At 55.9% G+C, this 230686-nt stretch carries 206 protein-coding genes, 2 tRNA genes, 3 rRNA genes, 1 pseudogene and 1 other annotated feature (2 of these 213 only partly in view); of the genes and pseudogenes, 119 read left to right on the plus strand and 93 right to left on the minus strand.

Annotated elements, in window-relative coordinates:
• Both L362_RS05020 and L362_RS05015 read left to right on the plus strand, forming a co-directional pair.
• Positions 1 to 414, plus strand: the 3' portion of a protein-coding gene (locus L362_RS05020; protein WP_023293608.1) for an AzlC family ABC transporter permease. The gene continues 246 nt to the left of window position 1, outside the view; 414 of the gene's 660 nt are visible here — the last part of the coding sequence; its start codon lies beyond the left edge, outside the window; it ends in the stop codon at positions 412 to 414.
• Positions 414 to 737 (plus strand): AzlD domain-containing protein, encoded by a 324-nt coding sequence (locus L362_RS05015; protein ID WP_008501826.1) that lies wholly within the window; start codon positions 414 to 416, stop codon positions 735 to 737. Before L362_RS05020 ends, L362_RS05015 begins: the two co-directional genes overlap by 1 nt.
• A gap of 40 nt (positions 738 to 777) precedes the next feature.
• On the opposite strand, the gene L362_RS05010 is transcribed toward L362_RS05015, so the two are convergent.
• Both L362_RS05010 and fdhD read right to left on the minus strand, forming a co-directional pair.
• On the minus strand, positions 778 to 990 hold the full coding sequence (locus tag L362_RS05010) for a YdgH/BhsA/McbA family protein (protein WP_008501827.1): 213 nt from the start codon (positions 988 to 990) through the stop codon (positions 778 to 780).
• A gap of 114 nt (positions 991 to 1104) precedes the next feature.
• Positions 1105 to 1941, minus strand: coding sequence for a formate dehydrogenase accessory sulfurtransferase FdhD (gene fdhD, locus L362_RS05005; RefSeq protein ID WP_023326326.1), 837 nt, complete (start codon positions 1939 to 1941; stop codon positions 1105 to 1107).
• 371 nt (positions 1942 to 2312) lie between these two features.
• Here fdhD and fdnG point away from each other — a divergent pair, with 371 nt between their 5' ends.
• The 5 genes from fdnG (at position 2313) to L362_RS04975 (ending at position 8976) form a co-directional block, all read left to right on the plus strand.
• Positions 2313 to 5363, plus strand: coding sequence for a formate dehydrogenase-N subunit alpha (gene fdnG, locus L362_RS04995; RefSeq protein ID WP_088728449.1), 3051 nt, complete (start codon positions 2313 to 2315; stop codon positions 5361 to 5363).
• Positions 5364 to 5375: 12 nt separating this feature from the next.
• Positions 5376 to 6278, plus strand: a complete 903-nt coding sequence (gene fdxH, locus L362_RS04990) for a formate dehydrogenase subunit beta (protein WP_008501831.1) — start codon at positions 5376 to 5378, stop codon at positions 6276 to 6278.
• Positions 6275 to 6910: a formate dehydrogenase cytochrome b556 subunit gene (fdoI, locus tag L362_RS04985; protein ID WP_008501832.1), complete on the plus strand. Its 636-nt coding sequence runs from the start codon at positions 6275 to 6277 to the stop codon at positions 6908 to 6910. Before fdxH ends, fdoI begins: the two co-directional genes overlap by 4 nt.
• Positions 6907 to 7836: a formate dehydrogenase accessory protein FdhE gene (fdhE, locus tag L362_RS04980; RefSeq protein WP_008501833.1), complete on the plus strand. Its 930-nt coding sequence runs from the start codon at positions 6907 to 6909 to the stop codon at positions 7834 to 7836. Before fdoI ends, fdhE begins: the two co-directional genes overlap by 4 nt.
• Before the next feature lie 219 nt (positions 7837 to 8055).
• Positions 8056 to 8976 carry an alpha/beta hydrolase gene (locus tag L362_RS04975; RefSeq protein ID WP_023345119.1) on the plus strand — a complete coding sequence of 307 codons (921 nt, stop codon included), beginning with the start codon at positions 8056 to 8058 and terminating at the stop codon, positions 8974 to 8976.
• A gap of 8 nt (positions 8977 to 8984) precedes the next feature.
• Here the strand turns inward: L362_RS04975 and fabY are convergent, their stop codons facing one another.
• The 6 genes from fabY to L362_RS04945 form a co-directional block, all read right to left on the minus strand.
• Positions 8985 to 9926, minus strand: coding sequence for a fatty acid biosynthesis protein FabY (gene fabY, locus L362_RS04970; protein WP_023326334.1), 942 nt, complete (start codon positions 9924 to 9926; stop codon positions 8985 to 8987).
• 44 nt (positions 9927 to 9970) lie between these two features.
• Entirely contained in the window at positions 9971 to 10408 is a 438-nt protein-coding gene (dtd, locus tag L362_RS04965) for a D-aminoacyl-tRNA deacylase (RefSeq protein WP_008501836.1), read from the minus strand.
• Positions 10405 to 11286, minus strand: coding sequence for a virulence factor BrkB family protein (locus L362_RS04960; protein ID WP_021242790.1), 882 nt, complete (start codon positions 11284 to 11286; stop codon positions 10405 to 10407). Before L362_RS04960 ends, dtd begins: the two co-directional genes overlap by 4 nt.
• Entirely contained in the window at positions 11280 to 11879 is a 600-nt protein-coding gene (yihX, locus tag L362_RS04955; RefSeq protein WP_008501839.1) for a glucose-1-phosphatase, read from the minus strand. Before yihX ends, L362_RS04960 begins: the two co-directional genes overlap by 7 nt.
• A gap of 88 nt (positions 11880 to 11967) precedes the next feature.
• Entirely contained in the window at positions 11968 to 12471 is a 504-nt protein-coding gene (locus L362_RS04950) for a hypothetical protein (RefSeq protein ID WP_224162594.1), read from the minus strand.
• Positions 12435 to 13178: a winged helix-turn-helix domain-containing protein gene (locus L362_RS04945; RefSeq protein ID WP_023345121.1), complete on the minus strand. Its 744-nt coding sequence runs from the start codon at positions 13176 to 13178 to the stop codon at positions 12435 to 12437. The genes L362_RS04950 and L362_RS04945 overlap by 37 nt, the downstream gene beginning before the upstream one ends.
• Positions 13179 to 13725: 547 nt before the next feature.
• Between L362_RS04945 and L362_RS04940 the strand changes: the two genes are divergently transcribed.
• Together L362_RS04940 and L362_RS04935 are read left to right on the plus strand one after the other, a co-directional pair.
• On the plus strand, positions 13726 to 14343 hold the full coding sequence (locus L362_RS04940) for a hypothetical protein (RefSeq protein WP_021242787.1): 618 nt from the start codon (positions 13726 to 13728) through the stop codon (positions 14341 to 14343).
• A 71-nt stretch (positions 14344 to 14414) separates the two neighbouring features.
• Entirely contained in the window at positions 14415 to 17291 is a 2877-nt protein-coding gene (locus tag L362_RS04935) for an autotransporter outer membrane beta-barrel domain-containing protein (protein ID WP_023345122.1), read from the plus strand.
• A 40-nt stretch (positions 17292 to 17331) separates the two neighbouring features.
• Here the strand turns inward: L362_RS04935 and L362_RS04930 are convergent, their stop codons facing one another.
• Positions 17332 to 18126 carry a DeoR/GlpR family DNA-binding transcription regulator gene (locus L362_RS04930; protein WP_023345123.1) on the minus strand — a complete coding sequence of 265 codons (795 nt, stop codon included), beginning with the start codon at positions 18124 to 18126 and terminating at the stop codon, positions 17332 to 17334.
• 34 nt (positions 18127 to 18160) lie between these two features.
• A complete protein-coding gene (locus L362_RS04925) occupies positions 18161 to 19066 on the minus strand; it encodes a sugar kinase (protein ID WP_023345124.1) in 906 nt (301 codons plus the stop codon).
• 155 nt (positions 19067 to 19221) lie between these two features.
• On the opposite strand from L362_RS04925, the gene yihU reads away from it, so the two are divergent.
• The 7 genes from yihU (at position 19222) to ompL (ending at position 27958) form a co-directional block, all read left to right on the plus strand.
• Positions 19222 to 20112 carry a sulfolactaldehyde 3-reductase gene (gene yihU / locus L362_RS04920; RefSeq protein WP_023345125.1) on the plus strand — a complete coding sequence of 297 codons (891 nt, stop codon included), beginning with the start codon at positions 19222 to 19224 and terminating at the stop codon, positions 20110 to 20112.
• Positions 20113 to 20129: 17 nt separating this feature from the next.
• Positions 20130 to 21005: a sulfofructosephosphate aldolase gene (gene yihT, locus L362_RS04915; protein WP_023345126.1), complete on the plus strand. Its 876-nt coding sequence runs from the start codon at positions 20130 to 20132 to the stop codon at positions 21003 to 21005.
• Between the two features lie 14 nt (positions 21006 to 21019).
• Complete coding sequence (yihS, locus tag L362_RS04910; protein ID WP_023345127.1) at positions 21020 to 22261, plus strand: sulfoquinovose isomerase; 1242 nt, start codon at positions 21020 to 21022, stop codon at positions 22259 to 22261.
• Positions 22262 to 22277: 16 nt separating this feature from the next.
• Positions 22278 to 24302: an alpha-glucosidase gene (locus tag L362_RS04905; RefSeq protein ID WP_023345128.1), complete on the plus strand. Its 2025-nt coding sequence runs from the start codon at positions 22278 to 22280 to the stop codon at positions 24300 to 24302.
• 45 nt (positions 24303 to 24347) lie between these two features.
• On the plus strand, positions 24348 to 25730 hold the full coding sequence (locus tag L362_RS04900) for an MFS transporter (RefSeq protein WP_008501851.1): 1383 nt from the start codon (positions 24348 to 24350) through the stop codon (positions 25728 to 25730).
• A gap of 42 nt (positions 25731 to 25772) precedes the next feature.
• Positions 25773 to 27197 (plus strand): MFS transporter, encoded by a 1425-nt coding sequence (locus tag L362_RS04895; RefSeq protein ID WP_023345129.1) that lies wholly within the window; start codon positions 25773 to 25775, stop codon positions 27195 to 27197.
• A 74-nt stretch (positions 27198 to 27271) separates the two neighbouring features.
• Positions 27272 to 27958, plus strand: coding sequence for a porin OmpL (gene ompL / locus L362_RS04890; RefSeq protein WP_032637905.1), 687 nt, complete (start codon positions 27272 to 27274; stop codon positions 27956 to 27958).
• 80 nt (positions 27959 to 28038) lie between these two features.
• Here ompL and typA read toward each other — a convergent pair whose 3' ends face one another.
• Positions 28039 to 29862 (minus strand): ribosome-dependent GTPase TypA, encoded by a 1824-nt coding sequence (gene typA / locus L362_RS04885; RefSeq protein ID WP_008501854.1) that lies wholly within the window; start codon positions 29860 to 29862, stop codon positions 28039 to 28041.
• A 376-nt stretch (positions 29863 to 30238) separates the two neighbouring features.
• On the opposite strand from typA, the gene glnA reads away from it, so the two are divergent.
• From glnA to L362_RS24715, 4 genes are all read left to right on the plus strand, one after another.
• The gene (gene glnA, locus L362_RS04880; protein WP_008501856.1) at positions 30239 to 31648 is read left to right on the plus strand and encodes a glutamate--ammonia ligase; all 1410 of its coding nucleotides are present in this window, start codon (positions 30239 to 30241) and stop codon (positions 31646 to 31648) included.
• 170 nt (positions 31649 to 31818) lie between these two features.
• Positions 31819 to 32868 (plus strand): nitrogen regulation protein NR(II), encoded by a 1050-nt coding sequence (gene glnL, locus L362_RS04875; RefSeq protein ID WP_008501857.1) that lies wholly within the window; start codon positions 31819 to 31821, stop codon positions 32866 to 32868.
• An 11-nt stretch (positions 32869 to 32879) separates the two neighbouring features.
• The gene (glnG, locus tag L362_RS04870) at positions 32880 to 34292 is read left to right on the plus strand and encodes a nitrogen regulation protein NR(I) (RefSeq protein ID WP_008501858.1); all 1413 of its coding nucleotides are present in this window, start codon (positions 32880 to 32882) and stop codon (positions 34290 to 34292) included.
• A gap of 110 nt (positions 34293 to 34402) precedes the next feature.
• A complete protein-coding gene (locus tag L362_RS24715; RefSeq protein WP_032622955.1) occupies positions 34403 to 34513 on the plus strand; it encodes a YshB family small membrane protein in 111 nt (36 codons plus the stop codon).
• Positions 34514 to 34613: 100 nt separating this feature from the next.
• Here the strand turns inward: L362_RS24715 and hemN are convergent, their stop codons facing one another.
• Both hemN and yihI read right to left on the minus strand, forming a co-directional pair.
• The gene (hemN, locus tag L362_RS04865; protein ID WP_023345131.1) at positions 34614 to 35987 is read right to left on the minus strand and encodes an oxygen-independent coproporphyrinogen III oxidase; all 1374 of its coding nucleotides are present in this window, start codon (positions 35985 to 35987) and stop codon (positions 34614 to 34616) included.
• Between the two features lie 188 nt (positions 35988 to 36175).
• Entirely contained in the window at positions 36176 to 36691 is a 516-nt protein-coding gene (gene yihI, locus L362_RS04860) for a Der GTPase-activating protein YihI (RefSeq protein ID WP_008501860.1), read from the minus strand.
• A gap of 581 nt (positions 36692 to 37272) precedes the next feature.
• Here yihI and yihA point away from each other — a divergent pair.
• Positions 37273 to 37902 (plus strand): ribosome biogenesis GTP-binding protein YihA/YsxC, encoded by a 630-nt coding sequence (yihA, locus tag L362_RS04855; protein WP_008501861.1) that lies wholly within the window; start codon positions 37273 to 37275, stop codon positions 37900 to 37902.
• A 311-nt stretch (positions 37903 to 38213) separates the two neighbouring features.
• On the opposite strand, the gene polA is transcribed toward yihA, so the two are convergent.
• Positions 38214 to 41006, minus strand: coding sequence for a DNA polymerase I (polA, locus tag L362_RS04850; RefSeq protein WP_023345132.1), 2793 nt, complete (start codon positions 41004 to 41006; stop codon positions 38214 to 38216).
• 440 nt (positions 41007 to 41446) lie between these two features.
• On the opposite strand from polA, the gene L362_RS04845 reads away from it, so the two are divergent.
• A complete protein-coding gene (locus L362_RS04845) occupies positions 41447 to 42355 on the plus strand; it encodes an acyltransferase (RefSeq protein ID WP_021242775.1) in 909 nt (302 codons plus the stop codon).
• 23 nt (positions 42356 to 42378) lie between these two features.
• On the opposite strand, the gene dsbA is transcribed toward L362_RS04845, so the two are convergent.
• The 3 genes from dsbA to L362_RS04830 form a co-directional block, all read right to left on the minus strand.
• Complete coding sequence (gene dsbA / locus L362_RS04840) at positions 42379 to 43002, minus strand: thiol:disulfide interchange protein DsbA (protein WP_008501864.1); 624 nt, start codon at positions 43000 to 43002, stop codon at positions 42379 to 42381.
• 26 nt (positions 43003 to 43028) lie between these two features.
• On the minus strand, positions 43029 to 44015 hold the full coding sequence (locus L362_RS04835) for a serine/threonine protein kinase (RefSeq protein WP_023345133.1): 987 nt from the start codon (positions 44013 to 44015) through the stop codon (positions 43029 to 43031).
• Positions 44016 to 44090: 75 nt separating this feature from the next.
• Complete coding sequence (locus L362_RS04830; protein ID WP_008501866.1) at positions 44091 to 44360, minus strand: YihD family protein; 270 nt, start codon at positions 44358 to 44360, stop codon at positions 44091 to 44093.
• A gap of 68 nt (positions 44361 to 44428) precedes the next feature.
• On the opposite strand from L362_RS04830, the gene mobA reads away from it, so the two are divergent.
• Together mobA and mobB are read left to right on the plus strand one after the other, a co-directional pair.
• On the plus strand, positions 44429 to 45013 hold the full coding sequence (mobA, locus tag L362_RS04825; protein WP_023293674.1) for a molybdenum cofactor guanylyltransferase MobA: 585 nt from the start codon (positions 44429 to 44431) through the stop codon (positions 45011 to 45013).
• Positions 45010 to 45513: a molybdopterin-guanine dinucleotide biosynthesis protein MobB gene (gene mobB, locus L362_RS04820; RefSeq protein ID WP_023345134.1), complete on the plus strand. Its 504-nt coding sequence runs from the start codon at positions 45010 to 45012 to the stop codon at positions 45511 to 45513. The genes mobA and mobB overlap by 4 nt, the downstream gene beginning before the upstream one ends.
• A gap of 76 nt (positions 45514 to 45589) precedes the next feature.
• On the opposite strand, the gene rrf is transcribed toward mobB, so the two are convergent.
• The 4 genes from rrf to L362_RS04800 form a co-directional block, all read right to left on the minus strand.
• A 5S ribosomal RNA gene (rrf, locus tag L362_RS04815) occupies positions 45590 to 45705 on the minus strand.
• Between the two features lie 64 nt (positions 45706 to 45769).
• Positions 45770 to 48674: ribosomal RNA gene (locus tag L362_RS04810) — 23S ribosomal RNA — on the minus strand.
• A 183-nt stretch (positions 48675 to 48857) separates the two neighbouring features.
• Positions 48858 to 48933 (minus strand) — tRNA-Glu (locus L362_RS04805).
• Positions 48934 to 49018: 85 nt separating this feature from the next.
• Positions 49019 to 50558, minus strand: a 16S ribosomal RNA gene (locus L362_RS04800).
• Together the 16S, 23S and 5S rRNA genes with 1 tRNA gene alongside form the textbook arrangement of a ribosomal RNA operon.
• Positions 50559 to 51011: 453 nt before the next feature.
• Here L362_RS04800 and L362_RS04795 point away from each other — a divergent pair.
• Together L362_RS04795 and mdtD are read left to right on the plus strand one after the other, a co-directional pair.
• Positions 51012 to 51719, plus strand: a complete 708-nt coding sequence (locus L362_RS04795) for a FadR/GntR family transcriptional regulator (RefSeq protein ID WP_021242652.1) — start codon at positions 51012 to 51014, stop codon at positions 51717 to 51719.
• Complete coding sequence (gene mdtD / locus L362_RS04790) at positions 51716 to 53149, plus strand: multidrug transporter subunit MdtD (RefSeq protein ID WP_021242653.1); 1434 nt, start codon at positions 51716 to 51718, stop codon at positions 53147 to 53149. The genes L362_RS04795 and mdtD overlap by 4 nt, the downstream gene beginning before the upstream one ends.
• Here the strand turns inward: mdtD and rbsR are convergent.
• The 7 genes from rbsR to kup form a co-directional block, all read right to left on the minus strand.
• Entirely contained in the window at positions 53115 to 54107 is a 993-nt protein-coding gene (gene rbsR, locus L362_RS04785; protein WP_021242654.1) for a ribose operon transcriptional repressor RbsR, read from the minus strand. The genes mdtD and rbsR overlap by 35 nt on opposite strands.
• Before the next feature lie 3 nt (positions 54108 to 54110).
• The gene (rbsK, locus tag L362_RS04780; protein ID WP_023293678.1) at positions 54111 to 55040 is read right to left on the minus strand and encodes a ribokinase; all 930 of its coding nucleotides are present in this window, start codon (positions 55038 to 55040) and stop codon (positions 54111 to 54113) included.
• Positions 55041 to 55146: 106 nt separating this feature from the next.
• Positions 55147 to 56037 carry a ribose ABC transporter substrate-binding protein RbsB gene (gene rbsB, locus L362_RS04775; RefSeq protein ID WP_023345135.1) on the minus strand — a complete coding sequence of 297 codons (891 nt, stop codon included), beginning with the start codon at positions 56035 to 56037 and terminating at the stop codon, positions 55147 to 55149.
• A 27-nt stretch (positions 56038 to 56064) separates the two neighbouring features.
• Positions 56065 to 57030, minus strand: coding sequence for a ribose ABC transporter permease (gene rbsC / locus L362_RS04770; protein WP_014881872.1), 966 nt, complete (start codon positions 57028 to 57030; stop codon positions 56065 to 56067).
• A 4-nt stretch (positions 57031 to 57034) separates the two neighbouring features.
• Positions 57035 to 58540, minus strand: a complete 1506-nt coding sequence (gene rbsA / locus L362_RS04765) for a ribose ABC transporter ATP-binding protein RbsA (RefSeq protein WP_023345136.1) — start codon at positions 58538 to 58540, stop codon at positions 57035 to 57037.
• A gap of 7 nt (positions 58541 to 58547) precedes the next feature.
• Positions 58548 to 58967: a D-ribose pyranase gene (gene rbsD / locus L362_RS04760; RefSeq protein WP_023345137.1), complete on the minus strand. Its 420-nt coding sequence runs from the start codon at positions 58965 to 58967 to the stop codon at positions 58548 to 58550.
• Between the two features lie 216 nt (positions 58968 to 59183).
• Entirely contained in the window at positions 59184 to 61052 is a 1869-nt protein-coding gene (gene kup / locus L362_RS04755) for a low affinity potassium transporter Kup (protein ID WP_021242659.1), read from the minus strand.
• Between the two features lie 222 nt (positions 61053 to 61274).
• On the opposite strand from kup, the gene ravA reads away from it, so the two are divergent.
• A complete protein-coding gene (gene ravA / locus L362_RS04750; protein WP_023345138.1) occupies positions 61275 to 62771 on the plus strand; it encodes an ATPase RavA in 1497 nt (498 codons plus the stop codon).
• Positions 62765 to 64216: an ATPase RavA stimulator ViaA gene (gene viaA / locus L362_RS04745; RefSeq protein ID WP_023345139.1), complete on the plus strand. Its 1452-nt coding sequence runs from the start codon at positions 62765 to 62767 to the stop codon at positions 64214 to 64216. Before ravA ends, viaA begins: the two co-directional genes overlap by 7 nt.
• Here viaA and asnA read toward each other — a convergent pair whose 3' ends face one another.
• Positions 64217 to 65209, minus strand: coding sequence for an aspartate--ammonia ligase (gene asnA / locus L362_RS04740; RefSeq protein WP_023345140.1), 993 nt, complete (start codon positions 65207 to 65209; stop codon positions 64217 to 64219). It lies immediately after the preceding gene.
• A gap of 151 nt (positions 65210 to 65360) precedes the next feature.
• On the opposite strand from asnA, the gene asnC reads away from it, so the two are divergent.
• From asnC to L362_RS04615, 25 genes are all read left to right on the plus strand, one after another.
• On the plus strand, positions 65361 to 65819 hold the full coding sequence (asnC, locus tag L362_RS04735; protein WP_008500198.1) for a transcriptional regulator AsnC: 459 nt from the start codon (positions 65361 to 65363) through the stop codon (positions 65817 to 65819).
• Positions 65820 to 65909: 90 nt separating this feature from the next.
• Positions 65910 to 66359 carry an FMN-binding protein MioC gene (gene mioC / locus L362_RS04730; RefSeq protein ID WP_008500197.1) on the plus strand — a complete coding sequence of 150 codons (450 nt, stop codon included), beginning with the start codon at positions 65910 to 65912 and terminating at the stop codon, positions 66357 to 66359.
• A gap of 374 nt (positions 66360 to 66733) precedes the next feature.
• On the plus strand, positions 66734 to 68623 hold the full coding sequence (mnmG, locus tag L362_RS04725) for a tRNA uridine-5-carboxymethylaminomethyl(34) synthesis enzyme MnmG (protein WP_023345141.1): 1890 nt from the start codon (positions 66734 to 66736) through the stop codon (positions 68621 to 68623).
• Positions 68624 to 68729: 106 nt separating this feature from the next.
• Positions 68730 to 69353, plus strand: coding sequence for a 16S rRNA (guanine(527)-N(7))-methyltransferase RsmG (gene rsmG / locus L362_RS04720; RefSeq protein ID WP_023345142.1), 624 nt, complete (start codon positions 68730 to 68732; stop codon positions 69351 to 69353).
• A 616-nt stretch (positions 69354 to 69969) separates the two neighbouring features.
• The gene (atpI, locus tag L362_RS04715) at positions 69970 to 70350 is read left to right on the plus strand and encodes a F0F1 ATP synthase subunit I (RefSeq protein ID WP_008500194.1); all 381 of its coding nucleotides are present in this window, start codon (positions 69970 to 69972) and stop codon (positions 70348 to 70350) included.
• An 8-nt stretch (positions 70351 to 70358) separates the two neighbouring features.
• Positions 70359 to 71174, plus strand: a complete 816-nt coding sequence (gene atpB, locus L362_RS04710; protein WP_008500193.1) for a F0F1 ATP synthase subunit A — start codon at positions 70359 to 70361, stop codon at positions 71172 to 71174.
• A gap of 49 nt (positions 71175 to 71223) precedes the next feature.
• Positions 71224 to 71463 carry a F0F1 ATP synthase subunit C gene (gene atpE / locus L362_RS04705; RefSeq protein WP_000429386.1) on the plus strand — a complete coding sequence of 80 codons (240 nt, stop codon included), beginning with the start codon at positions 71224 to 71226 and terminating at the stop codon, positions 71461 to 71463.
• Between the two features lie 48 nt (positions 71464 to 71511).
• On the plus strand, positions 71512 to 71982 hold the full coding sequence (gene atpF, locus L362_RS04700) for a F0F1 ATP synthase subunit B (RefSeq protein ID WP_003862370.1): 471 nt from the start codon (positions 71512 to 71514) through the stop codon (positions 71980 to 71982).
• A 14-nt stretch (positions 71983 to 71996) separates the two neighbouring features.
• Positions 71997 to 72530, plus strand: coding sequence for a F0F1 ATP synthase subunit delta (gene atpH, locus L362_RS04695; RefSeq protein ID WP_008500192.1), 534 nt, complete (start codon positions 71997 to 71999; stop codon positions 72528 to 72530).
• Between the two features lie 12 nt (positions 72531 to 72542).
• Positions 72543 to 74084 (plus strand): F0F1 ATP synthase subunit alpha, encoded by a 1542-nt coding sequence (gene atpA, locus L362_RS04690; protein ID WP_003862367.1) that lies wholly within the window; start codon positions 72543 to 72545, stop codon positions 74082 to 74084.
• Positions 74085 to 74135: 51 nt separating this feature from the next.
• Positions 74136 to 74999 carry a F0F1 ATP synthase subunit gamma gene (gene atpG, locus L362_RS04685; protein WP_008500191.1) on the plus strand — a complete coding sequence of 288 codons (864 nt, stop codon included), beginning with the start codon at positions 74136 to 74138 and terminating at the stop codon, positions 74997 to 74999.
• A gap of 31 nt (positions 75000 to 75030) precedes the next feature.
• On the plus strand, positions 75031 to 76413 hold the full coding sequence (gene atpD, locus L362_RS04680) for a F0F1 ATP synthase subunit beta (protein WP_003862362.1): 1383 nt from the start codon (positions 75031 to 75033) through the stop codon (positions 76411 to 76413).
• Between the two features lie 20 nt (positions 76414 to 76433).
• Positions 76434 to 76853, plus strand: coding sequence for a F0F1 ATP synthase subunit epsilon (locus tag L362_RS04675; RefSeq protein WP_006177560.1), 420 nt, complete (start codon positions 76434 to 76436; stop codon positions 76851 to 76853).
• 138 nt (positions 76854 to 76991) lie between these two features.
• Entirely contained in the window at positions 76992 to 78362 is a 1371-nt protein-coding gene (glmU, locus tag L362_RS04670) for a bifunctional UDP-N-acetylglucosamine diphosphorylase/glucosamine-1-phosphate N-acetyltransferase GlmU (RefSeq protein WP_023345143.1), read from the plus strand.
• 225 nt (positions 78363 to 78587) lie between these two features.
• Entirely contained in the window at positions 78588 to 80417 is a 1830-nt protein-coding gene (gene glmS, locus L362_RS04665; RefSeq protein WP_008500188.1) for a glutamine--fructose-6-phosphate transaminase (isomerizing), read from the plus strand.
• 428 nt (positions 80418 to 80845) lie between these two features.
• On the plus strand, positions 80846 to 81424 hold the full coding sequence (locus L362_RS04660; RefSeq protein ID WP_023326362.1) for a chaperone-usher fimbrial major subunit: 579 nt from the start codon (positions 80846 to 80848) through the stop codon (positions 81422 to 81424).
• A 71-nt stretch (positions 81425 to 81495) separates the two neighbouring features.
• Positions 81496 to 82179: a fimbrial chaperone gene (locus L362_RS04655; protein WP_023345144.1), complete on the plus strand. Its 684-nt coding sequence runs from the start codon at positions 81496 to 81498 to the stop codon at positions 82177 to 82179.
• Between the two features lie 18 nt (positions 82180 to 82197).
• A complete protein-coding gene (locus L362_RS04650; protein ID WP_023345145.1) occupies positions 82198 to 84717 on the plus strand; it encodes a fimbria/pilus outer membrane usher protein in 2520 nt (839 codons plus the stop codon).
• Between the two features lie 9 nt (positions 84718 to 84726).
• Entirely contained in the window at positions 84727 to 85803 is a 1077-nt protein-coding gene (gene stgD, locus L362_RS04645; protein ID WP_023326365.1) for a fimbrial protein StgD, read from the plus strand.
• Between the two features lie 245 nt (positions 85804 to 86048).
• Positions 86049 to 87089, plus strand: a complete 1041-nt coding sequence (gene pstS, locus L362_RS04640; RefSeq protein WP_008500186.1) for a phosphate ABC transporter substrate-binding protein PstS — start codon at positions 86049 to 86051, stop codon at positions 87087 to 87089.
• A 128-nt stretch (positions 87090 to 87217) separates the two neighbouring features.
• Positions 87218 to 88177, plus strand: a complete 960-nt coding sequence (pstC, locus tag L362_RS04635; RefSeq protein ID WP_008500185.1) for a phosphate ABC transporter permease PstC — start codon at positions 87218 to 87220, stop codon at positions 88175 to 88177.
• A complete protein-coding gene (gene pstA, locus L362_RS04630; RefSeq protein ID WP_023345146.1) occupies positions 88177 to 89067 on the plus strand; it encodes a phosphate ABC transporter permease PstA in 891 nt (296 codons plus the stop codon). Before pstC ends, pstA begins: the two co-directional genes overlap by 1 nt.
• A 47-nt stretch (positions 89068 to 89114) precedes the next feature.
• A complete protein-coding gene (pstB, locus tag L362_RS04625) occupies positions 89115 to 89888 on the plus strand; it encodes a phosphate ABC transporter ATP-binding protein PstB (protein WP_008500183.1) in 774 nt (257 codons plus the stop codon).
• Between the two features lie 26 nt (positions 89889 to 89914).
• On the plus strand, positions 89915 to 90640 hold the full coding sequence (gene phoU, locus L362_RS04620; protein ID WP_008500182.1) for a phosphate signaling complex protein PhoU: 726 nt from the start codon (positions 89915 to 89917) through the stop codon (positions 90638 to 90640).
• Positions 90641 to 90800: 160 nt separating this feature from the next.
• A complete protein-coding gene (locus L362_RS04615) occupies positions 90801 to 91949 on the plus strand; it encodes an esterase (protein WP_155249614.1) in 1149 nt (382 codons plus the stop codon).
• A 31-nt stretch (positions 91950 to 91980) separates the two neighbouring features.
• On the opposite strand, the gene yieH is transcribed toward L362_RS04615, so the two are convergent.
• Positions 91981 to 92646 (minus strand): 6-phosphogluconate phosphatase, encoded by a 666-nt coding sequence (yieH, locus tag L362_RS04610; RefSeq protein WP_008500180.1) that lies wholly within the window; start codon positions 92644 to 92646, stop codon positions 91981 to 91983.
• Between the two features lie 165 nt (positions 92647 to 92811).
• On the opposite strand from yieH, the gene adeP reads away from it, so the two are divergent.
• Positions 92812 to 94149, plus strand: coding sequence for an adenine permease AdeP (gene adeP, locus L362_RS04605; protein WP_139152656.1), 1338 nt, complete (start codon positions 92812 to 92814; stop codon positions 94147 to 94149).
• A 91-nt stretch (positions 94150 to 94240) separates the two neighbouring features.
• Here adeP and L362_RS04600 read toward each other — a convergent pair whose 3' ends face one another.
• The 9 genes from L362_RS04600 to rpmH form a co-directional block, all read right to left on the minus strand.
• Entirely contained in the window at positions 94241 to 94807 is a 567-nt protein-coding gene (locus L362_RS04600; protein WP_014833835.1) for an NADPH-dependent FMN reductase, read from the minus strand.
• Between the two features lie 36 nt (positions 94808 to 94843).
• Positions 94844 to 95590, minus strand: a complete 747-nt coding sequence (locus L362_RS04595; RefSeq protein ID WP_023293689.1) for a 4'-phosphopantetheinyl transferase family protein — start codon at positions 95588 to 95590, stop codon at positions 94844 to 94846.
• 122 nt (positions 95591 to 95712) lie between these two features.
• Positions 95713 to 96684 (minus strand): HTH-type transcriptional regulator YidZ, encoded by a 972-nt coding sequence (gene yidZ, locus L362_RS04590; RefSeq protein ID WP_008500176.1) that lies wholly within the window; start codon positions 96682 to 96684, stop codon positions 95713 to 95715.
• Entirely contained in the window at positions 96653 to 97828 is a 1176-nt protein-coding gene (locus L362_RS04585) for an MFS transporter (RefSeq protein ID WP_023345148.1), read from the minus strand. The genes yidZ and L362_RS04585 overlap by 32 nt, the downstream gene beginning before the upstream one ends.
• Positions 97829 to 97939: 111 nt before the next feature.
• Complete coding sequence (mnmE, locus tag L362_RS04580; protein WP_023345149.1) at positions 97940 to 99304, minus strand: tRNA uridine-5-carboxymethylaminomethyl(34) synthesis GTPase MnmE; 1365 nt, start codon at positions 99302 to 99304, stop codon at positions 97940 to 97942.
• A gap of 72 nt (positions 99305 to 99376) precedes the next feature.
• Entirely contained in the window at positions 99377 to 101020 is a 1644-nt protein-coding gene (gene yidC / locus L362_RS04575) for a membrane protein insertase YidC (RefSeq protein ID WP_008500173.1), read from the minus strand.
• 2 nt (positions 101021 to 101022) lie between these two features.
• A complete protein-coding gene (gene yidD, locus L362_RS24160; RefSeq protein WP_001307474.1) occupies positions 101023 to 101280 on the minus strand; it encodes a membrane protein insertion efficiency factor YidD in 258 nt (85 codons plus the stop codon).
• Positions 101244 to 101603, minus strand: a complete 360-nt coding sequence (gene rnpA / locus L362_RS04570) for a ribonuclease P protein component (protein WP_021242673.1) — start codon at positions 101601 to 101603, stop codon at positions 101244 to 101246. The genes yidD and rnpA overlap by 37 nt, the downstream gene beginning before the upstream one ends.
• 16 nt (positions 101604 to 101619) lie before the next feature.
• The gene (rpmH, locus tag L362_RS0123190) at positions 101620 to 101760 is read right to left on the minus strand and encodes a 50S ribosomal protein L34 (protein ID WP_000831330.1); all 141 of its coding nucleotides are present in this window, start codon (positions 101758 to 101760) and stop codon (positions 101620 to 101622) included.
• Positions 101761 to 102359: 599 nt separating this feature from the next.
• On the opposite strand from rpmH, the gene dnaA reads away from it, so the two are divergent.
• Genes dnaA through gyrB form a run of 4 tightly spaced genes read left to right on the plus strand, consistent with a single transcriptional unit; the run spans position 102360 to position 108372 of the window.
• Positions 102360 to 103754: a chromosomal replication initiator protein DnaA gene (dnaA, locus tag L362_RS04565; RefSeq protein WP_010426558.1), complete on the plus strand. Its 1395-nt coding sequence runs from the start codon at positions 102360 to 102362 to the stop codon at positions 103752 to 103754.
• A 4-nt stretch (positions 103755 to 103758) separates the two neighbouring features.
• A complete protein-coding gene (gene dnaN, locus L362_RS04560; protein WP_008500170.1) occupies positions 103759 to 104859 on the plus strand; it encodes a DNA polymerase III subunit beta in 1101 nt (366 codons plus the stop codon).
• Entirely contained in the window at positions 104859 to 105932 is a 1074-nt protein-coding gene (recF, locus tag L362_RS04555) for a DNA replication/repair protein RecF (protein ID WP_008500169.1), read from the plus strand. The genes dnaN and recF overlap by 1 nt, the downstream gene beginning before the upstream one ends.
• A gap of 28 nt (positions 105933 to 105960) precedes the next feature.
• A complete protein-coding gene (gyrB, locus tag L362_RS04550) occupies positions 105961 to 108372 on the plus strand; it encodes a DNA topoisomerase (ATP-hydrolyzing) subunit B (protein ID WP_008500168.1) in 2412 nt (803 codons plus the stop codon).
• 34 nt (positions 108373 to 108406) lie between these two features.
• Here gyrB and L362_RS04545 read toward each other — a convergent pair whose 3' ends face one another.
• Positions 108407 to 109342, minus strand: coding sequence for a LysR family transcriptional regulator (locus tag L362_RS04545; protein WP_023345150.1), 936 nt, complete (start codon positions 109340 to 109342; stop codon positions 108407 to 108409).
• A 109-nt stretch (positions 109343 to 109451) separates the two neighbouring features.
• Between L362_RS04545 and L362_RS04540 the strand changes: the two genes are divergently transcribed.
• From L362_RS04540 to L362_RS04530, 3 genes are all read left to right on the plus strand, one after another.
• Positions 109452 to 110477 (plus strand): zinc-dependent alcohol dehydrogenase family protein, encoded by a 1026-nt coding sequence (locus L362_RS04540; RefSeq protein ID WP_023345151.1) that lies wholly within the window; start codon positions 109452 to 109454, stop codon positions 110475 to 110477.
• Positions 110478 to 110591: 114 nt separating this feature from the next.
• On the plus strand, positions 110592 to 111404 hold the full coding sequence (gene yidA, locus L362_RS04535) for a sugar-phosphatase (RefSeq protein WP_008500165.1): 813 nt from the start codon (positions 110592 to 110594) through the stop codon (positions 111402 to 111404).
• 50 nt (positions 111405 to 111454) lie between these two features.
• On the plus strand, positions 111455 to 112684 hold the full coding sequence (locus L362_RS04530) for a DUF3748 domain-containing protein (RefSeq protein WP_023345152.1): 1230 nt from the start codon (positions 111455 to 111457) through the stop codon (positions 112682 to 112684).
• On the opposite strand, the gene L362_RS04525 is transcribed toward L362_RS04530, so the two are convergent.
• Positions 112681 to 113013, minus strand: coding sequence for a YceK/YidQ family lipoprotein (locus tag L362_RS04525; protein ID WP_021242679.1), 333 nt, complete (start codon positions 113011 to 113013; stop codon positions 112681 to 112683). The two genes, L362_RS04530 and L362_RS04525, sit on opposite strands and share 4 nt — an antisense overlap.
• 248 nt (positions 113014 to 113261) lie before the next feature.
• Positions 113262 to 113333, plus strand: a sequence feature (ROSE (Repression Of Heat Shock gene Expression) occurs in the 5'-region of heat shock genes and acts as an RNA thermometer to modulate expression.).
• On the opposite strand from L362_RS04525, the gene ibpA reads away from it, so the two are divergent.
• From ibpA to L362_RS04510, 3 genes are all read left to right on the plus strand, one after another.
• The gene (gene ibpA / locus L362_RS04520) at positions 113327 to 113737 is read left to right on the plus strand and encodes a small heat shock chaperone IbpA (RefSeq protein ID WP_008500162.1); all 411 of its coding nucleotides are present in this window, start codon (positions 113327 to 113329) and stop codon (positions 113735 to 113737) included. It overlaps the preceding feature by 7 nt.
• A 136-nt stretch (positions 113738 to 113873) precedes the next feature.
• On the plus strand, positions 113874 to 114302 hold the full coding sequence (ibpB, locus tag L362_RS04515) for a small heat shock chaperone IbpB (RefSeq protein WP_008500161.1): 429 nt from the start codon (positions 113874 to 113876) through the stop codon (positions 114300 to 114302).
• Between the two features lie 172 nt (positions 114303 to 114474).
• The gene (locus L362_RS04510) at positions 114475 to 116136 is read left to right on the plus strand and encodes a putative transporter (protein WP_021242680.1); all 1662 of its coding nucleotides are present in this window, start codon (positions 114475 to 114477) and stop codon (positions 116134 to 116136) included.
• Here the strand turns inward: L362_RS04510 and L362_RS04505 are convergent.
• Positions 116104 to 116850 carry a GntR family transcriptional regulator gene (locus L362_RS04505; RefSeq protein ID WP_008500159.1) on the minus strand — a complete coding sequence of 249 codons (747 nt, stop codon included), beginning with the start codon at positions 116848 to 116850 and terminating at the stop codon, positions 116104 to 116106. The genes L362_RS04510 and L362_RS04505 overlap by 33 nt on opposite strands.
• A 221-nt stretch (positions 116851 to 117071) precedes the next feature.
• Between L362_RS04505 and L362_RS04500 the strand changes: the two genes are divergently transcribed.
• From L362_RS04500 to L362_RS04485, 4 genes are all read left to right on the plus strand, one after another.
• Positions 117072 to 118694, plus strand: a complete 1623-nt coding sequence (locus L362_RS04500) for an alpha-glucoside-specific PTS transporter subunit IIBC (RefSeq protein WP_023345153.1) — start codon at positions 117072 to 117074, stop codon at positions 118692 to 118694.
• Positions 118691 to 120013 (plus strand): 6-phospho-alpha-glucosidase, encoded by a 1323-nt coding sequence (locus tag L362_RS04495; protein WP_023345154.1) that lies wholly within the window; start codon positions 118691 to 118693, stop codon positions 120011 to 120013. The genes L362_RS04500 and L362_RS04495 overlap by 4 nt, the downstream gene beginning before the upstream one ends.
• Before the next feature lie 92 nt (positions 120014 to 120105).
• The gene (locus L362_RS04490; protein ID WP_021242684.1) at positions 120106 to 120453 is read left to right on the plus strand and encodes a YidH family protein; all 348 of its coding nucleotides are present in this window, start codon (positions 120106 to 120108) and stop codon (positions 120451 to 120453) included.
• Entirely contained in the window at positions 120443 to 120790 is a 348-nt protein-coding gene (locus tag L362_RS04485) for a DUF202 domain-containing protein (protein ID WP_008500155.1), read from the plus strand. The genes L362_RS04490 and L362_RS04485 overlap by 11 nt, the downstream gene beginning before the upstream one ends.
• Before the next feature lie 32 nt (positions 120791 to 120822).
• On the opposite strand, the gene dsdA is transcribed toward L362_RS04485, so the two are convergent.
• Both dsdA and dsdX read right to left on the minus strand, forming a co-directional pair.
• Positions 120823 to 122109 carry a D-serine ammonia-lyase gene (dsdA, locus tag L362_RS04480; RefSeq protein ID WP_023345155.1) on the minus strand — a complete coding sequence of 429 codons (1287 nt, stop codon included), beginning with the start codon at positions 122107 to 122109 and terminating at the stop codon, positions 120823 to 120825.
• Between the two features lie 17 nt (positions 122110 to 122126).
• A pseudogene (gene dsdX / locus L362_RS0123195) lies at positions 122127 to 123464 on the minus strand (D-serine transporter DsdX).
• A gap of 204 nt (positions 123465 to 123668) precedes the next feature.
• On the opposite strand from dsdX, the gene dsdC reads away from it, so the two are divergent.
• Together dsdC and L362_RS04470 are read left to right on the plus strand one after the other, a co-directional pair.
• A complete protein-coding gene (gene dsdC, locus L362_RS04475) occupies positions 123669 to 124595 on the plus strand; it encodes a DNA-binding transcriptional regulator DsdC (protein WP_023345158.1) in 927 nt (308 codons plus the stop codon).
• 84 nt (positions 124596 to 124679) lie between these two features.
• Positions 124680 to 125768, plus strand: coding sequence for a cellulase family glycosylhydrolase (locus tag L362_RS04470; RefSeq protein ID WP_023345159.1), 1089 nt, complete (start codon positions 124680 to 124682; stop codon positions 125766 to 125768).
• Here L362_RS04470 and emrD read toward each other — a convergent pair.
• From emrD to tisB, 4 genes are all read right to left on the minus strand, one after another.
• Complete coding sequence (gene emrD / locus L362_RS04465) at positions 125671 to 126855, minus strand: multidrug efflux MFS transporter EmrD (protein ID WP_023345160.1); 1185 nt, start codon at positions 126853 to 126855, stop codon at positions 125671 to 125673. The genes L362_RS04470 and emrD overlap by 98 nt on opposite strands.
• 175 nt (positions 126856 to 127030) lie before the next feature.
• Positions 127031 to 127864: an EamA family transporter gene (locus L362_RS04460; RefSeq protein WP_023345161.1), complete on the minus strand. Its 834-nt coding sequence runs from the start codon at positions 127862 to 127864 to the stop codon at positions 127031 to 127033.
• Positions 127865 to 127926: 62 nt separating this feature from the next.
• Complete coding sequence (locus L362_RS04455) at positions 127927 to 128373, minus strand: GNAT family N-acetyltransferase (protein WP_023293705.1); 447 nt, start codon at positions 128371 to 128373, stop codon at positions 127927 to 127929.
• A 64-nt stretch (positions 128374 to 128437) separates the two neighbouring features.
• On the minus strand, positions 128438 to 128527 hold the full coding sequence (gene tisB / locus L362_RS25135) for a type I toxin-antitoxin system toxin TisB (protein ID WP_008500146.1): 90 nt from the start codon (positions 128525 to 128527) through the stop codon (positions 128438 to 128440).
• 521 nt (positions 128528 to 129048) lie between these two features.
• Here tisB and ivbL point away from each other — a divergent pair.
• The 9 genes from ivbL to nepI all read left to right on the plus strand — a co-directional run bounded on the left by ivbL (position 129049) and on the right by nepI (position 138168).
• Complete coding sequence (ivbL, locus tag L362_RS24720) at positions 129049 to 129147, plus strand: ilvB operon leader peptide IvbL (RefSeq protein WP_071789119.1); 99 nt, start codon at positions 129049 to 129051, stop codon at positions 129145 to 129147.
• A gap of 106 nt (positions 129148 to 129253) precedes the next feature.
• Positions 129254 to 130942 carry an acetolactate synthase large subunit gene (gene ilvB / locus L362_RS04450; protein ID WP_023345162.1) on the plus strand — a complete coding sequence of 563 codons (1689 nt, stop codon included), beginning with the start codon at positions 129254 to 129256 and terminating at the stop codon, positions 130940 to 130942.
• Positions 130943 to 130945: 3 nt separating this feature from the next.
• Entirely contained in the window at positions 130946 to 131233 is a 288-nt protein-coding gene (gene ilvN / locus L362_RS04445) for an acetolactate synthase small subunit (RefSeq protein ID WP_008500144.1), read from the plus strand.
• Between the two features lie 82 nt (positions 131234 to 131315).
• Complete coding sequence (gene uhpA / locus L362_RS04440; RefSeq protein ID WP_021242693.1) at positions 131316 to 131909, plus strand: transcriptional regulator UhpA; 594 nt, start codon at positions 131316 to 131318, stop codon at positions 131907 to 131909.
• Positions 131906 to 133411, plus strand: a complete 1506-nt coding sequence (gene uhpB / locus L362_RS04435; RefSeq protein WP_023345163.1) for a signal transduction histidine-protein kinase/phosphatase UhpB — start codon at positions 131906 to 131908, stop codon at positions 133409 to 133411. Before uhpA ends, uhpB begins: the two co-directional genes overlap by 4 nt.
• On the plus strand, positions 133404 to 134723 hold the full coding sequence (locus L362_RS04430) for an MFS transporter (RefSeq protein WP_023345164.1): 1320 nt from the start codon (positions 133404 to 133406) through the stop codon (positions 134721 to 134723). Before uhpB ends, L362_RS04430 begins: the two co-directional genes overlap by 8 nt.
• A gap of 132 nt (positions 134724 to 134855) precedes the next feature.
• Complete coding sequence (uhpT, locus tag L362_RS04425) at positions 134856 to 136247, plus strand: hexose-6-phosphate:phosphate antiporter (RefSeq protein ID WP_023345165.1); 1392 nt, start codon at positions 134856 to 134858, stop codon at positions 136245 to 136247.
• Positions 136248 to 136422: 175 nt separating this feature from the next.
• The gene (locus tag L362_RS04420; RefSeq protein ID WP_021242696.1) at positions 136423 to 136875 is read left to right on the plus strand and encodes a DUF1198 domain-containing protein; all 453 of its coding nucleotides are present in this window, start codon (positions 136423 to 136425) and stop codon (positions 136873 to 136875) included.
• A 102-nt stretch (positions 136876 to 136977) separates the two neighbouring features.
• Entirely contained in the window at positions 136978 to 138168 is a 1191-nt protein-coding gene (gene nepI / locus L362_RS04415; RefSeq protein WP_023345166.1) for a purine ribonucleoside efflux pump NepI, read from the plus strand.
• A gap of 48 nt (positions 138169 to 138216) precedes the next feature.
• Here nepI and L362_RS04410 read toward each other — a convergent pair whose 3' ends face one another.
• From L362_RS04410 to L362_RS04385, 6 genes are all read right to left on the minus strand, one after another.
• A complete protein-coding gene (locus tag L362_RS04410; protein ID WP_023345167.1) occupies positions 138217 to 139122 on the minus strand; it encodes an EamA family transporter in 906 nt (301 codons plus the stop codon).
• Between the two features lie 134 nt (positions 139123 to 139256).
• Entirely contained in the window at positions 139257 to 140636 is a 1380-nt protein-coding gene (locus L362_RS04405) for a carbohydrate porin (RefSeq protein WP_023345168.1), read from the minus strand.
• A 138-nt stretch (positions 140637 to 140774) separates the two neighbouring features.
• A complete protein-coding gene (locus L362_RS04400) occupies positions 140775 to 141077 on the minus strand; it encodes a PTS lactose/cellobiose transporter subunit IIA (protein ID WP_008500136.1) in 303 nt (100 codons plus the stop codon).
• Positions 141078 to 141082: 5 nt separating this feature from the next.
• A complete protein-coding gene (locus L362_RS04395) occupies positions 141083 to 142459 on the minus strand; it encodes a glycoside hydrolase family 1 protein (protein ID WP_023345170.1) in 1377 nt (458 codons plus the stop codon).
• Positions 142460 to 142476: 17 nt separating this feature from the next.
• Entirely contained in the window at positions 142477 to 143805 is a 1329-nt protein-coding gene (locus L362_RS04390) for a PTS sugar transporter subunit IIC (RefSeq protein ID WP_023326395.1), read from the minus strand.
• A gap of 11 nt (positions 143806 to 143816) precedes the next feature.
• The gene (locus L362_RS04385; RefSeq protein WP_008500132.1) at positions 143817 to 144131 is read right to left on the minus strand and encodes a PTS sugar transporter subunit IIB; all 315 of its coding nucleotides are present in this window, start codon (positions 144129 to 144131) and stop codon (positions 143817 to 143819) included.
• 293 nt (positions 144132 to 144424) lie between these two features.
• Here L362_RS04385 and L362_RS04380 point away from each other — a divergent pair, with 293 nt between their 5' ends.
• A complete protein-coding gene (locus tag L362_RS04380) occupies positions 144425 to 145375 on the plus strand; it encodes a LacI family DNA-binding transcriptional regulator (RefSeq protein ID WP_023293714.1) in 951 nt (316 codons plus the stop codon).
• A 61-nt stretch (positions 145376 to 145436) separates the two neighbouring features.
• Here the strand turns inward: L362_RS04380 and L362_RS04375 are convergent, their stop codons facing one another.
• Positions 145437 to 145733 (minus strand): YicS family protein, encoded by a 297-nt coding sequence (locus tag L362_RS04375; RefSeq protein ID WP_023326396.1) that lies wholly within the window; start codon positions 145731 to 145733, stop codon positions 145437 to 145439.
• 140 nt (positions 145734 to 145873) lie between these two features.
• Between L362_RS04375 and L362_RS04370 the strand changes: the two genes are divergently transcribed.
• The 11 genes from L362_RS04370 to L362_RS0123205 all read left to right on the plus strand — a co-directional run bounded on the left by L362_RS04370 (position 145874) and on the right by L362_RS0123205 (position 165689).
• On the plus strand, positions 145874 to 146293 hold the full coding sequence (locus L362_RS04370; RefSeq protein ID WP_008500129.1) for a GNAT family N-acetyltransferase: 420 nt from the start codon (positions 145874 to 145876) through the stop codon (positions 146291 to 146293).
• A gap of 129 nt (positions 146294 to 146422) precedes the next feature.
• Complete coding sequence (locus tag L362_RS04365; protein ID WP_023345171.1) at positions 146423 to 146689, plus strand: antitoxin; 267 nt, start codon at positions 146423 to 146425, stop codon at positions 146687 to 146689.
• The gene (locus tag L362_RS04360; RefSeq protein ID WP_023293716.1) at positions 146686 to 147084 is read left to right on the plus strand and encodes a type II toxin-antitoxin system VapC family toxin; all 399 of its coding nucleotides are present in this window, start codon (positions 146686 to 146688) and stop codon (positions 147082 to 147084) included. Before L362_RS04365 ends, L362_RS04360 begins: the two co-directional genes overlap by 4 nt.
• Positions 147085 to 147223: 139 nt before the next feature.
• Positions 147224 to 148024, plus strand: a complete 801-nt coding sequence (gene nlpA, locus L362_RS04355) for a lipoprotein NlpA (RefSeq protein ID WP_023345172.1) — start codon at positions 147224 to 147226, stop codon at positions 148022 to 148024.
• A 122-nt stretch (positions 148025 to 148146) separates the two neighbouring features.
• Positions 148147 to 148926: an MBL fold metallo-hydrolase gene (locus L362_RS04350; RefSeq protein WP_023345173.1), complete on the plus strand. Its 780-nt coding sequence runs from the start codon at positions 148147 to 148149 to the stop codon at positions 148924 to 148926.
• 26 nt (positions 148927 to 148952) lie between these two features.
• Positions 148953 to 149906 (plus strand): GlxA family transcriptional regulator, encoded by a 954-nt coding sequence (locus L362_RS04345; protein ID WP_023345174.1) that lies wholly within the window; start codon positions 148953 to 148955, stop codon positions 149904 to 149906.
• Between the two features lie 182 nt (positions 149907 to 150088).
• Complete coding sequence (locus L362_RS04340; protein ID WP_023345175.1) at positions 150089 to 151786, plus strand: ShlB/FhaC/HecB family hemolysin secretion/activation protein; 1698 nt, start codon at positions 150089 to 150091, stop codon at positions 151784 to 151786.
• 14 nt (positions 151787 to 151800) lie between these two features.
• On the plus strand, positions 151801 to 164445 hold the full coding sequence (gene cdiA, locus L362_RS04335) for a contact-dependent inhibition toxin CdiA (protein WP_023345176.1): 12645 nt from the start codon (positions 151801 to 151803) through the stop codon (positions 164443 to 164445).
• Complete coding sequence (locus tag L362_RS04330; RefSeq protein WP_021242709.1) at positions 164435 to 164836, plus strand: DUF6911 family protein; 402 nt, start codon at positions 164435 to 164437, stop codon at positions 164834 to 164836. The genes cdiA and L362_RS04330 overlap by 11 nt, the downstream gene beginning before the upstream one ends.
• Positions 164837 to 165055: 219 nt before the next feature.
• Positions 165056 to 165184, plus strand: coding sequence for a hypothetical protein (locus L362_RS25030; protein ID WP_255344111.1), 129 nt, complete (start codon positions 165056 to 165058; stop codon positions 165182 to 165184).
• 328 nt (positions 165185 to 165512) lie between these two features.
• The gene (locus L362_RS0123205) at positions 165513 to 165689 is read left to right on the plus strand and encodes a hypothetical protein (RefSeq protein ID WP_155249609.1); all 177 of its coding nucleotides are present in this window, start codon (positions 165513 to 165515) and stop codon (positions 165687 to 165689) included.
• Positions 165690 to 165802: 113 nt separating this feature from the next.
• Here L362_RS0123205 and L362_RS04325 read toward each other — a convergent pair whose 3' ends face one another.
• The 4 genes from L362_RS04325 to L362_RS04310 all read right to left on the minus strand — a co-directional run bounded on the left by L362_RS04325 (position 165803) and on the right by L362_RS04310 (position 169334).
• A complete protein-coding gene (locus L362_RS04325; protein WP_023345178.1) occupies positions 165803 to 166891 on the minus strand; it encodes an AAA family ATPase in 1089 nt (362 codons plus the stop codon).
• A 145-nt stretch (positions 166892 to 167036) separates the two neighbouring features.
• Positions 167037 to 167996 carry a YbgA family protein gene (locus tag L362_RS04320; protein WP_023345179.1) on the minus strand — a complete coding sequence of 320 codons (960 nt, stop codon included), beginning with the start codon at positions 167994 to 167996 and terminating at the stop codon, positions 167037 to 167039.
• 102 nt (positions 167997 to 168098) lie between these two features.
• Positions 168099 to 168509: a hydroxyisourate hydrolase gene (uraH, locus tag L362_RS04315; RefSeq protein ID WP_008500117.1), complete on the minus strand. Its 411-nt coding sequence runs from the start codon at positions 168507 to 168509 to the stop codon at positions 168099 to 168101.
• Positions 168510 to 168608: 99 nt separating this feature from the next.
• Positions 168609 to 169334, minus strand: a complete 726-nt coding sequence (locus L362_RS04310; RefSeq protein ID WP_023345180.1) for a MerR family transcriptional regulator — start codon at positions 169332 to 169334, stop codon at positions 168609 to 168611.
• A 117-nt stretch (positions 169335 to 169451) separates the two neighbouring features.
• Between L362_RS04310 and L362_RS04305 the strand changes: the two genes are divergently transcribed.
• From L362_RS04305 to L362_RS04295, 3 genes are all read left to right on the plus strand, one after another.
• The gene (locus L362_RS04305) at positions 169452 to 169976 is read left to right on the plus strand and encodes a lipocalin family protein (RefSeq protein WP_023345181.1); all 525 of its coding nucleotides are present in this window, start codon (positions 169452 to 169454) and stop codon (positions 169974 to 169976) included.
• Between the two features lie 78 nt (positions 169977 to 170054).
• Positions 170055 to 171095 carry a class I SAM-dependent methyltransferase gene (locus L362_RS04300; RefSeq protein ID WP_023345182.1) on the plus strand — a complete coding sequence of 347 codons (1041 nt, stop codon included), beginning with the start codon at positions 170055 to 170057 and terminating at the stop codon, positions 171093 to 171095.
• 66 nt (positions 171096 to 171161) lie between these two features.
• Positions 171162 to 171605, plus strand: a complete 444-nt coding sequence (locus L362_RS04295; protein WP_032637916.1) for an acetyltransferase — start codon at positions 171162 to 171164, stop codon at positions 171603 to 171605.
• 32 nt (positions 171606 to 171637) lie between these two features.
• Here L362_RS04295 and L362_RS04290 read toward each other — a convergent pair whose 3' ends face one another.
• From L362_RS04290 to L362_RS04280, 4 genes are all read right to left on the minus strand, one after another.
• On the minus strand, positions 171638 to 172258 hold the full coding sequence (locus tag L362_RS04290) for a hypothetical protein (RefSeq protein WP_023345184.1): 621 nt from the start codon (positions 172256 to 172258) through the stop codon (positions 171638 to 171640).
• Entirely contained in the window at positions 172222 to 172587 is a 366-nt protein-coding gene (locus tag L362_RS24190; protein WP_023345185.1) for a tlde1 domain-containing protein, read from the minus strand. Before L362_RS24190 ends, L362_RS04290 begins: the two co-directional genes overlap by 37 nt.
• 9 nt (positions 172588 to 172596) lie before the next feature.
• Positions 172597 to 173082: a type VI secretion system tube protein TssD gene (gene tssD / locus L362_RS04285; RefSeq protein ID WP_023345186.1), complete on the minus strand. Its 486-nt coding sequence runs from the start codon at positions 173080 to 173082 to the stop codon at positions 172597 to 172599.
• Positions 173083 to 173453: 371 nt separating this feature from the next.
• Positions 173454 to 173750, minus strand: coding sequence for a SymE family type I addiction module toxin (locus L362_RS04280; RefSeq protein WP_023345187.1), 297 nt, complete (start codon positions 173748 to 173750; stop codon positions 173454 to 173456).
• Positions 173751 to 173886: 136 nt separating this feature from the next.
• Here L362_RS04280 and L362_RS24195 point away from each other — a divergent pair, with 136 nt between their 5' ends.
• Positions 173887 to 174078 (plus strand): toxin-antitoxin system HicB family antitoxin, encoded by a 192-nt coding sequence (locus tag L362_RS24195; protein WP_071787689.1) that lies wholly within the window; start codon positions 173887 to 173889, stop codon positions 174076 to 174078.
• Here L362_RS24195 and L362_RS04275 read toward each other — a convergent pair.
• Positions 174062 to 175210 carry an N-6 DNA methylase gene (locus L362_RS04275; protein ID WP_023345188.1) on the minus strand — a complete coding sequence of 383 codons (1149 nt, stop codon included), beginning with the start codon at positions 175208 to 175210 and terminating at the stop codon, positions 174062 to 174064. The genes L362_RS24195 and L362_RS04275 overlap by 17 nt on opposite strands.
• Positions 175211 to 175280: 70 nt before the next feature.
• Here L362_RS04275 and L362_RS04270 point away from each other — a divergent pair, with 70 nt between their 5' ends.
• On the plus strand, positions 175281 to 176972 hold the full coding sequence (locus L362_RS04270; RefSeq protein ID WP_023345189.1) for a hypothetical protein: 1692 nt from the start codon (positions 175281 to 175283) through the stop codon (positions 176970 to 176972).
• Positions 176972 to 177862, plus strand: coding sequence for a hypothetical protein (locus L362_RS24725; protein ID WP_023345190.1), 891 nt, complete (start codon positions 176972 to 176974; stop codon positions 177860 to 177862). The genes L362_RS04270 and L362_RS24725 overlap by 1 nt, the downstream gene beginning before the upstream one ends.
• A 23-nt stretch (positions 177863 to 177885) precedes the next feature.
• On the opposite strand, the gene L362_RS04265 is transcribed toward L362_RS24725, so the two are convergent.
• Positions 177886 to 177980 (minus strand) — tRNA-Sec (locus L362_RS04265).
• Between the two features lie 289 nt (positions 177981 to 178269).
• Here L362_RS04265 and L362_RS04260 point away from each other — a divergent pair.
• Positions 178270 to 179661, plus strand: a complete 1392-nt coding sequence (locus tag L362_RS04260) for a glycoside-pentoside-hexuronide family transporter (RefSeq protein ID WP_023345191.1) — start codon at positions 178270 to 178272, stop codon at positions 179659 to 179661.
• Positions 179662 to 179673: 12 nt separating this feature from the next.
• Positions 179674 to 181992 carry an alpha-xylosidase gene (yicI, locus tag L362_RS04255; protein ID WP_023345192.1) on the plus strand — a complete coding sequence of 773 codons (2319 nt, stop codon included), beginning with the start codon at positions 179674 to 179676 and terminating at the stop codon, positions 181990 to 181992.
• Between the two features lie 128 nt (positions 181993 to 182120).
• On the opposite strand, the gene L362_RS04250 is transcribed toward yicI, so the two are convergent.
• Positions 182121 to 183815 (minus strand): AsmA family protein, encoded by a 1695-nt coding sequence (locus L362_RS04250; RefSeq protein ID WP_023345193.1) that lies wholly within the window; start codon positions 183813 to 183815, stop codon positions 182121 to 182123.
• Positions 183816 to 183934: 119 nt separating this feature from the next.
• Positions 183935 to 185326, minus strand: coding sequence for a xanthine/proton symporter XanP (gene xanP / locus L362_RS04245; protein ID WP_023326426.1), 1392 nt, complete (start codon positions 185324 to 185326; stop codon positions 183935 to 183937).
• Positions 185327 to 185551: 225 nt separating this feature from the next.
• Between xanP and gltS the strand changes: the two genes are divergently transcribed.
• Complete coding sequence (gene gltS / locus L362_RS04240) at positions 185552 to 186754, plus strand: sodium/glutamate symporter (protein WP_023293746.1); 1203 nt, start codon at positions 185552 to 185554, stop codon at positions 186752 to 186754.
• A gap of 2 nt (positions 186755 to 186756) precedes the next feature.
• Here gltS and recG read toward each other — a convergent pair whose 3' ends face one another.
• From recG to gmk, 5 genes are read right to left on the minus strand one after another with little or no spacing between them, the layout of a single operon-like run.
• The gene (gene recG, locus L362_RS04235) at positions 186757 to 188838 is read right to left on the minus strand and encodes an ATP-dependent DNA helicase RecG (RefSeq protein ID WP_023345194.1); all 2082 of its coding nucleotides are present in this window, start codon (positions 188836 to 188838) and stop codon (positions 186757 to 186759) included.
• A gap of 3 nt (positions 188839 to 188841) precedes the next feature.
• The gene (gene trmH, locus L362_RS24730) at positions 188842 to 189531 is read right to left on the minus strand and encodes a tRNA (guanosine(18)-2'-O)-methyltransferase TrmH (RefSeq protein ID WP_021242410.1); all 690 of its coding nucleotides are present in this window, start codon (positions 189529 to 189531) and stop codon (positions 188842 to 188844) included.
• Positions 189532 to 189535: 4 nt separating this feature from the next.
• Positions 189536 to 191650 (minus strand): bifunctional GTP diphosphokinase/guanosine-3',5'-bis pyrophosphate 3'-pyrophosphohydrolase, encoded by a 2115-nt coding sequence (gene spoT, locus L362_RS04225; protein ID WP_008502673.1) that lies wholly within the window; start codon positions 191648 to 191650, stop codon positions 189536 to 189538.
• Between the two features lie 19 nt (positions 191651 to 191669).
• Positions 191670 to 191945, minus strand: coding sequence for a DNA-directed RNA polymerase subunit omega (gene rpoZ / locus L362_RS04220; RefSeq protein ID WP_000135058.1), 276 nt, complete (start codon positions 191943 to 191945; stop codon positions 191670 to 191672).
• Positions 191946 to 191999: 54 nt separating this feature from the next.
• Positions 192000 to 192623, minus strand: coding sequence for a guanylate kinase (gene gmk / locus L362_RS04215; protein ID WP_008502674.1), 624 nt, complete (start codon positions 192621 to 192623; stop codon positions 192000 to 192002).
• Positions 192624 to 192874: 251 nt separating this feature from the next.
• Here gmk and ligB point away from each other — a divergent pair, with 251 nt between their 5' ends.
• Entirely contained in the window at positions 192875 to 194545 is a 1671-nt protein-coding gene (gene ligB / locus L362_RS04210; protein WP_023345195.1) for an NAD-dependent DNA ligase LigB, read from the plus strand.
• A gap of 2 nt (positions 194546 to 194547) precedes the next feature.
• Here the strand turns inward: ligB and L362_RS04205 are convergent, their stop codons facing one another.
• Both L362_RS04205 and L362_RS04200 read right to left on the minus strand, forming a co-directional pair.
• Positions 194548 to 195165 (minus strand): trimeric intracellular cation channel family protein, encoded by a 618-nt coding sequence (locus L362_RS04205; protein WP_023345196.1) that lies wholly within the window; start codon positions 195163 to 195165, stop codon positions 194548 to 194550.
• A gap of 206 nt (positions 195166 to 195371) precedes the next feature.
• Positions 195372 to 196235, minus strand: coding sequence for a YicC/YloC family endoribonuclease (locus L362_RS04200; protein ID WP_008502687.1), 864 nt, complete (start codon positions 196233 to 196235; stop codon positions 195372 to 195374).
• Positions 196236 to 196360: 125 nt separating this feature from the next.
• On the opposite strand from L362_RS04200, the gene rph reads away from it, so the two are divergent.
• Both rph and pyrE read left to right on the plus strand, forming a co-directional pair.
• The gene (rph, locus tag L362_RS04195; protein WP_006812424.1) at positions 196361 to 197077 is read left to right on the plus strand and encodes a ribonuclease PH; all 717 of its coding nucleotides are present in this window, start codon (positions 196361 to 196363) and stop codon (positions 197075 to 197077) included.
• A 67-nt stretch (positions 197078 to 197144) separates the two neighbouring features.
• A complete protein-coding gene (gene pyrE / locus L362_RS04190) occupies positions 197145 to 197786 on the plus strand; it encodes an orotate phosphoribosyltransferase (RefSeq protein WP_008502689.1) in 642 nt (213 codons plus the stop codon).
• Positions 197787 to 197868: 82 nt separating this feature from the next.
• On the opposite strand, the gene slmA is transcribed toward pyrE, so the two are convergent.
• The 3 genes from slmA to coaBC form a co-directional block, all read right to left on the minus strand.
• Entirely contained in the window at positions 197869 to 198465 is a 597-nt protein-coding gene (gene slmA, locus L362_RS04185; protein WP_008502690.1) for a nucleoid occlusion factor SlmA, read from the minus strand.
• Between the two features lie 120 nt (positions 198466 to 198585).
• Positions 198586 to 199044 carry a dUTP diphosphatase gene (dut, locus tag L362_RS04180; RefSeq protein WP_008502691.1) on the minus strand — a complete coding sequence of 153 codons (459 nt, stop codon included), beginning with the start codon at positions 199042 to 199044 and terminating at the stop codon, positions 198586 to 198588.
• The gene (gene coaBC / locus L362_RS04175; protein ID WP_025910617.1) at positions 199022 to 200233 is read right to left on the minus strand and encodes a bifunctional phosphopantothenoylcysteine decarboxylase/phosphopantothenate--cysteine ligase CoaBC; all 1212 of its coding nucleotides are present in this window, start codon (positions 200231 to 200233) and stop codon (positions 199022 to 199024) included. Before coaBC ends, dut begins: the two co-directional genes overlap by 23 nt.
• A gap of 172 nt (positions 200234 to 200405) precedes the next feature.
• Between coaBC and radC the strand changes: the two genes are divergently transcribed.
• From radC to mutM, 4 genes are all read left to right on the plus strand, one after another.
• Positions 200406 to 201074, plus strand: coding sequence for a RadC family protein (gene radC, locus L362_RS04170; RefSeq protein ID WP_008502693.1), 669 nt, complete (start codon positions 200406 to 200408; stop codon positions 201072 to 201074).
• 218 nt (positions 201075 to 201292) lie between these two features.
• The gene (gene rpmB / locus L362_RS04165; RefSeq protein ID WP_002436699.1) at positions 201293 to 201529 is read left to right on the plus strand and encodes a 50S ribosomal protein L28; all 237 of its coding nucleotides are present in this window, start codon (positions 201293 to 201295) and stop codon (positions 201527 to 201529) included.
• Positions 201530 to 201551: 22 nt separating this feature from the next.
• The gene (gene rpmG / locus L362_RS04160) at positions 201552 to 201719 is read left to right on the plus strand and encodes a 50S ribosomal protein L33 (protein WP_003024094.1); all 168 of its coding nucleotides are present in this window, start codon (positions 201552 to 201554) and stop codon (positions 201717 to 201719) included.
• 72 nt (positions 201720 to 201791) lie between these two features.
• On the plus strand, positions 201792 to 202601 hold the full coding sequence (mutM, locus tag L362_RS04155) for a bifunctional DNA-formamidopyrimidine glycosylase/DNA-(apurinic or apyrimidinic site) lyase (RefSeq protein ID WP_021242414.1): 810 nt from the start codon (positions 201792 to 201794) through the stop codon (positions 202599 to 202601).
• A gap of 2 nt (positions 202602 to 202603) precedes the next feature.
• On the opposite strand, the gene coaD is transcribed toward mutM, so the two are convergent.
• The 4 genes from coaD to L362_RS04135 form a co-directional block, all read right to left on the minus strand.
• Positions 202604 to 203083 carry a pantetheine-phosphate adenylyltransferase gene (coaD, locus tag L362_RS04150; RefSeq protein WP_008502695.1) on the minus strand — a complete coding sequence of 160 codons (480 nt, stop codon included), beginning with the start codon at positions 203081 to 203083 and terminating at the stop codon, positions 202604 to 202606.
• Positions 203084 to 203086: 3 nt separating this feature from the next.
• Positions 203087 to 203857, minus strand: a complete 771-nt coding sequence (locus L362_RS04145) for a glycosyltransferase family 2 protein (protein WP_023345197.1) — start codon at positions 203855 to 203857, stop codon at positions 203087 to 203089.
• Positions 203857 to 205131: a lipid IV(A) 3-deoxy-D-manno-octulosonic acid transferase gene (gene waaA / locus L362_RS04140; RefSeq protein ID WP_021242416.1), complete on the minus strand. Its 1275-nt coding sequence runs from the start codon at positions 205129 to 205131 to the stop codon at positions 203857 to 203859. The genes L362_RS04145 and waaA overlap by 1 nt, the downstream gene beginning before the upstream one ends.
• Positions 205132 to 205197: 66 nt before the next feature.
• On the minus strand, positions 205198 to 206181 hold the full coding sequence (locus L362_RS04135) for a glycosyltransferase (RefSeq protein WP_023345198.1): 984 nt from the start codon (positions 206179 to 206181) through the stop codon (positions 205198 to 205200).
• 157 nt (positions 206182 to 206338) lie between these two features.
• On the opposite strand from L362_RS04135, the gene L362_RS04130 reads away from it, so the two are divergent.
• Positions 206339 to 207442 carry a glycosyltransferase family 4 protein gene (locus L362_RS04130; RefSeq protein ID WP_023345199.1) on the plus strand — a complete coding sequence of 368 codons (1104 nt, stop codon included), beginning with the start codon at positions 206339 to 206341 and terminating at the stop codon, positions 207440 to 207442.
• On the opposite strand, the gene L362_RS04125 is transcribed toward L362_RS04130, so the two are convergent.
• From L362_RS04125 to rfaD, 5 genes are read right to left on the minus strand one after another with little or no spacing between them, the layout of a single operon-like run.
• Positions 207421 to 208530: a glycosyltransferase family 4 protein gene (locus L362_RS04125; RefSeq protein WP_023345200.1), complete on the minus strand. Its 1110-nt coding sequence runs from the start codon at positions 208528 to 208530 to the stop codon at positions 207421 to 207423. The genes L362_RS04130 and L362_RS04125 overlap by 22 nt on opposite strands.
• Positions 208527 to 209636, minus strand: a complete 1110-nt coding sequence (gene rfaQ / locus L362_RS04120; RefSeq protein ID WP_023345201.1) for a putative lipopolysaccharide heptosyltransferase III — start codon at positions 209634 to 209636, stop codon at positions 208527 to 208529. Before rfaQ ends, L362_RS04125 begins: the two co-directional genes overlap by 4 nt.
• A complete protein-coding gene (gene rfaC / locus L362_RS04115) occupies positions 209629 to 210615 on the minus strand; it encodes a lipopolysaccharide heptosyltransferase RfaC (RefSeq protein WP_023345202.1) in 987 nt (328 codons plus the stop codon). The genes rfaQ and rfaC overlap by 8 nt, the downstream gene beginning before the upstream one ends.
• 3 nt (positions 210616 to 210618) lie before the next feature.
• On the minus strand, positions 210619 to 211665 hold the full coding sequence (gene rfaF / locus L362_RS04110; RefSeq protein ID WP_023345203.1) for an ADP-heptose--LPS heptosyltransferase RfaF: 1047 nt from the start codon (positions 211663 to 211665) through the stop codon (positions 210619 to 210621).
• A 2-nt stretch (positions 211666 to 211667) separates the two neighbouring features.
• Complete coding sequence (gene rfaD / locus L362_RS04105) at positions 211668 to 212600, minus strand: ADP-glyceromanno-heptose 6-epimerase (protein ID WP_023345204.1); 933 nt, start codon at positions 212598 to 212600, stop codon at positions 211668 to 211670.
• A gap of 215 nt (positions 212601 to 212815) precedes the next feature.
• Here rfaD and kbl point away from each other — a divergent pair, with 215 nt between their 5' ends.
• The 6 genes from kbl to L362_RS04075 all read left to right on the plus strand — a co-directional run bounded on the left by kbl (position 212816) and on the right by L362_RS04075 (position 219987).
• Positions 212816 to 214012, plus strand: coding sequence for a glycine C-acetyltransferase (gene kbl / locus L362_RS04100; protein WP_023294809.1), 1197 nt, complete (start codon positions 212816 to 212818; stop codon positions 214010 to 214012).
• 9 nt (positions 214013 to 214021) lie between these two features.
• Positions 214022 to 215047 carry an L-threonine 3-dehydrogenase gene (tdh, locus tag L362_RS04095; RefSeq protein ID WP_021242426.1) on the plus strand — a complete coding sequence of 342 codons (1026 nt, stop codon included), beginning with the start codon at positions 214022 to 214024 and terminating at the stop codon, positions 215045 to 215047.
• Between the two features lie 177 nt (positions 215048 to 215224).
• Complete coding sequence (locus tag L362_RS04090) at positions 215225 to 216805, plus strand: sulfatase-like hydrolase/transferase (protein ID WP_023345205.1); 1581 nt, start codon at positions 215225 to 215227, stop codon at positions 216803 to 216805.
• Between the two features lie 63 nt (positions 216806 to 216868).
• Positions 216869 to 218131, plus strand: a complete 1263-nt coding sequence (locus L362_RS04085; protein WP_341275560.1) for an O-antigen ligase family protein — start codon at positions 216869 to 216871, stop codon at positions 218129 to 218131.
• 71 nt (positions 218132 to 218202) lie between these two features.
• Entirely contained in the window at positions 218203 to 219051 is an 849-nt protein-coding gene (locus L362_RS04080; protein WP_023345207.1) for a glycosyltransferase, read from the plus strand.
• 15 nt (positions 219052 to 219066) lie between these two features.
• On the plus strand, positions 219067 to 219987 hold the full coding sequence (locus tag L362_RS04075; protein WP_230469174.1) for a capsular polysaccharide synthesis protein: 921 nt from the start codon (positions 219067 to 219069) through the stop codon (positions 219985 to 219987).
• 33 nt (positions 219988 to 220020) lie between these two features.
• On the opposite strand, the gene L362_RS04070 is transcribed toward L362_RS04075, so the two are convergent.
• The 3 genes from L362_RS04070 to gpmM are packed head-to-tail and all read right to left on the minus strand — an operon-like array spanning position 220021 to position 223794.
• Positions 220021 to 220953, minus strand: coding sequence for a divergent polysaccharide deacetylase family protein (locus tag L362_RS04070; RefSeq protein WP_023345209.1), 933 nt, complete (start codon positions 220951 to 220953; stop codon positions 220021 to 220023).
• A gap of 3 nt (positions 220954 to 220956) precedes the next feature.
• A complete protein-coding gene (gene envC, locus L362_RS04065; protein WP_025910576.1) occupies positions 220957 to 222216 on the minus strand; it encodes a murein hydrolase activator EnvC in 1260 nt (419 codons plus the stop codon).
• A gap of 33 nt (positions 222217 to 222249) precedes the next feature.
• Entirely contained in the window at positions 222250 to 223794 is a 1545-nt protein-coding gene (gpmM, locus tag L362_RS04060) for a 2,3-bisphosphoglycerate-independent phosphoglycerate mutase (protein WP_023345210.1), read from the minus strand.
• Positions 223795 to 224041: 247 nt separating this feature from the next.
• On the opposite strand from gpmM, the gene L362_RS04055 reads away from it, so the two are divergent.
• The 5 genes from L362_RS04055 to cysE all read left to right on the plus strand — a co-directional run bounded on the left by L362_RS04055 (position 224042) and on the right by cysE (position 227151).
• The gene (locus L362_RS04055; protein ID WP_008502714.1) at positions 224042 to 224473 is read left to right on the plus strand and encodes a rhodanese-like domain-containing protein; all 432 of its coding nucleotides are present in this window, start codon (positions 224042 to 224044) and stop codon (positions 224471 to 224473) included.
• 11 nt (positions 224474 to 224484) lie between these two features.
• Positions 224485 to 224736: a glutaredoxin 3 gene (grxC, locus tag L362_RS04050; protein WP_008502715.1), complete on the plus strand. Its 252-nt coding sequence runs from the start codon at positions 224485 to 224487 to the stop codon at positions 224734 to 224736.
• Positions 224737 to 224768: 32 nt separating this feature from the next.
• A complete protein-coding gene (secB, locus tag L362_RS04045) occupies positions 224769 to 225236 on the plus strand; it encodes a protein-export chaperone SecB (protein ID WP_008502716.1) in 468 nt (155 codons plus the stop codon).
• Positions 225236 to 226255: an NAD(P)H-dependent glycerol-3-phosphate dehydrogenase gene (gpsA, locus tag L362_RS04040; RefSeq protein WP_023345211.1), complete on the plus strand. Its 1020-nt coding sequence runs from the start codon at positions 225236 to 225238 to the stop codon at positions 226253 to 226255. The genes secB and gpsA overlap by 1 nt, the downstream gene beginning before the upstream one ends.
• A 74-nt stretch (positions 226256 to 226329) precedes the next feature.
• Positions 226330 to 227151, plus strand: coding sequence for a serine O-acetyltransferase (gene cysE / locus L362_RS04035; RefSeq protein WP_008502718.1), 822 nt, complete (start codon positions 226330 to 226332; stop codon positions 227149 to 227151).
• Here cysE and trmL read toward each other — a convergent pair.
• From trmL to lldR, 4 genes are all read right to left on the minus strand, one after another.
• Positions 227148 to 227621, minus strand: a complete 474-nt coding sequence (gene trmL / locus L362_RS04030; RefSeq protein WP_023345212.1) for a tRNA (uridine(34)/cytosine(34)/5-carboxymethylaminomethyluridine(34)-2'-O)-methyltransferase TrmL — start codon at positions 227619 to 227621, stop codon at positions 227148 to 227150. The genes cysE and trmL overlap by 4 nt on opposite strands.
• A gap of 45 nt (positions 227622 to 227666) precedes the next feature.
• Positions 227667 to 229007, minus strand: a complete 1341-nt coding sequence (locus L362_RS04025) for an MFS transporter (protein ID WP_023345213.1) — start codon at positions 229005 to 229007, stop codon at positions 227667 to 227669.
• A gap of 181 nt (positions 229008 to 229188) precedes the next feature.
• Positions 229189 to 230376, minus strand: coding sequence for a quinone-dependent L-lactate dehydrogenase (gene lldD / locus L362_RS04020; RefSeq protein WP_008502721.1), 1188 nt, complete (start codon positions 230374 to 230376; stop codon positions 229189 to 229191).
• A protein-coding gene (gene lldR / locus L362_RS04015) for a transcriptional regulator LldR (protein WP_008502722.1) crosses the window boundary here: on the minus strand, positions 230373 to 230686 show its end. The gene runs 460 nt beyond the window's last position; 314 of the gene's 774 nt are visible here — the last part of the coding sequence; its start codon lies beyond the right edge, outside the window; the stop codon is at positions 230373 to 230375. Before lldR ends, lldD begins: the two co-directional genes overlap by 4 nt.

Consider the following 230686-nt stretch of genomic DNA (forward strand, 5'->3'; position numbering starts at 1 on the left):
CGCCACGTGCCGTTTGGCGTGACGGTGCGAGAGCTGGTGGGCAAGCGCGGTCTGAGCCTGCTGGGCTGCCACATCATGAACGATGAAAGCGTGGTGTTTGGCCTGTCGCAAAAAACCGCCGAGCAGCGTAAAGCCGCCTACTGGCTGTGCGGCTTAGGCGTCGCCCTCGTCTGGCCGCTTGGTGCACTGCTGGGGGCTATGGTCGGCAAACTGTTGCCCGACCCGGAGACCATCGGGCTGGATGCGGTATTTCCGGCCATTCTGCTGGCATTAGTGGTTCCCGCATTTAAAAACCGTACCACGCTGATCCGCGCCTGCAGCGGCGCCGTGTTATCGCTGGCCGCCGTACCGTTTGCCCCGGTGGGATTACCGGTACTGCTCTCTTTACTCGGTCTTGCCGCGAGGAAAAAATAATGGAAAACATGACGGTCTTTATTCTCGGCATCGCCATTCTTTCTGCCGGAACCTATTTAATGCGCCTTGGCGGCGCCAAACTCGGCAACCGGCTGGCGTTGTCGGAGCGTTCTCAGGCGCTGCTGTCAGATGCGGCAACGGTATTGCTGTTCTCCGTGGCGCTGGCGACCACCTTTTATGAGGGAGAACACTTCGCGGGCATGGCGCGCGTGCTGGGCGTGGCGTTTGCGGTGTTTTTGGCCTGGCGGAAAATGCCGTTAATCGTGGTCATTGTGGCCGCGGCAGTGGTGACGGCATTGCTGCGCGTGGCGGGCATAAACTAAAAAAGCGCCCCGGGGGCGCTCTTTCGACGGTGTGACTCGCTTATTTGTTCAGTTCAGCAGTCATGTGTACGCGGTTACCGGTGAATGCCTGGGTAATTTTGTACGAAGACGCGCCCGCTTCCTGAGCCTGAGCCGCGATTTTCGCTTCTGCACCATCAATGGTAGAGGCGGTTGCGGTTACGGTCTGCGCAGCGAAAGAACCAAAAGAAGTAGCCAGAGCGATTACAGCGACAAAAGTTTTGATGCTTTTCATAATATAAACCCTTTCATTAAGTTTTTCAGGTAAGGCACCGTGCCTTGATGAGATAAATACTAGACCTCATCGCGAACAACTAAAAGCGGAAGGATTTGCTATTATCATTCAAAATTACTGATTAACTATTAATCGCTGTGGATGGGTATAAATGGTCGCCCTTCCCGGCTTGCAGAAACCCACCAGCGTCAGGTTGCAGCGCTCGGCCACCTCCACCGCCAGCGTCGTTGCCGCCGACACGGCAAACAGGATCTCCACCCCGCACATCGCCGATTTTTGCACCATCTCATAGCTGGCGCGGCTGGAAACGAGCGCGGCGCCCTGCTGCCAAACCTCACTTTCACGTGCACGACGACCGAGCAGCTTATCCAGCGCCACGTGGCGGCCCACGTCTTCATGCCCACCGGCAATCTCTCCCGACGGCAATACCCACGCCGCCGCGTGCGTGCAGCCGCTGAGCTGGCCGATAGGCTGTACATCGTTGAGGTGCTCAAGCGCAGGGTCGAGGTGCGCCAGATTAAAGGTCTGAGTAAACGGCAGTGGTGAAACAGGTTTGCCAATATCGTTGAGCTGCTCAACGCCGCACACACCGCAGCCGGTACGCCCGGCCAGCGCGCGACGACGCTCTTTCAGCCCCATAAAGCGGCGGCTGGAGAGCTCGATTTGCACTTCCAGGCCGTTGCAGGCCTGCACCACGTCCATGCCATAGATATCTTGCGGATGCTCGATGATGCCTTCCGAGAGAGAAAAACCGATGGCGAACAGCTCAAGATCTTTCGGAGACGCCATCATCACCACATGCGAGATGCCGTTGTAAACGAGCGCAACGGGCACTTCTTCGGCCAGAAAATCGGGTATGGCATCGGTTATGTGGGGCGGTCGGTGTACCGACAGTTCCACAATGCCGGCAGGCAGGGGTGACGAGTGGGGATCACGGTTTTGTTTAGACACAGCGGTATTCCTGAACAACCACGGAAGCGAGCGTGCTATTGCAGCATAAACCACAGGCTGTACGCATAGTATGGATCAACTTTTCGACAACCATTCTCCTACTCATTTAGCAGGGGTGCAACCTGCCACCGGCTACACCGCTTTAACATGCAGAGCTGTTAACGTGATCAATATCACACTTTATAATCAACATGGTGATAATACGTTCACTTTGTATTAACGCCATTAGAACAGCTGTACCGACAATGTGGTATTCTGATGATATCCCTCGTGGAATTGAGGGATTAACGCAAATTTTTTCCTTTGCGGCCATTCTTCAACCGCGAAGTCAAAACTACATATGTAAGCAATGTCGAAACAAGGAGTGACCCATGCAGGTCAGCAGAAGGCAGTTCTTTAAGATCTGCGCTGGCGGTATGGCAGGCACCACGGCAGCGGCACTGGGCTTTGCGCCCGGCGTAGCGCTGGCGGAAACGCGGCAGTATAAACTGCTGCGCACCCGTGAAACCCGTAATACCTGTACGTACTGCTCTGTCGGTTGCGGGCTGTTGATGTATAGCCTCGGCGACGGTGCTAAAAACGCCAAAGCGTCTATTTTCCATATCGAAGGCGACCCGGATCACCCGGTTAACCGCGGCGCATTGTGCCCGAAAGGGGCCGGTCTGGTGGACTTTATCCACTCCGAAAGCCGCCTGAAATTCCCTGAATACCGCGCGCCGGGTTCCGACAAATGGCAGCAAATCAGCTGGGAAGAGGCGTTTGACCGCATCGCTAAACTGATTAAAGAAGACCGCGATGCCAACTTTGTTGAGAAGAACGCCGACGGCGTCACGGTCAACCGCTGGCTCTCCACCGGGATGCTGTGTGCCTCTGCCTCCAGCAACGAAACCGGTTATTTAACCCAGAAATTTACGCGCGCACTCGGTATGCTCGCGGTCGACAACCAGGCGCGTGTCTGACACGGACCAACGGTAGCAAGTCTTGCTCCAACATTTGGTCGCGGTGCGATGACCAACCACTGGGTCGACATCAAGAACGCCAACCTCATTGTGGTGATGGGCGGTAACGCCGCTGAAGCGCACCCGGTCGGGTTCCGCTGGGCGATGGAAGCCAAAATCCACAACGGTGCGAAACTGATTGTGATCGATCCCCGCTTCACGCGTACAGCGTCAGTGGCGGATTTCTACACCCCTATTCGTTCAGGTACTGACATCACTTTCCTGTCAGGCGTACTGCTGTACCTGATGACCAACGAAAAATACAACCGCGAATACACCGAAGCCTATACCAACGCCAGCCTGATCGTGCGTGAGGATTACCACTTCGAAGATGGTCTGTTTAGCGGTTACGACGCCGAAAAACGCAAGTACGACAAAACCAGCTGGAACTACGAGCTGGATGAGAAAGGTTTTGCGAAGCGTGACACCACGTTGCAACACCCGCGCTGCGTGTGGAACCTGCTGAAAGAGCACGTCTCCCGCTACACGCCGGAGGTTGTCGAAAACATATGTGGTACGCCGAAGGCGGACTTCCTGAAGGTGTGCGAGCTGATCGCCGAAACCAGCGCGAAAGATAAAACCGCGTCGTTCCTGTACGCCCTCGGCTGGACGCAGCACTCCATCGGCGCGCAGAACATCCGCACCATGGCGATGGTTCAGCTGCTGCTCGGCAACATGGGGATGGCAGGCGGCGGCGTGAACGCCCTGCGCGGTCACTCCAACATTCAGGGTCTGACCGACCTCGGCCTGCTGTCTCAGAGCCTGCCGGGCTACATGAACCTGCCAAGCGAGAAACAGACCGACCTGCAAACCTACCTGACGGCCAGCACGCCTAAACCGCTGCTTGAAGGCCAGGTGAACTACTGGGGCAACTATCCGAAGTTCTTTGTCTCGATGATGAAAGCGTTCTTCGGTGACAAAGCGACGGCGGAAAACAGCTGGGGCTTTGACTGGCTGCCGAAGTGGGACAAAGGTTACGACGTTCTGCAGTATTTCGAGATGATGCATCAGGGCAAAGTGAACGGCTATCTGTGCCAGGGCTTTAACCCGGTTGCCTCGTTCCCGAACAAGAACAAGGTTGTTGAGTCTCTGTCGAAGCTGAAGTTCCTGGTGACGATTGACCCGCTCAATACCGAAACCTCGACCTTCTGGCAGAACCACGGTGAATCGAACGACGTCGATCCGTCGAAGATTCAGACCGAAGTGTTCCGTCTGCCATCGACCTGCTTTGCGGAAGAGAACGGCTCTATCGTCAACTCCGGGCGCTGGCTGCAGTGGCACTGGAAAGGCGCGGACGCCCCGGGCATCGCCATGAACGACGGCGAGATCCTGGCCGGTATCTTCTTACGCCTGCGTAAGATGTATGCGGCTGAAGGCGGCGCGAACCCTGAGCCTGTGCTGAACATGACCTGGAACTACTCGACGCCGGAAAACCCAGCGCCGGAAGAAGTGGCGATGGAGAGCAACGGTAAGGCGCTGGCGGACGTTATCGACCCGGCCACCGGCACCGTGCTGGCGAAGAAAGGCGATCAGCTCAGTACCTTCGCGCACCTGCGTGACGACGGCACCACCTCCAGCGGCTGCTGGATCTTTGCCGGTAGCTGGACGCCGAAAGGCAACCAGATGGCCAACCGCGATAACGCCGACCCGTCGGGTCTGGGCAATACGCTGGGCTGGGCATGGGCATGGCCGCTCAACCGCCGCATCCTCTATAACCGTGCGTCCGCTGACCCGCAGGGCAACCCGTGGGATCCGAAGCGTCAGCTGCTGAAGTGGGACGGTGCGAAATGGGGCGGCGTGGATATTCCGGACTACAGCACTGCCGCACCAGGCAGCGATGTCGGGCCGTTTATCATGCAGCCTGAAGGGATGGGGCGTCTGTTCGCTATCGATAAGATGGCGGAAGGTCCGTTCCCGGAACACTATGAGCCGTTTGAGACGCCGCTGGGCACCAACCCGCTGCACCCGAACGTGGTTTCTAACCCGGCAGCCCGTATCTTCAAGAGCGATTTTGAAGCGCTGGGTAAAAAGGACAAGTTCCCGTACGTGGGCACCACTTACCGTCTGACCGAGCACTTCCACTACTGGACCAAGCACGCGCTGCTTAACGCCATCGCGCAGCCGGAACAGTTTGTGGAGATCGGCGAGAAGCTGGCGAACAAGCTCGGCATTGCCCATGGCGATACCGTGAAGGTCTCCTCTAACCGCGGCTACATCAAGGCCAAGGCGGTGGTGACCAAGCGTATTCGCACGCTGAACGTTCACGGTCAGCAGGTGGATACCATCGGCATCCCAATTCACTGGGGCTATGAGGGCGTGGCGAAGAAAGGGTTCATTGCGAACACCCTGACGCCATTCGTCGGTGATGCGAACACGCAGACGCCGGAGTTTAAGGCCTTCCTCGTGAACGTGGAAAAGGTGTAACGGAGACGACTTATGGCTTATCAATCTCAAGACATTATCCGTCGTTCCGCGACTAACGGTTTCACGCCCGCGCCTCAGGCGCGGGACCACCAGCAGGAAGTGGCGAAGCTTATCGACGTGACCACCTGTATCGGCTGTAAAGCCTGTCAGGTGGCCTGCTCTGAGTGGAACGATCTGCGTGACGAAGTGGGCCACAACGTCGGGGTGTACGACAACCCTGCGGACCTGACCGCCAAGTCCTGGACGGTGATGCGTTTCTCGGAAGTGGAGCAGAACGACAAGCTGGAATGGCTTATCCGCAAAGACGGCTGTATGCACTGTGCGGATCCGGGCTGCCTGAAGGCATGTCCGTCAGAAGGGGCTATCATTCAGTATGCCAACGGCATCGTCGACTTCCAGTCCGAGCAGTGCATTGGCTGCGGCTACTGCATCGCGGGCTGTCCGTTCGACGTACCGCGACTGAACCCGGAAGACAACCGCGTCTACAAATGCACCCTGTGCGTGGACCGCGTTACCGTCGGCCAGGAGCCTGCCTGCGTGAAGACCTGCCCAACCGGCGCCATCCACTTTGGTTCTAAAGAGGATATGAAAACGCTGGCGGCAGAGCGCGTGGGCGAGCTGAAAACCCGTGGTTACGACAATGCGGGCCTGTACGATCCGGCCGGTGTTGGCGGTACGCACGTGATGTACGTGCTGCACCACGCCGACAAGCCGAACCTGTATCACGGCCTGCCGGAGAACCCGGAAATCAGCGCCACCGTGAAGTTCTGGAAAGGCATCTGGAAACCGCTGGCAGCGGTGGGCTTTGCTGCCACCTTCGCAGCGAGCATCTTCCACTACGTCGGCGTCGGTCCGAACCGCGCGGAAGAGGAAGACGACAACCTGCATGAAGAGAAAGACGAGGTGCGCAAATGAGAAAACGTGACACCATCGTGCGCTACACCGCGCCGGAACGCATCAACCACTGGGTCACCGCCTTCTGCTTCATGCTGGCGGCGATAAGCGGGCTGGGATTCTTCTTCCCGTCCTTCAACTGGCTGATGCAGATCATGGGGACACCACAGCTGGCGCGCATCCTGCACCCGTTTGTGGGCGTCATCATGTTCGCGTCGTTCATCATCATGTTTTTCCGCTACTGGCACCATAACCTAATCAATCGGGATGATATCTTTTGGGCGAAGAATATTCGTAAGATCGTCGTCAACGAGGAAGTGGGTGACACCGGGCGTTATAACTTCGGCCAGAAATGCGTATTCTGGGCGGCGATTATCTTCCTGGTCCTGTTGCTGGTCAGCGGCGTGATCATCTGGCGTCCGTACTTTGCGCCTGCTTTCTCAATCCCGGTGATCCGATTTGCGTTAATGCTGCATTCATTTGCCGCAGTGGCGTTAATTGTGGTTATCATGGTGCATATCTACGCCGCCCTCTGGGTGAAAGGCACCATTACCGCGATGGTGGAGGGATGGGTCACCAGCACGTGGGCGAAGAAACATCACCCGCGCTGGTACCGTGAAGTCCGCCAGAAACAGGAAAAGTCATCTGAATGAGTATTCGCATAATCCCGCAAGATGAGCTGGGGTCGAGCGAGAAACGCACGGCGGATTATATTCCGCCGTTGTTATTCCCCAGACTCAAGAACCTCTACAACCGCCGCGCAGAGCGTCTGCGCGAGCTGGCAGAGAACAACCCGCTGGGTGATTTTCTGCGCTTTGCCGCGCTGGTCGCCCACGCGCAGGAAGTGGTGCTGTACGACCACCCGCTGCAAATGGACCTGACCGCGCGCATCAAAGAAGCCAACGCGCAGGGCAAGCCGCCGCTGGACATTCACGTCCTGCCGCGCGACAAGCACTGGCAAAAGCTGCTGCATTCGCTGATTGCCGAGCTGAAGCCGGAAATGAGCGGCACCGCGCTGGCGGTTATTGAGAATCTGGAAAAAGCGTCCGAACAAGAGCTTGAAGAGATGGCGAGCGCGCTGTTCGCGTCCGACTTCTCGCTGGTCAGCAGCGATAAAGCGCCGTTTATCTGGGCAGCCCTGTCGCTCTACTGGGCACAAATGGCCAGCCTGATCCCGGGCAAAGCTCGCGCCGAATACGGCGAGGCGCGCCAGTTCTGCCCGGTCTGCGGCTCTATGCCGGTATCGAGCATGGTGCAAATCGGCACCACTCAGGGGCTGCGCTACCTGCACTGCAACCTGTGTGAAACCGAGTGGCACGTGGTGCGCATTAAGTGCAGCAACTGCGAGCAGACCCGCGATCTGAACTACTGGTCGCTGGAAAACGAAGACGCGGCAGTGAAAGCCGAAAGCTGCGGCGACTGCGGCACCTACCTGAAGATTCTCTATCAGGAAAAGGACCCGAAAGTCGAAGCGGTGGCCGACGATCTCGCCTCGCTGATTCTGGACGCGAAGATGGAGCAGGAGGGCTTTGCCCGCAGCTCGATCAACCCGTTCCTGTTCCCGGGTGAAGGGGAGTAATTCCCTGTGACAGTGCCGGGCAGCGCGTGCTTGCCCGGCCTGTAATTCGACAGCAATACCCGCCGCCTTTCATGCCAGATACTCTCCATTCTCGTTGAGAGACGCGTTATCGCCTTTGCGAGCCGCTTTCCAGGTTGTTGCCCTCAACACTATTCTTGTTTTCTTTTGAATCAAACCAGGCTATAAAACTGTTCATCCATACAGTAAAAGGGATTATTCATGGCGCTGGAAAAGGGTATTGCACAGCTGGTTCAGGGATTTATCGCTGCAGGGCGGCCCTCGTCACGTCGCCAAAGCATTGAGGTGCGACGAGCAGGCTATATTGCCAGCACAGGGCTTGCCGGGGAGACCGAAACGCGCGTTCAGGTGGAGACGCTTGTTCTTGAGGGTCTTACCATTCGGGTATTTTCACCTCTCAATGCGCCTGAACTATTGCCTGCTGCCATCTACTACCACGGCGGATGCTTTATCAGCGGCGGCTTTGATACCCATGACAACCAGCTCCGTCAGTTAGCCTGCTACGGCAATTGCCGGGTGGTTGCGATTCAATACAGGCTGGCGCCGGAGCATACCTTCCCCGCCGCACATGACGATGCGGAAAGAGGTGCAGATCTGGTCTGGCAATATGCGGACAAACTGGGCGTGGATAAAAACCGGATCACCTTTTGCGGAGACAGCGCGGGGGGACATCTTGCGCTGGTAACGGCGCTGCGGCTTAAGGCTAAAGGGCTCTGGCAGCCTGTACAGCTTATTCTTATCTACCCCATGCTCGACGCCACGGCCAGTTTTGAAAGCTATACCCTCAACGGCATGGATTACGTAATTACTCGCGATACCCTGCTGAGCGGCTATGAAATATATCTGGCTGGAGCCGACCGTAAGCATCCTGAGGTTAGCCCGCTGTGGCGAGAAGACTTCAGCGGCCTGCCAGCTGTCCATATCGTTACCGCTGAGTACGATCCGTTATGCGATGAAGGAGAGGCGCTGTTTCAACGCCTCACGGAGCAAGGAGTGACGTGTACCGCTCAGCGATGGCTGGGAGTAATACATGGCTTCTTCCAGCTTGGTGGAATTAGCCAATCAGCGCGAGATGTTATGCGGGATATCGCCGGGCGGATTCAGCACGCCCGGGGAGCGTAAACAGGAGATTACTCCTCCTCGTTCCCGCCCTCTTCATACGCGCCAAAAGGCTTCGCCGGAAGAACAATGTAGGTGCCTTCAAACACCGCGCCCGGCGTTTTATCGCCAAACAGTTCGACCTGCATTTGTACGCGCGCCTTGCGGCCGCGTGCCAGACGGTCAAGATCGCCACCCAGTGATCCCAGATCGGCCACGGCGGTCGGCTTGCCGCTTATCGGCGCGCTATAGCGAATGTGGGCATCGGCCAGAATGATGGTCCCGCCCAGATGGCGCTCGCGCAGCATCAGCCAGATAAGCCCCCAGCCGGTGAGCGTGGCCAGTGAGAAAAGACTTCCGGCAAACAGGGTGTGGTGCGGATTCTGGTTGCCGGTTTCCGGCATGGTGGTAATAAATTTTTGTCCGGTGTACTGCTGAATGCGTACGCCCATTTTTTCGCTGAGCGGAATGTGCTGATACCAGGCCTGCTGCAGCTGTCCGCACCAGTCGGCGCGATGCAGAATATCGTCCAGCGTGGCGATGGGTTTGATCATCAAAAAATGACGAATCGGGGTGGTTTGCGGGGTTGTGATTTCACCCTGATTCACAAAACCGAGTTTAGCGAAGAACTCCACGGCATCTTCGCGGGCGCTACAGGTGACGCGCTTAACGCCTTCCTGGCGAGCGACGGATTCCAGGGTCATCGCCATTAGCGTCCCCAGACCTTTGTCCTGCACGGAGGGATGAACCGCCATAAAGCGAATAGACGCTTCGTTATCGGCGTTGATATACAAACGCCCGACGGCCACAAGGTTGCCCTCTTCGTCCATCACCATCTGATGGTGGGCCATCGCGTCCCAGGCGTCGCGCTCAGAGCCTTTTGGCTGATGTAATGGCTTGCGTAGCATTTCCCAGCGGAACTGGTAATAGGCTTCTAACTCTTCTTCCGTTTGCGGTACTCGAAGGTGATACATAGCTGTACTCTCTCTTGTTACCCGCGGCCACGCCGTAAGTATGCTCATACCTGGAGCCAGAATGTGACGGGGCCATCGTTCACCAGCGATACCTGCATATCTGCAGCGAATCGTCCGGTTTGCGTATTCATTTCCTGCTGGCGACAACGCTCAACAAAGTACTCGTAAAGCGCTTCTGCACGATCCGGCGCGGCGCCTTTCGAGAAACTCGGGCGCATGCCGCGCTCGGTATCCGCTGCCAGCGTAAACTGGGAAACCACCAGCACGCTGCCGCCCGCCTGCTGGACGTTCAGGTTCATCTTGCCTTCCGCATCGCTGAAAATACGGTAGCCCAGCACGCGCTCACACAAGCGGTTGGCTTTTTGTTCGTCATCATCCTTTTCGACACCTAACAACACCAAAAGTCCTGGGCCAATTTCACCCGTCACCTCTCCCTCCACGGTGACGCTGGCACGGGTTACGCGCTGTATCAATGCAATCATGGTTGGTCTGCTTCTTGTTGTTTTTCAGCTTCTGCTGCTTTTTTAAGTTCGCGGTATACACCGAGAGTGACAGTTATTTCAGCACCAAGCAAGACGATACACCAGGTCCAGTAGACCCAGACAAACAAAATGGGGATCACCGCCAGCACGCCGTAAATCAGCTGATAGGACGGAAACATGGTGATGTAAAGGGCAAACCCTTTCTTACCGAGCTCAAAGAGCAACGCCGCCACCAGCGCCCCCACGACCGCATCGCGGTTAGGCACGCGCGTGGTCGGCACCACGCTATAGAGCAGCCAGAACGAGAGCCACGACAGGATCAACGGAAAGATGCGAAGCACATTATCAATCACGCCGTTTAAATCGCTCGCCCAGCGCAGGGAGAGCAGATACGAACTGATCGCGAGGCTCGCCCCGGCCAGCAGCGGCCCCAGCGTGAGGATCATCCAGTACACGGCAAAGGAATAGACCTTTGGCCGCGCTTTTTTACTCCGCCAGATCGTGTTCAGCGCGTTATCGATGGCGTACATCAACAGCAGCGCGGTGACAATAAGACCGCATGCCCCCACTGCCGTCATCTTGCTGGAGTTAGCAACAAACTGCTCAATGTAGTTCTGGATGACATCCCCGGTTGCCGGAATGAAATTCGCGAAGACAAAATGACGAAGCTGCAGGCTGACATCCGCAAACATCGGAAAGGCGGAAAACAGGGCAAAGATGACTGCCACCAGAGGCACTAATGAGAGCAACGACACGTAGGCGAGGTTACCCGCCAGCGTGGTCATATTGTCCTCATCAATCCGGTGCCAGAGCAGTTTCAGCCAGGCCCGCAGCGGGCGAGTATGGTGCGTGGCTTTTTGATGAACGGTTTTTAGCATAGCTGCTTCGCAAAGTAGTCTGGTATCGTCTCTTTTCCGGTCACCAGAATTGACGTAATACCCAACTGGTTAGCTCCCTCTATATTATCGGCGTTGTCGTCGAAAAAGACCGCATCGGCCGCGGTGAATCCCTCTGCCTGCAGAACAGCCTGATAGATTCGCGCTTCAGGCTTACGCATCCCCATCTCCTGCGAGAGGTAGATCTTATCCGCCGCCGCCTTAACTTCAGGGTATTCTTCAGGCCAGAACGTGGTGTGCAGACGGTTGGTATTTGACAGCACAACGACCCGATGCCCCTGCTCGCGCAGTTTATGCATGATGTCGATCACCTCAGGGCGAACCGCCACAAATACCGCCTGCCAGCCGTGGGAAAACTGTTCATAGCTTAACGAAAGCCCCATCTCCTGGCAGAAACGTTCAGCGAATGCTTCATCGCTGATTTCACCGCGCTCATGCTGGTGGAAGGTCTCGCCCATCGCGAAATTCTGCTTTAAGGTCGCCAGCGGCACGCGGCTAAAATCGCTCCATGCACCCAACACGCGATTAAAATCGATATCGACGATGACGTTTCCTAAATCAAAGATATAAAGCATGTTTATCTCCTGCTCGCCGTGGAGAGGTAACTGTAGCGGGAATAAAGAGATTTGACTATGGATGCGGTCTAAGGTGTGCGATCGATTTTTACGGCGCGTTTTTACGACAGTATAGCGAAGGGACGTTTGACGCGGCAAAAATCCAGGCCCCCCGATACTCATCGATCATCAGGCTCAGCTCTCTACCCGGCGTGCGGTAAAAACCCGGTAGCGTTGCGTTGATATCAGCCTCATCCGCATTATCGGCAAACGTTTTAACAATACGATTGTTATTTAACACGCGCGCGTTCTCATGGTCACTGTAGTGAAAATAGATGGTACGATTAACTTCAGTAACCGTCTGACCAAATAATTTACCGTTAATAACCGTAGACCCCTCCCGATGCTGCATCCGCCAGGAAACCGTACCCACAAATCGGTTTTTACCAATCGTCCATTCCACATCTCCCGTACAGCGTATCGGCGTACTCGATAAATGCGAATAAGCTAACCAGCCACTGGTGATAGCGGCCGCCAGAAATGCCGCCAGCAAAATGATACGGTTCCGGAGAGTCATCATTTTTCGTGCGCCCAAAAATAATGGGTAGTACATAACGCCGTCGCGTCCCTTCGCGCATCGTTATTACAGACAAACGCCGCGATTCGCTCCGTTTTACTATAGCCGACGAGAAAAACGTATCGTTTTTCGGCACACAGACCGGGATTATTGTTTAGCAGGCGCACGTAATGATCCTGAATATGTTCGTTAGGTGCATAAAAAAGTTGGCAGGCCTGGGTCGTGCTGCCCGTTGAAAGGGGAATGTAGTGACTAAACGGCATGTTCTGGTGCTTTTTATATAATATTCCCCCGTTGATAAGCGCGATCAACAAAAGCGTTGCGGTCGTTATTATCAGCCAGGCTGGCCTCTGCCTCGCGGCGCCCTTGGCAACGAGCACGTCTTTATTGGCTATGACTGGCTCAGCGGTTGGGACAAATAATTCAACCTCGGTAGCCTCGGAAAGCATAAGCCCGCGACGCGAAATCGTTTTTACCGTATCGCGCGGTAAGCCCACCTCAGCGAGGGCATTGCGTAATGTCAAAATAGCCTGGTAAAAGGTATTCGGCGTAGTGACGTCATTGCGCTCCCCCCATCCCACCACCATTAACTGGTTTTGCGAAATTATTTCTCCGGGATGGGTGATGAGATAAAGAAAACAGAGGTTGGCAGGAAGCTGCAATTGTATCGAGCGCCCGGTAATATGATTTGCCAGGTTTTTGTTTTCTGGATCATACTCGACCAATTTGTTAATAAGATACAATTTTCCTTTCCTCAGCAATAACAACCCTTAACTATATACACCAGAAAGATATACGTATATTTAACAACAGTATAGGTCAGAAGGATCAGGACGCGATACCACCCCAACTAAGATTAAGAATAACACATTATTTTTCAATCGGTTAAAAGACAGTTTTCTTAGGTTTCTCTCATCTAAAACGACATAATGAGATTTCATTACACTTCGCCCGGCCCACTCATTATATTGAGCCCCAAGTCGCGAAAAGACTGTCGTTACGGCCGATTTAAGAAACGAATCTTTAGCTATTAGTGCTATTTCGTAAATCGTCCTCCGGGATTTTTTTTGTCGAATAATCTTAAGGGGCTGAAGAATAGTCCTGGAATACGATGGCCAAAGTATGTCCTTTCGCTATGGCTACGGCCTGACAAAATAGACATCACCAGGAATTTATATTCTTCACCACTATTTATCATAAACAAGAGAGGGGCACGGGATATGTTTCAAGATTGACACATTTGGATGGCAGTGAAATATTGACAGTGAAAATAAGACAGGAGTGGACTGGATGATGACATCGTCGCATAAGGTTGTCCGCTGTATGAGCTGTGAATTGTCCTGTCAGTTATTTCCAGATAACGCAGTACGTTCACAATATTGTGGAAATGCCTCATTCGCAGTTTGGCCAGGTGGTAACCATTTCCTGCAGATTGCAGTAGAAAATAAAATATTGCAAGGAAACAAGAATCACTTATTACGCGGCTTTATATTTGTAGACTTTTCGTTTTGCAACCTGCGCGTACTTGCCGATCCGCAATGGATTGAACGTCTGGTGAGAACTAACATGAACATCGTAATTATCACAGACCGCAAGCTGGAAGCATTGGCCAATTATTTTTTCATGCAGCGCAGTGAAATAAAGGGAATTATTTATTCGAATGATAACGACATTATATTAAAGGAAAAAATCAGCCATCTTTTCTCCGGGAGACGGGTAAATAGCAGACGCGGCAGTATGTTGAACGCTGTTGAATTTACGTTACTGAACAGATTTTTGTCAGGTGCGTGCCTCCAGGAGATTATAAAATCAGACGGCATTGATGTTAAAAAAATTTATGTTCATAAAATACGACTTGAGAGGAAGTTAGGCACCAGTATTCATAAAATTCTCGTTTCTATTTTGTAATTTCAACCTGTTTACCTACCCACATCTAATGGTGTGGAGGATGTTCTACGCCTGAAAGAAAGGGGGCAGTCATGCCATATTTAATGAAACACTCACCAGTCGCCGCTGCGATTTCGCTGGCGTTAACGTCAGCACTATTTACCGCACATGCAGCGGTAATAGATTTTGCTAATTTACCTGCCTCCGGAGCGGTAACGGATTTACCTGCAGAAATACAGGCACTGATACCTGCAACGGCAAACGCGAACTTTAGCAAAAATACCGGCGATCCTAACTATGTCTACCAGTACAGCCCGGGGAATATCCCGATTTACGGAGATGGGATCACCCTCGAAGGGCCTGGGGCGGAAGCCTTTGAGCATTCCGTTACCGTTATTCAGAACTCCACGTCCGGCAGCCCGGGCGTGATATTTGGTGACGATCTGACTATTCGCACCCAGTCAAAAGTGGCTGCCAATAATGGTAAAGACGTCGACGGTATTCGTACCCACGGGATGAACACGCCGGCCAACCCGGTATTTATCATTACCGGCGACCGCACCCACATCTACGTTAATGGCCAAAGCGGTGACGGCATCAATGCCGGGTACAGCTCCTTCAGTCAGGGTTCTCTCGGCTCCGCCAATATTTATGTGGGTGACGATCTCTATATCGAAACCACGGGCAGCACCGGGCGCGGGATTAGCGCTTATGCACTGAATGATGCCTCAAAGGCAAAAAATAACGTTATCGTCGGCGATCGTGCGCATATTGTGACGCGCGGGACTTACGCTGAGGGCATTCGTACCAACCAGAGCGGCTCTTACGTCCGGCTGGGCGATGAGGCGACCATCGAAACGTACGGCACATCGGCCTATGGCCTGTACGCGGGTTCTGCGTCAAAAATTGAGCTAGGCAAAAGCGCGACGATTACCACCGACGCGGCCAGTGCCTCCGGGGTTTATTCTACCGGCTCGTCAACCATCACCCTTGATGAAGGCGCCACCATTACGACCAACGGTGCCAGTGCGCACGGCGTCTACGCGTACACCGGTGCGGTGAATCTGGGAGATAACGTCACCATTGCGGTAAACAGCAGCGAGAAAACCAGCAGCTCCGCGCAGGCGCCGCACGGGATGTATGCCTGGTCGCGCGGCGTGATAGCGCTCGCGGGTGGTGCAACCATTACCACCGCAGGCCAGCGCGACAGCGGTAGCTATGCCCTGAACGCCAGTAACGGCGGGGTGATTGATGCGTCCGCAGGAGGCAAGTTCATCCTCAACGGCGATATCCTTTCCGCAGGCGGCGTCGCGGCCACCAGCTCGCTTCCGGCACAAAACAGTACCATTACGCTGACTATGGATGACAACTCCCTGTGGAACGGGGCGTCCTTCATTGAGAGCAACGCCGCGGGTACCGGTACTATCGCACTGACGATGAATGATGCCGTCTGGAATCTGCGCGACAGCTCCACGCTGACCAGCCTAACGCTGAATGCGGGCGGCACGATTAATTTCCAGCATGCAGAGGACGCGGCGTGGCAAACGCTGACCATCAAGGATGATTTTATCGGCAACGGCGGCAAACTGGTCTTCAATACCGTGCTGTTTGACGACACTTCGGAAACGGACAAACTGATCGTTGAAGGCAACACCTCCGGTCATACCGGGGTGGAAGTGAACAACATTGGCGGTACTGGCGCGCAAACCGTAGAAGGGATTGAAATTGTCAGCGTTGGTGGCAACTCTGACGGGACGTTTGAGAAGGCCAGCCGTATCGTGGCGGGCGGTTATGACTATAACGTTGTGCAAAAAGGTAAAAACTGGTTTCTGACCAGCCTGGCGGAGCCCGTTGATCCAGTTGACCCACCGGTCGACCCCGTAGACCCGCCTGTTGACCCCGTGGACCCACCAGTCGACCCGGTAGATCCGCCCGTTGACCCGGTGATTCCGCCGCAAGAGCCGGTCCCACCGCCTGCACCACCGAAAAGCGAGCATCAGTATCGCCCGGAATTTGGTAGCTATCTGGCAAACAGCTATGCGGCCAATACGCTGTTTATGACCCGTCTGCACGATCGCCTGGGTGAAACGCAGTACACCGACATGCTTACGGGCGAGCAGAAAGTGACGAGCCTGTGGATGCGTAACGTCGGCGGTCATACGCGTTTTAACGACGGCAGCGGCCAGCTAAAAACCACCGCCAATCGCTACGTGCTGCAGCTGGGTGGCGATGTCGCCCAGTGGAGCACCGATGGCCTGGACCGTTGGCATCTTGGCCTGATGGCAGGCTACGGCAACAGCCACAGCCGGAGCGCTTCCAGCCTGACCGGCTACCGCTCACGCGGTGAAGTGAATGGCTATAGCGTCGGTCTGTATGGTACCTGGTACGCAAACGAGGCGGATAAAAGTGGCACCTACGTTGATAGCTGGGTGCTGTATAACTGGTTCGACAATAAGGTAATGGGGCAGGATCAGGCCACTGAGAGTTATCGTTCCAGCGGCGTGACCGCCTCTGTTGAAGCGGGCTATAGCGTTAAGGTGGGCGAAAGCGACCGTAACAGCTACTGGATCCAGCCGAAAGCGCAGGCCGTTTGGATGGACGTGCAGGCTGACGATCATCGCGAGCGCAACGGCACGCGGGTGAAAGACGAGACTCAGGGCAACCTGATGACACGTCTCGGCGTGAAGGCCTACATCAGCGGACATAACGCAATTGACGACGGTAAATCACGGACCTTCCAGCCGTTTATCGAAGCGAACTGGATCCACAACACCCAGACCACGCGTATCCGCATGGATGACATCAGCAATGACATGCGTGGTACGCGCAATATCGGTGAACTCAAGACCGGCGTAGAGGGGCAGATTACGCCGCAGCTTAGCGTATGGGGCAACGTGGCTCAGCAGATAGGCGATAAAGGCTACAGCGATACGCAGGGGATGTTAGGGGTGAAATACAGCTTCAAATAAAAATATTTAAGCCGCTGTTTGCTCAGCGGCTTTTTTTGCTTCAGGCAATATCATCGTTGGTACTGGCCAGGATGATTTCAACCTTACTGGATTTCAGGTGAGTTTGCAGAGCCGAGCCAGGCATCTCATCGGTGAAGAGTGCCGTGGCCTGCGCCACGTTGCCAATCTCTACCGCAGCGGATGCGGTAAATTTCGTATGATCGGCTGCGAGCAGAATGTGGCGAGCGTGGGCGATCATGGTTTTCACCACGCTGGCTTCATTGACGTCAAACTCCATCATCGCGCCGTCGTGCTCAATTGACCCCACGCTGGTCACGAGATAATCCGCCCGAAAACCAGACACAAACGCCGTTGCCGCAGGCCCGATAATCCCGCCATTGTGCGGGCGCAGCGTGCCGCCGGGCACCATCACTTCAAAGCGCGGGTTTTTATACAGAATATGCGCCACCCGCAGGCTGTTGGTGATAATGCGCAGGTGGTTATGGTTGAGCAGCGCCCGGGCAACGTGCTCCACGGTCGTGCCGATGGTGATGAAAATAGTCGAGCCATCGGGAATATAGTCCGCAATGGCTTCGGCAATCGCCCGCTTCTCTTCGGTAAGCGAGACTTCACGCTGCTCGAACGCCGTGTTCACCACGCTGGATGCCCTGCCCGCCCCGCCATGATGACGCGTGATCAGCCCCTGCTCGCTGAGCTTACGGATATCACGGCGCACGGTTTGCGTGGAGACATCCAGCAGCTGCGCCAGTTCATCAATGTTCATATAGCCGCGATCGGCAATCAGCGTCAGCAGCTGATCGTGACGCGGGTTGCCGGTCAGTTCGGTAAGGCTCATGGGCTGTCCTCTGAAAACCATCACGCCCCGCATTTTATACAAAAAGTGACAAAAAAGAGCGGGTTTGATCACAGTCGGGTATACCCGCGCGTCCACCGGGCTTTGTGCATTTCAGCGCTGCGACGGCGCTGGCAAAACGCACGGCGTCTGATGTGGACGATTGTTGCCCCAGACTGACCGCCAGCGCACCGTGGAAAACGTCGCCCGCCCCGGTGGTATCCACCACGTTCACCTCAAAGCCGGGCTGATGACACAGTGCGCCGTTTTCCAGCCAGAAGCAGCCGTCTCGCCCTTGCGTAACATACACATGTCCATTTGTGAGCGTTTGTGCTTTTTTCAGCGCGTCTTCGGTTTCATCCAACTGCGTTAAACGCCGCAATCCCGGCGCGGAGAAGGCCGCGTGGTCGCTTAGGGCGATCAGCTCCGCGATGTCCTGCGGGGTGACATCCGCATCCAGCAACGTCGGAACGCCCTGCTGACGGGCCAGGGTAAATGCCTGTTTTGCCCCGTCATGCCAGCGCACATCGGCTAAGACAATATCCCACTGCGAGAAGTCGATTTCATGCAGCCAGTCTGCCGCCGCAGGGAGATCGGGGCTGGGGTAGTTGGCAATCACTCTTTCCCCACCTGCGTCCACCAGCACCGCCGATTGCGACGATCGGGCTCCCTTAACTATGCGCGTATAGCGGGTGTTCACCCCCAGGGATTCCAGCTCCGCAAGCAGTCGTCTGCCGGTATCGTCGTCCCCCACCCGGCCAATAAAATCCACTTCCGCGCCCAGTTTCGCCGCCGCCACTGCCGCCACTGCCGCCGTTGCCGCCGGGCCGCCGCCCACCTCCGTATAGTCCTTTGCGACATATTTCCCACCTTCCTTTGGTAAATCATCGAGATACCAGATGCGATCCAGCACGGTAATGCCGACACAAACGATGCGAGTCATGGTGATTCCTTCTGCGATTTCTGATGCCTTCATTTTAATTTCACCAAATGTTTAAAAAGTGACCCGTGTCAATTTTTTGACTATAAATTACAAATACGATCAAAAACAGACAACATAAACGCGCAAAAATTGACACGATGTGACAGGAGAAAGGCATGTCAGCAATCGCATTTATCGGCTTAGGACAGATGGGCGCGCCAATGGCGAAGAATCTTTTGAAACAAGGTCACCAGCTTAACGTCTTTGACGTGAACCCGCAGGCGGTTCAGGCGCTGGTTGAAAGCGGCGCTCGGGCGGCGGCAACGCCCGCACAGGCAGCCACGGACGCCGAATTCGTCATCACCATGCTGCCAAACGGCGACCTGGTACGCAGCGTCCTGTTCGGCGAGCACGGCGTGTGCGAAGGGTTATCCCGCGACGCGCTGGTGATTGATATGTCCACCATTCACCCGCTGCAAACCGACGCGCTGATCCGCGACATGGCTGAACGCGGCTTCAGCCTGATGGACGTGCCCGTGGGACGCACGTCCGACCATGCCATCGCCGGCACGCTGCTCCTGCTGGCAGGCGGCACCGCGCAGCAAATTGAGCGCGCCACCCCGGTATTAATGGCGATGGGCAGTGAGCTGATTAACGCCGGCGGGCCGGGCATGGGTATCCGCGTGAAGCTTATCAATAACTACATGAGCATCGCCCTGAACGCCCTCTCGGCGGAGGCGGCCGTGCTGTGTGAAGCACTGGGGCTCTCCTTTGACGTGGCGCTGAAGGTCATGAGCGGTACGCCTGCGGGTAAAGGCCACTTCACCACCTCATGGCCGAACAAGGTGCTGAAAGGGGATCTTTCCCCCGCCTTCATGATCGACCTTGCGCATAAAGATCTGGGGATCGCCCTCGACGTGGCCAACCAGCTCCACGTTCCGATGCCGCTGGGCGCGGCCTCCCGCGAAGTTTACAACCAGGCACGCGCCGCCGGGCGCGGGCGCGAGGACTGGACGGCCATTCTTGAACAGGTTCGCGCATCTGCCGGGCTGAAAAAAACACACTGATACGAAAGGACTGAGGAATGAGGATGTACACCCTGAAAGATATCACCCGACCTTCCGGCGGTTTTGCGATGCTGGCCGTGGATCAGCGCGAAGCGATGCGCCTGATGTTTGCTGCTGCAGGCGCGCCGGTGCCGGTAACCGACCAGCACCTGACCGATTTTAAGGTCAACGCGGCAAAAATTCTGTCGCCGTACGCCTCTGCCATTCTCGTCGACCAGCAGTTCTGCTATCGCCAGATTGTCGAGCAGCAGGCCGTGGCCAACAGCTGCGCGATGATTGTGGCCGCCGACGAATTTATTCCGGGGAACGGTATTCCGGTCGACAGCGTGGCGATCGACAAGAACGTCGACGCGCAGGCGGTCAAACGCGATGGCGGCAAAGCACTGAAGCTGCTGGTGCTGTGGCGCAGCGATGAAGATCCGCAGCAGCGCCTGGAGATGGTGAAAGCGTTCAATACGCTGTGCCACGATAACGGTCTGCTGAGCATTATCGAGCCGGTGGTGCGTCCGCCACGTCGCGGTGCCGCGTTTAACCGCGAACAGGCGATTATCGACGCGGCCAAAGAGCTGGGCGACAGCGGTGCCGACCTCTACAAAGTGGAGATGCCGCTGTTTGGCAAGGGCACGCAGCAAGAGCTGCTGGCGGCCTCGCAAAAGCTTAACGAGAACATCGCCATGCCGTGGGTGATCCTCTCCTCCGGCGTGGACGATAAGCTCTTCCCGCGCGCCGTAAGCGTCGCCATGCAGGCGGGGGCATCGGGCTTTTTAGCCGGTCGCGCCGTCTGGTCCTCTGTGATTGGCCTGCCGGACACCGAGCTGATGCTGCGTGATATCTCCGTCCCCAAACTTCAGCGTCTGGGTGAGATCGTCGACGAAATGATGGCTCGCCGTTAAGAAAGGACCCGAACATGAAATGGTTTAACACCCTGAGCCATAACCGCTGGCTCGAACAAGAGACCGACCGCATTCTCGATTTCGGTAAAAACGCCGCCGTGCCGACCGGCTTTGGCTGGCTGGGCAATAACGGGCAGGTGCGCAGCGATATGGGCACGCATCTGTGGATCACCGCGCGTATGCTGCACGTTTACGCGGTGGCGGCGAACATGGGCCGTCCCGGCGCGTATGCCCTGGTTGAGCACGGCATTAATGCCCTCAACGGTCCGCTGCGCGACAAGCAGCACGGCGGCTGGTACGCCTGCGTAAACGATGAAGGCGTCATTGACGCCTCCAAGCAGGGCTATCAGCACTTCTTCGTCCTGCTGGGCGCGGCGAGCGCCGTGACCACGGGTCACCCGCAGGCACGTAAGCTGCTGGACGATGCCATCGAGGTGATTGAGCGCTACTTCTGGAGCGAACAGGAGCAGATGTGCCTGGAGTCCTGGGATGAAGCCTTCAGCAAAACGGAAGACTATCGCGGCGGTAACGCCAACATGCACGCCGTGGAAGCCTTCCTGATCGTTTATGACGTGACCCACGACCGTAAATGGCTCGACCGCGCCCTGCGCATCGCCTCGGTGATTATTCACGACGTGGCGCGCAAAGGGGAGTACCGCGTTAACGAGCATTTCGACACCGACTGGAACCCGATCCGCGATTACAACATTGATAACCCTGCTCACCGCTTCCGCGCCTACGGCGGCACGCCGGGACACTGGATTGAATGGGGCCGCCTGATGTTGCACCTGCGCGCCGCGCTGGAAGCGCGCTTTGAGACCCCGCCGGAATGGCTGCTGGAAGATGCGAAAGGCCTGTTCCACGCCACCATCCGCGACGCCTGGGCACCCGACGGGGCCGATGGATTTGTCTACTCCGTGGGCTGGGACGGCAAGCCTATTGTGCGTGAACGCGTGCGCTGGCCAATCGTCGAGGCGATGGGCACGGCCTATGCCCTCTATACCGTGACCGGCGAAGCGCAGTACGAAGCCTGGTATCAGAAGTGGTGGGATTACTGCATCAAGTACCTGATGGACTACGAAAACGGTTCGTGGTGGCAGGAGCTGGACACCAATAACGAAGTGACCACCAAAGTCTGGGACGGCAAGCAGGATATTTACCATCTGCTGCACTGCCTGGTGATCCCCCGCCTGCCGCTGGCCCCGGGCTTAGCGCCTGCCGTCGCCGCCGGATTACTGGATAGCCAGGCCAAATAATTAAGACGGAGTGTTTATGCGTACCCTACACAATATTGACCTGAAAAATAACGAAAGTGGCTTCACCCTGCGCTGGCAGGACCGTCTGATTTTATCCCACACCGCGGATGCCCCTTGCCTGTGGATTGGCGCAGGCGAGGCGGATATCGAGATGTTTCGCGGCAACTTCAGCATCAAAGACAAGCTCAACGAAAAGATTGCCCTGACGGACGCGACCGTCACGCAGCAAAGCGCGGGCTGGGCGATCCGCTTTACCCGCGGCGATGCGGTAAGCGCGACGCTGCTGGTGGGCGTGGATGCGGAAGGCCGTCTGGAGCTGAAGCTGAAAAATGACGCCGCCAGCCATAACCGCATCTGGCTGCGGCTGGCAGCTCAGCCGGAAGATCATATTTACGGCTGCGGCGAGCAGTTCTCGTATTTCGATTTGCGCGGCAAGCCGTTCCCGCTGTGGACCAGCGAGCAGGGCGTGGGCCGCAATAAGCAAACCTACGTCACCTGGCAGGCCGACTGCAAAGAGAACGCGGGCGGTGACTACTACTGGACCTTCTTCCCGCAGCCTACCTTCGTGAGCACCCAGAAGTACTACTGCCACGTGGATAACAGCTGTTATATGAACTTCGACTTCAGCGCGCCGGAGTTCCACGAGCTGGCGTTCTGGGAAGATAACGCCACGCTGCGCTTCGAATGTGCGCAAACGTACGTCGATCTGCTGGAAAAACTGACCGGCCTGCTGGGGCGTCAGCCGGAGCTGCCGGACTGGGTGTACGACGGCGTGACGCTGGGCATTCAGGGCGGCACCGAGGTGTGCCAGCAGAAGCTCGACGCCATGCGTAACGGCGGCGTAAAGGTCAACGGCATCTGGGCGCAGGACTGGTCCGGCATTCGCATGACCTCCTTCGGCAAGCGCGTGATGTGGAACTGGAAGTGGAACAGCGCGCTCTATCCGCAGCTTGATGCGCGGATTGCGAAGTGGAAAGAGGAAGGCGTGCAGTTCCTCTCCTATATCAACCCGTACGTCGCCAGCGATAAAGATCTCTGCGAAGAGGCGTCGAAGCGCGGCTATCTGACCAAAAACGCCAACGGCGAGGACTACCACGTCGAGTTCGGCGAGTTCTACGCGGGCGTTATCGACCTGACCAATCCGGCAGCCTACGACTGGTACAAAGAGGTCATTAAAAAGAACCTGATCGAACTGGGCTGCGGCGGCTGGATGGCCGATTTCGGGGAGTACCTGCCGACCGACACCTTCCTGCATAACGGCGTGAGCGCGGAGATCATGCATAACGCCTGGCCTGCCCTGTGGGCCAAATGTAACTACGAAGCGCTTCAGGAGACCGGCAAGCTCGGCGAGATCCTGTTCTTCATGCGCGCGGGCTATACCGGCAGCCAGAAGCACTCGGTGATGATGTGGGCGGGGGATCAGAACGTCGACTGGAGCCTGGACGACGGTCTGGCGTCCGTCATCCCTGCGGCGCTGTCGCTGGCGATGACCGGGCACGGCCTGCACCACAGCGACATCGGCGGCTATACGACCCTGTTCGAGATGAAGCGAAGCAAGGAGCTGCTGCTGCGCTGGTGCGACTTCAGCGCCTTTACGCCGATGATGCGTACCCATGAGGGCAACCGTCCAGGCGATAACTGGCAGTTCGACGGCGACGCGGAAACCATCGCGCACTTCGCGCGCATGACAACCGTCTTCACCACCCTGAAGCCGTACATCAAAGCCGCGGTCGCGCAGAACGCGAAAAGCGGCCTGCCGGTGATGCGCCCGCTGTTCCTGCACTATGAAGACGACGCGCGCGCCTACACGCTGAAATACCAGTACCTGTTTGGCCGCGATCTGCTGGTAGCGCCGGTTCATGAAGAGGGGCGCCGCGACTGGTCGCTCTATCTGCCGCAGGACAGCTGGGTGAATGCGTGGACCGGGGAAACCTGCCAGGGCGGTGACGTCACCGTTGATGCCCCGCTCGGCAAGCCGCCGGTCTTCTACCGCCAGCACAGCGAATGGGCCGATCTGTTTAGCACCTTACGTCATATCTGATAAGGCTCGCCCGCGGGGCAACCTGCGGGCAGACGGAGAACAATAATGAGTCAACATACTTCCGATCCGGCAACCCTGCGCCTGCCGTTTAAAGAAAAACTCGCCTACGGGATGGGCGATCTCGGCTCAAACATCCTGCTGGATATCGGCACGCTTTATCTGCTGAAGTTTTACACCGACGTGCTGGGGCTGCCGGGCACCTACGGCGGAATTATCTTCCTGATTGCGAAGTTCTTTACCGCCTTCACCGATATGGGCACCGGGATCATGCTCGACTCCCGGCGCAAGATCGGCCCGAAAGGGAAATTCCGCCCGTTCGTGCTATATGCGGCGTTCCCGGTGACCTTACTGGCGATTGCCAACTTCGTTGGCACGCCGTTTGAAATCACCGGTAAAACGGTGATGGCGACGGTGCTGTTCATGCTGTACGGCCTGTTCTTCAGCATGATGAACTGCTCCTACGGCGCGATGGTGCCCGCCATTACCAAAAACCCGGACGAACGCGCCTCGCTGGCCGCCTGGCGTCAGGGCGGCGCTACGCTGGGCCTGCTGCTCTGTACCGTGGGTTTTGTTCCGGTGATGAACCTGATTGAAGGCAATGACCAGCTTGGCTATATCTTTGCCGCCACCCTCTTCTCGCTGTTCGGCCTGTTCTTTATGTGGTGGTGCTATAAGGGCGTGACCGAGCGTTACGTCGAGACGCAGCCTGCAAATCCGACGCAAAAGCCGGGGCTGCTGCAGTCGTTTCGCGCCATCGCCGGGAACCGTCCGCTGTTTATCCTGTGCATCGCCAACCTGTGCACGCTGGGCGCCTTTAACGTCAAACTCGCCATTCAGGTCTACTACACGCAGTACGTGCTGAACGACCCGATCCTGCTGTCGTACATGGGCTTCTTCAGCATGGGCTGCATTTTTATCGGCGTCTTTATGATGCCCGGCGCGGTGCGACGCTTCGGCAAGAAAAAGGTCTACATCAGCGGGCTGATGATTTGGGTGGCGGGCGATCTGCTCAACTACTTCTTCGGCGGCGGCTCGGTGAGCTTTGTGGCGTTCTCCTGCCTGGCCTTTTTCGGCTCCGCGTTCGTGAACAGCCTGAACTGGGCGCTGGTGTCCGATACCGTGGAGTACGGTGAGTGGCGCACCGGCGTGCGCTCCGAAGGAACGGTGTATACCGGTTTTACCTTCTTCAGGAAGGTCTCCCAGGCGCTGGCGGGCTTCTTCCCGGGGATCATGCTCACGCAGATCGGCTATGTGCCCAACGTGGTGCAATCCAGTGGCACGGTTGAAGGGCTGCGGCAGCTGATATTTATCTACCCGAGCCTGCTGGCGGTTATCACCATCGTGGCGATGGGCTGCTTCTACAACCTCAACGAGAAGATGTATGTGCGCATCGTCGAAGAGATCGAACTGCGCAAACGTACGGCATAATGACGTGATAGAGCGCCCTGCGGGGCGCTTTGAGGATCGACCATGACACATAATACTGATCCGTTAACCCTGAAATTGAGCCTGCGAGAGAAGTGCGCCTACGGGATGGGCGATTTTGGCTCGAACCTGATGCTGTGTATTGGCACGCTGTATCTGCTGAAGTTTTACACCGATGAACTGGGCATGCCGGCGTTCTACGGCGGCATTATTTTCCTCGTCGCGAAGTTTTTCACCGCCTTTACCGACATGCTGACCGGGGTGCTGCTGGACTCCCGACGTAACATCGGCGCGCGGGGAAAATTCAGGCCGTTCATTCTTTACGCCTCCGTTCCGGTGGCGCTGGTGGCGACGGCGCAGTTTATGGCCAACGACTTTAGCCTGACGGTGAAAACGGCCCTCGCCACCGTGCTCTTCATGATGTTTGGCCTCTGCTATAGCCTGATGAACTGCGCCTACGGTGCGATGGTCCCGGCCATCACCAAAAACCCGAACGAGCGCGCGCAGCTTGCGGCGTGGCGTCAGGGCGGCGCAACGGTAGGACTGTTGCTCTGCACCGTCGGCTTTATGCCGATTCAGGCGCTATTCGTCCACCAGCCCTCACTCGGCTATCTGGTGGCCGCGCTGGTGTTCGTTACCGGCGGCCTGTTCTGCATGTGGTGGTGCTACAGCGGGGTGAAAGAACGCTACGTCGAGCTTACGCCCGATCACCATAAGCCCGGCATTCTGAAATCATTCTGCGCGATTTCCCGCAATCCACCGCTGCTGGTGCTGTGCATCGCCAACCTGTGTACCCTCGCCGCCTTCAACATCAAGCTGGCGATTCAGGTCTATTACACCCAGTACGTGCTGAACGATCTGCATCTGCTGTCGTGGATGGGCTTTTTCAGCATGGGCTGCATTCTGATTGGCGTGTTTCTGGTGCCCGGCGCGGTAAAGCGCTTTGGCAAGAAACCGGTCTATCTGGGCGGGCTGGCGCTGTGGGCGGTGGGCGACGTGCTGAATTTCTTCTGGGGGACCAGCTCCCTGCTGTTCGTGCTGTTTTCCTGCATGGCCTTCTTCGGCACGGCGTTTGTGAACAGCCTGAACTGGGCGCTGGTGCCGGATACCGTCGATTACGGCGAGTGGAAAACCGGCATTCGCGCCGAAGGGTCGGTGTATACCGGCTATACCTTCTCGCGCAAAATCTCCGCTGCGCTCGCCGGTTTCCTGCCCGGCATTATGCTGACCCAGATTGGCTACGTTCCCCATGCCGTGCAGAGCGCGGGCACGCTGCTTGGGTTGCGTCAGCTGATTTTCCTCTGGCCGTGCGGCCTGGCGATTGTTGCTGCCGTGACCATGGGGCTGTTTTATAAACTCAACGAAGCGCGCTTCGCCTTTATTATCGAGGAGATTGGAAAACGGAAGAAACAAACCGCGAATACCCCTGAGATAACCGCCAACAATAAAGCGTCAGCAGTCACTTTATAACAATAAATCCGGCCACTATGTCCTTCCTGTTTATCAGGAGGGAGGCCTTTCTGTACCTGATACATGGACAAATTATGAAAAGAATCATCACTGTACTGATCGTGTCGTCTGTGTCCTGCCCGGTATTTGCCGGGGCCTATGTCGAAACGCGTGAAGCCTACAATACGGCCTCAGAGATGCACGAGGTGATCCTGCGTGCGGGCTATAACTTCGATATGGGCGCGGGACTGATGTTCACCAACGCCTATAACGTGGGTAAATGGGATGAACTTAAGCACAGCTATAACGAAATCGAGGGGTGGTATCCGCTCTTTAAGCCGACCGATAAACTCACCTTCCAGCCCGGCGGGTTGATTAACGACAGCAGCGCAGGTTCGGGTGGCGCGGTTTATTTAGATACCAACTACAAATTTACAGACTGGTTTAATCTGACGTTCCGCTATCGCTATAACCATAACAACTACGATACGCCGGACTATAACGGGCAGATGGATAAGAACGACACGCACGAATTTGCCAACTACTGGAATTTCAAAGTAACGGATGCGTTTTTCTACACCTTTGAACCGCACTTTTTCCAGCGGGTGAATGATTATCACAGCAAAAATGGCAAAGACCATCACTGGGAAATTACCAATAAGTTTAGCTATAAGATCGACAGAAACTGGCTGCCGTACCTCGAACTGCAGTGGCTGGACAGATGGAATGATTACAACCGGGAGCAGTACCGGATCCGTTTAGGGCTACGATATTCGTTCTAATAAAAAAAGCCGCTGAGCGATCAGCGGCTTTTTCGTTGCCGGGTGGCGCATGCGCATACCCGGCCTACAGCATAACCGAATTACTCTTCTTTCGCACCGCGCATAGCACGTTTACGATCGTTCTCGGTCAGGTGACGTTTACGGATACGGATAGACAGCGGAGTCACTTCTACCAGTTCGTCGTCATCGATGAATTCCAGAGCCTGCTCCAGAGTCATCTTGATCGGTGGAACCAGAACCGTTGCTTCGTCAGTACCGGACGCACGCATGTTGGTCAGTTTCTTACCGGTCAGGCAGTTTACGGTCAGGTCGTTAGAACGGCTGTGAATCCCGATGATCTGGCCTTCGTAAACTTCAGCGCCGTGACCCAGGAACAGCTTACCGCGATCCTGCAGACCGAACAGCGCAAACGCAACCGCTTTACCCTGACCGTTGGAGATCAGTACGCCGTTGTTACGCTGGCCCACTTCGCCCGGACGCACGTCGTCGTAGTGGCTGAAGGTGGAGTACAGCAGACCGGTACCAGAGGTCATGGTCATGAACTCAGAACGGAAGCCGATCAGGCCACGGCTTGGGATCACGTAGTCGAGACGTACGCGGCCTTTGCCATCTGGATTCATGTTTTTCAGGTCGCCTTTACGCTCGCCCAGCGCCTGCATCACAGAACCCTGGTGCTGCTCTTCAACGTCCAGCGTCACGTTTTCGAACGGCTCTTGTTTACGGCCGTCGATTTCGCGGAAGATAACTTTCGGACGGGAAACCGCCATCTCGAAACCTTCACGACGCATGTTTTCGATCAGAACAGACAGGTGCAGCTCACCACGACCGGATACGCGGAAGGCATCAGCGTCTTCGGTTTCTTCAACGCGCAGCGCAACGTTGTGCACCAGCTCTTTGTTCAGGCGGTCAAGGATCTGACGAGAGGTAACGAACTTACCTTCTTTACCACAGAACGGAGAGGTGTTGACGTTGAAGAACATGGTAACGGTTGGTTCATCAACAGACAGGGCTGGCAGCGCTTCCACGTTCTGCGGGTCGCAGATGGTGTCAGAGATGTTCAGCTCGCCCAGACCGGTGATCGCGATGATGTCGCCCGCTTCAGCCAGATCGCTGTCGATACGCTCCAGACCCAGGTGAGTCAGCACTTTGCCAACTTTACCGTTGCGGGTTTTGCCTTCGCTATCGATGATAGTAACCTGCTGGTTTGGCTTCACTTTACCGCGTTTGATACGACCGATACCGATGACGCCAACGTAGTTGTTGTAGTCCAGCTGGGAGATCTGCATCTGCAGTGGACCATCCAGATCAACATCCGGTGCCGGTACGTGATCGACAATCGCCTGATACAGCGGGGTCATGTCTTCCGCCATATCTTCGTGGTCCAGACCCGCGATACCATTCAGCGCCGAAGCGTAAATGATAGGGAAGTCCAGCTGTTCGTCGGTCGCGTCGAGGTTAACGAACAGGTCGAATACCTGATCAACAACCCAGTCAGGACGTGCGCCAGGACGGTCAACCTTGTTGATAACAACAATTGGTTTCAGGCCATGGGCAAATGCTTTTTTGGTCACGAAGCGCGTTTGCGGCATTGGGCCGTCAAATGCGTCAACCACCAGCAGCACGGAATCCACCATGGACATCACGCGCTCAACTTCACCACCGAAGTCGGCGTGCCCTGGGGTATCAACGATGTTGATACGGTAGTCATTCCATTTAATAGCGGTGTTTTTCGCGAGGATAGTAATCCCACGCTCTTTCTCCAAATCGTTGGAGTCCATCACACGCTCTTGAGTTTCGGCACGTGCATCAAACGTACCGGATTGCTGCAGCAGCTTATCAACCAGGGTAGTTTTACCATGGTCAACGTGCGCGATGATGGCGATGTTACGCAAATTTTCGATCACAACTTTGCCTCAGGCATTAGAAATAGCGCGTTATTGTACACGGATTAATCGCACTACAAAACAGGATCACAAACATCCTCCGCAAACAAGTATCGCAGAGATGCTTTGTGATCGCTTTCACGGAGCGAAAAAGGGCACTTTAACGAAAATTGCACCAATATGGTGCTCGGTGTTCACACTGAAGCACTATACTGGTGCAACATTACCATTGTGGTGCAGCCCTTTTGCACTATGGTGCGCATGATAACGCCTTTTTGGGGTGTTTTAAAAGTTGGCACAGATTTCGCTTTATAAAAATTACATGGCAACAGCCAGTACAAACAGAAACTGAAGACCTCGTTACCACGACGACAATGACCAATCTGGAGAGTTAAGTATGTCCGCTGAACACGTTTTGACGATGCTGAACGAACATGAAGTGAAGTTTGTTGATCTCCGCTTCACCGACACCAAAGGTAAAGAACAGCACGTCACAATCCCTGCTCATCAGGTGAACGCCGAATTCTTTGAAGAAGGCAAAATGTTTGACGGCTCCTCCATTGGTGGCTGGAAAGGCATTAACGAATCCGACATGGTTCTGATGCCAGATGCAACCACTGCGGTCATTGATCCGTTCTTCGAAGAACCTACCCTGATCATCCGTTGCGACATCCTCGAGCCAGGCACGCTGCAGGGCTACGACCGCGACCCACGTTCTATCGCGAAACGCGCTGAAGAGTACCTGCGTTCTACCGGCATCGCGGACACCGTTCTGTTCGGGCCAGAGCCAGAGTTCTTCCTGTTCGATGACATCCGTTTTGGTGCCTCTATCTCTGGCTCCCACGTGGCTATCGACGACATCGAAGGCGCATGGAACTCCTCCACCAAATACGAAGGCGGTAACAAAGGTCACCGTCCAGGCGTGAAAGGCGGTTACTTCCCGGTTCCTCCGGTCGACTCTGCACAGGACATTCGTTCCACCATGTGTCTGGTGATGGAAGAGATGGGCCTGGTTGTTGAAGCTCACCACCACGAAGTGGCGACTGCGGGTCAGAACGAAGTGGCTACCCGCTTCAACACCATGACCAAAAAAGCGGACGAAATTCAGATCTACAAATACGTTGTGCACAACGTTGCGCACCGTTTCGGTAAAACTGCGACCTTCATGCCAAAACCAATGTTTGGCGACAACGGTTCCGGTATGCACTGCCACATGTCTCTGTCCAAGAACGGTACCAACCTGTTCTCTGGTGACAAATATGCCGGTCTGTCCGAGCAGGCGCTGTATTACATTGGCGGCGTAATCAAACACGCTAAAGCGATCAACGCCCTGGCGAACCCAACCACCAACTCCTATAAGCGTCTGGTCCCGGGCTACGAAGCGCCAGTGATGCTGGCCTACTCTGCGCGTAACCGTTCTGCTTCTATCCGTATCCCGGTGGTGGCGTCTCCTAAAGCGCGTCGTATCGAAGTTCGCTTCCCGGATCCAGCGGCTAACCCATACCTGTGCTTCGCAGCACTGCTGATGGCCGGTCTGGACGGTATCAAGAACAAGATCCACCCAGGCGAAGCGATGGACAAAAACCTGTACGACCTGCCGCCAGAAGAAGCGAAAGAGATCCCACAGGTTGCTGGCTCTCTGGAAGAAGCCCTGCAGGCGCTGGACGCAGACCGCGAGTTCCTGACCGCAGGTGGCGTATTCACTGACGACGCTATCGATGCTTACATCGCCCTGCGTACTGAAGAGAACGACCGCGTGCGTATGACGCCGCATCCGGTTGAGTTCGAACTGTACTACAGCGTTTAATTAAGTTGTTTTACCCGGCGTGACAAGCGCCGGGAGTAGTTGCCGTGGAAACTTTTAGCCCATCTCCGGATGGGCTTTTTTCTCCACCAACAACCTGATCTCACGCGCTTTTGACGCCGAAAACGCTATACTGCACTAAATTAGTGCAAACGACTCCAGGAGACTGCTGAATGGCAACTGGCACGCTGCCCGATGCTGGGCAGATCCTCAATTCTTTGATTAACAGCATCTTGCTGGTGGATGACGAGCTGGCCGTTCATTACGCCAACCCGGCGGCACAGCAGCTGCTCGCCCAAAGCGCACGCAAACTGTTCGGCACCCCGCTTCCGGAACTTCTGAGCTATTTTTCGCTGAATATTGGCCTGATGCAGGAAAGTTTACAGGCGGGCCAGGGTTTCACCGATAACGAAGTGACGCTGGTGATCGACGGGCGCTCGCACATTCTGTCGCTGACCGCGCAACGTCTTCCCGAAGGCTTGATCCTGCTGGAAATGGCGCCGATGGATAATCAGCGTCGCCTGAGCCAGGAGCAGCTTCAGCATGCGCAGCAAATTGCCGCCCGAGACCTGGTGCGCGGCCTGGCGCATGAAATCAAAAACCCGTTGGGTGGGTTACGCGGCGCGGCGCAGCTTCTGACCAAGGCGCTGCCCGACCCTGCGCTGGCGGAGTATACCAACGTGATCATCGAGCAGGCGGACCGCCTGCGGAATCTGGTTGACCGTCTTCTCGGGCCACAGCAGCCGGGAATGCACGTCACAGAAAGCATCCATAAAGTGGCCGAGCGGGTGGTGAAGCTCGTCTCGATGGAGCTGCCAGAGAACGTCACGCTGGTGCGTGATTACGACCCAAGCCTGCCGGAACTGGCCCATGACCCGGATCAGATTGAGCAGGTCCTGTTGAACATTGTGCGCAATGCCCTGCAGGCGCTGGGACCGGAAGGGGGCGAGATTATTTTACGCACCCGTACCGCCTTCCAGCTCACGTTACACGGCGTGCGCTATCGCCTTGCGGCCCGTATCGACGTCGAGGATAACGGCCCCGGTATTCCATCGCATCTTCAGGACACTCTGTTCTACCCGATGGTCAGCGGCCGCGAAGGCGGTACCGGCCTGGGCTTATCCATTGCCCGCAGTTTGATCGACCAACACTCTGGAAAAATTGAATTTACCAGTTGGCCGGGACATACCGAGTTTTCGGTTTTCCTGCCGATTAAAAAATAAAGGTGACGTTTATGCAACGAGGGATAGTCTGGGTAGTCGATGACGATAGCTCCATCCGTTGGGTGCTTGAACGCGCGCTCACAGGGGCAGGATTAAGCTGCACGACGTTTGAGAGCGGCAGCGAAGTGCTCGACGCACTCACCACTAAAACGCCCGATGTTCTGCTGTCGGATATCCGCATGCCGGGCATGGACGGGCTGGCGCTGTTAAAGCAGATCAAACAACGCCACCCTATGCTTCCGGTCATCATAATGACGGCTCATTCCGATCTGGATGCCGCGGTGAGCGCTTACCAGCAAGGGGCATTCGATTATCTGCCCAAACCGTTTGATATCGACGAAGCGGTGGCGCTGGTCGAGCGCGCGATTAGCCATTATCAGGAGCAGCAGCAGCCGCGCCACGCGCCCGATTTTGGGCCAACCACCGACATCATCGGCGAAGCGCCGGCGATGCAGGACGTATTTCGCATTATTGGCCGTCTGTCCCGCTCCTCCATCAGCGTCTTGATTAACGGCGAATCGGGCACCGGTAAAGAGCTTGTGGCGCATGCGCTGCATCGCCACAGCCCGCGGGCAAAAGCGCCGTTTATCGCCCTGAATATGGCGGCGATCCCGAAGGACTTGATTGAATCCGAACTGTTCGGGCACGAAAAAGGGGCGTTTACCGGCGCAAATACCATTCGCCAGGGGCGCTTCGAACAGGCTGACGGCGGCACGCTGTTCCTGGATGAGATCGGCGATATGCCGCTGGACGTTCAGACCCGTCTGCTGCGCGTGCTGGCCGACGGGCAGTTTTATCGCGTGGGCGGTTATGCGCCGGTGAAGGTGGACGTGCGTATTATCGCCGCGACCCACCAGAACCTGGAGCAGCGCGTGCAGGAAGGCAAATTCCGTGAGGATTTATTCCATCGTCTGAACGTCATTCGCGTTCATCTGCCGCCGCTGCGTGAACGCCGGGAAGATATTCCCCGCCTGGCGCGTCATTTCCTGCAGGTGGCTGCCCGCGAGCTGGGTGTGGAAGCTAAGCAGCTTCATCCCGAAACCGATGCCGCTCTGACGCGTCTGGCGTGGCCGGGCAACGTGCGTCAGCTGGAAAACACCTGCCGCTGGTTAACCGTGATGGCTGCCGGTCAGGAAGTGCTGATTCAGGATTTACCGGCCGAGCTGTTTGAGGCGACCGCGCCGGAAAGCAGTAGCGGACACGCGCTGCCGGACAGCTGGGCGACGCTGCTGGCGCAGTGGGCTGACCGCGCGCTGCGTTCCGGTCATCAAAACCTGCTGTCAGAGGCTCAGCCTGAGATGGAGCGTACGCTATTGACCACCGCGCTTCGTCATACCCAGGGTCATAAGCAGGAAGCCGCTCGCCTGTTAGGATGGGGACGCAATACCCTGACGCGCAAGCTGAAAGAGCTGGGAATGGAGTAATATCCGCGCTTGTGTAAAGGTTATTAATTGAGCGCAAATTGCCGTTATTTTGCGCTTTACTGTTCCGATGAGTTTTGTATGATCGTGCCCGGAAATTGGGGGTGAACATCATGCTGGAAACATTCGTGAATATGCTCTCTAGCGGAGCCGCTGAAAGCCACACGCCACAAACCGCTGTTGCGGCGGTGCTGTGTGCGGCGCTGGTTGGGCTGTTTAGCTAGCGAGTTGGCGATGAAAAGCCGGGTGGCGCTTCGCTTACCCGGCCTACATTTCGCACTTTTGTAGGCCGGGTAAGGCGAAGCCGCCACCCGGCATTACCGTTTAAATCACCCGCGAGAACTGCTGCATACGCGCTTTCTGACGCAGATATGCGTCGAAGCACATGCAGATATTGCGGATCAACAGACGCCCTTTCGGCGTGACCTCAATCGCGCTCTCCGACACATCCACCAGCCCGTCTTTCGCCAGCGGCGCCAGAAGCTTCAGATCTTCCGCGAAATAATCGCTGAAGTTCAGCGCCCACTGCGCTTCCACGTCGCTGAAATCGAGACGGAAGTTGCAGATAAGCGCCTTAATCACATCGCGACGGATGCAGTCGTCACGGGTTAATGCGATGCCGCGCCACAGCGCGTTGCCGGTCTCATCCACCTGCTGGTAATACAGCTTTAGCTCTTTCTGGTTCTGCGCGTAGCAGTCGCCAATCATGCTGATGGCGGAGACGCCCATGCCGAGCAGATCGGTATCGCCCTGGGTCGTGTAGCCCTGGAAGTTGCGGTGCAGGACCCCTTCGCGCTGAGCGACCGCCAGTTCGTCGTCCGGACGGGCAAAGTGATCCATGCCGATAAACTGATAGCCGGTGTCGGTCAGCGAGGTGATGGTTTCCTGCAGGATATCCAGCTTCTGCTGGGCAGAAGGCAGATCGGCATCTTTGATTTTGCGCTGGGCGGCAAAGAGCGTCGGCAGATGCGCGTAGTTAAAGACGCTCAGGCGGTCCGGACTGAGTTCAGCCACGCGCTTCAGCGTAAAGGCGAAGCTTTCCGGCGTCTGCTTTGGCAGGCCGTAAATCAGATCAATATTGGTCGACGTGAAACCGATGTCACGCGCATGGTTGAGTAAGGCAAAGATAAAGTCTTCGTCCTGCTCGCGGTTCACCAGACGCTGAACCTCTTTATTGAAGTCCTGCACGCCCATGCTCAGGCGGTTGAAGCCTTCGGCGCGTAAGTGATCCAGCACATCCAGCTCAATTTCGCGCGGATCGACTTCGATCGAGATTTCAGCGTCGTCGTTAAAACTGAAATTGCCGCGCAGCAGGGTCATCAGGCGGCTTATTTGCGCTTTGTTCAGGTAGGTTGGCGTACCGCCGCCCAAGTGAAGCTGGCTGACGTGACGGCCTTTAAACAGCGGCGCGCGATGCACAATTTCCTGTTCGAGCGCGTCAAGATACTGGTCGGCTTTATGCTGCTGGCGGGTCACGATTTTATTGCAGCCGCAGAAGTAACAAAGCTTGTGGCAGAACGGAATATGGACGTAGAGCGACAGCGGACGCTCAGGATAGCGCGCGACAGCCTGCTGAAAATCCTCCTCGCCGAAGGCATCGGAGAACTCCAGCGCGGTGGGGTATGACGTATAACGCGGCCCGGAATAGTTATATTTCTGGATTAGGGCCAAATCCCAGTCGATAGTTGGTGCTGACATGCTCACTCCTTCCGTTGGTGTCGCGTTCGTATACGGCGGCCCGTTCTGACCCCATTGCGGGCCATCATTCGGGTGCGCAGCCACTTCTGTCGCCGCGACAACCGCCGTAGTTTAACGAATAACCACACCAGATAACATATAACCGGAAGGGTTATAAGCAGGACTATCGAGCCTGCCGGGTGCAAATGTTAGTTTCCACCCTTCAGAAGACGCATCATATCTTCCTGCTTTTCGTCTTCTTCTTCGTCGTCTTCGTCATCGTAAGACAGACCCAGCTTCTGCATCAGCTCGTCGATGCGATCCAGTTTGGCATCCACCCATGACTGCTCTTCGGCGGTCAGGGTTTCACCCTCTTCAAGACGTTCCAGCAGCGCGTCCAGGCGCTCATCGTTCTCCAGCAAATCCAGCTCAGCCTGCGGTGAAAGCATAGGTTTCTCGCTCTTTGGTTTGTGCTGCTTAGTGACCGGGGTGTCTGTCACGCCCAGTGGAATGGGAGTTTTACTGCCGATACGAGGATCTTTCTGCTGCTTGCTTTTTGCAGAAGCGCCCGCTGCACCACCACCGTTGGCACGGCTACCCGCAGCATGACCGCGATGTTTTTTGTCGCGTTTGCGGTCGCGCGCTTCCTGGTTCAGTTCTTCGCGCGTTTTGCGGCGTGCTTTTGCAGGGCGTTTCGCGCCCGCAGCGGAGGTTGGTTTTTTCATGATGTTTTATCTTTAAGTCGTTTTCTTCAGTATAGAATTGCGGCGAAATCTAGCAGAAAGCAAGCAAAGAAAAAAGGCGACAGAGCAATCTGTCGCCTTTTTTCCTGACTCACAACCCTTAACGGGTCAGACATTCCATGTTTGCCAACAACAAACCCTGTTTATCCCTTGGCTAATACCGTCCGTGATACGGTTCCATTTCCTGTTAAAACGCCTCCAGGCGCTGGTCGTCCTGACAATCCTGCGTCTTCGCCTCCTGGCGCTCCTGACCCTTATCCTTAAGTCATCATCCTGTTGGCTTCCTCGCCTTGCCGCATACTTTACCGTGTTCGCTTAAACTAACAAGCAACGAAACGGTACAAAAACGGATTTTCAGATAATTACCTGGAAATAAGATGATGATTTAAAACAGTTTGCCTTTTTCTTGCTCCTGCGATTTCTCTGAAATCTCCCATAGTACGTATAGCCAATCTCTCACAGCGGCCAGGGCTTAAGCCTACAGGCTGAGTGCAATGAAAAAAGTCTTTTGCCCGCATTCAGGTATAATCCCCCTCAGATTACGATTTTTTGGAGACGACCACGTGACTACCTGGAACTACCAACAGACGCATTTTGTCACCAGTGCGCCCGATATTCGCCACCTCCCCTCTGATACCGGTATTGAAGTGGCCTTTGCTGGCCGCTCTAATGCGGGGAAATCCAGCGCCCTGAATACGCTGACCAATCAGAAGAACCTGGCGCGTACCTCAAAAACACCTGGCCGTACCCAGCTGATCAACCTGTTTGAAGTCGCAGAGGGCAAACGCCTGGTCGACTTACCGGGGTACGGTTATGCGCAGGTACCCGAAGAGATGAAAATCAAATGGCAGCGTGCGCTGGGTGAATACCTCGAAAAACGCATGTGCCTGAAAGGTCTGGTGGTATTGATGGATATTCGCCACCCGCTGAAAGATCTCGATCAGCAGATGATCGACTGGGCGGTGGCAAGCGATATCGCCGTGCTGGTGCTGCTGACGAAAGCCGATAAGCTGGCAAGCGGCGCACGTAAAGCGCAGGTGAATATGGTTCGCGAAGCGGTGCTGGCGTTCAACGGCGATGTGCAGGTTGAGCCGTTCTCCTCGCTGAAAAAGCAGGGCGTGGACAAGCTGCGTCAGAAGCTCGACACCTGGTTTAGCGAGCTGGAACCCGCGACGGAAGCGGAAGAAGAGTAATACCGAGCGCGGCAATGGCCGCGCTTTTTTTGCCTGAACATTTCTTTGCCGCAATAAAAAACGCCCCAGTCATTACTGACTGGGGCGGCTAAAATATTCAGCCAAATCCGATTACGTGAAGTAAAAGGTCTGAAAGATAGAACATCTTACCTCTGTACCCTACGCCGATAACTCTACCCCTTTTTGTGTTGCAGAAAAAGCACTTTTTGTAGTTTTTTTTCATTCTTTACATAGGGAATTCTAATGATCGTCACAAAACGCGCGTTGCCATGTTGCAAACTTACATAAAAAGCGCGTTATGCGAAGACCCCTTAGTGAGCCTGATCCCAGTTTTCACCACTTCCCACTTCCACCAGCAACGGCACGTCCAGCGTCATGCTGCTTTCCATCAGTGCGTGGATCTTCTTCGACACAGCGTCGAGGTCGTCCTTGTGCACTTCAAATACCAGTTCATCGTGTACCTGCATGATCATTTTCACACGCGGTTTCTCTTTCTCGAGCCAGGCATCCACGGCGATCATTGCACGCTTAATAATGTCCGCCGCGGTCCCCTGCATCGGGGCGTTGATCGCGGCACGCTCTGCGCCCGCGCGGCGCGCCGCGTTGCTGGATTTGATGTCCGGTAAGTAGAGACGGCGGCCGTCCAGGGTTTCAACGTAACCTTTCTCTTTCGCCTGCGCGCGGGTACGTTCCATATATTCCAGCACGCCCGGGTAGCGCTCGAAGTAGAGATCCATATACTTCTGCGACTCTTTACGCGGAATATTGAGCTGGCGTGAAAGGCCGAACGCGCTCATGCCGTAGATCAGACCGAAGTTGATCGCTTTAGCGCTGCGGCGCTGTTCGTTGGTCACGCTGTCCAGCGGCAAGCCGAAGACTTCCGCCGCGGTTGCCCGGTGGATATCCTTCCCTTCGGCAAACGCGGTCAGCAGGCCTTTGTCGCGGGACAGATGCGCCATAATGCGCAGCTCAATTTGCGAGTAGTCAGCAGAGACAATCAGATAATCCTCTGGTGCGATGAAAGCCTGGCGAATACGGCGGCCCTCTTCGTTACGTACCGGGATGTTCTGCAGGTTGGGATCGGTTGACGAGAGACGACCGGTCGCCGCGACAGCCTGATGATATGAGGTGTGCACGCGGCCCGTTTTCGGGTTGATCATCAGCGGAAGCTTATCAGTGTAGGTAGACTTCAGCTTCGCGAGACCACGGTACTGCAGAATCACTTTTGGCAGCGGGTAGTCCAGCGCCAGCTCTTCCAGCACCTCTTCAGAGGTTGAAGGCGCACCGCCAGGGGTTTTCTTCAGCGGCTTGATGCCCTGCTTTTCAAACAGAATGGTTTGCAGCTGCTTCGGTGAAGAGAGGTTAAACGGCTCGCCTGCAAGCTCATGCGCTTTTTGCTCCAGCTCGGTCAGGCGCTGCGCCAGCTCCCCGGAGTGGTTATGCAGCACCGTTGGATCGATTTTCACGCCGTTGCGTTCAATGCGGGACAGCACGGGTACCAGCGGCATCTCAATATGCTGGAACACATTCAGCGGACCTTCGTGCTTTTGCAGTTTTGGCCACATCTTCAGGTGCAGCTGCAGCGTAACGTCAGCATCTTCCGCCGCGTAGCGACCTGCTTCTTCAAGAGCGATCTGGTTAAAGGTGAGCTGATTTTTCCCTTTACCGGCAATCTCTTCGAAGGTGATGGTTTTGTGCTTGAGCCAGCGGTCAGATAAGGAATCCATATCATGGCGGCCCGCGACGCTATCCAGAATGTAGGATTCAAGCATGGTGTCGAAGGCGATCCCGCGCAGTTCAATGCCGTAGTTTTGCAGAATGCCGCGGTCGTACTTGAGGTTTTGCCCAACCTTGAGCGCCTTTTCGTCTTCCAGGATCGGCTTCAGCAGTTCAAGCACGCGTTCACGGGAGATCTGTTCCGGCGCATCCAGGTAATCGTGCGCCACGGGAACATAGGCCGCATGACCTGGCTCTGTCGCAAATGACAGGCCTACCATATTGGCAGAGATGTTATCGAGACTGTCCGTTTCGGTGTCAAAGGCAAAGACCGGCGCCTTTTTCAGTTTCTCGATCCAGGCAATGAACTGTGACTCTTCAAGAAGAGTTTCATAATTGTCGAAGGAAAGCGCCACGGCTTCTTCTTCCGCCTGCTCTTCTGCATCAACGACAATCGTCTCCTTCGGCTTTGTGGAAGGTTTTGCCCCTTTTGCCTGCAGCCATTTACCGGCTTCCACGTCAGTGGTCCAGCGCTTAAATTCGTATTTCTTAAACAGGCTTAGAAGCTCGTCCGCAGAAGGCTGCTGCACTTCCAGCTGTTCACAGCCCAGTTCGAGCTCGACATCGGTTTTGATTGTGGCCAGCTTATAAGAGAGATAAGCCACCTCTTTGTTCTCTTCCAGCTTCCCAGCCATGGTTTTGGCACCACGGAAGGAGAGACTGGCGATTTTGTCTGATTCCGCGTAGAGCGTATCCAGCCCGCCCAGCCCCTGAAGCAGCGCCTGCGCGGTTTTCTCACCGACGCCAGGGACACCAGGAATGTTATCCGAGGAGTCGCCCATCAACGCGAGGAAATCGATAATCAGCTCTGGCGGCACGCCATACTTTGCGACCACCTCTTCCGGCCCAAGAATGGTGTTGGTCATGGTGTTAATCAGGGTAATCCCTGGCGCCACCAGCTGCGCCATATCTTTATCACCGGTGCTAATCAGTACCGGACGACCCATCTTTTCGGCTTCACGCGCCAGCGTACCGATGACGTCATCCGCTTCAACCCCAGAAACGGCCAGCAGCGGCAGACCCATCGCTTTCACCATCGCATGCAGCGGCTCTATCTGCGCACGCAGATCGTCAGGCATTGGCGGACGGTGGGATTTGTAATGTTCAAACAACTCGTCGCGGAACGTTTTGCCTTTCGCATCAAACACGACGGCCGCATGGGTTGGCTGATACTGAAGGATCAGGCTGCGCAGCATATTCAGCACGCCATACATTGCGCCGGTAGGTTCCCCTGCGCTGTTGGTCAGAGGAGGAAACGCATGGTACGCCCGATACAGGTAAGAAGAGCCATCGACGAGAATAAGAGGGTTTTCTGGGATCTGAACCATAATGTCCGTGCCTTTAATCAATTTATGCGTAAAGGATGCCACAGAAGGATGAAAACATCAGTTATTCAGGCCCGATACAGGAAAAGATTTTGCGATCGTGAGGATCGCTCGTAAAAATCAAACTGTGGATAAGTTTGTGAGTATTTTCACTTCATATGAATAACAGACGTAAAAAATACATATAAGGCAATATTTAGATCTTAATTATCATATTGTTATGTTATGAGATCGCCTCTATATGGCCAACTGATGGCAATTTAGTCTATGTGGATATAAGCCTTGATTTACGCAGAACGACAGCGAAATCTTCTGCGCCGGGGTAAAAGCCGCCAAATCACCCTGTGAAAGCGCCATTCATTTGTCTGTTTTCTGGTAAAATCAGCGCCCAGCGTCGACTAGCCGGTCGCTCACTTACAGCTAACTACCTGAAAAAGCTCATCATGTCGAGATTGCTCGCTGCAATAACATTACTGCTAAGCATCATTTTAACTATCCTGGTGACGATCGCCTGTTCCGTACCGATCATTCTCGCCGGGATCATTAAACTGCTGCTGCCTGTATCCGTGGTGTGGCGAGCCGTGTCCGCATTTTGTAATTTCATGATGTATTGCTGGTGCGAAGGACTGGCGATCCTGTTGCGCCTTAACCCGCACCTGAAGTGGGATGTCAAAGGGCTGGAGAACCTTAACAAAAAGAACTGGTACCTGCTGATCTGCAATCACCACAGCTGGGCGGACATCGTGGTGTTATGCGTGCTTTTTCGCAAACACATCCCGATGAACAAATATTTCCTGAAACAGCAGCTCGCCTGGGTGCCTTTTATCGGGCTGGCCTGCTGGGCGCTCGATATGCCGTTTATGAAACGCTATTCGCGCAGCTATTTGATTCGTCATCCGGAACGTCGCGGTAAGGATGTGGAGACCACGCGCCGCTCCTGTGAAAAGTTTCGTGCGCATCCGACGACCATCGTGAACTTTGTTGAAGGCTCCCGGTTTACGGAAGAGAAGCGCCAGCAAACGCGCTCTCCGTATCAGCATTTATTGCCGCCAAAGGCAGCGGGGATTGCGATGGCGCTTAACGTGCTGGGAGCACAGTTCGATAAACTTCTTAACGTCACGCTCTGCTATCCGGAAAACGATAAGACGCCGTTCTTCGATATGCTCAGCGGCAAACTGACGCGTATTGTCGTGCACGTCGACCTGGTCCCGATTGACGCTGAACTGCACGGTGATTACGTAAACGATAAGAACTTCAAACGTCGTTTCCAGCAGTGGCTTAATACGCTCTGGAAAGAGAAAGACGAACAGATAGACAAGATAAAATCTTCATACAAAAACGCCGGTCAGTGACCGGCGTTTTTACATCAGCGAAATTACTTCTTCTCAACCAGGTATTTCACGGTATCTGCATACTGCTGAACGAAAATATCCATGCTGCTGGTGTCCATGCCCTGCATGTTCAGCTGATATTTGCCGTTAACAAACATCGCCGGAACGCCCTGAAGCTGGAGGTCAGCAGCCGCTTTTTCCTGCTGGGCAACCAGTGATTTCACCACGAAGCTGTTCCATGCGGCATCGTACTCTTCACCTTTCACGCCGGCATCAACGAACACTTTACGGATATCCGCAGTGGTCTGAACGGTCTGGGTTTTCTGTACGGCTTCAAACATTGGCGAAGTGATCTTATCTTCTACGCCCAGTGCCATCGCCACCGCCCATGCCTGAGTCAGGTCTTTACCCAATGGGCCCAGGAACTCGACGTGGTACTTGGTCATTTTGGTGCCTTCCGGCAGCTTTTTCTTCACGTTGTCAGAGACATGCAGCACCTGCTCGAACTGGTAACAGTGTGGGCAATAGAACGAGAAGAACTCCAGTACCTGTGGCTCGCCAGCGACCGGCTTCTCCAGCGTGATGTACTGTTTGCCGTCGGTAAACTGTGCAGCAGAAGCGCTAAATGCCAGAATCATACCTGCCAGCGCCAGCCAAATTTTTTTCATGATTAACTCTCTCCTGGGTGTGTCCATTAATACATCGGCGTTAATTGCAGAGGGGGCTCCTGAAGAACCTTAACCTGCTCAGTAAATGTAGATATCTGGCTACGCCAGTAATCCTCTCCGGTAAGCCACGGGAAATTACGAGGAAATGCCGGATCGTCCCAACGCCTGATTAACCATGCGAGATAATAAACAAAACGCATCGCACGTAAAGGCTCAATCAGGGCAATTTCGTCTGAATTAAACGGGCTAAATTCTTCATAAGCTTCAATAATGGTTTCAAGCTGCATGCGCTGCTCGGCTTTGTCGCCATTGAGCAACATCCACAGGTCCTGAACCGCTGGTCCCATACGCGCATCATCAAGATCGACAAACAGCGGGCCGTCACGCCAGAGAATATTCCCGGCGTGACAATCGCCATGCAGGCGCAGGACGGAAATATCATCGCGCCAGCAGGTTTTCACTGCAGCAATAAGCTTATCGGTGGCGTTGAGGAAATCATCCTTTAGCGCTGCGGGGATCATTGCAGACGTTTCGAATAATGTGCGCGGTTCAAGAAGGTATTCCTGAATCCCCATAGTCGGGCGGGCAATAAAGGCTTTTTTGCGTCCCGTCTGGTGTATACGCCCAAGATAGCGGGCAACCCACTCCATCTGATCGATATTATCCGCTTCAAACTGACGGCCACCCAGACTTGGGAGTACTGCATAGTAATACCCTTCGTGCGTAAGGAGCGTTTGGTTATTGAATTTTAGCGGTGCGGCAACGGGGACATCGTCATCCAGCAGATCGTGAGCGAACTGATGCTCTTCCTGAATTTGTTCAGCGGACCAGCGTTCAGGACGATAGAATTTTACGACATAGCGCTGACGATCCTCGTCCTGAAATTGATAGACGCGGTTTTCGTAGCTGTTTAACGGTGTTAGCCCGGAATCCACCCGAATACCCTGTTCAAACAGGGCATCCATAATGGTGTCCGGGTGTAATGTCTGGAAAGTAAAAGCCTGGTCGTTCATCCGATCATCCGGAAATTATACGAATGATTCAGGATATCATCTTGTGGCGATTTCGGTGCCGCCGCTTACAAGCTTTTACTCTTTAATTACGCCTCGGGCGCGCAGCAATGCAGTCTTAAAATCTTCCTCATAATCTTTCTGAATACCAGGAATAACAGCATCTTTGGCAGAGTCGCGCATTTTAAGGTGGTAGATCAGGATGTCGTCAGAAAGGTCTGCCAGATCGCCGTCAAAACCTGACTCTTTTGCCAGTTTCTGTAAAAATTGCATCAGATTGAGCTCTGGCTCTTTTTGCCAGGCGGGCTGGAGGAGTTCAATAACTTCATTCAGACGTTTACATTTCATGGTGGTGCTCCTTTCATTTAGAGTGACACGTTAGCAGGGTCAATCCCACAATAAAAGAGGCGATATTCGTGAATGTTAGCCAGGAAATCATCGGGGTCGTTCTGGCAGGCGGCAGAGCAACGCGAATGGGCGGTAAAGATAAGGGGCTTCAGCTTCTTAATGGAAAACCCTTGTGGCAGCATGTCGCCGATACGCTCGCCGGCCAGGTGACGGCAATGGCCATCAGCGCTAACCGGCATATCGACACTTACCGGCAAAGCGGGTACGCCGTTTATCAGGATAGCCTTGAGAATTACCCGGGGCCGCTTGCCGGTATGCTTTCAGTCATGCAACAGTCGCACGGAGAGTGGTTCATCTTCTGCCCCTGCGATACCCCGTTTATTCCGTCCTGTCTTGTCGAGCGTCTGTTCCTGCTTCGTGGTACGGCTCCTGTGGTTTGGGTGCATGACGGCGAGCGTGACCATCCTGCTATCGCGTTGATGCATCGATCGCTAGCGCCTGCTCTGCAGGCCTACCTGGCCGCGGGAGAGCGCAGAGTGATGGTCTTTATGCGTGAGTCTGGCGGCCATTCCGTTGATTTTAGCGATGTGAAATCAGCGTTTGTGAACGTAAATACGAGTGAAGATTTGCAGATGATGCAGGAGAAAAGATGATACCTGTTGTAGCCATTTCCGCCTGGAGTGGGACCGGGAAAACCACGCTGTTGAAAAAGCTCATTCCTGCGCTTTGTGCCAGAGGGCTTCGCCCTGGTTTGATTAAGCATAGTCATCACAACATGGACATTGATACGCCCGGAAAAGACAGCTATGAGCTGCGTAAGGCCGGAGCAGCACAAACGATGGTAGCAAGTCCTCAGCGCTGGGCGTTAATGACAGAAACGCCGGATGGGGCGCCGCTGAATCTCGCTTATCTGGTTAGCCGGATGGATCACTCCACGCTGGATCTGGTGCTGGTTGAGGGGTTTAAGCATGAGGCCGTGCCTAAGATCCTACTTTTCAGAAGCGATGCCGGGCATGATTTGAGCGAGTTAACGCTGGATGAGCATGTGATTGCGGTGGCCAGCGATGTGGCAGTGGAACTTGAGGTTCCGGTGCTGGATTTAAATGATGTGGACGGGATTGCGCAGTTTATTGTGGCGTGGAGTGCGGTCTGACTTGCCCGGGCTACCGTTTTTTGGCGCATAAACGCAAAAAGGCCATCCTTCCGGATGGCCTCTTCACTTGTTTGATGCCTGGCAGTTCCCTACTCTCACATGGGGAGACCCCACACTACCATCGGCGCTACGGCGTTTCACTTCTGAGTTCGGCATGGGGTCAGGTGGGACCACCGCGCTAAAGCCGCCAGGCAAATTCTGTTAATCTGTATCAGGCTGAAAATCTGTCTCGTCGCCAAAACACCTTCGGCGTTGTAAGGTTAAGCCTCACGGTTCATTAGTATCGGTTAGCTCAACGCATCGCTGCGCTTACACACCCGACCTATCAACGTCGTCGTCTTCAACGTTCCTTCAGGAGACTTAAAGTCTCAGGGAGAACTCATCTCGGGGCAAGTTTCGTGCTTAGATGCTTTCAGCACTTATCTTTTCCGCATTTAGCTACCGGGCAGTGCCATTGGCATGACAACCCGAACACCAGTGATGCGTCCACTCCGGTCCTCTCGTACTAGGAGCAGCCCCCCTCAATTCTCCAGCGCCCACGGCAGATAGGGACCGAACTGTCTCACGACGTTCTAAACCCAGCTCGCGTACCACTTTAAATGGCGAACAGCCATACCCTTGGGACCTACTTCAGCCCCAGGATGTGATGAGCCGACATCGAGGTGCCAAACACCGCCGTCGATATGAACTCTTGGGCGGTATCAGCCTGTTATCCCCGGAGTACCTTTTATCCGTTGAGCGATGGCCCTTCCATTCAGAACCACCGGATCACTATGACCTGCTTTCGCACCTGCTCGAGCCGTCACTCTCGCAGTCAAGCTAGCTTATGCCATTGCACTAACCTCCTGATGTCCGACCAGGATTAGCTAACCTTCGTGCTCCTCCGTTACTCTTTGGGAGGAGACCGCCCCAGTCAAACTACCCACCAGACACTGTCCGCAACCCGGATCACGGGTCTACGTTAGAACACCAGCCATTAAAGGGTGGTATTTCAAGGACGGCTCCATGCAGACTGGCGTCCACACTTCAAAGCCTCCCACCTATCCTACACATCAAGGACCAGTGTTCAGTGTCAAGCTATAGTAAAGGTTCACGGGGTCTTTCCGTCTTGCCGCGGGTACACTGCATCTTCACAGCGAGTTCAATTTCACTGAGTCTCGGGTGGAGACAGCCTGGCCATCATTACGCCATTCGTGCAGGTCGGAACTTACCCGACAAGGAATTTCGCTACCTTAGGACCGTTATAGTTACGGCCGCCGTTTACCGGGGCTTCGATCAAGAGCTTCGCGTTGCCGCTAACCCCATCAATTAACCTTCCGGCACCGGGCAGGCGTCACACCGTATACGTCCACTTTCGTGTTTGCACAGTGCTGTGTTTTTAATAAACAGTTGCAGCCAGCTGGTATCTTCGACTGATTTCAGCTCCACCCGCAGGGGCTTCACCTACATATCAGCGTGCCTTCTCCCGAAGTTACGGCACCATTTTGCCTAGTTCCTTCACCCGAGTTCTCTCAAGCGCCTTGGTATTCTCTACCTGACCACCTGTGTCGGTTTGGGGTACGATTTGATGTTACCTGATGCTTAGAGGCTTTTCCTGGAAGCAGGGCATTTGTTACTTCAGCACCGTAGTGCCTCGTCATCACACCTCAGCGTTAATAAGGTACCGGATTTACCTGGAACCTCCGCCTACATGCTTAAACCGGGACAACCGTCGCCCGGCTAACATAGCCTTCTCCGTCCCCCCTTCGCAGTAACACCAAGTACAGGAATATTAACCTGTTTCCCATCGACTACGCCTTTCGGCCTCGCCTTAGGGGTCGACTCACCCTGCCCCGATTAACGTTGGACAGGAACCCTTGGTCTTCCGGCGAGCGGGCTTTTCACCCGCTTTATCGTTACTTATGTCAGCATTCGCACTTCTGATACCTCCAGCAACCCTCACAGGCCACCTTCAACGGCTTACAGAACGCTCCCCTACCCAACAACACATAGTGTCGCTGCCGCAGCTTCGGTGCATGGTTTAGCCCCGTTACATCTTCCGCGCAGGCCGACTCGACCAGTGAGCTATTACGCTTTCTTTAAATGATGGCTGCTTCTAAGCCAACATCCTGGCTGTCTGTGCCTTCCCACATCGTTTCCCACTTAACCATGACTTTGGGACCTTAGCTGGCGGTCTGGGTTGTTTCCCTCTTCACGACGGACGTTAGCACCCGCCGTGTGTCTCCCGTGATAACATTCTTCGGTATTCGTAGTTTGCATCGGGTTGGTAAGCCGGGATGGCCCCCTAGCCGAAACAGTGCTCTACCCCCGAAGATGAGTTCACGAGGCGCTACCTAAATAGCTTTCGGGGAGAACCAGCTATCTCCCGGTTTGATTGGCCTTTCACCCCCAGCCACAAGTCATCCGCTAATTTTTCAACATTAGTCGGTTCGGTCCTCCAGTTAGTGTTACCCAACCTTCAACCTGCCCATGGCTAGATCACCGGGTTTCGGGTCTATACCCTGCAACTTAACGCCCAGTTAAGACTCGGTTTCCCTTCGGCTCCCCTATACGGTTAACCTTGCTACAGAATATAAGTCGCTGACCCATTATACAAAAGGTACGCAGTCACACCACGAAGGTGCTCCCACTGCTTGTACGTACACGGTTTCAGGTTCTATTTCACTCCCCTCGCCGGGGTTCTTTTCGCCTTTCCCTCACGGTACTGGTTCACTATCGGTCAGTCAGGAGTATTTAGCCTTGGAGGATGGTCCCCCCATATTCAGACAGGATACCACGTGTCCCGCCCTACTCTTCGAGTTCACAACCTGTGTGCTTTCGTGTACGGGACTGTCACCCTGTACCGTGCGACTTTCCAGACGCTTCCACTAACACACAAGCTGATTCAGACTCTGGGCTGCTCCCCGTTCGCTCGCCGCTACTGGGGGAATCTCGGTTGATTTCTTTTCCTCGGGGTACTTAGATGTTTCAGTTCCCCCGGTTCGCCTCGTTAACCTATGTATTCAGTTAACGATAGTGTGACGAATCACACTGGGTTTCCCCATTCGGACATCGCCGGGTCAAAGGTTCATATCACCTCGCCGGCGCTTTTCGCAGATTAGCACGTCCTTCATCGCCTCTGACTGCCAGGGCATCCACCGTGTACGCTTAGTCGCTTAACCTCACAACCCGAAGATGTTTCACTTCATGATTGCGAAAATTTGAGAGACTCGAACACACCATTAAGATGTGTCGTTTCAATTTTCAGCTTGATCCAGATTTTTAAAGAGCAAATATCTCAAACGTGACTCGCAAGTCAGTTTTGAGATATGACGGCAGGTGACTTTCACTCACGAACCAGCAAGTGGCGTCCCCTAGGGGATTCGAACCCCTGTTACCGCCGTGAAAGGGCGGTGTCCTGGGCCTCTAGACGAAGGGGACACTGAAGTCTCAATCGCAAGACGCCTTGCTATTTACTTTTCATCAGACAATCTGTGTGAGCACTGCAAAGGCAGGTTCTTTAAGGTAAGGAGGTGATCCAACCGCAGGTTCCCCTACGGTTACCTTGTTACGACTTCACCCCAGTCATGAATCACAAAGTGGTAAGCGCCCTCCCGAAGGTTAAGCTACCTACTTCTTTTGCAACCCACTCCCATGGTGTGACGGGCGGTGTGTACAAGGCCCGGGAACGTATTCACCGTAGCATTCTGATCTACGATTACTAGCGATTCCGACTTCATGGAGTCGAGTTGCAGACTCCAATCCGGACTACGACGCACTTTATGAGGTCCGCTTGCTCTCGCGAGGTCGCTTCTCTTTGTATGCGCCATTGTAGCACGTGTGTAGCCCTACTCGTAAGGGCCATGATGACTTGACGTCATCCCCACCTTCCTCCAGTTTATCACTGGCAGTCTCCTTTGAGTTCCCGGCCGGACCGCTGGCAACAAAGGATAAGGGTTGCGCTCGTTGCGGGACTTAACCCAACATTTCACAACACGAGCTGACGACAGCCATGCAGCACCTGTCTCAGAGTTCCCGAAGGCACCAATCCATCTCTGGAAAGTTCTCTGGATGTCAAGAGTAGGTAAGGTTCTTCGCGTTGCATCGAATTAAACCACATGCTCCACCGCTTGTGCGGGCCCCCGTCAATTCATTTGAGTTTTAACCTTGCGGCCGTACTCCCCAGGCGGTCGACTTAACGCGTTAGCTCCGGAAGCCACGCCTCAAGGGCACAACCTCCAAGTCGACATCGTTTACGGCGTGGACTACCAGGGTATCTAATCCTGTTTGCTCCCCACGCTTTCGCACCTGAGCGTCAGTCTTTGTCCAGGGGGCCGCCTTCGCCACCGGTATTCCTCCAGATCTCTACGCATTTCACCGCTACACCTGGAATTCTACCCCCCTCTACAAGACTCTAGCCTGCCAGTTTCGAATGCAGTTCCCAGGTTGAGCCCGGGGATTTCACATCCGACTTGACAGACCGCCTGCGTGCGCTTTACGCCCAGTAATTCCGATTAACGCTTGCACCCTCCGTATTACCGCGGCTGCTGGCACGGAGTTAGCCGGTGCTTCTTCTGCGGGTAACGTCAATCGCTGAGGTTATTAACCTCAACGCCTTCCTCCCCGCTGAAAGTACTTTACAACCCGAAGGCCTTCTTCATACACGCGGCATGGCTGCATCAGGCTTGCGCCCATTGTGCAATATTCCCCACTGCTGCCTCCCGTAGGAGTCTGGACCGTGTCTCAGTTCCAGTGTGGCTGGTCATCCTCTCAGACCAGCTAGGGATCGTCGCCTAGGTGAGCCGTTACCCCACCTACTAGCTAATCCCATCTGGGCACATCTGATGGCAAGAGGCCCGAAGGTCCCCCTCTTTGGTCTTGCGACGTTATGCGGTATTAGCTACCGTTTCCAGTAGTTATCCCCCTCCATCAGGCAGTTTCCCAGACATTACTCACCCGTCCGCCGCTCGTCACCCAGGAGCAAGCTCCCTGTGTTACCGCTCGACTTGCATGTGTTAGGCCTGCCGCCAGCGTTCAATCTGAGCCATGATCAAACTCTTCAATTTAAGTTTGATGCTCGTGAATTAAACTTCGTAATGAATTACGTATGTTCACTCAGAGACTTGGTATTCATTTTTCGTCCGAGGACGTTAAGAATCCATGTCACTTTGAGTGCCCACACAGATTGTCTGATAAATTGTTAAAGAGCAGTGCCGCTTCGTTTTCGCTGCGGCGCGGGGTGTGCATATTACGCTTTCCCGCTTCAGAGTCAAGCGTTTATTTTCGCTATTCTCTGCTGACCCGGCGGCGTGTGTGCCGTTGTTCCGTGTCAGTGGAGGCGCATTATAGGGAGTTATTCTGATGTGACAAGAGGAAATTAAAAAAAAGTTTCCATCCGCGTTTTTTTTCACCAACAGAGGTGAAATCAAGCTACAAATTGTTCTATTTGATGTATCTGCAACCACAATCACATTCGCGGTGGCATAATTATCAGCATGAATCTTTAAGGAATAAAAGCGATGCCATTAAGCGCGCAACAGCTGGCCGCCCAAAAAAACCTGTCTTATGTGCTGGCCGAAAAGCTGGCTCAGCGGATTTTAGCGGGTAAATATGCCCCGGGAAGCATCCTGCCGGGTGAAATGGAGCTGGGTGAGCAGTTTGGGGTGAGTCGTACCGCCGTGCGCGAAGCGGTGAAAACCCTGACGGCAAAAGGTATGGTGCTTCCGCGCCCTCGTATTGGCACACGCGTGATGCCACAAAGTAACTGGAATTTTCTCGATCAGGAGCTGCTCTCCTGGTGGATGACGGAAGACAACTTTCATCAGGTGATCGATCACTTTCTGGTAATGCGCAGTAGCCTTGAGCCTCAGGCATGTCTGCTTGCTGCCACGCTTGGAACGGCTGAGCAGAAAGCGCAGCTTAATGCGTTGATGGAAGAGATGGTGTTCCTGAAAAAACACTTCAACCGCGAACGCTGGGTTGAGGTCGATATGGCCTGGCATGAACATATCTATATGATGAGCGCCAATCCGTTCCTCACCTCTTTTGCCTCTTTATTCCATTCGGTGTACCACACTTACTTTACCTCTATTACACAAGACGACGTGGTAAAACTGGAATGGCACCAGGCGATAGTGGATGCCATTCAGGAAAGCGACGGGCAGCGAGCCCTGAGTGCGTGCCAGGCATTGCTGGCTGCGCCAACCCACCAGCAGGTAAATAAATGACAAAGAAAAAAGCGCGCAGCATGGCCGGATTGCCGTGGATTGCAGCCATGGCGTTTTTTATGCAGGCACTGGATGCCACCATCCTCAACACCGCGCTTCCCGCTATTGCGCAAAGCCTCAACCGTTCCCCGCTGGCGATGCAGTCCGCCATCATCAGCTATACCCTGACGGTCGCGATGCTGATCCCTGTTAGCGGCTGGCTGGCCGACCGCTTCGGCACCCGCAGAGTTTTCATGCTGGCCGTAACGCTCTTTACGCTCGGTTCGCTGGCCTGTGCGCTCTCCTCGTCCTTAACGGAGCTGGTTATCTTCCGCGTATTACAGGGCATTGGCGGTGCGATGATGATGCCCGTGGCGCGTCTTGCCCTGCTGCGAGCCTACCCGCGAAGCGAACTGCTTCCCGTGCTTAACTTCGTCACCATGCCGGGACTGGTCGGCCCGATACTTGGCCCGGTACTCGGTGGCGTGTTTGTCACCTGGGCAAGCTGGCACTGGATCTTCCTGATTAATATTCCGATTGGCGTTGCGGGGCTGCTGTATGCCCGCAAATATATGCCGAACTTCACCACGCCAAGGCGCAGCTTCGATATGGGCGGCTTCTTCCTGTTTGGCCTGAGCCTGGTGCTCTTCTCCAGCGGGATGGAGCTGTTTGGCGAGAAGATCGTCGCCACGTGGATGGCGCTCTCCGTTATCCTCGCCGGGATTCTGCTTTTCCTTCTTTATATACGTCACGCGCGCCGCCATCCGACGCCGTTAATCTCTCTTGGGCTCTTCAACACCCGAACGTTTTCCGTCGGGATCGCGGGAAACATTGCCTCGCGTCTGGGGACGGGCTGCGTACCGTTCCTGATGCCGCTGATGCTGCAGGTTGGTTTCGGCTATCCGGCACTGATTGCCGGCTGCATGATGGCGCCCACGGCGATGGGATCGATTCTGGCAAAATCGACCGTGACGCAGGTGCTACGCTGGTTTGGCTATCGCAAAACGCTGGTTGGCGTGACGGTCTTTATCGGTCTGATGATTGCGCAGTTCTCGCTGCAGTCCGCCTCGCTTCCCGTCTGGATGCTGATCCTGCCGCTGTTTGTGCTGGGCATGGCGATGTCGACGCAGTTCACATCGATGAACACCATCACCCTTGCGGATCTGACCGACGAGAACGCCAGTAGCGGCAACAGCGTGCTGGCAGTCACCCAGCAGCTGTCGATCAGTTTAGGGGTTGCCGTGAGTGCGGCGGTACTGCGGTTTTATGAAGGTTTCGACAGCGCGAACACCGTCGAGCAGTTCCACTATACCTTTATCACCATGGGCGCACTCACCGTCGTTTCAGCGCTGGTCTTTATGCTGTTAAAACCGAAAGACGGCCGAAACCTGATTAAAGAGCGTCACAAAGAGAAAGCTAAACCGAACCGCGTTCCATCAGAACAGGAGTAAGCTGTAGGCGCTGCTGCTGCAGCGTGGGCTGAGCCATTCGGTGGATCAACACATCGATGGCCAGCTCGCCCAGTTCATCTTTTGGCTGATGAATGGTGGTGAGCGGCGGCGTCATATAGCTGGCCAGCTCGATATCATCGTAGCCGATTACCGCCATATCATGGGGAACGCGCAAACCGGCCTGATATAACGCCTGATAGGCACCAAACGCCATGGCGTCGTTGCCGATAAACACCGCCTGCGGACGCTGCGGTTGCGCCAGCAGCGTCTGCATCGCTTCAAAACCACCGTGAAACTCAAAATCACCGGTAATACGATACCCTTCCGGCACGGAAAGTCCCGCCCGCGCCATCGCGGCGAGATATCCTTCCAGACGCAAACGCGCCGGGGTTTTGTCCAGCGGGCCGGTAATACAGGCAATGCGGGTATAGCCTTTATCGATCAGATACTGGGTGGCCATATCACCCCCCAGCAGAGAATTATCCTGAATGAGGTCGCTGGTGCCGTCGAACGGCGCCCAGTCCATCATCACCGTGGGAATGGAGGGATAGCGCTGGATAATCTCTTTCGACGGCTGGTGCGTTTCGGTACACAGCAGCAGTAGCCCGTCGACGCGTTTTTGCATCAGCGTTTCCAGGTTACGGTTCATGCGCTGCTCGTCCCCTTCGGTATTGCACAGCACCAGGCTGTAGCCACGCTCGAAGCAGCTGCGCTCCACGCCGCGAACCAGCTCAGAATAAAAGGGGTTGGTACTGGCGGTGATCAGCATACCGATCGTACGCGTCTGGTTGAGCTTAAGGCTGCGCGCCAGTGCAGACGGCGCATAGTTGAGATCTTTTACTGCCGCTTCGACTTTTTCCCGAATCGCCTCGCTGACGAAGCGATCGTTATTAATGACGTGAGAAACCGTCGAGGTAGAAACACCCGCCAGGCGGGCGACATCTTTCATTGTGGCCAAGCGTTACCCCTGCTGACTTAAGAATTCATCGATCTCTTTACGCCACGGAACGGAAGGCTGAGCGCCCTTGCGCGTCACCGCAATCGCGGCAGCGGCATGCGCGAAGCGGATCGCATCATCCATTTTCTTGCCTTCCAGCAGCGCGGTCACCAGCGCACCATTGAAGGTGTCTCCCGCTGCGATGGTATCAATCGCCTTCACCTTAAAGCCCGGCACGCGACGGCCTTCACCGTTTACGCTTGCCCATACCCCACGGCTGCCCAGGGTGATGATCACGGTTCCGATGCCTTTGTCGTGCAGCGCACGCGCGGCTCTCGCGGCATCGTCATCGTTTTCTACGCGAATGCCCGTCAGCTTTTCGGCTTCGGTTTCGTTCGGCGTGATGATATCCACCAGCGCCAGCAGCTCGTCTGATAATACACGGGCTGGGGCCGGGTTAAGTACGACAGTGGTATGATTTTCATGCGCAATTTTGGCCGCGGCCAGCACGCTTTCAACCGGCGACTCCAGCTGCATCAGCAGGGCCTCGGCGCCGCCAATGATTGCACGTTGCGCTTCAACGCGCTCCGTCGTCAGCGCTGCGTTAGCGCCAGCATGAATACCGATGACATTCTCACCTTCTGCGTTGACGAAAATCAGCGCCACGCCGGTAGATTCCCCTGCAACAACGCTGACCGGTGCGATATCGATGTTGTCGCTCGCCAGCTGCTTGCGTACGCGCTCGCCGGTATCGTCATCACCCGTGCAGGCGATAAACGCAATATTCGCCCCGCTGCGACCGGCAGCGACGGCCTGGTTTGCCCCTTTACCGCCGAATGCGACCTGATACTGGTTACCCGTGACGGTTTCTCCCGGTGCAGGGAACGATTCAAGGTTAAGAATGTGATCGGCATTGATACTGCCAAGGACGACGAGGTTGCCTGCGGTTTTCATGGTTGGGTTGTCCATCTGAGAGCGCCACCGGTGTTACCCGGTGGCGTATGCCACACTTTTCTTTATTGGTGTCCCTCAGGCCGCCAGTGACGGCCTGATTCGCCTTTTACTGCTTGATAACCAGCTTCAGGTCAACAGGGTATTTAGCCTGAACTTTTTCGCCCTTCAGCACTTTGTCGGCAGTTTCAACGCCAGTCGCGCCAATCTGCTCAGGCAGCTGAGCGATGGTCGCAGCCAGTTTGCCATCGTTTACTGCTTTTTCACCATCCGGCGTGCCGTCAAATCCGACAACCATCACATCAGATTTACCTGCAGTCTGCAGAGCGCGCAGCGCACCCAGCGCCATTTCGTCGTTCTGCGCGAAGACCGCCTGCACGTCAGGATGTGCGGTCAGCAGGTTCTGCATGACGTTCAGACCTTTAGTACGGTCGAAGTCTGCCGGCTGGCTAGCCAGCACGTTGAATTTGTGCGCTGCAACCGCCTGCTGGAAGCCTTCGCCACGCTTGCGGGCGGCAGACGTACCGGCAATCCCCTGCAGTTCGATGACTTTAGCGCCTTCGCCGGCTTTCTTCGCGATATAGTCACCCGCAATTTTGCCGCCCAGCACGTTGTCAGATGCGATATGGCTCACCACGTCGCCTTTCGTTGCCTGACGGTCCAGAGTGATCACCGGGATCTTCGCCTGGTTTGCCATCTTCACGGCGTTGCCTACGGCATCGGAATCGGTTGGGTTGATCAGCAGAATTTTGGTACCACGAACGGTTAAGTCCTGAACGTTAGCCAGCTCTTTCGCCGGGTTGTTCTGTGAATCCAGTACCACCAGGTTGTAGCCCAGTTTATCCGCTTCTTTCTGCGCACCGTCCTTCAGGGAGACGAAGAACGGGTTGTTCAGGGTAGAGACAACCAGCGCGATGGTATCTTTCGCCATAGCGTTAGCACTTACGGTTGCGCTCAGCGCGACAGCAGAAACCAGGGTAGCCAGTTTTTTCATGTTCATATCTAAGATGTCCTGTAGTGTCGTCAGTTACTGTTTTTTGTTGTCTACCAGTACCGCCAGCAAAATCACCACTGCCTTAACGATCATCTGGTAATAGGAGGAAACACCTAACAAATTCAAACCATTATTCAGGAAACCGAGAATCAGTGCGCCGATCAATGTCCCAACAATGCGACCTTTACCGCCCGCCAGACTCGTACCGCCCAGAACCACTGCTGCAATAGCATCCAGCTCATACCCCGTACCCGCCGTCGGCTGCGCGGAAGAGAGGCGCGCCACTTCGATGATGCCCGCCAGTGACGCCAGCAGACCGCACAGGGAGTAAACGATAATTTTGACTTTATTCACGCTGATACCGGACAGACGCGTTGCCGCTTCGTTACCGCCCAGCGCATAGATATAACGGCCCAGACGGGTATGGTGCAGCATGTACCACGCCGCCAGGAAGACGATAGCCATGATCCAGACCGGGGTCGGGACACCCAGCGGGCGACCGATACCGAACCAGCCAAACAGATCGGCGTTATCGGTGAAGCCGGTATTGACCGGGCTGCCGTTGGTATACACCATGGTCACACCGCGCAGCAGCAGCATCATCACCAGCGTCGCGATGAACGCCTGAACGCGGCCTTTTGCCACAATCACGCCGGTGACGGCACCAATCGCCGCGCCTGCCGCCAGGGCCGCGGCCACGGCCACCAGCGCGTTGACTTCAATCCCGACCAGCGAAGCGGCGATCGCGCCGGTGAGGGCCAGCAGGGAACCGACGGACAGATCGATCCCTGAGGTCAAAATCACCAGCGTCATGCCGACCGCCATAATGGCGTTCACCGACGTCTGCTGCAGAATGTTGAACAGGTTATTTACGGTGAAGAAATTCGGGCTCATGGTCGACACAATCGCGATCAGCACCAGCAGGGCAATGAGCGATTTTTGTTCCATCAGCCACGCCTTTGTGAAATAGCGGCGACCAGAAACAGCCTGGGTAGTCATCTTCTTACTCCTGATTCACGCGATTAAGCTTGCCCACAGCGGCAGCCATCAGAACTTCCTGGGTGGCCTGCTCGCGAGTGAATTCACCGCCGAGATGCCCTTCATGCATGACGATAATGCGATCGCTCATGCCCAATACTTCTGGCATCTCGGAAGAGACCAGAATGATGCTCAGACCGTCGGCCTTAAACTGGTTAATCAGCTGATAGATCTCTTTCTTCGCCCCCACGTCTACGCCGCGGGTTGGCTCGTCGAGGATCAACACTTTCGGGCGCGTCATCAGCCCGCGAGCAATTGCCACTTTCTGCTGATTCCCGCCGGACAACAGGCCAATCGCCTGCTCCATCGACGGCGTTTTAACATTAAAGAGACGGATAAAATCGCTGACCGCCTGCTGCTCGTCTTTATGCTTCAGGCTGCCGCCGCTGTGGCTGAAATAGCGCAGCGCGGTCAGGGACATGTTCTCTTTTACCGACATGCCCAGCACTAAGCCGTCGCGTTTGCGGTCTTCGGAGATATAGACGATGCCGTTCGCCAGACCATCCTGCGGGGAGCGGGTGACCACTTCATGGCCGTCGAGGGTGACATAACCGCTGGTGCGCGGCAGTGCGCCGTACAACACTTTCATCAGCTCGGTACGTCCCGCGCCCATAAGGCCCGCCACGCCCAGGATCTCGCCCTGGCGCAGGGTAAAGGTCACGTCGTTCACACCCGGGCCGCAGAGGTTATCCACCTTCAGGCGGATCTCACCCGGCGCTTTATCCAGATGCGGATACTGATCTTCAAGCTTGCGTCCCACCATCATTTCGATGAGCGTATCTTCCGTCAGCGTGGCCACTTGTCGCTCGGCAATAAACTGCCCGTCGCGGAAGACGGTGACGTCATCGCAGATTTCAAAGATCTCTTTCATGCGGTGAGAAATATAGACAATCCCGCGCCCCTGCGATTTCAGCTCGCGGATAACGCGGAACAGGGATTCGGTTTCGGTATCGGTCAGGGCGTCTGTCGGTTCATCCATGATGATGACTTTCGACTCGAAGCTCAGCACCTTCGCGATTTCCACCATCTGCTGATCGCCGATGGAGAGATCGCCGACCAGACGGTCGCTCTTAAAGCGCAGGTTCAGTTTCGCCAGCAGCTTGTCGGCTTCGGCATACATGGTTTTCCAGTCGATCTTGCCGAAGCGGTTCACGAACTCACGGCCGAGGAAGATGTTCTCCGCAATGGTGAGCTGCGGGATCAGGTTCAGCTCCTGGTGAATAATGCCGATACCCGCTTCCTGAGAAGATTTCGGGCCGTTAAAGGTGGTCTCTTTACCCAGCCAGAGGAGCGAACCGGCATCGCGTTGATAGATACCGGTCAGCACTTTCATCATGGTGGATTTGCCGGCGCCGTTTTCGCCCACCAGCGCCATTACGCGCCCGGGGTAGACGTTCAGCGCCGCGCCGGAGAGGGCTTTTACGCCCGGGAACGACTTATCGATCCCTTTGAGTTGCAGTAATGCGTCCATGATGGCCTCAGAAGGTGACGCCAGCACAGAGAATGATATTCGCATACGGGGAACACTCCCCGCTGCGAATCACCGCCTGACTGTCTGCGGTTTGTTGTTTGAATTGTTCGTGCGTTGTGTAACGAATTTCGATGGTGTTTCCCTGGTGTTGTTGCAGCTGCTCAAGATGGCTGAGCAACGTTTCGTGGAGCTGCGGATTATGTTGTTTGATTTCCGCCGCGAGAATGGCCGTCTCAACCTGCATCTCCGCGGTCACCACGTCCAGTACCTGCATAAACGAAGGTACACCCTGCGTTAACGCCATATCGATACGGGTTGTGCTGCGCGGAACCGGTAAGCCTGCATCGCAAACCACCAGCGTATCGGTATGCCCAAGACGGGAAATCACCGACGAGATTTCTGAGTTGAGTACAGTGCCTTTCTTCATTTTTTTGCTCCACTAGCGAAACGTTTCGCTAAATGAAGTGTAGCCTCAGAAATGTTCAGAAAACCACCATGACGTAACAGATTTGTGATCGACGTCGAAACGTTTCGCTAAGTGAAATATTGATGGGAGATATTGCCCGGCGGCGCTTCGCTTGCACGGGCCTACGGGTTTGGTAGGCCGGGTAAGCGCAGCGCCACCCGGCATTTTCGAAAGGACTTAAATCTCGACCTGCGTACCCAGCTCTATCACGCGGTTAGGCGGGATCTCAAACTGGTCAGGCGCGCGCAGGGCGTTACGCTGCAGGATCAGGTACAGCTTGCCGCGCAGGCGCAAATACCATGGGCGCTTGCCGATGATCAGCGACTCGTGGGACATAAAGAACGACGTCTCCATCATCCGGCAGCTTAAGCCTTCCAGACCGCAGCGGTGGAACACTTCTTCCACGTTCGGCGTTTCGCGCCAGCCGTAGCTTGCCACCACGCGCCAGAAGGTCGGGGAGAGCTGCTCAATCTGCACGCGGCGTACGTTGTGAACGTAAGGCGCATCTTCGGTACGCAGCGTCAGCAGGATCACGCGCTCGTGCAGCACTTTGTTGTGCTTGAGGTTATGCATCAGCGCGAACGGGATCACGTTCAGGGCGCGAGACATGTACACCGCGGTGCCCGGCACGCGGACCGGCGGAGATTTCTCCAGAGAAGCAATCATCGCCTCCAGAGAATTCCCGTGCTCATGCATACGGCGCAGCAGGCGGAAGCGCTCGCTTTTCCATGTGGTCATGACGATGAACATCACCAGACCCAGCGTCAGCGGAAGCCAGCCGCCGGAGACAATTTTGTCGAGGTTCGCGGAGAACAGCGGCACGTCAATGCACAGGAAGCCCACCAGAATCATCGCCACGAGGAACTTATTCCAGTGCCAGTTACGGTATGCCACCGTGGTGGAGAGAAGCGATGTCAGCACCATGGTGCCGGTTACCGCAATACCGTACGCCGCCGCCAGGTTGCTGGAGTGCTCGAAGCTGACAATCACAATCACAACAGCGAAGTAGAGCAGCCAGTTAACGAACGGGATGTAGATCTGGCCCGACTCCATCTCTGAGGTATGAATGATGCGCATCGGTGAGAGATACCCCAGACGCACGGCCTGGCGCGTCAGAGAAAACACGCCGGAAATCACCGCCTGAGAGGCAATGACGGTCGCCAGCGTCGCCAGGATCAGCATCGGCACCAGCGCCCAGTCAGGTGCCAGCAGGAAGAACGGGTTCTTGATCGCTTCCGGATTTTTGAGCAACAGCGCGCCCTGGCCGAAGTAGTTGAGCACCAGCGACGGCAGCACAACCAAAAACCAGGCCACGCGGATAGGCAGCTTTCCGAAGTGACCCATATCCGCATACAGCGCTTCCACACCGGTGATGGAGAGCACGACCGCCCCCAGCGCCACGAAGGAAACTACTTTGTATTCGAGGAAGAAATGCACGGCCCAGTATGGGTTCAGCGCATGCAGCACTTCCGGGTTCGCGATAATGCTGCGTAAACCGAGCGCCGCCAGGATCAGGAACCAGGCCAGCATAATCGGCGCAAACAGTTTTCCCACCAGCCCGGTACCGTGCTTCTGGATCACAAACAGCAGCGTCAACACGATTATCGCCAGCGGGACCACCCACGTATCAAGCTGTGGCGCGATGATCTCCAGCCCCTCTATCGCCGAGAGGACCGAAATCGCGGGCGTGATAACCACCTCTCCATAGAAGAAGCTGCCGCCAATCAGGCCGATAATCACCAGCACGGAGGTCATTCTGGCGGAGGTGTTGCGCCCTGCAAGGGACATCAGGGTCAGGATACCGCCTTCGCCCGCGTTATCAGCGCGCATAACGAAGGAGAGATACTTAACGGAAACGACCAGAATCAGCAGCCAGAAGATGAGGGACAGGAAGCCAAACACGGCATCGCGCTCAACACCAAAGCCAAACTGGCCGGACAAACATTCACGAAGCGTATAAAGCGGGCTGGTGCCGATATCACCGTAGACAACCCCGATCGCCGCAAGCGTAATTGCGGGTAATGATTGCTTATTATCAGTGCTCATAGACTAGTCTTTTCGTTTGAATAACAAATGTGTTCCTGGTCCCTTGGCCCACAAAAAGCGCACAGTATGCACGATTCATTGCAAAATCGTACCCCTAAATGCAACCGCATTAATGTAGCGCAAAGAAAATTGCGCCGCACTTCAGCCTATTACCAGCTCTGACTGAAACGTCTATACTCGCTTCAATTGGCCGCCACGACGGCGAAAGGATGCAAAACTATTATGGCTCACTCACATTTATTAGCAGAAAGAATTTCCCGCCTCAGCAGCGCGCTGGAGAAAGGCCTTTTCGAGCGTAGCCACGCCATTCGCCTCTGTTTACTGGCAGCATTGAGCGGTGAAAGCGTGTTTCTGCTTGGGCCGCCGGGCATCGCCAAAAGCCTGATTGCCCGCAGGCTTAAGTTTGCTTTTCAGAACGCCCGCGCGTTTGAATACCTGATGACCCGCTTTTCCACCCCGGAAGAGGTGTTTGGCCCCCTTTCCATTCAGGCGCTGAAAGATGAAGGACGCTACGAGCGCCTGACGACGGGGTATCTGCCTGAGGCAGAAATTGTCTTCCTTGATGAGATCTGGAAAGCCGGCCCGGCCATTCTGAACACCCTGCTCACGGCGATAAACGAACGTCGGTTCCGCAACGGCGCCAGTGAAGAGAAAATCCCGATGCGCCTGCTGGTGGCCGCCTCAAACGAACTGCCTGAAGCCGACAGCAGCCTGGAAGCGCTATATGACCGTATGCTGATCCGCCTGTGGCTGGACAAAGTGCAGGATAAGTCCAACTTCCGTTCCATGCTGGTCAGCCAGCAGGATGAGAACGAGAATCCGGTAGCAGCGTCATTGCAGGTATCAGACGAGGAGTATTACCAGTGGCAGGAAGAGATCGGTAAAATTAAGCTGCCTGATTCCGTCTTCGAGCTGATCTTCATGCTGCGCCAGCAGCTTGATTTACTGCCCTCTGCCCCCTATGTCTCCGATCGCCGCTGGAAAAAAGCGATCCGCCTGCTGCAGGCCAGCGCCCTGTTCAGCGGTCGCGATGCCGTTGCGCCCATCGATCTGATCCTGCTGAAAGACTGCCTCTGGCACGACGCGGAAGGCATGAATCTGATGCAGCAGCAGCTCGACGTTTTGATGACCGGACACGCCTGGGGACAGCAGGCGATGCTCAACCAACTGGGGGCGATTGCCCAGCGGCGCATCCAGCTTCAGCAGCAGCAAAGTGATAAAACCGCGCTGAAAGTGAATCGCCTGGGGGGGATGTTCGCCCGCAAACCGCACTATGAATTACCCCCTGAACTCACCAGCCCGACGCTGACCCTGCTGCTTCAGCAGCCGCTCAAGCTGCATGATATGCAGGTGGTGCACGTGACGATTGAGCGCGAGACGCTGGCGCAGTGGCTGGATAAGGGTGGAGAGATCCGTGGAAAGCTCAACGGCATCGGTTTTGCGCAGCCGCTGAATATGGAAGTAGACAGCAGCCAGCACCTGGTGATCCGCGACGTCAGCCTGCAGGGCTCGCGTCTTGCGCTTCCGGGAACCGCCTCTGAGAGCGTCCCTGAAGAGATTAAGCAGCAGTTGGACGCGCTGGACACCGAATGGCACCAGCAGCACACCCGCTTTAGCGAGCAGCAAAAATGCCTCTTTATCCATAGCGACTGGTTAGGCCGCATCGAAGCCAGCCTGCAGGACGTCAGCGCGCAGATCAAACAGGCGCGTCAATGCTAACCCTGGATACGCTTAACGTCATGCTGGCCGTCAGCGAGGAAGGGTTGATCGAAGAAGTGGTGATCACCCTTCTGGCTTCACCGCAGCTGGCGGCCTTCTTTGAAAAATTTCCGAAGCTCAAAAAGGCGATGACCGACGATCTTCCGCGCTGGCGGGATAACCTGCGTCAACGGTTTAAAGAGACCGAAGTCCCCCCTGAGTTAACGGAAGAAGTGGCCTGCTATCAGCAGTGCCAGCGACTTTCCACGTCGCAGTTTATCGTCCAGCTTCCGCAAACCCTGACGTTGCTCGACAAGGTCCACTCCCCGTTTGCCAGCCAGGCCCGTGGGTTGGTCACGGATAACGCCACGTTCACTCCCGCACTGCACACCCTCTTCTTACAGCGCTGGCGTCTCAGCCTGGTGGTGCAGGCCACCACGCTAAACCAGCAGTTGCTGGATGAAGAGCGCGAACAGCTGCTCAGTGAAGTTCAGGAACGCATGACCTTAAGCGGCCAGCTTGAGCAGGTGCTGGTGGAAAATGAGAACGCGGCAGGGCGTCTCTGGGACATGAGCGCGGGCCAGCTTCGGCGCGGGGACTATCAGCTGATCGTCAAGTACGGCGATTTTCTGGCGCAGCAGCCCGAGCTGATGAAGCTTGCAGAACAGCTGGGACGTTCAAGGGAGGCAAAGTCGGTTCCAAAGAAGGACGCCCCGATGGAAACCTTCCGCACCCTGGTGCGTGAGCCGGCCACCGTTCCAGAGCAGGTCGACGGGCTCCAGCAGAGCGATGATATTCTGCGCCTGCTGCCCACGGAGCTGAGCACGCTCGGGATGACCGAGCTGGAGTATGAGTTTTACCGTCGGCTGGTGGAAAAACAGCTCCTCACCTACCGGCTGCACGGCGAAGCCTGGCGCGAGAAAATCAGCCAGCGGCCGGTCATTCATCAAGATTTTGACGAACAGCCGCGCGGGCCATTTATTGTCTGCGTGGATACGTCCGGCTCCATGGGCGGGTTTAACGAGCAGTGTGCAAAGGCGTTCTGTCTGGCGCTGATGCGCGTGGCGCTCGCCGATCGCCGCCGCTGCTTCATCATGCTATTCTCCAGCGAAGTCGTGGGCTATGAGCTGACGAACCAGCAGGGGATCGAGCAGGCAATCCGCTTCCTGAGCCAGCGCTTTCGCGGCGGAACCGATCTGGCCAGCTGTTTTCGCAGCATCGTAGAGCGGATGCAGGGCGGCGACTGCTATGACGCTGACGCGGTAGTGATATCCGATTTTATTGCCCAGCGGCTGCCGGATGACGTGGTCAATAAAGTGAAGGAATTACAGCGTGTGCATCAGCACCGTTTTCATGCGGTGGCGATGTCCGCCCATGGAAAACCCGGCATCATGCGCATCTTCGATCATATCTGGCGCTTTGATACCGGGTTGCGTAGCCGCCTGCTCAGACGCTGGCAGCGTTAATTACAGAAGAGAACCGACGCTTTCACGTACCTGCTGCGGCCAGACGCCACACTGCACCTGACCAATATGGGGCAGCTGAAGCAGCAGCATGGTCAGACGGGACTGGCCGATACCGCCGCCAATCGTCTGCGGCATTTCCCCACGCAGCAGCGCCTGGTGCCACTCCAGTTTGAGACGATCTTCATCGCCGGTCACCGCCAGCTGGCGCTTCAGCGCCTCAGCATCCACGCGGATCCCCATAGAAGAAAGCTCGAATGCGTCTTCCAGCACCGGGTTCCACACCAGAATATCGCCGTTCAGCCCGGCAAATTCGCCCTCACCGGTGGTGCTCCAGTCATCATAATCCGGCGCACGAACGTCGTGGCGTTTGCCATCAGACAGTTTGCCGCCGATCCCAATCAGGAACACCGCCCCGAGCTCTTTGGCGATCGCCCGCTCGCGGCCTTTGGCATCCAGATCCGGGAAACGGGTCAGCAATTCCTGGCTGTGTACAAAGTGGATCGTTTCCGGCAGGAACGGTGCCAGACCAAACGCTTTGCTTACGGCCGCTTCGGTCGCTTTGATCCCGGCGTAGATCGCCTCAACGGTAGACTTCAGCGTGCCAACGTGGCGCTCACCATCGCCCATCACGCGCTCCCAGTCCCACTGGTCAACGTAAACGGAATGAATGGGAGACAGGCGGTCTTCATCGGGGCGAAGGGCTTTCATGTGCGTGTAGAGCCCTTCGCCCGCGCTGAAGTCATGTTGTCCCAGGGTCTGACGCTTCCACTTCGCCAGTGAATGAACCACTTCGAACTGGGCGTCTGGCAGCGTTTTCACTTTTACCTGTACCGCTTTTTCGCATCCAGAGAGGTTATCCTGCGTCCCGTCACCCACGCGGCTGAGGATCGGGGCCTGGACTTCAATCAGCCCAAGCTTCTCTTCAAGCTGGCGGGAAAAATGGGATTTTACGAAACTGATCTGGCGTTGTTTTGCGATGTAAGCGGTTTTCATTATTTATACTCCTGCGTCCTGTTGATATTGATTAAGCAACAGAAATGGCACCTTATTCAATAACCCATCAACAAAAAGCCGCCTTCACTTTTGATTCGATAAAATAAGGCGCTAGAATAGAGTGATTCATTAATCTTCATAAGAAAAAGCTATGGAAAATTATCAGATCGACAATCTCGACCGCGGCATTCTGGAGGCGTTAATGGCCAATGCCCGTACCGCCTACGCCGAACTGGCGAAACAGTTTGGCGTCAGCCCGGGAACCATTCACGTTCGCGTAGAGAAGATGAAGCAGGCGGGGATCATTACCGGCGCGCGCATTGACGTCAGCCCGAAGCAGCTGGGTTACGACGTCTGCTGCTTCATCGGCATCATTCTTAAAAGCGCCAAAGACTACCCTTCCGCCCTGGCGAAACTGAACGCGCTGGATGAAGTCACCGAGGCGTACTACACCACCGGGCACTACAGCATCTTTATTAAGGTCATGTGCCGATCCATCGACGCCCTCCAGCAGGTACTTATCAACAAGATCCAAACAATCGATGAAATTCAGTCCACCGAGACCCTGATCTCCCTGCAAAACCCGATCATGCGTACCATCCGCCCGTGATCGGGCAAATCCATTCCCACATTTTCCACAGGTAGATCCCAGCTCGTTCACAGCGTACAATGGCCGTCTCTTTATCTGAGCGAGCGATCAATGGCGGACATTACCCTTATCAGCGGCAGCACCCTTGGCGGTGCGGAATACGTAGCGGAACATCTGGCTGAAAAGCTGGAAGAGGCGGGCTTTTCCACGGAAACCCTGCACGGCCCGTTGCTGGAAGATCTCCCGACTGACGGGGTCTGGCTGCTGATCACCTCCACGCACGGCGCGGGCGATCTGCCGGACAACCTGCAACCTTTATATGACGAACTGCTGGAACAGCAGCCCGACCTGTCAAACGTCCGTTTTGGCGCAGTGGGGATCGGCAGTCGTGAATATGACACCTTTTGCGGGGCAATAGAGAAAGTCGAAGCCGCTGTGACCTCCTGCGGAGCAAAACAGCTGGGTGAAACGCTCAAGATCAACATCCTCGATCATGACATTCCGGAGGATCCAGCCGAGATCTGGCTCGCGGAATGGAAAAATTTACTCAAAAACGATTAAAGATCGCGCGAATAGATGTGGATAACTCTGGTTAAAAGCTCGTATTAACCCGTAGTTATCCAAAGAACAACCGTAGCGCAGTTTTTAGCCTGTGTATAAAGTCGCGATCTGATCCCAGCTTATACGGCCCAGGATCACCGATCATTCACAGCAAACGATCCTTTCTAACTGCATGATCTTCTTTATGAGATCGGACTTATCCACACGGGTTCGCGATCCTAATAAGAGATCACAATAGAACAGATCTCTAAATAAAAAGATCTTCTTTTTAATAGCCCAGGATCCCAATGCTTTCTCGAAAGACTAAAGTTGAGTAGAATCCACGGCCCGGGCTTCAATCCATTTTCTTACCGCTTTACGCGAGGCAGACCACCATGTTTTATCAGGATCCTTTTGACGTCATCATCATTGGCGGGGGTCACGCAGGCACTGAGGCCGCAATGGCCGCAGCGCGAATGGGTCAGCAGACCCTGCTTTTGACACACAATATCGACACGCTGGGACAAATGTCCTGTAATCCGGCGATTGGCGGCATTGGGAAAGGACACCTGGTAAAAGAAGTGGATGCACTTGGCGGCCTGATGGCGAAAGCGATCGATCACGCAGGCATTCAGTTTAGGATACTAAACGCCAGTAAAGGCCCCGCCGTGCGTGCGACCCGTGCTCAGGCAGACCGCGTACTTTATCGACAGGCGGTACGTACCGCGCTGGAGAATCAGCCGAACCTGATGATCTTCCAGCAGGCGGTTGAAGATCTTATCGTTGAGAACGATCGCGTCGTAGGCGCCGTGACCCAGATGGGCCTCAAATTCCGCGCCAAAGCCGTGGTGTTGACCGTGGGTACCTTCCTTGACGGTAAAATTCATATTGGTCTGGATAACTACAGCGGCGGCCGTGCTGGCGATCCGCCGTCTATCCCATTGTCTCGCCGTCTGCGCGAGCTGCCGCTGCGCGTCAGCCGCCTGAAAACCGGCACGCCGCCGCGTATTGATGCGCGCACCATTGATTTCAGCGTGCTGGCGCAACAGCACGGTGATAACCCAATGCCGGTCTTCTCGTTTATGGGCAATGCGGCACAGCATCCGCAGCAGGTGCCGTGCTACATCACGCACACCAACGAGAAAACCCATGATGTGATCCGCAATAACCTCGATCGCAGCCCGATGTACGCCGGCGTGATCGAAGGGATCGGTCCACGCTACTGCCCTTCGATCGAAGACAAAGTGATGCGCTTTGCCGATCGCAACCAGCACCAGATCTTCCTGGAGCCGGAAGGGTTGACCTCAAACGAAATTTACCCGAACGGCATCTCCACCAGCCTGCCGTTCGACGTACAGATGCAAATTGTTCGCTCAATGCAGGGTATGGAGAACGCAAAAATCGTTCGCCCTGGCTACGCTATTGAGTACGATTTCTTCGATCCGCGTGACCTGAAGCCGACCCTGGAGAGCAAATTCATCCACGGTCTGTTCTTCGCGGGTCAGATTAACGGCACCACCGGCTACGAAGAAGCGGCTGCACAGGGCCTGCTTGCCGGTCTGAACGCCGCGCGCTTCTCTGCTGAGAAAGAGGGCTGGGCTCCGGCGCGTTCTCAGGCTTATCTGGGCGTGCTGGTTGACGATCTCTGCACGCTGGGTACCAAAGAACCGTACCGTATGTTTACCTCTCGCGCGGAATATCGCCTGATGCTGCGTGAAGATAACGCCGACCTGCGTCTGACCGAAATGGGCCGCGAGCTGGGTCTGGTCGATAACGAGCGCTGGGCGCGCTTCAACGAGAAGCTGGAGCGCATTGAGCAGGAACGTCAGCGTCTGAAAACCACATGGGTGAATCCGCAGGCGGAAACCGCTGCTGAAGTGAACGCTCACTTAACCGCGCCGCTGTCGCGCGAAGCCAGCGGTGAAGATCTGCTGCGCCGTCCAGAAGTCACCTACGAGAACCTGGTCAAACTGACCGCGTTCGCGCCGGGCCTGGAAGACGCTGAAGCGGCAGAGCAGGTCGAGATCCAGGTGAAGTACGAAGGTTACATCGCCCGTCAGCAGGATGAGATCGAAAAACAGCAGCGTAACGAAAACACGCTGCTGCCGGAAATGCTGGACTACCGCCAGGTGACGGGCCTTTCCAACGAAGTGATCGCCAAGCTGAACGATCACAAACCGGTGTCGATCGGTCAGGCATCCCGCATCTCGGGCGTGACCCCGGCGGCGATTTCGATCCTGCTGGTGTGGCTGAAAAAGCAGGGCATGCTGCGCCGTAGCGCGTAATTGACATTGTTTTGGCGGGTGGCGCTTCGCTGACCCGCCCTACTTCTTCGTAGGCCCGGTAAGCGGCAGCGCCACCGGGCAAAAAAACTCTCAACAGGTATTCACCGTGCTCAACAAACTCTCTCGTCTGCTGGATCAGGCAGGTATTTCGCTCACCGATCACCAGAAAAATCAGCTGGTGGCCTATGTCGATATGCTGAACAAATGGAACAAAGCGTACAACCTGACGTCTGTTCGCGACCCCAACGAGATGCTCGTTCGCCACATTCTCGACAGCATCGTGGTTGCTCCCTGGCTAAAAGGTGAACGCTATATCGACGTGGGGACGGGCCCTGGTCTGCCGGGTATTCCGCTGTCGATTGTTCGCCCTGAGAGCCATTTCACGCTGCTGGACAGCCTTGGCAAACGCGTGCGCTTTTTACGCCAGGTACAGCATGAGCTGAAGCTTGAAAACATCACGCCCGTGCAGAGCAGGGTAGAGGAGTTCCCGGCAGAGCCGCCGTTTGACGGGGTTATCAGCCGCGCATTTGCGTCGCTCAACGATATGGTGAGCTGGTGCAAGCACTTACCTGCGGAGAATGGCCGCTTTTATGCGCTCAAAGGGCAGTTGCCAGGCGATGAGATTGAACAGCTTCCGGACGGTTTTGCTGTCGAGTCTATTGAGAAATTACAGATTCCTCAGCTCGAAGGCGAACGTCACCTGGTGATAATTAAGCCAAACAATTTTTAAAAAATTAATAAAAAATGTGGAATTCGTGCTGTTCTTATCATGTTAAAAGACAGCACAACTACCGGGGATTTACCGAGGAGCTTTTAACCTCTGCTTCACTAAGGTTTTTCTTCCGGTTAACGAAGCAATCGTTATTCACCGAGAAGATAGTCATCTTTGAAAATATAAGTCTGCTAAAAGTGGAAGGCAGTAACCAGAACGCAATGTTAATTATTTATTAAGAATGTCAATAAAAGGTTTTTATTGTGTACTGGGCTGTTTTGAAAATAGTTGCGACATTTTGCGTTTAATTTCATAAAGATAAATTTCTGCGATTTGCGCCTTTGATAAATACAACCTTATCGCAAATGTGTGTTTTGTGATCTCGTGCACGCTTTATCGACAACGTTTTCGCGCTGTTTGCAGTTTTGGTCGAAGGTTGACGCTTTCAGCGAAAGTTAAAAAATAGCGGCGGGGAAAAATATTTAAACATTTATTCACCTTTTCGCTACTTAATGTTTGAAATCACGGGTGCGCACCGTATAATTTGACCGCTTTTTGATGCTTGACTCTGAGCCTTAAAGGACGTTTTATACGACACGCGGCATACCTCGAAGGGAGCAGGAGTAAAAACGTGATGTCTGTGTCGCTCTTGAGTAGAAACGTTGCTCGTAAGCTTCTGTTCATTCAGTTTCTGGCTGTGATAGCAAGTGGACTGCTGTTTAGCCTCAAAGACCCCTTCTGGGGCATCTCCGCCGTGTGCGGGGGTTTGGCGGTTGTGCTGCCAAACGTGTTGTTTATGATTTTTGCCTGGCGTCATCAGGCGCATACACCTGCCAAAGGCCGCGTGGCCTGGTCCTTCGCCCTCGGCGAAGTGTGTAAGGTGTTGCTGACCTTTGCTCTACTGGTGATGGCGCTGGCGGTTTTGAAAGTGGTCTTCATGCCGCTGATAGCAACGTGGGTTTTGGTGCTGGTGGTACAAGTTCTGGCTCCAGCTGTAATCAATAACAAAGGGTAAAAGGCATCATGGCTTCAGAAAATATGACGCCGCAGGATTACATAGGTCACCATCTGAATAACCTTCAGCTGGACCTGCGTACATTCTCGCTGGTGGATCCACATAACCCCCCGGCCACCTTCTGGACGATCAACATCGACTCCATGTTCTTCTCGGTGGTTTTGGGTCTTCTGTTCCTGGCCATGTTCCGCGGTGTTGCTAAACGAGCGACCAGCGGTGTACCAGGGAAATTCCAGACCTTCATCGAAATGATCATCGGCTTCGTCCATGGCAGCGTTAAAGACATGTACCATGGCAAGAGCAAGCTGATTGCTCCGCTGGCGCTGACCGTGTTCGTTTGGGTCTTCCTGATGAACCTGATGGACCTGCTGCCAATCGATCTGCTGCCATTTATCGGCGAGCACATCTTCGGCCTGCCTGCACTGCGTGTTGTACCGTCTGCGGACGTGAACATCACCCTGTCGATGGCGCTGGGCGTGTTTATCCTGATTCTTTTCTACAGCATCAAAATGAAAGGCGTAAGCGGCTTTGTGAAAGAGCTTACCTTGCAGCCGTTCAACCACTGGGCGTTTATTCCGGTCAACCTGATCCTGGAAGGCGTTAGCCTGCTGTCCAAACCTGTTTCACTGGGTCTGCGACTGTTCGGCAACATGTATGCGGGTGAGCTGATTTTCATTCTGATCGCGGGTCTTCTGCCGTGGTGGTCACAGTGGGTTCTGAATGTGCCGTGGGCCATTTTCCACATCCTGATCATTACGCTGCAAGCCTTTATCTTCATGGTTCTGACGATCGTCTATCTGTCGATGGCGTCTGAAGAGCACTGATTTTTTACCAACACTACTACGTTTTAATTGAAACAAACTGGAGACTGTCATGGAAAACCTGAATATGGATCTGCTGTACATGGCTGCCGCTGTGATGATGGGTCTGGCGGCTATCGGTGCTGCGATCGGTATCGGCATCCTCGGGGGCAAATTCCTGGAAGGCGCTGCGCGTCAACCTGATCTGATTCCTCTGCTGCGTACTCAGTTCTTTATCGTTATGGGTCTGGTGGATGCTATCCCAATGATCGCTGTAGGTCTGGGTCTGTACGTGATGTTTGCTGTCGCGTAGTAGTAGTTTTAAAACCCTAAGCCACAGATATTAAAGAGGTATTGTGCTGTGAACATGAACGCAACAATCCTCGGCCAGGCCATCGCGTTTATTCTCTTTGTCTGGTTCTGCATGAAGTATGTATGGCCGCCTTTAATGGCAGCCATCGAAAAACGTCAGAAAGAAATTGCTGACGGTCTGGCTTCTGCAGAACGCGCTAAGAAAGATTTGGACCTTGCACAGGCCAACGCGACAGACCAGCTGAAAAAAGCGAAAGCGGAAGCTCAGGTTATCATCGAACAGGCTAACAAACGCCGTTCGCAGATCCTGGACGAAGCGAAAGCTGAAGCAGAACAGGAACGTACTAAGATCGTGACACAGGCTCAGGCTGAAATTGAAGCTGAGCGTAAACGTGCTCGTGAAGAACTGCGTAAGCAGGTTGCGATTCTGGCTGTTGCTGGCGCCGAGAAGATCATCGAACGTTCCGTGGATGAAGCTGCTAACAGCGACATCGTGGACAAACTTGTCGCTGAACTGTAAGGAGGGAGGGGCTGATGTCTGAATTTGTTACGGTAGCTCGCCCCTACGCCAAAGCAGCTTTTGACTTTGCTATCGAACACCAAAATGTCGATCGCTGGCAGAATATGCTGGCGTTTGCCGCTGAGGTGACGAAAAACGAACAAATGGCCGAGTTGCTTTCCGGTGCGTTAGCACCTGAAACCCTCGCCGCGTCGTTTATCGCCGTGTGCGGAGAGCAACTGGATGCCAACGGCCAGAACCTGATTAAGGTGATGGCAGAGAATGGTCGTCTCCGTGTGCTCCCGGATGTTCTCGAGCAGTTTGAGCACTTACGTGCCCTTAGTGAAGCTACCGCTGAAGTCGAAGTGACTTCTGCGACTGAACTGAGTGACGAACAGCTTGCGAAAATTACCGCCGCGATGGAAAAACGTCTGTCACGCAAAGTTAAGCTGAATTGCAAAATCGATAAGTCTGTAATGGCAGGCGTAATCATCCGTTCGGGTGATATGGTCATTGATGGCAGCGTACGCGGCCGTCTTGAGCGCCTTGCAGACGTCTTGCAGTCTTAAGGGGACTGGAGCATGCAACTGAATTCCACCGAAATCAGCGAACTGATCAAGCAGCGCATTGCTCAGTTCAATGTTGTGAGTGAAGCTCACAACGAAGGTACTATTGTTTCTGTAAGTGACGGTGTTATCCGCATCCACGGCCTGGCCGATTGTATGCAGGGTGAGATGATTTCCCTGCCGGGTAACCGTTACGCTATCGCACTGAACCTGGAGCGCGACTCCGTTGGTGCAGTTGTGATGGGTCCATATGCTGACCTCGCCGAAGGCATGAAGGTTAAGTGTACTGGCCGTATTCTGGAAGTACCGGTTGGCCGTGGCCTGCTGGGTCGCGTTGTTAACACCCTGGGTGCGCCAATCGACGGTAAAGGTCCGGTTGAGCACGATGGCTTCTCCCCAATCGAAGTTATCGCACCAGGCGTTATCGACCGTCAGTCCGTAGATCAGCCTGTTCAGACAGGTTATAAGTCCGTTGACGCCATGATCCCAATCGGTCGTGGTCAGCGTGAACTGATCATCGGTGACCGTCAGACCGGTAAAACCGCGATGGCTATCGACGCCATCATCAACCAGCGTGATTCCGGCATCAAATGTGTGTACGTGGCTATCGGCCAGAAAGCGTCCACCATTTCTAACGTGGTTCGTAAACTGGAAGAGCACGGCGCGCTGTCTAACACCATTGTTGTTGTGGCGACCGCGTCTGAATCTGCTGCACTGCAATACCTGGCACCATACGCCGGTTGCGCAATGGGCGAATACTTCCGTGACCGCGGTGAAGATGCGCTGATCGTATACGATGACCTGTCTAAACAGGCTGTTGCTTATCGTCAGGTTTCCCTGCTGCTCCGTCGTCCACCTGGACGTGAAGCGTTCCCTGGCGACGTATTCTACCTCCACTCTCGTCTGCTGGAGCGTGCTTCCCGCGTTAACGCGGAATACGTCGAGAACTTCACCAAAGGTGAAGTGAAGGGTAAAACGGGCTCTCTGACCGCGCTGCCGATCATTGAAACCCAGGCGGGTGACGTTTCTGCGTTCGTTCCGACCAACGTAATCTCCATTACCGATGGTCAGATCTTCCTGGAAACCAACCTGTTTAACTCCGGTATTCGTCCGGCGGTTAACCCGGGTATCTCCGTATCCCGTGTGGGTGGTGCTGCTCAGACCAAGATCATCAAGAAACTGTCCGGTGGTATCCGTACCGCGCTGGCACAGTATCGCGAACTGGCTGCGTTCTCTCAGTTCGCATCCGATCTGGACGAAGCAACCCGTAAACAGCTGAGCCACGGTCAGAAAGTGACCGAGCTGCTGAAGCAGAAACAGTACGCACCAATGTCTGTTGCTCAGCAGGGCCTGGTACTGTTCGCGGCTGAACGCGGTTACCTCGAAGATGTGGAACTGGCGAAAATCGGTAGCTTCGAAGCCGCTCTGCTGGCTTACGTCGACCGTGATCACGCTCCGCTGATGCAAGAGATCAACCAGACCGGTGGCTATAACGACGAAATCGAAGGCAAGCTGAAAGCTATCCTCGATTCCTTCAAAGCAACCCAATCCTGGTAATCGTCCGGCGGCTTGTCTCAGGACAAGCCGCCTGGCATTGAGGAGAAGCTCATGGCCGGCGCAAAAGAGATACGTAGTAAGATCGCAAGCGTCCAGAACACGCAAAAGATCACTAAAGCGATGGAGATGGTCGCCGCTTCCAAAATGCGTAAATCGCAGGATCGCATGGCGGCCAGCCGTCCTTATGCAGAAACCATGCGCAAAGTGATTGGTCACCTTGCAAACGGTAATCTGGAATATAAGCACCCTTACCTGGAAGAACGCGACGTTAAGCGCGTGGGCTACCTGGTGGTGTCGACCGACCGTGGTCTGTGTGGCGGCTTGAACATTAACCTGTTCAAAAAACTGCTGGCGGATATGAAAGCATGGTCTGAAAAAGGCGTTCAGTGCGATATCGCAATGATCGGCTCTAAAGGCGTCTCTTTCTTTAACTCCGTTGGTGGCAACATTGTCGCTCAGGTGACCGGTATGGGTGATAACCCGTCCCTGTCCGAACTGATCGGCCCGGTTAAAGTGATGTTGCAGGCCTATGATGAAGGCCGTCTGGACAGACTGTACGTTGTCAGCAACAAATTCATTAACACCATGTCTCAGGTTCCAACGCTCACTCAGATGCTGCCGTTACCGGCATCAGAAGATGACGAGCTGAAGCAAAAAGCCTGGGATTACCTGTATGAACCCGATCCGAAACCGCTGCTGGATACCCTGCTGCGTCGTTACGTTGAATCTCAGGTTTATCAGGGCGTTGTAGAAAACCTGGCCAGCGAGCAGGCCGCACGAATGGTGGCGATGAAAGCCGCGACCGATAATGGCGGCAGCCTGATTAAAGAGCTGCAGTTGGTTTACAACAAAGCTCGTCAGGCCAGCATTACTCAGGAACTCACCGAGATCGTCTCGGGGGCCGCCGCGGTTTAACCAGGTTTACGAATTACGTAGAGGATTCAAGATGGCTACTGGAAAGATTGTCCAGGTAATCGGCGCCGTGGTGGACGTCGAGTTCCCTCAGGACGCCGTACCACGCGTGTACGACGCGCTTGAGGTACAGAATGGTAACGAGAGCCTGGTGCTGGAAGTTCAGCAGCAGCTCGGCGGCGGTATCGTGCGTACCATCGCGATGGGTTCTTCCGACGGTCTGCGTCGTGGTCTGGAAGTAAAAGACCTTGAGCACCCGATCGAAGTCCCGGTAGGTAAAGCAACACTGGGTCGTATCATGAACGTATTGGGTCAGCCAATCGACATGAAAGGCGACATCGGTGAAGAAGAGCGTTGGGCTATCCACCGCGCGGCACCTTCCTACGAAGAGCTGTCCAGCTCTCAGGAACTGCTGGAAACCGGTATCAAAGTTATCGACCTGATGTGTCCGTTTGCGAAGGGCGGTAAAGTGGGTCTGTTCGGTGGTGCGGGTGTAGGTAAAACCGTAAACATGATGGAGCTGATCCGTAACATCGCGATCGAGCACTCCGGTTACTCTGTGTTTGCGGGCGTAGGTGAACGTACTCGTGAGGGTAACGACTTCTACCACGAAATGACCGACTCCAACGTTCTGGACAAAGTATCCCTGGTTTACGGCCAGATGAACGAGCCACCTGGAAACCGTCTGCGCGTTGCGCTGACCGGCCTGACGATGGCTGAGAAGTTCCGTGACGAAGGCCGTGACGTTCTGCTGTTCGTTGATAACATCTATCGTTACACCCTGGCCGGTACTGAAGTATCTGCACTGCTGGGTCGTATGCCTTCAGCGGTAGGTTATCAGCCAACGCTGGCGGAAGAGATGGGTGTTCTTCAGGAACGTATCACCTCTACCAAAACCGGTTCTATCACCTCCGTTCAGGCGGTATACGTACCTGCGGATGACTTGACTGACCCATCACCAGCCACCACCTTTGCGCACTTAGATGCAACCGTGGTACTGAGCCGTCAGATCGCGTCTCTGGGTATCTACCCAGCCGTTGACCCGCTGGACTCCACCAGCCGTCAGCTGGATCCACTGGTTGTTGGTCAGGAACACTACGACACCGCGCGTGGCGTACAGTCCCTGCTGCAGCGTTACCAGGAACTGAAAGACATCATCGCCATCCTGGGTATGGATGAACTGTCTGAAGAAGACAAACTGGTGGTAGCACGTGCGCGTAAGATCCAGCGCTTCCTGTCCCAGCCGTTCTTCGTTGCGGAAGTATTCACCGGTTCTCCGGGTAAATACGTTTCCCTGAAAGACACCATCCGTGGCTTTAAAGGCATCATGGAAGGCGAATACGATCACCTGCCAGAGCAGGCGTTCTACATGGTTGGTTCCATCGAAGAAGCTGTGGAAAAAGCCAAAAAACTTTAACGCCTTAATCGGAGGGTGATATGGCAATGACTTACCACCTGGACGTCGTCAGCGCAGAGCAACAAATGTTCTCTGGTCTGGTCGAGAAAATCCAGGTAACGGGTAGTGAAGGTGAGCTGGGTATTTTCCCGGGTCACGCACCGCTGCTCACCGCCATTAAGCCTGGTATGATCCGCATCGTTAAACAGTTCGGTCACGAAGAGTTTATCTATCTGTCCGGCGGCATTCTTGAAGTGCAGCCTGGTAGTGTGACCGTTCTGGCCGATACCGCTATTCGTGGCCAGGATCTCGACGAAGCGCGAGCCCTGGAGTCGAAGCGTAAGGCTGAAGAGCACATTAGCAGCTCTCATGGTGACGTGGATTACGCTCAGGCGTCTGCGGAGCTGGCCAAAGCGATCGCGAAACTGCGCGTTATCGAGTTGACCAAAAAAGCGATGTAACACCGGCTTGAAAAGCACAAAAGCCAGTCTGGATACCAGGCTGGCTTTTTTTTTCGGCCTTAATTCATGATGAAAAAGATGTAGAATTTTAATCATCAAACGTTTTTACTTCTCACTCAAACTACCGTCAGGATGCGTATGTCAAACAGTGCGATGAGCGTGGTGATCCTTGCCGCAGGCAAAGGGACCCGCATGTATTCCGACCTGCCTAAAGTGCTTCACACGCTTGCAGGAAAGCCAATGGTGCAGCACGTCATTGATGCAGCGAATGAATTGGGCGCCAGTCAGGTCCACCTGGTCTACGGCCACGGCGGCGATCTGCTTAAAAAGACGCTGAGCGACGACAAGCTCAACTGGGTGCTTCAGGCCGAGCAGTTGGGTACAGGCCATGCCATGCAGCAGGCAGCGCCCTTCTTTGCGGATGACGAAGACATTTTGATGCTCTACGGCGATGTCCCGCTGATCTCCGTTGAAACGCTGACTCGCCTGCGTGAAGCCAAACCGCAGGGCGGCATCGGTTTATTAACCGTCGTGCTGGACGATCCAACCGGTTATGGCCGTATCACCCGTGAAAACGGCAACGTTACGGGTATTGTTGAGCATAAAGATGCCAGCGAGGCGCAGCGTCAGATTCAGGAGATCAACACCGGTATCCTGATTGCCAATGGCGCGGATATGAAGCGCTGGCTGTCGAAGCTCAACAACAATAACGCGCAGGGTGAATACTACATCACCGACATCATTGCGATGGCATACCAGGAAGGGCGCGAGATTGCGGCGGTCCATCCGGCGCGCATCAGCGAAACCGAAGGGGTGAACAACCGCCTTCAACTCTCCCGTCTTGAGCGCGTTTATCAGTCCGAACAGGCCGAGAAACTCCTTCTGGCTGGCGTGATGCTGCGCGATCCGGCGCGTTTCGATCTGCGTGGCACGTTATCTCACGGGCGCGACGTTGAAATTGATACTAACGTTATCCTCGAAGGTCACGTCACGCTGGGCAACCGCGTCAAAATTGGCGCTGGCTGCGTGATCAAAAACAGCGTCATTGGTGACGACTGTGAAATAAGCCCGTACAGCGTGGTGGAAGATGCCCGTCTGGATGTGGCCTGTACCATAGGCCCGTTTGCGCGTTTGCGCCCGGGCGCTGAGCTGCTGGAAGGCGCTCACGTGGGCAACTTCGTTGAGATGAAAAAAGCGCGTCTGGGTAAAGGCTCAAAAGCCGGTCATTTAACCTATCTGGGCGACGCGGAAATTGGTGACAACGTCAACATTGGCGCAGGCACAATCACCTGTAACTATGACGGCGCCAATAAGTTTAAAACCATCATCGGTGATGATGTGTTTGTCGGTTCCGACACCCAGCTGGTGGCACCTGTTACCGTGGGTAACGGCGTAACGATTGCCGCCGGGACAACCGTTACGCGCGATATCGCCGATAACGAACTGGTATTAAGCCGTGTGCCGCAGGTGCACAAGCAGGGCTGGAAACGTCCTGTGAAGAAGAAGTAACAACAAGGCGGGTGGCGCTACGCTTACCCGCCCTACGATTGAGTAGGCCTGATAAGGCGTAGCCGTCATCAGGCAAACCCGGGTGAGGAGATAAACATATATCTCCCCCCACAAGCAGTACCCATAAAAATAACCCCACTCTCTACAAGGCTCGGGGCGCCCGGAAAGGGCAAATACAGGTCAGCGACAACGCAGGCATTATGCCTAAATTCGGAATCTAAAATTATGTGTGGAATTGTTGGCGCAGTTGCGCAGCGTGATATTGCTGAAATCCTTCTCGAAGGTTTACGTCGTCTGGAATACCGTGGTTACGACTCTGCCGGTCTGGCTGTCGTCGATGCAGAAGGTCATATGACCCGTCTGCGCCGTCTCGGTAAAGTGCAGATGCTGGCCCAGGCCGCGGAAGAACATCCGCTGCACGGGGGAACCGGTATTGCGCACACCCGCTGGGCGACGCACGGCGAACCGTCTGAAGGCAACGCGCACCCGCATGTGTCTGAACACATCGTGGTCGTGCACAATGGCATTATCGAAAACCACGAACCGCTGCGTGAAGCACTGAAAGCGCGCGGCTACACCTTCGTCTCTGAAACTGACACCGAAGTGATTGCTCACCTGGTGCACTGGGAACTTGAGCAGGGCGGTACGCTGCGTGATGCGGTGCTGCGCGCTATTCCTCAGCTGCGCGGTGCGTACGGTACGGTGATCATGGATTCCCGCGACCCGTCCACGCTGCTGGCCGCGCGTTCCGGTAGCCCGATGGTTATCGGCCTGGGCATGGGTGAAAACTTTATCGCTTCCGATCAGCTGGCACTTCTACCGGTCACCCGTCGCTTTATCTTCCTCGAAGAGGGGGATATCGCCGAAGTGACTCGCCGCAGCGTGACCGTGTTCGATACCAAAGGCGAGCAGGTGAAACGTCAGGAGATCGAATCGAATCTGCAGTACGACGCGGGCGACAAAGGCGCTTACCGTCACTACATGCAGAAAGAGATTTACGAGCAGCCAAACGCCATCAAAAACACCCTGACCGGGCGCATCAGCCATGGTGAAGTGGATCTGAGCGAGCTGGGCGCAAACGCGAACGAACTGCTCAGCAAGGTTGAGCATATTCAGATCGTGGCCTGCGGCACCTCCTACAACTCCGGTATGGTCTCTCGCTACTGGTTTGAATCTCTGGCGGGCGTGCCGTGCGACGTAGAAATTGCGTCTGAGTTCCGCTATCGCAAATCTGCCGTACGTCGTAACAGCCTGATGATCACCCTTTCCCAGTCAGGTGAAACGGCAGATACCCTGGCGGCGCTGCGTCTCTCTAAAGAGCTGGGTTATCTGGGTTCTCTGGCCATCTGTAACGTCCCGGGCTCATCGCTGGTGCGTGAATCCGATCTGGCGCTGATGACCAAAGCGGGTACCGAAATCGGCGTGGCCTCCACCAAGGCGTTTACCACTCAGCTGACGGTTCTGCTGATGCTGGTGGCGAAACTGGCGCGTCTGAAAGGTGAAGATGCCTCTGTTGAGCATGACATCGTTCACGGTCTGCAGGCGCTGCCGAGCCGTATTGAGCAGATGCTGTCTCAGGACAAACGCATTGAAGCTCTGGCGGAAGATTTCTCTGACAAACATCACGCCCTGTTCCTGGGCCGTGGCGATCAGTATCCGATTGCGCTGGAAGGCGCGCTGAAGCTGAAAGAGATCTCTTACATTCACGCTGAAGCCTATGCGGCAGGCGAGCTGAAACACGGTCCGTTGGCGCTGATTGACGCGGATATGCCGGTTATCGTCGTGGCACCGAACAACGAACTGCTGGAAAAACTGAAGTCCAACATCGAAGAAGTCCGCGCCCGTGGCGGCGTGTTGTACGTCTTTGCTGATAAAGATGCCGGTTTCGCCAGCAGCGACAACATGCACATCATCGAGATGCCGCATGTGGAAGAGGTGATTGCGCCGATCTTCTACACCGTTCCGTTGCAGCTGCTGGCCTATCACGTGGCGCTGATCAAAGGCACCGACGTTGACCAGCCGCGTAACCTGGCGAAGTCCGTTACCGTAGAATAATCTCCAGCCTACCCGAGGCTGCCAGTATTCCGGCAGCCTCATAGTCCTCCCCTCAGCGATTACTTCTTTTTATCGCAGCCTGTTTCTTTTTTCATGTTTCCTTACATTATTGCGTCATCTGATTGTCTCGCCGATTTCTGCTTAAAAAATAATCATATTTAGCGGTGGCAAAGAAAAGATATTGATAAATTCTCAAAAAAACAGAAAAGAGACATCAATAGCATTTATTAATTATTTTTTATTCTTATTTGTAAGGGGTTTTTTATTTTTCGTTTTTATTATTTTATTTTAAAGATATTTCATGAGAGAAAACGTGTTTGTCATAGGGCAGGAATGAATTGTACTATCGCCACGCTTTAAAGGATGGTGTGTTTTATTTGAATGTGTAAATGAAACGCATACAAATAATATAAATTATGGAGAGTTTCATGAAATTAAACGTTATAGCCACTTCGCTGGTTTTATCTTCCGCCCTGTTTTCAGGTGCGACATTAGCGGCTGACGGTACTGTTCATTTCCGTGGCGAGGTGATTGATTCTACTTGTACAGTCACGACTGATACCAGTAATCAGACTGTTAATATTGGTCGTGTATCGGTAAAAACCTTCGCGGGTATTGATTCCACCGCGTCTGTTAAAGATTTCCACATCCGTCTGGAAGGCTGCCCGGCAACCTATACTCAGGCGGCGGTACGCTTTGACGGGACGGAAGATAAAGATACCATCGGTAAAGGTTATCTCTCAATCGGTACGCCGGTGAACGAAGACGGTACGGACGGCGAGTTCACTGGCAGCGGCGACGCCATTGCCGCGACGGGCGTGGCGATTAAACTGTTCAACCTGAGCGATGATACCGCGATCCCGTTGTATAACAATTCTAAATACGTTGCCATTGCAGATGGTAAAGCGGATATGGGATTCAAGGCGAAATTCGTCCAGACTCTGGCAACAGTGACGCCGGGTACTGCGAATGCTGACTCTCAGTTTACTATTGAATACCTGAAATAATCAGCGGTTATGGATTCGGAGCCTGTTAAGAATTTATTAACAGGCTCCTTTATATATAAGGACATTGGATTATGCCAGGGCGTATAGTGAATGTATTATTAGCGTGTTGTCTTACGGGTATTTCTACACTGGCATCGGCAGGTGTGGTTATCGGTGGCACACGAGTGATTTATTCGAGTGATAAATCCGACGCAACCATTACTGTCAAAAATAACGAAGCGGCTATCCCTTATCTTATTCAAACATGGGTTGACCCCTTCAGTAATACAGGAACCGCGAAAAAACCACCGTTTACCGTCATTCCACCGGTATCTCGTCTGGAGGCTGGGCAGGAAAAAATTCTGCGCATTATGAAAACCGAGGGCAATTTACCGCAGGATCGGGAGTCGGTGTTCTGGCTGAACATCAAAAATATTCCCCCGGCGAGCAATAAGCCGAACGCGATGGAAATCGCCATTAAGACGCGTATCAAGCTGTTCTGGCGTCCGGCCTCGTTGAACATCACCCCGGAGCACGCCGCCACGCAGGTGAAGTGGCACAGAGAAAATCGGCAGTTGGTAGTTGAAAATCCCACGCCGCTAAATATCAACGTTATGAATGTGACAGTGGACGGCAAAGATGTGCCACTCAATATCGTCCATCCCTTTGAAACCCTGCGTTTACCCTTACCGGAAGGCGTGAATGGCCATGCGCTGGTGTGGCGGTATGTGAATGATTTCGGTGCGATTAGTCAGGATTTAAAAGCAGCGCTTTAAGCAAAGGATGGTTTATTTATGGAGTGTTCCCGTATTTTCATCGCGTTTGCTTCCGGGGTGGTGCTTGGTTTATCCGCCGAGACGGCAGCGAGGGATATGTTTAACCCTGCGTTGCTTGAAATCGATCATCCTGTGGACGTTGATATCCACCAGTTTAACCGCGCGAACAATCTACCTGCCGGGAACTATAAGGTCAGTATTCATGTTAACGGCGAATATGTTGACCGCCGGGAGGTAACCTTTGTCGAAGATACTGCCACCAGCAACCTTCATCCTTGCTTCTCAGACGTCAAAACCGTGCTCGCTGAGCTTGGGGTAAAAGTGGCGGCTATCAAGGCCCTTAACGACATAGATGACAAAGCCTGTCTGAACCCCGCGCCGCTCGTTCCCGGCTCAACCTGGACGTTTGATACGGATAAACTCCAGCTTAACGTCACGTTGCCGCAAATCTATATTGATGTATCGGCGCGCGGCTATATCAGTCCCTCACGCTGGGATGAGGGCATCAATGCGCTTATGGTGAACTACGATTTTTCCGGCTCCAGCACGGTACATTCGAACGAGGATGTTAACGACGATTTTTATTATCTGAACCTGCGCAACGGTGCCAACCTGGGGGCATGGCGTTTACGTAACTACAGTACGCTAAACGTGGCCGATGGCGAGTCTTCGTATCATTCGATCAATACCTATTTACAGCGCGATATCGCCGCGTTACGCAGCCAAATCATGCTGGGGGATACGTGGACCGCAAGCGACGTGTTTGACAGCACGCAACTGCGTGGTATGCGTCTCTACACGGATGATGACATGCTGCCTTCGAGCCTGACGGGGTTTGCGCCAGTGGTTCGCGGCGTGGCGAAAAGCAATGCGACCGTGATTGTGCGGCAAAACGGTTACATCATTTACCAGTCTGCCGTACCGCAGGGAGCGTTTGCGCTCAAGGATTTAAACACTACCAATTCGGGTGGCGATCTGGATGTTACCATCAAAGAAGAGGATGGCAGCGAGCAACATTTTACCCAGCCTTACGCCTCACTGGCGATCCTGAAGCGTGAAGACCAAACCGATGTCGATATCAGCGCGGGTGAACTGCGCGATCAAAACGATTTTCAGCCGACCGTTTTTCAGGCGCAGGTGTTACACGGTTTTCCTGCGGGTATTACCCTCTACGGGGGCGTGCAGGGAACCAGCGATTACACCTCCGCCGCGCTTGGCGTGGGGAAAGATATGGGTTCGCTGGGCGCCATTTCGCTGGACGTAACGCATGCCCGCGCGCGGTTTGAGGACGATGACGAAAGCGGGCAATCTTACCGTTTTCTCTATTCCAAACGTTTTGATGAAACTAACACAACGTTTCGGCTGGTGGGCTACCGCTACTCCACAGAGGGCTACTACACCCTGAACGAATGGGCGTCCCGGCAGAATAACGAGAGCGACTTCTGGACGACAGGTAACCGCCGTAGCCGTCTGGAGGGAACATGGACGCAGACCTTTGGCGACGGGATGGGAAATATTTATCTTACCCTTAGCCGCCAGCAGTACTGGAAGACGAATGAAGTCGAGCGGCTGGTGCAGCTGGGCTACAGCAATAGCTGGCGCTCTATTTCCTGGAACGTCTCCTGGAACTACACCGATTCACTCACCTCGGCCCAAAATAGCACCGACACTGACATCAGCGACAGCCAGGGAAGCGAACAGATTTTTATGCTCTCTCTCTCCATACCGTTGTCAGGCTGGCTGCATGATAGCTACGTCAACTATGGGTACACCCAAAACAACCATGGAAAAGGGATGCACCAGGTGGGGCTGAGCGGTAACGCGCTGGATGCGCACAACCTCTCCTGGAACGTTCAGCAGTCTTACGATGCGGATAACGAAGATTACAACAACAGCGCAGGGGTGGGCTATGACGGCACATATGGTTCGGTAAACGCCAGTTACGACTATACCCAGGACAACCAGCGCCTCAACTATGGAATGAAGGGCGGGATTCTGGCCCACAGCGATGGCATAACTTTCTCTCAGGAGCTGGGGGAAACCGTCGCGCTGGTTAAAGCCCCGGGAGCTTCCGGCCTGGCGCTGGAGAATGGTACGGGTAAGGCGACTGACTGGCGCGGCTATACGGTACAGACGCAGCTCAATGCCTACGATGAAAACAGAGTGGAGATCGACAGCGATTACTTTGCGAAGGCCAACGTCGAAATCGACAACAGTATCCTCAGCGTTATCCCGACGCGCGGCGCGGTGGTACGGGCGGAGTTTGTCACTCACGTGGGCTATCGCGTCCTGTTCAATGTGCGGCAGAAGAGTGGCAAACCGGTGCCGTTTGGCGCAATGGCCTCGGCTGATTTACCCCACGGCAGCGTAACCGGCATTGTGGGCGAAAATGGCGAGCTTTATCTGTCCGGCATGCCGGAAGAGGGGGCGTTTGTCCTGAAGTGGGGTGCAGATAACACGGTGACCTGCCCGGTTAACTACCATTTTACCCCGCCAGAAGGCGTTGAACTGATACAAATATCGGCAGTATGCCAATAGGGAAATAAGATGAAATTCAGGACACCTCTGTTTTTAAGCGCGTTGATAATATTTATGACGCCAGTATGCAAGGCGTACACCACGGGCGACGGGATTTGTCACTCCGAAGGTGGCGCTTATATCTATAACCTTAATCTGAACGGGCAGTCGATCCCGGCGGATAAAAATAAAGCAGGTACAGAGATCAGGGATCTGGAAACGCTCAGTTCATCTACGAGTTACAAAGCGCAATGCAACTGTCTTACGCATTACTCTACGGGCTTTCGCCAAATCTACTACACCGCACGATCGCCGTTAAGTGAAGATGTGGTAAAGAACGGGTATACCTATTTTACCCTTAATAACAACCTCAGCATCGCCACGTCGATACTTGTGCTTGGCAGAGAATATATACCGGTACCTTTCAGCGCAGAACCAAACGTAATGTCTCATAGCTCCTATTGTTATGCGCCTGGCGAGGAAGGGAGCGAACCAACACTCAATACCGGTTCACAAATAAAAATATCATTCTTAATTAACAAGCCGTTTATTGGCCGGGTGAGTGTGCCAGGTACGATAGTCGCCGATCTTTATGGAGGGCTGGATGCGGCCTCCTCGACCTCCAGCACCGAAAAAATGGCAGAGATCAAAATCGCTGGCGATATCGTCGTGCCGCAAAACTGCGAGATAGCGCCCGGGCAGACGCTTGAGATAGATTTTGGCAAAATCCCGGCCCCGGAATTTTCCGCTACCAAAGGCACCGCCGTGACGAGTCACAAGGTAAAAAAGACGATTCAGGTACAGTGCACAGGCATGCTGGATGAGAATATTGTCTACTCCACTTTCCATGGAGACCCTGTTGACGCCGATGCCACGATGATGAAAGTCAACGGCAATGATGATGTAGGCATTGTGGTATACGACAAGTGGGATCGTCAGGTCAGCGTCAACGGCGGCAGGATGGACATGGATAGGGGCGAAAACAACAACGGCGCCGAAAACAATTCGCTTACCTTTTCCGCTGCGCCTGCAAGCGCAACGGGGGCTCAGCCAAAACCTGGAACGTTTGAAGCGTACGCGACGGTCACGCTGGAAATTGAACATTAATCACCCGACGGCTGTTTATGACAGCCGTTGTCATTTTCCCCCTTTTGTACCAGGCTTATCCCTTTCTGTATGACAACTCTATGACGCCATTATGAATAAATATCATTTATTATCAATGACTTATTTTTATCGCCTGCATTGTCATAAAACTGTCATAATTCGTACATTTATCTGTCACCTGTTTGTCCTATTTTGCTCATCGTAGCCACTAAACAACGATTTACGAAAATCTTGCAGGAGACATTATGAAAGTTATGCGTACCACTGTCGCAACTGTTGTCGCCGCGACCTTATCTCTGAGCGCGTTCTCTGTATTTGCAGAAGCAAGCCTGACTGGCGCTGGTGCAACCTTCCCTGCGCCGGTGTATGCCAAATGGGCGGATACCTACCAGAAAGAAACCGGTAACAAGGTTAACTATCAGGGTATCGGCTCCTCCGGTGGCGTAAAACAAATTACCGCGAACACGGTTGATTTCGGCGCATCAGATGCTCCGCTGTCTGATGACAAACTGGCTCAGGAAGGCCTGTTCCAGTTCCCTACCGTGATCGGTGGCGTGGTTCTGGCGATCAACCTGCCGGGCGTGAAGTCGGGTGAGTTGGTGCTGGACGGCAAAACCCTGGGTGACATCTACCTGGGCAAAATCAAAAAATGGGATGACGAAGCGATCGCCAAACTCAACCCAGGCCTGAAGCTGCCTTCCCAGAACATCGCCGTGGTTCGCCGCGCGGATGGTTCTGGTACCTCTTTCGTGTTCACCAGCTACCTGGCGAAAGTGAACGAAGAGTGGAAATCTAAAGTCGGCTCCGGCTCTACCGTTAACTGGCCTACCGGTCTGGGCGGTAAAGGTAATGACGGTATCGCCGCGTTCGTACAGCGTCTGCCTGGCTCCATCGGCTACGTAGAGTATGCGTACGCGAAGCAGAACAACCTGTCCTACACCAAACTGGTGTCTGCCGACGGCAAACCGGTTAGCCCGACCGAAGAGAACTTTGCTAACGCCGCCAAAGGCGCTGACTGGAGCAAATCCTTCGCGCAGGATCTGACTAACCAGAAGGGCGAAGGGGCGTGGCCAATCACCTCTACCACCTTCATCCTGGTGCACAAAGAGCAGAAGAAACCTGAACAGGGCGCTGAAGTGCTGAAGTTCTTCGACTGGGCATACAAAAACGGCGGCAAACAGGCTAACGCTCTGGATTACGCCACCCTGCCAGACAACGTGGTTGAGCAGATTCGCGCTGCATGGAAAACCAACGTGAAAGACAGCAGCGGTAAAGCGCTGTACTAACAGGATATATTTAACGAAGATGGCGGGGGGCGCTGCGCTTACCCGCCCTACGGTTTACTCTGTAGGCCCGGTAAGCGTCAGCGCCACCGGGCATATTCGTAAAAACGTCTCAAACAGAAGAGTAATTTATGGCTGCAACCAAGCCTGCATTTAACCCTCCGGGTAAAAAAGGTGACATGATTTTCAGCGCGCTGGTCAAACTGGCTGCGCTGATTGTGCTATTGCTGCTGGGCGGCATTATCGTGTCTCTGATTTTCTCCTCCTGGCCGAGCATCCAGAAATTCGGTTTCTCCTTCCTGTGGAGTAAAGAGTGGGATGCGCCGAACGATATCTATGGTGCACTTGTGCCGATTTACGGCACGCTGGTGACCTCGTTCATCGCCCTGCTGATTGCGGTTCCGGTAAGTTTCGGTATCGCCCTGTTCCTGACGGAGCTGGCGCCGGGCTGGCTGCGTCGCCCATTGGGTATCGCCATCGAACTGCTGGCGGCCATCCCAAGTATCGTCTACGGCATGTGGGGCCTTTTCATCTTTGCGCCGCTGTTCGCCACGTACTTCCAGGAACCGGTGGGTAACGTCCTCTCTGCCATTCCGTTTGTGGGGGCCTTGTTCTCAGGCCCGGCTTTCGGTATCGGCATTCTGGCGGCGGGTGTGATCCTCGCCATCATGATTATTCCGTACATTGCGGCGGTGATGCGCGATGTGTTCGAACAAACGCCGGTGATGATGAAAGAGTCGGCCTACGGCATCGGCTGCACCACCTGGGAAGTGATCTGGCGCATTGTCCTTCCGTTCACCAAAAATGGGGTGATCGGGGGCGTCATGCTGGGCTTAGGTCGTGCGCTGGGTGAAACCATGGCGGTTACCTTTATCATCGGTAACACCTACCAGCTCGACAGCGCGTCGCTCTACATGCCGGGCAACAGTATTACCTCTGCGCTGGCGAATGAGTTTGCGGAAGCGGAATCGGGTCTGCACGTTGCGGCGCTGATGGAGCTGGGTCTGATTCTGTTCGTTATTACCTTCATTGTTCTGGCGATTTCCAAGCTGATGATTATGCGTCTCGCTAAAAATGAGGGAGCACGCTAATGGCCACTCTCGAAATGCAAGCTACTGCTGAACTGGCGGAATCCCGCCGCAAAATGCAGGCCAGACGCCGCATGAAAAACCGCATTGCCCTGACGCTCTCTATGGCGACGATGGCATTCGGTCTGTTCTGGCTTGTCTGGATCCTCTTCTCAACGGTCGTTCGCGGGATTGACGGAATGTCATTCTCGCTGTTCACCGAAATGACGCCGCCGCCGAACACGGCGGGTGGTGGCCTGGCGAATGCCCTGGCGGGCAGCGGATTGCTGATCCTCTGGGCCACGGTCTTCGGCACGCCGCTGGGCATCATGGCGGGCATCTACCTGGCAGAATACGGTCGTAAATCCTTGCTGGCGGAAGTGATTCGTTTCATTAACGACATTTTGCTGTCAGCCCCGTCTATCGTCGTGGGTCTGTTCGTTTATACCGTCGTGGTGGCGCAGATGGAACACTTCTCCGGCTGGGCGGGTGTGATTGCGCTGGCGCTGCTGCAGGTGCCGATTGTGATTCGAACCACCGAGAACATGCTAAAACTGGTGCCGGACAGCCTGCGTGAAGCGGCTTACGCGCTGGGTACGCCAAAATGGAAGATGATCTCTGCGATTACGCTGAAGGCGTCGGTCTCCGGGATCATGACCGGTATCCTGCTGGCGGTGGCGCGTATTGCGGGTGAAACGGCACCGCTGCTGTTTACGTCCCTCTCCAACCAGTTCTGGAGCACGGACATGATGCAGCCGATCGCCAACCTGCCGGTGACGATCTTTAAATTTGCGATGAGCCCCTTCGCGGAATGGCAGCAGCTGGCCTGGGCCGGGGTGCTGATCATTACCCTTTGCGTACTGTTGCTGAACATTCTGGCGCGCGTCATTTTCGCGAAGAAGAAACACGGTTAATTTTTTACGGCGCGGCAGCTCGCGACGCCGAATGAGGAAATGAGTCAATGAGTATGGTTGATACTGCCCCGGGTAAGATTCAGGTTCGTGATTTGAACTTCTACTACGGCAAATTCCATGCCCTGAAGAACATCAACCTGGATATCGCGAAGAACCAGGTCACGGCATTTATCGGTCCGTCCGGCTGTGGGAAATCCACGCTGCTGCGTACCTTTAACAAAATGTATTCGCTCTATCCGGAGCAGCGTGCTGAAGGGGAAATCATCCTCGACGGTGAAAACATTCTGACCCAGGCTCAGGATATTGCCCTGCTGCGCGCGAAAGTGGGGATGGTGTTCCAGAAACCCACGCCGTTCCCGATGTCCATTTATGACAACATCGCCTTTGGCGTTCGCCTGTTTGAAAAGCTCTCCCGTGCCGATATGGACGAGCGCGTGCAGTGGGCTTTGACCAAGGCCGCATTATGGAACGAAACCAAAGATAAGTTGCACCAGAGCGGGTACTCTCTCTCCGGTGGTCAGCAGCAGCGTCTGTGCATTGCGCGCGGTATTGCGATCCGCCCGGAAGTGTTGCTGCTGGATGAGCCGTGTTCAGCGCTGGACCCGATTTCAACCGGTCGTATTGAAGAACTGATCACCGAGCTGAAGCAGGATTACACCGTGGTTATCGTGACCCACAACATGCAGCAGGCTGCGCGTTGCTCCGATCACACGGCGTTTATGTACCTGGGTGAATTGATTGAGTTCAGTAACACGGACGATCTGTTCACTAAGCCCGCGAAGAAACAAACCGAAGATTATATTACTGGCCGCTACGGTTGATTTGCCTTAGTGCATGTGGAGAAACCATGGACAACCTCAATCTTAATAAACACATTTCCGGCCAGTTCAACGCAGAGCTGGAAAGCATTCGCACCCAGGTGATGACCATGGGCGGCATGGTCGAGCAGCAGCTTTCTGATGCGATTACGGCGATGCACAACCAGGACAGCGAGCTGGCGAAGCGCGTCATTGAAGGCGATAAAAACGTCAACATGATGGAAGTGGCTATCGACGAAGCCTGCGTGCGCATTATCGCGAAACGTCAGCCGACGGCGAGCGACCTGCGTCTGGTGATGGCGATCATCAAAACCATCGCCGAGCTGGAACGTATTGGTGACGTCGCCGATAAAATCTGCCGCACCGCGCTGGAGAAGTTCTCTCAGCAGCATCAGCCGCTGCTGGTCAGCCTGGAGTCGCTGGGCCGCCACACCGTGCAGATGCTGCACGACGTGCTGGATGCCTTTGCGCGGATGGATCTGGACGAAGCGGTGCGTATCTACCGTGAAGACAAGAAGGTCGATCAGGAGTATGAAGGCATCGTGCGCCAGCTGATGACCTACATGATGGAAGATTCCCGCACGATCCCGAGCGTGCTGACGGCCCTGTTCTGCGCGCGCTCCATCGAGCGTATCGGTGACCGCTGCCAGAACATTTGCGAATACATTTTCTACTTCGTGAAGGGTCAGGACTTCCGTCACGTGGGCGGCGACGAGCTGGACAAGCTGCTGGCGGGTAAAGATCCGAAAGAGTAATCCTGTCATCTGATAACAACGCCGGTACTCACCGGCGTTGTTATTTCTAGTGTAATCACAATTTTCCCCTTCATCCGTTGCCTGGCGTTCGAAACGCGCTAACGTGAGACGAAAAAACAGCAAAGGATGGTATATGAAAAATTCATTAGCGTGCCTGGCGATGGCCATCAGCATCGTGATCGGTACTGGAACAGACGTGATTGCCGCACCGTTGCCGGTCACACCTGACCAGACTACCCCGGTCAGCCACTATGTGACCCAGGTTAATGCGGATAAAAGCATTACGTTTCGCCTGTTTGCACCCGGCGCAACGCGAGTCTCCGTGGTGACGGGGTCAATGCCTGAAAGCCAGGTTTCCCATGATATGACGAAAGAGAAAAATGGCGTCTGGTCATGCAAAAGCGAGCCGATGGCCCCGAATCTCTACGAATATTATTTCGACATCGATGGTTTCCGTTCAGTCGACACGGGAAGCCGCTATCAAAAACCCCAGCGGCAGGTGAACACCAGCCTGATTCTGGTTCCGGGCAGTATTCTCGACGATCGTCCTGTACCGCATGGCGATCTGACGACCTTGACCTGGCACTCGCCGTCGCTCAAGTCAGAGCGCCGCATCTATGTATGGACTCCCCCTGGCTACAACGGCACAGGGGAACCCTTACCGGTGCTCTACTTCTACCATGGTTTTGGGGATACCGGGCTTTCGGCAATCGACCAGGGCCGTCTGCCGCAAATCATGGATAACCTGATGGCCGAAGGGAAAATCAAACCGATGCTGGTGGTGGTACCCGACACCGAGACGGAGAGCACTGAGGCCATCCCCGAGAACTTCCCACCGGCAGAACGACGGAAGTCTTTCTATCCGCTCAATGCGAAAGCCGCAGACCGTGAACTGATGAGCGAGATTATTCCGCTGGTGGATACCCGCTTCAACGTGCGTAAAGATGCGGCCGGCCGGGCGCTGGCGGGATTGTCACAGGGCGGTTATCAGGCGCTCGTATCCGGTATGAACCATCTGGACAGCTTCGGCTGGCTGGGAACGTTCAGCGGCGTTACCACAACAACCGTGCCTGACGAAGGCGTGGCCGCACGCTTTAAGCAGCCTGAGGCCATTAACCGGCAGCTGCATAACTTCACCGTCGTTGTGGGAGAGCGCGATTCGGTGACCGGCAAAGATATCGCCGGTCTGAAAGCGGAGCTGGAAAAGCAGGGCATCAAATTCGACTATAAAATGTACCCCGGTCTGAACCACGAAATGGACGTCTGGCGTCCGGCCTATGCTGAGTTTGTTCAAAAGCTCTTCAGATAAACCTGTCGCCCTCCCTGCCGGGAGGGTCTGCTTAACGCGTAATATTCCACCCGCGGGCCTTCCACAGCGCGGGTAGCTGCGCCAGATCGGTGAAGGTCGTGACTTTTGGATGAACGATCGGCTTGTTGTGCGGGTCGGCGCAGAAGTAAAACACCTCCATCCCCGCATCAATCCCCGACTGCGCGCCCGCAGACGAGTCATCCACCAGAATGCAGTGCTCTACGTTAACGTTCATCGCCTTTGCCGCATGGAACATCAGTGCCGGGTCCGGCTTCCAGCGCTGGATATCGTAGCCGCTGAACAGTTTTTCCGGGAAGTGGTGCAGCATCTCAAGCTTGCCGAGCGAGTGCTGCATTTTGCTGACCGGCCCGTTGGAGACCACGCAGATCGGCACCGTCATGGCATCCAGCAGCGCGTTTGCGCCCGGAATCACCTCCAGCTCCGAATCGAAAAGGCGCGCAACCTCGGCGCGGTACACCGGTTCCAGAGCCGCTTTATCCAGAACGACGCCGTGTTCTTCGTTAATGATGTCGATGATCTCGTAGAGCTTCACGCCCTTAAAGCGTTTAAACACCTCGTCGAGTTCCAGCGTAATGCCAAATTCCTGGAACATGGCCACATACGCGCGGGAACAAATGACCTCACTGTCGACCAGCGTACCGTCGCAGTCGAAAAATACCGCTTCAATTCCGGACATGCCTTTCCCTTTTAACCAGTTTAACGTTTACGTACGGCAGTTCACCGGAACGCAATCGTTGCCGTATAAGCAAATTCAATGAAAAAAGTATCACGTAACCGCCACTATTGTCGCATTTTGGTATAGGATAGCGACGAATTTTCCCTCCTTGTTCGGAAATTGATGATGAGTCAACAACACACTACCCAGACATCTGGTCAGGGTCTGCTTGAGCGCGTGTTTAAACTGCGCGAGCACGGCACGACGGCACGCACCGAAGTGATCGCCGGTTTCACCACCTTCCTGACGATGGTCTATATCGTTTTTGTTAACCCTCAAATTCTGGGCGTTGCTGGCATGGATACCAGCGCCGTCTTCGTGACTACATGTCTGATCGCGGCCCTCGGCAGCATTCTGATGGGTGTATTCGCTAACCTGCCGGTCGCGCTGGCCCCGGCGATGGGTCTGAATGCGTTCTTTGCCTTCGTGGTGGTTCAGGCGATGGGGCTGCCGTGGCAGGTGGGTATGGGCGCCATCTTCTGGGGTGCGATTGGCCTGCTGCTGCTGACCATTTTCCGCGTGCGTTACTGGATGATTGCGAACATTCCCGTGAGCCTGCGCGTGGGCATCACCAGCGGTATCGGTCTGTTTATCGGGATGATGGGGCTGAAAAACGCCGGCGTGATCGTGGCGAACCCGGATACGCTGGTGAGCATCGGCCACCTGACCTCGCATAACGTGCTGCTGGGCGTGCTGGGCTTCTTTATCATCGCTATCCTGGCTTCCCGCAATATTCATGCGGCGGTGCTGGTCTCCATCGTGGTGACCACGCTGCTGGGCTGGATGCTGGGCGACGTTCACTATAACGGCATCGTTTCCGCGCCACCGAGCGTCTCTACCGTTGTTGGTCATGTTGATCTGGCGGGTTCCCTGAACCTGGGCCTGGCGGGCGTGATTTTCTCCTTCATGCTGGTGAACCTGTTCGACTCCTCCGGTACGCTGATCGGCGTGACCGACAAAGCGGGTCTGGCAGATGAGAAAGGCAAATTCCCGCGCATGAAGCAGGCGCTGTTTGTGGACAGTATCTCCTCTGTGACCGGCTCATTTATCGGGACCTCGTCTGTGACCGCTTACATCGAATCCTCTTCCGGGGTTTCTGTGGGTGGCCGTACCGGCCTGACGGCGGTTGTCGTGGGTATTCTGTTTCTGCTGGTGATCTTCCTCTCTCCGCTGGCGGGCATGGTGCCTCCGTACGCTGCAGCGGGTGCGCTGATCTACGTGGGTGTGCTGATGACCTCCAGCCTGTCTCGCGTGAAGTGGGATGATTTAACCGAAGCGGTGCCGGCGTTTATTACCGCCGTGATGATGCCGTTCAGCTTCTCGATTACCGAAGGTATCGCGCTGGGCTTTATCTCTTACTGCGTAATGAAGATCGGTACCGGCCGCTTCCGCGACCTCAGCCCGTGCGTCATCGTTGTGGCGCTGCTGTTTGTACTGAAGATTGTGTTTATTGACGCGCACTAAGGTGCGGTTTGTGGTGTCAGGTGGCGCTTCGCTTACCTGACCTACTGACGAGTGTAGGCCCGGTAAGCGCTAGCGCCACCGGGCTTTTTTATCAGGCTTTAACCCGCTTAATATAATCCCCGAACGCCGTCAGCTGGCCAGACAGATGGTCGCGCGTGCTCTGATCCACCACCTCACCCGTTTGCGGGTCGACCTTGTTCTGAATCACTCCGCCCATAAATTCCGGCTTGTTCATCACCATCGCATCGAGGAAGACCAGGATCTGACGCAGGTGATACTGGCAGCGCGCGCCGCCAATCGCGCCCATGGAGCTGGTCTGGATCAGCACCGGTTTGCCTGACAGCGGCTGCTCAGGTAAACGGGACAGCCAGTCGATGGCATTCTTCAGACCACCGGGTACAGAGTAGTTGTACTCTGGCGTGACGATGACCACGCCGTCAGCCTGGCGAATCTGCTCTGCCAGCGCCTCAACGCTCTGCGGGAACCCTTCTTCCTGCTGTACGTCGGCATCATAAAGCGGAATATCGCCAATAGACGGCAGGGCGCTAATTTCCATACCTGCAGGTGCCAGCTGTGGCAGCGTGCGGGCTACCATCCCGTTAAATGAACCTTTGCGCAGGCTTCCCAGTAACGTAACAACTTTCAACGTATCAGACATGATTACTCCTGTTTCATCATGATGACCCTGATTGGATCAGCTAAGGGTGAATGCTTTTTCTGCCGGTAAACTGGTTAATCGCATCAGACGTGCAGCGGGCTCGTTGGCGCGCTCGGGCACATCAGGAAGGCTACGCCATCCCTGTTGACTGTCAAATTCCCAGATTTTCATGCGTTCGATGGCGGGGGTCACCGCGATGGACCAGATGAGCACATCCTCCGCGTCGCAGAGCGCTTCTACCAGCGTGGCCTGGGTGGCGCGCAGACGTCCGGAGCCAGGCAACAGCTGCAGCAGGCTGGCGTCGTCTGAGGCGCATCCGCAGAGCTTGCGAATGCTCTGGCGCAGGGTAATGAGCTGGGCTCTGGCTTCAACAGGATCGTTCTGGTTGCGTACCCACAGCTTCTCATTGCTGGAGAGCGGATAGTCTTCATGCGCGTTACCACCGTGGAAGCTGCGCGTCGCGCGCTGAAGCTCCATATCGAGGCCACAGTCCCCTTCGGTGGTCAGCGCGACCCCAATGATATTGCCCGTGTAGGCAATGGAAAAACGAGGGAGATCCGGGTCCGCAAAGACCGGGCGGCCTTCTGGCTGGGTAATGATGTCCGGCAGCTCGCTGGTGCCGTACAGCATAAACATCAGTTCCGCGAGAAGCGCTCGGGACGCTAAAAACCGCGACCTGCGATGCTCCGGAAGCGTGAGTGCTTCACGGTGACAGGCTGAAGAAATTCTTGCCGATACGAGACGTCCTTCTGTCAGTATCCCTCTTGCAAAGTGCGTAGCCATTTTTCGCTCCTTGATAATGGTCGTAATCGGTTAAACGGTTACATGATTATCGCTTAACTTGCCTCCTGTTTTAATCAGTAAATGGAAGTAAGAGAAGCCTTAGGACCGAACTTTACATTTTCTTAGGCAAAAATTGGATCGCTCGCACCGTACAGCGCCTTGATGGTCTCCCGCAGCCAGAGAATTTTGGGATTATGGCTGTTCCGTTTATGCCAGATCAGCGTGAAGGGCACGGTCAATTTATCCGCCTGCTCCTCATCAATGGGGATCGGAAGCGCGATCAGCTTACGCTGGTGGAGTTCATTGTAGTGGTGACAGTAGTGCGGGGCGGTGGCGATATAGTGATGGCCGGGCTGCGCCGCCATAAACATCGCCTGTTCGAAGCCCGGCAGGCTCATGGCGATAGTGCGATCGCGTCCCATCTCCTTTAACACCTCATCAAGCGCCCAGGTATCGCTGCGTTCCCAGAAGATGCTGATGTGGGGATAGCGCAGGAAGGTCTCCAGATTCCACTCTTGCTGAAGCGCCGGATGATCCTCGCGCAGATAGACGCAGGGGCGGTCGCTGAACAGGATTTCGTAGTCGATAAACCACGGCATCAGCTTAAGCAGCTCGCGGGATCGCGGATGCGTTTCACGCCCGGTGAAGCCCAAATCCACCTCGCCACGCGTAATCGCGTCCAGCGAGTCGTAATCCCACTGGCGCATTTTCACCGTCGCCTGCGGATAGCGCTGGTTCACCTGCTCCAGCAGGGTATTGAAGCGGATCAGCATCAGCGGCGTTTCCGCGGCCAGCACGAACGTCAGCCCGCCCGGAGAATCATGATGGAATTTATCGAGGATCTGGTTGCCGATTTGCATCCAGTCAGCCAGATCCTGCTCCAGGCTTACCGTCAGCGGCGTCGGCAGTAGCCCTAGCGGCGTTTTGACAAACAGCGGGTCATCGAACCAGTCGCGCAGCTTGGCCAGCGATTTACTCACCGCCGACGGCGTCACGTTCATCCGCTTCGCCGCTTTGGTAACGCTGCGCTCCTGCAGCAAAAGCTGCAGGCACAGCAACAGGTTAAGATCGAGACTGCTGATGGGCTTCTTCATAGTGCGCCGCGGGCTGGATGACCATAAGTAAGGTAATGCAGACTATGCTACAGCCAATCAGAACCCCGATCAGCATATTCAGCGCGTTAAGCCCGATGACTGCCGCCAGCCAAATCCACAGCGACGAGCCGCAGACCTGCGCGATCCCCAGCACCGAACTCGCCACGCCTGCCCGCAGCGAGAAGGGACCAAGCGCCTGGCTCATCGCCACGCCAAAGCCAACCGAGAACCCGGCGCAAATGAGCGTAATGCCCACCAGCATCACCGCATGTGAGCTGGTGGTCGCCAGGATCGCGCCTGCGGCAAGGAATAAAACCTGTGAGGTCAGCATCAGCGTGCGCTGGCGGAAGATATTCAGCGCAAACGGGGTGGAGAACGACACAGCCATACTGACCATCGCGGTTAATGCCATCACCGTGGAATACTCACCGCGATCGAAGCCCATGGTCTCCATCAGCAACACCGGGGAAACGTTTACATAGGTCAGGATCACCGCCACGCTTAGCGTGGTCACGGCCAGACGGCTGAGGAAAAAGCGGTTGAGAAGCTTCTCTGCTGGATGAATGGTCGCGGTATGGCCGGTATTCTGCGAGCCCGGGTGGGTCTCTTTCAGCACGGCAATCGACAGGACAAACACCAGCGCGCCCATCGCCGCCATGGTCCAGAACAGGCTCTGCCACGGGAACTTCAGCATGATCAGATAGCCCACGACCGGGGCCAGCACCGGGATGATGCAGGTAATGCCGTTCAGCATCGACAGCACTTTGGCGCGACGCTGGGCGCTTAAGGTGTCGCGCAAAATGGCAAACGCCACCACGTAGCAACCGCCCGCACCGATGCCCTGGATAAAGCGCCCGGTCAGGAACACGGTGCTGTTTTGCGCCTGTGAGCAGAGAAGGGATGCCAGGGCAAAAACGATGGCACCGGCGATTGCGACAGGCTGACGGCCTGCTTTATCCGCGATCTTCCCGGCAAAGACCATCGACGACGCCATCCCCGCGAGGTAGGCCGAAAACGCAATATGCAGCTGCGCTTCGCTGGCGCCCAGATCGCGGGCGATATGCGGTAATCCCACCAGATACATATCAATACCGGACGGATAAAGCAGAACTAATGCGAAACTACAAAACAGAAAACGCGCCATAAACCCCCCATAGATGCAGGCATGCAGGATAGGGGGTGAAAAGGGATTAGGCGAGTTGCCATTTGGACAATGGTGATTTCCCAGGAGGAAATCACCATGGATTAGCGGGAATTACTTACCAATACAGAAGCTCGAGAAGATCCGTCCCAGCAGATCGTCCGACGTAAACTCCCCGGTGATCTCGCTCAGATTCTGCTGCGCCAGACGCAGCTCTTCCGCCAGCAGTTCACCTGCCCACACTCCGATCAGCTGCGCTTTACCCTGAACGAGATGGTTCGCCGCCTCTTCCAGCGCCTGAAGGTGACGGCGACGCGCCAGGAAGCCGCCTTCCATGCTGGTGTCAAAACCCATGCTCTGCTTGAGATGGTTGCGCAGGTCGTCCACGCCCTCGCCGGTCCGCGCCGACAGGCGAATCAGTGAGTGACCATTCACATCGCTGATACCGAGCGTTTCGCCGGTCACGTCCGCTTTGTTACGCACCACGGTGATCGGCAGTTTTGCCGGCAGACGGGCAATAAAGTCCGGCCAGATCTCTGCCGGGTCAACGGCGTCGGTCGTGGTGCCGTCCACCATAAACAGCACGCGGTCGGCCTGCTCGATCTCCTGCCAGGCGCGTTCGATACCGATGCGCTCAACTTCGTCGCTGGCATCGCGCAGACCGGCGGTATCGATGATGTGCAACGGCATGCCGTCGATGTGGATGTGCTCGCGCAGCACGTCGCGAGTGGTGCCGGCAATGTCGGTTACGATTGCCGCTTCACGGCCCGCCAGGGCGTTCAGCAGGCTCGATTTCCCGGCGTTAGGGCGTCCGGCAATCACCACCTTCATCCCTTCACGCAGCAGGCTGCCCTGGCGCGCTTCTGCACGAACGGCGTCGAGATCGGCCATCACCTGGTTGAGCTGGGCTTCGATTTTGCCGTCAGAGAGGAAGTCGATCTCCTCGTCCGGGAAGTCGATAGCCGCTTCCACGTAGATCCTAAGGTGAGTAAGTGCTTCCACGAGGTGATTCACACGCGCGGAGAATGCCCCCTGCAGCGAGTTCAGAGCAGAGCGGGCCGCCTGTTCAGAACTGGCGTCGATCAGGTCTGCAATGGCCTCCGCCTGTGCCAGGTCGAGCTTGTCGTTGAGGAAGGCACGTTCGGAGAACTCGCCCGGCTTCGCAATGCGCAGGCCCGGCAGGGTCAGGATCCGTTTTAACAGCAGGTCGAGGATAACCGGGCCGCCGTGGCCCTGCAGCTCCAGCACGTCTTCACCGGTAAAGGAGTTCGGGCCGGGGAACCACAGCGCAATGCCCTGGTCCAGCGGGGTGCCGTCGGCATCTTTAAACGGCAGGTAATCAGCGTAGCGCGGCTTTGGCAGTTTACCCAGCACCGCTTCGGCCACCTCGCGCGCCTTCAGGCCGGAGATACGCAGAATGCCAACACCACCGCGTCCCGGTGGGGTTGCCTGGGCGACGATAGTGTCGTTATGGCTCATGGTTGCTCTCGTTCAATACAAATAAAAAAGGCGGTCAATCGACCGCCCTTATTTTAGCGTTAACTTATCGGATCAGGACTTTTTCTTTTCGCGGCTATGCAGGCCACGTTTTTCCAGACCACGGTAAATCAGCTGCTGCTGGATGATGGTCACCAGGTTGCTGACGATATAGTACAGCACCAGACCTGACGGGAACCACAGGAAGAACACGGTGAAGATGACCGGCATAAAGGTCATGATCTTCTGCTGCATCGGGTCGGTCACGGTGGTCGGCGACATCTTCTGGATGAAGAACATCGTCACGCCCATCAGGATCGGCAGGATGTAGTACGGGTCCTGTGCGGACAGGTCATGGATCCACAGTGCGAACGGCGCGTGGCGCAGCTCAACGGAACCCATCAGCATGTAGTACAGCGCAAGGAAGATTGGCATCTGAATCAGCAGCGGGAAGCAACCACCCAGTGGGTTCACTTTCTCTGCTTTATACAGGGCCATCATCTCCTGGCTCTGACGCTGTTTGTCATCGCCCAGACGCTCACGCATTGCCTGAATCTTCGGCTGCAGCATGCGCATCTTCGCCATGGAGGTGTACTGCGCTTTAGTCAGCGGGTACATGATGCCACGAACGATGAAGGTGATAACGATGATGGAGAAGCCCCAGTTACCCAGGAAGCTGTGGATGAACTTCAGCAGCTTAAACAGCGGCTGAGAGATGAACCACAACCAACCGTAATCCACGGTCAGATCCAGGTGCGGCGCAACAGCGGCCATTTTGTCCTGAATTTCCGGGCCAACCCACAGGGTGCTGGCGAGCTTACCGGTTTGACCCGGCTGTACCAGAACCGGCTGAGATTTGTAGCCGATGGCTGCAAGGCCGTTACCCAGGTTCGCGGTATAGAAGTTGTTGGTACCGTCGTTATTTGGCACCCACGCCGTCGCGAAATACTGCTGCAGCATCGCCACCCAACCGCCTTTAGCGCTGACGTTCAGGTTTTCGTTATCGGCAATGGTGTCGAATTTGTATTTCTCGTACTTCGCGTCAGGCGTGGAGTACGCCGCGCCACGGAAGGTGTGCAGCGCAAAGTTGCTGCTTCCGGTGTCACGGTGAGACGGCAGATTGATGGACTGCTTCAGCTGGCCAAAGGTCGACAGCTCCAGCGGTTTCGCGCTGGCGTTCTGTACGCTGTAGCCCACGTTCACCGCATACTCACCGCGCTTCAGGGTGAAGGTTTTGGTGAAGGTGTTGCCTGCGGCGTCGGTATAGGTCATCGGGATAACGAGTTCGTTCTGGCCATCAGCCAGCACAAAGGTGTCGTTCTCGACGTTATACAGTGGACGCGCACCGTTAGCCGGGTTATCCGGGCCATCACGACCGGTCAGGCCGCTCTGCGCCTGGTAGATAAACTCAGGCGTGGTTTCCAGTAACTGGAACGGTTCGTTAGACTTCAGCTCTTTCGGGTAGGTCAACAGCAGCGCCTGCTCAACATCACCACCACGGGTGTTGATTGTCAGCTCAAGCACATCGGTCTTAACCGTAATCTGTTTCCCCTGGCCACTGGCCGGTACGCCCTGGTCGGCGGCGCTACCCGCTGCGGTGGTCGTAGTCTGCGTGGTCTGCTGCTGGGGTTGAGGATTTTTATCCTGCTCCCATGCCTGCCAGATCATGAAAGACACGAACAACAAAGCGATGATAAGAAGATTGCGTTGCGAATCCATCGTTAGTGTTCTCTGGTATCAAAGGGTCCTGGGGGGACGGGGTCGTCTCCACCGGGGTGTAAAGGGTGGCATTTTAATACGCGTTTCACCGTCAACCAACTGCCTTTTATCACTCCAAACCTGCGCAATGCCTCAATTCCGTAGCTTGAGCATGTTGGTGTGAAACGGCAGTGCGGCCCGAGTAGCGGACTAATCAGGCGTTGATAGACCCGAATGAGGGCTATCAGGACCCGGGAGCCAGGCGACAGTGGCGGCGCCATAATTTTTCCAACGCTTCCGAGAGAGCACGGTTATCGAGGTCGGCAACCCCTTTCTTCGCCACCACCACGAAATCCATTGAAGGCAGTTCGTGCTGACGTAAACGGAAGCTTTCACGCGTCAGACGTTTAATCCGATTGCGTTCATGCGCACGCTTAACATTTTTCTTGGCGACTGTGAGACCGATGCGGGGATGCCCCAGCGAATTTTGGCGGCCGAGGATGGTGATTTGCGGCGTGCCAGCCCGTTGTGGCTGCTGGAAGACGAAAGTGAAATGAGCGGGAGTTAACAAACGTAACTCCCTGGGAAATGCTAGCTTAACCACTCAGGGGTTAGCTTTATTACTTGGAAACGGTCAGACGAGCGCGGCCTTTAGCACGACGACGTGCCAGAACCTGACGACCATTTTTAGTAGCCATACGAGCACGGAAGCCGTGAGAACGGTTGCGCTTCAGTACAGACGGTTGAAAAGTGCGTTTCATGGCGATTTCTACCTAAACTTGAATAAATTCACTGACTTTTGCGTATACCCGAACGAGTTTCGAACGACTAACGCCTCAGCGTGGGTGATTAAAGAGGCCGGATTGTAATAATTGTACACTCCGGAGTCAATTCTCTTTCCTTATTTCCCGCGTATTTCCGCACGTTTTCGCGTGGAAAATGAGCAACGGACGACGCAGGAAGATGAGCATCACGCGCCGGGTCGAGGATTATACGGGCTCACCGATAAAGCGCAAGGATCGTCCCGGATCTTCGTTAGATCATTTAAGCAATAAATTGGCTGTGCTCATTAATTTTTCCAATATGCGGGCTAAATCGTGGGGCACTCGCGCCAGGATCGTTTACACTTAACCGGTTTCTGATCTTCCTGTGGATAAATCGGGAAGAATCTGTGAGAAACAGAAGATCTCTGGCTCAGTTTAGGCTATGATCCGCGGTCCCGATCGGGATCCCAGGATCCTGGTCAGGATAAATTGCAGATAGCAATTCGCACGTCCCCCTTTACACAGGGTCATGCCGATGTGCGCCAACAATCATGAATATTCAATAGTTATCTTTTATTGTTCGAGTGGAGTCCGCCGTGTCACTTTCGCTTTGGCAGCAGTGTCTTGCCCGATTGCAGGATGAGTTACCAGCCACAGAATTCAGTATGTGGATCCGCCCGTTGCAGGCGGAACTGAGCGATAACACGCTGGCTTTGTACGCGCCAAACCGTTTTGTGCTCGATTGGGTAAGGGACAAGTACCTTAATAACATCAATGGACTGCTGAACGATTTCTGCGGGTCAGATGCCCCACAGCTGCGCTTTGAAGTGGGCACAAAGCCGGTCACCCAAACCGTACGTGAAACCGTGAATGTGGCTGCGCCTGCTCAGGCCGCACCCGCGCCGGCTCCTCGCGTTGCTCCTGCTCGTCAGGGTTGGGATAACGTTCCTGCACCGGCTGAGCCAACCTACCGCTCTAACGTAAACGTCAAACACACGTTCGATAACTTCGTTGAAGGTAAGTCGAACCAGCTGGCGCGCGCGGCGGCTCGCCAGGTTGCTGATAACCCCGGTGGGGCCTACAACCCGCTGTTCCTGTATGGCGGCACGGGTCTCGGTAAAACGCACCTGCTGCACGCGGTGGGCAATGGCATTATGGCGCGCAAGCCCAATGCCAAAGTGGTGTATATGCACTCCGAACGCTTCGTTCAGGACATGGTAAAAGCCCTGCAAAACAATGCGATCGAAGAGTTTAAACGCTACTACCGTTCCGTTGACGCGCTGCTGATCGATGACATTCAGTTCTTTGCCAATAAAGAACGATCGCAGGAAGAATTTTTCCACACCTTCAATGCCCTGCTGGAAGGCAATCAGCAGATCATTTTGACCTCGGATCGTTATCCAAAAGAGATCAACGGCGTTGAAGATCGTCTGAAATCCCGCTTCGGCTGGGGCCTGACCGTGGCGATCGAGCCACCGGAGCTGGAAACCCGCGTCGCGATCCTGATGAAGAAAGCCGATGAAAACGACATTCGCCTGCCGGGTGAAGTGGCGTTCTTCATTGCCAAGCGTCTGCGCTCCAACGTGCGTGAGCTCGAAGGGGCACTGAACCGCGTTATCGCCAATGCCAACTTTACCGGTCGTGCGATCACCATCGATTTTGTGCGTGAAGCGCTGCGTGATTTGCTGGCATTGCAGGAAAAACTGGTCACTATCGACAATATTCAAAAGACGGTGGCTGAGTACTACAAGATCAAAGTGGCAGATTTACTGTCTAAACGTCGTTCCCGCTCGGTGGCGCGCCCGCGTCAGATGGCGATGGCGCTGGCAAAGGAGTTAACCAACCACAGTCTGCCGGAAATCGGCGATGCGTTTGGTGGCCGTGACCATACGACCGTGCTGCACGCCTGTCGCAAGATTGAGCAGTTACGCGAAGAAAGCCACGACATAAAAGAAGATTTTTCCAATCTAATCAGAACATTATCATCGTGACGCTATGAAATTTACCGTTGAACGTGAACATTTATTAAAACCGCTGCAACAGGTGAGTGGCCCATTAGGCGGCCGCCCAACGCTGCCTATTCTCGGAAACCTGCTGCTTCAGGTCGCGGACGGTACGCTGTCGCTGACCGGTACAGATCTGGAAATGGAAATGATCGCGCGCGTTACGCTGACGCAGCCGCACGACGCGGGCGCGACCACGGTTCCGGCACGTAAATTCTTTGATATCTGCCGCGGGCTGCCGGAAGGCGCTGAAATCGCCGTGCAGCTGGAAGGCGACCGTATGCTGGTGCGCTCTGGCCGCAGCCGTTTCTCGCTCTCCACGCTGCCTGCAGCGGACTTCCCGAACCTGGACGACTGGCAGAGCGAAGTGGAATTCACCCTGCCGCAGGCGACGATGAAGCGTCTGATTGAAGCCACCCAGTTCTCCATGGCGCATCAGGACGTGCGTTACTACTTAAACGGCATGCTGTTCGAAACCGAAGGTGAAGAGCTGCGTACCGTGGCGACCGACGGCCACCGTCTGGCGGTCTGTTCCATGCCGATTGGCGACTCGCTGCCAAACCATTCGGTGATCGTGCCGCGTAAAGGGGTGATTGAGCTGATGCGTATGCTCGACGGTGGCGACACGCCGCTGCGCGTGCAGATCGGCAGCAATAACATCCGCGCTCACGTGGGCGACTTTGTCTTCACATCGAAGCTGGTTGACGGCCGTTTCCCGGATTATCGCCGCGTATTGCCGAAGAACCCGGACAAAACGCTGGAAGCCGGTTGCGATAGTCTCAAGCAGGCGTTTGCGCGTGCGGCTATTCTCTCTAACGAGAAATTCCGCGGCGTGCGCCTGTACGTGAGTGAAAACCAGATCAAAATCACAGCCAACAACCCGGAGCAGGAAGAGGCAGAAGAGATTCTGGACGTCACCTACGCCGGGGCTGAGATGGAAATCGGCTTCAACGTTAGCTACGTGCTGGATGTGCTGAACGCGCTGAAATGTGAGAACGTGCGCATCCTGCTGACCGACTCCGTTTCGAGCGTACAGATTGAAGATGCCGCATCACAGTCGGCTGCCTATGTTGTCATGCCAATGAGACTGTAATGTCGCTCACCCGTCTGTTGATCCGCGACTTTCGCAACATCGAAAGCGCGGATCTCGCTTTATCCCCTGGCTTTAATTTCCTGGTTGGCGCGAACGGCAGCGGCAAAACCAGCGTGCTGGAAGCCATCTATACGCTCGGCCACGGTCGGGCGTTTCGCAGTTTGCAGATTGGTCGCGTGATTCGCCACGAGCAGGAATCTTTTGTTCTGCACGGGCGTTTGCAGGGCGAGGAGCGGGAGACCGCCATCGGCCTGACCAAAGACAAGCAGGGCGACAGCAAGGTGCGCATCGACGGTACCGACGGCCACAAGGTGGCCGAGCTGGCACTGCTGATGCCGATGCAGCTGATCACGCCCGAGGGGTTTACTTTACTCAACGGCGGCCCCAAATACAGAAGAGCGTTCCTCGACTGGGGATGCTTTCACAACGAAGCCGGATTCTTTAACGCCTGGAGCAACCTGAAGCGTCTGCTCAAGCAGCGTAACGCCGCGTTGCGCCAGGTGACGCGCTACGCCCAGCTGCGTCCGTGGGACATGGAGTTAATCCCTCTTGCGGAACAAATCAGCAACTGGCGTGCCGAATACAGCGCAGGTATTGCCGAAGACATGGCCGACACCTGCAAACAGTTTTTACCCGAGTTCTCTCTCACCTTCTCCTTCCAGCGCGGCTGGGAGAAAGAGACGGACTATGCCGAGGTGTTAGAGAGAAGCTTCGAGCGCGACCGCATGTTGACCTACACCGCGCACGGCCCGCACAAGGCGGATTTCCGCATTCGTGCCGACGGTGCGCCGGTGGAAGACACGCTGTCGCGCGGGCAGCTCAAGCTCCTGATGTGTGCGTTGCGCCTGGCGCAGGGGGAGTTCCTCACCCGCGAGAGCGGGCGACGCTGCCTGTACCTGATAGATGATTTTGCCTCGGAACTTGACGACGCGCGGCGCGGGCTGCTTGCCAGCCGCTTAAAAGCCACGCAGTCGCAGGTTTTCGTCAGCGCCATTAGCGCTGAACACGTTATGGACATGTCGGACGAAAATTCGAAGATGTTTACCGTGGAAAAGGGTAAAATAACGGATTAACCCAAGTTGAAATGAGCGAGAAACGTTGATGTCGAATTCTTATGACTCCTCCAGTATCAAAGTCCTGAAAGGGCTGGATGCGGTGCGTAAGCGCCCGGGTATGTATATCGGCGACACGGATGACGGCACCGGTCTGCACCACATGGTATTCGAGGTGGTAGATAACGCTATCGACGAAGCGCTCGCGGGTCACTGTAAAGACATCGTGGTCACCATCCATGCGGATAACTCCGTCTCCGTCACCGATGACGGCCGTGGCATCCCAACCGGTATTCACCCGGAAGAGGGCGTCTCCGCGGCGGAAGTGATCATGACCGTCCTGCACGCAGGCGGTAAGTTCGACGATAACTCCTATAAAGTTTCCGGCGGCCTGCACGGCGTAGGTGTTTCGGTAGTAAACGCCCTGTCGCAGAAGCTGGAGCTGGTTATCCAGCGCGAAGGCAAAATTCACCGTCAGCTTTACACGCACGGCGTGCCGCAGGCACCGCTGGCCGTTACCGGCGAAACCGACAAAACCGGTACCATGGTGCGTTTCTGGCCGAGCCTCGAAACCTTCACCAACGTCACCGAGTTCGAGTACGACATCCTGGCGAAACGCCTGCGTGAACTGTCGTTCCTGAACTCCGGCGTCTCGATTCGCCTGCGCGACAAACGCGACAACAAAGAAGACCACTTCCACTACGAAGGCGGTATCAAGGCGTTTGTTGAGTATCTGAACAAGAACAAAACGCCTATTCACCCGAATATCTTCTATTTCTCCACCGAAAAAGACGGCATCGGCGTGGAAGTGGCGCTGCAGTGGAACGACGGTTTCCAGGAAAACATCTACTGCTTTACCAACAACATTCCACAGCGTGACGGTGGTACCCACCTTGCAGGCTTCCGTGCGGCGATGACCCGTACCCTGAACGCCTACATGGACAAAGAAGGCTACAGCAAGAAAGCGAAAGTCAGCGCCACCGGTGACGATGCCCGTGAAGGCCTGATTGCCGTGGTTTCCGTGAAGGTGCCGGATCCGAAGTTCTCCTCACAGACCAAAGACAAGCTGGTCTCTTCTGAGGTGAAATCGGCGGTTGAGCAGCAGATGAACGAACTGCTGAGCGAATACCTGCTGGAAAACCCGTCCGACGCGAAAATCGTGGTGGGCAAAATTATTGATGCGGCGCGTGCCCGTGAAGCGGCGCGTAAAGCCCGTGAAATGACCCGTCGTAAAGGCGCGCTGGACTTAGCCGGCCTGCCGGGCAAGCTGGCTGACTGCCAGGAACGCGATCCGGCGCTCTCCGAACTGTACCTCGTGGAAGGGGACTCCGCGGGCGGTTCTGCGAAGCAGGGCCGTAACCGTAAGAACCAGGCGATTCTGCCGCTGAAGGGTAAAATCCTCAACGTTGAGAAAGCCCGTTTCGACAAGATGCTCTCTTCTCAGGAAGTGGCGACGCTCATCACCGCGCTGGGCTGCGGCATTGGCCGTGACGAGTACAACCCGGACAAACTGCGCTACCACAGCATCATCATCATGACCGATGCGGACGTCGACGGCTCGCACATCCGTACGCTGCTGTTGACCTTCTTCTATCGTCAGATGCCTGAAATCGTTGAGCGTGGCCACGTCTACATTGCCCAGCCGCCGCTGTACAAAGTGAAGAAAGGCAAGCAGGAACAGTACATCAAAGACGACGAAGCGATGGATCAGTACCAAATCGCAATCGCGCTTGATGGTGCGACCCTGCACGCGAACTCGCACGCCCCTGCACTGGCCGGTGAGCCGCTGGAGCGTCTGGTGTCCGAGTTCAACGCTACGCAGAAAATGATTACGCGTATGGAACGTCGTTATCCGAAAACGCTGCTGAAGGAGCTGGTTTATCAGCCAACCCTGACCGAAGCCGATCTGAGCAGCGAGCAGACCGTCACCCGCTGGGTGAACGCTCTGGTGACCGATCTGAACGAAAAAGAGCAGCACGGCAGCCAGTGGAAATGCGATGTTCAGCAGAACGCTGACGGTCAGTTCGAGCCGATCGTTCGCGTGCGTACCCACGGCGTCGACACCGACTACCCGCTGGAGCACGAGTTTGTCACCGGTCCGGAATACCGTCGTATCTGCACGCTCGGCGAGAAGCTGCGCGGCCTGATCGAAGACGATGCGTTCATCGAACGTGGCGAACGTCGTCAGCCGGTAGCCAGCTTCGAGCAGGCGCTGGACTGGCTGGTGAAAGAGTCCCGTCGCGGCCTCGCGATCCAGCGCTATAAAGGTCTGGGCGAAATGAACCCGGAGCAGCTGTGGGAAACCACCATGGATCCGGAAAGCCGTCGCATGCTGCGCGTGACCGTTAAGGACGCGATTGCTGCAGACCAGCTGTTCACGACCCTGATGGGCGATGCGGTTGAACCACGTCGTGCCTTCATCGAAGAGAACGCCCTGAAAGCGGCAAATATCGATATTTAATCGACGTGATACCGCACGATAACTGGCCGCGCGTTTAGCGCGGCTTTTTTATGGGCGAGGGCATATCCTGCGACAGCACTGACGGTAAGCGACTGGCGAGCGTATCGACGGCAATCCTCACTCTCAGCGGCAGGTGCGGCGTCTGCAGCCAGACGGCATGAACGTCAAAATGGACATCGGGCGCCTGTTTCAGGAGCGGGACGAGCTTTCCCTGATGAATTTCTTTAATGGCCATCCAGCAGGGGAGCCAGGCAATCCCGTGTCCGGCCAGCGCCGCGTCGCAGATGGCCTGCAAATCATCCATATTGAGCGATGAACGGGGAGTAAAGGTGTGCGAGGTCCCTTCGTTATCCATCAGTTGCCAGGGTAACACTCTGCCTGCGCGCAGATAGTTAATGACCGTATGATGGGGTAAGTCAGCCACGCTTTGCGGCTGGCCTTTGTTCTGCAGATAATCCGGCGCAGCGCACAGCACCATGCGGTGTTCCCCCAGCTTTCTGGCGACCAGCATGCTGCTGTCCTGCAGCGTGCCGTTACGCACCGCCATATCAAACCCTTCCTCCACCAGATCCACCACGCGGTCGCTGAACGACATCTCAAGCTCAAGCCCGGGATGTTCCTGCGCCAGTTCAATCAACAGCGGCGCGACGCACTGGCGGCCAAACAGTACCGGCATGGCAACGCGCAGGCGGCCGCTGACCTGCTGTTTCCCCGTTTCAAGCAGCGACTCTGCGCCCCGAATTTCCTCCAGCGCACGCAGGCACCGTTCATAAAAAAGGGCGCCGTTATCGGTCAGGCTCTGGCTGCGGGTGGTGCGCTGAAACAGCCGTACCCCCAGTCGCTCCTCGAGACGAGCGATGCTTTTTCCTACCGCCGAGCGTGACAAATGCAGACGAATGGCGGCCTGAGCGAAACTACCCGCCTCTACGGCAGCCACAAAAACAGGGATATCCTTCAGCGTGTCGGTCATGAATTGTATCTTTTTTGGCATCAATATAGAGAAAACTTATCGCCACTGGCGACCATGCGTCAACGGTAGACTGTCAGTACTAAAGCTTACTTGATGGCCGGAGAAAAAAATGACAGAGACAATGCAACGCTGGACGATGAGCGCCCTCGGGCGCGAGAGCCTTACGCTTATTCAGGAGCCCATTCCCCAGCCAGGCCCGGGTGAAGTGCGCGTAAGGGTGAATGCCGTCGCGCTCAACTATCGCGACAAAATGGTGATAGAAGGCACGATGCCGATTCCGCTTTCCTTCCCGTTTACCCCGGCGTCTGACATGGCGGGCGTCGTCGACAGCGTTGGTGAAGGCGTCACGCGTTTCCAGCCCGGTGCCCGCGTCATCTCAACCTTCTTTCCGGAGTGGATCGACGGTAAGCCGCAGGCGGACGCGCGCAATTTGCCCTATAAAACGTCCGGCGGCTATTTCCAGGGAATGCTGGCCGAGTACGTGATTGTGAAGGAAGACGCGCTGGCGGCATCGCCGGAAAGCCTGGATGACGCAGAGGCCAGCACCTTACCCTGCGCGGGGCTTACCGCCTGGTTCGCACTGGTGGAACGCGGTCAGCTGCGCGCCGGGCAATCGGTGCTGGTACAGGGAACGGGCGGCGTGGCGATTTTCGCCCTGCAAATCGCAAAAGCGCACGGCGCAGAGGTCATTGTTACGTCCGGGAGCGATGAAAAGCTGGCGCTGGCCAAAAAGCTGGGGGCCAGCCAGGGCATCAACCGCCTGAAAGGCGACTGGGCTGAAGAGGCGCTGGCGCTGACGCAGGATCGCGGTATCGACCATATTATCGAAACCGTGGGGGGCGAGAACCTGAAGCACTCCCTGCGCGCCGTTGCCGTTCATGGACGTATCTCGGTCATTGGCGTGCTGGCCGGGTCTGACATTTCGCTCTCTGCTGGCGAACTGTTGCTGAAATCTCCCGTCATTCAGGGGATCGGCGTGGGGCACCGCCGGGCGCTGGAGGATTTCGTCCGCGCTGTTGATGTCACCGGGTTGAAACCCGTGATTGAGCATCGCTACCGTTTTAACGAGCTTAAACAGGCTCTTGAGCATCTGGATCGCGGTGCGTTTGGTAAAATCGTTCTCACCCGCGAGTAAGTCTTTGTTCCCCGGGATAGGCGTAAAAGGGGGCTTTTGTTGCGCAAGGTAGCTCTATTTTTGTGTGCTTAATCGCGTTAGCATGAGGCAGCACTCATTTATCCCGGGGAACTCATGGCTATCAAACTTATTGCAATCGATATGGACGGCACGCTGTTGCTGCCAGACCACACTATCTCTCCAGCCGTTAAGAACGCGATCGCCGCGGCACGCGCAAAGGGCGTGAATGTGGTCCTCACCACGGGGCGTCCGTATGCGGGCGTGCACAGCTACCTGAAAGAGCTGCACATGAATCAGCCCGGCGACTACTGCATCACCTATAACGGCGCGCTGGTGCAGAAAGCCGCAGATGGCAGTACGGTTGCGCAAACCGCGCTAAGCTACGATGACTACCGGTTCCTGGAAAAACTGTCCCGTGAGGTGGGTTCCCACTTCCACGCTCTCGATCGCAATACGCTTTACACCGCCAACCGTGATATCAGCTACTACACGGTACATGAATCCTACGTGGCGACCATTCCGCTGGTGTTCTGTGAAGCCGAGAAGATGGATCCGGCCACCCAGTTCCTGAAAGTGATGATGATCGACGAGCCGGAGATCCTGGATAAAGCGATTGCGCGCATTCCGGCCGAAGTGAAAGAGAAATACACCGTGCTGAAAAGTGCGCCGTACTTCCTTGAAATCCTCGATAAACGCGTCAATAAAGGCACCGGCGTGAAATCGCTGGCCGACGCGCTGGGCATCAAACCAGACGAAATCATGGCGCTGGGCGATCAGGAAAACGACATCGCGATGATTGAATTCGCGGGCATGGGCGTGGCGATGGATAACGCTATTCCGTCGGTGAAAGAAGTGGCTAATTTTGTCACCAAATCCAACCTCGAAGACGGCGTGGCTTACGCCATTGAGAAGTTTGTGCTGAACTAAACACCCGCTTGCGATACCCTGATGCGATAACTGCGCATCAGGGTATCCTCATGAAACAAATCACCTTCGCTTCCCGCAACCACCAGCTTACGAACATCAATACCTGGACGCCGGACAGCCAGTGGCTGGTCTATGACGTGCGCCCGTCAGGTGCATCGTTCACCGGTGAAACCATCGAGCGGGTTAATGTTGTTACGGGCGAGGTCGAGGTGATTTATCGCGCCACTGACGGCGCGCACGTTGGCGTGGTGACCGTTCATTCCGCGCAGGAGAAATACGTCTTTATCCACGGCCCGAAAAACCCGGATGCGGACTGGCACTATGATTTTCATCATCGCCAGGGGGTAATTGCGCATCACGGGCAGGTGAGCAACCTGGACGCAATGGATATCACTTCACCGTTCACCCCGGGCGCGCTGCGCGGCGGCAGCCACGTCCATGTCTTCAGCCCGAACGGCCAGCTTGTCAGCTTTACCTATAACGACCACGTGCTGCACGTGCGCGATGCGAAGCTTGATTTACGCAACGTCGGCGTGGCGGCGCCTTATGGCCCGGTGAATCCGCCGGGAAACCATCCTCGTGAATACCCGGGGACTTACTGGAGCGTGCTGGTCAGCCGCACGACGCCCAACCCGCAGCCGGGCAGCGACGAAATTAACCGCGCCTACGAAGAGGGCTGGGTGGGCAACGACAGACTGGCGTTTATCGGCGATACCCTGTCTGCAACGGGCGAGAAAGTGCCTGAACTGTTTATTGTTAACCTGCCAGAAGATGAACAGAGCTGGAAACGGGCGGGCGATGCGCCGCTTCAGGGCACCGCAGAGACCCTGCCAGCCCCGCCTGCTGGGGTGAAGCAGCGTCGTTTGACCTTTACGCATCAAAGGGCCTATCCGGGCCTGGTGAACGTGCCGCGTCACTGGGTTCGCAGCAACCCGGAGGGGACACAGATCGCGTTTCTGATGCGCGACGATAACGGCATTGTGCAGCTGTGGCTGATCTCACCTGATGGCGGCGAGCCGCGCCAGCTGACGCGTAACGGGAGCGATATTCAGTCTGCGTTTAACTGGCATCCGGCGGGTGATCGGCTTGGGTTTGTGCACGAAAACCGGATCGCCTGCTGTGACGCGCAGACCGGACAAGTGACGTTTTTGACGTCCGATCACGGCAATCCGCCGTCTGCGGATGCCGTCGTATTTTCCCCGGACGGGCGCTTTATTGCGTGGATGGAAGAGACGGACGGTTTCCGTCAGCTCTGGTTAGCGGAAACCGCGCAGAACTAGCGCGGCGGCATCTCTGCGGGCGGAATGACGGCGTTTGTCGCCAGATTTTCCTGCTCGCTTTTCTCTACCCGTGAGCGCACGGAGTCGTCCTTACGGAATAAATCCCACGGCAGCAGAAGCGTGTCCGCCACAGCCGTAAACGGCATATCCAGGATAACCAGGGATTTGGTGCCCCAGTTTGTATCGTCATCGGAGATCATCGCCGCGCTGGCGCGCGTCCCCGGATATGTTCCTTCTTTACCGCCGGTGTGAGACATCACGCTCGAACACCCGCAAAGTAAAACTACCCCGCTGAACGTCGTCAGCTTTATCAGAACATTTTTCATCATCACTCAGTCATCGTTAATGGCACTGCATAGACCTGCAACTCAGGGTTATAGCGAGCCTTATCCAAAATGGATAGCCCGATAACCCCGCACTGTGGCAGCCATCGCAATTTAACCCTTTGTGCTGTTGTCCCAGTCTATGCGAGATGCAGGAAAGTGCAAAAAAAAGTGCAGTTGTCATGCTTGAAAAGCCCGGTTGCAGACCCATTTTAAGAATACGACCCGATAACGAACTCGCCTGATGGGTGTTCGGGGGCGTAAAGGCCTGTCCATGGTGGAAGGCTTACTTTTCTCGCTGATTTCAGGAGTTTTATTTATGCGTAACTTCGATCTTTCTCCGCTGTACCGTTCTGCAATTGGTTTTGACCGCCTGTTTAACCATTTAGAAAATAACCAAAGCCAGAGCAACGGCTACCCTCCATACAATGTTGAGCTGGTTGACGAAAACCACTACCGCATCGCCATTGCCGTCGCCGGTTTTGCAGAAAATGAACTGGAGATCACCGCGCAGGACAACCTGCTGGTGGTGAAAGGTTCCCATACGGCCGAGCAGAAAGAACGTACCTACCTTTACCAGGGCATCGCTGAGCGCAACTTTGAACGCAAGTTCCAGTTAGCTGAGAACATTCATGTGAAAGGTGCAAACCTGGTCAACGGCCTGCTGTTTATCGAACTGGAACGTGTGATTCCGGAAGAGAAAAAACCGCGTCGTATCGAAATTAACTAATTATGCGGGTCGCGCGAGCGGCCCACCCAGACCTGCTTGCCGTAACGGGAGCATATGCGAATCCATCAGGATTTGCAGGAACAACTGCGCACAAAATTAAACTGTGCCGAACTCGCTTCTCAGAAGGAGATTTAGTATGCGTAACTACGATTTATCCCCCTTACTTCGTCAGTGGATTGGTTTTGACAAACTAGCTAATGCCCTGCAAAACACCGCCGAGCAACAGACGTTTCCGCCGTACAACATCGAAAAAAGCGACGATAACCACTATCGCATCACCCTGGCGCTGGCTGGCTTCCGTCAGGAGGATCTGGATATTCAGCTCGAAGGCACGCGTCTGACCGTGAAAGGTACGCCGGAGAAACAAGAGACCGAGACCAAATGGCTACATCAAGGGCTGGTTAATCAGCCGTTTAGCCTGAGCTTTACCCTGGCAGACCATATGGACGTCTCCGGCGCAACGTTTACCAACGGGCTGCTGCATATTGACCTGACCCGTAACGTACCGGAAGCCATCGCGCCGCAGCGTATCGCCATTAGCGACCGGCCGGCGTTGAATAGTTAACAAGCCCGCCGAACCTGTAGGTCGGGTAAGGCGCAGCCGCCACCCGACACTGCTCACAGACCGCACAAGGCCCTGCCCCGGCAGGGCTTTTTTGTGCGCCATCGCCCATACAACCGCCCACGGCTCTGAGAGAATCCTTAGCATAAGTAAGGTTATGCCAAGGAAGTGGATCATGAGTGATATCGCGTTAACCGTCAGCGTGTTGGCCCTGGTCGCTGTTGTTGGCCTGTGGATAGGGAATATCAAAATCCGCGGCGTCGGGTTTGGGATTGGCGGGGTGCTGTTTGGCGGCATTTTTGTTGGCCACTTTGCCGACCAGCTCGGGCTGGTGCTGAGCGCCGAAATGCTCCACTTTACCCAGGAGTTCGGCCTGATCCTGTTCGTCTATACCATCGGGATTCAGGTGGGGCCGGGTTTTTTCGCCTCACTTCGGGTCTCCGGCTTACGGCTCAACCTGTTTGCCCTTGGCATTGTGGTGATGGGCGGGCTGGTCACCGCCATTCTGCATAAAATCTTTGCTATCCCGCTGCCCGTGGTGCTGGGCATTTTCTCCGGGGCGGTCACCAACACGCCTGCGCTCGGCGCGGGGCAGCAAATCCTGCGCGATTTGGGCATCGAACCCGGCATTGTCGACCAGATGGGGATGAGCTACGCCATGGCCTATCCGTTTGGTATTTGCGGCATTCTGCTCTCCATGTGGCTGGTCCGCGTCCTGTTTCGCATTAACGTCGATAAAGAGGCGAAGGACCACGAAACCACGCTCACCAACGGCCATATGCCGATCAAAACCATCAACATTCGGGTCGATAACCCCAACCTGAACAATATGGCGATTCAGGACGTGCCGATCCTGAACAGCGCCAATATTATCTGCTCCCGCCTTAAGCGCGACGATATGCTGATGGTGCCTGCCCCCGGCACCATTATTCAGCAAGGCGATCTGCTGCACCTGGTGGGCCAGCCTGGAGATTTGAACAATGCCCGTCTGGTGATTGGTCAGGAAGTGGATACCTCGCTCTCAACGCGCGGCACCGATATGCGCGTTGAACGCGTTGTGGTAACCAACGAGCACGTCCTTGGCAAAAAAATACGCGATCTGCAGGTAAAAGAGCGTTATGACGTCGTGATCTCCCGCCTTAACCGTGCGGGTGTCGAGCTGGTCGCCAGCCCGGAGGCCAGCCTGCAGTTCGGGGATATCCTCAACTTGGTGGGGCGCCCGTCTTCCATTGACGCCGTCGCGGATATGGTGGGTAACGCGCAGCAAAAACTGCAGCAGGTGCAGATGCTGCCGGTGTTCATCGGTATCGGGCTCGGCGTGCTGCTCGGCTCCATCCCGCTGTACGTGCCGGGCTTCCCGGTGGCGCTCAAGCTGGGCCTGGCGGGCGGGCCGCTGATTATGGCGCTGATCCTCGGGCGTATCGGCTGCATCGGTAAGCTCTACTGGTTTATGCCGCCGAGCGCCAACCTGGCGCTGCGCGAGCTGGGCATCGTGCTGTTCCTGGCGGTGGTCGGGCTGAAGTCCGGCGGGGATTTCGTCGACACCCTGGTCAAGGGTGAAGGGATGAGCTGGGTCGGCTACGGCATCTTTATCACGGCGATCCCGCTGCTGACGGTGGGCATACTGGCGCGGATGTTCGCCAAAATGAACTACCTGACGCTGTGCGGCATGCTGGCGGGTTCCATGACCGATCCGCCCGCGCTGGCCTTTGCCAATAACCTGCACGCCACCAGCGGCGCGGCCGCGCTCTCCTATGCCACCGTCTACCCGCTGGTGATGTTCCTGCGCATCATCACCCCGCAGCTACTGGCGGTGCTGTTCTGGGGGATGAGCTAGTAAATCTTCCGGGTGGATGCGCCGCAGATGGTAGTCCACCTGGTAATCACTGGTATTTCGGAACATCACGGAATAGTTGAGGAACTCGCCGCTGTCGCTGTAGGAAAGGGAGGTGATACGCAACAGCGGCGTCTGTTCCGGCAGGTTCATATAACCCGCCAGCTGCTTATCGGCCAGCACCGGCGTCAGGCTCTCGTAGTTGCCGCTGATGGTGATCCCGCACTCCTTCTCGATGTAATCAAACTTTGACCCTTCAAGATGCGCCAGCGACAGATTGCGAAACAGCTTCACCGGCATAAAGCTGTCCTCCAGCATCAGCGGTTTTCCGTCCACGTAGCGCACCCGCCGGGAAAAGTAGATCCGCTCATCCACCTGTATCCGCAGCTGGCTGGCGATGGCGGGCGGGGCGGGCATCACTTCGAACTGTAAGACCTTGCTCTGCACCTCTTTTCCCTGCTGACGCAGCACCTCCACCAGCCCGGTCAGGTTGGTGGTTTCGTGGTGAACGTCTTTGCGTGACACAAACGTGCCGCTGCCGTGCCGCCGTTCAACCAGCCCCCAGCTCACCAGCAGATCCAGCGCCTTGCGGATGGTCATTCGCGCCACGCCGAACTCCTGCGCCAGCGCTTTCTCGCCCGGCAGCGGACTGCCGATATTGTAGTCCGACGAATTCAGCCGCAGCCGCAATCTGTCAGCAATGGATTTGTAGATCACCAGTAGACCTCTCTGCCCTTATCAGGGCGTGGATGGCGTCCTGACATGTCCATATTTACCGTAAAAAGTAGACCTGATTGGTCAAAATAAAACCATGAATGCGATCACGAATCGCAGCGGCACGCCATGTTCGCGCATCAGTAAGTTCTTATGCTCACCTCAGGCCAGCAAAAAACCATAAAGGCCTCTACCCCTACAGGTTGTTTCATGAGGATTTAAAAATGCTCAGTCAAATACAACGTTTTGGCGGTGCCATGTTTACCCCGGTGTTGCTGTTTCCGTTCGCCGGGATCGTGGTGGGAATCGCCATCATGCTTCGCAACCCGCTGTTTGTCGGCGAAGCCTTAACGGCCCCCGATCATCTTTTCGCGCAGATTGTTCACATTATTGAAGAGGGCGGCTGGGCGGTGTTCCGCAATATGCCGCTGATTTTTGCCGTCGGCCTGCCGATTGGCCTGGCGAAGCAGGCCCAGGGCCGCGCCTGTCTGGCGGTGCTGATTAGCTTCCTGACCTGGAACTACTTCATCAACGCGATGGGGATGACCTGGGGCCACTTCTTCGGCGTCGACTTCTCCGCCGAACCGACGGCGGGAAGCGGGCTGGCGATGATTGCCGGGATCAAAACGCTCGATACCAGCATCATCGGCGCTATCGTGATTTCAGGCATCGTCACCGCCATCCACAACCGCTATTTTGACAAGCCGCTGCCGGTGTTTCTGGGGATTTTCCAGGGCAGCTCGTTTGTCGTTATCCTCGCGTTCTTCGTCATGATCCCCTGCGCCTGGCTGACGCTGCTGGGCTGGCCGAAAGTGCAGATGGGCATTGAGTCCCTGCAGGCGTTCCTGCGTTCTGCCGGTGCGCTGGGCGTATGGGTCTATACCTTCCTGGAACGCATTCTGATCCCAACCGGATTGCACCACTTCGTCTACGGTCCGTTCATCTTCGGCCCGGCGGCGGTGGAAGGGGGAATTCAGGTCTACTGGGCGCAGCACCTGCAGGAATTCAGCCAGAGCACCCTGCCGCTGAAAACTCTTTTCCCGGAAGGCGGGTTCGCGCTGCACGGCAACTCCAAAGTGTTTGGCTCGGTCGGGATTGCGCTGGCGATCTGGTATACCGCGTCGCCGGAAAACCGCGTCAAGGTCGCGGGGCTGCTGGTCCCGGCCACGCTTACCGCGGTGCTGGTGGGCATTACCGAACCGCTCGAATTCACCTTCCTGTTTATCTCGCCGCTATTGTTTGCCGTTCACGCCGTGCTGGCGGCCACCATGGCAACGGTTATGTACACCTTCGGCGTGGTCGGGAACATGGGCGGCGGCCTGCTGGACCAGTTCCTGCCGCAAAACTGGATCCCGATGTTCCACAACCACGCCGCGACGGTGTTCACCCAGATCGGCATTGGCGTCTGCTTCACCGGAATTTACTTCGTGGTCTTCAAAACGCTGATTGCGCGTCTGAACCTGAAAACCCCGGGCCGGGAAGAGAGCGAAATCAAACTCTACAGCAAGGCCGACTATAAGGCGGCGCGCGGGCAAACCACCGCCCCGGCCGCGGCCAGCCAGCAGGTCGGGCAGGCTGCCGGGTTCCTGCAGGCGCTGGGCGGCGCGGCCAACATCGACAGCATCAACAACTGCGCCACCCGCTTGCGTATCGCCCTGGTCGATATGGCGAAAACCCAAAGCGATGACGTCTTCAAAGCCCTCGGCGCCCACGGCGTGGTGCGACGCGGCAACGGCATTCAGGTGATTGTCGGCCTGCACGTTCCTCAGGTGCGCGACCAGCTGGAATCGCTGATGAAAACCCCCTTAACGAATGAACAAACCACCCTGACAGAGGCTATATCATGAAAAAATTCTCAGTTGTCATTGCAGGCGGCGGCAGCACCTTCACGCCTGGTATCGTCCTGATGCTGTTAGCCAACCGTGACCGTTTCCCGCTGCGCGCCCTGAAGTTCTATGACAACGACGGCGCGCGTCAGGAGACCATCGCCGAAGCGTGCAAAATCATCCTTAAGGAGCAGGCCCCGGAGATTGAATTCAGCTACACCACCGATCCGAAAGCGGCCTTTAGCGATGTCGATTTCGTGATGGCGCATATCCGCGTGGGCAAATACCCGATGCGCGAAAAAGATGAAAAAATCCCGCTGCGCCACGGCGTGCTGGGCCAGGAAACCTGCGGCCCGGGCGGAATTGCCTACGGCATGCGCTCTATCGGCGGCGTGCTGGAGCTGGTGGATTACATGGAGCAGTACTCTCCGAACGCGTGGATGCTGAACTACTCCAACCCGGCGGCGATTGTCGCGGAAGCCACGCGCCGCCTGCGTCCGAACGCCAAAATCCTCAATATCTGCGATATGCCGATCGGCATCGAAGGGCGCATGGCGCAGATTGTTGGCCTGAAAGACCGCAAAGAGATGCGCGTGCGCTACTACGGCCTGAACCATTTCGGCTGGTGGACGTCAATTGAAGACCTGAACGGCAACGATCTGATGCCGAAGCTGCGCGAATACGTGGCGAAAAACGGCTATGTTCCGCCTTCTGACAACGCTCACACCGAGGCGAGCTGGAACGATACGTTCGCTAAAGCAAAAGACGTGCAGGCGCTGGATCCGGACACCATGCCGAACACCTACCTGAAGTATTATCTGTTCCCGGACTACGTGGTCGCGCATTCCAACCCGGAACGCACCCGCGCCAATGAGGTTATGGACCACCGTGAGAAGCACGTGTTCAGTTCCTGCCGGGCGATTATCGAGGCGGGCAAATCCTCCGCCGGTGAGCTGGAAATCGACGAACACGCGTCGTACATCGTCGATCTGGCGACCGCGATTGCCTTTAATACCCAGGAACGCATGCTGCTGATTGTGCCCAACAACGGGGCCATCCATAACTTTGATGCCGACGCGATGGTGGAGATCCCGTGTCTGGTCGGCCATAACGGACCGGAGCCGCTTACGGTGGGCGATATTCCACACTTCCAGAAAGGGCTGATGAGCCAGCAGGTAGCGGTGGAAAAACTGGTGGTGGATGCCTGGGAGCAGCGTTCGTACCAGAAACTCTGGCAGGCGATTACCCTGTCGAAAACCGTGCCGAGCGCGTCCGTCGCGAAAGCGATTCTGGATGACCTGATCGAGGCGAACAAGGATTACTGGCCAGCGCTGCACTGATCGTCCTGACCGGCATCGCCCGATGCCGGTCTCCTTGTCCTTGTTGATTTACGCTATGCTGAAGCCTGCCCGTAGCTCGACAAGGAACCTTCATGAAAATTTCCCGCCTCGGCGAAGCGCCGGACTACCGCTTCTCGCTGGCTAATGAACGCACGTTTTTAGCGTGGATCCGCACCGCGCTGGGGTTTCTTGCCGCCGGGGTGGGGCTCGACCAGCTCGCGCCTGATTTCGCCACGCCGCTGATTCGTGAGGTGCTGGCGCTGCTGCTGTGCCTGTTCGCGGGCGTGCTGGCGATTTACGGCTACCTGCGCTGGCTGCGCAATGAGAAGGCGATGCGTCTGAAGCAGGATCTGCCCTATACGCGCGGGTTACTCATCATCAGCGCGATTCTGCTGGCGGTGGCGGGCGTGGTGATGGGGCTGGTGTTCTATGGCGGATAGCCGCAAAGCGCGACGCGAAGCGGACCCCGGCCTGCAGCCGGAGCGGACGTCGCTGGCGTGGCTGCGCACGTTGCTGGGGTATGGCGCGCTGATCGCCCTGGCGATTAAGCACAACTGGCACCGCACCGGGGTGCCGTTCTGGATCTCGCTTGTTGTGCTGGCGCTGGTGGCAATCGTTTTATGGCGCTATACCCGCAGCCGTAACCTGATGGACGTAGCGCAGGACGACTTTGTGCAGCCGAAGGCGGTGCGGGATAAGTTCCTCATCGCCCTGGCCGTGCTGTCGCTGTCACTGCTGTTTGCGGTCACCCACATTCAACAAATTTTGCAGTTGTAGGCCGGGTAAGGCGCAGCCGCCACCCGGCAGAATTACTGCCCTTTAGCCAGATACTTCGCCATCTCGTCTTCCGGCACCATGCCGCCGCCGGTCGCCCACACCAGGTGGGTAACACTGGCATCTGAAGGCACGCGCAGCGGCCCGGCCATCCCCGCCAGCGCGGACGGTTCCAGCCGAATGCCTTCCTCCTGCGCCAGCCAGCCGAGCATGTCGTACATGCTCTGATCGGAAAGCGTATAGAACCCGTCGAGCAGGCGCTCCATCGCGCGGCCCACGAAGCCGGAGGCGCGTCCTACCGCCAGCCCGTCCGCCGCCGTCACGTTATCAATGCCCAGGTCCTGCACCGCGATCTCATCGTGCAGGCCGGTGTAAACGCCCAGCAGCATGCACGGGGAGTGCGTGGGCTCCGCGAAGAAGCAGTGAACGTTATCGCCAAAGGCCAGCTTCAGGCCAAACGCCACGCCGCCGGGACCGCCGCCGACGCCGCACGGCAGGTAGACGTACAGCGGATGATCGGCATCCACCACGCGGCCCTGAGCGGCAAACTGTGCTTTCAGGCGCTCGCCCGCCACCGCGTAGCCCAGGAACAGGGTGCGGGAGTTTTCATCGTCAATGAAGAAGCAGTTCGGATCGCTTTCCGCCGCTTTGCGTCCCTGCTCCACCGCCACGCCGTAATCCTGCTCATATTCCACGACGATGACGCCGTGGCTGCGCAGTTTGGCTTTTTTCCACTCGCGGGCGTCGGCGGACATATGTACCGTCACCTTAAAGCCGATGCGGGCGCTCATGATGCCGATGGACATCCCCAGGTTGCCGGTTGAGCCTACCGCAATGCTGTACTGGCTGAAGAAGTCCTTAAAGCGCGGCTCCAGCAGAATGCTGTAGTAGTCTTCGAGGCTCAGCAACCCGGCTTCCAGCGCCAGTTTTTCCGCATGGGTCAGCACTTCATAGATGCCGCCGCGCGCTTTAATCGAACCGGAAATCGGCAGATGGCTGTCTTTTTTCAGCAGCAGCGTGCCGGGAATAGACTTCGCTGATTCTTTCTCCAGCCGAGCCTGCATCGCCGGAATCGCGATCAGTTCGGATTCGATAATCCCGCCCGTTGCCGCCGTTTCCGGGAAGGCTTTCGCCAGGTACGGCGCGAAGCGTTTCAGGCGAGCGTGCGCGTCGTCCACGTCGGCTTTGGTCAGCCCGACATAGGGCAACCCTTCTTCAAGCGTGGTGGTGTTCGGGTTAAGCCAGGTGGTTTCTTTCAGGGCAATCAGATCCTCAACCAGAGGAAACTGTGCGGTTAAAGTGGTGATAGTTGCGTTTTCCATAATACGTCTCTTCGCGCTCAGATAATGAAAGAAAGCAGGAATGTGCCGCCAAGTGCAAGCACCGAGGCGATAAACGTCGCCGTCGTATAGTATTTGAAGGTCTCATTCAGGGTCGCGCCGCAGTATTGCTTCACCAGCCAGAAGAGGGAATCGGTCACGATCGTGCAGCCAATGGCGCCGGAACCGATGGCAATGGTGATGATCTCCGGGCTGACGTTCGGGTAGAGCGGCAGCATCGGCGCGACGATGGCCGTGGCGCCCATCATCGCGACCGTGGCGGAGCCTACGGCGGCATGCAGCACCAGCGCCACCAGCCAGGCGAGCAGGATAGGGTGCATGTGCAGGTTCGAGAGAATTTGCGCCAGCGAGTCCGCCAGTCCGCTGGTTTTCAGGATGGCGTTGAACGCGCCGCCCGCGCCGATAATCAGCAAAATGTTGGCGATAGAGCCAAAGCCGTGCTCCGTATGGGTCAGCATTGCGCCCATGCCCATGTGCTGGCGGATGCCCAGCAGGTAGTAGGCGACAAACACGGCGATAAACATGGCGGTGATGGGGTTGCCGATAAACTCCAGCAGCGTATACAGCGTGCCGTCTTTTGCCATATTCAGTTCGGCGATGGTCTTAACCAGCATCAGGGCAATCGGCAGCAGCACCGTCAACAGCGTGGCGCCCAGCGATGGCAGGGTATGCTCTTCCCGCACCTTCAGGTCTGAAAATTCCGCCGGAACCGGTTTAAACGGCAGACGATTGCCGAGCAGCTTCAGGAACAGCGGGCCGCCGACCAGAGAGGCCATCAGGCCGACCATCAAACCGTAGACAATGACTGTTCCAACGTCCGCCCCTAATTTATTGGTCACAAACAGCGCGGCCGGATGCGGCGGCACCACGCAGTGCACCGCCATCAGCGCGGTACAGAGCGGAATGGCCAGCTTGAGCAGCGACGTGTGGGTCTTTTTGACGATGGAAAACGCCAGCGGGATCAGCAGGACCACGCCCACTTCCACGAACAGCGTAATGCCGCAGATCAGGCCCACCAGCACCATAATCACGTCTGCTGACAGTCAGCGGCAGCGCTGCAACGTAATCCCGATGCGCTCTGCCGCGCCGGAAACCTCCATCATCTTGCCGAGAATGGTGCCCAGGCCAATCACCGCCGCCAGGAAGCCCAGCGTACCGCCAATCCCGCTCTCAATGGCGTTTACCATATCCAGCGGGCTCATTCCCATCATTGCGCCGACGAAAAAGCTCGCCAGCAGCAGCGCGAGGAACGGGTGAAACTTCAGCTTAACGATGGTTAAAACAATCAACACAATGCTGACCAGCAGCGTTGCCACAACCCAGACCTGAGATCCCATATCTCACCTCACCCTTATGTCATCTGGGGGTATTGGACGAAAAAGCGGCGTGGGCTGACAAACGATATAAATTGGCGTTCAGGTGAGCCAGATTGAATCAACTGAGTGACTGCGCTCTAAAAAACGCACTTAATCCGCATTAGGTTCACATAAATTCACCCATGAACGGTATGCTGGGCGCAGAAAACACGCGTGAGAATTGTGATGACCGATGCAAATGAAGCCAGAAACCGGCTGCTCAACGGCTGGCAGCTGTCGAAAATGTACACCTTTGAAGTGGCGGCCCGGCATGAATCCTTCGCGCTGGCGGCGGAGGAGCTGTCGCTCAGCCCCAGCGCGGTGAGCCACCGCATCAACCTGCTGGAAGAGGAGCTGGGTATTCAGCTGTTTGTCCGTTCGCACCGTAAAGTCGAGCTGACGCAGGAGGGAAAGCGCGTTTACTGGACGCTAAAATCGTCCCTCGACACCCTGAATCAGGAGATCCTGGACATCAAAAACCAGGCGCTGTCCGGCACGCTGACGGTCTACTCCCGGCCGTCGATCGCTCAGTGTTGGCTGGTACCCATGCTGGGTGACTTTACCCGCCGCTATCCGTCGATTTCGCTCACCGTCCTGACCGGCAATGATTACGTCAATATGCAGCGAACGGGCGTCGATCTGGCGCTCTATTTCGACGATACGCCGCCAAACCATCTGTCTCATCGCTTCCTGATGGACGAAGAGATTTTGCCCGTCTGCTCGCCGCAGTATGCCCGCGAGCATGAGCTGTTGAAAAACCCCGATAACCTTAGCCACTGCACGCTGCTGCACGACCGTCAGGCCTGGAGCAATGATTCCGGTACGGATGAGTGGCTGAGCTGGGCGCAGCACTCTGCGGTGAATATGCCGCCATCGTCGGGTATTGGTTTCGATCGTTCCGACTTAGCGATTATTGCGGCCATCAACCACGTCGGCGTCGCGATGGGCAGAAAGCGGCTGGTGCAAAAACGGCTTGAACGGGGCGAACTGATCGCCCCGTTTGGTGACAAGACCCTGAAATGCCATCAGCACTACTATGTCTCGACGCTTTCGGGCCGACAGTGGCCGAAAATAGACGCCTTTATCGGCTGGCTGAGAGAACTGGCAGGTTGAAGAATTATTACGCTTTCGCGCTACACCAAATGTGAAAAAGCGTGCTAAATACAGGTAATGCTTTCGATTTATCCAGGGTAAACCGTGTTAAAGCCTCTTATAGCGACCGCGTTACTGATCTCTTCCGGCTGGGCCATTGCCGCTGAGCCGCCGCTGACGGCTGCCCGTTATGCGCAGCAGCTTGGCGTCGGGATGGATGTGGACTGGGCGCGCACCGAGCGCGGCATACGCGAATTCGACCCGCTGGTGGTCCGCGATTTTCGGGCTAAAGGCATTACCCACGTGCGCATCCGCGTCGCCGACGAGCCGACGGAAGCGCGGCTGATCCACCTGCGCAAGCTGGTAGAAGCCTGTGAGCAGTATGGCGTGATCCCGATAGTCGCGTATCAGGCTGATGAATATAAAAACGACCCGAAAGCCGATAACGAGAAAGAGACGGTCAACTGGTGGATTGCCGTGGCGCACTATTTCGGTCAAAGCTACCCGCTGCTGGGTTTTGATCTCATTTATGAGCCTGCCGACAAGCTTAACCACAATCTGGCGTCGCTAAACCGCGTGTATGAAAAAACCATTAAAGCGATCCACGACATCGACCCGCAGCGCATGATCTTCATTGCGCCACGCCTGCGTGCCGCGCCGGAGGAGTTATCCAGCCTGAAGCTGCCCGCGCACAGCCAAACCTATCTGCTGGCGGAGTGGCATATTTTCCCGTGGGGGCCGCTGAAAAATGGCGGCAAATACCCGTGGACGTCCGGCACGGCGGCGGAGAAAGCGGCTATCCGTAACCGCATCAATGCCGCGCTGCACTGGCAGCAAAAAACCGGGCACGTTAGCTGGGTCGGGGGCTGGGGCGTGGGAGAATCAAGCCGCTTTACGCCAACCGCCTCGCAAGTCGCGTTCGCCACCTTTATGGCCTGCGAGCTGCAAAAGGCCAAAATCCCGTATGCGCTTAACGCGGATTTCCAGTTTTACGACGGGGAAGAGGGCGCCTGGCGGCCAGCGCCAGAGCCGTTATTGCAGGCTATGATTGCGCCCGTCTGTGAAAAGCCCGGCGAGACGCCGGGCCATCATGCGGTTAAACCGGCTGCTCGTGATGCGGGACACGCGACGCCAGCGGCAGCCAGCACAGTAAAATCAGCAGCCCCATCAGCGTCATCAGCAGGCCCAGACTAGCCTGCCCGGTCTGCGGCATCATCGCCGAGAGCCAGGCCAGCGCGCCGGAACCGATGTTCTGCAAACCGCCCACCAGCGCGCCCGCCGTACCTGCAAGGAACGGGAACGGCTCCATCGCGCCGCTGGTGGCGAGCGGGAACAGCATCCCCGCGCCGAAGAAGAACAGCGCCGCCGGGATGAGCAGCGTCCAGACGGTCATCACGCCAAACAGCCCCGGGATCCACATCATCAGACCCGCCAGCAGACAGCTGATCACCGACTGCCACATCAGGGTGGAGAAGCGCTTGTTTGGTCGTCCGGCAAACCACGCGCCGAAGAACGCCGCCGGGATCGGCAGAATAAACAGAATGCTCACCACCATGCTGCTCAGGCCCAGCCCCGCGCCCAGCAGCACGCCGGAGCAGGCTTCGAACACCGCGATGCCCGCCAGGCCGCCAATCAGCATCAGCAGGTAGCAGGTGAACGCGCCGTTGCCGAACAGCGTTTTATAGCTGGCGATCAGCTTCGTGCGCGGCGCGTTTTGCGGGCGCGTTTCCGGCATCCAGCGCGCCATGCTGAAGGTGACAATGATGCACAGCACCAGCAGGAAGGCGTAGCAGGCGCGCCAGGACCACATCGTGTCCAGCAGGCCGCCGATCAGCGGGGCCAGCAGCGGGCTGACCAGAATCCCCATATTCAACAGGCTGTTGGCATGGCGCAGCTGGGTACCCTGATACATATCGCGCGGTAAGGTTCGCGCCATCACCCCGCCAACACCGGTCCCAACGCCCTGCAGGGCGCTGGCGGCAATCAGTACGGTCAGGCTATGGGTGGTAATGGCAATTACCGTCGCCACCATGAAAATACTCATGCCCACCAGGATCACCGGGCGACGCCCGACGCGGTCAGAGAGCGGGCCGTAGAAGAGCTGCGAAACGCCATAGGTCAGCAGGTAGGCCGCCATTACGCTCTGTACCGCGCCCTCGCGGACGTTCAATTCCTTTGCCATGTCGGCAATCGCCGGAATGTAGATGGTTTGCGCCATCTGACCGACGGCCACCAGTAACACCAGCATCAACAATAAGTTAACGTTCCGTTGCTTTTTCATGTCGCTGAATACTTTTGCCAAAAGAGAAAAATGAAGAATAAGTGACTGCGCATTCCCATAAATGCGCGAGGAATCTACCACAGAGAGATGACAATTTAAGCATTGTCGCGGTGAATGAAAAAACCGGTAAAGGCAGGATTTGTAAACAAGAACGGCAACTAATGTTGCCAGTGCTTTACGCCAGGCGCAGCAGAATGGCGCCGCCGGCGATACCCAGCGCCGCTGCAATGCGCAGGCCCGCAACCTTCTCTTTTAAAAGCAGAAATGCGATCAGCGCGCCAAAGAGTATGGAGGTTTCACGCAGCGCCGCGACCACCGCCAGCGGCGCCTGCGTCATCGCCCACAGCGCCAGACCGTAAGAGCCCATGGTCCCCACCCCGCCAAGCAGCCCCTTTTTCCAGTGCAGACGCAGGTAGCCGGACGCCTCGCGCCGACGCGCGACCATCGCCCAGCTCAGCAGGCAGAAGCCGTTCATAAAGAAGGTCCACAGCGTATAGCCCAGCGCGGTCTCCGACAGCCGCACACCGGTGCCGTCCACCAGCGTATACCCGGCGATAAAACAGGCATTCAGCAGCGCCAGCCAGATCCCCTTGCGTGACTGCATGCGCCCGTTCATCGCCATCGCCAGAATCGACAGGCAAATTACCCCGATGCCGGACCAGGCGAGCCAGGAGAGACGATCGCCGAGCGCCAGCACGCCGATCAGCGCCACCAGCAGCGGGGCGGTGCCGCGCATCAGCGGGTAGGTCTGGCTCATATCGGAAACCTGATAGGTCTTCGCGACCAGCACGGTGTAGACCACCTGTAAGGCGCAGGAGACGATCAAAAACGGCCAGCTTGCGGCAGAGGGCTGTGGAGAGAAGGGGAGCAGCACCAGGGCAATCAGCGTGGCGGAGCCGCTGACGCTGATTGCAGAATAAAGCTTGTCCGTTCCGGCTTTGACGATGGCGTTCCAGCTGGCATGCAGCAGCGCGGCGAAGAGTAAAATGCAGAATACGGTGAGGGTCATGGCGTATCGGGTGATTAGTTGTCACTCAACTGTAACATTCACGTCCTGAAGCTGCCAGCCGGTTACACCGCACAAAAAAGGCGGTGCGTCACCCGCGGTTCGTCCGAGACCAGCGTAAACCCTGCCTGGCGATAAAACCCGTAGGCAGCGTCCGGCGCATGGGTATTGAGGAAATCGAACCAGATGCTGGCATCGGCCATCACGACGGTTAAAAGCTGCTTGCCAATCCCCAGCCCACGGCACTTCTCGCTGACGTAGAGATGGCGAATACGCCCGGCGCGCGGCTGCTGGCTGAACGGATCGCGATTCAGACCGCACACGCCAACCAGCTTGCCGTTGAGAAACGCCCCCAGCAGCTTTTCACCCGGCGCGTTAAAGCGGTTCTCACCCCGCTGCCAGCTCTCTTCCAGCCTGCGCAGCATGTTGAAATTCGATGCGATACTTTCAGCCTTCAGGGCGATATACCCCGGCTCGTCGGGCGTGACAGGCTCAATTAACAGACGCGACATAGCATTCCCTCGTTATTAAAGAGGGGCGGTTGCCCGCCCCTCTCAGGTGCGACTTGAACCTGAATTACCGAACGAATTTCAGGACAGCATCAAGCAGTTGCAGTACTGCAACAATGAGTTTGAGGATAAGTATCACCATATCCACTACGCTCATACGCGTCTCCTTTTGGTTAAAAGGAGCACGATGCTGGCGTACCTTTCCGCCGCCTGTTGCCAGCACCTGGATTGACGTAACACAGTGTGCTCACTTCAGGGGTTAAGGCACTGACGGCACCACCCGTTTCAGCCAGGACTTCGTTGCGCCGGTAGAACTGCGGCCCCCTCGCTCACTGCGAACACCCTCAGTATAGATAAATACTGTACATATGAACAGTATTTTGTAGACAAAATCTGGAAGGCGATCCATACTCAAAAACGTCAAAATCCGTGCCGGAATTGCGCGTTCGTCTTCGATCGCGTATACTTTTTGCGTTGACGTAACACAGTGTGTTCTGCGGCGACCAACCGCAAGACCCTGATAAAAACCTCGCTTCGGCGGGGTTTTTTGTTTTCATCCCCCAACAAACGAAACGTGATCCCTGACGCATTTTTGCGCAGATGAAAATATTTCCATTGTCACGCCCGAAAACCTGTGTTTGTATAAATTCCATCAATGATTCCAAACACAGGTCCCCAATGACTTCATCCCTCTTCACTTCGACCCTACTAAAAACTGCGCAACCAGCCGCAGTGGTCGTCGTGCGTGTGGTGGTGGTCGTCGGCAATGCGCCGTAGGGACTGGATCAACACACGAATCCAAAACCCCGCCGGCGCAAACCGGGCGGGGTTTTTCGTTTAGGACCCTCCCCGGAAAGTCGGCCCAGAAGAAAAGGACTGGAGCATGGCAAGTTCGGGCACAACATCCACCAAGACGCGTTTTACCGGCGCGCAGCTGATCGTTCATCTGCTGGAGCGACAGGGCATCACCACGGTTGCGGGCATCCCCGGCGGCACGGTGCTGCCGCTGTACGATGCGTTAAGCCAAAGCACGCAGATCCGCCACGTGCTGGCGCGCCACGAGCAGGGGGCGGGGTTCATCGCTCAGGGCATGGCGCGCACGCAGGGTAAACCGGCGGTCTGTATGGCCTGCAGCGGGCCGGGCGCAACCAACCTGGTCACCGCCATCGCCGACGCGCGCCTCGACTCCATTCCGCTGATCTGCATTACCGGCCAGGTGCCGTCCTCGATGATCGGTACCGATGCGTTCCAGGAAGTGGATACCTACGGCATCTCTATCCCCATCACCAAACATAACTATTTAGTTCGCGACATCGCCGAGCTTCCTCAGGTTATCAGCGATGCGTTCCGCATTGCGCAGTCCGGTCGCCCGGGCCCGGTGTGGATAGACATTCCTAAGGATGTCCAGACCGCAGAGATCGAGATCGCCGTGCTGCCGGAGCCGGGCGAGCGTGCCCCCGCGCCGGAGTTCAGCGCTGAGAGCGTGCGCGACGCCGCCGCCATGATTAACGCCGCCAAACGCCCGGTGCTCTATCTGGGCGGCGGGGCGATTAACGCTGCGGATGAAATCCGCCAGTTTGCGGAAAAAGCCAACCTGCCGACCACCATGACCCTGATGGCGCTGGGTATGCTGCCAAAAGCGCACCCGCTGTCCCTGGGGATGCTGGGCATGCACGGCGCGCGCAGCACCAACTATATCCTGCAAGAGGCGGATTTGCTGATTGTGATGGGAGCACGTTTTGATGACCGGGCGATTGGCAAAACCGAGGAGTTCTGCCCGAACGCGAAAATCATTCACGTGGATATTGACCGCGCCGAGCTGGGTAAAATCAAGCAGCCGCACGTGGCGATTCAGGGGGCCGTAGCCGAAGTGCTGGCGCAGCTGATCCCGCAAACCGACGCGACCGATCGCGCCGACTGGCGCCAGCTGGTGGCCGATCTGCAGCGCGAGTTCCCGGGCGCGATCCCAACTGAAGGCGACCCGCTGAGCCACTACGGCTTGATCAACGCCGTTGCCGCCTGCGTGGACGACAGCGCGATTATCACCACCGACGTGGGCCAGCATCAGATGTGGACCGCCCAGGCCTACCCGCTGAACCGTCCGCGCCAGTGGCTGACCTCCGGCGGCCTCGGCACCATGGGCTTTGGCCTGCCCGCAGCTGTGGGCGCGGCGCTGGCGAATCCGGACCGCAAGGTCATCTGCTTCTCCGGCGACGGCAGCCTGATGATGAACATTCAGGAGATGGCGACCGCGGCCGAAAACCAGTTAGACGTGAAAATCATCCTGATGAACAACGAGGCGCTGGGGCTGGTGCACCAGCAGCAGAGCCTGTTCTACAAGCAGGGCGTGTTTGCGGCGACCTATCCGGGGATGATTAACTTTATGCAGATTGCCGCCGGCTTTGGCCTGCACACCTGCGATCTGAACGCGGAAGAGGATGCCCACGCGGCGCTGCAGGCGGCGATCTCGCGTCCGGGCCCGGCGCTGATCCACGTGCGTATCGACCCTGAACAAAAAGTGTATCCGATGGTGCCGCCGGGTGCGGCAAATACTGAGATGGTGGGAGAATAAGCCATGCAGAAACAACATGATAACGTCATTCTGGAACTCACCGTCCGCAACCACCCTGGCGTCATGACCCACGTCTGCGGGCTGTTTGCCCGCCGGGCGTTTAACGTGGAAGGCATTCTCTGTCTGCCGATTCAGGGCAGCGAGCACAGCCGCATCTGGCTACTGGTCAACGATGACCAGCGTCTGGAGCAGATGATGGCGCAGATCGACAAGCTGGAAGATGTCACCAACGTGGCGCGCAACCAGTCCGATCCCACCATGTTTAACAAAATTGCGGTGTTCTTCGAATAGATCGCTTAAGGTAAGCGTCTTTCGCTCTTGTAGGCCGGATAAGCGCAGCGCCATCCGGCTTTTTCAGACCGCAGGAACACACATGACCACCATCGCCCTTATCGACGACCACCTTATCGTCCGCTCTGGCTTTGCCCAGCTTCTCAACCTCGAACCGGATTTCCAGGTCGTGGCCGAGTTTGGCTCCGGCCGCGAGGCGCTGGCGGGCCTGCCGGGGCGCGGGGTGCAGGTCTGTATCTGCGACATTTCGATGCCGGATCTCTCCGGGCTGGAGCTGCTAAGCCAGCTGCCGAAAGGGATGGCGACCATTATGCTCTCGGTCCACGACAGCCCGGCGCTGGTGGAGCAGGCCCTTAACGCGGGGGCGCGGGGCTTCCTCTCTAAACGCTGCAGCCCGGACGAGCTGATTGCCGCCGTGCGCACCGTCTCCACCGGCGGCTGCTACCTGACGCCGGAAATCGCCATCAAGCTGGCGGCTGGACGACAGGATCCGCTCACCCGGCGCGAGCGTCAGGTGGCTGAGAAGCTCGCGCAGGGGATGTCGGTAAAAGAGATTGCCGCCGAGCTGGATCTGTCGCCGAAGACTGTGCACGTCCATCGCGCCAACCTGATGGAAAAACTCAACGTCAGCAACGACGTCGAGCTGGCGCGTCGCATGTTCGACAGCTGGCAATGAGTCCCGTCTTTTCGCGGCTGATTGCCGTCGTTGCCAGCTTTTTTATCTTCTCCGCCGCGTGGTTCTGCCTGTGGAGCATCAGCCTGCATCTGGTGGAACGTCCTGAGCTGGCGGTACTGCTGTTCCCCTTCGGCCTGCGTCTGGGGTTAATGCTCCAGTGCCCGCGCGGCTACTGGCCCGTTTTGCTGGGCGCAGAGTGGCTGCTGCTGGTCTGGCTGGCGCAGGAAGTGGCCCTCACGCATCTGCCCTTATTGATGACCGGAAGCCTGCTCACGCTTCTCCCGGTTGCCCTCATTTCCCGCTATCGTCACCAGCGCGACTGGCGCACGCTGCTGCGCCAGGGGGCGGCGCTGATTGCCGCCGCGCTGCTGCAGTCCCTGCCGTGGGTTGGCGACAAGGAGATGCTCAACGCGCTGCTGCTGACCCTCACCGGCGGCCTGACGCTGGCACCCACCTGCCTCGTGATCTGGCACTACCTCACCAGCACCGTCTGGCAGCCGCTTGGTCCGGGGCTGGTGTCCCAACCGGTGAACTGGCGCGCCCGGCATCTCATCTGGTATCTTCTGCTGTTCGTGGTGAGCCTCTGGCTCCAGCTCGGTCTGCCCGCCGAGCTTTCACGCTTCACGCCGTTTTGCCTGGCGCTGCCGATTATCGCCCTGGCCTGGCACTACGGCTGGCAGGGGGCGCTGATCGCCACCCTGATGAACGCCATCGCGCTGATCGCCAGCCAGACCTGGCACGACCATCCGGTGGATCTGCTGCTCTCGCTGCTGGCCCAGAGCCTGACCGGGCTGCTGCTGGGGGCGGGCATTCAGCGCCTGCGCGAGCTGAATCAGTCCCTGCAGACCGAGCTGGCGCGCAACCGGCGTCTGGCTGAACGCCTGCTGGAGACGGAAGAAAGCGTGCGGCAGGAGGTGGCCCGCGAGCTGCACGATGACATCGGGCAGACCATTACCGCCATCCGCACCCAGGCGGGCATTGTTCAGCGCCTGGCGGCAGAAAACGCAGGCGTGAAGCAGGGCGGGGCGCATATTGAACAGCTTTCGCTGGGCGTGTATGACTCGGTGCGACGCCTGCTCGGCAGGCTGCGGCCGCGCCAGCTTGACGACCTGTCGCTGGAGCAGGCGGTACGCTCCCTGATGCGCGAGATGGAGCTGGAAAGCCGCGGCATTGTCAGCCATCTCGACTGGCGAATTAACGAATCTGCGCTGAGCGAAGGCCAGCGCGTGACCCTTTTCCGCGTCTGTCAGGAAGGGCTGAACAATATTGTTAAACACGCCAATGCCAGCGCGGTCACCATCCAGGGCTGGCAGCAGGACGAACGCCTGATGCTGATAATTGAAGACGACGGCTGCGGCCTGCCGCCGGGCTCCGGCCACCAGGGCTTTGGCCTGGCGGGCATGCGCGAGCGCGTCAAGGCGCTGGGCGGCACGCTGAGCCTCTCCTGCACCCACGGCACGCGCGTCAGCGTCAGCCTGCCGCTACGGAGTTATCATGTTTAAAACCCCTGCCAGCGCCGCGCCGATTGGCGACAAAGCGGAAATCGACGCCCGCTACCGCTACTGGCGTCGCCATATTCTGATCGCCATCTGGCTCGGCTACGCGCTGTTCTACTTTACCCGCAAAAGCTTCAACGCCGCCGCGCCGGAAATTCTCGCCAGCGGCGTGATGACGCGCACCGATATCGGCCTGCTGGCGACGCTGTTTTATATCACCTACGGCCTGTCGAAGTTCTTCTCCGGCATCGTCAGCGATCGCTCAAATGCCCGTTATTTCATGGGCGTTGGGCTGATCGCCACCGGCGTGGTGAATATTCTGTTTGGCTTCTCCACCTCGCTGTGGGCCTTTGCCCTGCTGTGGGCGCTGAACGCCTTCTTCCAGGGCTGGGGCGCGCCGGTCTGCGCCCGCCTGCTCACCGCCTGGTACTCACGCAACGAACGCGGCGGCTGGTGGGCCGTCTGGAACACCGCGCACAACGTCGGCGGGGCGCTGATCCCGATGGTGGTGGGTGCCGCGGCGCTGCACTACGGCTGGCGCGCGGGGATGATGATTGCGGGTGGCCTGGCGATTGTCGCCGGGCTGTTCCTCTGCTGGCGCCTGCGTGACAGGCCGCAGACCGTGGGCCTGCCTGCGGTGGGCGACTGGCGGCACGACGAGATGGAGATTGCCCAGCAGCAGGAGGGCGCGGGATTGACCCGCAGGGAGATCCTCACCAAATATGTGCTGAAAAACCCCTACATCTGGCTCCTCTCGCTCTGCTACGTGCTGGTCTACGTGGTGCGCGCGGCCATCAACGACTGGGGCAATCTGTACATGTCCGAGACGCTCGGCGTGGACCTGGTGACCGCCAACTCGGCGGTGACAATGTTCGAACTGGGTGGGTTTATCGGCGCGCTGGTGGCGGGCTGGGGCTCGGACAAGCTGTTCAACGGCAACCGCGGCCCGATGAACCTGATTTTTGCCGCCGGGATTTTGCTCTCTGTTGGCTCGCTGTGGCTGATGCCGTTCGCCAGCTACGTCATGCAGGCGGCGTGCTTCTTCACCACCGGCTTCTTCGTCTTTGGCCCGCAGATGCTCATCGGCATGGCGGCGGCAGAGTGCTCCCACAAAGAGGCGGCAGGCGCGGCGACGGGCTTTGTCGGGCTGTTTGCCTACCTCGGCGCATCGCTCTCCGGCTGGCCGCTGGCGCGGGTGATTGACGTCTGGCACTGGAGCGGTTTCTTCGCGGTGATCGCCATCGCGGCGGGCATTTCCGCCCTGCTGCTGCTGCCGTTTTTACATGCGCAGGCCCCCCGTGAAGCCAGCGTGATGTGATGCGCCTCACCTTTTCGCCCCGAGTGGCGCAAAACTAAGAAATTTTCCCGGTTTTACCTGGACGCTGTCTCAGGCATCTCTCCCGGCTGATTTTTACAATGCTGCAAAAATCAGCTCAGGAGTAAACCAACCATGCTGGCCTTCTTAAATCAGGTGCGCAAGCCGACCCTGGATCTGCCGCTCGACGTGCGGCGCAAGATGTGGTTCAAACCGTTCATGCAGTCCTATCTGGTGGTCTTCATCGGCTACCTGACCATGTACCTGATCCGCAAAAACTTTAACATCGCGCAGAACGACATGATCTCGACCTACGGGCTGAGCATGACGCAGCTGGGGATGATTGGCCTGGGCTTCTCCATCACCTACGGCGTGGGCAAGACCGTCGTTTCCTACTACGCGGACGGCAAAAACACCAAGCAGTTCCTGCCGTTTATGCTGATCCTCTCCGCCATCTGTATGCTCGGCTTCAGCGCCAGCATGGGCGCGGGGTCCGTTAGCCTGTTCCTGATGATCGCCTTCTACGCCCTGAGCGGTTTCTTCCAGAGTACCGGCGGGTCGTGCAGCTACTCCACCATCACCAAATGGACCCCGCGCCGCAAGCGTGGTTCCTACCTCGGCATGTGGAACATCTCCCACAACCTTGGCGGGGCGGGCGCGGCAGGCGTGGCGCTGTTCGGCGCAAACTACCTGTTCGACGGCCATGTGATCGGCATGTTTATCTTCCCGTCGATTATCGCCCTGATCGTCGGCTTTATCGGCCTGCGCTACGGCAGCGACTCCCCGGAATCCTACGGCCTCGGCAAAGCGGAAGAGCTGTTCGGCGAGGAGATCAGCGAAGAGGACAAAGAGACCGAAGAAAACGAGATGTCCAAATGGCAGATCTTTGTTGAGTACGTGCTGAAAAACAAAGTGATCTGGCTGCTCTGCTTCTCGAATATTTTCCTGTACGTGGTGCGTATCGGCATTGACCAGTGGTCAACCGTGTATGCTTTCCAGGAGCTGAAGCTTTCTAAAGAAGTAGCAATTCAGGGCTTCACCCTGTTCGAAGTGGGCGCGCTGGTCGGCACGCTGCTGTGGGGCTGGCTCTCCGACCTCGCCAACGGCCGTCGCGCGCTGGTGGCCTGCATCGCGCTGGCGTTGATTATCGCCACCCTCGGCGTCTACCAGCACGCCAGCAACCAGTACGTTTACCTGGCGTCCCTGTTCGCGCTCGGCTTCCTGGTGTTTGGTCCGCAGCTGCTGATCGGCGTGGCGGCAGTGGGCTTCGTACCGAAAAAAGCGATCGGCGCCGCCGATGGGATTAAAGGCACCTTCGCCTATCTGATCGGCGACAGCTTTGCCAAGCTGGGTCTGGGGATGATCGCCGACGGCACGCCAATTTTCGGCCTCACCGGCTGGGCGGGAACCTTCGCGGCGCTGGATGCGGCAGCGATAGGCTGTATCGTCCTGATGGCGATGGTCGCGGTGCTGGAAGAACGTAAAATTCGCCGTGAAAATCGCGCGCAGAAATTAAAAACAGCCTGAGTGTGCAGGTAACTTCTTTGCCCGGTGTGTGATGCCGGGCTTTTTTATTTGCGCCGACGGCGTTAATACCTGATCCCCCATTCCGCAACATCTTTTCAGAGCGCTATTCTGGTTATGCCCGCTGTTGACGCCGTGCGTTTCCCGCTATGATGAGCGGCTAGTCAAAGGAGAACGCATGGTCTGGATAATGCTGGCAACGCTTGCCGTGGTGTTTGTGGTGGGATTTCGCGTCCTGACCTCAGATTCCCGCCGCGCCATCAAACGTTTAAGCGAGCGTCTCGGCATCACCCCGATGCCGGTTGAGTCGATGATCGATCAGTTCGGTAAAACGCCGGGCAATGAGTTTATCCGCTACCTTGAACGGCCGGACGAGGCGCATCTGCAAAACGCCGCGCAGGTGCTGTTGATCTGGCAGGTCTGCATTGTCGACGGCAGCGAGGAGAACCTGCACGCCTGGCACCGCATGCTGCGTAAAGCCCGCCTGGCCGCGCCCATTACCGATGCGCAAATTCGTCTGGCGCTTGGCTTTATGCGCGAGATGGAGCCCGATCCGCAGGAGCTGAACGCCTTCCAGCTACGCTATAACCAGCTCTTCCTGCCGGAAGAGGGCGTGTTTTACCTGCACTGATCCCCTGTAAAAACGACAAAAGTTGTCTAAACGTTAAATTCGTCACACTTTTGATGATAAACTGCGCGACTTTTCCGCACGTTTTTATCTTCAGGTGACGCCATGACAGAACATATCCAGCCCACGACCCGACCGCAGACCAAAGAGGTTACTCGCCCCAACTGGTCGGCGGTTTTCTCCGTGGCGTTCTGCGTCGCCTGCCTGATTACCGTTGAGTTTCTGCCGGTAAGCCTGCTGACGCCGATGGCGCAGGATCTGGGCATTTCCGAAGGCGTGGCAGGGCAGTCCGTTACCGTCACCGCCTTCGTGGCGATGTTCGCCAGCCTGTTTATCACCCAGGTGATTGGCGCGATTGACCGCCGCAAGGTGGTCATTCTGTTCAGCGTGCTGCTGACGCTCTCCTGCCTGCTGGTCTCGTTTGCGGAAAGCTTTACCCTGCTGCTGCTGGGGCGCGCCTGTCTGGGGCTGGGGCTCGGCGGCTTCTGGGCGATGTCGGCCTCGCTCACCATGCGCCTGGTGCCCGCGCGGACAGTGCCGAAAGCGCTTTCCGTTATCTTCGGTGCGGTCTCCATCGCGCTGGTGATCGCCGCGCCGCTGGGCAGCTTCCTCGGTGGGATTATCGGCTGGCGTAACGTCTTCAACGCCGCGGCGGTGATGGGCCTGCTCTGCATCATTTGGGTGTGGAAAGCGCTGCCGTCCCTGCCGGGCGAAGCGGCGCACCATAAGCAGAACATGTTCGCGCTGCTCAAGCGCCCCGGCGTGCTGGCGGGGATGACCGCCATCTTTATGGCCTTTGCCGGGCAGTTTGCCTTCTTTACCTATATCCGCCCGGTGTTTATGACCATGGCGGGCTTTGACGTGGACGGTCTGACGCTGGTGCTGCTGAGCTTCGGTATCGCCAGCTTTGTCGGTACTTCGCTGTCGTCCCAGTTCCTGAAACGCTCCCTGAAAGTGGCGCTGGCGGGTGCGCCGCTGGTGCTGGCGGCGAGCGCCACGGTGCTGGTGCTGTGGGGTAGTGATAAGTGGGTCGCGTCTGCCATTGCGATTATCTGGGGCTTTGCCTTTGCGCTGGTGCCGGTGGGCTGGTCGACGTGGATCACCCGCTCGCTTGCCGATCAGGCGGAAAAAGCCGGGTCGATTCAGGTGGCGGTGATCCAGCTGGCGAACACCTGCGGCGCGGCCATTGGCGGCGTGGCGCTTGACCATCTGGGGCTGACGTCACCGCTGGTGATTTCCGGCACGCTGATGCTGCTGACGGCGCTGCTGGTGGCAGGGAAGGTTAAAGCGAAGTAGTGTTTTTCTCCCTCTCCCGTGGGAGAGGGTTGGGGTGAGGGCATCAGGCTACGCCGATGCCTTAACCCTTCTACGCGAATCCATCGAAATCAGCACCACCGACGACACGATCAGCAGCGTCCCCAGCCAGTCCGGCAGGGTAAACGCCACGCCCAGCAAAATCACCGACAGCAGCGCGCTGCTCAAGGGTTCGGCGCAGCTCAGGATGCTCGCCTTCGGCCCGCCGATCATCTGTGCGCCTTTCAGATACAGGCTGAACGTCAGCGCGGTGCCAATCACCACCAGGTAGAAAAACGCCAGCAGCAGGCCGCCGTCGATCACGAAGGTGGTGCCGCGTCCGGCGTAGAACGGCGTCAGCATTAATCCGGCAATCAACATACTCCAGCCGACAATCGGCAATGTGCCGTAGCGGGCAATCAGCGTTGACGGATAGGTGGTGTAAAACGCGGCGGCAAACGCCGAGGCGATGCCGAAGAACAGGGCGGCAGGCGAGATGGAGAGCGAGGTTGGGTCGCCGTGGGTGACCAGCAGGAACGTCCCGACAAGCGAGGTCACAATCGCGGACAAAACAAACACGCCGGGGCGCTTTTTTCGCGCCAGCGCGAACCATGCCACGATAATCGTTGGCGACAGAAACTGCAGCACGGTGGCCGTCGCGGCGTTGGATTTTTCAATCGTCAGCAGGAAGGTGAGCTGCACGGTGAGCGCGCCGACCAGCGAGAAAAACAGCAGGCTGAGGGCGTCTTTGCGATGTTTGATGACCGAGAAAATCTTGTCGCCGTGAACGAAGGAGAGCGTCAGCAGGATCACGCCGGTAAACAGCAGGCGAACCATGGTCAGGTAAGGCGAAGAAATGTGGCTTTTCTCCATGATGTACTGCGCGCAAACGCCGGAACTGCCCCATAAAACGGCGGCGATCAGGACGTTCAGCATCCCTTTACGTGTGGAACCCATTTTCTCCCCTGTTATGTTGGTTTTTTTGTAGCATAACATGGGATCTTGCCGGGTGGCGCTACGCTTACCCGGCCTACAAAACCTTGTAGGCCCGTGCAAGCGCAGCGCCGCCGGGCGAAACAAACGACGCTCTACTAGAACCACGCCTCCCACATCGCGCCGACGTTGAAGTCGTCGAGCGTCTCGTCTTTGGTGTTGTTCACGCGCGCGGTGCGTGCGTTATCCACCTTGCCGCCGGTCACGTAGAAGCGCAGCATCGGACGGAACTCCGGCCCCATGGCGATAGACATGTTCTGCGACAGGGTCAGCTTCCAGCCTTTGTTGTCGCCGCCGTTGTCGTAATCGACGTGCTGCCAGCCCGCTTCCAGCCAGGTGGAGTGAACGTCGTTCCACCAGTGCATCGGACGCACGATGGCGTTGTAGTTCTTACGGTTGTCGGTCTTATCACGGCTGTTGTCGTAATCGTGGAAGGCGAGGATGTACTCCACCTGCGTGGCCTGGGTGAATTTGTACAGCCCTTCGAAGCTGGCGTAGACCGTGGTCAGGTCTTCGGTTTTATTGAACACGCTGTTGTCCGAGTTATCGGAGTAGCGGGCAATCACCTTATTCACGCCGCTGTCGTTGGTGTGGCTCAGCACCACGCCGCCCTGCCAGGCGTTCAGACGCTCGTCGCTCTCCACCGCTTTTGAATCAAAGCCGTAGTTGGCGTACAGCTCCAGATCCAGCGGACCGAGCTTCATACCGTGGATTTTAGAGGTGGCCGCGTAGTTACCTTTGTCGCCCGTGCCGGACCCGCCGGTACAGGTGATGCGTGACGGGTTCGCTTCGTCTTCCATCACTTCCGGGCTACAGGATTCCACTGCCGCCACGGCAGCGACGTCAAACTGCACGCCGCCGATATCGAAGTTCTTCACCCCGGCGCCCTGGCCGTCGTGGTTCATCCAGAAGTAATCGTTGATGCCCTGCTGCGGACGCTGGTGGAAGTCGCGACCGGCCCAGAAATAGGCGTTCGGGTTGGAGGCCATAATGTTGGTCACCCCCGCGTAGGCCTTTTTCAGGTTAACTTCGTCGCCCCAGTGGTCGATCATCACGTTGATGTCCCAAATGGCGCCGTTGTCGCCCTTGAAGGCTTTAGAGAGCTGGAACTCGCCGCCGTTGCCTTCGTTAGCCAGACGACCGATCGCGGACGCGCCGTTGTAGGAGCCATCCACCGCCACATATTTCTGATCGGCGGCCTGGAAGTGCGCGCCGTAGCGGGCGTAGCCGGTAAATTTAATCCCGAACGGAATCGCCATGTCCGGGGATTGCGCCGCGCTCTGCGGCTCGGTCACCACGTCCGCTTTTTTCGCGACGGCGGCATCCATTTTGGCCTGACGTTCGGCCAGGGCTTTATCCACCGCTTTCGCCACAATGGCGTCGATTTGCTCCTGCGTGAATTCCTGGGCGAGCACGGAAATTGGGCAAAGCGCGGCGATAACCGCCATGGTTAATGGAAGTTTTTTAATCGTATTCATGGTTATCTCAATATAGTTTAATTTTATTCAGACAATAACCATCCCGCTCCGATCTGACAGAATATGTCGCTATCATCAGAACAAGTGGATTTCTAGTTTTAGGTACAGAGGTATTACAGTAATTTATTTCGCCATAGACTATCTCTGATATAAATGAATAATTTCTTCGGATAATTCACGCGCTAATAAGGAGTTCATTAAATGATCCTGCGCGTGCACCATAATTAATGTCATAGGCTGGCGTGCTTCGCCCGCGTCCTGCTCAATCAGTTTGGTCTGCATCTTGTGCGCCTGGCGCGCGTAGCCGTCGGCTTCGCGCAGCAGGCTTTTGGCCTCGTCAATGTTGCCCTGACGCGCCGCGTGCAGCGCTTCAAAGCACAGGCTGCGGGACTGCCCGGCATTGACGATAATTTCCATTACGGCTTCTTCTAGTGCGATCATCATCATTACTCTTTATCAAAGCTATTATTTAAGGCGGTGGCGGCAAACCACTCCCCGCTTTTCTTAATGGTGCGCTGCTGCGTCTTTACATCGAGCTGGATAAATCCGTAGCGATTTTTATACGCGTTACACCACGACCAGTTATCAATAAATGTCCACATATGGTAGCCAAGACAATTACACTCTTCGCTTATGCCTTTATGCAGCCACGTTAAATGCTCAGATATAAAATCAATGCGGTATTGATCGTTAATCTGGCCATTTTCAATAAAGCGCTGCTCGTTTTCGACGCCCATGCCGTTTTCAGAAATAAAGCAGCGGGGGTTACCGTAATTGTCGCGCAGGTTAATCAGAATATCGTAGATACCTGGCGCGTAGATTTCCCAGCAGCGGTAGGGGTTCATCTTGCGGCCCGGCATCTCGTAGCTATCAAAGAACCATTCCGGCATAAACGGCGCCTGCGGGTTCACCGCGCTGTCGCGACACTTCACGCGACGCGGCTGATAGTAGTTAATGCCGAGCAGGTCGATTTTCCCTTCCGCAATCAGGAAACCGTCTTCCGGCTTGCAGGCGGGCAGCTGGTCGTAAGATTTCAGCAGCGCCACCAGATCGGCCGGGTATTCGCCGCGCAGGACCGGGTCGAGGAAGCTGCGGTTAAACATCAGATCCGCAACGTGCGCCGCCTTCACGTCTGCCGGGTTCTGCGAACGCGGATACGACGGCGTCAGGTTCAGCACGATGCCGATCTCCCCCGCGTAGTGCCCGGCGCGGTAGGCCTGAACCGCCTTCGCATGGGCCAGCACCGTGTGATACGCCACGGTGGCCGCCCGGCGGAAATCCACTACGTTGGGGTAGTGGAAGTCGTACAGATAACCGCCTTCCACCGGCACGATCGGCTCGTTGAAGGTAAACCAGTGCAGCACGCGGTCGCCGAACAGCTCGAAGCAAATCTGCGCATAGCGGGCGTACGCGTCCACTACGTCACGGTTTTCCCAGCCGCCAATTTCCTGCATCGCCATCGGCATGTCGAAATGGAACAGGGTGATAAACGGCGTGATGCCCTGTTCATTCAGCTCATCAATGACCTGATTATAAAAATCGACCGCGTCCGGGTTCACTTCACCGATACCGTCGGGGATCAGGCGCGCCCAGCTAATCGAGGTACGAAAGCTGTTGTGGTTCAGCTGTTTTAACAGCTGAATGTCCGTTTTCCAGTGCTGATAAAACGTGGAGGTGTGCTGCGGCCCCACGCCGTTGTGAAAACGGTTCGGCTCGCGGGCAAACCAGTAGTCCCACGTGGTTTCACCCTCTCGTGTCCCTTCCGTCTGGAGAGCGGAGCTTGCGCTGCCCCACCAGAAGTTATCGGGAAATGCGTATTTCATGACCCTTCCTCTTTGACTTAATTGCTTGTGGCTTCAGCGGCACCCACGGCTGCAGCCTGGGCTTTCTGCTCTTCGTTTTTAATCAGCGTACGCTCATAGGCGCGCAGGAACGGCAGGTACATCAGCGCCGACATCACCATGCAGACGAGGCACATTACCACCGGGCTCAGCGCCCAGTTCGCCGCCCACGAGGCGCCAATCGGCGCGGGCGTAGTCCACGGGGTTAACGAGACCACCTGTGCCAGCCAGCCGAGCTTGGTTGCGCCGTACGCCAGGCAGGCGTTGACCAGCGGAACGAACACGAACGGGATAAACAGCATCGGGTTCATGATGATCGGCGCGCCGAACAGAATCGGCTCGTTGATGTTAAAGAAGCTTGGCACCACGCCCATTTTGCCGATGGTGCGCAGGTGGGTAACGCGGCTGCGCAGCAGCAGGAAGGCCAGCGGCAGGGTGGAACCGACGCCGCCAATCAGCAGGTAGTGATCCCAGAAGCCTTGCAGATAAACGTGCGGCAGCGCCGCGCCTGCGGCCAGTGCCGCCTGGTTTGCCGAGAGGTTCGCCATCCAGAACGGGTTCATGATGCCGGTAACAATCAGCGAGCCGTGGATACCCGCGAACCAGAAGATCTGGCACAGCAGCACGGAGAGCAGAATGGCGGGCAGGGAGTCAGACGCGGACACCAGCGGCTCCAGCAGGTGCATGATCGCCTGCGGGATAATCATCCCGGTCTGCGCTTCAATGAACAGGTTCAGCGGGTGCAGCGTGCCGATCACCACCATCACCGGGATCAGGATCTCAAACGAACGCGCCACGCCGGTGGGCACTTCCTTCGGCAGGCGGATGGTGACGTTGTTCTGCTTCAGCCAGGCGTACACGCGGGTTGAGTAAATGGCGGTGATCAGGGCGGTGAAGATGCCCTGGCCGGAGAGGTACTGGGTTGAGATTTTGCCGTCGGCATACGGCGCGGCGACCAGCAGGAAGGCCATAAAGGCCAGCAGGCCGGACATCACCGGGTCGAGGTTAAACTGACGCCCCAGGCTCGCCCCAATCCCTACCGAGATGAAGAAGGTCATCACGCCCATGCTGAGGTTAAACGGCAGCATCAGCTGTTCGCGGTAGGTCTGGGAGAAATCCAGCCAGCCGCGGGCGAAGCTGTTAGTGGTATCCGCCGAGAACGGCGGAAAGATGAACACCAGCATAAACGAGCCGATGATCATAAACGGCAGCGCGGCGGTAAAGCCGTCGCGGATGGCAATCACGTACTTTTGCTGACCGAGCTTCGCGGCCAGCGGGGTAATTGACTGCTCAATCACCGCAACCATGGATTGATATAACGAACTCATGTGAACACCTTTTAGTGTGCCGCTTCGATGAGCGACAGAGCAAAGTCCAGTACTTTATCGCCACGCTGCATGCCGTAGTCCATCATGTCGATGGGCTGCACCGGAATGCCATGCGTCGCCGCCTTGTCTGAGAGTGTCTGTAACATGTATTTCACTTGCGGTCCGAGAAGTACCACCTGGTATTGCGGAAACTGCGTATCAAATTCGGAAACACCGTACGCATCAATCTTCACCGGCAAACCACGTTCTTTCGCGACATCGACCATTTTGCTGACCAGCAGGCTGGTGGACATCCCGGCAGAGCAGCACAGCATAATCTTGAACATCGACAACCATCCTCTAAATGTAAAAAGTTATTGCGAGGATGATTGGACATGATACGGAAACCGGTTTCCATTCATAAAAGACAGAACTGTGACAACCATCAAGATCCAATACTTATGAGGCTAATTAACCGGATGCAGGTCACATAATTTGGCTGTTTTGACATCATTTGGAGTGGAAACGGAAAATCGGTTTCCATGGAAAACGGAAACGGATATACTCCGCTCTGGCTATAATGTGAGCCGAAGCGGTCATGGAATTTGCAGGCGCGAGGTAAGCCTGCCAGGGGAAAGAGATGTCGACAATCAATGATGTATCACGTCTTGCCGGGGTGTCTAAAGCCACGGTATCGCGAGTGTTGAGTGGGTCGCGTGGCGTAAAGGAAGCCAGCCGTCAGGCCGTTCTGAAGGCAGTGGATGAGCTGAACTACCGGCCTAACGTGATTGCCCAGTCGCTGCTGAGCCAGTCGACGGGCTGTATCGGGGTGATTTGCGCCCAGGAAAACATTAACCAGACCACCGGTTATCTCTACGCGCTGGAAAAACAGCTCAGCCAGCATCAAAAACACCTGCTGCTGCGTTTCGCGCACAGCAAAGCGGAAGTGATGCACGCTCTTGAGGAACTCTCCTGCGGGCTTTGCGATGACATCCTGGTGATTGGCGCGCGTTTCCCGCTGGACGTCGATATGGACAACGTCATTCTGGTGGACTGCATGGAGTCTGATAATTCCAACAGCATCCAGTTCGATCACGCCTTTGCCGCCGAAACCGCCTGTAACTACCTGACCAGCCAGGGGCGACGCCAGATTGCCCTGATCCATCCGCACGGCAGCGGTTTTGCTGACCAGGTGCTGCTCGGCTACAAGCACGCGCTGGAGAAAAATTTCCTGCCCTTTAATCGCAACCTTGTGTTCATGGACGCGACCTCGTCGTCCGTTGCGCTACAGGAGCTGCTGAATAACGCCAGCACGCTGAACTTCAACGCGCTGCTGGTGGCGGACGAGCAGGAAGCCCAGCGGGTGATCCCGCAGCTGCAGGCGTTTAATAAATCCGTGCCGGACGACATTATGGTCTTTAGCCTGGCCGGATCGCTGCACCTGCCGGGTATTCCGGTGATCCCGGCGATTGAATATTCTATGGATGCGATGGCGGCGCGTATCGTGAGCTGGCTGACGGAGAAAACGCAGATGCTGGGCTCGTATGTGCTGCGCGGGGATTTGATCATTCCAGATGTGCGTAAGCGTTAAACATGTTGTGTAGGCCGGGTAAGGCGCAGCCGCCACCCGGCGAGAAGCAGGTTTCCAGCCCTCAATAATCTTCCATACAATCCACCTGACCAATCGCCGCCCAGTAGGCGTCCAGGTTGTCACGCTTCACGGCGGTAACGGCATTTTTGATCAGCAGCTGATTGGCCTCTGACGACAAAATCATCGCCTGCCAGGCCTTATCGCTCTGCTTTTTCTGTGGCGTACAGGTTTTCTTAATATCTTTCAGGACCTGTTGCTTAATCTGCGCCTCTTTCGCCGGATCCTCCTTTTCCTGAGCATGGACAAACGCGGCGAACAGCAGACAAACCAGCAGGCAGACAAGGTGTGCAGCTTTCATCAACAACCCCCTTTTGACGTCACAGGCTTCCCATGAAATATATCGTTACATTCAGTGTAGCGACGCCAGCCGAAAGTATGAATTTTCTCCACGTTGCGTGTGTGAGATAGTGAAACGGCACAGATAACAAGGAGAAAAATATGCACCTGAGCATTACTCATGCGGTTACGGCGCAGGAAAAAGAAGAGTTACTCACGGGCCTGAGAGCCTACAATGCGCAGTTTCTGGATCTCTCCACATTCAGTGGGGATATTGGCGTTTACGTGCGGGACGACATCGGCACCATGCTCGGCGGGCTCATTGGGGTGCGTAAAGGCGACTGGCTGAATATCGACTTTCTCTGGGTGAGCGATGCCGTGCGCGGATCCGGCGTGGGCAGCCAGCTCATCAAAACGGCGGAAGATGAAGCCAGACGCAAAGGCTGCAAGCACGCGCTGGTGGATACCGTCAGCTTCCAGGCGCGTCCGTTCTATGAAAAACAGGGGTACCAGCTGCAGATGTCTTTGCAGGATTATCCGTACCCGGGCATGCAGCGACATTACCTGGCGAAAGCCCTTTAAGCCCGTTTCTGTCATTATGCATTCTGCTATTTATTGCGAGCCGCTTTCCTAATTTAAAACGTGTTGCTTGTCTTCTTTTCGGGCCGTGGCGCATGCTTTGGCCTGGTCAAGTCATCCATGGAGATAGCAATGGAACGCACAGCAAAACTATTCAAAAAGGGTCAGAATCAGGCCGTTATGCTGCCTGCTGAATTCGCGTTTGATACGGAGAGCGTCTACATCCGACGGGATGAGGAGGGGAATGTCGTTTTGGCGGCAAAACCTGTTCGAATAAAGAGCTGGGATAATTTTCTCCGCATGCTGGCAGAAACGGACGTACCAGATACGTTTTTGAGCAAGGAGGAACGCAATCAGAGTGTTACGACAAGAGACCCTCTGGATGGAGCATGCTCATGAGACATATGCTGGATACGAATATTGTGAGTCACTTGTTTAAACGACACCCGGAGGTTGTAAGCAGAATGACATGTCTGGCGCCGGGTGACGTTTGTATCTCAAGCATTACCGAAGCGGAATTGCTGTATGGTGCTGACAAGAAGAAAAGCAGTAGATTGAAAGAAACAATCCGGGAGTTTCTCAATACCATCACGATTTGCGACTGGGACAGCGACGCCGCAGCAACGTACGGTGAACTCCGTGCAACCCTGGAAAAGAAAGGGAAAGTGATGGGAGATCTCGATCAACTGATCGCTGCACATGCTATCAGTCGGGGAACAACGATTGTTACTAACGATCGTGCATTCAGAATGGTGCAGGAGCTTGCCGTCGAGGACTGGACGACAACGTTGTGATCCCTGATGCCCGGTGGTGCAGCGTCACCCGGCCATACCCGCATATAACCGATCCTTCTTATTGATTCTTTTTCGGTTTTTATTTCCCCGCCTCGTTGTCGATATAGTCACTACAACATTCAGCAAAAGGAACTGTCTTGTGAAACGTCGATTGGGTGCTCTGGTACTGGCTGGCCTGCTGCTGGCCGGGTGCGATCAAAGTGGCAGCGATGCCAAACACATTAAAGTCGGCGTCATCAACGGCGCCGAGCAGGACGTGGCGGAAGTCGCCAAAAAGGTGGCGAAAGAGAAATATGGCCTGGACGTGGAGCTGGTGGGCTTCAGCGGCTCGCTGTTGCCTAACGATGCCACCAACCAGGGGGAACTGGATGCCAACGTCTTCCAGCATCGCCCGTTCCTTGCAGAGGATAACAAGGCGCATGGCTACAAGCTGGTGGCCGTGGCGAACACCTTTGTCTTCCCGATGGCAGGCTATTCCCGCAAAATCAAATCCGTGTCTGACCTGAAGGACGGGGCAACCATTGCCATTCCAAACGACCCGACCAACCTTGGCCGCGCGCTACTGCTGCTGCAAAAAGAGAAGCTCATCACCCTGAAGCCGAACACCGGGCTGCTGCCGACGGCGCTGGATATTACTGCCAACCCTAAACAGCTGAAAATCATGGAGCTCGAAGGGGCGCAGCTGCCGCGCGTGCTGGACGACCCGAAAGTGGATGTCGCCATCATCAGCACCACCTATATCCAGCAAACCGGGCTGTCGCCGGTGCATGACAGCGTCTTTATCGAAGACAAAAACTCGCCGTACGTGAACATCGTGGTGACGCGCGAAGACAACAAAGACGCCGAGAACGTGAAGGAATTTATCCAGTCGTATCAGTCGCCTGAAGTGGCGAAAGCGGCGGAGACGATCTTTAACGGCGGGGCGGTGCCGGGCTGGTAAGGAACCCGCAGAAAACGCGGTGACGAAAATTGGCCCGATTCCATCGGTAATCGCCCTTTAACCCACAGCGTGACGCGCGACGGCTGGCTATCCTCCTTATCACACCAACCGGAGGATAGCCCATGAACATCACCCACATTCGCAACGCCACCCAGCTGATTACCTACGCCGGAAAACGTTTTTTAATCGACCCGATGCTGGCTCCGCAGGGCGCTTACCCGGGCTTCCCCGGCACGGCCCATGCCGAACGCCGTAACCCGACGGTCGAACTCCCCGTAGACGTCAACACGCTGCTGGACGCCGACGCGGTGATCGTCACCCATACCCATGACGATCACTGGGATCGCGCCGCGGCGGAGCTGATCGCCAAAGATAAACCGATCTACGTGCAAAACGACCGTGATGCCGCGCTGCTGCGCAGCCAGGGGTTTAGCAACCTGACGGTCATGACTGACGCAACCACCTTTGGTGATATCCGGATAGCGAAAACCCACGGCGGTCAGCACGGTACCGATCGCGCATACGCCGTGCCCGAACTGGCGGAGCGGCTGGGCGAGGCCTGTGGCGTGGTGCTGCGTCATCCTGATGAGAAGACGCTCTACCTTGCCGGGGATACCGTCTGGCGTGACGAGGTGGCGGCCGATCTGCAAAAGCACCAGCCGGACGTGGTGGTGCTGAACGCTGGCTATGCCCACGTCATTGGTTTTGGGCCCATTATTATGGGGCAGGAAGATGTGCTTAACGTTCATTTCCTGCTGCCGCAGGCCAACATTGTGGCGAGCCATATGGAGGCCATTAACCACTGCCTGTTGACCCGCAGCGCGCTGCGTGAGTACGTAGAAGCCAACCAGGTGAGTGACGCGGTGAGTATTCCTGAGGATGGCGAAACCGTTATATTCTGAGTGTCTGAAAGGGAAAGGAGAGACAAATGTCGCTAGTCAACGTCGCGATTGTCGCAGTAGACGGGTTCAGCCCGTTCCACTACTCTGTTCCCTGCATTCTGTTTGGCGACTCGGTCTCCGGAGAAAAGCGCTTTAACGTGGCGATCTGCGCCGAAACGCCAGGGTTCCTCACCTCAAAAGACGGATTTGCCCTCAACGCCACGCAGGATTTTACCGCCATTGGGCAGGCCGATATTGTTGTCGTTCCCTACTGGCAGCACGTTCCTGAACGCCCGCCCCAGACGCTGCTCGACAGCCTGGTACAGGCGAGAGACCGCGGTGCAGAAATCGTCGGGCTGTGTCTGGGATCGTTTGTGCTGGCCTGGGCGGGGATCCTCGACGGCAAACGTGCGGCCACCCACTGGGAGTTCGAACGTCAGTTTCAGTCGCTCTTCCCGAACGTTCGGCTGGATATTAATGCCCTTTACGTGGATGACGGCAATATCATCACCTCCGCCGGGACTGCCGCAGCCCTCGACTGCTGCCTGTATATCATTCGCCAGCGCTTTGGCAGCGTGGTTGCTAACCAGATTGCCCGCCGGATGATTGTTCCGCCCCACCGCGAGGGCGGGCAGGCGCAGTTCATCGCCCAGCCGGTGCCTAAAGATACCCGCGACGGACGCATTAACTGCCTGATCGACTACCTGCAGCAGCACATCACCGAACAACATAGTCTGGACTCGCTGGCTGAGGTGGTCTCGATGAGCCGCCGCACCCTGACTCGTCATTTTGTTAACGCTACAGGGATGAGCGTCGCCGACTGGTTGACCGCCGAACGCCTGCGGCGCAGCCAAATCCTGCTGGAAGCCGGAAATATGCCGATTGAACGCGTGGCTGAGCTGGTGGGATTTAATTCCGCCGTCACCTGGCGACAGCAGTTTAAGGCGCGTTTTGGGGTGAGTCCGGCGGAGTGGCGAAAGACGTTTCGGCTTCATGCCTAGTGTATTACGGCTAACTCAAGATTTAAGGGTGAGTTAAATCCTTTCTTATTTTCTCTTAATATCCTTCTCACTCTTCTGAAATAACTATTAATTTTAGGAGCCCTAATTCAAATTAGATATACTCGCTTTAAGAAAACTCTTATATTACAAAAATAATCATTGCGGACATTTTTGTGGCATGGATGAATAGCGCCGAAATAAAAATTAGAATAATTTCATTAGTAAATTATGCTGTTGCTATCTTATTGTTTTCGCTTTTTTCAGCGAGGGTGAGTGCTGCACCTTTATCGCCAGCCGATCGCGATTCCATTCAACAGCAACAGCAGCAGCTTTTATTACAGAACCAGCAACAGCGTGAGGAGCTGGAGCGGAGTATTCCTCGCCCCGCGCCCGCCAGACCGCTGCCGGTTACCGGCTCCGGACCCTGTTTCACCATTCATACCATTACCCTTTCCGGTGCGACCTTAATCTCCCCGAAAACCCGGCAGACCCTTGTCGCGCCGTGGCAGGGCCGCTGTCTGGATATGGCGAAAATAACGGAACTTCTCGCCCATATTTCTGACTGGTATATCAGCCGGGGATATATCACCAGCCGCGCTTTTCTTACCGAGCAGGATCTCTCCGGCGGCCAGCTGAATATTGTTGTGCTGGAAGGCAGACTGGAAGCGATCCGTCTGGAAGGCGAAACGCCGCGCATGCTGAAAATGGCGTTTCCGGGACGGGTGGGCGGCATCCTTAATTTACGCGATATTGAACAGGGCATGGAGCAAATTAACCGTTTGCGTGCCGACCCGGTTCAGATTGAAATTCTTCCGGGAACGCAGGCCGGATATTCCATCGTTAATCTCACGGCAAAACCGGAATTTCCCTTAAGTGTATCCGTAAGCCTGGATAATAGCGGGCAGAAGAGTACCGGCGAAGATCAGCTGAGCGGCGTGCTCACCGCCAATAATATGCTGGGGCTGGCGGATAAATGGTTTGTCAGCGGCGGGCGCAGCAGTGATTTTGCCAGCGCGTACGATGCGCAGAATTTCCAGGCGGGCGTCAGCGTGCCGTTTGGCTACGGATTACTGGACTACAGCTACGCCTGGAGTAACTACCGGACCACCATCAGTAACCAGGGATTCAACTGGCTCTCCACGGGCGATACCAAAACCCACCGCCTTAACGCGTCCTGGGTGGTCTTCCGCAACGGGGAGGTGAAAACCGGCATTGCGGCAGGCGTGGTTCAGCGATCCAGCCGCAACTGGCTCAACGACGCGCCGCTTCAGAGCAGCACGCGCAACCTCTCCAGCCTGATTCTGGGCATTACGCACACGCAAAAAATGCTGGGCGGCGTGGCGACCTTCAACCCGACCTGGAGCCACGGCATGCCGTGGTTCAATGCCGAAACCGACGAAGATAAGTCCGGGGATATGCCGCGCGCGGAATTCCGTAAATGGAGTCTGAACGCCAGCTTCCAGCGTCCAGTCGCCCGTAACGCCTGGTGGCTGACCAGCGCCTACGGCCAGTGGTCGCCCGACCGGCTGTACGGCTCCGAGCGCCTGACGCTCGGCGGCGAAAGCTCCGTGCGCGGTTTTAAAGAGCAGTACCTGTCCGGGGACAACGGCGGCTACTGGCGCAACGAGCTGGGATATTCCCTCTTCACCCTTCCGGTGATTGGCGCGGTGAGCGCAACGGTCGCCGTTGACGGCGGCTGGCTGGAAAAAGACCGTCAGGACCGCTTTGCCTCCGGCACGTTGTGGGGCGCTTCGGTGGGACTGAACAGCGCAGGGCGCGGGTACAGCAGCCAGATTTCGGTCGGTACGCCCCTGCACTACCCCGACTGGCTCGGCCCGGATCATGTGAGCGTTAACTGGCGCATTGCCTTTATGCTTTAAGAGACTCTACGACTATGGATACCCGTCACCCACCCGTTCGTTTCTCGCAGCGTCTGATCAGCTGGATTGTCTGCGGTTTGATGGTCTGGCAGCCGATGGCACCTGCCGTCGCGGCGGCGCTTACGCCAACCCGGCAGACCACGGTCGATCGGGCGGGGAACGGGGTGCCGGTCGTCAACATCGCCACGCCCAACGGGGCGGGTATCTCGCATAACCAGTTCGGTGAGTATAACGTCGGCAAAGAGGGGCTTATCCTCAACAACGGCACGGACCGTTTAACCCGGACCCAGCTGGGCGGGCTTATCCAGAACAACCCCAACCTGCAGGCCGGGCGGGAAGCGAAAGGCATTATCAACGAAGTCACGGGCGCCAGCCGCTCGCAGCTGCAGGGCTATACGGAAGTCGCCGGTAAAGCAGCAAACGTTATGGTGGCCAACCCGTACGGCATTACCTGTAACGGGTGCGGATTTATCAACACCCCGAACGTCACCCTGACCACGGGGAAACCGCAGTTCGACGCCAGCGGTAACCTGCAGGCGCTGGAGGTGACGAAAGGCGCCATCACGGTTGAAGGCCAGGGGCTGGATGCCAGCAAGAGCGACGCGCTGTCGATTATTGCGCGCGCGACGGAAGTGAACGCCGCGATACATGCGAACGACCTGAAGGTGACGGCAGGGGCGAACCGCGTGGGCACGGACGGCAGCGTCAGGCCGATTGCCGGTGAGGGTGCCGCGCCCGTGGTGGCCGTGGATACCGGCGCGCTCGGCGGGATGTATGCCAACCGTATCCGCCTGGTCTCCAGCGAGACGGGCGTGGGGGTGAACCTCGGCAACCTCACCGCGCGCCAGGGCGACATTCAGCTGGACGCGGGCGGGAAACTGACGGTCACGAACAGCCTGGCCAGCGGATCGATTACCGCGAACGGCGCGGGAGTGGCCCTCAACGGCAGCCATCAGGCCGGTGGCGCGCTGAATGTGGCCAGCTCGCAGGATGTGGAACTCAATAACAGCACGCTCGCCAGCCAGGGCGATATGCGCCTTTCCGCTGCGGGGAAAGTGCAGACAACGGGCGGCGGGACAAACAGCGCGGGCGCGCTGTCGGTGAGCAGCGGGCAGGGGATGACGCTCAGCAATACCGCCCTGGTCTCCCGCGGCGCGGCGACGCTGGACAGTAAAGCTACCCTGACCGTCAACGGCGGCGGCGTGTCGGCTCAGGGCGGGGCGCTAACCGTCACGAGCAAACAGGGAATGGCGCTTGCGGATGCGACGCTGACGGGCCAGGCCGACACCACGCTGTCCACCGACGGCAGCCTGACGCAGCGCGGCGGCAGCGTCACCAGCAAAGGCGCGCTTAGCGTGGCGGCCGGGAAAGATATCACGCTGACGAATACCCGCAGCGGTAGCGATACCCGCGCGACCCTCAGCAGCGGCGGCACGCTGTCATCCACGGCCAGTGCGGTCTCGGCAGGAGAGAATCTGGCCCTGAGCGGCGGGCAGCTGGTGCTGGACGGCCAGAGCCGGGCCGATGCCACGGGCGATATCCGCCTGACGGGCAGCGCCGTCAGTAATCAGGGGCAGGTGAATGCGGGGCGTGACATTGCCCTCTCCGGCGACAGGGTATCCACCAGCGGCCAGCTGGCGGCGAAAGGCCACCTTGACGTGAACGCAGGAGTGCTGACAAACGGCGGCACGGTGCAGGGTAACGGCGTCACCCTGAAGGGGCAGACGGTCACTAACAGCGGTACCCTGCAGAGCGCCGGCAACCTGGCGCTGAGCGTTGATACCCTGGAGCAGCGGGGCACGCTGAGCGCGAAAGGCAATGCAAACGTCACGGCGCAGCAGGCCCTGCGTAACAGCGGCAGCCTGCTGGCTGACGGGGCGATGAGCGTGACGGCAGACGCGCTTGAACAGAACGGCACCCTGTCCGGCGCGACGGCGCTGACGGCGCAGGCCGGCACCCTGACCAGCGGTCAGGCGTCCCGTACCACCAGTCAGGGCAATGTACAGATTTCCGCGACCCGCAGCGCCAGCCTGAACGGGCAGACGGACGCGGCGGGGGCCTTAACCGTCAGCACCGGCGACCTGACCACCGGCCGGGATGCGCATCTGCAGAGCGGGCAGGGGCTTACCCTGCAGGCGCAGAATGCCGCGCTGAACGGCACGCAGGCGGCGAAGGGTGCACTGTCGGTGACGGCGGGCACGATTGCGCACGCCGGGAAATCCACCGGTAACGCGCTGAGTTTTAACGCAACCGGCGACCTGACCAGCGGCGGAGAGCTTACCGCCAGCGCCATCGCGCTCAGCGGACAGAACATCCTCCAGTCCGGCGTCGCAAAAGCGGAACGCATGACCCTGACGGCTCCTGAACGCATCACCAGCAGCGGTACGCTGGTTGCCGGTGCGCTGGCGCTGGACGCTGCCTCGGTGGAGAACAGCGGACTGCTGCAGGGGACCACCCTGCTCGGCCTGAAGACCGGGTCACTCACAAACCTCGCGGGCGGATCGGTCTACAGCACGCAGGATTTAACGCTGAACGTTCCGGTGCTGTCTAACAGCGGGCTTATCACCACTGACGGCACATTGCGCCTCCGGGGCGACACGCTGACAAACCAGGGGGAAATCAACGGCGTCAGCCTGAGCAGCGACTACCTCAGCCTGACCAACACCGATACCGGACGCCTGCTGGCGGACGACCGGCTCACCCTGAACGGCACTGCGTTTGCTAACGCGGGCAATATTGCGGCCAGCGACCTGCACATCACGGCGGACAGCCTGCAAAACCAGGGCACCGTCGAGGGGGACTCGGCGCTGACGCTCGGCGTGGCAGACCTTACTAACCGTGGCGCGCTGCGCAGCAGCGGAACGCTGACGCTCGGCGGTGAAACGCTGGCCAACAGCGGCGAGCTCAGCGCCACTACGCTGCTGCTGAACCTGACCCGACAGGCCAGCAACGATGCCGACGGGCGAGTGATTGCCCGGAACGGCCTGACGCTGACCACCGCCAGCCTGACGAATAGCGGGCTGATGGCCGGTACCGACGCGCAGTTTAACAGCGCGTCGGTGACCAACGGCGGCACGCTGCAGGGGACACACTCCCTGACGGCGACCGGGACACAGCTCAGCAACCAGCAGGCGGGCATGCTGCTCTCCGGCGGCGCGCTCGACCTGCACCACACCACCCTGAACAACGCCGGGCTGCTGCAGGGCAACACCCTGAACCTGGCCACCGGTGAGTGGATGAATACCGGCAACGCGCTGGGGGAAGCGGGCGTGACGGCGGCGGTGACCGACACGCTGACCAACAGCGGCAAGGTGCTCAGCCAGCAGGCGCTGGACGTCCAGGCCGACAGGACCGATAACCGGGGCCAGCTGCTGGCAAAAGTGCTGACCCTGCGGGGCGACCTGCAGAACAGCGGCCTGCTTCAGGGCAGCAGCACGCTGGCCTGGTCCGGGAACACCTTCACGAACCAGCCTCAGGGCCAGGTGACGGGCGGCGAGACCCTGACGCTGAGCGGACAAACCCTCAGCAACGCGGGCAGCCTTCAGGGGCGCAGCGCGACGCTTGACGCCGGGAGCCTGAATAACCAGGGCAGCGTTCAGACGCTGGATGCCCTGACGCTTTCCGCGACCGGCAGGCTGGATAACACGGGCGCCCTGCTCAGCCAGAACCTGTTCACGCTGACGGCGGCGCAGCTGTTCAACGACGGCCAGCTGGCCGGGAAAGCCCTCACGGTGAAGGCTGCGCAGCTGAACAACACCGGGATTCTCCAGGGTAACGACACGCTGGCGCTGACCACCCGCGCGCTGAGCAACGGCGCCACCGGGCAGCTGGTGAGCGGCAGTCCTCTGAACGTATCCCTCGACACGCTCGATAACGCCGGCCTGCTGCTGGTGAAGGGCGGGTTCACCCTGCGGGGCAGCGACCTGACGAACCGGGGCGATATTCAGGCGCAGAGCCTGGATTTGGGCCTGAGCAATGCCCTGACCAACACGGGGAACATCGTTGCCACCGACGATGCCGTGCTTAACGCGACGACGCTGACCAGCAGCGGCACGGTGGCGGGCAAAACGCTGACAGCAGGCGGTACTGAGCTGCGCAACAGCGGTCTGATGCAGGGCAGCAACGCGGTTAACGCCACCGCCGACCGCTTTATCAACGAGCTGAACGGTAAATGGCTCTCCGGCGGCGGCTTCACGCTGGCGGGCGGACAGCTGACGAACGCCGGTACGCTGCAGGGCGCCACGCTGGGCATGACCGGCACCACCCTCACCAACAGCGGCACGGTGAACGGGCAGACGGGACTCAGCGGCACGCTCAGCGGAGCGTTAACGAATACCGGGCTGCTGCAGAGCGGCGGCGCGACCGCCTTCACCGCGGATACCCTGGCGAACCCGGGGCGCATCACGGGCGGTACGCTGTCCCTCACCGCCCGCGATATGAACAACGGCGGGCTGATGCAGGGAACGAACGGCCTGGCGCTCACCGGGACCACGCTGACCACGGGCGCGGCCTCGCGTACCCTCTCCGGCGGCATGCTGACGCTGGATGCAGGCCAGCTGACCACGCAGGGCACGCTGCAGGGGAACGGCGCGGACATCCGCGCCAGCGACTGGACGCACGGCGGGTCTCTGCTCAGCCAGGGAACGCTGACGGCCACGACCGGCGGCACGCTGACCTCAACCGGCTCGCTGATGAGCCAGGGCCGGGCAGATATCACCGCACAGACGCTGGATAACCGCGGGCAGCTCCTCAGCGAGGGCGAGGTGACGCTCGGCGGCAGCACGCTTAAAAACAGCGGCACCGTGCAGGGGAACACCCTCGCGCTGCATCAGAACAGCATTAACAACCAGGGCACCTTAACCGGTCTGCAGAGCCTGACCGTTCAGGGGCAGCAGCGGCTGATGGCGCGCATGGCGATGGCCGCGCCGCAGCAGGAGCTGATCAACGGCGCAGGCGGCAAACTTCTTACCCAGGGCGCGCTGACGATTGCGTCCGGGGCTGTGACCAACGCCGGCAGCTGGCAGGCACAGAATATTCTGCTTAACGCCCGGTCGCTCACCAACAGCGGCGCGGTGCAGAGCGCCGGTGCGCTGCAGATGACGCTGGCCGATACGCTCACCGGAACCGCAGGCAGCAGGATCACCGCGCTGGGTGCGGCGACGCTGCAGGCCGCGACGCTGGCGAACCAGGGCCAGTGGGCGGCGCAAAACCTGACGCTGACGGGCGGCACGCTCAGCAACAGCGGCGCCATCAGCGGCGTGAATGGCCTGACCCTCAGCCAGACCGGCGCGGTCAGCCAGCAGTCTGGCGGCACCCTGCTGTCCGGCGGGGCGCTGAACGTCACGGCGGCCTCCGTCACCAGCGACGGCAAAATGCAGGGGGGTACGCTCGGCATCACCACCGGGGCGCTCACCAACAACGGACGTCTGCAGGGCGATAACGGCGCGACGCTGGCCCTCAGCGGGACGCTGACCAACAACAGCGGAGGCGAAATCGTCAGCCGCGATGCGCTGACGCTGACCACGCCCGCGCTGTTTAACTACGGCCTGATCCAGGGCGGCGGCGAGACGCGCGTGACCGCCTCCTCGCAGGCGCGTAACGACGGCAGACTCCTCTCCGGCGCGCGCCTGACGCTCGGCACGCCGCAATTCACCGGCACCGGCTGGCTGCAGGCCACCGACCTGATACTCAATGCGGCAAACGCCACCAACGGCGGCACGTGGGTGGCCGATCGCGCCACCCTGACCGGCACCAATTTCGCCAGCCAGGGCACCACCCAGGCGGGACAGCTGACGGTTAACTACAGCCAGCTGAACAACAGCGGCACGCTGCTCGGCAACACGCAGCTGAATATTGGCGCGGACCAGGTAACCCAGAGCGCGGGCGGCAAGCTGCTGAGCGGCGGCAACCTGTGGCTGCAGAGCCGGGGGCTGGACCTTACCGGCCAGCTGGTGTCCCTGGGGGACTTAACGCTGCAGCTGACGAACGCGTTTACCAGCCGAACCGCTGTGGCGGCAGGCAGAACCCTCACCATCAACAGCGGCGGCGACATCGATAACCGCAGCGTGCTGCAGGGGCAGGCGGTCAACCTGAACGCGGGCGGGCAGCTCAGCAACAACGGACAAATCACCACCGGCGGCGGCGCGAGTACGCTCTCCGGCAGCAGCGTGGCGCTGAATGCCGCGGGTTCGGTGCAGGGCGGAGGTGACATCACCGTGGCCAGCCGGAGCAACATTACCGTGGACGGCTTCACCGGCACGCGCGGCTCGCTGACCCTGAGCGCGCCGGGCGCCATCGTCAACACCGCGCTGCTGTACGCGGCGAATAACCTGGCGCTGTTTGCCGACAGCATCACCAACCAGCGCGGCGACATCATGGCGGGAAACAACCTGTGGATGCAGCGGGATGCGGCAGGGAATGCGAACAGCCAGGTGGTGAACACGTCTGGGAATATTGAGACGCAGGGTGGAAGTCTTAATATTAAAACCATCAACTTACGAAATGAGCGAGAAGGGCTTAAAGCTTCAACTCAGAGTCAGGTACAACCAGTTGATGACTGGATGACAGGGGAGTCAACAATAGATGTGCCTGTTACGGCTCTGCCAGATGGAAGTTATGGTTTTTATTCGCGAGAAGTCATTACTGGTCCGGGTGCTGGTAACTGTGGAGCTAATAGTGCATGTAATATCCATCGCTCCACATACTATTATCTGGCTCCTTTTAAAAATACAGTCAGGCAGCGTTTTTCCGGAAGATACAGCACAACTGTTATCACAGGGGGCGATTCTCCATCAGGGCGTATTTCTTCAGGTAGTGACCTGACTATTCAGGCTTCCAGACTTGATAATAATGCCAGCAATATATTGGCAAACGGTGATATTCACCTGTCTGGAAATCAATTAAATAACCAGAGCTGGCAGGCAGGTAGTGAGGTTGATTACCTGATTTATGAATATAAACCGTTATCTACGTCTGTTGGTTACGCAACAAGTAAGTTAGGCGTGGCTGGTAGTAAGAATATCAAATTCCAGAATGATACTATTGAGTACAATCTGGTTGGGCATGAAACAGAATTCCAACCGGGTGAACTCTACCGCGCCGTCATCCAGGCGGGCGGTAACGTCACCGCAAACTTCACCAGTAATATCAGCAACACCAATACCACTGCGAACGCGGGCGGCGTTAGCAACGTTATCTCCACGCCGTCGCTGAACACCCTCAGCAACCAGAGCGTCGGCAGCGGCGTGCAAAAACAGGGGCTGAACGCTACCGGCACCGTGGCGGTGAACTCGCCGCAGTGGAACGATCAGCTCCAGGGTGCGCTGCAGCAGCTTAACGGCGGCGGCGCGCTGGAAAACGGCGGCGCGTCCGGCACGCCTCTCAGCAACATTGGCACCACGCAGAAAGGCAACGCGAACCTCGGCCAGCTGGGCGCACTGGCGAACGCCGGGGTCACCACCGCCGATCTCCGAACCGCTCAGGGCGGCGCCGTCGGGCATTACCAGGGCCAGCGCGTCGATACCAGCGCTTACCCGCTGCCGTCGGGCAACAACGGCTATTTTGTCTTCTCCGACAACCCGAAAAGCCCGTACCTGATCGGCATCAACCCGAAACTGAACGGTCTCGGACAGCTCGATCCCGCCCTGTTTGCCGACCTGAACGCAATGCTCGGGGTCAAACCGTCGTCCACGGCGCCGCAGGAGACGCGGCTGGCGTTTACCGACGAGAAGCAGTTCCTCGGCTCGTCTTACATGCTCGGCCGCCTCAACCTGAACCCGGATTACGACTACCGCTTCCTCGGCGATGCGGCGTTCGATACCCGCTATGTCTCCAACGTGGTGCTCAACCAGACCGGTAACCGCTACCTGAACGGCATCGGTTCCGATCTGGATCAGATGCGCTATCTGATGGACAACGCGGCGGCGGCGCAGCAGTCGCTGGGCCTGCAGTTTGGCGTCTCGCTGACCGCCGATCAGATTGCCGCGCTCGACCACAGCCTGCTGTGGTGGGAGAAAGCCACCGTCAACGGCGAAACCGTGATGGTGCCGAAACTCTACCTGTCACCGAAGGACGTCACCGTCAATAACGGCAGCGTAATCGCGGGTAACAACGTTACCCTGAAGGGCGGCAGCATCACCAACGGCGGCAGCTCGCTGCTGGCGAAAAACAGCCTGACGCTCGACAGCCAGAACAGCATCAGCAACCTCAACAACGGCCTGATGAAAGCGGGCGGCGACCTGAACCTGAGCGCCATCGGCGATATCAATAACATCAGCTCCACCATCAGCGGCAAAACGGTCGCGCTGGAGAGCCTGGACGGCAGCATCAACAACCTGACCCAGGTTGAGCAGATTGATATCAACGCCGGCGGGAAGTACGGCAAGATCGGCCTGAAAGACACCCTGCTGGGCAACACGGCGTCTATTACCGCACAGGATGGCCTGTCGCTTGAGGCGGGGAAAAACATCACCGTTACCGGGGCGAACCTGGCCTCCGGCGGCGATATGCTACTGAACGCGTGGGGCGATATTGCCGTCAACGCGAATCAGATCAACGACGCATTCAGCTCCAGCCGGGCGAAAACCAGCCGTTCGTCCGTCACGTATCAGGGCAGTAACGTCACCGCGGGCGGCAACCTGCTGGTGAACGCCGGGCACAACCTTGACGTGACCGCCAGCGACGTGAAGGCGGGCGGCAGCGCGGGGCTGAGCGCGGGCAACGATCTCAATCTGAACGCGGCACAGACCAGCGAAAGCAGTCGTAAAGGGAAAAGCGAGTCCCACAGCACCGGGCTCGACCGCACCACGATTTCCGCAGGCGATAACCTGGTGCTGAAGGCCGGGCAGGATATCAACGCTCAGGCCGCCGCGCTGGCGGCGGAGAAAAGCGTCGGGCTGCAGGCGGGTCGCGACGTGAATATGGCGGCGGAAGAGACCACGCAGGGCGATAGCTATAAGTCAGGCAAGAAAACCGTCATCAACGAATCGGTACGCCAGCAGGGAACCGAGATCGCCAGCGGGGCGAATACCCAGATCCTCGCCGGGCGCGATGTCACCACCGAAGCCGCGCAGGTGACGGCGAAGGGCGATATCGGCGTGGCGGCAGGCCGTGACGTCAATCTCAATACCGCAACCGAAAGCGATTATCACTACAAAGAGCAGACCAAAACCAAAAAAGGGTTCCTGAGCAAGAAAACCACCCATACCATCGAGGAGAACAGCGCGACGCGTGAATCCGGCTCATTGCTGAGCGGTGATAACGTGCAGGTCGTTGCGGGCAATAACCTGCTGGTGAACGGCTCCGCCGTGGCGGGCGATGGCGACGTGAAGCTTAAGGCGGGCAACAACGTCGATATCGTGGCAGCGACGAACAGCGATACCTCCTGGCGCTTTAAGGAAGAGAAAAAATCCGGCCTGATGGGCTCGGGCGGGATTGGTTTCACCATCGGCAGCAGCAAAAGCACGCACGATCTTCGTGAGAAAGGCACCACCCAGAGCCAGAGCTTCAGTACGGTGGGCTCGACGGGGGGTAACGTCGCGATTTCTGCAGGAAACCAGGCCCACATCGGCGGCGCGGATCTTATCGCCGGGAAAGATTTAAGCCTCAGCGGCGACAGCGTCATCATCGAGCCGGGGCACGACAAGCGCACCCGGGATGAAACCTTCGAGCAGAAGAAAAGCGGGCTCACCGTGGCGCTCTCCGGCACCGTCGGTAGCGCTATTAACAATGCCGTGAGCGCGGCGCAGGAGACCAAAGAGCAAAGTGATGGCCGTCTGAAAGCCCTTCAGGCCACCAAAACGGTGCTGTCCGGCGTGCAGGCCGGGCAGGCTGCGGATATGGCGGCAACCACCGGCGACCCGAACGCAATGGGTGTGAGCCTCTCGCTGACGACCCAGAAGTCGAAATCACAGCAGCATGCTGAGAGTGATGCGGTGGCAGGCAGCACGCTGAACGCAGGCAACAATCTCGCTATCACCGCGAACGGCAAAAACAAAGGTGCAAACAGCGGCGACATCGTGATTGCGGGCAGCCAGCTGAAAGCCGGGGGCGATACCACGCTGGATGCACAGAACGACATTCTGCTGTCCGGCGCGGCGAATACCCAAAAAACCAGCGGCAAGAACAGCAGCAGCGGTGGCGGCATTGGCGTGAGCATCGGTGCCGGCGGCAACGGCGCGGGTATCAGCGTGTTTGCCAACGTCAACGCCGCGCACGGCAAGGATAAAGGCAACGGTACCGACTGGACCGAAACCACGATCGACAGCGGCAAAAACGTCACCCTAAAAAGCGGGCACGACACCGTGCTTGATGGCGCTCAGGTTAACGGCAATAAAATCGTGGCAGATGTTGGTCACGACCTGCTGATGCGCAGCCAGCAGAACAACAGCGACTACGACAGCAAGCAGACCAGCGTTGCGGCGGGTGGCAGCTTCACCTTCGGCACTATGTCCGGTTCAGGCTATATCAACGCCAGCCAGGACAAGATGAAGAGCCGCTTTGATTCGGTGGCCGAACAAACCGGGCTGTATGCCGGGGACGGCGGCTTCGATATCACCGTGGGGCATCATACCCAGCTTGATGGAGCGGTTATCGCCTCTACCGCCACGCCGGACAAAAACAGCCTCGATACCGGGACGCTGGGCTTCAGCGATATCCACAACGAAGCGGACTTTAAAACCTCGCACTCCGGTATCAGCCTGAGCGGCGGCGGCAGCTTCGGGGATAAATTCCAGGGTAACCTGCCGGGCGGCATGATCTCCGCTGCGGGTAATAAAGGCCATAAGGAAGGCACCACGCAGGCCGCCGTGGCAGAGGGCTCCCTCACTATCCGCGACAAAGCAAACCAGAAGCAGGACGTGGCCGATCTGAGCCGCGACACCGAACATGCCAACGACAGCATCAGCCCAATCTTCGACAAGGAGAAAGAGCAGAACCGCCTGAACGCAGTTGGGATGATCAGCGACATTGGTAGCCAGGTGGCGGATATTGCCAGGACGCAGGGTGATCTTAACGGGCTGAAGGCGGCCCAGAAAGAAACCGGCGCAACACTCCCCGCAAATGCGACAGAAAAAGAGCGCCAGAACTATCTTGCGAAACTGCGTGATACCCAGGCATACAAAAACGTGATGGTGACCTACGGAACCGGCAGCGCCATGCAGCGCGGCATCCAGGCGGCTACGGCAGCGCTGCAGGGACTGGCGGGCGGCAATATCGGAGGGGCGCTGGCGGGCGCGTCAGCACCGGAGCTGGCGAACATCATCGGCCATCATGCAGGCATTGATGACGATACGGCGGCAAAATCGATTGCCCATGCCATCCTCGGCGGCGTAACCGCAGCCCTTCAGGGCAACAGTGCCGCAGCGGGTGCTGTGGGGGCCGCATCCGGCGAACTGATTGCGACAGCGATTGCCAAACAGTTCTATCCCGATACTGACCCGTCGAAGCTGACGGAAGAGCAGAAGCAGACCGTGAGTACGCTGGCATCTGTTTCAGCGGGCATAGCTGGCGGGATTGCCGGGGGAAATACGGCTGGTGCGGCGGCTGGAGCCAGTGCAGGAAAGAATACTGTGGAGAATAACTTCCTTAGCGCTTCAAAAAATGATGCACTTAATAAAGCGCTTGAAGATCAAAAAAATGGTAAGAACCTTCTTCAGGCATCACAGGATATTGTTCGTCTGACCAATGAGGACAAAGCCAATAATGGGCTTCTGAATAAATACCAGAATGGTCAGCTGAATGATGCAGAAAAGCAAGAACTTGCCGGGTTACTTAATCAGTATGGCTATGAACTCCAGACTGTTTACGGTTACTCAGAGCAGCAAGCGGCACAAGCGATACAGTCCCTGGCGAAGGGCGGAGCTTTTGTGGCATCGGCAGCTGATGCCAAAGCCTATAATGAGGCGCTGAGCTATCTGAAAATGCACGGTGTTCAGTCAGGTCAAGCCGCAGTGGGTACAGATGCTTTGATGGTCCTTCCTGGAGCCCCTGGTACTCTGGTGCGTGGAGTTGTGGCTGCGGGAGGTGCATACCAGACAGGTACGGGGATAGGTCAGATTGCTGATGGTAACTATAGTAACGGAGCTCTGAATGTTGGTCTCGGAACGGCTGCTATATTTGGTGGCGCAGCAGGGAACAGCGTTATCACCAAAACTGAAACAGGTATTGTTTCTCCAAATAAAGGTGCTGGCTGGACAGAGAATTCTCAGTCTATTGATAAAAATGCCCATTCTTCTATTCCCAAAGTTACTGCTGAATTGACAGATCCTCAGACAGGAAAAGTCTTCACGGATACGAATCAGGGGAACAGAGCTGATTTCTTCTTGGGGGATGCCAGCAAGCCAACGCTTATCAATGATGTAGTGCAGGCAAAAGTAATTAACCAACCGGATAAAAATTTCCCAAATGGAAATATGGCTACCGCTCATGCAGAAGTTGGTACTATCCAACAAGCCTACGAGCAGGGTATGACAACGGGTCGTAGCATGGAAATGAAAGTATCTGGTAAGCCAGTTTGCGGTTACTGTCTCAGCGATATAAAAAGTATGGCTGAAAAATCTGGCTTGAAATCGCTTACTATTTTTGAAGAGAAAAGCGGAGATACTTTGTATTGGGAAAAAGGGATGAAAAAATTCACCAGGAACGAAACTTATGAAAGATGAGTTTGAAGTCGATTTCTATCTGTACACCAGAAACTCTTTTTCACGGGTTCGTGCCCCCAAGTGGAATGATGTAGAAGAATTCCTGATGAAATTGAGGGGGAATACTGGCGGTGTAAGACTCCGCATTGTCCCCGAACCTGATATTGGGCCGATGAATTTAGCAGTATCTACAGATGATGGCTTCTATCTCTTGACGTTACTAGAGTGCTCGGAATCTGATTTAACGGTTCGTTCCTATTGGGATAAATCGAAATCTGGTATGGAGAAAAAAATACAGATTTATGGGGATTACTGGCCTGAACGACAACTGACAAAAGATTTTGATCTTGTTGTCAGGGTCTTTAAAGAGTTCTTCGATATTGGCAACGTATCAACGAAACTTCTTAATTGATGTATAAATCCCAGACTACAGCATCACTTGTGGTGCTGTAGTTGTTGAGAATAATTTCCTTGGAACGGAAATCGATCAGGTTAAGGCAGCTCAAGCACATGGAGCTGATGTACTTTCATGCACCGATGCTCCAGGTGGTGAAGCCTGTAAGCGAGGCGAAGCCGTTAATAAAGCTTATGCTGGGGCATTAGCGACGGGTAGCCTGGTGGTGCTCAGACCATGTGGGGACTGGGGACTGAAGCTAATGCAGGTATCAACTATCTGACAGATGGAGCTATAGAACAAGATACTGAATTTACAGGAAAAGTGGTAAAAGATAAGTTAAACAAACGGGAGAAGAAGCAATGAGTGTCTTCAGTAAGGTTGGTATCTTTTGGCTCCTTTTCTTAGTTGTGTACTGTACAGTTCTAGTCACTATTGTTCTTTTCGTATGCCAGTTCGGAGTGTCAACAATTTTTTATTTTAACAATGGTGAATTCCTTTTTTCATGGAAAAAGGCATTACATATCGCATTAATAAAAGGAAGTATTACAGGATTAATATTAGGTGTAGGGATATGGTTAAAAAATAAACTACATGAGTATCGCCGGAAAAATAATCGCTGAGGATAGCTCACTGAGCGACTTGCTGGATGAAGTATCTCACGGCAAAACGGCCCGGCAGATGGCGCAAGAGCGTGTCGAAGCAGAAAACGAATGAGTTTTATAAGAAAAAACTGTGCCGTTTTTTAGAAGCACACAGTGCGCTTGATTATCTCGCCACTGTTATCGGGATTATAACGGGTGCAGATGATGTTGTTGGCAAAGTAATCAAGGGTGCAGGAAAACTCAATTTCAAAAGTTTAAGTGAATGACAATTAAAGTCGAAAAATGAACCGCTCACCAACAATCGTCGTCGGATAGAATTGTTATCGAGAATAGTTAGCATGAGTGAGATGCGAAAAAACAGCCTCCGTGCCCATTGAGACTACCCCAGCCTCTCCACCCGCGTCTCCCCCTCCGCCATCGACAGCTGATACAGCGAAAACGATCGCTGCTTCTCAATCAACGTCGCCAGCTCCGGCGAGTGGCTGGTGAGCCAGATCTGCGAGTAGCGGCTGGCCTCGGCGATTAAGCTCGCCAGGGCAGGCAGCATCTGCGGGTGCAGGCTGTTTTCCGGTTCGTTCAACGCGATAAACGCCGGTGGGCGCGGGCTTAACAGCGCTACCGCCAGGCACAGAAAGCGCAGTGTGCCGTCGGAAAACTCCGCTGGTTCCAGCGGTCTGCTCAGCCCCTCGCGCTGCATCATCATGCGAAAACGTCCGCCGGTGTTGTCGCTGTAAAACACGCAGCCGGGGAAGGCCTGGTCAAGGATGCGCATCAGCAGCAGCTCGTCGCCAATCTCGACGATGGTCTGAAACGCGGCCGCCAGGTTGGCGCCGTCGCTGGCCAGCACCGGGGAGCGAAAACCGACCTGCGGGGCGCGCATCGCCGAGCCGATTGATACAGAAAACTCATGATAAAAGCGCCAGTTACGCAGGGACTCGCGCATCTGCGACACTTCCGGGTAAAGGTGCGGTTCGCCGAGCTGGCCGAATACCGATTCGTTCTCGTACAGCGTGCCGCTGTGGGTCACTTTCTCGTGATGCACGTTATTCAGAAACACCGCCTGATTCCTGCGCTTCATCAGCTGTGACGAAGGTCGACGGTGCTGGCCGCTCAGCCAGAGAGACTCTTCTTTGATCACCGGGTCGAGCTGAAACTGCGAGGGATAGGGCAGCTTCTCCACAAACCCGACCTGCAGCTCGTATTCGTAGCTCTCTGTTTCTACCGCCAGATTCATCCGCCGCAGCTGGTCGCTGCGGGTTTTGCCTGCCCAGAACACCTTCAGAATGCCGCCCTCGTTCGCCAGCGCCTGTGAAAACTGCCCCTGGGCGGCGCTGTGCATCAGGTGTATCGCCTTGTAGATATTCGATTTCCCGGTGCCGTTCGGCCCAAAAACAATGTTGAGCTGCTCCAGCTCCAGCGACATCTCGCGGATGGAGCGGTAGTTTTGGATATGCAGGGTGTGGATCACAGGCAGGCCCCTTTCGCAGAATAAGCCTGTATATAATCACAGTCTTTGAGATGAAATGCAAAAAAGAGACGACAGTGAGGATGTCGTCTAAACGGGGTACTGCTTTGGGCCTCTACGGGTCAATGGGGCCTTCGCATTTTTATGATCACTTGACTGCCAGACGCAGACCCAAATCATCAGGATAGGGATCAAAGTAGTTTTGCGTCATCAGATACCGGTCGGGGTATTCGGCCAGGTAGTGCTTCAGCAGCGTGATCGGGGCGAGGATAGGCAACTGTCCGTTGCGATAATGCAGGATCACGTCGCGCAGTTCGCCGCGCTGGCGGGTGTTCAGCTGGTTACGAAAATACCCCTGAATATGCATCAGCACGTTGGTGTGATTCTTCCGCGAAGCGGGTTTTTTCAGGATGGTCATCAGCTTTTCCCGGTACGCCACAAAGAAGGCCTCCAGGTCTTCCCACTCGTGCAGCGAGGCAACGAACGGGCCGATTTCACGGTAACCCGCCTGATGGTGCGCCAGCAGCTGGAGTTTGTAACGGCTGTGGAAGTCCAGCAGCGCGCGGCGCGTGAGGCCATTTTTACGCAGCGTGTTCAATTCGTGCAGGGCAAAAACACGTTCGACAAAGTTTTCACGCAGCACCGGATCGTGCAGGCGTCCGTCCTCTTCCACGGGCAGCCACGGCCAGGTTTCAAGGAGGGCGGCGGTGAACAGCCCGACCCCCTCCTTGCGGCCCCGGTTGCCGTTTTCATCATACAGGCGCACGCGTTCCATGCCGCAGCTTGGAGATTTAGCACAGACGATAAACCCGGCGAGATCGCCGATTTTCGGCAAAAAATCTGCCGTAAAGTCCGCCATTTTCTGCGTAACGTCTTCGTGAGGCGCGTGGCTAAAGCGCATCTGCGTTTCACCGCTGGTGGTCATAATCAAACGCAGCGCAGGGCGAGGCGTCGGCAGGCCGATGGCCATTTCCGGACAGACGGGCCTGAAGTTCACCCACTGGGCCAGCTCATCCATGACGAAGCTCATACGCTTGTGTCCGCCGTCAAAGCGAACGGCGGATCCGGTCAAACATCCGCTAATACCGAGCACAGGTTTCGTTGTCATGGTGTGGTCCTCCCGTTCATATAATTAAAACTTACACAACATGACTAATTTGTCCAAGTATTCGCGGAACTATTTTTTTTATTCCTTTAGAATCAATGCGTCTTAGCTGCCCTTATAGGTCGAGTAACCGTACTGGCTCAGCAGAAGCGGGATGTGCAGCTTCTCGTTGGTGCGCGTCACGGTAAACAGCACCGGGATCTCCGGGAAGAAGGAGTCCAGCTTTTTGCCGTGGAAGTACTCAGCGGTTTTGAAGGTCACTTTATACACGCCAGGCTGCATGTCCTGATCCTGCGGATAAAGCGATTTGATGCGTCCGTCATGGTCGGTTTTACCGCTGGCAATCGGGGTCCATTTGTCCTGCTGCTGCTTCTCCAGCGTAACGCTCACGTCTGATGGCGGCATCCCGGTTTGCTGGTCGAGAATGTGGACGCTCAGCGTACCGGCAGGGGCGCTAAAGGCGGCGGGGGCAAAGGCCATTGAGGCCAGGATCAGCAGAGGGGCAGTTTTTTTCATGGTGTTTTCCTGTGGAGTTATTCGTCACAGGAAAACGTTAGCATTTGCGGCGCGGGAAAATATTCAACTTTTCGTGAAGATTCCCGCAGGAGAAAATGATCAGAGGATAATCACTTCAAGCGATACCTGCTGCTGCCACTGCTCCACCTGCTTTTTCCGCCCGGCGGTGAGTTTACCGCTGGTGACCAGCAGCCATTTTCGCTCCGGGAAAATTTCCGGCGCCAGCGCGGCAGGGGGAACCGGCAGGATGTCGATGCGGTGGCCCTGCCCGGTGCGCGTTAGGGCTTCGAGCCAGATCTCGCACGGGTCGTTCAGGTGCCAGCCGCTGAGCAGAATATTATCGCCCGGCGCTTTTTTATCGCCTTCGAGGCAAAACGAGGTATAGGCGATGATGATGCCGTCGAGGATCGCGCGCAGGGTCATGGCGGCGGCCACGTTAGCCGAGACCTGGCGGCGCAGCGGGCGCAGCACGTTCGCGACCAGCTCCGGCCTTGGGTACTCGCGTCCGGCGTCGTAAATCATCTGGCGCAGGGACTCGACTTTGCCGTCCTGCAGGCGTTGCAGCATGTTCTGCTGCAGGGTTTGCCAGTTGTTGGTTCGGCCCGGCGTCGGGCGTTCCAGCAGCGGTTTGACCTGGCCGATCGGGACGCCTTTTTTTACCCAGTCGAGGATTTTGAGCGCCTGCTGGACGTCCTCATCGCTGTACTGGCGATGGCCGCCTTCCGTGCGCTGTGGCTTGAGTAAACCGTAGCGACGCTGCCACGCCCGCAGGGTGGTGGCGGTGATGCCGCTGAGTCTGGCGAATTCGCCGATGGAGTAAGCCATGTCCGTGTCCAGAGTGGAGGAATACTCTCAATATACTACGAATTTTCCCGAAGGGGATGAAGCGCCGAAACGGTGCACTACACTTAACATCCAACCGTGCAAATGAAAGGAATTCTCATGAAGCTATGGCCTGTTGTGACCGGTGTTGCGATTGCTTTGACGCTGGTCGCCTGTAAATCCCCCACGCCGCCGAAAGGCGTGCAGCCTATTACCAACTTCGAAGCCAGCCGCTATCTCGGTAAATGGTACGAAGTCGCCCGTCTGGAAAACCGCTTCGAACGCGGGCTGGAGCAGGTGACGGCGACCTACGGCAAGCGCAGCGACGGCGGTATCAGCGTGCTTAACCGGGGTTACGATCCGGTGAAGAACAAGTGGAATGAGAGCGAGGGGAAAGCGTACTTCACCGGCGAGCCGAGCACGGCCGCGCTGAAGGTCTCCTTCTTCGGCCCGTTCTACGGCGGGTATAACGTGATCAGACTCGACGATAAGTACCAGTATGCACTGGTCAGCGGCCCGAACCGCGATTACCTGTGGATCCTGTCGCGTACGCCGAACATCCCGGATGCGGTGAAGCAGGATTACCTGAACACCGCGCGCAGCCTGGGCTTCCGGGTTGACCAGCTGGTGTGGGTGAAACAATAAAAATCGTGCTTTCTTCCTGGGGCATTACTGGCACGCCTGGATAGACTTCCGTTAAAAGCCTAACGGAGGGAAGACGACATGAACTGGCAGCCTTTTCGCGGCGATGCGCCGGAAAATATGACGATTTTCAGCGCGTCATTTCCCGACGTCAGCGACCAGTGGCCGATGAAAGACGATGCTGCCCGTGAGATCGCCTCCCTTGACCGCGCCTTGAAAGCGGAGCCGGCGCTTCGGCCGCCGCGGGTGGAATACGACGAAGGGGGGCTGGCCGTGCTTGTTCCGCAGAACCGCTATTCCGAACAGGCCTTCCGCAACCGTCCGGCGCTCACCGCGTGGCGCACCCGGCTGGTCCCCTCCGCGCTGGCGCTGTTTGTGGTGCAAAACCCGCTGGAGGACCGCCTGCCCGACGGCACAAAAATGGACAGCGACAGCCGCCAGTGGTTTATCCACGCTAACGATGCGATTGGCGTGCGCTCCCGCGCCCGGGTGCTGGCCGCGCTGGTGGATAAGTACATTCATAATGAAAGCGAGAACAACTGGGTCAGCCTCGCGAGCGGTGCCGCCATTCCGGTGCTGGAGGCGCTGCGCGAAGCAAAGCTCGACGGTCAGCAGGTCTATCTCACCCTGGTGGACAAAGACCCGGTTGCGCTGAGCTGGGCGGAAACCATGGCGGCGCAGGAAGGCATTGTGGTGGGCGAACAGCTGACGCTGCTCAGGCGCAACCTGCTCCATACGCTGGTGCGTAACGAGGACCTGCTGCTGGAGCTGGGCGAGCATCAGGCCGAACTGGTCGACGCGCTGGGGATTTTCGAATATTTCAATGATACCGACGCGGTGATTTTTCTCCAGCGCGCGCTGCGGCTGGTCAAGCCCGGCGGCGCGGTGATTGTGTCGAACATGCTCACCAGCAGCCCGCAGATTGACTTTGTGCTGCGGGGCATCGGCTGGGAGGATATTCACCCGAGGTCGTTACAGCAGCTGCAGGACATCCACCTCGCGGCGGGCGTGCCGGTGGAAAACGTCACCGTGGTGGTGCCGAAGGACGGGGTGTATGCGGTGATGGAGATCAGGGTAGGGGATGAAAAACCGCACGGTCAGTTCCCTCTCCCTGAGGGTTAGGGTGAGGGGGAGCAGGCCGCATAGAGTGATTTGCATTAGTAGAATTTTCCAATCATGATCTCCCCCATGAAAATTGAAACCGCACTCCCCACACATTTCGAGCGTCTGGTCGCGATCTGGGAATCCTCCGTCCGCGCCACCCATCACTTTTTACAGGAAAGCGATATTGCGGCGCTGCGCCCGCTATTGCTCAACGCCTATCTGCCAAATCTCAAGGTTGTGATTGCTCGCGATGACGCAGGCGTTATTCACGGCTTTTTAGGCGTGGATGAAAACCGCATTGAAATGCTGTTTGTTGACGATGCGAGCCGTGGGAAAGGCGTTGGGAAATTGCTGCTGCAACACGCCATCGCAGCGTTCGGCGCGAACGAAGTGGATGTGAATGAGCAGAACCCGCAGGGCGTTGAATTTTATCGCCATATGGGGTTTGAGCAGGTCGGGCGCTCGGAAGTGGACGGGCAAGGGAATCCGTTTCCGTTGTTACATATGCGGTTGGGTGGGCAGGTTTAACTCCCTCTCCCTCTGGAGAGGGAGTCTGCAAGCTAGTTACTGGTAATTTGCCCGATGATTACGCCACGCACTTTTTCCCCATCAAAGTAATAAGAGACCGTATTACTCTGGATGAATCCATTCTGTACTGGCGTCTCCTGATAAAAAAGCATCGCTTTCTTTTTGGCGATCTCTTTCTTGCCGAGCAATGCAACTAAATTCCCGTGAGTAGCATTCAAAAACGGAACATTAGCGACTGAGACTTTGATAGGTTCCGTTGTTTTTGCACACTCTTTATGAATCCCATCCCTGGCTATGGCTAGTGCCGTTAACAATCCTGCACCCATTTCGTTATCCGAGATGAACCAGTAATTCGTGTCATCGTCGTCATGGAGGCAGATCCAGCGCGCGGAACTGTCTTTGTTAACGGGGGAACTGGTGATGTCTGACAGGTGAGTAGCCTCCATTTGCAAGGTTTTATTGCCTATAGTGATGGTTGGGAAAAGGGATACTGTCGTTGAATTTTCCGTCAGTGAGTCGTCTTCATCGTAATACTGGGACGCGAAGCCACTCATTTCGGTTGCTGAGACGTACGCACTGGCTGCTATGAGTAATGGCAAGAAACAAAATAAATACTTCATTTGACAATCAATACCGTATCGTTGCTTTTCCATATACTCCTTCTGGCACTCAGAGGTGCAATGATGCAGCCCTCTGAAGAGTCGTCAGGGTGCAAACTGCTTTTACCATGAATTTTAAATGAGTCTCTACCGCACATATCATTTGTAGAGTAGGGCGTGAGGCTAAGAGTGTATTTTCCAGTATGAGCAGAATTATGGGGGGACCCAATAGTGTAGGTACCCCTCGGCAAAGGTCCGCTGTTTTTTACACATTCTTGTGACGGATCGTTTTTGTAACCACTTGCACCTGCATAATCTGCATCAAATTGGTAAATACCATCCAGATAAAATTTATGCTCTTTTACATCATATTCCCAGGACATACTTTCTCCTTAAGCGCGTTCTTTCCAGGTATCAGAGTGAATGATGTTTCCATCAATGTAGTGCCATGTGATTTTTTCATATATTAGATCTACATATTCATGGTGTGTATAGTGTTCGTTTTGCGGATGTTTAATATCAAACATGACAGGTTCAATTTGAACAACTCTTGCATTTTCTAACGTTGTCTTAAAGTAAGCCTCTTCGAGTCCGTTATAGTTGATCCTGTAAAATATGAACTCTGCTTTTTTTAGCGTTTGCCCAGTGCACAAGGCTTTGTATAGATATGAGGATGATGAATCAATCTCTTTCATGAATGCATAGGTACTACAAATGCGTTTTGCTGTGATTTTTCCGGAGAATTTATCTATAGGCTGTTCTATAGAATGCATAAATTCAATCACTTCTATTGAACCTTCGCGACCCTTTATATCGACAGATCCATTAATCCTCCGGCCTGAATCATCCTCGAGCCATAAGTAAACAGGTATAGCCATCTCAATCTCCTTTTATAGACTGAGGGAAACTACTCTTCATTATAGATTTAAATTGTGACTTTCATTTCAAAATAGAAAATAAAATATGGAAGTGGGATTTAAAACTGCTCTTTGCGATGTATACGTTTCTCAGATGGGTTTTTAAAGATTATAACGTTGAATTATGATTTCGTTGCCATCGTAAGATAAATGCTAACTTAAAATAGCATCAGGAATTGAAATGATGAATGTCATCATATATTGAACTTGTAAGTTAGCATTACATGTTGGGTTCGATTGCTTTTTGGATGTTATGGAAGAAATCTGGCATTCTATATTGTTTTTTATATTGGCTGCATGCCCAGCAGCCAACTTGATAACAGCGGGAACGGTTATGATAATTGCAGGCTCGCCAGCGTGTTCTCGATCTGGCATAACTTTGCTTTAGTGCGTTTGTAATCGTCCAGAATCCTTTGCTCCTGCTCGTTATACGCCACCAGAACGACGCATCCTTTCATGACCTTTACCGTAACCTGCTGTCCGGTATCAAACCCTGCAGCCCGCAGCCACTTGCCGGAAAGGATGATTTTCGGCGTGGATTTGTCGAAAACATTCGGGCGATATCCCACAATTAACGAACGCTCGGTTCCGGATTGGTCTGTGTCTGGGGTAGAATGCGAATCAGCCATAATCAACTCCTTGATAGTTGGTGAGGTTAGCTCTCGTCCGGTATTGCGAGTACCTGACGGGGGCGTTTCAATCTGAGGTTGTCGTATGTTAAGGTACGTACCTCAATGATGATATCTTGCTCTTGTAGGTACGTACATGTCAACGGCTAAACGTGACCCAAATCAGTCAAAATCCGGAAAAGCACCAACTTTTCAGATGCGTATTACGCCTGAATTGAAGGCACAATGTGAGGTTGCAGCGAAGGCCGAAGGGATGAGTTTGGGGAATTGGTTTAAAAATTTGGCGCGAAAAGAGTTAGAATATTTAGGCCTTACTCCAAAGGAGTAGATGATAAAATTGAATCAATCAGCAACGATAAATTTGCAATAGTGATGTGTTTAGCACATGTTCCTGTACAGTTTTTGCTAATCCATTCATCTCTATTTTTTTTCCAGTAATTAATGAATATTACTCTGTCTGCTTCATTCTGAAATCTTACGGCGAAGATGCAATCAGATATTATTGCATTACCTTGGTATACAAAATTTGTTTTACCAACTATTCTACTGCCCACTCTTGCAATAAGAATATCATTCATAATGGCTGTTTTATTTTCAGGGTTTATTTCTGGCGCTTTAAAGTTTATATCGCACATATCATCTGCCATATTCGTCGTATGGATATAACTAAGTGCGATTTTTTTGCACTCTTTACCTGATAGTCGTCCTCTTAAAATTTGATATCGTGATTCAGTAGATTCTCTACTTCTTTTTTTTGGGCCAATAAAGACATTGGTCATGAATTGTTCATTTACAATTATCTCTATGAATTCATTAACCTTTATATACTTAAAGTAAGAATCTTTCGTCGAAGGTGTTTTTTTTAAAATTAAAACAAAAGTTTTAGCTTCAGTCTTACTGAATGACTTATGTTCGCATTCTATCAAATATTGTATCGTCAAATTTTTGGCGATTACGCGTCGAATTTTTTCATGGGCGAACCCCTTTATAATAAGCTCTGGTACGATAATGGCTACGATACCATTATCTTTCAAAGCTAATAAATTCAATGCTAGGAATAATATTTCCGAGCGAATTTTTTTACTTTTAGAATAAATGCTTCCGAATGCCGCATTGAGATATTCTTTAGTGTTTTCCTGTATGTCAATAAATGAAAATGGAGGATTGCAGACAGCAATATCAAATTTTTTGGTTTTTAGAAGTGACCGACATATTTCGCTTGTGGCATCTACACAATAATGTAAATCTTCAGGGAATTTTTCGCGGAGAAGATCAATGTTTTTCGCATCAATATCAAAAGTTGTACAATGAAGATGAGGCCATTTTTTTTTGGCTGAATCAAGCAGGGCACCTTCACCTGCGCTAAGTTCGAGGCAAGTTAGAGGTTGAGAAATACTAATCAAGGTAGTAACTAGATCACTAATGTTTTTGCTTGTATAGTATTGGTTATACTTAATCACGTTTTAGCTTCACTTGTACAAATTTACAGTATTTTACTTCGTTTTTACGCGCAGGTAAAGGAGTGTCGGGATGACAGATAACTTGAACTTAGCCCTTTTCGATGAGGCAGAATATGAAGAACGCGCTGATTATATCGATAAAGACGATCTTTTGAGATGGACGGCCACGAGTAAGCATTTTGATAATATTCAAAAGAAGCTGATTCAGGTAGGAGCAAAGTTAATTGTTGGTCCTAGGGGTACAGGTAAAACTCACCAAATGCGTTGTGCTTACCATGCATGTAAAAATGATCCAGCTAAACCTTTACCGCTTTATATTACATTTAATCATTACTTAAGGTTGGAAACTTATCTGCATGAAAACTCAAATGCAATAGATATTTTTCATGCTTGGGTTTTGGCAAAAATAGTCTCTTCCTGTGCGGATTCTTATAATGTTTTTTTGACTGATGTCAGCTTTGATTTGAACTTCTTAAAAGTTTTTATATCAGATGTCGAAAAGCAACGATATGATGAAAAATATTCAATTGTTCTTGTCGAGCTTAATATAAAAATAGTCCAAGATTTAATCGAAAATGCTATTATTAGAAATAATAGAAAGCGTGCTGTATTATTTTTAGATGATGCGGCGTTAACATTTACTAATGATTTCATGATAGAATTTTTCGATATTTTTAGAAGTTTGAAGACAATACATATTTCACCAAAGGCCTCTGTTTATCCCGGGACAACTCAATATGGACCGCGTTTTCATGTTGGACAAGATGCTGAGCGCGTACCTATTTGGATGAATGTTGAGGATTCTGATTACCTTAGCTTTATGGATGCAATTGTATTAACTAGATTTGGAAATAGCCTAAATATTGATAAGGATATGCGTGAGTTATTAATGTTTGCCGCTTTTGGAATCCCGAGAACATATATCATGTTCTTGAGGTCTTATATTGAATCAGATAGAAAAAGTCAACAGTCAAAATTTAATGCTATCATTTCTGAAAAATGCAATAATATTATAAGTGAATACAATTCTATTTCTCAAAAAATGCCGCAGTATGCTAAGATAATATCTATTGGCGATAACTTATTATCTGAAATTGTTAAGACCATAAAATCCTTTAATCATAACAAAATAGATGAGCAAGGTGATGATTATAAAAAAAATATCGTGATAGGAATTGAAGATATAGATACTAAAGCAGACAGAATGATCAAGTTTTTAATCGAAGCTGGTATTCTGTATGTTGAAGAAGATATATCCCATGGGACTGAAAGAAAGATTAAAAGATTTATTCCTCACTTAGCATTGCTTATTAAAGAGAGAGTATTCACTAAAAGCAAAGGCTTTAATGTGTCTGAATTGCTAGGAGTTATTAAAGGGCAGTCTGAAAAGCATCCTGTTCGCAAAAAATTTAACAGACTTTTATCACAGTCCACTATAGATTCAATAGAGTTAGATCTACCACCTTGTAGCAAATGTAACACTCCAAGGATCGCAGAAGGCCAACGTTATTGTCATATTTGTGGGACTGCACTTTTGGATAGTTCCACTTTTAGAAACTGTATGAAGACAAAATTAGTACAATTGCCTATGACTGAGTTCCAAAAGAAAGTTATTAACAAAACAAAGTATATAACGGTCGAGGATGTTCTTTCTTCAGATAATACTGCTGCAGAATTGAAGAAAGTTAAAGGTGTTGGCGAAAAATATGCAAATAAGATCGTTAACAAGATAAACGAATGGACAAATGAGTTCTTATACTAATGGCTAAGAATCCAAAAACATTTCATTGTAATGTTTCGGGCGTAAGAACTGCTTCGAGCATAAAATCCATGCAGTTTTTCGACAGCGCATACAGTGAGCCAGAACATTCTCCTATAGATTTGTTTCAAGATAAAAAAACCAGTAATATGAAATTACTAGGTGCTCATCTGAAAGAACCGAATTCTGAAGGGTATATATCTCTTGCCACAAGTTCTTCACAAGAATGGAATCAACTCGCTAGCTTAGTTGTCTTGGGGCTGGTATCTGCCGTGGAAAGTTATTTTAGATGTATAATAAGAAGATTGCTCAACCTAGACGACCATTCGAGGAAAAACAGTTATAGTTCTACATTAACTTATGGCGCAGCTTTACATCATCATAAAAACCTTTTTCCTGAAGCTTTATTAGAAAATGCTTCCTTTACGTCTTCTTCAAATATAATTAAAAGTATAAATTCCTTTTTAGATGTAAATATTGGTGGTTTTGCAAAATTTCCTTCGCTTGCTTCAGCTTTGACTGATTATGATATAGTTTGTCATCTTCGTCATTGCGTTGTTCACCGCGCAGGTCTTCTGGGATCTAATAATGCACTTGCATTGGGCATAGATGAATACTCTGAATTATTAGAAAAACCATTATCTATAAATTTTTTAACCGTTCAACAAATAGCAGTTGTATGTGACAATTTAGTAAAAGAAATTAATGACAAACTCTTTGTTGATATAATATCAAGAACAGTGAAGTTCTATGATTGGAAAGGTGATTTTAGAAGTGATAAATCATTTTTTAAAAAGTACTATGATCTTTTTTCTTCAAAAGCCAATAATACAAGTGATAATATGAAAAAATGCTATCGTTTATTTATTTCTTCTCATGACATTAAAGTGTAGTGCTAAGTATTAGCTTGAAATTTTGGCGGAAGATCACAGGAGTCGAACCTGCCCGGGAACGCTGGCGTCCCCAACTGGATTTGAAGTCCAGCCACCTCACCGGAGATGACGATCTTCCGCGCCTGCATTGCTACATGGAGGCGGGGCGCATTATAGCTACTTTCAGGCATTTACCACATACCCCACACCACTTTTTTCACCTCTCTTTTGACCTGCACCCCCCTGTTTCAGTTAATTCTTAAGAAAATCCTCAGGTTAGCCTTTCGTGCTCTCCAGTATTTACCGCGATCACAAAAAACAAGAAACGTAATCTGCTAACCAGAAAACGCAATACCCGCCGTTGAAACAATGGTTTAAAACCAATGCAACCGGTCTCAGCGCCCCCTACAGCGTGAAGGATAAAAAAGATGAGCGAAGTACTGTCAGTAAAAGAGAAGATTGGCTACGGCATGGGAGACGCCGCCAGCCACATCATTTTTGATAACGTCATGTTGTACATGATGTTTTTCTATACCGATATTTTCGGCATTCCCGCCGGATTTGTCGGCACCATGTTCCTGCTGGCGCGCGCGCTGGATGCGATCTCCGACCCGTGCATGGGGCTGATTGCCGACCGCACCCGCAGCCGCTGGGGCAAGTTCCGCCCGTGGATTTTGTTCGGCGCGATCCCGTTCGGTATCGTCTGCGTGCTGGCCTACACCACGCCGGACCTCAGCCTTAACGGCAAAATGGTTTACGCCGCCGTTACCTACACCCTGCTGACCCTGCTCTATACCGTGGTCAACATTCCTTACTGCGCGCTGGGCGGCGTGATCACCAGTGACCCGACGCAGCGTATCTCCCTTCAGTCCTGGCGCTTCGTGCTGGCGACGGCGGGCGGCATGCTCTCCACGGTGCTGATGATGCCGCTGGTGAAGCTGATTGGTGGCGACGATAAGGCGTTCGGCTTCCAGGGTGGGATTGCCGTGCTGTCGGTGGTCGCGTTCCTGATGCTGGCGTTCTGCTTCTTCACTACCAAAGAGCGCATCCAGGTGCCGCCGAGCACCACCTCCATGCGGGAAGACCTGCGCGATATCTGGCAAAACGACCAGTGGCGCATCGTCGGCGTGCTGACCATCCTCAACATCCTTGCCGTCTGCGTGCGCGGCGGCGCGATGATGTACTACTGCACCTGGATCATGGGCTCGCCGGAAGTGTTCGTCGCGTTCCTCACCACCTACTGCGTCGGCAACCTGATTGGCTCCGCGCTGGCGAAACCGCTCACCGACTGGAAGTGCAAGGTCAGCATCTTCTGGTGGACCAACGCCGCGCTGGCGGTGGTCAGCGTGGCGATGTTCTTCGTGCCGATGCATGCCACCGTGGTGATGTTCGCCTTTATCTTCGTCATCGGCGTGCTGCACCAGCTGGTGACGCCGATCCAGTGGGTCATGATGTCCGATACCGTCGACTACGGTGAATGGACCAACGGCAAGCGCCTGACCGGCATTAGCTTTGCAGGCACGCTGTTCGTGCTGAAGTTGGGTCTGGCGCTGGGTGGGGCGATGATCGGCTGGATGCTGGCAGGCGGCGGCTACGATGCGGCGGCCAAAACCCAGAACAGCGCGACCATCAGCATCATTATCGGCCTGTTTACCCTGGCCCCGGCGGTCTGCTACGTGCTGAGCGCCATCATCGCCAAACGCTACTACACGCTGAAAACCCCCTTCCTGACCAAAATCCTGGCCGAGCTGGCGCAGGGCGCGCGCCGCAATCAGCAGGAGTTTGAAAACCTGCCGGTCAGCAAAGAATTACAGAACTAAGAGGACGAAAGCATGAAAATCAGTGATGGAAACTGGCTTATTAAACCGGGCCTGAACGTGACCTGTCCGGTGCAGGTATTCGACGTGGAGCAGCAGGGTAATGACCTGGTGGTGTACGTGGCGCCGCGTGACGTGCGCGAACGCACCTGGCAGCTCGACACGTTGATGTTCACGGTGCGCCTGTTTGCTCCACAGGAAGGGATTGTGGGGGTGCGCATCGAGCACTTCCAGGGCGCGCTTAACAACGGCCCGCACTATCCGCTGAACGTTCTGAAAGACGTGAAGGTAGAGATTGAAAACAACGCCGAATTTGCTGAGCTGAAAAGCGGCAGCGTCAGCGTGCGCGTCACCAAAGGCGAGTTTTGGGCGCTGGATTTCCTGCGCAACGGCCAGCGCATTACCGGCAGCCAGCTGAAAAACAACGGCTACGTGCAGGACAGCAATACCCACCGCAATTACGTTTTTGAGCGTCTGGATCTGGGCGTGGGGGAAACGGTCTACGGCCTGGGCGAGCGTTTTACCGCGCTGGTGCGCAACGGCCAGACGGTCGAGACCTGGAACCGCGACGGCGGCACCAGCACCGAGCAGTCCTACAAAAACATCCCGTTCTACCTGACCAACCGCGGCTACGGCGTGCTGGTGAATCACCCGGAAAACGTCTCGTTTGAAGTGGGCTCCGAGAAAGTCTCTAAGGTGCAGTTCAGCGTGGAAGGGGAGTATCTGGAGTACTTCGTGATCGACGGCCCGACGCCGAAAGAAGTGCTGAACCGCTATACCCGCTTCACCGGGCGTCCGGCGCTGCCGCCTGCGTGGTCATTTGGCCTGTGGCTCACCACCTCGTTCACCACCAACTACGACGAAGCGACGGTCAACAGCTTTATCGACGGCATGGCCGAACGGGACCTGCCGCTGCACGTGTTCCACTTTGACTGCTTCTGGATGAAGGCCTTCCAGTGGTGCGACTTCGAGTGGGATCCGGTGACCTTCCCGGACCCTGAAGGGATGATCCGCCGCCTGAAGGAGAAAGGGCTGAAGGTCTGCGTGTGGATTAACCCATACATCGGCCAGAAATCCCCGATCTTCCGGGAGCTGAGAGAGAGGGGCTATTTGCTCAAGCGTCCGGACGGCTCCCTGTGGCAGTGGGACAAATGGCAGCCGGGGCTGGCGATTTACGACTTCACCAACCCGGACGCGTGCCGGTGGTATGCCGACAAGCTGAAAGGCCTTGTGGATATCGGCGTCGACTGCTTCAAGACCGACTTCGGCGAGCGTATTCCGACGGACGTGCAGTGGTTCGACGGGTCCGATCCGCAGAAGATGCACAACCACTACGCCTACATCTACAACGAGCTGGTGTGGAACGTGCTGAAAGAGACGGTGGGAGAAGAAGAGGCGGTGCTGTTTGCCCGCTCCGCGTCCGTGGGTGCGCAACAGTTCCCGGTTCACTGGGGCGGCGACTGCTACGCCAACTATGAGTCGATGGCCGAAAGCCTGCGAGGCGGGCTGTCGATTGGCCTGTCCGGCTTCGGGTTCTGGAGCCACGATATCGGCGGGTTCGAAAACACCGCCCCGGCGCACGTCTACAAACGCTGGTGCGCGTTCGGGCTGTTTTCCAGCCACAGCCGCCTGCACGGCAGCAAATCCTACCGCGTGCCGTGGGCGTACGATGACGAGTCCTGCGACGTGGTGCGACACTTCACCCAGCTGAAGTGTCTGCTGATGCCGTACCTGTACCGTCAGGCGGCGCTGGCGCGCGAGTTCGGCACGCCGATGCTGCGCGCGATGATGCTGGAGTTCCCGGACGATCCGGCGTGCGATTACCTCGACCGTCAATACATGCTGGGGGATGCCCTGATGGTCGCTCCGGTGTTCTCCGAGGCGGGGGACGTGCAGTTCTACCTGCCGGAAGGGCGCTGGACGCACCTGTGGCACAACGACGAAATTCAGGGCAGCCGCTGGCATAAGCAGCAGCACGATTTCATGAGCCTGCCGGTCTACGTGCGCGACAACACGCTGCTGGCGCTGGGCAACAATAACCAGAAGCCGAACTACGCGTGGCACGAGGGGACGGCCTTCCAGCTGTTTAACCTGGACGATGGCGCAACGGCGGTAAGCGAAGTGCCTGCGGCGGACGGCGCGGTGGCGTTTACGCTGAAGGCGTCACGTCGGGGCGACATCGTGACATTTACCGGCGCGGGAGACGCGCAAAACTGGTCGGTGTGTTTGCGCAACGTGCAGAAAGTGCGCGGCGTGAAGGGCGGCTCGCACGCGGGCAGCGAGTGGGGCGTGGTGGTGAAAGCCGAGGGGGATGAGGTGGCGGTTCAGCTCTGAGGTGGAAAATGCCCGGTGGCGCTGCGCTTACCGGGCCTACGGTAATTATGCGGTCTGATGTCCTCACCCACAGGGAGAGGGAACCAAAACCTCGTAGGCCGGGTAAGGCGAAGCCGCCACCCGGCTTTTTACTGTACCGGCGCCATCGCCGACACCACGCCGCCCGTCATCGTCTGCTCTACCTGCTGCTTATCCATATTCACCGCGCTCAGCTTCCCATTCACCGTTGGCTTCAGCGGCGCACTGGCCTGCACGCTGCCGCTGGCGGTGAGCTGAATATTGCCGTCACCTGCAATCGGCAGCGCAGGCCAGCCCCACTGCTGCAGCACGCTGAGCGGAACGCCGCGCCCGTTCAGGCTCACCGCGGTCTGCCGCTGCGGCAGCTGGGAAACGGTCGCCGTGGCTTCCAGAATACCTTTCTCGGTAAACGCGCTCAGGTCGGTAATGTTCACCGTCGCGGCGTTAGCATTCAGCGCCAGCGACGGACGGCGCACGTCCACGCGGTTAAAGGTCGCCGCCGCGCCGTTCAGGGTTGCGCTGCCGCCCCAGACGCCCCACTGGCGATCTTTCACCAGCTGCAGGTTTGCGCCATAGCCGTCCAGAGAGGTGATCTGCCACGGGAAGGCGGGATCGATGTCGATCACCAGGTTGCGGCTTAGGCCAAATTTTTGCAGCGTGACGCTGTTCAGCCATTCCGGCAGAGGCGCCATCCACAGCGTTTTCCAGTTCTGCGGCAGGGTATACTCCAGCCCGGCAATGGCGACATCGTCCAGCACCAGCGCTTTACCGTCGCGCAGCCAGTTACCGGACGTGCGCACCATGCCGCCTTCCCAGCGGGAGGTGAACTGGCGCAGCGCCATGCCCTGCGGGGAAAACTCCGCATTCAGGATCGGATCAAAAAGATGCAGCGAGCCGTAGATAAACTCGCTGGCGTTCATGGACAGGCGGCCTTCCAGGCTCTGCCAGTCACCTTTGCTCAGCGTCAGGTTGCGCAGGCTTAAATCGAGGTCGGTCACCGCCCAGTCCGGGCCCTGAAGCCGGGCGTCGGTCACGTCCAGACGACCAATCTGCAGAGAGGGGATAGTGGCCAGCGGTGCGAAGAACGCCGTCAGCGTTTTATCGCTCTGCAGGCGGATCTCGTTCAGGCGCATGGTGTCGATAATCCAGCTCCCGTCGGCGTTGCGCAGGGCCGAGCCGGTGAGCGAGCCCCGGGCCATATCGGCGCCAATCGTATTCAGCACCACTTCCTTGCCGTTGAGCTGGCCCTCGATCAGCACGTTGGTGGCCGGTACGCCGTTGAGGGTCAGCGAGCCTGCGCTCATCTGGATCTGCGCGTGATTACCCAGCACGTTGCCCGCTTCCGGCTGCCACGGGCTGACGCCGCCCGTCACCTTCTGCGCGCTCAGATCCCATTCGGTATTCGGGCTGTTAAAGGCCATATTGTTCAGCTGCAGGCGATCCGCCTGGAAGGGCAGCGGCGCGGTCTGCGGGGAGAGATTCAGCGTGCCGTCGAACAGGGTGATGGTGTCCACGTGCAGCGGATCGGTTATCTGGCGGCTGCTGAGGCCGATATCCACTTTTTTGGCCACCAGCGTGGCGGGTTTACCGTCCCGGCCGAAGGTGACGTTTTCCAGAATGATGTGGGATGGTGACGAAAAGCGGTGATTCATCTTGTCGAAACTGAGCTCGTAGTCGGTATTCACCGTTACCCAGCTGCTGACCTGAGTCGCGCCCCAGCGGGTCTGGAGCAGAATATAGAGCGCCAGTATCACAATGAGCAGGGCTACCAGAAGATAGACGAGTAGCTTTCCAATAAATTTCATGGTCTTCCATCCCGCAAAACGCACATAAGGGAGTTATGCACGATTTATGCGCAATCCTCAAGGCGGGAATGGTGTAAATAGATGTCACGGCAGACATTGACTGCCTGCCGTGAAGGGGATCAGTTCTTTTCAGGCGGGAAAACGAGGTTCAGCACGATAGCGGTGATACCGCCCGCGGCAATACCGGAAGAGAGCAGGTTTTTCACCCAGTCCGGGGCAAACTGCAGGATCAGCGGCTGCTGAGAAACGCCCAGACCGACGGCCAGCGACAGCGCAATAATCATGATTGCGCGGCGGTTCAGCGGCTCGCGGGAGACGATACGCACGCCGGAGGCCGCGATCGTCCCGAACATCACCAGCGTTGCACCGCCCAGCACCGGCTCAGGGATGTGCTGCACAAAGCCGCTCACCGCCGGGAACAGGCCGAGGACGATCAGCATCAGCGCCACCACGAAGCCGACATAGCGGCTGGCCACGCCGGTCAGCTGGATCACGCCGTTGTTCTGACCGAAGCAGGAGTTCGGGAAGGTATTGAAGACCGCAGAGACAAACGAATTCAGACCGTTCGCCAGCACGCCGCCTTTCAGGCGCTTCATGTACAGCGGGCCGGAAACGGGCTGCTCGGAGACGTCGGAGGTGGCGGTGATGTCGCCGATGGTCTCCAGAGAGGTGATCATAAAGACCAGCATCAGCGGCAGGAGCAGACCCCAGTCAATGCCCAGACCGTAATACAGCGGCGTAGGGACAGCGATCAGCGCGCTGTTGGCTGGCGCGGTGTTCTCCGGCAGCATGCCCAGCGCCCACGCCAGCAGGTAGCCTGCCGCCATGGCGATCACCAGCGAGGCGACGCGCAGGTATGGGTTACGCTGGCGGTTAAGCAGAATAATGATGGCCAGCACGACGCCCGCCAGCAGCAGGTTTTTCGGCGCGCCGAAGGTGTGGTCGCTCATGGCGGCATAGCCGCCGCCGATGGAGGTGAGGCCCACCTGAATCAGCGACAGGCCGATAATCATCACGACGACGCCGGAAACCAGCGGGGTGATAACGCGGCGAGCCAGGTGCAGAACGCGGGAGATCACCATCTCCGTACAGCTGGCCAGCATCAGCGTGCCGAACAGCGCCGCCATCATGGTCGGGACATCCGCGCCGCCGGTTTTCAGGGCCGTACCGCCCATGATCAGCGGCGCCACAAAGTTAAAGCTGGTGCCCTGAATAGACAGTAAACCCGACCCCACCGGACCCCACGCTTTAATCTGGATAATCGAGGCCACGCCGGAGGCGAAGAGAGACATGCTGATAATGTGCTGCGTGTCCTGCGCCGGTAAACCGAGCGCCTGACAGATCAGCAGCGCCGGGGTGATCACCGCAACAAACATCGCCAGAAGATGCTGGCAGGCGGCGAAAAGCGTCTGCGGCAGCGGCGGGCGGTCTTCAAGGCGGTAAATCAGTTCGCTATTTTGCTTCTGCGCAATCGGTTGCGCATCAGGCGACTCTATGGTGTTAACGGACATCGGCGGCAATCCCACGGTGGAAAAGCGGGCATTTTATCTGACCACCTGGTAAAAGCAAACGATTGCCAGCAAAAAAAGACAAGAAAATCTGCCGCTGTGAGCAGGTTTTCTACATCCGATGAGGAAAAAAAATTACACTTTTTGCGCCGGAAGCTCATGAAGAGCGCAAACCGGCCCAGGATAACGCCGCGTGTGTATGGAACACGCGCAAAAAAGGAGCCTTCTATGATTCATCTCGATACGTTGTCGACCCTTGTTGCCGCAACGCTGGTGTTACTGCTTGGCCGTAAGCTGGTACATAGCGTTTCCCTTCTGAAAAAATACACCATTCCTGAACCTGTCGCTGGCGGCCTGCTGGTGGCGCTGGCCCTGCTGGTGCTCAAAAAAAGCATGGGCTGGGAAATCGATTTTGACATGTCCCTGAAAGACCCGCTGATGCTGGCCTTCTTTGCCACCATCGGCCTGAACGCCAACCTGGCAAGCCTGCGGGCGGGCGGTAAGGTGCTCGGCGTATTTTTGATTGTGGTGGTGGGGCTGCTGCTGATGCAAAACGCGATTGGCATCGGCATGGCAACCTTGCTGGGGCTGGACCCGCTGATGGGGCTGCTGGCGGGGTCGATTACGCTGTCAGGCGGTCACGGTACCGGGGCGGCGTGGAGTAAATTGTTCGTCGAGCGCTACGGTTTTGAAAATGCAACGGAAGTGGCGATGGCCTGTGCCACCTTTGGCCTGGTGCTGGGTGGCCTGATTGGCGGCCCGGTGGCGCGTTATCTGGTGAAGCATTCCACCACGCCGAACGGCAGGCCGGACGACGAGCTGGTACCGACCGCCTTTGAAAAGCCTGACGTTGGGCGCAGTATCACCTCGCTGGTGCTGATTGAAACCATCGCGATGATCGCCATCTGCCTCACCGTAGGCAAAGTGGTTGCGCAATGGCTGGCGGGCTCCGCGTTTGAGCTGCCGACGTTTGTCTGCGTGCTGTTTATCGGGGTGATCCTGAGCAACGGCCTGGCGCTGATGGGCTTCTACCGCGTGTTTGAACGGGCGGTGTCGGTGCTTGGCAACGTCTGCCTCTCGCTGTTCCTGGCGATGGCGCTGATGAGCCTCAAGCTGTGGGAGCTGGCCTCCCTGGCGCTGCCGATGGTGGCGATTCTGGCGGTGCAGGCCCTGTTTATGGCGCTGTACGCCATGTTTGTCACCTGGCGCATGATGGGCAAAAACTACGATGCGGCGGTGCTGGCGGCGGGTCACTGCGGGTTTGGTCTGGGGGCAACCCCAACGGCTATCGCCAACATGCAGGCGATCACCGAACGCTTCGGGCCATCGCACATGGCGTTTCTGGTGGTGCCGATGGTCGGGGCGTTCTTTATTGATATCGTCAACGCGCTGGTGATTAAGCTGTACCTGATGCTGCCGATGTTCGCCTGAAATCAGGCGTTGGAATAGCGTTCGGTTTCCGGCATCCAGCGCTCAATTAACGCTGCCGCCTGCTCGGGGTAGCGTTCATGAATGTGGCGGGCGAGGCGCTGAACCTCGGGGATCATGGCCTGATCGCGCAGCAAATCCACGACTTTGAATTCCGCATTCCCCGTCTGACGCGTGCCCAGCAGTTCACCGGGTCCGCGGATCTCCAGGTCTTTTTGCGCAATCACAAAACCGTCGTTACTGTCGCGCAGCACCTGCAAACGCATCTGGGCGGTTTTCGAGAGCGGCGCTTTGTAGAGCAGGACGCAGTGGGACGCTACCGCGCCACGGCCGACGCGCCCGCGAAGCTGGTGGAGCTGGGCAAGGCCCAGGCGCTCCGGGTTTTCGATAATCATCAGGCTGGAGTTCGGCACATCCACGCCCACTTCGATGACCGTGGTCGCGACCAGCAAATGCAGCTCGCCCTGTTTGAACGACTGCATCACCGCCTGCTTTTCAGCGGGCTTCATGCGTCCGTGAACCAGACCCACGTTCAGCTCCGGCAGGGCGAGCTTTAACTCTTCCCACGTGGCTTCGGCAGCCTGCGCTTCCAGCAGTTCCGACTCTTCAATCAGGGTACAGACCCAGTAGGCCTGACGCCCTTCGTGGGTGCAGGCGTTGCGCACGCGGTCGATGATATCGCTGCGACGCGTGTCAGGAATGGCAACCGTCGTGACCGGCGTACGGCCCGGGGGGAGTTCGTCGATGGTGGAGGTATCCAGATCGGCGTAAGCCGTCATCGCGAGGGTGCGCGGGATCGGCGTGGCGGTCATGATCAGCTGATGCGGGTGGAAGCCCTGCTGCAGTCCCTTTTCCCACAGCGCCAGACGCTGATGCACGCCGAAGCGGTGCTGTTCATCGATAATCACCAGCGCAAGGCCGTTGAACTGCACCTGCTCCTGGAAGATAGCGTGCGTGCCGACAATCATCTGAACCTGCCCGCTGGCGATGGCTTCCTGCTGCGCAAGGCGCGCTTTGCCCTTTTGTTTTCCTGCCAGCCAGCCCACTTCAATCCCCAGCGGCGCGAACCAGGCGCGGAAATTGCTGGCGTGTTGTTCCGCCAGCAGCTCGGTCGGTGCCATCAGCGCGACCTGTTTGCCGTGGGCAATCGCGCGCAGGGCTGCAAGGGCGGCAACCAGCGTTTTACCGGAGCCTACATCGCCCTGTACCAGGCGCATCATCGGCACGTCGAGCGCCATATCGCGTTCAATCTCGGCGGTGACGCGCGCCTGCGCACCGGTGGGTTTAAACGACAGAGAGGCCAGCAGCTTATCTTTGAGCGCATCATTCTGGCTTAACGGCTGGGCGTGGAAACGCTGCGCGCCAGCGCGAAGCGCCAGCATGCTCAGGTTATGCGCCAGCAATTCCTCAAGGATAAGACGCCGTTGGGCGGGGTGTTTCCCGCTTTCTAAGTCGCTGAGCTGCAGCGTGGGCGGCGGACGGTGCAGGGTACGCAGCGCTTCGGGAAGGCTCATCATGCCCTGCGCCAGCTCGGGTGGCAGCAGCTCGGTAATGGCGCAGGTGTCCAGCAGCTCCAGCGCCTGATCGGTAAGCTTACGCAGCGTCGCCTGCTTGATACCTTCGGTCGTCGGGTAAACCGGGGTAAGTGTCTCCTGCAGTTCCGGCGTGCTGAGATCGCCCTGCACGCGGTACTCGGGGTGGATCATCTCTGCGCCGTACTTCCCGCGTTTGGCTTCGCCATAGGCCAGCACCCTGCGGCCTGTCGCCAGGCTGTTTTTCATCGCCGCGCTGAAGTTGAAGAAACGCATGGTGAGAATGCCGGTGCCGTCGCTGATCTGGCAGGTCATCATCCGGCGTCCGCCGAAGGTGATGTTGCAGTTCAGGACTTCGCCTTCAACGGTGGCGTAAATGGCGGGAAGGAGATCGCCAATCTTATAAAGCTGGGTGCGGTCTTCATAACGCAGGGGGAGGTGAAGCAGGAGATCCTGCACGGTGTGCAGGCCAATTTTGGCCAACTTACTGCTTTGCGCCGCGCCCACGCCCGTCAGGCTGTTGAGCGGGATAGCATCCAGCAGGCGGCCTTTCATCGCTTACCCGGCGTACTGCATGGTGGCCCACCACTCGGCATCGGCTTCAATTTCGCCCTGCGCGTTGACGTGGGGGTAAGGCAATTTTTTCTGCTTCGCAACGCGAGCCAGCACTGGATAACCGCCTTCAAACAGCAGGCGCTGCTGTTCATCTTCCGGCAGCATGCTGTTGCTACGCTCGTACATGCCGGCGTTCTGACGCTGGCGCTGCGCTTCATACAGAATGAGCGCGGACGCCACGGAGACATTGAGAGACTGGACCATGCCGATCATTGGAATGATGATGTCCCGATCCGCCAGATCCAGCGCTTCCTGTGAGATCCCGGTTTTCTCCTGACCCATCAAAATGCAGGTCGGGCGAGTGTAGTCGATCTCGCGAAAATCCACGGCTTTAGCGGACAGGTTAGTGGCAAGGATTTGCATCCCGCGCCCTTTCAGGTGCGAAACGGCATCGCCAATTGTCTGGTGAGATTTGACGGAAACCCAGCTGTTACTGCCTGCCGCCGCCGAGACCATGGTGCGCATCCGGTGACCCGGCCAGACGGCGTGCACTTCATGCACACCGACGGCATCGGCGGTACGGACGATAGCAGAGACGTTATGCGGTTTATGGACCTGCTCCATGCAGACCGTCAGGTCAGGCTGACGCCTGGCGAGCATTTCGCATATCCGCGCGTAACGTTGTGAATTCATACCACTAGTTTCGGTTACGGGTGACTTTAATCACGTCCGGCATGACGCGGATCTTGCGCATGATATTCGCCAGATGCACGCGGTCGCGGGCGGTCAGACGAATAAAGGCGCTGTACACGCGGCCATCTTTTTCTTCCGTATTCAGGCTTTGAATATTGGAAGAGGCCGTGTTGATCGCTGCCGTCAGGTTCGCCAGGGCACCCTGGTGGTTGAACATATCCACCTTAATCTCGGTGATAAATTCCTGCGCCGTCTCTTTATCCCACTCGACCGCCATAAACTTCTCGGCTTCTTTCTGGTAGCCGCGAATGTTACGACAGGATTCGTGGTGGATAACCAGCCCTTTACCTGGGCTGACGTGCGCAATAATCGGGTCGCCTGGAATTGGACGGCAACATTTTGCGAAGGTGATCAGCACCCCGTCCGCGCCTTTGATTGGCAGATGAGCATGGCCGGATGCGCCTGGCGCAGAAGGTATTGCTTCGCCCTGCTGCAGGTTTTTCGCCACCACGACGCTCATCGCGTTGCCCAGACCAATTTCCGCCAGCAGATCGTCAAGAGACGTGAGCTTCATACGGTCGAGCTCGCGCTGGATATGCTCCGGTGGGATCTCAGCCAGTTTACGGCTGCCGCCCAACGCGTGGTTGAGCAGACGACGCCCCAGGCTGACGGAATCATCACGCTTGAGGTTTTTCAGCAGCTGGCGGATTTTAGCGCGCGCTTTGGAGCTCACGACAAAGTTCAGCCAGGCCGCGTTCGGACGTGCGCCCGGCGCGGTAATAATTTCCACCGTCTGGCCGCTGGCGAGCGGCTGAGACAGCGGGTAAGGTTGTCTGTCGACGCGCGCGCCCACGCAGGCATGGCCGATATCGGTATGCACGGCGTAAGCGAAGTCGACCGGCGTTGCACCCGCAGGCAGTTCGACAATGCGACCTTCGGGGGTGAAAACGTAAATCTCATCCGGGAAGAGATCGGATTTCACGCTCTCGATAAATTCAAACGAGCTGCCCGCACTCTGCTGAAGTTCCAGCAGGCTCTGCATCCAGCGCTGGGCGCGGATTTGTGCGGTCGTGCTGCTTTCGCCACCGTGCTCTTTATAGGCCCAGTGCGCGGCAACACCCATCTCTGCCATCTGGTCCATGTCTTCGGTGCGAATTTGCACCTCAACAGGCACGCCGTGCGGCCCGATCATCGAGGTGTGCAAAGATTGATAGCCGTTCGCTTTTGGAATGGCGATGTAATCTTTCATCCGCCCCGGACGCGGCTTGTAGAGGCTGTGCATCTGCCCCAGCACGCGATAGCAGGTGTCCGAGTCATGGACAATGACGCGGAAGGCGTAGATATCCATGATCGAGTGAAAACGCTGCTCTTTGAGCACCATTTTGCAGTAGATGGAGTACAGGTGCTTCTCGCGACCGCTGACGCGGCACGGAATTCCCGCTTCCTGCAAGCGCCCTTCGATTTCAGAGAGGATCTTTTGAATCATCTCCTTACGGTTGCCGCGTGCGGCTTTCACCACCTCTTTAATCACGCGATAGCGGTTCGGGTACAACGCTTCAAAACCCAGCTCTTCCAGCTCGGTTTTAATGTGGTGAATACCTAAACGGTGCGCCAGCGGACTGTAGATTTCGAGGGTTTCACGGGCAATGCGGCGACGTTTATCCGGGCGAAGTGAGCCCAGCGTGCGCATGTTGTGGGTGCGGTCAGCGAGTTTGATGAGAATGACGCGGATATCCTGCACCATCGCCATAATCATCTTGCGGAAGTTTTCGGCTTGCGCCTCTTTCTTGTCGCGGAAATTCAGCTTATCAAGCTTAGAGACCCCTTCCACCAGTTCGGCAACGCTTTTGCCAAACAACTGTTCCATGTCCTGGTAAGTGGCAGGGGTATCTTCAATCACGTCGTGCAGCAGCGCGGCCATCAGCGTTTCGTAGTCGAGTTTCATCTCGGCCAGAATACAGGCCACCGCTACCGGGTGCGTGATGTAGGGTTCACCGCTTGAACGTGTCTGGCCCTCGTGAGCGTCACGTGCAACGAGATACGCCTGCTGAAGACGCTTAATCTGGTCTTCAGGCAGGTAGATTTGAATCAGTTGATTCAGGCTTTCAAACAGATACAAGGGCGACCCGCAGGTTTAATTAACGACGACCTTCAGCAATAGCGGTTACGGCCTGCAGTTCTGCGGCTTCCTGCTCTTGCTGCTCCTGGCGCTCACGCACGTCGAGGATCTGGTTGTTGATCAGACCTTCTTCGATTTCGCGAAGTGCAATAACGGTGGTTTTATCGTTTTCTTCCGGTACCAGCGGATCTTTACCGCCTACCTGCATCTGACGAGCGCGACGCGCGGCGACCAGCACCAGGTCAAAACGGTTACCAATTTTCTCTACAGCGTCCTGAACAGTTACGCGTGCCATACTTAAAATGCTCCACAGGTGAAGAAATGACTGGGCATGATACTGAAAGTGGGTTCAGTCTGCCAACAGTTTGGTGATTAATGCGTCATGTCGCTGCTTCTGGCGGCTCATACGCAGACGTTCTGCACGAAGAATGGTTTTGAGATCGCTCAGTGCGGCATCAAAATCATCATTCACAATAAGGTAATCATATTCCGCGTAATGGCTCATTTCTGCAACAGCCTGTTCCATACGCTTTGCGATGACTTCTTCGCTGTCCTGACCGCGGCCACGCAGGCGGCGATCCAGCTCATCTTTCGATGGCGGTAAAATAAAGATACTGCGCGAGTCAGGCATTTTCTTGCGAATTTGCTGTGCACCCTGCCAGTCGATATCCAGGAACACATTCACGCCCGTGGCCAGAACCTGCTCAATGGTTTCACGCGAGGTACCGTAGTAATTACCGAATACTTCCGCGTGTTCAAGAAACGCGTCTCTGCCGATCATCGCTCTGAACTCGTCGTGATCCACAAAGAAATAGTGTTCGCCGTGCACTTCACCCGGACGCGGTTGACGCGTGGTGTGAGAAACAGAAACCTGTGTGTCGTACAACGGTTGGGTTTTTAACAGTGCCTGAATAAGGCTGGATTTACCCGCGCCACTAGGGGCAGAAACAATATACAGCGTGCCTTGAGCCATGAGAGTCTTTTGTATGTGTTAACGAAGAAGTCCTACATACGGGCTTATTATACACGTCACCGCCGTGTGACGTAGCCTTTGTCACACTTTTTCCCCTGGATTATTGAATTTTGCGTGCCGTTTTCAGGTTTTATCTGGGGTTTTCAGCAACCCAAAGAAATACCGGATAGCGTCTCGCATTGTGAGTCGTTGCCGTTAGCGTTGTTTCTGGCATCGGGATATACCTCCTGCAACACAAAGGAGGAGTAGCAATGTGGCGATGGATAAGCGGGTTAATGCTCTTGTGGAGTGGCTATGGCGCGGCGGTGTGCCCGGTGTGGTCGCAGGCAAAAGCTGAGAAAGAGATGGCGTCGTTAAGCGCGCAAATCAAACGCTGGGATGACGCTTACTGGAAGCAGGGCGTGAGCGAGGTCAACGACGAAGTTTACGACCAGCTTAACGGGCGCTTAATGCAGTGGCAGCACTGTTTTGGCAGTGAGCCTTCAGAGGAGAAACTCCCTGCGCTGGTGGGAAGCGTAAAACATCCTGTTGCCCATACGGGCGTACATAAAGTGGCCAGCAAAGAGGAGTTGAGACAGTGGATGCGTGCGCGGCAGCATCTGTGGATGCAGCCCAAAGTTGACGGTGTGGCGGTAACGCTGGTCTATCGTGACGGAACGTTAACCCAGGCCATCAGTCGTGGTGATGGCCTGAAAGGGGAAGACTGGACCGGGAAGGTGCGTTTGATCCCGACTATTCCGCAAAAGCTCACCGGCAAGCTCGCGAACAGCGTCTTACAGGGCGAGCTTTTCTGGCTAAGCGACAATCACATTCAGCGGAAGATGGGCGGGATGAACGCTCGCGCAAAGGTGGCCGGGGCGATGATGCGGCAAAAGGATAACTCAGTTTTGAGCAAGATCGGCGTGTTCATCTGGGCCTGGCCGGATGGGCCGAAAGATATGCAGACATCTTTAGCTGAACTGTCTCAGGCCGGTTTTACGCTGTCGGCACGGTATACGCTACCCGCCGATTCTGTTGATGCCGTCGAGAAACAGCGCGCCGCCTGGCACGTAACCGGATTACCCTTTGCTACGGATGGCATTGTGGTGCGTTCGGAGGATGCGCCCGCAGGGGAAGGCTGGTTACCGGGCGAAGGTAACTGGCTGGTTGCGTGGAAATATGCGCCTGCAGCCCAGGTGACCGAGGTGAGTGATATTCATTTTTCCGTGGGGCGAACGGGCAAAATGTCCGTTGTAGCCGCACTGGAACCTGTGCAATTGGACGATAAACAGGTACGGCGGGTGAGTCTGGGCTCGGTGGAGCGCTGGCAGAGGCTGGATATTGCCTCAGGGGATCAGATACAGGTCAGCCTGGCCGGGCAGGGTATTCCCCGGTTTGATAAGGTGGTCTGGCGCGGGACGGACAGACATAAACCCGAGCCTCCAGCCTCGCGTTATCATCCGCTGAGCTGTTTCTATGCTTCTCCGGAATGTATGGAACAGTTCTTTGCCCGACTGACCTGGCTCAGCTCAAAGCAGGTACTTGATATTGAAGGATTAGGCGAGTCAGGCTGGCGCACCCTCTGGCAGGCACATCATTTTGAACACCTCTTTTCGTGGCTGTTATTAACGCAGGCGCAAATGCAGGCTACGCCTGGCTTTTCCTCCGCGCGCGGGCGGGCGCTCTGGCATCGATTTAATCTGGTGCGCGAGAAGCCATTTATTCGCTGGCTCATGGCATTGGGTGTTCCGCTGACACAGGCTTCGCTGAAGGCGATGGGGAACGTAACCTGGCAAACGCTGAGTGGACATAACGTAAAGAACTGGCAAAGCCTGCCGGGAACGGGAGAGAGGAAGGCGCGACAAATTGTTGCCTGGATGGACTCGCCTCAGATTGATGTGCTGGCGAAATGGCTCGCTGGACAGCACATCAACGGGTTCTGAAGTTAGTGGGCGCTGTGTTTGTAATGAAACACGGGCAGTCCGAGCTTCAGACGCAGCGCCAGCATGCGGGCTGTAAAGCCAAACAGCAGTGTCGAGATGACCACCACATCATGGTTCGAAACGTAATGCTGCAGAGCGATATAGAGTACCGCTGCTGCAAAAGAGATACCGGCGTACAGCTCTTTTTGAAAGACCAGAGGAATGCGCTTGCAGAACATATCGCGCAGCACACCACCGAATACGCCCGTGACCACGGCGGCAATGGTAGCGATAACAGGTCCTTCCCCCATATCGAGCGCGATTTGTGCTCCGATAATCGAGAAAACCACCAGACCTAAAGCGTCAAGGACTAAAAACAGGCGGCGAAGATGGGGCATGACGGGCGCCACTATGGTTGTTAACACGGCAGCTGTCGCCACGATAATGACGTACTCAGGGTGTTTGACCCAGCCAAGCGGATAATGTCCCAGCAGAATATCGCGTACCGAGCCGCCGCCCAGCGCGGTTGCTGTAGCAATAATGATCACGCCGAAGGTGTCCATACGGCGACGTCCGGCAGCAAGTGCGCCGGTCATGGCTTCTGCGGTGATGCCAATGAGATAAAGGATGTGAAGCAGCATATTTCCTCCGGTGTGAACGCGGGGGAGGTTAGCGATTTGTGCGCAAGATCACGATTGAGTTTTTCTAAGGCAACTGCGTTTGCCCTATAAATTTTTATCAATTTATGTTGAATAAGCTTGATGAAAGGCGGTGACGCGCAAAATCAGGTGCCGGAATGGATTAGAAATAATAATGGGTGGTGCCGTCGGCACCACCCGATAAGGCATTACTCAATATTCTGGATCTGCTCGCGCATTTGCTCAATCAGCACTTTCAACTCAATCGCTGAATTCGTCACTTCTGCATTGATCGACTTAGACGCAAGAGTGTTCGACTCGCGGTTGAACTCCTGCATCATAAAGTCCAGACGGCGGCCTACCGCTTCCTTTTTCTTAAGAATGTTGTAGGTCTCTTTAACGTGCGCTTCCAGACGGTCCAGCTCTTCAGCGACATCAATACGTTGCGCCATCAGCACCAGCTCTTGTTCCAGACGGGTGTTTTCCAGCTGAACTTCTGCCTCTTCCAGTTTGGCGACCAGGCGCTCGCGCTGCCACTGCAGCACTTCCGGCATATGGGTGCGAACCTTAGCCACTTCCGCACTCACGCCTTCAAGGCGCTGCTCAATCATCGCTTTCAGCGCCTGACCTTCGGTTTCGCGGGCAACGATAAAGTCATCCAGCGTGCCGTCGAGGGCGGCCAGAATTTCAGCGGCAATCGCGTCCAGATCCTGCTCACCGGCGGCCATGACGCCAGGCCAGCGCAGAATATCAACCGGGTTGATTTCGCCTTCATCGCTCTGCATTTTGACCCAGTTCGCCGCATTCACGAGCTGTTTCGCCAGTTTTTCGTTGAGGATCAGCTCGCCCTGTGCGCTGGCATCAGGCTCAAAGCGCAGGTTACATTCCACTTTACCGCGCGTCAGACGCGTACGGATACGCTCGCGAACAACAGGCTCAAGGCTGCGGAACTGCTCCGGCATACGGAAATACGTTTCCAGGTAACGCTGGTTTACCGAGCGCATTTCCCATGTAGCGCTACCCCAGCTACCCTTGATTTCACGCCGGGCGTAGGCGGTCATACTGCGGATCATAGACATTCCCGTTTTTAAAGGAGAGATGGGGGGATTATAGCTTTCGGGGGCTTCTCAGGATAGGAATAAGCGTCCTTTATCCGTATAATGCGCAGCCACATTCGTTTCAAGCCGGAGAATCCATCATGCGTCCATCAGGTCGTAGCGCCAATCAGGTGCGTCCCGTCACCCTGACCCGTAACTATACAAAACACGCTGAAGGCTCCGTGCTGGTTGAGTTTGGTGACACCAAAGTGCTGTGTACCGCATCCATCGAAGAAGGCGTTCCGCGCTTCCTGAAAGGTCAGGGCCAGGGCTGGATCACCGCCGAGTACGGCATGCTGCCGCGCGCGACCCATACCCGTAACGCCCGTGAAGCGGCAAAGGGTAAGCAGGGCGGTCGTACCATGGAAATTCAGCGTCTGATCGCGCGTGCGCTGCGCGCCGCCGTTGATCTGAAAACCCTCGGCGAATTCACGATTACCCTGGACTGCGACGTGATTCAGGCCGATGGTGGCACGCGTACGGCCTCTATTACCGGCGCCTGTGTAGCGCTGGCCGATGCTCTGAACAAGCTGGTTGCTGCCGGTAAGCTGAAAACCAATCCAATGAAAGGCATGGTTGCGGCGGTCTCCGTAGGCATCGTTAACGGTGAAGCGCTTTGCGATCTGGAATACGTTGAAGATTCCGCTGCAGAGACAGACATGAACGTGGTGATGACCGAAGACGGTCGCATCATTGAGGTGCAGGGCACGGCAGAAGGCGAGCCGTTCACCCACGAAGAGCTTCTCTCCCTGCTGGCGTTGGCCCGAGGGGGAATCGAATCCATTGTCACGACGCAGAAAGCGGCGTTAGAAAATTGATTTTAAAGGCGACCAATGAGTCGCCTTTTTTTTGCCTGTAAGACAGAAAAACCAAAGGAGCTAATCCATGAAATCGTATCAGCGCCAGTTTATTGAGTTTGCGCTTAACAAGCAGGTACTTAAGTTTGGCGAATTTACGCTGAAATCCGGGCGTAAAAGTCCTTATTTCTTCAACGCCGGGCTGTTTAATACCGGGCGCGATCTGGCACTGTTAGGCCGTTTCTATGCCGAAGCGCTGGTGGATTCCGGGATTGATTTTGACCTGCTGTTTGGCCCGGCCTATAAGGGCATTCCGATTGCGACCACTACCGCGGTGGCGCTGGCGGAACATCATGATCGCGACGTGCCGTACTGCTTTAACCGCAAAGAAGCCAAAACCCACGGTGAAGGCGGGAATCTGGTCGGCAGCGCGCTGCAGGGCCGCGTCATGCTGGTGGACGATGTGATCACCGCGGGCACGGCGATCCGCGAATCAATGGAGATTATCCAGGCCAACGGTGCAACGCTGGCTGGCGTGTTGATTTCGCTGGATCGTCAGGAGCGTGGTCGCGGAGAAATTTCCGCCATTCAGGAAGTGGAGCGGGATTACAACTGCACTGTGACGTCAATAATCACCCTGAAAGATCTGATTGCGTATCTGGAAGAGAAGCCTGAGATGGCGGACCATCTGGCAGCGGTAAAAGCGTATCGCGAAGCGTTTGGGGTTTAAGTGCATTGCCCGGTGGCGTTGTGCTTACCGGGCCTACCCGTTCGTAGGCCGGATAAGGCGACGCCGCCATTCGGCGATGGCGTTACTGTAATTGTGCTGCGACTAACGGCCAGCGGGCGTCAAAATCGTCCGTTGGACGGTATTTGAACTCGCTGCGCACGAAGCGGGAAAGCATCCCTTCACAAAACGCCAGAATCTGGCTCGCCAGCAGCGTTTCATCAATGCTGTATCCTTCACCCTCACGCATTTTCTTCTCGCGCAAAACCTGGCGCAGCTGCGCTTCAATGCGTTCGAAAAGCTGGTTAATGCGGCCCTGGAGTCTGTCCTGCTCAAACATCAGCGCGTGGCCGGTCAGGATACGGGTTAAGCCCGGATTGCGTTCACCGAAGCCCAGGATTAACAGCACTATCAGACGCAGACGCGCGGTAGTGTCTTTTTCGTCTTTCAGAATCAGGTTGATGCGCGTGATCAGGCTGTCTTCAATAAACTCGATCAGACTGTCGAACATCCGGGTCTTGCTCGGAAAATGACGGTACAGCGCCGCCTCAGACACGCCTACGGAGGCGGCCAGTTTAGCGGTGGTGATGCGTTGACTGCCATCGCTGGATTCAAGCATCAGAGCCAGAGATTGAAGTATTTCTTCGCGACGATTCCTTTTCGCGGTTTGTTTTTCTGCCATGTTACAAAATACCCCTGAAAATAAGCACTTGCCAGGCTGGCATCCACACAGCGACCGCAAACGGACGTTTGCGGTTTGTTATTGCATTATGACGCTGTGAGATACGTGTTTGTCGGGCCGTTACTTGCGCCCGGAATGGCCGAAGCCGCCTTCGCCACGGTCGGTGGCGTCAAAGTCTGCCACCAGGTTAAATTCTGCCTGTACCACCGGTACAAAGACCATCTGTGCGATACGCTCACCCGGTTCAATGGTGAAGCTGTCCTGACCACGGTTCCAGACGGAGACCATCAGTTGACCCTGATAGTCGGAGTCGATCAGGCCCACCAGGTTACCCAGCACAACGCCGTGCTTATGGCCCAGGCCAGAACGCGGCAGGATAACCGCTGCCAGCGACGGGTCAGCAATGTGAATCGCCAGGCCAGTCGGAACCAGGGTCGTGGCACCCGGAGCCAGTTCTACGGCGTCATCGAGACAGGCGCGCAGGTCAAGACCGGCAGAGCCGGAGGTGGCATAGGTTGGCAGCGGGAATTGCTCGCCAACACGCGGGTCCAGAATCTTAACGTCGATTTTTTTCATCATAACGGGTAACGATCTCGTCGAGTAAATGTTGGCCCAGGAGTTCCTTGCGCTCAAGCGGTAAGACTTTATCTCCATCCTGCCAGAAAAGGTGCAGTGCGTTGCTGTCGCTGTTAAATCCTTGTGTGGCCAGCGATACGTCGTTCGCGCAAATCAAATCGAGGTTTTTGCGGGTACGTTTTTGCCGGGCATATTCTTCCACATTATTCGTTTCTGCGGCAAACCCAACAACGTATGGCCGGTGGCTTTTTAGTGCGGCGACACCGGCAACAATGTCCGGATTTTTCACCATTTTTAGTGTTAATTCATCGCCTTGCTTTTTAATTTTAGCCTCGGCGATCGTCTCAGCACGATAGTCTGCAACGGCCGCACAGCCGATAAAAATCTGCTGGCTTTGCGCATGTGCCTGCACGGCGGCTTCCATCTCCAGCGCGGTGGTAACGTCAATTCGCTTCACACACGCAGGGGTAGGCAGAGAGACCGGGCCGCTCACCAGCGTGACGTTCGCACCACGCTTCGCGGCGGCGGCGGCAATCGCAAAGCCCATTTTGCCGGAGCTATGGTTGGTGATGTAGCGCACCGGATCCAGCGGCTCGCGCGTGGGGCCCGCGGTAATCATGATGTTGAGATGTTGCAGATCGTTGACAGGCGAGAAGTGGGCTGCGGCCATATCAACAATCGTCAGCGGATCAAGCATGCGGCCCGGGCCAACATCGCCGCAGGCCTGGCTACCGCTGTCCGGACCCCAGATAAGCAGGCCGCGTGAGGCCAGGGTCTCAAGATTGTGCTGCGTAGCCGCGTTACGGTACATCTGCTGGTTCATGGCAGGCACGACGGCAACAGGCGCAGGTGTGGCCAGACAAATGGTGGAGACCAGGTCGTTTGCCATACCGGCCGCTACCCGGGCGATTAAATCAGCCGTGGCGGGCGCGAGGATAACCAGGTCTGCCCATTTCCCAAGCTCAATATGGCCCATCGCGGCTTCGGCGGCCGGATCGAGCAGGCTGTCAGATACCGGGTATCCTGAAACGGCCTGCAGGCTCAGAGGAGTGATAAAGGCTTTACCGCCTTCGGTTATCGCGACCCGTACATCTGCCCCGCGCTCGCGCAGACGACGCACCAGCTCCGGCGCTTTGTAGGCAGCAATACCGCCGCTCACGCCAAGAACGATTTTTTTACCGGCCAGGCTCATCATGATTCTTTCCTGTTGGGGTTCACCAGAGAGCGGGCATTTTATCACAATCCCCAAAACGGGGTGATTTTGTCCTTCGACCACTTTGCGAGGCGCTACGCAAGAACGCAACGTGGTCGTCGAGTGCCTGACTGGCCTGTGGCAGCATGCGGTTAAAAAAGGGAGAAAGAGCATGGAAGAAGAGGATGAGCCGCTGCTGCCGCGCGAAAAACTGCTGCGCTATGACGTCACCCTGTTAAAAGATGATGAACTGCTGGCGCTCTTTTTACGTACCGGAACGCCCGGTAAAACGGTATTTACGCTGGCAAAAGAGCTGATCGTACATTTCGGTTCTCTGCACGGTTTGCTGACCGCCGAACTGGCGCAGTTTAAGCACGTAGAAGGGATCGGTGTGGCGAAATATGCCCAGTTGCGGGCCATTGCTGAACTTGCCCGCCGTTTTTACAATGTCCGCATGGAGAAGGACGATCCGATCCTGACGCCAGCGATGACGCGTGAATATCTGCAAAGCCAGTTAACCGATATCGAGCGCGAGATCTTTATGGTGATCTTTGTCGATAACAGAAACCGGGTACTGAAACATAGCTGCCTCTTTGCCGGCACGTTAAGCCACGTTGAGGTGCATCCGCGAGAAATTGTGCGGGAAGCGATAAAAGTGAATGCAGCGGGCGTGATCCTCGCGCATAATCACCCCTCAGGCTGTGCAGAACCGAGCAGAGCGGACAAAGAAATCACCGAGCGCATTATCAAATGCTGTCAATTCATGGACATTCGTGTGCTGGACCATCTGATAATTGGCCGCGGAGAGTACATTTCTTTTGCAGAACATGGCTGGATTTAGGCTATTTCTCGCGATCCATCGGGATCTTTGTCTGTTCGGGACTTGAGCACACCGCCGAGTCAGCGTATACTACGCCACCTTTGAGAATCTCGGGTTTGGCATTTGGGCCTGGCAATCGAGAGTTCACTTAGAACTATGCGATGACCGGGCTGTAAAGCCTGACGAGGCGCCGATACCCCATACGAAGCTCGAGCTAATTTGATTTTTGGAGAATAGACATGTCCCGAGTCTGCCAAGTTACTGGCAAGCGTCCGGTGACCGGTAACAACCGTTCCCACGCACTGAACGCGACTAAACGCCGTTTCCTGCCGAACCTGCACTCTCACCGTTTCTGGGTTGAGAGCGAGAAGCGTTTTGTCACCCTGCGCGTATCTGCTAAAGGTATGCGTGTAATCGATAAGAAAGGCATCGATACAGTTCTGTCTGAACTGCGTGCCCGTGGCGAAAAGTACTAAGTACTTAAAGAGGAAATAAATCATGGCTAAAGGTATTCGCGAGAAAATCAAGCTGGTTTCTTCTGCTGGTACAGGTCACTTCTACACCACCACGAAGAACAAACGTACTAAGCCGGAAAAACTGGAACTGAAAAAATTCGATCCAGTTGTACGCCAGCACGTACTGTACAAAGAAGCTAAAATCAAATAATTTTAGTCTCCTTGTATCGAAAAACCCCGCAACTGCGGGGTTTTTTGCATTCTGTATCTCAACGGAGGAACCATGCCTGAATTACCTGAGGTAGAAACCAGCCGTCGCGGCATTGAGCCCCATCTGGTCGGCGCGACGATTCTTCACGCGGTTGTCCGTAACGGGCGTCTGCGCTGGCCGGTGTCCGATGAGATCCATGCCCTGAGCGATAAACCCGTCCTTAGCGTGCGGCGCCGCGCGAAATACCTGCTGCTGGAGCTGCCCGACGGCTGGATCATTATCCACCTGGGGATGTCCGGGAGCCTGCGCGTTCTTACCGAAGAACTGCCTGCGGAAAAGCACGACCACGTGGATCTGGTGATGAGCAACGGCAAAGTGCTCCGTTACACCGATCCACGGCGCTTTGGCGCGTGGCTGTGGACGAAGGAGCTGGAAGGGCATAACGTGCTGGCGCATCTGGGCCCGGAGCCGCTCTCAGACGCGTTTAACGCGGAATACCTCAAGGCGAAGTGCGCGAAGAAGAAAAGCCCGATTAAGCCCTGGCTGATGGATAACAAGCTGGTGGTCGGCGTGGGGAATATCTACGCCAGCGAATCGCTGTTTGCGGCCGGGATCCACCCCGATCGGCTGGCCTCGTCGCTGTCGGCGCAGGAGTGCGAGCTGCTGGTCCGCGTGATTAAAGCCGTATTACTGCGCTCGATTGAGCAGGGGGGGACAACGCTGAAGGACTTCCTGCAAAGTGACGGCAAGCCGGGCTATTTTGCCCAGGAACTGCAGGTGTATGGCCGTAAGGGCGAACCGTGCAGAGTCTGCGGCACACCCATTATTGCCACGAAGCACGCCCAGCGCGCCACGTTCTACTGCCGTCAGTGCCAGAAATAGGGCTACTTTAGCTTTTCCATCAACGCCTGGTGGACGTTAACCGGCAGGAAATGGGTAACGTCCCCGTGATGGCGCGCCACCTCTTTTACCAGCGTGGACGAGATAAACGACCACTCTTTAGAAGGCATCAGGAATACGCTCTCCAGCTCCGGCATCAGGTGGCGGTTCATGTGCGCCAGCTGCATCTCATACTCAAAGTCTGCCACCGCGCGTAAGCCGCGGATCAGAATGTTCGCCTGCTGGGCCCGGGCGAAGTTCGCCATCAGGTCGCTGAATCCGACAACCTCAACATTCGGCAGGTGCGAAATGGCATCGGTGGCGAGCTGCACGCGCTCGTGGAGGTCAAACATCGGCTTTTTGCTGGGGCTGGCGGCAATGGCTAGGATCACCTTGTCAAACATGCACGCCGCACGGGTGATGATATCAAGATGACCGTTGGTGATCGGATCGAAGGTACCCGGATAAATCGCTTTTGTGCTCATGGCTCACGTTTTCTCTGAGTAGCCGCGGCAGAGCGCCCACAGCTCGGTGTATTTGTTAAAAGTATACTGGGCATTGACTACCGCGAGTAACCAGCCCTGCTTACCGTCCAGCACGCCACCACGCAGCAGCAGCGTTTTCAGGAACGCGCCCAGCGTGTGGGTGAAGATTCCAGTCAGCGAGGCCTTCTTGCCGCGCTGGTGACGCTCCTGCGCCCATGCCGTGGCATAGTTGAGCTGTTTGCGCTGGAAGCTTGCGAAATCGCGGCAGGTCAGGTGCAGCAAATCGCCCGTCAGGGGGATGATCTGGGCGTTGTCGCAGGCCAGGGATTCATGCACCAGATTGTCGTTGTACTGATACCGCTCCCGCTCGTATAGGCGCGTCACGCGGTCAGGATACCAGCCGCTGTGGCGCATAAAACGGCCAAGGAAGTAGTTGCGGCGGGCAATGCTATATACAGCACCAGGTTGAGGTGAGGAAAGCACCGCCTGAATGGCCTGCTGAAGCTCCGGCGTGATGCGCTCGTCAGTATCGAGCATCAGGACATAATCTCCGGTGGCAAACCCCTGCGCGCGCTGGCGCTGGAGGCCATAGCCTTGCCAGTCAGTATCGATAAAGACTTTTGCGCCCGCTGCCCGGGCAACGTCCACCGTGTTGTCCGTACTTCCGGAATCAAGAATGACTATCTCATCAGCCCAGGCTACCGACGCCAGGCAGTCCGGAAGCAGGTCGGCGGCGTTTTTGGCGATCATCACGACCGACAGACGCGTTGACATCAGTGGCTCCGCTGGGGCAGGTAAGGTTGCAGAAGTTGCAGCAGACGGGTCAGGGCACCCTGGTTCTGGTGCAGCACTTCGACCGCATGTCGCCCGTACCACAGGCGATAATCTTCGTCAGTCAGAAGGGTTGAGACCTCTTTGACTACCGAATCCGCATCGGTCACGGTAATTAAACCATCGGCCTGCTGTAATTTCGCGCAGATATCTTTGAAGTTAAATGTGTGCGGCCCCATCAGCACCGGAATCGCGTGGGCTGCTGGCTCGAGCGGGTTATGGCCTCCGCGTTCCACCAGGCTGCCGCCAACAAAGGCGAGGTCAGCAATGCCGTAGAGCAGCATCAGTTCGCCCATCGTATCGCCAATCACCACCTGAGTACTGCCGGAAGGGATCTCTCCGCTGCTGCGCAGAGTGAAGCTGAAGCCGCCTTTCTGCACCATTTCGCGGGCATCTTTAAAACGTTCCGGATGACGAGGCACGAGGATCAGCAGTAAATCAGGGAATTTTTCCAGCAGCTTGCAGTGCGCCTGCAGGATAATTGCCTCTTCACCCTCATGAGTACTGGTGGCAATCCAGACCTGACGACGCGGAGCCCACTGGCGGCGCAGCGTGATGGCGCGGGCGGCCAGTTCAGGGGTAACGGAAATATCGAATTTCAGGCTGCCGGTTACGGCAAGCTGGTTGCGCTTCAGGCCCAGAGAGATAAAGCGTGCCGCGTCTTCTTCATTCTGCGCAGCAATCAGCGTGATTTTGCTCAGCAGGCGGCGCATAAATTTACCCAGCTTGCCGTAGCCTTTCGCCGAGCGCTCTGACAGGCGCGCGTTGGCAATCACCAGCGGAATTTTACGGGCATGCAGGGCGGAAATCATGTTTGGCCACAGTTCGGTTTCCATCACAATCACCAGCTTCGGGCGAACGGTATTCAGGAAACGATTCATGGCGCAGGGGAGATCGTAAGGGAGATAGACGTGATGAACATCTTTGCCGAAAGCGGATAACGCGCGCTCCGAGCCGGTTGGCGTCATCGTCGTGACGGTAATCGGCAGCGACGGGTAGCGGTGACGCAGGGCGCGAACCAGCGGAATCGCCGCCAGCGTTTCACCGACAGAAACGGAATGCAGCAAAATACCGTCCGGTGCGACTTTATTGCGGCAGAAGCCATAGCGTTCAGCCCAGCGTTTACGATACGCAGGCGCTTTCCGGCTACGAAGCAACAGTCTCAGCCACACCAGTGGCTGAATAATGTAGAGCAGGGCGGTATACAACAATTCCAAGCGATTATCCGTTTTTTTAGTTTCGGCGGGCAAATTCTAAGCATTTAAGCCAGGTAAAGCTATCTCTTATGCCAGATACCGTTTCAGACGGAAATAACGGCGTCCCAGGCGCCAGTGCTGGCGCAGCCCACGGGCGTTTTTCCAGATTAGCGACCAGATCCCGCGGTCAAACAGCTCGCGGATGATTTCACGCTTTTTGCTCTGATCGCCGATGTTGTTAATGGCGTGAAGAATGCCCAGACCCTCTTTGGCAATCTGCCACTGGCAGGCCGGCACATGGCGCACCGCATCCGGGTAACGCTGGTTGATTGCATCCAGCATTTCGAGGATTTTCATGTAGTGGCGGGCGTTGCGCATTCGCGTATCATCCGTTCCCGGCGTGTGCGACACCGAGGCCGAGTGGATCAGGTAATCGTAAAAGGTTTCGTCGGCGTACTGCACGCGTTTGGCGGTCAGCAGCACTTCAGTGGTCCAGGGGATATCCTGGTGGCGCAGACCGTGTTCAAAGGTGAAGCCCTGCTCCTTGATGAAAGCATGACGGTAGATATTGAGCCAGGTCACGTGCAGGAACTTTCGTGATGAAAGCGCGCGCTGAAGCCAGGTTGGGCCGTCCAGCACGTCGGTGGACTGCAGCTTGTCGGACGGGAAGATCTTTTTCGACGGGCGTCCGTCGTCGTAGATATAGGTACCGTTGCAGGTCGCGACATCAAGATCGTTCTTTTTGGCCATCTCAAGCAGGCGCGGGTACATGCCCGGATAAATCACGTCGTCGATGTCCGGGAAGGCGACGTATTCGCCCGTTGCCACCGCCAGGCCGGAATTACGCGCGGCCGACACGCCCTGATTGGCCTGATCGATAACTTTGTAGAAGGGGAATTCGCTGGCGTACTGCGCAATGATGGTGGAGGAGCTGTCGCTTGACCCGTCGTTCACAACGACCAGTTCCAGACTGTCCAAATGTTGAGCTTTAATGCTGTCGAAAAATGCATTGAGGAATTTTTCACCGTTATAAACGGCGACCACGAGGCTCAATAAAGGTTTGTCGGACATGCTTTCTCCGTTGTGTTCAGGGCAGGCCACCCAATATGGTGGTACCATTCGCGCTGTATTATATCTGGTGGATACTAAAAACATATGCCTGGAGGGACAAAGATCGTTTCAGGTGGAAAATTAGCGTCACGCGGGCGAGATTTTTAACAGGAAATATATGCATATTGTTCACACTGAAGCAGACGGCGGCAAAGGCGGGCAGCCTCTGCGCATTATCAACGAATCGCTTGGGATGATTCAGCGTGGCCATCAGGTGACTCTCCTTTGTCCGGAAACTGCGCCGCTCCACGCGCTGGCACGCAATGCCGGTCTGACGGTAGTCACGATGCCGTTGAAGCGTAAGAACCTTAAAAACCTGCAGGTGCTGCGTCGCTGGATGAAGGATAACCGTCACTCGATAGACGTCATCAACAGCCATAACTCTGCCGATACCTGGCTGGTGGCGCTGGCGAATCTGACGCTGTCCAACCCTGTACCACTGGTGAGAACCCGTCATGCGTCCGGCGTACCGCGCAACAACTGGACGACCCGCTGGCTCTTCCGCACGGCCTGCGCGCATATCGTGACCACCGGCGAGGCGCTGCGCCATCAGGTGGCAAATATTGGCGTGCCGATGTCTCAGAGTACGTCGGTGCCAAGCGGTGTCGATACGCAGCGTTTCCATCCGGGAGATAAGCACCAGGCCCGGGTTCATTGTGGTTTGTCGCAGGACGATTTCTGGCTGGGCGTGGTATCGCATTTGCGCCCGAACAAAGGCCATAGCGTACTGCTGCGCGCCCTGGCGAAAATCGCCAATCCACACATCAAGCTGGCGATTGTCGGTGAAGGTCTGCACAAAGCGACGCTGGAACAGGAAATCACCGCCCTGGGGTTACAGCACCGCGTAGTCATGGCGGGACATCAATCCGATCCGGAACGCTGGTTCCCGGCCTTTGATATTGCGCTCAGCCCTTCGCACGATATGGAAGGTGTTCCGCAGGGCGTGCTGCAATCGTTAGCCACCCGTATTGCCACCATTGCGACGGATGCGGGTGGAACGGGAGATGCGGTGATTAACGGGCAGACGGGAGTGCTGGTCGCGCAGCGCGACGAAAACGCGCTGCACGATGCCATAATGAAACTCTATGACGACTCAGCCCTTCGTGAGACGCTCGCGCAACAGGGATATGACTACCTGAGCACGCACTTTACCCGCGAATGTATGCTGGACGCGATGGAGAAAGTCTTCTCCGATGCCGCTCAGCGCAGCAAATCACGATAAAGCGCCTGTAGCTCTTTCGCCATTCTGTCCAGGGTGAAGGGCTCGGCGGTTGCACGCGCAGCGGCGGAGTAATCGACACCCTGTTCACGGCCTTTCAGCCACAGCGAGATGGCCTGCTGGTAGCCTTCGCTGTCCAGCGCATCGCGCACCCAGCCGTTTTGACCCTCGGTTATCCACTCCGCCGCGCCGCAGCCGTGGCTGGTAAGCAGCGGCAAACCACAGGCCAGCGCTTCCACGCAGACGTTCGGGAAGGGATCGTAGAGCGTCGGCAGGATAAGGGCATCCGCCGTGCCATAGACTTCACGCACGTTGGCAACGGGGCCCAGGAACTTCACTCGTGAGGAAATCCCCAGCGCCTGTGCCAGCTTTTCGAACTTCCGCGCATGTTTATCGCGGCCAGCAATCAGCAGCCAGACGTCAGGATGCGCCACAATGGCGCGCAGCGCGGTGGCGACGCCTTTGCGGCTGAAGCCTGACCCAACATACGCCAGCACCGGTGCGTCAGGAGGAATACCCAGGGCATCACGCTGCGAAAGGGCGCGGACCTCAGGGCTAAACTGAACGGTGTCCACGCCGTTGTAGATCACCGTCAGCTTGTCGTCCGGCAGCCCGAAGCGCCGCGCGATATCATCGCGCACCATCTTCGAATTACAGATCACCTTGCGCAGCTGCGGATGGGTAAACATCTGCGCCTCGGCCTGCAGAATGTAGCGGTGATAGCGGCTCAGAGATTGCGCCCAGCGCGCCAGCGGCGACAGAATGCGGCCATATTGCTCAAGCCAGGTGGCGTGAACACCGTCGCCCGCCCGGAAGATGGTGGCTCCCGGTATGCGTTCGTGGCTTTGCACAATATCAAACTGCGCAAAATGCGCGGCGGCTTCGAGGGCAAAACCGGATTCACGCGCGATGCGATTACGAAACGGCGGATTGACCGTCAGCGTTTTCCAGCCTGCGGCATCCTCCCACTGGCGAGCAATCAGCGTGACATCAAGCGACGTATCCTGCGCCAGCACGTTCAGCGCACGTGAGACAAAACGCTCTGCGCCACCGTTGGGGTTGTAGGTCTGTCGGACAATAGCCAGCTTCATGCAGGTGTTTCCGTTTCCAGAAGCATTGTATCAATGGCGCTCAGCACCTGCTGCGGGGTGATGGCCGTGATGCAGTCAGAGACACCGCTGTCTCCGCAGCCCGCTTTGCCGCAAGGCTGGCAGGTAAACCCGGCAACGATTACGCGATAATTTACCCCCCACGGCGCCCATTTGATGGCGCCGGTAGGGCCAAAGATGGCGACGGTTGGCGTACCGACGGCGCTCGCAAGATGCATTGGCATGGAATCCACGCCGAAGTACACCCGGGCGTGCTTCATGAGCGCGCCCAGCTCTTTCAGGTTCAGCTGACCGCTTAAATCAAAGACCGGCTGGGTGAGGGCTGCGCGCAGCGCATCCATGTAGGCCTTCTCTTCTTTTGACGGTGCGGCGGAGAGGACGATCGGCAGGCCGCGCGCCGCCAGGTTATCAATGGTCGCTGCCAGCTTTTTGATATCCCAGGCCTTGAACATCCAGCGCGAGGTCGGGTGAACCAGAATGTAGGATTTACTCGTGAGCCCAAACCCGGCCAGTTTTTCGGCCACAGAGGCTTCTGCCGCGTCACCGGGCACAAAAAGCGTATGTTTGTCTTCATCGGACTGCGGATGAATGCCGATCCGGCGCAGGGCATCCAGATTAACCTCCACCATATGACGGCTGTTGTCCTGAATCGCCGGATAGAGCGTGGTGAACGATTTCACCCAGCGGCGACGCGCCAGGCCCCCGCGCTTATCCGGCTTAAAGCCGACGGAGACGCGCGGTTTCAGGCGACGCGCCAGACGCGCGCCGTGCCAGTGTTCGGTCAGGTTAATCAGCACGTCATACTGACGGCCTTTCAGGGTGTTCAGCAGGGCGCGGTAGAGGCGGAATTGTTCAAACCAGCCCTTCTTGCGCCAGTTGCGCCCAATAGTGTGCACCTGGTCGATATGCGGGTGGCTGGTCAGCATCGCCTGGGTATCGTCATAAACCAGCGCATCGACTTCCACGTTCGGCCAGTTCTTTTTCAGCACGGTAAAAATCGGCGAGGTAAGCAAGACGTCACCGTGGTGACGAAGCTTAATAATCAGCACGCGCTTTGGCGGGCGCTCCGCTGAGAAAAAATCAGACATAGGCTCTCTCTGCTGCCAGCAAAGGCTCTAATTGTGCAAATACCGCAGCGGCGCTGAGATCGCTCAGCTGCGATGAGTGTTCCGGGCGGCAGATATATTGATTTTTTCCATAGCCGCCGATCAGGCCCGGGTCCGTTGGGCCGTAAAGCGTAATATTAGGACGGTCCAGCGCCGCCGTCAGGTGGCTGAGTCCCGTATCCACGGAGACCACAGCCGTAGCGCCTGCCAGCGCCTGAGCGACGCCATCCAGCTTCATGCGCGGCAGAACGTCCACATAATCAAACCCTGCCGCCAGGCGTTTGGCGCGCGCTTCTTCATGGGGAGCGCCCCACGGGAGTTTGATACGTAGCCCCGCACTCCCCAGCAGGCCGATCAGTTCGCGCCAGTGCGCTTCCGGCCAGTGCTTGTCATCGCGGGTTGTCGCGTGAAGGAAAATCAGATAAGGATCGCTTTCCTGCGATGAGGTGTGCAGGAAATGCCGGGAAATCGCATAGTCGCCCTGGGTTTCCGGTTTCGCATAGCCCAGGCTTTTGGCAAACAGCTCTCGGGTACGTTCCACCGCGTGCTGCTGCTTCGCGATGTGATGGCGGCGGTTATAAAACAGGCTCGCCAGCGGTTCGCGGGCGGTTTGCCAGTCCATGCCGTGCTTTACGCCGCGCGCCAGTCGCGTCACCAGCGCGGCGCTTTTGACCAGCCCCTGCGCGTCAATGATGGCGTCGTAATGCTGTGCCCGCACCGCCTCGCGGAAGGCTTTGCGTTCGGCTTTAATCGGCGCGGAGAACCACGCTTTCCGCCAGCGGCGAATCGCCACCGGGATCACGCGGTCAACCGCTTCATGCCAGGTGGGGATCTGCGCGAAGCCCTCTTCCACCACCCAGTCAAAACGGATGCCGGGAATGGCCCGCATGGCGTCCGTCAGCGACGGCAGCGTGTGCAGAACATCACCCATTGAGGAGGTTTTAACGATCAATACCCGCATTCGTTATCCTTCTTCGCTCAACAGCAGTTCGTTAAGCTCTTCAAGAACGCGCTGCGGGGTAATGTCGATCAGGCTCTGATGATAACCTTCAGCGGCATCGCCTTTGCGCACCTTGTGGTAGCCGGTGATCAGGCGAATAACGCGCGCTTTATGGGACAGCGGAGGCGTAAAGTCCGGGCTGCTTGGCCCATACAGCGCCACCAGCGGACGGTTGAGCGCAGCGGCGACGTGCATCAGGCCTGAATCGTTGGTAACCACAGCGTGGCAGGCAGCAATCAGGATAACCGCCTGCTCAAGCTGCGTTTCTCCCGCCAGGTTGCGGCACCAGGCCTGCTGTTCATTACTGAGCGTCGCGAGAATTTCGTTGCCCGCCTCGTGGTCTTTTGCCGAACCGAACAGGACAATCTGGTAGCCTTCGTCGATCAGCTGTTTCGCCAGCTCTGCATAGTGGTAGTGCGGCCAGCGTTTTGCCGGGCCGAACTCGGCGCCAGGGCAGAAGCCAATCATCGGACGTTCAGCCGAAAGGCCAAACGTGCTGCAGGTCTGGGATTTTTCACCGTCGTTAACCTGAAGCTGGGGCCAGAGCAGCGGCTGCGGCAGGTCTTTCGCGCTGCGCCTCACGCCTTTGTCATAGGCCAGCGCCACGTAGCGCTCCACCATTAATGGCCAGGCCGCTTTATCCAGCACGCGCGCATCGTTCAGCAGGCCGTAGCGCATTTCGCCGCGCCAGCCGGTGCGATGCGGAATGCCCGCAAAGAAGGGCACCAGGGCAGATTTAAAGGAGTTGGGCAGAACATACGCGCGGTCATACCGCTTCTCGCGCAGGCTATGGCCGAGCTTGCGGCGTTCGCCAATTTCCAGCGCCCCGTGGCCGAGCGGCATCGGGATCGCTTCATTCACTTCCGGCATACGCGATAACAGCGGACGGCACCACGCGGGTGCCATCACGTCGATTATCGCCTGGGGATAGCGCGCCTTGAGCGTGCGATAGAGACTTTGCGACATCATCATGTCGCCCACCCATGACGGGCCGATCACCAGAATCTTCATACTTACGCGTCGCGGTTCAGCCAGGCCATATACTCCGTTACACCTTCGGCAACGGTTTTGAACGGTTTGTCATAACCCGCTGCGCGCAGGTTAGTCAGGTCAGCCTGGGTGAACGCCTGATAGCGGCCTTTCAGCTTGTCCGGGAACGGAATGTACTCGATGCTGCCTTTTTTGTGGTACGCCAGCGTGGCGTCAGCCACCGCCTGGAAGGACTCTGCGCGGCCAGTACCCAGGTTGAAGATGCCGGACACGCCGTTTTCCCAGAACCACAGGTTTACGGCCGCCACGTCGCCCACGTAAACGAAGTCGCGCTTAAAGCCGTCGCTGCCTTCGAACAGTTTTGGACTTTCACCGTTATTCAGCTGGGTGTTCAGGTGGAACGCCACGCTCGCCATGCTGCCTTTGTGGCCTTCGCGCGGTCCGTAGACGTTGAAGTAACGGAAGCCGACGATCTGCGAGTTCGCTTCTGGCAGAACCTGACGCACATATTCGTCGAACAGGAATTTGGAGTAGCCGTAGACGTTCAGCGGCTGCTCATATTCGCGGGCCTCGATGAAGTCCGAGGTGCGGCCGCCATAGGTTGCAGCGGAGGAGGCGTACAGGAACGGAATTTCACGCTCCAGGCAGTAGTGCAGGATCTCTTTGGAGTACTGATAGTTGTTGTCCATCATGTACTTGCCGTCCCACTCGGTGGTGGAAGAACACGCACCTTCGTGGAAGATGGCTTCGATCTCGCCGAACTCTTCGCCTGCCATAATCTGGATAAGGAAGTCTTCTTTATCCATGTAGTCAGCGATGTTCAGATCCACCAGGTTAACGAACTTGGTGCCGTCTTTCAGGTTGTCAACCACCAGGATGTCGGTGATGCCTTTGTCATTGAGAGCCTTAACAATATTGCTGCCGATAAAGCCTGCGCCGCCGGTAACGATGATCATAACTGTAACCTTTGAAGTGTGGAGCCCGGGGACAATCCCGGACGCTAATGTTTCTATCATATCATTAGTATGGCTGCCCTTCAGCCATTCACCGACATAGCGCAAGGGTACACGTGATTTATGCTGCAAAAACGACAAGAGATGACGTGTCATCTCGTCATGAACTATAGGTTTGGGTAATATGTCCCGAAATTTGCCGAGTCTGGAGAATTGCAATGCGTGGTGATTTTTACAAACAGTTAAACAGCGACCTTGAGACCGCACGTGCGGAAGGGTTGTTCAAGGAAGAGCGTATTATCACGTCTGCACAGCAGGCGGACATCACCGTTGCCGACGGCAGCCATGTGATCAACTTTTGTGCGAACAACTACTTAGGTCTTGCGAATCACCCTGAGCTGATTGCCGCGGCAAAAAACGGCATGGATACCCACGGTTTTGGTATGGCCTCCGTACGCTTTATCTGCGGTACCCAGGACAGCCACAAGCAGCTTGAGCAAAAGCTGGCGAACTTCCTCGGAATGGAAGACGCGATTCTCTACTCCTCCTGCTTTGACGCCAACGGCGGCCTGTTCGAGACCCTGCTCGGCGCAGAAGATGCGATTATCTCCGACGCCCTGAACCACGCCTCCATCATCGACGGCGTACGCTTGTGTAAAGCGAAGCGTTTTCGCTATGCCAACAACGACATGGTTGAGCTGGAAGCGCGCCTGAAAGAGGCCCGTGAAGCGGGCGCTCGCCATGTGCTGATCGCCACCGACGGCGTATTCTCCATGGACGGCGTGATCGCCAACCTGAAGGGCGTGTGTGACCTGGCGGATAAATACGACGCGCTGGTGATGGTCGATGACTCTCACGCGGTCGGTTTTGTCGGCGAAAATGGTCGCGGCTCCCACGAATACTGCGACGTAATGGGCCGCGTGGACATCATCACCGGCACGCTGGGCAAAGCGCTCGGCGGCGCATCCGGCGGCTATACCGCTGCGCGTAAAGAGGTGGTGGAGTGGCTGCGCCAGCGCTCGCGTCCGTATCTGTTCTCCAACTCCCTAGCACCGGCGATTGTTGCCGCCTCCATCAAAGTGCTGGAGATGGTGGAGTCCGGCGCTGAACTGCGCGACCGCCTGTGGTCCAACGCGCGTCTGTTCCGTGAAAAAATGAGCGCCGCAGGGTTCACCCTGGCCGGTGCTGACCACGCGATCATTCCGGTGATGCTGGGTGATGCGGTCGTGGCGCAGAACTTTGCCCGCGAACTGCAGAAAGAAGGGATTTACGTCACCGGGTTCTTCTTCCCGGTGGTGCCAAAAGGTCAGGCGCGTATCCGCACCCAGATGTCTGCGGCGCATACGCCTGAACAAATTGAACGTGCGGTGGAAGCCTTTACCCGCATCGGTAAACAGCTGGGCGTCATTGCCTGAGGACGTGTGATGAAAGCGTTATCCAAACTGAAAGCGGAAGAAGGGATTTGGATGACCGACGTGCCGGAACCGGAAGTCGGTCATAACGATCTGCTGATCAAAATTCGTAAAACGGCTATCTGCGGTACTGACGTTCACATCTACAACTGGGACCAGTGGTCGCAGAAAACCATTCCTGTACCGATGGTTGTCGGTCACGAATATGTCGGTGAAGTGGTGGGTATCGGCCAGGAAGTGAAAGGCTTCAAAATCGGCGACCGCGTCTCCGGTGAAGGTCACATTACCTGCGGCCACTGCCGTAACTGCCGCGGTGGGCGTACGCACCTGTGCCGCAATACCATCGGCGTGGGCGTGAACCGTCCGGGCTGCTTTGCGGAATATCTGGTGATCCCGGCCTTTAACGCCTTCAAAATCCCGGACAATATTTCTGACGATCTGGCCTCCATTTTCGATCCGTTCGGTAACGCCGTGCACACGGCGCTCTCCTTCGATCTGGTCGGTGAAGACGTGCTGGTCTCCGGCGCGGGCCCCATCGGCATTATGGCGGCAGCCGTGGCGAAGCATGTAGGTGCGCGCAACGTCGTGATCACCGACGTAAACGAATACCGCCTGTCGCTGGCGCGCAAAATGGGCGTCACCCGCGCGGTGGATGTCTCGAAAGAGAGCCTGACCGACGTGATGGAAGAGCTGGGCATGACCGAGGGCTTCGATGTGGGTCTGGAGATGTCCGGTGCGCCACCGGCGTTCCGCACCATGCTCGACACCATGAACCACGGTGGCCGTATCGCGATGCTGGGTATCCCGCCGTCGGATATGTCCATCGACTGGAACAAAGTGATCTTCAAGGGGCTGTTCATCAAGGGCATCTATGGTCGTGAGATGTTTGAGACCTGGTACAAGATGGCGGCGTTGATTCAGTCCGGCCTGGATCTGTCCCCGATTATCACTCACCGTTTCTCCATCGATGAGTTCCAGCAGGGCTTCGACGCGATGCGTTCCGGCCAGTCAGGGAAAGTGATTCTGAGCTGGGATTAAATCTGCCTGCTGGCACCACTTTTTCGGGTGCCAGCGCTCTTTCTTAGCGGTTTGACTTTCCAGAGGTTACTTGTTAACTTTTGGCGAAATTTTCTCCATTCCGTCTTCTCCACACGTTCATTCAAGTAGTTAAAATGATTGCGTCAGGAAAGATTCTGCCAGGCTAATTAGGTCATTATGTCCACACTATTTCCACAGAAGTTGGTTGAGACACCTTCGCGATTTACCGCTTTCTTAACTTTCTTTATTTCCCTGCTAATAGTCATTGGCGTTAATATTATACATGCTAAATATAATGCGGTAATTAACCGTACGCTGGTTTTCGCACTGATATTGCTGTCGTTAAAATGTATAAACAATAAAATATTCAGAAATGTACTTGCGATTATTTTATTAATTCCAGTCGCGGCAGACATCACTTTACAGTTATATGCCTGGAGTAATTTCAATTCTGCGTTTAGCTATGGGTTTGCGCTAAGCGTACTTAATACGACACCGGGTGAAGCAAGTTCGATGCTCGGTTTGTATTGGCGCGATTGCCTGATTTTTATCGCCCTCTCGGCGTTTTTCATTTTTACCGCCAATACCGGGATATGGCCTGTCGCGCCGCGTTTTCGTCGCTGGCCCGCCATTGCGCTTGCCGTCACGCTGCTGAGTTTTTATGGTCAGGCCTTGCAGCATCAACTCAGGAAAAGCAGCGTAGAAAGCCTGGCGCAGCGCGTGGTTCAGGCAACACCTGTCAGCACGTCTAAAGTCTTTATGCAGGCCATCGAAGATAATGCCGTGGTGGCCAATATCGGCAATAACATTCCTGATTATAAAATCACGCTATCCGATACCGGAATTGAAAACTATGTGCTGATCATTGGTGAGTCTGAGCGCACGGCAAATATGGGTATCTATGGTTATCCGCGGGATACGACACCGGAGCTGGAGAAGCAAAAATCGCAGCTATTATTGTTCCGTAATGCTGTAACGCCTGCTCCGGTCACGATTATGGCGGTTCCGCTGGCGTTGACCGCCGATACTGTAAATGCACGAGATCCTCGTAAGTATGGCGATAACGTCATCAATATCGCTAACAAAGCGGGATATGATACGTACTGGTTTAGTCGTCAGGGTAAAGGAGGGGCGCATAATAACGTCATTACCGGAATTGCCCTGAACACGAAACAGCATGAGTGGATTGACGGGGGCTACGACGAAGACCTTCTGCCGCTTTTGCGGAATGCGTTAAAAACGCCGGGCAAGAAACTGATTGTTCTGCATTTGTACGGAAGTCACGAACCGTCCTGTCGACGCTTCCCTGCCAGCCAGGCGGTGCTGCAGGGTGATAATGAAGCTGATGATTGTTATGACAATTCGGTGCGATACACAGACACAGTGATGGGCAACGTTTTTAGCCTGCTGGAAAACTCGCGCTCATCCGTCATGTATTTCTCCGATCATGGCCTGATTCGCGATCCGAAACGTGCTGTAGCTTACTCGCACGGGAACGTTAATCCTCCACGCGAGGCGTTGCAGATCCCCGTGTTTATCTGGTACGGAAATCAGGTGGATTCTAGCAAGCAATACACCGGAGATTACAATACCGTGTGGTCAGCTGATGATATTAATACGCTGGCAGAGCTGTGGCTTGGAATCCATCGCCAGGGGGAGACTGTTCAGTCGGTACAGTCCTGGCTCGCTGGTTATAATAAGGACGTTACTGTGCTGGACACGACCGGGAAGTCCTATGACTGGCGTAATATTCGTTAACACAGGTGCGATAAACTTGCCTTTAGCAGCGTGCTAGTCTGCTTTGCCTTTATAGTAAATGGAATGATGATGATTAATGTAGAACGAGATAAGGTCCAGTTTGTATTGCTGCAGCTACTCTTCGGACTGTGTGCTTTAGCTTTTGGTTGCGTCGTTGTTTCACCTAACTTATCCGCCAAAATTTTGGGCCTGGCGGGTGTGACAGCATTCGTTATTTTCTTATTGGATATTAAAAACTTCAGAAAGAACGATGCATTCTGGCTTTGTCTGGTCCTGTTGATTATTGGGATTTGCGATTTGGCCTGGTACCGGATGTATAAGGTTGACAGTGAGGCGATCAACTCGTATCGCGCCTATCTGGAAGTCGGGAAAATCTGCCTTTTCGGTGCATTCACCATCTTCATGCTTGTGAGCAGGGAGCAATTCAAAATCGGCAGCAATAAGATTCATATGTTGCTGGTCATCACGCTGCAGGTGATGATTATTGTCTATGCAGGATACCAAAATATTTTTCTTGGTAACCAAAGGGTTACGTTTTCTCTTGCCGGTGGGGCGGATGCGACAGGGGCCGCTTATACCATTGCATTTATTTCGTTCTACACGATTCTGGTGCTTCAGCACAGTTTAAGTAGATGGAAAGAGTTGTTTGTACTCGGGCATTTTTTTATCACTTTCCTGGTACTGGTGGCGACAGAAACTCGAGCAGCCATTCTGACCTATCCGATTATTTTCTTCGCATTGCTGGTAGTGAAGTTCTACAAGGAAAAGCATATCCCATGGAAGGGAGTTGTGGTTTTCCTGATCGCGTTGCTGGCTGGTGCATTTATGATGAAAGACAGCCTGATAAAGCGTTATAACGACTTTAACAATGACATTGTTTCCTATGATAAAGCGAACAGTGCCACTTCTGTTGGGGCTCGTTTTGCTATGTGGAAAACGGGATTAGCTGCGTCTAAAAATAATTATTTATGGCAGTCGACAGATGAGCGAAACGCAAAGATAATTGCCGAGGTTAATAAAGACCCAAGCTTGTCAGGCGCGCTGGATCACATCCGCGGTCATCTTCATAATGAAATCGTCGAAACGCTTTCAGTGAAAGGACCTTCAGGCGTTCTTCTTTATATTCTGTTTGTGATATCGCTTTGCTGGTATGCATTACGTAAACGTAAAAGTATTATACTTTTCGCGTTCCTGGTTTCGATTGTTATGTTCGGCGTAGGTGGTGTGATGTTCTATTCTAAAACAACTCCTGTTGCGTGGATGTTGACGCTGATAATGTCGATTGTTTTCCTGGAACAAAACAAACATCGTACTGTCATTAAGTAACCGTTTTGATTCTCCCTCGGGAAAAAGGTATTCTTCCGAGGGAGAAATACCTTTTACCAGACGAGTAGCCCATGAACGAACTGATTTCAGTCATCATCACCACCTACAACAGAGAGGCGTTGCTGGAACGCGCAATTCGTTCAGTTATTGCTCAGACATATCCCGCAGTAGAATTGGTTATTGTTGATGACTGCTCCAATGAGAAAACCCCTCAACTTATCGAGCGTATGCGCGCTGAGTGTGAGGCGCGCTTTGTACATTTCATCTACGAGCGTAACGAAAAGAACAGCGGTTCTAACTTCAGCCGTAACCGGGGCTATGCGCTTTCGCACGGCGTGTTTGTAACGGGGCTTGATGACGACGATTATTTCCTGCCAGAGCGTCTGACGAAGCTCGCTGAGCGGTATGATGATAAGTATGCTTTCGTGACGGACACGCCCGCCAGGTTGGACAAAACCCACCGCACCTATCCAGAAACTGATGACAAACGAATCATTGAGCTGCAGGATATTCTGTGTGAAAACGTGGTTGGCAATCAGGTATTGACCACAAAAGAAAAACTGTTAGGCGTAGGCGGATTTTCCCCTGAAATTAAACAGCAGCAAGATCGCGATGTGTGGATTAAATTAATTCTGAAGTATGGTCCAGGAATCAAATACAGTTTCAGTACTGCGATGGTGGATGCTGAACACGGGCGCGATCGGATTACGTCGCAGGTTAAAAAATACAATGCGTATCGGAAACTCTATTTTAAATACCGCCGGCACATGTCTGAAGTGACCCGCAGCAATAATTTATTCCAACTTATGTCGTTTCGTGGCTTTACATCATCGCGCATGAATTGCTTATTACGTGGGCGTAAAAAAGATGCTAAATTAAAAATGAAACTGTTTCGCCGTACGCTAAAAGAGCTATTCTGAATTTAATTAGGTGAAATGATGAATCTCAATGCAACGAATAAGCTCATCAAGAAAACCCGGCGCTGGCACAAAAAAACGGGTTTTTCTCTTTTTCAGCGTGCTGCTTGCCATTTTGAGCGGAAGAAAAAAGAAGCGATTTTTAGCATTATTGATGATCTCAAGGTTCAACCTGACGATTCGCACACAGCGGAACCGATGCAATCAAACATTATCTGGATCTGCTGGTTCCAGGGGCTGGATAACGCGCCTGAGTTAGTTAAACGCTGTGTCGACTCTGTTTATAAACACTCAAATGGATATGAGATTATAATTATTACTGAAGATAATTTTTCGGATTATATCACACTACCTGGTGTGATTATTGAGAAATATAATTCTGAATTGATCGGTAAAGCTCACTTCTCTGATTTATTACGTTGCTGTTTATTGTATGAATATGGCGGTGTATGGCTTGACTCTACCATATTTATGGCTCATGATTTACCTTCCTACCTTGCCAATTACTCATTTTGTTCTTTGCGTTTCACTCCAGCAGATTGCTCTGGGAGTATTAGCAACGGTTTCTGGACAACTTATTTTTTGGTTTCCGAGAAAAATGGCTATTTAATCGGTAATGTAATGAATGTGCTTTTAGAATACTGGCAAAAGCATGATAAAATCATAGACTATTTTTTAATGGATTATATCTTTTCTTATTATTTTGAAAACGATAGCCACTCAAGAGGAATTATTTTATCTCAACCTGTGCTCGGTGAAAATCGTTTTTTACTAAAAAATAGTATGAATGAGCATTTCTCACTTGAAATACAAAAACAATTTATGGAAGACCCTATAGGCATATATAAATTGTCTTATAAAGGGTCTTACCGTACTTCAAACAACGGCCAGCCGACAATATATAGCCTGATCCTTGATGGCACTTTCGAACTAAAGTGAGAAAAAAGCCACCATGACGGTGGCTTATTATCGTCAGGCTTTCTTACCCCATCCCTGCCACTGCTGCTGGACGTATTTCACCAGCGTACTGTTACTGATGCTGTCTCCGATGACAGAGAAGAAGCGGGTCGCGTAGACCGGTTCAAGCGGCTGCTTCGGTACGCAGCGCTTCACGCCGCGGAACGGATTACGCGGTGCAGTTGGCACGGGCTGCGCAGAATTCGGCGTAGAGCTATCCACCTGCGGCTCGTTAAGCAGATCGCTCGGGCGCACCAGCGTGATATCGGAAGGTAAGGTCGGCAGCATTTGCTGCAGGACGCGGACGGTCGACGGGTGCGGGTGACCGATGGCAATGGCCGAACCATTGCGGCGGGCCAGCTGTACCGCGCGATTGAACTGCATACGAATATCGGCTTCGTTCTGGGTGTCATCCAGGAACACCTTGCGCTTAATCACCTTTACGCCCGTTCCCTGAGCGGCGCGCATCGCCTGGCTGTTGCCGATGGTCATGCTGTCGAGGAAGTAGAGATTGTAACGCTCCAGCGCCTGCATCACTTTTAGCATCCCGTACAGGCTGGAGGTCATCGCGCTGCCCATATGGTTATTCAGCCCTACGGCATACGGCACCTTGTTGTAGGCGTCGCGGATGATGCGCTCGATCTCCTCGCTGCTCATATCCGGGCGCAGAGTATCTTTTTCCAGCGGCTGCTTGCTGAGCGGGGCCATAGGCAGGTGGATGAGAACCTGATGCCCGCTGCTGTGGGCTTTGGTCGCCATCTCACGCGCGTGGGGGGCATTCGGCAGGACGGCAACGGAGATGGCCGACGGCATCGCCAGCACCTGGTTTTCATAATGTGGGCGATAACCGAAGTCATCAATCACGATAGCGAGCTTACCGGCGTATACCGGTGCAGCCAGCGCCAGCGCGCTGACGACGGAGAAAACGATTCGACGAAATTGAAGCAAAACTTATCTTCCCAACCACGGCTGTGGATTGACCGCCTGACCCTGACGACGAATTTCGAAATAGAGTGACGGGCGGCCCTGACCGCCACTGCTGCCCACAAGGGCGATGGGTTGTCCGGCGCGCACCTGCGTGCCGACGCTGACCAGCGCGCTCTGGTTGTAGCCGTAAAGACTCATGTCGCCTTTACCGTGCTCGACCACTACCACAAGCCCGTAACCCTGCAGCCAGTCGGCCAGAATCACGCGGCCATCGGCGATGGCTTTCACTTCGCTACCTTCAGACGCACCGATAACAATCCCTTTCCAACGTAGCTCACCCTGCAGCTGTTCGCCATAGCGATGCAGAATTGAACCGCGAACGGGCCAGAAAGCCTGACCGCGAGGAGAGCCGAGGCCGCCGGTACGCGACATCAGGGAACGTTCGCTTTCGCTTGGCTTGTAGGTCGTGCCTTTGCGGGAGGCTTCCTGCTGCTTGTCGCGAACGGCCTGCGCCTCGCGAGCCTCTTTTTCGGCGCGCGCTTTCGCTGCGGCTTCCGCACGGGCGATGCTGTTACGCAGTTTGGATTCGTTGGCGCGCATTTCGCTCAGCTGGCTCTGCCCTTCCTGAATGGAGGACTCGAGACCGGCCAGGGTTTTCTTGCGCTCGTTGCGCGCCTGCTCAAGCTTTGCCTGCTGGGCCTGCTGATCGTAGAGCAGCGTCTGCTGCTGGCTCTGCTTCTCTTCCAGCTCGGCTTTTTGCGTGGAGACCTCTTCGCGCGTCTGCTTCAGCTGCGCGATCGTCTCCTGACGCGCCTGGTTCAGATAGCCAAAGTAGGCCTGCAGGCGCTGGCCGCGCTGGCTCTCTTCGCCGCTGAGGATCAGCTGGAGTCCGGTATGTTCACCCTGGCGGAATGCGGCATCAAGCTGTGCGGCAAGGTTGCGCTCCTGCGCATCGCGCTGGCGCTCCAGTTTGGCAATCGACGCGTTCATCTCGTCGATCTGCTTATTCAACTGGGCAAGGGTGTTTTGCGTTTCACGGAGTTTACGCGTGGCAGCGGAGATGGCCTCTTCCTGCTGCTTAAGCTGGGCGAGCAGGGCGGCGCGCTGTTGCTGCTGTTGGCGTACCGCACGCTCTTTGGCGGCGATATCGGCCTGAATGGATTTCAACTGGTCGCGGTCATCCGCGTGGGCGGATGCGGCGCACAGCAATACGCCAGCGCTGAGTGCGCTGGCGTAAAACAGAGGTCTGACTGATAACCTAAGCGGCTTCACGACCCATGTGATTGAAAAAATCGCCTTTCCCCTCATGGGGAGCGATTATTCCACGATGAACAGCGGCTTACCAGTCATCTCTTCAGGGATCGGCATACCCATCAGCGACAACATGGTTGGCGCGATGTCAGAAAGCTTGCCGCCTTCTACGGCTTTCACTGATTTATCACCCACATAAATCAGCGGAACCGGCAGGTTGGTGTGGGCGGTGTGCGCCTGTCCGGTCGCCGGGTCGCGCATCTGTTCAGCGTTACCGTGATCCGCGGTGATCAGCAGCTGGCCGCCAACGGATTCAACCGCTTTCGCCACCTGCTCAACGCAGTGGTCCAGCGCTTCAACCGCTTTCACTGCCGCTTCCATCACCCCGGTATGACCGACCATGTCGCCGTTCGGGTAGTTACAGATGATGGTGTCGTATTTGCCGCTCTCGATGGCCGCAACCAATTTTTCAGTCAATTCTGCAGAGCTCATTTCTGGCTGCAGATCGTAGGTGGCGACTTTCGGGGAGTTGATCAGAATACGTTCTTCGCCTTTGAACGGCTCTTCAACGCCGCCGTTAAAGAAGAAGGTCACGTGCGCGTATTTTTCCGTTTCGGAGATACGCAGCTGCGTTTTGTCGTTCTTCGCCATCCACTCACCGAAGGTATTTGCCAGCGAGGCCGGTGGGTACGCGCACGGCGCTTTGATGTCTGCCGCGTATTCGGTCAACTGGATGAAGTCGATGTTTACCACTTTCTTACGGGCAAAACCGTCGAAGTCGCTGTTGACGAACGCACGGGTGATTTCGCGCGCGCGGTCAGCGCGGAAGTTCATGAAGATCAGCGCGTCGCCGTCTTCCATCGCGGCATCGGCCTGGCCTTCAGCACGGATCACGGACGCTTTCACGAATTCGTCGTTTTCATCGCGTGCATAAGCCGCTTCCAGCGCTTCAACGGCGGTCGCAAACTGGAATTCCCCTTTTGCCAGGGTCAGCAGGTCATAGGCCTGTTCAACGCGATCCCAGCGGTTGTCGCGGTCCATGGCGTAGTAACGACCAATGATGGAGGCCACGCGGCCTTTACCCAGCGCGGCGAATTTGTCTTCGAAGGCTTTCAGGGAGCCTTCCGCACTGCGTGGTGGCGTGTCGCGACCGTCCAGGAAGGCGTGCAGATAGATTTTTTCCGCACCGCGCTCAGCGGCCAGTTCAACCATTGCCATGATGTGATCTTCGTGGCTGTGAACGCCGCCAGCAGAGAGCAGACCCATGATGTGAACGGCCTTGCCAGCAGCAACGGCTTTATCAACCGCGCCAGACAGCGTTGGGTTGGAGAAGAAGGTGCGTTCTTTGATTTCAACGTCCAGACGCGTCAGGTCCTGATACACGATACGCCCGGCGCCCAGGTTAACGTGACCGACTTCGGAGTTGCCCATCTGGCGGTCCGGCAGGCCCACTTCCAGGCCAGACGCGTCAATCAGCGTATGCGGACGTTTTGCCCACAGGGCATCCATGACCGGGGTTTTGGCGTTGAAAATAGCGTTATCCTGGCTGTCTTCACGGTAGCCATAGCCATCCAGAATCACCAGTACCATAGGTTTTTTAGAAACCGACATTGCGACAACCTCATGCTCAAGAGTCAAAATTTGCGTAATTTTACTACAGCTGAATCGATCAAATAGCCGCAGAAGATCAAAGAAAGCGCAGGGGCAAGGTACTCGCCAGACCATTTTGAGGCATTTTTTTAGGTGGCATGCCGCAGAAAATGGATTAGGTTAGGGTCGCTGGCTGTATTTGCCAGAACGCACAGGTATACTCCTGTCCTGGTTTTTTTAATCACTAAGTCGGGAGTAGTTACCCTCCATGCAAGAAATTATGCAATTCGTTAGCCGCCATCCGGTTCTGAGCATCGCGTGGATTGGCCTGCTGGCTGCTGTGCTGTTCACCACATTTAAGAGCCTGACGTCTAAGATTAAGGTTATCACCCGTGGTGAAGCGACGCGTCTGATTAACAAAGAAGATGCTGTCGTGGTCGATCTGCGTCAGCGTGACGATTTCCGCAAAGGGCACATTGCAGGTGCGATTAACCTGCTGCCTGCTGAAATCAAAGCGAACAACGTGGGCGAGCTTGAGAAGCATAAAGCCCAGCCGATTATCGTTGTTGACGGTACCGGCATGCAGGCGCAGGAATCCGCCAGCCTGCTACATAAAGCAGGCTTCGAAAACGTATCTGTGCTGAAAGAAGGCATTTCCGGCTGGAGCGGGGAAAATCTTCCTTTGGTACGCGGTAAATAAGGAGTTCAGTCATGGCCCATATTGAGATCTACACCAAAGCGACGTGCCCGTTCTGCCACCGTGCGAAAGCGCTGCTGAACAGCAAAGGCGTCACGTTCCAGGAACTGCCGATTGACGGTGACGCGATTAAACGCGAAGAGATGATCCAACGTAGTGGTCGTACGACGGTTCCACAGATTTTTATTGATGCGCAGCACATTGGCGGCTGTGATGACTTGTATGCGCTCGATGCCCGTGGTGGACTCGATCCGCTGCTGAGCTAAGAGACTTTAGGACAATTAAAAAGGGTATTTCCATGTCAGAACAAAGCAATAATGAAATGATTTTCCAGATCCAGCGCATCTACACCAAAGATGTCTCTTTTGAAGCGCCAAATGCGCCGCACGTTTTCCAGAAAGACTGGCAGCCAGAGGTTAAACTTGATCTGGATACCGCATCAACCCAACTGGCTGATGACGTGTATGAAGTCGTACTGCGTGTGACCGTGACCGCTTCTCTGGGCGAAGAGACTGCTTTCCTGTGTGAAGTACAGCAGGGCGGTATCTTCTCCATCGGCGGTATCGAAGGCAACCAGATGGCGCATTGCCTGGGTGCGTACTGCCCGAACATTCTGTTCCCGTATGCACGTGAATGCATCACCAGCCTGGTTTCTCGCGGTACATTCCCGCAACTGAACCTTGCGCCAGTTAACTTTGATGCGCTGTTCATGAACTATCTGCAGCAGCAGGCTGGCGAAGGTGCTGAACAACATCAGGATGCCTGATGAGCACTGTTAATGCGTCAATGACTGTGATCGGTGCCGGCTCATACGGCACCGCTCTTGCCATCACGCTGGCAAGAAATGGTCACGATGTGGTCCTGTGGGGCCACGACCCAAAACATATCGCGACGCTACAGCGCGACCGCTGTAACGTGGCGTTTCTCCCGGACGTTCCGTTCCCTGACTCCCTGCACCTTGAAAGCGACCTTGCGACCGCGCTGACGGCCAGCCGCAACATTCTGATTGTGGTTCCGAGCCATGTCTTTGGCGACGTGCTGCGTCAGATTAAGCCGCTGATGCGCCCGGATGCGCGCGTTGTCTGGGCGACGAAAGGACTGGAAGCCGAAACCGGACGCCTGCTGCAGGACGTTGCCCGCGAAGCGCTGGGTGATGCGATCCCGCTGGCGGTCATCTCCGGCCCGACCTTTGCCAAAGAGCTGGCCGCTGGCCTGCCGACGGCGATTTCACTGGCCTCCACCGATCGGGCCTTCTCCGACGATCTCCAGCAGTTGCTGCACTGCGGCAAGAGCTTCCGCGTTTACAGCAACCCCGATTTTATCGGCGTGCAGCTGGGCGGCGCGGTGAAGAACGTGATTGCGATTGGCGCCGGGATGTCCGACGGCATTGGTTTTGGTGCCAACGCCCGTACGGCGCTGATCACCCGCGGTCTGACCGAGATGTCCCGCCTGGGCGAAGCGCTGGGTGCCGATCCGGCCACCTTTATGGGGATGGCTGGCCTGGGCGATCTGGTGCTGACCTGTACCGACAACCAGTCTCGTAACCGCCGCTTTGGCATGATGCTCGGACAGGGCAGCGATGTGAAAGACGCGCAGGAGAAGATTGGCCAGGTGGTTGAAGGCTACCGCAATACCAAAGAAGTTCGCGAGTTGGCGCACCGTTTCGGTGTCGAAATGCCAATAACCGAGGAAATTTATCAGGTATTGTATTGCGGAAAAAATGCGCGCGAGGCAGCATTGACCTTATTAGGTCGTGCGCGCAAGGACGAGCGCAGCAGTAACTAGTCGGAACCGTTGTCACCTGAATGACCCAGCCAGCGCAGAACTGGCTGGTCATTAACTATCGTCTGGAGTAAGCAATGCCGTGTGAAGAACTGGATATCGTCTGGAATAACATTAAAGCCGAAGCCCGGGCGCTGGCCGACTGTGAGCCTATGCTGGCCAGTTTCTACCACGCAACGCTACTCAAGCACGAAAACCTCGGCAGCGCGCTGAGCTATATGCTCGCCAACAAGCTGGCGTCCTCGATCATGCCCGCGATTGCGATTCGTGAGGTGGTGGAAGAGGCTTACGCCGCTGACCCGGAAATGATCGCCTCTGCCGCCTGCGATATCCAGGCGGTGCGCACGCGTGACCCGGCGGTCGATAAATACTCTACGCCGCTGCTGTACCTGAAAGGCTTCCACGCCCTGCAGGCTTACCGCATCGGCCACTGGCTATGGAATGAAGGCCGCCGCGCGCTGGCGATCTTCCTGCAAAACCAGGTTTCCGTGACGTTTCAGGTTGATATTCACCCGGCGGCGAAGATTGGCCGCGGGATCATGCTCGACCACGCCACCGGTATCGTTGTCGGGGAAACGGCGGTGATTGAAGACGACGTCTCGATCCTGCAGTCGGTTACCCTGGGCGGTACCGGGAAAACCAGCGGCGATCGCCATCCGAAAATTCGTGAAGGGGTGATGATTGGCGCGGGTGCCAAAATCCTCGGCAATATCGAAGTCGGACGCGGCGCGAAGATCGGCGCAGGCTCCGTGGTGCTCCAGCCGGTGCCGCCGCACACCACCGCCGCTGGCGTACCGGCGCGCATCGTCGGTAAGCCAGACAGCGATAAGCCGTCCATGGATATGGATCAGCACTTCAACGGCATTCACCATACCTTCGAGTATGGTGACGGCATTTAACTTCTGAGAATGGCGCCCGGATATCCCAGCTGGCGCCATGCTTCATACACCACCACCGACACCGCGTTCGACAGGTTCATGCTGCGGCTGTCCGGCATCATCGGAATACGGATTTTCTGCTCAGCGGGCAGGGCATCCAGAATCGTGGCCGGCAGGCCGCGGGTTTCCGGGCCAAACATCAGATAGTCACCTGCCTGATAGCTCACGGCGCTGTGCGCTGGCGTGCCTTTAGTGGTCAGGGCGAACATGCGCTGCGGCTTCTCTGCTTCCAGAAACGCGGCGTAATCGTGGTGGCGAATAACGGCGGTAAATTCATGATAATCCAGCCCTGCGCGACGCAGACGTTTGTCGTCCCACGTAAAGCCCATCGGCTCAATAATGTGCAGACGAAAACCGGTGTTGGCACACAGGCGGATAATATTGCCGGTATTCGGCGGAATTTCTGGTTCGAATAAAACGATGTTAAGCATGCTGCCCCCTTAATTGCGGGGGCAGGATAGCAGAAAAGAGAGGAACTACGCGACGCCGGGTTCCTGCGAGCGGCTGTACAGCATTTTGTAGACGGTTGCCGCCGCGGCCACCAGGGCGGGCACGCTGAGGATCATTAAAATACTGTCCGCCTGCCACTGCATGGAAAGAAGCTGGGCGCTGGTCATGGTGCCCGCCACGCCGCCAAAGCGGCCGATGCCCTGCATCCAGGCGATGCCCGTCGCGCGGCACTCGGTAGGGTAAAAGGTGGCGGCCAGGGTCTGCATGCCCGACTGCGCACCGTTCATCGCGATCCCCATCAGGAAGATCAGCCCGCCAAACAGGGCGATATGGTTATGCTCAATGCCCAGTAACAGAATAAGGCCCATCGTCAGGACGAAACCACACGCAACCACCCTGTGCGCTTCCCAGCGGTCCATCATCCAGCCTGCGAGCAGGATCCCCGCGGTACCGCCGAAGGTGAACAGCGAAGTCAGCCATGCGGATTCCGCCAGCGCATAGCCCATCCCCTGCATCAGCGTCGGCATCCAGCTCAGCAGGACGTAGTAAATCACCAGCCCCATAAAATAGGTCACCCACAGCATCAGGGTGCCGGGCAGCCAGGGCATGGAAAACAGCTGCGACACGCTCCCTTTTTTCGACGCGACCTTCTCCTCCGCCAGGAAAAAGCCCGTGACGCCCTCCAGCGTGCTGCGCGAGAACCGGCTGGCGATACGGCGGATCAGCATGACATCTTTCCCGCGCTGCACCAGAAACTTCACCGACTCCGGTAAAAGCAGCGCCAGCAGCAGCGTTAAAACCAGCGGCGCAATTGCGCCGGTCAGCAGCACGCTTCGCCAGCCGTGGTGGGGAATCAGCCAGGACGAGATCGCGCCGCCGCCCGCCGCACCCAGAGGGAAGCCGCAGTACATGGTATTGATCGCCATCGCGCGACAGCGCTGGGGGGCAAACTCGGAGATCAGCGTAATGGCGTTCGGCATGGCGGCACCGAGCCCCAGGCCGGTCAGGAAGCGCCACAGCGTCAGGGTATTCAGGCTTTGCGCCCAGGCCGTCCCCAGGCTCGCAAGGCCGAAGAACAGGCACGAAAAGACCAGCACGCGCTTGCGCCCCATCCGGTCCGATACCGGACCGGCAATCAGCGCGCCCAGCGACAGCCCCAGCAGCGCGGCGCTCAGCACCGGCCCCAGATCCTGCTTATGGATCCCCCATTCTGCCGACAGCGTGGGCGCGATGTAGCCCATTGCCGCCGTATCAAAGCCATCGATCGCCAGAACCAGAAAGCCCAGCACAATGAGCAGCCAGTGAAACCCTGAAAAGTGGCTGTCGTCGATCACCTGCTGAATATCCACCTTACCTGAATAGGTCATACGCTCCCCTCTGATGTGATGTTGTTTTTGTGTTCTTGTCTTTGCTTGTCTATACAATTGCGGGCGACAGGTAGATGTCAAATTTTCTTATCCAATATGTTATCTGGATGTTATTTTTGGCATAAAAAAGCGCCCGAGGGGGAGATCGGACGCGTGAGAAGAGATGTTAACGTGGGGTAATTCAGGCCGCGTTTCCCTGAGCAAGCGGAGCCAGCGCTGCCGGTAATTTGCTTAACTCCTGAACCAGAGAATCCCTGCTGATTTCGCTAATCGTTTTTGCACCGGTCAGCGTCATCGCTACCTTCATCTCTTTTTCGATCAGGTTAAGCAGATTCGCCACGCCCGCCTGGCCCGCGGTCGCCAGGGCGTACAGATACGCGCGCCCCAGCAGCACGCTGTCGGCACCCAGCGCAATCATGCGCACCACGTCCAGCCCGTTGCGGATCCCGCTGTCGGCCAGGATGGCAATATCGCCTTTCACCGCATCGGCAATGGCCGGCAGGGCGCGGGCGGAGGAGAGCACCCCGTCGAGCTGGCGGCCGCCGTGGTTAGAAACCACAATCCCGTCTGCGCCAAAGCGGACCGCATCGCGGGCATCTTCCGGGTCGAGGATCCCCTTGATCACCATCGGGCCATCCCAGAATTCGCGGATCCACTCCAGGTCTTTCCAGGAGATGGACGGATCGAAGTTGTTCGCCAGCCAGCCGATGTAATCCTCCAGCCCGGTGGGTTTACCCAGATACGCCGAGATATTCCCGAGATCGTGCGGACGACCGTTCAGGCCGACATCCCACGCCCACTGCGGGTGGGTCACGGCCTGCCAGTAACGACGGAGCGCAGCGTTCGGGCCGCTCATGCCGGAGTGGGCGTCACGATAGCGCGCGCCGGGGGTCGGCATATCGACGGTAAAGACCAGCGTGGAGCAGCCCGCCGCTTTGGCGCGCTCCAGCGCGTTACGCATAAAGCCGCGATCGCGCAGGACGTACAGCTGGAACCACATTGGCCGCTTGATGGTCGGGGCGACCTCTTCAATCGGGCAGACCGAGACGGTAGAAAGGGTAAACGGAATGCCTTTGGCATCCGCCGCGGCGGCGGCCTGCACTTCACCACGGCGGGCGTACATGCCGCATAAGCCGACAGGTGCGAGCGCGACCGGCATGGAGAGCGTTTCGTTGAACAGTTTCGTCTCAAGGCTGAGGTCAGACATATTCTTCAGCACGCGCTGGCGCAGCGCCACCTCCGACAGGTCTTCCACGTTGCGGCGCAGGGTGTATTCGGCATACGCCCCGCCGTCAATGTAGTGGAACAGGAACGGGGGCAAAATGCGCTGCGCCGCGGCGCGATAGTCACTGGCTGCTGAAATAATCATGCTTTGTTCTCCCTGGAAATATCACTGTCGCCAGGCAGACGGGTAATACGCGCCTGTCGGGCCTGGTCTTCATCGAATCGTTTAATCGTGGTATGCACGAAACCGAGATGCGCCATCATCGCTTTGCGTGCGGCCTCGGCATCACCGGCCAGAATGGCGTTGAGCACCGCCTCGTGTTGTTCGGTCAGTTGGGCAAACACCGGCGGAACCAGATACATCCGCTGGCGGCTCTGCTTCACGGAGGATTGCAGCAGGTCGAAGAACCCGCGCATGGTCTGGAGCAGCACCACGTTGTGCGACGCCTCGGCAA

It is taken from the genome of Enterobacter sp. MGH 16 (genome assembly GCF_000493175.1).
GTDB lineage: Bacteria > Pseudomonadota > Gammaproteobacteria > Enterobacterales > Enterobacteriaceae > Enterobacter > Enterobacter roggenkampii.

Bases quoted from the DNA above. Each gene is read 5' to 3' on its own strand.
- mobB (WP_023345134.1), top strand. From the start codon at position 45,010: ATGATACCTGTTGTAGCCATTTCCGCCTGGAGTGGGACCGGGAAAACC.
- ligB (WP_023345195.1), top strand. From the start codon at position 192,875: ATGTGGCGATGGATAAGCGGGTTAATGCTCTTGTGGAGTGGCTATGGC.
- cysE (WP_008502718.1), top strand. From the start codon at position 226,330: ATGCCGTGTGAAGAACTGGATATCGTCTGGAATAACATTAAAGCCGAA.
- rfaD (WP_023345204.1), bottom strand. From the start codon at position 212,600: ATGATCATCGTTACCGGCGGCGCAGGCTTTATCGGCAGCAATATTGTT.
- L362_RS04835 (WP_023345133.1), bottom strand. From the start codon at position 44,015: ATGAACGACCAGGCTTTTACTTTCCAGACATTACACCCGGACACCATT.
- yihI (WP_008501860.1), bottom strand. From the start codon at position 36,691: ATGAAAAAACCAACCTCCGCTGCGGGCGCGAAACGCCCTGCAAAAGCA.
- L362_RS04950 (WP_224162594.1), bottom strand. From the start codon at position 12,471: ATGTACTACCCATTATTTTTGGGCGCACGAAAAATGATGACTCTCCGG.
- L362_RS04310 (WP_023345180.1), bottom strand. From the start codon at position 169,334: ATGGCTTACTCCATCGGCGAATTCGCCAGACTCAGCGGCATCACCGCC.
- L362_RS04380 (WP_023293714.1), top strand. From the start codon at position 144,425: ATGTCGACAATCAATGATGTATCACGTCTTGCCGGGGTGTCTAAAGCC.
- L362_RS04540 (WP_023345151.1), top strand. From the start codon at position 109,452: ATGACAGAGACAATGCAACGCTGGACGATGAGCGCCCTCGGGCGCGAG.
- L362_RS04345 (WP_023345174.1), top strand. From the start codon at position 148,953: ATGTCGCTAGTCAACGTCGCGATTGTCGCAGTAGACGGGTTCAGCCCG.
- stgD (WP_023326365.1), top strand. From the start codon at position 84,727: ATGAAATTCAGGACACCTCTGTTTTTAAGCGCGTTGATAATATTTATG.
- trmL (WP_023345212.1), bottom strand. From the start codon at position 227,621: ATGCTTAACATCGTTTTATTCGAACCAGAAATTCCGCCGAATACCGGC.
- cdiA (WP_023345176.1), top strand. From the start codon at position 151,801: ATGGATACCCGTCACCCACCCGTTCGTTTCTCGCAGCGTCTGATCAGC.
- rbsC (WP_014881872.1), bottom strand. From the start codon at position 57,030: ATGACTACCCAGGCTGTTTCTGGTCGCCGCTATTTCACAAAGGCGTGG.
- pstA (WP_023345146.1), top strand. From the start codon at position 88,177: ATGGCCACTCTCGAAATGCAAGCTACTGCTGAACTGGCGGAATCCCGC.
- yidD (WP_001307474.1), bottom strand. From the start codon at position 101,280: ATGGCGCCGCCACTGTCGCCTGGCTCCCGGGTCCTGATAGCCCTCATT.
- emrD (WP_023345160.1), bottom strand. From the start codon at position 126,855: ATGAAAAAGCAACGGAACGTTAACTTATTGTTGATGCTGGTGTTACTG.
- ivbL (WP_071789119.1), top strand. From the start codon at position 129,049: ATGACTTCATCCCTCTTCACTTCGACCCTACTAAAAACTGCGCAACCA.
- L362_RS04430 (WP_023345164.1), top strand. From the start codon at position 133,404: ATGTTTAAAACCCCTGCCAGCGCCGCGCCGATTGGCGACAAAGCGGAA.
- L362_RS04935 (WP_023345122.1), top strand. From the start codon at position 14,415: ATGCCATATTTAATGAAACACTCACCAGTCGCCGCTGCGATTTCGCTG.
- atpB (WP_008500193.1), top strand. From the start codon at position 70,359: ATGGCTTCAGAAAATATGACGCCGCAGGATTACATAGGTCACCATCTG.
- L362_RS04660 (WP_023326362.1), top strand. From the start codon at position 80,846: ATGAAATTAAACGTTATAGCCACTTCGCTGGTTTTATCTTCCGCCCTG.
- atpE (WP_000429386.1), top strand. From the start codon at position 71,224: ATGGAAAACCTGAATATGGATCTGCTGTACATGGCTGCCGCTGTGATG.
- L362_RS04510 (WP_021242680.1), top strand. From the start codon at position 114,475: ATGAGTGATATCGCGTTAACCGTCAGCGTGTTGGCCCTGGTCGCTGTT.
- L362_RS04270 (WP_023345189.1), top strand. From the start codon at position 175,281: ATGACAGATAACTTGAACTTAGCCCTTTTCGATGAGGCAGAATATGAA.
- L362_RS04830 (WP_008501866.1), bottom strand. From the start codon at position 44,360: ATGAAATGTAAACGTCTGAATGAAGTTATTGAACTCCTCCAGCCCGCC.
- kbl (WP_023294809.1), top strand. From the start codon at position 212,816: ATGCGTGGTGATTTTTACAAACAGTTAAACAGCGACCTTGAGACCGCA.
- asnC (WP_008500198.1), top strand. From the start codon at position 65,361: ATGGAAAATTATCAGATCGACAATCTCGACCGCGGCATTCTGGAGGCG.
- viaA (WP_023345139.1), top strand. From the start codon at position 62,765: ATGCTAACCCTGGATACGCTTAACGTCATGCTGGCCGTCAGCGAGGAA.
- L362_RS04320 (WP_023345179.1), bottom strand. From the start codon at position 167,996: ATGACAACGAAACCTGTGCTCGGTATTAGCGGATGTTTGACCGGATCC.
- pstS (WP_008500186.1), top strand. From the start codon at position 86,049: ATGAAAGTTATGCGTACCACTGTCGCAACTGTTGTCGCCGCGACCTTA.
- trmH (WP_021242410.1), bottom strand. From the start codon at position 189,531: ATGAATTCACAACGTTACGCGCGGATATGCGAAATGCTCGCCAGGCGT.
- pyrE (WP_008502689.1), top strand. From the start codon at position 197,145: ATGAAATCGTATCAGCGCCAGTTTATTGAGTTTGCGCTTAACAAGCAG.
- radC (WP_008502693.1), top strand. From the start codon at position 200,406: ATGGAAGAAGAGGATGAGCCGCTGCTGCCGCGCGAAAAACTGCTGCGC.
- fabY (WP_023326334.1), bottom strand. From the start codon at position 9,926: ATGTATCACCTTCGAGTACCGCAAACGGAAGAAGAGTTAGAAGCCTAT.
- L362_RS04405 (WP_023345168.1), bottom strand. From the start codon at position 140,636: ATGAATACGATTAAAAAACTTCCATTAACCATGGCGGTTATCGCCGCG.
- rph (WP_006812424.1), top strand. From the start codon at position 196,361: ATGCGTCCATCAGGTCGTAGCGCCAATCAGGTGCGTCCCGTCACCCTG.
- L362_RS04400 (WP_008500136.1), bottom strand. From the start codon at position 141,077: ATGATCGCACTAGAAGAAGCCGTAATGGAAATTATCGTCAATGCCGGG.
- yieH (WP_008500180.1), bottom strand. From the start codon at position 92,646: ATGTCCGGAATTGAAGCGGTATTTTTCGACTGCGACGGTACGCTGGTC.
- tisB (WP_008500146.1), bottom strand. From the start codon at position 128,527: ATGAGCGTAGTGGATATGGTGATACTTATCCTCAAACTCATTGTTGCA.
- L362_RS04085 (WP_341275560.1), top strand. From the start codon at position 216,869: ATGATGATGATTAATGTAGAACGAGATAAGGTCCAGTTTGTATTGCTG.
- gyrB (WP_008500168.1), top strand. From the start codon at position 105,961: ATGTCGAATTCTTATGACTCCTCCAGTATCAAAGTCCTGAAAGGGCTG.
- yicI (WP_023345192.1), top strand. From the start codon at position 179,674: ATGAAAATCAGTGATGGAAACTGGCTTATTAAACCGGGCCTGAACGTG.
- rfaF (WP_023345203.1), bottom strand. From the start codon at position 211,665: ATGAAGATTCTGGTGATCGGCCCGTCATGGGTGGGCGACATGATGATG.
- L362_RS04370 (WP_008500129.1), top strand. From the start codon at position 145,874: ATGCACCTGAGCATTACTCATGCGGTTACGGCGCAGGAAAAAGAAGAG.
- adeP (WP_139152656.1), top strand. From the start codon at position 92,812: ATGAGTCAACAACACACTACCCAGACATCTGGTCAGGGTCTGCTTGAG.
- L362_RS04075 (WP_230469174.1), top strand. From the start codon at position 219,067: ATGATGAATCTCAATGCAACGAATAAGCTCATCAAGAAAACCCGGCGC.
- dtd (WP_008501836.1), bottom strand. From the start codon at position 10,408: ATGATTGCATTGATACAGCGCGTAACCCGTGCCAGCGTCACCGTGGAG.
- L362_RS05015 (WP_008501826.1), top strand. From the start codon at position 414: ATGGAAAACATGACGGTCTTTATTCTCGGCATCGCCATTCTTTCTGCC.
- L362_RS04905 (WP_023345128.1), top strand. From the start codon at position 22,278: ATGCGTACCCTACACAATATTGACCTGAAAAATAACGAAAGTGGCTTC.
- L362_RS25030 (WP_255344111.1), top strand. From the start codon at position 165,056: ATGTGGGGACTGGGGACTGAAGCTAATGCAGGTATCAACTATCTGACA.
- L362_RS04385 (WP_008500132.1), bottom strand. From the start codon at position 144,131: ATGTTCAAGATTATGCTGTGCTGCTCTGCCGGGATGTCCACCAGCCTG.
- L362_RS04205 (WP_023345196.1), bottom strand. From the start codon at position 195,165: ATGCTGCTTCACATCCTTTATCTCATTGGCATCACCGCAGAAGCCATG.
- coaD (WP_008502695.1), bottom strand. From the start codon at position 203,083: ATGAGCACAAAAGCGATTTATCCGGGTACCTTCGATCCGATCACCAAC.
- dsdA (WP_023345155.1), bottom strand. From the start codon at position 122,109: ATGGAAAACGCAACTATCACCACTTTAACCGCACAGTTTCCTCTGGTT.
- L362_RS04585 (WP_023345148.1), bottom strand. From the start codon at position 97,828: ATGGCGCGTTTTCTGTTTTGTAGTTTCGCATTAGTTCTGCTTTATCCG.
- L362_RS04545 (WP_023345150.1), bottom strand. From the start codon at position 109,342: ATGACCGACACGCTGAAGGATATCCCTGTTTTTGTGGCTGCCGTAGAG.
- yihS (WP_023345127.1), top strand. From the start codon at position 21,020: ATGAAATGGTTTAACACCCTGAGCCATAACCGCTGGCTCGAACAAGAG.
- xanP (WP_023326426.1), bottom strand. From the start codon at position 185,326: ATGTCCGTTAACACCATAGAGTCGCCTGATGCGCAACCGATTGCGCAG.
- L362_RS04090 (WP_023345205.1), top strand. From the start codon at position 215,225: ATGTCCACACTATTTCCACAGAAGTTGGTTGAGACACCTTCGCGATTT.
- L362_RS04485 (WP_008500155.1), top strand. From the start codon at position 120,443: ATGGCGGATAGCCGCAAAGCGCGACGCGAAGCGGACCCCGGCCTGCAG.
- L362_RS04595 (WP_023293689.1), bottom strand. From the start codon at position 95,590: ATGGCTACGCACTTTGCAAGAGGGATACTGACAGAAGGACGTCTCGTA.
- L362_RS04135 (WP_023345198.1), bottom strand. From the start codon at position 206,181: ATGTCCGACAAACCTTTATTGAGCCTCGTGGTCGCCGTTTATAACGGT.
- dut (WP_008502691.1), bottom strand. From the start codon at position 199,044: ATGATGAAAAAAATCGACGTTAAGATTCTGGACCCGCGTGTTGGCGAG.
- L362_RS04055 (WP_008502714.1), top strand. From the start codon at position 224,042: ATGCAAGAAATTATGCAATTCGTTAGCCGCCATCCGGTTCTGAGCATC.
- grxC (WP_008502715.1), top strand. From the start codon at position 224,485: ATGGCCCATATTGAGATCTACACCAAAGCGACGTGCCCGTTCTGCCAC.
- rpoZ (WP_000135058.1), bottom strand. From the start codon at position 191,945: ATGGCACGCGTAACTGTTCAGGACGCTGTAGAGAAAATTGGTAACCGT.
- mdtD (WP_021242653.1), top strand. From the start codon at position 51,716: ATGACAAAGAAAAAAGCGCGCAGCATGGCCGGATTGCCGTGGATTGCA.
- glmS (WP_008500188.1), top strand. From the start codon at position 78,588: ATGTGTGGAATTGTTGGCGCAGTTGCGCAGCGTGATATTGCTGAAATC.
- dnaN (WP_008500170.1), top strand. From the start codon at position 103,759: ATGAAATTTACCGTTGAACGTGAACATTTATTAAAACCGCTGCAACAG.
- yihX (WP_008501839.1), bottom strand. From the start codon at position 11,879: ATGCTTTATATCTTTGATTTAGGAAACGTCATCGTCGATATCGATTTT.
- rbsD (WP_023345137.1), bottom strand. From the start codon at position 58,967: ATGAAGAAAGGCACTGTACTCAACTCAGAAATCTCGTCGGTGATTTCC.
- recG (WP_023345194.1), bottom strand. From the start codon at position 188,838: ATGAAAGGCCGCCTGCTGGATGCTATCCCGCTCAACAGCCTGACGGGC.
- L362_RS04145 (WP_023345197.1), bottom strand. From the start codon at position 203,857: ATGTCAACGCGTCTGTCGGTCGTGATGATCGCCAAAAACGCCGCCGAC.
- rbsA (WP_023345136.1), bottom strand. From the start codon at position 58,540: ATGGACGCATTACTGCAACTCAAAGGGATCGATAAGTCGTTCCCGGGC.
- dsbA (WP_008501864.1), bottom strand. From the start codon at position 43,002: ATGAAAAAAATTTGGCTGGCGCTGGCAGGTATGATTCTGGCATTTAGC.
- uraH (WP_008500117.1), bottom strand. From the start codon at position 168,509: ATGAAAAAAACTGCCCCTCTGCTGATCCTGGCCTCAATGGCCTTTGCC.
- fdoI (WP_008501832.1), top strand. From the start codon at position 6,275: ATGAGAAAACGTGACACCATCGTGCGCTACACCGCGCCGGAACGCATC.
- coaBC (WP_025910617.1), bottom strand. From the start codon at position 200,233: ATGAGCCTGGCCGGTAAAAAAATCGTTCTTGGCGTGAGCGGCGGTATT.
- atpI (WP_008500194.1), top strand. From the start codon at position 69,970: ATGTCTGTGTCGCTCTTGAGTAGAAACGTTGCTCGTAAGCTTCTGTTC.
- rbsK (WP_023293678.1), bottom strand. From the start codon at position 55,040: ATGAAAACCGCAGGCAACCTCGTCGTCCTTGGCAGTATCAATGCCGAT.
- L362_RS04795 (WP_021242652.1), top strand. From the start codon at position 51,012: ATGCCATTAAGCGCGCAACAGCTGGCCGCCCAAAAAAACCTGTCTTAT.
- rpmH (WP_000831330.1), bottom strand. From the start codon at position 101,760: ATGAAACGCACTTTTCAACCGTCTGTACTGAAGCGCAACCGTTCTCAC.
- L362_RS04340 (WP_023345175.1), top strand. From the start codon at position 150,089: ATGAATAGCGCCGAAATAAAAATTAGAATAATTTCATTAGTAAATTAT.
- ravA (WP_023345138.1), top strand. From the start codon at position 61,275: ATGGCTCACTCACATTTATTAGCAGAAAGAATTTCCCGCCTCAGCAGC.
- atpG (WP_008500191.1), top strand. From the start codon at position 74,136: ATGGCCGGCGCAAAAGAGATACGTAGTAAGATCGCAAGCGTCCAGAAC.
- L362_RS04675 (WP_006177560.1), top strand. From the start codon at position 76,434: ATGGCAATGACTTACCACCTGGACGTCGTCAGCGCAGAGCAACAAATG.
- L362_RS04350 (WP_023345173.1), top strand. From the start codon at position 148,147: ATGAACATCACCCACATTCGCAACGCCACCCAGCTGATTACCTACGCC.
- L362_RS04925 (WP_023345124.1), bottom strand. From the start codon at position 19,066: ATGACTCGCATCGTTTGTGTCGGCATTACCGTGCTGGATCGCATCTGG.
- L362_RS05010 (WP_008501827.1), bottom strand. From the start codon at position 990: ATGAAAAGCATCAAAACTTTTGTCGCTGTAATCGCTCTGGCTACTTCT.
- L362_RS04395 (WP_023345170.1), bottom strand. From the start codon at position 142,459: ATGAAATACGCATTTCCCGATAACTTCTGGTGGGGCAGCGCAAGCTCC.
- ilvB (WP_023345162.1), top strand. From the start codon at position 129,254: ATGGCAAGTTCGGGCACAACATCCACCAAGACGCGTTTTACCGGCGCG.
- fdhE (WP_008501833.1), top strand. From the start codon at position 6,907: ATGAGTATTCGCATAATCCCGCAAGATGAGCTGGGGTCGAGCGAGAAA.
- atpH (WP_008500192.1), top strand. From the start codon at position 71,997: ATGTCTGAATTTGTTACGGTAGCTCGCCCCTACGCCAAAGCAGCTTTT.
- mnmE (WP_023345149.1), bottom strand. From the start codon at position 99,304: ATGAGCCATAACGACACTATCGTCGCCCAGGCAACCCCACCGGGACGC.
- L362_RS04655 (WP_023345144.1), top strand. From the start codon at position 81,496: ATGCCAGGGCGTATAGTGAATGTATTATTAGCGTGTTGTCTTACGGGT.
- lldD (WP_008502721.1), bottom strand. From the start codon at position 230,376: ATGATTATTTCAGCAGCCAGTGACTATCGCGCCGCGGCGCAGCGCATT.
- L362_RS04125 (WP_023345200.1), bottom strand. From the start codon at position 208,530: ATGAAGCTGGCTATTGTCCGACAGACCTACAACCCCAACGGTGGCGCA.
- secB (WP_008502716.1), top strand. From the start codon at position 224,769: ATGTCAGAACAAAGCAATAATGAAATGATTTTCCAGATCCAGCGCATC.
- hemN (WP_023345131.1), bottom strand. From the start codon at position 35,987: ATGTCAGCACCAACTATCGACTGGGATTTGGCCCTAATCCAGAAATAT.
- slmA (WP_008502690.1), bottom strand. From the start codon at position 198,465: ATGGCAGAAAAACAAACCGCGAAAAGGAATCGTCGCGAAGAAATACTT.
- nepI (WP_023345166.1), top strand. From the start codon at position 136,978: ATGACAGAACATATCCAGCCCACGACCCGACCGCAGACCAAAGAGGTT.
- kup (WP_021242659.1), bottom strand. From the start codon at position 61,052: ATGAGCACTGATAATAAGCAATCATTACCCGCAATTACGCTTGCGGCG.
- uhpT (WP_023345165.1), top strand. From the start codon at position 134,856: ATGCTGGCCTTCTTAAATCAGGTGCGCAAGCCGACCCTGGATCTGCCG.
- tssD (WP_023345186.1), bottom strand. From the start codon at position 173,082: ATGGCTATACCTGTTTACTTATGGCTCGAGGATGATTCAGGCCGGAGG.
- rfaC (WP_023345202.1), bottom strand. From the start codon at position 210,615: ATGCGGGTATTGATCGTTAAAACCTCCTCAATGGGTGATGTTCTGCAC.
- glnL (WP_008501857.1), top strand. From the start codon at position 31,819: ATGGCAACTGGCACGCTGCCCGATGCTGGGCAGATCCTCAATTCTTTG.
- phoU (WP_008500182.1), top strand. From the start codon at position 89,915: ATGGACAACCTCAATCTTAATAAACACATTTCCGGCCAGTTCAACGCA.
- L362_RS04900 (WP_008501851.1), top strand. From the start codon at position 24,348: ATGAGTCAACATACTTCCGATCCGGCAACCCTGCGCCTGCCGTTTAAA.
- yidZ (WP_008500176.1), bottom strand. From the start codon at position 96,684: ATGAAGAAGCCCATCAGCAGTCTCGATCTTAACCTGTTGCTGTGCCTG.
- pstC (WP_008500185.1), top strand. From the start codon at position 87,218: ATGGCTGCAACCAAGCCTGCATTTAACCCTCCGGGTAAAAAAGGTGAC.
- L362_RS04420 (WP_021242696.1), top strand. From the start codon at position 136,423: ATGGTCTGGATAATGCTGGCAACGCTTGCCGTGGTGTTTGTGGTGGGA.
- atpD (WP_003862362.1), top strand. From the start codon at position 75,031: ATGGCTACTGGAAAGATTGTCCAGGTAATCGGCGCCGTGGTGGACGTC.
- asnA (WP_023345140.1), bottom strand. From the start codon at position 65,209: ATGAAAACCGCTTACATCGCAAAACAACGCCAGATCAGTTTCGTAAAA.
- atpA (WP_003862367.1), top strand. From the start codon at position 72,543: ATGCAACTGAATTCCACCGAAATCAGCGAACTGATCAAGCAGCGCATT.
- uhpB (WP_023345163.1), top strand. From the start codon at position 131,906: ATGAGTCCCGTCTTTTCGCGGCTGATTGCCGTCGTTGCCAGCTTTTTT.
- L362_RS04530 (WP_023345152.1), top strand. From the start codon at position 111,455: ATGAAACAAATCACCTTCGCTTCCCGCAACCACCAGCTTACGAACATC.
- ompL (WP_032637905.1), top strand. From the start codon at position 27,272: ATGAAAAGAATCATCACTGTACTGATCGTGTCGTCTGTGTCCTGCCCG.
- mnmG (WP_023345141.1), top strand. From the start codon at position 66,734: ATGTTTTATCAGGATCCTTTTGACGTCATCATCATTGGCGGGGGTCAC.
- ibpA (WP_008500162.1), top strand. From the start codon at position 113,327: ATGCGTAACTTCGATCTTTCTCCGCTGTACCGTTCTGCAATTGGTTTT.
- L362_RS04330 (WP_021242709.1), top strand. From the start codon at position 164,435: ATGAAAGATGAGTTTGAAGTCGATTTCTATCTGTACACCAGAAACTCT.
- recF (WP_008500169.1), top strand. From the start codon at position 104,859: ATGTCGCTCACCCGTCTGTTGATCCGCGACTTTCGCAACATCGAAAGC.
- pstB (WP_008500183.1), top strand. From the start codon at position 89,115: ATGAGTATGGTTGATACTGCCCCGGGTAAGATTCAGGTTCGTGATTTG.
- L362_RS04930 (WP_023345123.1), bottom strand. From the start codon at position 18,126: ATGAGCCTTACCGAACTGACCGGCAACCCGCGTCACGATCAGCTGCTG.
- glmU (WP_023345143.1), top strand. From the start codon at position 76,992: ATGTCAAACAGTGCGATGAGCGTGGTGATCCTTGCCGCAGGCAAAGGG.
- ibpB (WP_008500161.1), top strand. From the start codon at position 113,874: ATGCGTAACTACGATTTATCCCCCTTACTTCGTCAGTGGATTGGTTTT.
- uhpA (WP_021242693.1), top strand. From the start codon at position 131,316: ATGACCACCATCGCCCTTATCGACGACCACCTTATCGTCCGCTCTGGC.
- L362_RS04250 (WP_023345193.1), bottom strand. From the start codon at position 183,815: ATGAAATTTATTGGAAAGCTACTCGTCTATCTTCTGGTAGCCCTGCTC.
- yidA (WP_008500165.1), top strand. From the start codon at position 110,592: ATGGCTATCAAACTTATTGCAATCGATATGGACGGCACGCTGTTGCTG.
- L362_RS24195 (WP_071787689.1), top strand. From the start codon at position 173,887: ATGTCAACGGCTAAACGTGACCCAAATCAGTCAAAATCCGGAAAAGCA.
- L362_RS04615 (WP_155249614.1), top strand. From the start codon at position 90,801: ATGGCCATCAGCATCGTGATCGGTACTGGAACAGACGTGATTGCCGCA.
- L362_RS04375 (WP_023326396.1), bottom strand. From the start codon at position 145,733: ATGAAAGCTGCACACCTTGTCTGCCTGCTGGTTTGTCTGCTGTTCGCC.
- L362_RS04455 (WP_023293705.1), bottom strand. From the start codon at position 128,373: ATGTCGCGTCTGTTAATTGAGCCTGTCACGCCCGACGAGCCGGGGTAT.
- yihU (WP_023345125.1), top strand. From the start codon at position 19,222: ATGTCAGCAATCGCATTTATCGGCTTAGGACAGATGGGCGCGCCAATG.
- L362_RS04365 (WP_023345171.1), top strand. From the start codon at position 146,423: ATGGAACGCACAGCAAAACTATTCAAAAAGGGTCAGAATCAGGCCGTT.
- L362_RS04525 (WP_021242679.1), bottom strand. From the start codon at position 113,013: ATGATGAAAAATGTTCTGATAAAGCTGACGACGTTCAGCGGGGTAGTT.
- rfaQ (WP_023345201.1), bottom strand. From the start codon at position 209,636: ATGTCTGATTTTTTCTCAGCGGAGCGCCCGCCAAAGCGCGTGCTGATT.
- glnA (WP_008501856.1), top strand. From the start codon at position 30,239: ATGTCCGCTGAACACGTTTTGACGATGCTGAACGAACATGAAGTGAAG.
- L362_RS04360 (WP_023293716.1), top strand. From the start codon at position 146,686: ATGAGACATATGCTGGATACGAATATTGTGAGTCACTTGTTTAAACGA.
- L362_RS04290 (WP_023345184.1), bottom strand. From the start codon at position 172,258: ATGGAAAAGCAACGATACGGTATTGATTGTCAAATGAAGTATTTATTT.
- L362_RS04295 (WP_032637916.1), top strand. From the start codon at position 171,162: ATGAAAATTGAAACCGCACTCCCCACACATTTCGAGCGTCTGGTCGCG.
- L362_RS24715 (WP_032622955.1), top strand. From the start codon at position 34,403: ATGCTGGAAACATTCGTGAATATGCTCTCTAGCGGAGCCGCTGAAAGC.
- mutM (WP_021242414.1), top strand. From the start codon at position 201,792: ATGCCTGAATTACCTGAGGTAGAAACCAGCCGTCGCGGCATTGAGCCC.
- L362_RS04460 (WP_023345161.1), bottom strand. From the start codon at position 127,864: ATGACCCTCACCGTATTCTGCATTTTACTCTTCGCCGCGCTGCTGCAT.
- L362_RS04410 (WP_023345167.1), bottom strand. From the start codon at position 139,122: ATGGGTTCCACACGTAAAGGGATGCTGAACGTCCTGATCGCCGCCGTT.
- L362_RS04975 (WP_023345119.1), top strand. From the start codon at position 8,056: ATGGCGCTGGAAAAGGGTATTGCACAGCTGGTTCAGGGATTTATCGCT.
- dsdC (WP_023345158.1), top strand. From the start codon at position 123,669: ATGACCGATGCAAATGAAGCCAGAAACCGGCTGCTCAACGGCTGGCAG.
- L362_RS04300 (WP_023345182.1), top strand. From the start codon at position 170,055: ATGAACTGGCAGCCTTTTCGCGGCGATGCGCCGGAAAATATGACGATT.
- L362_RS04260 (WP_023345191.1), top strand. From the start codon at position 178,270: ATGAGCGAAGTACTGTCAGTAAAAGAGAAGATTGGCTACGGCATGGGA.
- L362_RS04495 (WP_023345154.1), top strand. From the start codon at position 118,691: ATGAAAAAATTCTCAGTTGTCATTGCAGGCGGCGGCAGCACCTTCACG.
- ilvN (WP_008500144.1), top strand. From the start codon at position 130,946: ATGCAGAAACAACATGATAACGTCATTCTGGAACTCACCGTCCGCAAC.
- mioC (WP_008500197.1), top strand. From the start codon at position 65,910: ATGGCGGACATTACCCTTATCAGCGGCAGCACCCTTGGCGGTGCGGAA.
- rpmG (WP_003024094.1), top strand. From the start codon at position 201,552: ATGGCTAAAGGTATTCGCGAGAAAATCAAGCTGGTTTCTTCTGCTGGT.
- gpmM (WP_023345210.1), bottom strand. From the start codon at position 223,794: ATGTCGGTTTCTAAAAAACCTATGGTACTGGTGATTCTGGATGGCTAT.
- L362_RS04200 (WP_008502687.1), bottom strand. From the start codon at position 196,235: ATGATCCGCAGTATGACCGCCTACGCCCGGCGTGAAATCAAGGGTAGC.
- polA (WP_023345132.1), bottom strand. From the start codon at position 41,006: ATGGTTCAGATCCCAGAAAACCCTCTTATTCTCGTCGATGGCTCTTCT.
- L362_RS04650 (WP_023345145.1), top strand. From the start codon at position 82,198: ATGGAGTGTTCCCGTATTTTCATCGCGTTTGCTTCCGGGGTGGTGCTT.
- L362_RS04390 (WP_023326395.1), bottom strand. From the start codon at position 143,805: ATGAGTTCGTTATATCAATCCATGGTTGCGGTGATTGAGCAGTCAATT.
- L362_RS04960 (WP_021242790.1), bottom strand. From the start codon at position 11,286: ATGCTAAAAACCGTTCATCAAAAAGCCACGCACCATACTCGCCCGCTG.
- tdh (WP_021242426.1), top strand. From the start codon at position 214,022: ATGAAAGCGTTATCCAAACTGAAAGCGGAAGAAGGGATTTGGATGACC.
- L362_RS04025 (WP_023345213.1), bottom strand. From the start codon at position 229,007: ATGACCTATTCAGGTAAGGTGGATATTCAGCAGGTGATCGACGACAGC.
- gpsA (WP_023345211.1), top strand. From the start codon at position 225,236: ATGAGCACTGTTAATGCGTCAATGACTGTGATCGGTGCCGGCTCATAC.
- yidC (WP_008500173.1), bottom strand. From the start codon at position 101,020: ATGGATTCGCAACGCAATCTTCTTATCATCGCTTTGTTGTTCGTGTCT.
- gltS (WP_023293746.1), top strand. From the start codon at position 185,552: ATGATTCATCTCGATACGTTGTCGACCCTTGTTGCCGCAACGCTGGTG.
- yihT (WP_023345126.1), top strand. From the start codon at position 20,130: ATGAGGATGTACACCCTGAAAGATATCACCCGACCTTCCGGCGGTTTT.
- rpmB (WP_002436699.1), top strand. From the start codon at position 201,293: ATGTCCCGAGTCTGCCAAGTTACTGGCAAGCGTCCGGTGACCGGTAAC.
- L362_RS04080 (WP_023345207.1), top strand. From the start codon at position 218,203: ATGAACGAACTGATTTCAGTCATCATCACCACCTACAACAGAGAGGCG.
- rbsB (WP_023345135.1), bottom strand. From the start codon at position 56,037: ATGAACATGAAAAAACTGGCTACCCTGGTTTCTGCTGTCGCGCTGAGC.
- L362_RS04895 (WP_023345129.1), top strand. From the start codon at position 25,773: ATGACACATAATACTGATCCGTTAACCCTGAAATTGAGCCTGCGAGAG.
- glnG (WP_008501858.1), top strand. From the start codon at position 32,880: ATGCAACGAGGGATAGTCTGGGTAGTCGATGACGATAGCTCCATCCGT.
- L362_RS04305 (WP_023345181.1), top strand. From the start codon at position 169,452: ATGAAGCTATGGCCTGTTGTGACCGGTGTTGCGATTGCTTTGACGCTG.
- L362_RS24190 (WP_023345185.1), bottom strand. From the start codon at position 172,587: ATGTCCTGGGAATATGATGTAAAAGAGCATAAATTTTATCTGGATGGT.
- L362_RS04130 (WP_023345199.1), top strand. From the start codon at position 206,339: ATGCATATTGTTCACACTGAAGCAGACGGCGGCAAAGGCGGGCAGCCT.
- L362_RS04600 (WP_014833835.1), bottom strand. From the start codon at position 94,807: ATGTCTGATACGTTGAAAGTTGTTACGTTACTGGGAAGCCTGCGCAAA.
- L362_RS04490 (WP_021242684.1), top strand. From the start codon at position 120,106: ATGAAAATTTCCCGCCTCGGCGAAGCGCCGGACTACCGCTTCTCGCTG.
- L362_RS04845 (WP_021242775.1), top strand. From the start codon at position 41,447: ATGTCGAGATTGCTCGCTGCAATAACATTACTGCTAAGCATCATTTTA.
- L362_RS04280 (WP_023345187.1), bottom strand. From the start codon at position 173,750: ATGGCTGATTCGCATTCTACCCCAGACACAGACCAATCCGGAACCGAG.
- L362_RS04940 (WP_021242787.1), top strand. From the start codon at position 13,726: ATGATGACATCGTCGCATAAGGTTGTCCGCTGTATGAGCTGTGAATTG.
- gmk (WP_008502674.1), bottom strand. From the start codon at position 192,623: ATGGCTCAAGGCACGCTGTATATTGTTTCTGCCCCTAGTGGCGCGGGT.
- L362_RS04500 (WP_023345153.1), top strand. From the start codon at position 117,072: ATGCTCAGTCAAATACAACGTTTTGGCGGTGCCATGTTTACCCCGGTG.
- fdxH (WP_008501831.1), top strand. From the start codon at position 5,376: ATGGCTTATCAATCTCAAGACATTATCCGTCGTTCCGCGACTAACGGT.
- L362_RS24725 (WP_023345190.1), top strand. From the start codon at position 176,972: ATGGCTAAGAATCCAAAAACATTTCATTGTAATGTTTCGGGCGTAAGA.